Source organism: Streptomyces sp. NPDC002520 (assembly GCF_053595235.1).
The window spans coordinates 56,973-277,067 of sequence record NZ_JBSFXG010000007.1 but is presented as its reverse complement, the minus strand read 5'-3'; the positions used below and the strand labels follow the sequence as shown (position 1 = coordinate 277,067).

The window sequence follows — 220,095 nt, the reverse complement described above, 5'->3', positions numbered from 1 at the left end:
TCAAAACCCGCACCCACTACAACGAAGCGACCGCCTGGTCGCACCACGCCCAGCCACATGCCGCTTGACACCAAACGACATGGGGTGTCTGACCACCCAGTCCGTGACCGGGAGGGGCGGGCGCACGGTGCAGCACCGCGCGTACTCCTACCGCGCCGACGGCAACCTGATAGGAATCGACGACAGCCGCAACGGCTCCCGCACCTTCGACCTGGACGCGGCGGGCCGAGTAACGGCGGTACACGCAGCGAACTGGACGGAGCGGTACGCCTACGACGAGGCGGGCAACCAGACCCAGGCGCAGTGGCCGGCGGACCACCCCGGCCAAGAAGCCGTCGGCCCCCGCACCTACACGGGCACACGCATCAATCGCGCCGGAAACGTCCGCTACGAACACGACGCCCTCGGCCGCATCACACTCCGCCAGAAAACCCGCCTGTCCCGCAAGCCGGACACATGGCGCTACACATGGGACACCGAGGACCGCCTGACGTCAGTGGTGACTCCTGACGGAACCCGCTGGCGTTACACCTACGACCCCCTCGGCCGCCGCACTGCGAAACTCCGCCTGGCATTCGACGGCGAAACGGTCGTCGAACGCGTCGACTTCACCTGGGACGGCACCACCCTCTGCGAACAGACGACGACGTCACCTGACCTGCCCAACCCCATCACCCTTACCTGGGACCACCAGGGCCTGCGCCCCCTCGCCCAAACAGAGCGCATCACCGCCCCCGACGCTCCCCAGGACGAGATCGACTCCCGCTTCTTCGCCATCGTCACCGACCTGGTCGGCACCCCCAGTGAACTCATAGACGAACAGGGCGAGATCGCGTGGCACACCCGCAGCACCCTGTGGGGAACGACGGCATGGGCCGCCGACAGCACCGCCTACACACCTCTACGCTTCCCGGGCCAGTACTTCGACCCCGAAACCGGCCTCCACTACAACTACTTCCGCCATTACGACCCCGAAACCGCGCGGTACCTCACCTCAGACCCCCTCGGGCTCACACCAACACCCAACCCCAGCACATATATCCATAATCCGCACACATGGAGCGATCCGCTTGGCCTCTCACCGAATTGCACAGTCGGCCAGACCCTAGGAGACACATCAAAACTCAAGGGCTGGATACCTACTCAAGTTCCGCCGGAATCTCAGGCCGTCCTCCAGGACATCAGAGAATTCGGCGTCGAAGCGCAGGGCGCCGGCCCCCAGCACATGGGACCTTCCACCCCTCGACCGTTCGAGAACAGCGGAAAGGGTGGGGGATACAAGCTCCCTGAGTTCGACAGTCAAGGAAACCCCATCAGTTATACTGAATGGGGAACCGTTCAATCTCCGCTGAATCCAACTCCGGGTGGAGAGCGTATCGTGACAGGATCCGACGGATCCGCGTACTACTCCCCCACCCATTATCAGACCTATATCGTCATGGAGAAGGGGCGATGAAGGATTTCACTTTGTGGAGCACGTCGGGTCCGTGGCTTGACGTGATTCCCGATACGACGGAGACGCTCGTGACCCGAGCCCTACCGCCCAGCGGACTCATCTACTCCGCCAGGATGGCAGGACGGGAAATGACCCACTCCGATGGGGCCTTTGCTCAATTTTACGAACACTTCCGCCTACCCGACTACTTCGGCTGGAACTGGGACGCCCTGCGTGATTGCCTGCAGGATCTTAACTGGATTTCGGCCACCCATTTTCTACTGACCGTCGACGACGCTGAATTCGCACTCTCGAGCAGTCCCGAAGAACGTGCTATTTTCCATCGAGCATTGACAGATACAGTAAAATATTGGGCCGCAAAGCCGGATCTTCCCGGTCAAGAAAAGCCCACATTCCGAGTATATCTACTGTCCTCTCAGCAGGCCTCACAAGCACTCACTGCGGAATTCGGCGAGTAAAGAACAATCTCGCATCAGCCGCGTATTGCGCATCACAGTGCGAGCGACTCGGCATGAGGGCGCCCACGCCGGATCAGGCCCAAACACGCTAAGCAGTTCGGGCCGTGCGCGCTCCACGCATTTTGTGCCCCGATGTCACGGCCCGACACAGTCCCAGCACCCCGCCCTTATCGATCATTCACCCCTCTTCGATCAGCTCCGCCGCATCCGTGGTGTGCACCGCCCGCTGGGCCCAGACCTCCAACTGGCCGAGGTCAGTGCAGCCCTCAACGCGCTCGCGGACAGCGTCTGTCATCAGGAGGCCGCGCGACTCCAGAATGCGAAAGATCAGGTTGCGGAGCTTCTGGCGTCCTTGCTCAAGCCCTTCTTCACGCCCCTCCCCGCGCACCTGCTCGGCCAGCTGGTGTCGCCAGAAGTACTGGATCGCCGTCATCAGGTCCCTCCAGATCTGCTTCGCCTGAGGACCGGTCAGGTACGAGTCGACGAACTGCACGATTGAACCCGGGGCAGCGGCACGCCATGCCGGCAACAAGTGGAAGACCCAGACCGCCCAAAGACGCGCAGTCAGCCATCTGACCCGTGACTTTGCCTGGGACTTCTGGCCCTGACCTTCCACTCACCACCGGCGCGCCCTCAGCCCGTCCGGTCACGCTTCGATGAACAGCTCCGCCGCATCGGCCACGTGCAACGCCCGCTCGGCCCAGAAATCGAGCTGGCCCAGGTCTGTGCCGGCGCTCACTCGCTCGCGGACCGCGTCCGCCACTGGGATGCCGCGCGACTCCAGAATGCGGAGGATCATCTCGCGGAGCCGTTGACGTCCTTCCTCAAGACCTCGCTCAAGACCTTGCTCAAGACCTTCCTCGCGCCCTCGTTCAAGACCTTCCTCACGCCCTCGCTCAAGACCTTCCTCACGCCCCTCCTCACGCACCTGCTCTGCCAGCTGGTGTCGCCAGAAGTACTGGGTCGCCGTCATCAGGTCCCTCCAGATCTGCTTCGCCTGAGGATCGGTCAGGCACGAGTCGACGAACTGCACGAAGGCCGCGGCACTGTCGGAGTCGATGGTCCGCAGAGCAGCCACCAGGGATTCCAGTATGGCTGCCGCCTGTGGCCCCCGCCCATGTGTCATGGCCGAGAGCACAGCGAGGGACGGGTCCTGCATCGCCTGGCGTTCGTCGGTGATCACCGGCACGTTGTCCGGGCCCAGCACGAGCGGACGCACGGTGAGCGAGTACCAGCCGGGAAAGCCCAGCTGGATCGGACGCGACGCCCACCGCGCCGTAGCGCTGCTCTGCGTGATGACGATGAGCACCGGTTCGCAGCGGTACTTCTCGTACAGGAATGAGAGGTAGTAGGGCCAGCTGCCCCGCTTCCGCTCGTCCACCTTGCTCTGGGACTCGACCACGAGGAGATACGTCCCCTCGTCCGTCTCCGCCCGCAGCAGCGTGTCCACGCGCCGCTCGACCGGTTCGACCTCCGTGAGATCCACGTTCAGCGCGGCGATCTCCCGAGGCTTGGGAAACGGCACGTCCAGCACCCGCTGTAACGCCTTGGTCAGCAGCTCGGGATCCTTCTGGAAGATGCGGTGCAGCGCCTCATGCGACGAGCCGACCATCAGCTCTCCTTTCCGTACGACGTGATCAACGAGCTATGCCGCCACAAGTTCGCACCACACGAACTTCCCCTTGTTTCCGAACCGGGCCGACGGCTGCCAGCCCCACACCTCCGCGCAGGCCCGTACCAGCGCGAGGCCTCGCCCTTCCTCCTCCAGTTCGGCGAGGTGGTCGAGTGGCCGCGGGGGATCGGGGGGCGCGGGGTCCGTGTCCCAGGCTCCGATCCAGATCACCCCCTCGCCCGTCCTGCGGACGCGGAGGGCGGCCGGCCCCTTGGTGTGGCGTACGGCGTTGGCCACCAGCTCCGTCGCCAGGAGTTCCGCCGTGTCCACCACTCCGATCAACCCGTGCATCGTCAGGATCAGGCGCAGGGTGCGGCGACAGACCGTGACGGCTCTGAGGTCGTTCGGGATGTAGAGGGTGTAGTCCCAGGTTTCGGGCATGCGTCCTCAGCTCCGTTCAGATTGCGGGGATTTCACGCACGGTGGCATTGCCGCAGCCGTCATGGCAGGACGAAGCGGTGCACTTCCGCAACGTGCGCGTCTCGTCACCGACGGTAGACCTTAGAATTAAGAGTCGGCAAGGTGATCCCGTAATCTGACCCCCGAACGAGGTGCATGGACAGGCGCGTTGAACCGAGGAGCGGCCGATGGGGACCAAGCGCGAGCCCACAGCGCGGCAGATGCGGCTGGCCGTGGAGCTGCGCAGGCTCCGCGAGGCGGCGGGCCTCAGCTCTCGTGAGGCAGCGGCGTTGCTCGGCGTGAACTCCGTTCAGATCAGCCAGATCGAGGCCGGCACCTCAGGAGTGAGTGAGCAGCGCCTGCGTCGCATGGCTGCCAACTACGCCTGTGTCGACGGAGAGTTCATCGACGGCCTGGCAGCGATCGCCATCGACCGGACACAGGGCTGGTGGGAGGAGTACCGGGGCCAGCTGCCTACGCCGTTCATGGATCTGCCCGAGCTGGAGCATCACGCCCGATTCCGGTGGGACGTGGAGTTCCTGCACGTCCCAGGGCTTCTCCAGAGCGCGGATTACGCTCGCTCCCTCTTCTCGTACGTGAACCCGGAGTTCCCGAAGAGCGAAGTCGAGCGGTGGGTCGATCACCGGATGAAACGCAGGGTCGTCATCGAGCGCCCGGACCCGGTCCCGTACATGGCGGTAGTTCACGAGGGGGCGCTGCGGATCCGGGTCGGGGACCGATCCACCGCACGGACTCAGCTCACCCGCGTCCTGGAACTCTCCGAGGCCGACCACGTCACCGTACGGGTAGTCCCCTTCGATCTGGACCACTTCGGCGGAGCCGGAAGCGCGATGGTGTACGCAGGTGGCCCCGTGCCCAAACTGGACACGGTCGTCCGTGACGGTCCCAGTGGCCCGGTCTTCATCGATGCCGAAGCCCAGCTCAACCGATACCGAGCGCTCTTCCATAGGGTAGAAGCCGTGTCACTCGACCCCGGTCGGTCGCGTGACTTCATCCACCGTCTGTCGAAGGAGCTGTAAGCATGCCGACCCCCGACACCTGGCAGAAGTCCTCCTTCTCCGGCGGCGGCCAGGGCGACGCCTGCGTCGAAATCGCACGCATGAGAACCCACATAGCCATCCGCGACTCCAAGGCCCCCGCCCGAGCCACCCTCACCGTCCCCACCACCGCCTTCACGCCCTTCATCGAAGCCCTGAAGGAAACCCACTTCGAAGCACACTTCGGGGATTGACCGGCTGGCCGTCCGGCGAGGCCGGGTTGGGGTGGCGAGGTGGGCGATGCCGGGCACGGCGGTTGGAAGTAGGCTGCCCGCGCTCGGCCTGGTCACAAGGCAGGCCCGTCTGGGGGTGGTCGACCTGATAGTTCGTCATCGTCCGGTTGCGCGCTGGGTCAGCAAGGCTCTGGGCCTGGTGGCGGCCTCGGCGATCGCGCTGACAGTGGTCTTGTTGTCGCCTTTCGCGCTGGAGGAGATCTCCGGCTCCAGGGGCGTGGACTGGAACCGGCTGAGCCAGATCGGCGCTGCGTACGGCTTCACTTCGGCGATCGTCTCGGCGCTGGCGTTGGCCGGTGTCGCCGCGTCACTGATCGTTCAGAACCGGCAGGCCAGGGCGGAACAGATCCAGGGGATCCGCGGCTATTACCTTGAGCTGGTCCGCCTGGAGCTTGACGACATGGCGCTCTACCAGCCTGTCTGGGGCTACACGGACATCGTCGATCCCGACGAGCGGAAGCGGCACGTGTATGCCGATCTCATGCTGAACTACGCGTGGATGGGCTTCGAAATAGGGACCATCGGCGAGGGCCTGCTGAGGGACATGCTTGCCGGGATGTTCACCGGAGAGGCGGGGCGCGACTACTGGAGCAGGGCTCGTACCTCGTGGGTCGCCCGCTCGTCCGGGAGCCGTGTCGGTCGTCGCTTCGTGGCCGTCGTGGGCGAGGAGCACGCTCGCGCGGTCGCTGCCGGACCGCCGACTCGCTCGCCCCTTGCCCCCGACCCGCCTGCCGCGTCCGTTGCGGGGACATCGCGTGGATGGCGGACATCGGTGGGTGCCCTTGTCGGACTGGGCACGGGTCTGGCGCTCGGATCGCTGCTGCGCAGCCGACGCTAGGGGCTGCCGCCCGGGCACGGGGTGATCACATGGCGGCCGGTGTGATCACTCGGAGCCTCCACCTCCTTCATCAGAACGGCGGACTGCGTGTGCCGGGCCGTCGGGTGACGGCCCGGCACACGCGGTCCGGGGGCGCCGCTTCGGTCAGTCCGTCTCGAAGTAGGCGTCCAGCACCGCGTCCAGCTGTGACTCCCACTCCTTGAAGCTCGCCCTGGCCGTCGCCTCGATCTCTATCGGGAACCAGCGGCGGTCAGGGGTGTGCACCGTGACGGTGAACCGCTTGCCGAAGCGGGGGGACTCCGTCTCGACCGCGGCGATCTCGTCCCAGCGGAACTCGCAGGACTCCTCGTCCAGGCTGAGACGGACACCGCCACGGTCCGCGACGATCTTCGCGCGACGGTCGGAGGCCTCGAACACCGGGCCTTGGCCCTGGTCTTCGGAGCCTTCGGAGCCCTCGGTGGCTTCGGTGGCCTCGGTGACTTCGGAAGCTTCGGCTTCGTCCTTGGACGCGTCCGTCGCCTCCTCCGCCTCGGCCGTCGACTCTTCCGACGCGGCCTTCGACTCCGGCGCGTCCTCCGCCTCCGGTGCCGCTGCCCGCGACTCCGTCGGCTTCGCGTCCTGCGGCTCGGATGCCGCCGCGGACGTCGGTGCGGTGATTCCCGGGATGAAGGCCGGGTCGAATCCGGCGCCCTTGACGGGCTCACCCTTCAGGGGCTGGCTGCTCGATCCTATGCGCTGCTCCACGGCGGCAGTATGGACGACTTTGCTGTGCCGGAACCAGTCAGCCCGGCCGTCCCGCGCGTCACTCGCGTCACGTTCACACGAACACGCCGACCACACCGGCCACCGCGAAGCCCGCCACCGACAGCACCGACTCCAGCACCGTCCAGGTCTTGAGGGTGTCGCGCTCGGTGATGCCGAAGTACTTGGCCACCATCCAGAAGCCGCCGTCGTTGACGTGGGAGGCGAAGATCGAGCCGGCGGAGATGGCCATGATGACCAGGGCGATGAAGGCCTGCGAGTAGTGGCCCTCCGTCAGCAGCGGGGCCACGATGCCCGCCGTCGTCACGATCGCGACCGTGGCCGAGCCCTGGGCGACCCGGAGCACCAGCGAGATCAGGTACGACAGGACGATCACGGGCAGGCCCACGCCGTGGAACGTGTCGGACAGGGCCTGGGCGACGCCGCTGGCCTTGAGGACGGCACCGAAGACACCGCCCGCGCCGACCACCAGCAGGATGTTGCCGACCGGCTTGAGGGACGACGTCGACACCGTCTCCAGAGACTTGCGGGACCAGCCGCGCCGGATGCCGAGCAGGTAGTAGGCGAGCAGCAGGGCGATGGTGAGGGCGACGAAGGGGCTGCCGAAGAACTCCAGCACCGAGCGGCCCGGGGACGGGTCCAGCGCGATCGAGGAGAAGGTGGCGGCCAGGATGAGGACCAGCGGCGTACCGATGATGGCGAGGACGGTGCCGAGCGGGACCGGGCTCTCCTGCGGCCGGACCCCGGCCTTGCGCTGCTCCTCGGCCACGGCCTGCTTGGCCTCCTCGGCCGCCTCGACCATGTCCTGCGGTACGGCGACGAAGATCCGCTTGCCGACCCAGGCGGCGTACGCCCAGGCGGCGAGGACGGCGGGGATGCCGCAGACGATGCCCATGAAGATGACCCAGCCGAGCTGGACGTGCAGGAGGCCGGCGGCGGCCACCGGACCGGGGTGCGGGGGCAGGAAGGCGTGGGTCATGGACAGGCCGGCCAGGAGGGGCAGGCAGTACAGCAGGATCGACTTGCCGCCGCGCTTCGCGGCCGCGTAGACGATCGGCGCGAGGACGAAGATGCCGACGTCGAAGAAGACCGGGATGCCGAAGATCAGGCCGGTCAGGCCCATGGCGAGAGGGGCGCGCCGCTCGCCGAACAGGTTCAGCAGGCGGGAGGCCAGCACCTCGGCGCCGCCGCTGACCTCGAGGATCGCGCCGAGCATGGTGCCGAGGCCGATGATGATCGCGACGTGTCCGAGGATGCCGCCCATGCCGGACTCGATGGTGGAGACGGCGTCGGAGCGCTGCACCGTGCCGAAGAGTTCGGTGACCGAGAGGCCGGAGAGCAGGCCGACGGATATGGAGACGGCGAGCAGGGCGACGAAGGGCTGCAACCGGACCTTGATGATCAGGAACAGCAGCAGCGCGATGCCGATCGCGGCGACCGTGAGGAGTCCTGCGGTGCCGTCGAGGAGGACGAGCAGGCCTCCGGTGTGGGGTGGTGCGGCGGGTGCGGGTGCGGGAGCGGCGAGCGGGAGGGTCACGAGGGGGTCCTCTGGGTAAGGGCATGGTGCTTTCGGGCAGGGAGGATCGCGGCACGGCACCCCTGGGGGCGCCGTGCCGTGCGTGTGCGTGCGGTACGAGAGTCGGGGGATCGTCAGCCGAGGACGGCGAGCGCGTCGATCTCGATGAGGAGGCCGGCCGGCAGGCCGACGTAGACCGTCGTGCGGGCGGCGGGCGGGGCGGTGAGGCCCTGCTCCTCGAAGTAGGCGTTGTAGATCTCGTTCATCTCGGCGAAGTGGTCCACGTCGGTGAGGTAGACGCGGATCATCATCACGTCGTCCCAGCTCGCGCCGCCCTCCTCGAGGATCGCCTTGACGTTGGCGAAGGTCTGGAGGGTCTGCTCGCGCAGGGCCGGGCCGACGGGCGTGGGGGGCTTGCCCTCCTCGGCGGGCAGGAAGCCGACCTGGCCGGCGACCTGGAGGATGTTGCCCTTCCTCACGCCGTGGGAGAACTTCGCGGGCGGAGTGGTGTGGGTCTTCGGGGTGAGCGCGGTCTTGTCGGTCATGCGGGGTCCTTCGTGGGGGCCATCACTGGGGTTCTTCCGGAGTACTCGCCGCTGATCGCGTCCGCGGTACGACGGACCTGCGGGAGCAGGGTGAGGAGTTCGTCGGCGGTGACGACGACGTTCGGCGCGGAGACCGACATCGCGGCGACCACGCGGCCGTCGGCGCCGCGGATGGGGGCCGCGACGCAGTTGATGGACTCCTCGTGGCCGCCAAGGTCGGTGGCCCAGCCCTGTTCGCGCACCTTCTCCAACTCCCGCGCGAACGCGGCGGCGTTGGGTGTGGAACGGGCCGTGTAGAGGGGGTAGTCGAGCTTGTCCGCGATGGCGCGGCGCTCGTGTTCGGGCAGGTCGGCGAGGAGGAGCTTGGCGACGGCGGCGACCGTGATGGCGACCGGTTTGCCGATCCGCGAGTACATCCGCACCGGGTAGCGGCTCTCCACCTTGTCGATGTAGAGGACCTCGCCCTCCTCGTACACGGCGAGGTGGACGGTGTGTCCGCAGCTCTCGTTCAGCCGGGCCAGGTGGGGGTGGGCGATCTCGCGGATGTCGAGGTTCTCCATCGCCTCCTGCGCGAGGGCGAAGAGGCGGGCCCCGAGGCGGTAGCGCTGGTCGGACTGGCGGTAGACCAGGCCGTGTTCGTGCAGCGTGCGCAGCAGGCGCAGCGCCGTGGACTTGTGGACGCCGAGACGGTCGGCGACCTGCCCGAGGTCGGCGGGGCCCTCGGCGAGCAACGGCAGGATGCTCAGGGCGCGGTCGACGGTCTGACTCATGGGGTGATCGCCTCCTCGGTGGCCTGCTCGGCCGTGGCCCGCTCGGCCTGCGTCCAGCCGGGGCCGAGTCGAAGTCTCCCCCATGCGTCGTCGTCCAGGGAGGTCAGGCGGTCGGCGTGGCTTCGGGACGGAGGGAGGCCGAGGTCGCCGGGGGTGGTGAGGGTGGCCGCGGCCATGAGGTGGCCGTGCCGGAGACGGTCCCGGACGGACAGGCCGCGCAGGGTGGCGGAGAGGAACCCGGCGGCGAAGGCGTCGCCGGCACCGACGTGGGCGACGACGTCCACCTTCGGGGCGCGGACGGAGGTCGCGGTGCCGTCGGCGTCCTCCAGGCCGTCGGTGTTCTTGTCGAAGACGGTCGCTCCGCCCTTGCCCTGCTTGACGACGACGATCTCCGGCTCGGGCAGCGCGCCCCTGACGGATCCCGCGCCGTGCAGCCCCCAGGCGTCGCGTGCCTCGTCGTCTCCGACGAACACGATGTCCGCGCGCCGCGCCAGTTCCAGCAGCACCCGCGGCCCGTCGGCGTCACGCCAAAGACCCGGGCGGTAGTTGACGTCGAAGGAGATCAGCGGGCGGTCGGGGCCGGGTGCCGTCAGCTCGCGCAGCAGCTCCAGGCAGGCCGGTGACAGCGCCGCCGTGATCCCCGACAGGTGCAGGACCCGGCAGGACCGTGCCGCCGCCAGGTCCACCGTGTCCACGGCCATGGCGGAAGCGGCCGAGCCGGCGCGGTAGTACGCCACCTCGTGGGCGTCGGTCGCCCGGTCGGCCGCGGTGCGGAAGTAGATGCCGGTGGGGCGGGTCGTGTCGCGGCGGACGTGGGCGACGTCGACGCCGTACGCGCCGATCGCCTCGACGAGGTGGTCCCCGAAGCCGTCGGCGCCGACCCGGCTCACCCAGCGCGTCGCGTGCCCGGCGGCCGCCAGGGCGCAGGCCACGTTGGACTCGGCTCCGCCGATGGCCCGGTCGAAGGAGGGAACGTCGGCGAGGCGGCCGGGGCGGGTGGGAAGGAAGGTGACCATGGACTCGCCGAGCGCGACCACATCCACGACATCCACGGCGTCCATGACATCCACGACATCCGCGGTGTTCACGGTGTCGGGGTCGGCGCTGAGATGTCCGTCGGCGGTCACGATGGTGGTGGCTCCTCGTCCTGTGCCGGGGCGGCGGCTCCGTTGACCCCGTGTTGGCCGAGATGTTAGACAGCAGTAAGCGATATGCGCAACGAACGTTGCATACAGCGCAACGACCCAGATCAGGAGGCCTGCATGCCCAGCGACACCGGCACCGAAGCGCTCGCCCGTCTCGCCGAGGAACGGGTGGACCACCGCTTCAAGGGCCTCCCGCCGGACGCCGCGGGCCTGACCGTCGCCGCGCTGACCGCCCAGGGGCGCAACCTCTTCACCGACGGCTTCACCACCCCCGTCCTCGCGCTGTCCGCCGAGCGCCTGGAGCACAACCTGCGGGTCATGGAGCTGTACACGGCCCGGCACGGCCTCGCCTTCGCCCCGCACGGCAAGACCTCGATGGCCCCGCAGCTCTTCCACCGCCAGATCGAGCACGGCGCCTGGGGCATCACGCTCGCGGTGCCGCACCAGGTGTGGGTGGCCCGCGCCTTCGGCATCCGGCGGATCTTCCTGGCGAACGAACTGGTGGACCCGGCCGCCCTGCGCCGCGTCGCCGCCGACCTGGCCGCCGACCCCGGCTTCCGTTTCGTCTGCTACGTCGATTCCGTGCGCGGGGTCGAGCTGATGGACGCGGCGCTCCAAGGCGCCTCCCGCCCCGTGGACGTCGTGGTGGAGCTGGCCGGCGGCGAGGGTGCCCGTACCGGTGTCCGTACGGAGGCGGAGTGCGCGGCCGTCGCCGACGCCGTGGCCGCCGCGGAGCACCTGCGGCTGGTCGGCGTCGCGGGCTACGAGGGCGAGGTGCCGCAGGCCGACACCGAGCGGGTGACGGCGTACCTGCGCCGGCTCGTCGCGCTCGCCGCCGCCTTCGACAAGGACGGCCGGTTCGCCGGGACGGACGAGATCGTGGTGAGCGCGGGCGGCAGCGGCTGGTTCGACGCGGTCGCCGACGTCTTCGCGGAGATCCCCGAGCTCTCCCGGCCGGTGCTGAAGCTGCTCCGCTCGGGCGCGTACGTCTCGCACGACGACGTGCACTACAGCAGGATCACCCCGTTCAACCGGGTGCCCGAGGAGGGCGCGCTGGAGCCGGCGTTCCGGCTGTGGGCCCAGGTGGTCTCCCGGCCCTCCCCCGAGCAGGCCTTCGCCAACGCGGGCAAGCGGGACGCCGCCTACGACCTCGACCGTCCGGTGGCCCAGGTGGTGCGCCGGGACGGCATCGAGCGCCCGGCGACCGGCGTCGAGGTGACCGCCCTGTCCGACCAGCACCTGTGGCTGGGCACCGCCCCGGAGGCGGACGTCGAGGTCGGCGACTGGGTCGGCCTCGGCCTGTCCCACCCGTGCACGTCCTTCGACAAGTGGCAGCTGATCCCGGTGGCCGAGGCCGACGGGACGGTCGTCGAGTACATCCGCACGTTCTTCTAGGCAGCACGTTCTTCCAGGCAGCACGCTCTTGCGGGCAGGCACGTTCTTCTAGGCAGTTGGGAGCCTTTCGTGGAGGACCTGGTCATCCGTGACGCGGAGGTGGTCGACGGCAGCGGGCAGCCGTCGTACCGCGCCGACGTGGTGGTCGACGGCGGCCGTGTCGTCTCGATCGTCAAGGAAGCCGCGGCCGCCGGCTGCCAGCGGCCGCGTGCCGTGCGCGAGCTGGACGCGGAAGGCCTGGTCCTCTCCCCCGGCTTCATCGACATGCACGCCCACTCCGACCTCGCGCTGCTGCGCGACCCGGACCACAGCGCGAAGCTGGCGCAGGGGGTCACGCTCGAAGTCATCGGGCAGGACGGGCTGTCGTACGCGCCCGTGGACGACCGCACGCTGGAGGAGGTGCGGCGGGCGATCACCGGCTGGAACGGGTACGGCGACGACATCGACTTCGACTGGCGGACGGTCGGCGAGTACCTGGACCGGCTGGACCACGGGTTCGACGGTCACGGGATCGCGGTGAACGCCGCGTACCTCATCCCGCAGGGCACGCTCCGCGCGCTCGCCGTCGGCTGGGAGGACCGCGCGGCCACGCCCGGGGAACTGGAGCGGATGCGGCGGCTGGTCGCGGAAGGTCTGGAGCAGGGCGCGGTCGGTCTGTCCTCCGGGCTCACCTACACGCCCGGCATGTACGCCGGGGACGCCGAACTGACCGAGCTGTGCCGGGTGGTGGCGTCGTACGGCGGCTACTACTGCCCGCACCACCGCTCCTACGGCGCCGGCGCCCTGGAGGCCTACGCCGAGATGGTGACGCTGACGCGGGAGGCGGGCTGCCCGCTGCACCTGGCGCACGCCACCATGAACTTCGGTGTGAACGAGGGCCGCGCGCCCGAACTGCTGGCGCTGCTGGACCGGGCGCTGGACGCGGGCGCGGACATCACGCTGGACACCTACCCCTACACCCCCGGCTCCACCACCCTGGCCGCGCTGCTGCCGAGCTGGGCGAGCGAGGGCGGCCCGGAGGAGGTCCTGGCCAGGCTCGCCGACCCGGCGACGGTCGAGCGGATCCGGCACGATCTGGAGGTCACCGGCTCGGACGGCTGCCACGGCGTGCCCATGGAGTGGGAGACGATCGAGATCTCGGGCGTGACCGACCCGGCGCTGAACGATCTCGTGGGCCGTACGGTCCGGGAGTCGGCCGCTCTGCGCGGCGAGACCCCCTGGACGACCGCCCGGCGCCTGCTGGTCGAGGACCGCCTCGGCACGACGATCCTCCAGCACGTGGGCCACGAGGAGAACGTCCGCACGATCATGCGGCACCGCGCGCACACCGGCGGCTCCGACGGCATCCTCCAGGGCACCAAGCCGCACCCGCGGGCGTACGGCACCTTCCCGCGCTATCTCGGCCACTACGTACGGGAGTTGGGCGTGCTGACGCTGGAGGAGTGCGTCGCGCATCTCACCGCGCGCCCCGCGGCCCGGCTGCGTCTGCCGGACCGCGGGCTGGTACGCGAGGGATACCGGGCCGACCTGGTCCTGTTCGACCCGGCCACGGTCGCCCCCGGCGCCACGTTCGCCGAGCCCCGCACGCCCCCGACGGGGATCCCGTACGTCCTGATCGACGGCCGTTTCGCCGTCGAGGACGGCCGGCGCACGGATGTCCTGGCGGGCCGGACGGTCCGCCGCACGCCCGTCTAGACCACCGTCACGGCTACGGCTACCGCGACGGCCAGGGCTATCGCGACGGCCAGGGCTACGGCGACGGCTACGGCTACGGCTACGGCTACGGCTACGGCTTGGGGAGTACGCAGCCGGCCGCGGCCAGGTCCAGCTTGTTGCCGGTCGTGAAGCAGGCCGGGATCTGGTACGTCTCCTCGGCGTAGTTGATGCCCTTGCGGACGGTGATGTTGCCGCTCGCGTCGACCTCGCACGGGTTGTTCTCGGTGCAGCTCTGGCCGTCCTCGTTGCCGGTGTTGTTGACCGCGACGACGTTGCCGGTGGCGGTGTCGATCACCGGGGAGCCGGAGGTTCCGCCGATGGTGTTGCAGGCGGGGGTGTAGCGGACCGAGTCCTTCCAGGTCCAGCCGCCCTCCTTCAGCCGGTACACGAACCCGTCGACGTCGCAGCTGTAGATCCGCTTCCAGTACCCGGAGACGACCTTGATGCCGGTGCCCGCGGCCGGGTGCGTGTTCTGCACGGTGAGCGCGCTGATGCCGTACGAGCTCTTGATCGCCGCGTAGGTGGTGGTCAGCCGGTAGATCGTGACGTCCGTGTCGGTCATCGTGGAGTACACGACCTGGTTGGCGCGCAGGGTCGCGATCCTGGAGCCGGAGGAGTTCAGCAGGCCGAAGCTGCGGCTGGACGACTGGCCGGTGATCACCTGACCCGGGCTCGGGAAGCCCGTCTCCAGGCAGTGGCCGTTGGTCATCACGAGCGCGGGGTCGCTGTCCGCCGAGCCCGGGAAGCGGACGACGGAACCGGAGCAGTTGCTGAGCGACACCGTCCCGGCGAAGTTGACGGTCACCGCCTTGGCGGCCTCGACCGCGTGGCCCTGCGGTGCGGCGACCGCGGGTGCCGCGCCGACCCCGGCCATCACGAGGGCGGACAGGGCGGCCAGGAGAGGCTTGTTCATGTGGGGGTCCCCTCTTACGACGTGGGCGACCGGAGATCTTCCGGTCGCCTGTCATTGTCATGAGCATTCTCACGACAGGGGCGCGTGTGGGCAAGGATCTGGCGCCGAGTCGGCGAAGAGTCGGCCGTGAAGGCTGCGCACAGCCTTCACGACGCACCGTCAGTTCCGCTCGTCCTAGCTGGGCTTGCGGCCGTGGCCGCGCCCCTTGTTCCAGGGGCCGCCGGGGGTGGCGGGAGTCGCGGAGGGGTTCGCCGTCGCGGATGTGGGAGCGGTCGATCCCGGGGCGGACGAAGAGGGTGCGGCCGTCGTCGGGCTGCCGGCCTTCGCGGCTCCCGCGCCCGGCCCGGGCGCGGTGCCGGTCGGGGTGGGGGTGGCGGACGGCGAGGCGCCGCGACCGGTGCCGGCCGGGGCGTCCGGGGAACCGGTGGCCGACGGCTCGGTCGCGGTACGGGACGCGCCGGGGGCGCCCTCCCCCTTCGCGGGATTCCGCCCTCCGCCCGGGGAGTCCGAGCCACCCAGGCCGGCGAGCACAGCGACGGTACCGGCCACGCCGACCACACCGGCGACGATCGCCAGCCGCCGACGGCCGAGGCGCTGCCGCTGCCGCCGACGACCGGCCCGGCCGTGCGGCTCGGAGGGGGCGGAGGGCATGGCGGGAGCCCCGGGCGCGGCGAGGGCGCCGGGCGCGGCGAGGGCTTCGAGTGCGGCGAGGGCTTCGAGTGCGACGGTGTCGCCGAGGACGTCCGGATCGTCCGAGCCATGGGAGGCGTGTGGCGCGTGGGATGCCTGCGGTGCTTGGGGCGCGTGCGGCTCGTGCGCATCTTGCGGCCCGGCCACCCCGTGCGGCCCGGCCACCCCGTGCGGCCCGGCCACCCCGTGCGGCTCCGCCACCCCGTGCGGCCCGGCCACCCCGTGCGGCCCGGCCACCCCGTGCGGCCCGGCCACCCCGTGCGGCCCGGCCACCTCGTACGGCCCAGCCGCTTCGGATATCGCGGGCAGCTCGCGCGTCTCGTCATACGCGTTCTGCCAGCCGTGGGCGGAGGCAGGGTCGGCGTATCCCTCGTACGAGGGGGCCGGGGCCTCCTGCGGGAGGTACACCTTGGGCAGGGCCTGCGGCTCGTCACCCGCACCGTGCGCGCCGTACGCCCCCGCCCCCTGCGGGCGTTCGGTCGTCATGTGGGGGGATTGTAGAGACGCGTGTGACACGTGTGACAGTTACCGGCGATAACAGCCCAAACCCTTCCTTGTCTCGCGTGGCGGAAAACACGGGGCACCGGGCAGTGCCTGGCCGTAAGCTCACGGACATGCAGGTGATCCAGTCGACCAAGCTCTCCAACGTCTGTTACGAGATCCGGGGTCCGGTGCTTGAGGAGGCGATGCGGCTGGAGGCGGCCGGTCACCGCATCCTGAAGCTCAACACCGGCAACCCCGCCGCGTTCGGCTTCGAGTGCCCGCCGGAGATCCTGGAGGACATCCTCCGCAACGTCTCCTCGGCGCACGGCTACGGCGATGCCAAGGGCCTGCTGGCCGCCCGCCGCGCGGTCGTGATGCACAACCAGACCCTCGGCATCGAGACCGACGTCGAGCACGTCTTCATCGGCAACGGCGTCTCCGAGCTGATCGTGATGGCGATGCAGGGGCTGCTGGACGACGGCGACGAGGTGCTCGTACCGGCGCCGGACTACCCGCTGTGGACGGCCGCGGTCTCCCTGTCCGGCGGCACGGCGGTGCACTACCGCTGCGACGAGCAGTCCGACTGGATGCCCGACCTGGCCGACGTCGAGCGCAAGGTCACCGACCGCACCAAGGCCATCGTCATCATCAACCCGAACAACCCGACGGGTGCGGTGTACGACGAGGCGATGCTGAAGGGCCTGACCGACATCGCCCGCCGGCACAACCTGCTGGTCTGCTCCGACGAGATCTACGACAAGATCCTCTACGACGGCGCGACGCACACCCCGACCGCCAAGGTCGCCCCCGACCTGCTGACGCTGACCTTCAACGGCATGTCGAAGGCGTACCGGGTGGCCGGCTACCGCGTCGGCTGGATGTCCGTCTCCGGGCCGCGCGCGCACGCCGACTCCTACATCGAGGGCCTGACGATCCTGGCGAACATGCGCCTGTGCGCGAACATGCCGGGCCAGCACGGGGTCGTCGCCGCGCTCAGCGGGCGCCAGTCGATCAACGACCTGGTGCTGCCGGGCGGGCGCCTGAAGGAGCAGATGGACACGGCGTACGAGCTGCTGACGCAGATCCCGGGGGTGACCTGCGTACGGCCCAAGGGTGCGCTGTATCTCTTCCCGCGGCTCGATCCGAAGGTCTTCAAGATCAAGGACGACCGGCGGATGGTCCTGGACCTGCTGCGCCGGGAGAAGATCATGGTGGTCCACGGCACCGGCTTCAACTGGCCCGAACCCGATCACTTCCGGGTCGTGACGCTGCCGACGGTGGGCGACCTGAGGGACGCGGTGACGCGGATCGGGTCCTTCCTGGACGGATACGGCCAACCGTAGCCGCGGAACCTCACACCGCGACCCGACTCAACTTTAGACGAAATCTAAGCTAGGATGGTTTCCTGTCAGAGCGCAGGAGGCCATCCCATGTACGAACCGATCCGCACCAAGTCGGTCCACAGCACGATGGCCGACACCCCCGCGGACTTCCCCCACCGGTCGCGCGAGGAGGAGCTGGACATCCAGCTGGCCGGTCACCTATCCGCGCTGCTCGCCGTCACCGACGACCTGCGCGCCCTGACACCGTGCCCCGGCCTGGACGCGGCCGCGGATCGCCTCGCCGGCGAGGTCGGCCGTCTGCGGGGCGGACGCGATCCGTTGCGCGCGACGCCGGCCGCGACCGGCGATCCCGCCGCCCTGCACCGACGTGCGCACGCCCTTGCGGGGCGCGCCTTGGTCGTCGCCGCGTCCCGCGCCGACACGGCGGCGGCGATCCTGTCCGCCGAACGCATGGACGCGCACGCCGCCGCCCTCGCCGGCCCGAAGGAACTGAGCGCGGCCCTCTGACCCCTCCGGGTCCCCCTGACGGCCCCGGGCCGCGCGCACCCGCAGCGACGCGCGGCCCGGGCGCCATTCACTGCGTGGGCCTGATCCCGGGTGCGTTCCGCCGTGGGAGTTCGTGTCGTCCTGCGGCTGCCGGTTGTTCGTGCTTGCTCGCGCCCACGCGGCGGAGCCGCATATCGACACAGCCCCGCGCCCCTCGGGGCGTTGCAGTGCCGGTGCCGTTATGTCACCCCCCGTTCACCGACCGCCTCGGGGAATGTTGGGTTCCGCGAGCACGATCCCCGGCGTGAGACGTATCGCGGGAATCGTCCTCGCGGTCCTGCTGATCGGCGGCGTGGTGGCTGCTGTCGTCGCGGGGCGGCATGGTGAGGACAAGGGCACGGCAACGAAGACCGTGCGAGGAGTGATCGGGTCGGAGAAGGCAGACTTCTTCGCCGATCCCGACGTGGTGAAGGCCCTCGCCGCCAAGGGCTACACCGTGAAGACGGAGGCGTCGGGGTCCTGGGCCATGGAGGGCCTGGACCTCAAGGGGTACGACTTCGCCTTCCCGTCCAGTCAGGCGCCCGCCGACCAGCTGGCCGCCAAGTACCACGTGCAGGAGCCGCTGCCCCGGCCGTTCTACTCGCCCCTCGTGGTCGTGGCCCACCGCAGCGCCGCCGAGGTGCTCGCAGGCAACGGGCTGGCCACGCTCGACGGCAAGAGCCGCGGCACGCTGAAGATGGCCGCCTACCTGGACGCCGCCCGGCACGACCGCACCTGGCAGCAGCTCAAGGGCGCCTCCCGGCACGGGGAGTTGACCGGCACCCTCTATGTCGCGAGCACCGACCCGGAGTCCTCCAACTCGGGCGCCCTCTACCTCGCCGCCGCCTCGTACGTCGCCAACGGCGGCAAGGTGGTCGCGAGCGACGCCGACATCGACCGCACCGCACCCCTGCTGCACACGCTCGTCAGCGTGCAGGGCGCCCAGCAGTCCAGCTCGGACGCGGTCTTCAGGGACTTCATCAGCGGCGCCGGGAACCCCCTGGTGCTGGTGTACGAGTCCCAGGTCGCCTCGATGCTCGCCGAGCAGCACGGCACCGGCGCGGACGACCTCGTGGTCCTGTACCCGGACACCACGGTCAACAGCGACCACACGGTCGTGGCGCTCGACGCGAACGGCCGCGCGCTCGGGGAACTGCTCAGCACCGACCCCACCCTGCGCAGGCTCGCGGCCCGGCACGGGTTCCGGCCGCAGGGCGACGCCACCGAGTTCGTCTCGGCCACCGCGGCCCACGCCGCCTACCTCAACCAGCAGCTGACCGGCGTCCGGCAGGCGCCCGTGCCCACCTCCGCGGTGCTGCACGAGATGGCCCGCCGGGCGCGCGGATGACGGGGGGATCCTGTGAGCAACTTCGACAAGATGGTGCCGAGCGGCGGTGAGCCCGCGCCCACGCTCAGCGGCGACGACGTCTTCACGCTGACCCCGCCCGAGGCCGTCAGGCCCGTGCCCCGGGACAAGGCCGGCGGGCTGGTGCCCGTCGAGGACGGCGTACGGTCCGACATGGCGCGCAAGGCCGCCGCCTACGTCGACGGGCTGGCCTCGCTCGACGCCCGCTCGCCCGAGTTCGCGGGCAAGGTCGGGGAGATCACCTCCCTGGGCGCCGGCGACATGCGCACCGCGGCCGCCCAGTCCAACCGGATGCTGGAGCGGGCCGTACGCAGCCTGCCCGACAAGGGCGGCGACGCCCAGGGCAAGGTCGCCGGCTCGCTCGTCGAACTCCGGCGCGTGGTCGAGGACCTGGACCCGCGGGACCTGCCGGCGAGCAAGGGGCGCAAGTTCCTGTCCAAGCTGCCCGGTGGGAACAAGCTGCGCGACCATGTCGCCAAGTACGCCTCTTCCCAGGGCACGTTGAACCGGATCGTCGGCTCGCTGCGCGGCGGGCAGGACGAACTGCGCCGGGACAACGCCGCGTTGCAGACCGAGCGGGTGCGGCTGTGGGAGACCATGGGCAAGCTCCAGGAGTACGTCGTCCTCACCGAGGCCCTGGACACCGCCGTCGAGGAGCACATCGCCGGGGTCCCGGACCCCGGGCAGGCCGACCACCTGCGCGCCGACGTCCTCTTCCCGGTGCGGCAGAAGCACCAGGACCTGCTCACCCAGCTCGCGGTGTGCGCGCAGGGCTACCTCGCCATGGACGTCGTACGCCGTAACAACGACGAGCTGATCAAGGGCGTCGACCGGGCGGCCACGACCACCGTCTCGGCCCTGCGCATCTCGGTGATGCTGGCCTCGGCGCTCGACAACCAGAAGAAGGTGGTCGAGCAGGTCAACGCCCTGCGCGGCACGACCGAGGACCTCATCAGGGCCAACTCGGAGATGCTCGCCACGCAGAGCGGGGAGATCCAGCGCATCGCCGCCGACCCGGCCGTCGGCGCGGAGACGCTGCGCTCGGCGTTCCAGCAGATCTACCGCACCCTGGACGCCATCGACACCTACAAGGTGCAGGCGACCGAGGTGATGGCCTCCACGGTCCAGTCGCTGACGGACGAGCTCCAGCACGCGAGCGCGTACCTGGAGCGCAGCCGGTCGCAGGGCGCGCTGGAGGGGGGACTCGGATGAGACGGCGCGCACTGGCCCTCCTGACCGTCACGGCCGCGCTGCTGACCGGCTGCACGACCGGCCAGGAGCACAAGGACGACCCCGCGGCCCCGAAGCCCGGCACTCTCCGGGTCCTCGCCTCCAGCGAACTCAGCGACATGAGGGCCGTCTTCGACCGCGTCCGCGAGGACACCGGCATCACCGTCCGGCCCACCTACATGGGCACCCTGGACGCCGTCGACCTGGTCGCCAGGGGCAAGGCCGACGGGGCGTACGACGCGCTGTGGCTGTCCTCGGACGACTATCTGCGGCTGCGCCCCGAGGCGGCGAAGAAGGTGGTCTCGGAGACACCGGTCATGTCCAGCCCGGTCGCCATCGGGGTGAAACCGGCCACCGTACAGGCGCTCGGCTGGAAGCCCGAGCAGGTCACCTGGTCGCGGATCGAGCAGGCCGTGCAGGACGGGAAACTGACGTACGGCATGACCGACCCCGCCCGCTCCAACTCCGGGTTCTCCACCCTCGTGTCGGTCGCCTCGGCCCTGTCCGGCGCGCAGTCCGCGCTGACGGACGCGGACGTGGCGAAGGCGACGCCCCGGCTGAAGGAGTTCTTCAAGGGGCAGAAGCTGACGTCGGGTTCGTCGGGCTGGCTGGCGACGGCGTACAAGCGGCGCGGCACGGTCGACGCCCTGCTGAACTACGAGTCCGTTCTCAAGGGCATCCCGGGCCTGACCGTGATCCGCCCCCGTGACGGCGTCGTCACCGCCGACTACCCGCTCTCCTCGCTGGCCGCCACCGGTGTCCGCACCCGTGAGGACGTCCGCAAGGTGGTGGAGGACCTGCGCACCCCCGCGGTGCAGAAGCTCATCACCGGCACCACCCACCGCCGGCCGGTGGTCGCCTCGGTGCCGCCCGCGTCCGGTCTGGACACGGAGCGGCGGCGCGAACTGCCCTTCCCGGGCAGCCGTTCCGTCGCGGACGGCCTTCTCGACTCGTACGAGAACGAGCTGCGCCGGCCCTCGCGGACGGTGTACGTCCTCGACACCTCCGGCTCGATGGACGGCGAGCGGCTGTCGTCGCTGAAGAAGGCGCTGACCGGTCTCACCGCCGACTTCCGCGACCGCGAGGAGGTCACGCTGATGCCGTTCGGCTCGGACGTGAAGAGCGTGCGCACGCACGTCGTGGAGCCGGCGGACCCGAAGGCCGGTCTCGACGCCATCCGGCGGGACACGGCGGCCCTGGACGCGGACGGCGACACCGCGATCTACACCTCGCTGGAGAAGGCCTACGACCATCTGGGCACCGACCGCGACACGTTCACCTCGATCGTGCTGATGACCGACGGCGAGAACACCACCGGTGCGAAGGCCGGGGACTTCGACGGCTTCTACCGCCGGCTCACCGGCACCCGGCGGGACATCCCCGTCTTCCCGATCCTCTTCGGCGACTCCGACCGCGCGGAGCTGTCGCACATCGCCGACCTGACCGGCGGCCGTCTCTTCGACGCCCGGCACGGCTCGCTGGACGGCGCCTTCAAGGAGATCCGTGGCTACCAGTAAGGTCCTCGGCTATCTCGAGTCCCGCAAGAACCTCACCGGCGCCGCCTGCGGCCTGGCCGGTCTGGTGCTGACCTTCACCGGGGTCGCGGGCGCGTACTGGCCGGTCGTGGTCGCCGGGCTGTACGGCGCTGGTGCGCTGATCGCCCCGCCGGAGCGGCCCGCGCTGCCCGACTTCCCCGATCCGTCCGCCCAACTGGACGCGGTGCGCGGCGACTTCGAGAGGCTCGGCGGCTACCTCGCCGACGTCGAGCTGCCGCCGGCCGCCGAGGGCCTGCTCACCGAGCTGACCGGACTGCTGGCCGCGCTGCTCGACCGCGACTGGGGCACCGAGCTGCTCGCCCATGACCCGGAGGGCGTGCACACGCTCTCCCGGGTGGTGCGGCAGGACCTTCCGGAGGCGGTCGACACGTTCGTGCGGACCCGGTGGTGGACCCGGCTGGCCCCGGGACAGGAGGCCCCGGAGCGCCATCTGGAACGCCAGTTGGGGCTGCTGCGGGACGAGGCCGGACGGCTGGCGGCGGACCTGCGGGAGACCGAGGCCCGCCGCCAGGAGACCCACACCCGCTATCTGGAGGAGCGGGGCGGGGGCGGCGGGATCAGCGCGTGACCTCGACCGTCACCGAGGCCTCGGACCCCACGTGCAGGTCGTCGCCCGGCCAGCTCACCGTGTAGGTCACCGCGCGCCGGGCGCGCGGGATGTCGTCGACGGTGAACGTGCCGTCGGCCGCGACGGTCACCGACGACAGCGTGCCGGTGCCGAGCTTGTCGGTGCGTACGACCTTCAGCACCGCCCGGTCCGGCAGCGCCTTGCCCTGCGCGGTGAAGGTGCCGGTGAGGTGGACGCCGTCGAGCGTCGCCTGCGCCGGGGCGGTCAGCGCGATCGAGGTCGGCGCCTTGGCGACGGTCACGGTGTGCGTGACGTCCGCGGCGGGCCGGTGGGTCAGGTCGCCGAGGAAGGACACCGTGTACGTGGCGTCGCCGACGAGGTCGGGCTCGTCGAGGACCGTGAAGGTGCCGTCCGCCTTGACGGGGAAGGTGCCCAGGTCGTGGCTGCCGTTCGCGTCCGTGCGGGTCGCCGTGACCTTCGCCGGGGTGCCGGGCGCGGGTCCGTCGAGCTCCAGCCTGCCGCGCACCGACAGCGGCTCGCCCGCGACCGCCTGGGCGGGGCTGTGGGTGAGGCCTGCGGTGAGGCGGGTGTCGTACTGGACGGCCGGCGGCTGGACGATGTGCAGCCAGAACTGGGTCCCGGCGGCGTTGGTGGTGACCGCGAACAGCCGGGAGCCGTCGGCCGCCCACTCCATGCCGCGCGGGGCGACCCGGTCGCCGTCCAGGGAGCCCTCGAAGACGAACTCCAGCGGGGCGGTCGCGTCGGTGGGGTCGGCGGGCTGGATCAGCAGGTCGGGTGTGGCGCCGGTGGCCGCGGCGCCGCGCGCGACGTATTTTCCGTCGCCACTGAAGGCGACCGAGCTGGCGGTGGCACCGGCCGGGAGCGGCTGGTAGCCGTTCGCCGCGTCCGACAGGTCGCCGGTGTCGAGCAGCCGGGTGCCGTAGGCGGCGTCGGCCACGGCGACCTTGCTGCCGTCGGCGGAGAACGCCATGTCCTTCAGGTCGAGCGCGCCGTTGCCCGTGCTGTCGGCGAAGCGGCGGGCGGCGCCTCGCACGAGGGAGCCGCCCGCGGTGTCGTACACCGCGACGAAGGGGTTGGCCGCGTTGTCGTTGCGCGGCTGGCCCATCAGCATCCGGTCGCCGGGGCCGGCCTCGATCTTGAGCTTGCCGTAGTCGTTCCAGCCGGTGCGCGTGTACACGCCGTTCACGATGCCGTCGAGGTTGGTCTGCGCCGCGTAGCCGCACGCGCCCACGTACTGCGAGTACGGCGTGGTGACGTACAACTGCCCGCCGGAGAAGGCGAGTTCCCGGCCGCAGGTGTCGGTGTAGGTGCCGGCGACGGTGGCCGCCTCGAAGGTGGTGGTGTCGTACGTCTGGATCTGCTCGCGCAGCCCCGCGTAGAGCTTGGTGCTGTCGGCGTTGAGAGCCAGACCCGAGACGTGGTACGGGGTCTGGATGGTGGTGAGGCGCTCGCCGTCGAAGCTGTAGACGGCGATGGTGCCCTTGTTGAGGTAGTAGTCGGTGTTGCTGTCCGAGACGAAGACGCGCTGATGCACGTTGTCGACGGCGATCGCCCCGTACGACGACATCGGCAGCTTGACCACCGCGTCGGAGGCGGCCGCGTGGGCCGCGGGCGCCACGGCGACGGTCAGACCGGCTCCGGCGAGCGTCGCGGCGAGCGCGGTGGCAGCGAGGCGTCCCGAACGATGAACTTTATTCAACTGTGCCCCCCACAGGCTGAGTCGAGTACCGGCAAAGCACTCGTCAAGGAATATGAAACAGCCGTGAAGATTTGTGATCAAGGGGAAATGGGCGAAGGCCTGTCGCCGTCCGTTCCCGTCGGGGCGGACGGGACGGACGGCGACAGGCCCAGGGCCCCGCACTCCGTTGTGCGCGGCCTCGCCGCTGTCCACCACGGCCGGCCGTGACGATCACTGGTCAGGGCATCCCAACCGGCCGTGGAGTCTTCAGGGGTGCGGGGCTCAGCCCAGACGCTGCACCAGCGAGCGGTACTGGTCCCACAGCTCCTTCGGGGTGTGGTCGCCGAAGGTGTTGAGGTGCTCGGGGACGAGCGCCGCCTCCTCGCGCCAGACCTCCGTGTCGACCTTGAGCAGGAAGTCCAGGTCGGAGTCGGACAGTTCGAGGCCGTCGGTGTCCAGGGCGTCCTTGGTCGGCAGGATGCCGATGGGGGTCTCGACTCCCTCGGCCGCGCCGTCCAGGCGCTGCACGATCCACTTCAGGACGCGGCTGTTCTCGCCGAAGCCCGGCCAGACGAACTTGCCCTCGTCGTTCTTGCGGAACCAGTTGACGTAGTAGATCTTCGGCAGCTTGGACTGGTCCTTGTCCTTCGCCACGTTGACCCAGTGGGCCATGTAGTCGCCCATGTTGTAGCCGCAGAAGGGCAGCATCGCGAAGGGGTCGCGGCGCAGCTCGCCGACCTTGCCCTCGGCGGCCGCGGTCTTCTCGGAGGCCACGTTGGCGCCGAGGAACACGCCGTGGTTCCAGTCGAAGGACTCGGTGACCAGGGGGACGGCGCTGGCGCGGCGGCCGCCGAAGAGGATCGCCGAGATCGGCACGCCCTTCGGGTCCTCCCACTCGGGCGCGATGATCGGGCACTGCGAGGCGGGGACGGTGAAGCGGGCGTTGGGGTGGGCGGCCGGGGTCCCGGACGCCGGCGTCCAGTCGTTGCCCTTCCAGTCGGTGAGGTGCGCGGGCGACTCCTCGGTCATGCCCTCCCACCACACGTCGCCGTCGTCGGTGAGCGCGACGTTCGTGAAGACGGCGTTGCCCCACAGGGTCTTCATCGCGTTGGCGTTGGTGTGCTCACCGGTGCCGGGCGCGACGCCGAAGAAACCGGCCTCGGGGTTGATCGCGTAGAGGCGGCCGTCCTCGCCGAAGCGCATCCAGGCGATGTCGTCGCCTATGGTCTCGACCGTCCAGCCGGAGATCGTCGGCTCCAGCATGGCGAGGTTCGTCTTGCCGCAGGCGCTCGGGAAGGCCGCGGCGACGTACTTGGACTCGCCCTGCGGCGGGGTGAGCTTGAGGATCAGCATGTGCTCGGCCAGCCAGCCCTCGTCACGGGCCATGACGGAGGCGATACGCAGCGCGTAGCACTTCTTGCCGAGCAGCGCGTTGCCGCCGTAGCCGGAGCCGTAGGACCAGATCTCGCGGCTCTCGGGGAAGTGCGAGATGTACTTGGTCTGGTTGCAGGGCCACGGCACGTCCTGCTGGCCCTCCTCCAGCGGGGCGCCCAGCGTGTGCACGGCCTTGACGAAGAAGCCGTCGGTGCCCAGCTCGTCCAGGACGGCCTGGCCCATGCGGGTCATGGTGCGCATGGAGACGGCGACGTAGGCGGAGTCGGTGATCTCCACGCCTATCGCGGACAGCGGCGAGCCGAGCGGGCCCATGCAGAACGGGACGACGTACATGGTGCGGCCCCGCATGGAGCCGCGGAACAGGCCCTTCTCACCCGAGAAGATCTCCCGCATCTCGGCGGGGGCCTTCCAGTGGTTGGTGGGGCCGGCGTCCTCCTCCTTCTCGGAGCAGATGAAGGTCCGGTCCTCGACGCGCGCGACGTCGGTCGGGTCGGAGGCCGCGTAGTAGGAGTGGGGGCGCTTGATCGGGTCGAGCTTCTTGAAGGTGCCCTTCTCGACAAGCTCCTCGCTCAGTCGCTCGTACTCGGCCTCGGATCCGTCACACCAGACGACCTTGTCCGGCTGGGTCAGTTCGGCGATCTCGTTGACCCACGAGATCAGGTCCTTGTGCTGGGTGGGGATGCCGGTGGGAGCCGCGATGTCGCGCGCCACGATTGCTCCTAATTGAGGGATTTTTGTGTACAACGCCCCGTGGGGGCCGCGACCCGGACGCTTCGTAGCCGCTCATCCGGTGCCGACTGCTCTCATTTGATCATCCGATTCTAGTGCCCATCTGTCCAGAGGGCATCACAGGTGAGCGACGTGAGGAATCCCACGGTTTCCAGGATTCTTTGCGTGCACATGGAGTTCAACGGAAGGACTTTTTGCGTTGCGTCCGTTCACCGGGACGCGCTGACGCGTGACTTACGGTGGCGTAGGTACCATGCGGGCCATGACTGCGTCCGTCCCCGACGCGCCCACGGACACGCCGGCCGCCGGCCGCGGTCCCGCCGCGCCTTCCCTGCCGCTCGCGGCCAAGCCCCGGCTCCGTGGCTGGCTGCACCTCGGCATGTTCCCGGCCGCCCTCGTCGCGGGCCTGGTGCTCACCGCGCTCGCCGACTCCCCCAGAGGCCGCGTGGCCTGCGGGATCTACGCCCTCACGGCCTGCCTGCTGTTCGGTGTCAGCGCGCTGTACCACCGGGGAAACTGGAGCCCCCGGATGGACGGCGTCCTGCGCCGCCTCGACCACGCCAACATCTTCCTGATCATCGCGGGCACCTACACCCCGCTCACCCTGCTGCTCCTGCCCGGCGCGAAGGGGCAGTGGCTGCTGTGGGGCATCTGGGCCGCGGCCGCCGCGGGCATCGTCTTCCGGGTCTTCTGGGTCGGCGCCCCGCGCTGGCTCTACACCCCCTGCTACATAGCGATGGGCTGGGCCGCGGTCTTCTTCCTGCCCGACTTCATGCGCACCGGCGGCATCGCCGTCCTCGTCCTGGTGATCGTCGGCGGCCTGCTCTACAGCGCCGGCGGCGTGATCTACGGCATCAAGCGTCCGAACCCCTCACCGCGCTGGTTCGGCTTCCACGAGGTCTTCCACTCCTTCACCCTCGCCGCCTTCGTCGTCCACTACGTCGGCATCTCCCTGGTGGCGTACCAGCACGCGTGACCCCCGCACCCCATCCCACGGCCACGGCTCGCGAGCCGTGGCCGTTTTCGTGCGCCCGAAAGTCACCATTGTTTGACATTCACTCCATTTCGGCACCGACTTTCACTTCATGGGCGACGCGTGATCGCGGAGAATGACCCCATGACGGCCGCACGCTCCCCCCTCTCCCCCGCCGACCAACCCCGGCCGGGCCTGCGCGAACGCAAGAAGATCAGGACCCGCGAGGCGATCCGCACCGCGACCTACGCGCTGATCAAGGAACAGGGGTACGACGCCACGACGATCGAGCAGATCGCCGAGCGCGCCGAGGTGTCGCCGTCGACCGTCTTCCGCTACTTCCCGACCAAGGAGGACATCGTCCTCCGGTACGAGTACGACCCCCTGATGGCCGAGGAGTTGCGCGCCCGGCCCGCCGGCGAGTCATGGACGGACTCGCTGCGGCACGTGATCGGCAAGGCCGTCGAGGCGATGGCCGAGGACGACCCCGAGGTGCTCCGCGTCCGCGCGCGCCTCGGGGTGCAGGTCCCCGCGGTCCGCGCCCGGATGGTCGAGAGCATGTCGGGGACCGGCCGCCTGCTCCGCGCCGTCCTCGCCGAGCGCTCCGGCCTGGACCCGGACGGCCTCCAGGTCCGCGTCTGCGCGACGGCCGTGGCCGGCGGCCTGATGGAGGTCTACCTGTACTGGGCCGAGCGCGGCTTCGAGGACGACCTCCTCGATCTGGTGACGCAGGGCCTGGCCGTCCTGGAGCACGGCCTGCCCACCGAAAACGCCTGAGCCCGGCGCCCCCTGCCGTGACATCCTGACCGGGTGAACGGTCCCGAGATCCACGTCGAGTTCGCCTCCGGCCTGGCCGTGTTCGTCCCGAGCGCGCGACGCCGGGACGTCGTCCCGCTCGCCACCGACAGCGTCTCCACCCTGGGCCATGTCGTGGAGTCGGCCGGGGTCCCGCTGACCGAGGTCGGAGCCCTGTGGGTCAACGGCCGCGAGGTGCCGACCTCGTACGTCCCGGTCGCGGGCGACACGGTCGAGGTCCGCGGCGTCGAGCGCCCCCAGCGGATCACCGGCGCCCCGCTCCGCTTCCTCCTCGACGTCCACCTCGGCACCCTCGCCCGCCGGCTGCGCCTGCTCGGCGTGGACACCGCGTACGAGGCCACCGACATCGGCGACCCGGCCCTCGCCGCCCGCTCGGCCGCCGAGAAGCGGGTCATGCTCAGCCGTGACCGCGGCCTGCTGCGCCGCCGCGAACTGTTCGCCGGTGCCTACGTCTACAGCACCCGCCCCGATGACCAGCTCCACGACGTCCTGGACCGTTTCGCCCCGGGCCTGCGCCCCTGGACCCGCTGCACCGCGTGCAACGGCCTGCTGAAGGAGGCCACCAAGGACGAGGTCGCCGACCAGCTCAAGCACGGCACCCAGCGCACGTACGACGTGTTCGCGCAGTGCGCGGACTGCGGCCGCGCGTACTGGAAGGGCGCGCACCACGACCAGCTGGAGGCGATCGTGGAACGCGCCCTGGCGGAGCACGGTTAAACAGGTCCGGCGAAGTCCGCTGCGGTCCGGCAGCTCCCCGAAGGGGCGCGGGGAACCGCGCGACCGGCCACGACGGACCCGGGGATGACGCACCAGGTGTCCGGCGGAGCGCTCAGCGCCTGCTCGCGTCTCCCCGTTCACACGCGATTCCGTTCCGGCTCCGGTCGAGGCCGAGCGGATCGTCCCCGCCGTCGGCCTTCAGCCGTCCGTAGTGGTTCTGCCCCAGCCATGTGCAGCGTCGCTCAGCGGGCCTTCAGCGTCGCCCCCAGCCGCTCCGGATCCGTCGTCGGGACATCACAGGTGAAGTTGCGGCAGACGTACGCGGCCGGCCGGCCGTCCACGAGCGGGCGGTCGGCGAGCAGCGGGAACTCGTCACTGTCCGCGGTCCCGGCGGCGACGACCGCGCCCGGCGCGGTGCCGAGCAGAGCGGTCCGGTGCAGCGCGACCGTCGCCTCGTCGGCGAGGGACGGTCCGACGACCGCGACCTCCCGGGGCCCGTCGAGCAGCGCCTCGGCCACGGCCAGCCCCCAGCCGATGAACCGGGGCACGCGCGGCCCGAGCGCCCGTACGACACCCAACGCCCGTTCGGCGGCGGTCCGATGCTCCTCGGAGCCGGTGTGCGCGGCATAGCCCAGCAGCGCGCCGGCCGCGGCGGTCCAGCCCGAGGGGGTGGCGTTGTCGGTGGGGTCCTGCGGCCGCCGGATGAGCTGTTCGGCGTCGGACGCGGTGTCGAACAGGGCGCCGCTGTCCGGGTCGGCGAAGCGCGCGAGCACGTGGTCCAGGAGCAGCCCGGCGAAGTCCAGCCACACCCCCTCCCCAGTCACGGCCGCCAGCGCCAGGAAGCCCTCCGCGACATCGGCGTAGTCCTCCAGCACACCGGCGTTGGGGCCCACCCGGCCGTCCCTGCTGGTGCGCGCGAGGTGCGCGTGCTCGTCCAGGTGCACCCGTACGAGCAGGTCGGCGGCGCCGACGGCGGCCTCGACCAGGTCGGGCCTGCCGAAGTAGGCGCCGGTCTCGGCGAGTGCGGCGATCGCGAGCCCGTTCCAGGCGGCGACGACCTTGTCGTCCCGGCCCGGTGCCGGCCGCCGCGCCCGCTCCGCCAGCAGCCGCTCCTTGACGGACGCGATCTTGTCCGCGTCGAACAGGCCCTCTGTCTGCGGGAGTTGCAGCACCGACTGGCCGTGCTCGAAGGTGCCCTCGTCGGTCACGCCGAAGTACTGGACGGCGAGGTCACCGTCCGCCTCCCCGAGCGTGGCCCGCAGCCGCTCGGGCGTCCACACGTAGTACGCCCCCTCGACGTGCCGCCCGCCCTCGTCTTCACTGTCGGCGTCGAGCGCGGAGGCGAACCCGCCCTGATCCGTGCGCAGTTCACGCACCAGGAAGTCCGCGGTCTCCAGCGCGACCCGACGTGCCAGATCGGAACCGGTGGCCCGCCACAGATGCGCGTACACCCGGCACAGCAGCGCGTTGTCGTACAGCATCTTCTCGAAGTGCGGCACCACCCAGTCGCGGTCCACGGAATACCGCGCGAACCCACCGCCCAGCTGGTCGTAGATCCCGCCCCGCGCCATCCGCTCGCACGTGTCCCGCGCCATCTGCAACGCACCCTCGGCACCGGTCCGCGCGTGATGCCGCAGCAGGAACTCCAGCACCATGGACGGCGGGAACTTCGGCGCCCCACCGAATCCGCCGCGCTGCGGGTCGTACTCACGGGTGAGCCCCAGCAACGCCTGCGCGAGCTCCTGCTCCCCCGGCGCCTCGCCGCCCTGATGCCCGATCTCCCGCTGCGCGAGATCCCGCACGATCTTCCCGGCGACCTCACCGACCTCCTCCCGCCGCTCGTCCCAGGCCCGCCGGACCCCTTCCAGCACCTGCCGGAAGGACGGCATCCCGTGCCGGGGCGCGGGCGGGAAGTACGTCCCGAAGTAGAACGGCTCGGCCTCCGGCGTCAGGAACACCGTCATCGGCCAACCACCCTGCCCGGTGGCCGCCTGCACGGCCTCCATGTAGACGGCGTCGACGTCGGGGCGTTCCTCGCGGTCGACCTTGACGCTGACGAAGTGGTCGTTGAGGTAGTCGGCGGTGGCCTGGTCCTCGAAGGACTCATGAGCCATGACATGACACCAGTGGCAGCTGCTGTAACCGACGCTCAGCAGTACGGGTTTACCGGCCTTGCGGGCTTCGTCGAAGGCCGCGGCCGACCAGGGCCACCAGTCGACGGGGTTGTCGGCGTGCTGGAGCAGGTACGGGGACGTCTCATGGGCCAGTCGGTTCACCGTTCCACTCTCCCACGGGCTCCGCCACCGCGTAGAAGCGCATCGACACCGGGCGCGCCTCCTCCGGGGCGTCCTCGCGGGGGTGGCCGTGGCGGGCGAGGAGGGCTTGGTAGTCGCGCATGAAGGCGAGGAGTTCGTCCCTGGTCATCCAGGTGCCGTGGCGCTGGACCTGGGCCCAGCCCTCGGGGCCCCGGTACTCCTGGTGGGCGCGGCGGAAGAGGGCGGTGTCGACCTCGATCTTGAGGTGGGCGAGCTGGGCCGCGGCCGCGTACTCCTCGGGGGTCATGGCGGCGGGGTCGGGTGTGGTGTGGCTGAAGGGCAGTGCCCGCCACCAGCGCTCGCGGCCGCCGGACTTCTCGGGGATCTCCTCGATGAGTCGCTGCTCGGCGAGTTTGCGCAGGTGGTAGCTGGTGGTGCCGGAGCTCTCGCCGAGTTCGCGGGCGAGGACGGTGGAGTTCGCCTCGCCGTGCCGGCCGAGGTACTCGAGGATCCGGCGGCGCAGGGGGTTGCCGAGGGACTTGTAGAGGGCGGTGCGCTCCAGGCTGGTCATCTCGGACATGCCGTCGGTCATGCGGTCACCGTATCCCTGAGAACCCTGAGCCGACCCTGATGTATGCCGAATTTTCTTTGCAGAATTTCCTCTGCGGTCTACCGTGGGAGGCACGCCGCAGGACGTGGCGCGGCGCGCGGGACCGGCGGATCGGAAGGGGGCTGGTGATGAAGGCCATGCGGGCGAGCCGAGAAAGCGGGGTGGAACCGGGAAGGCAGGGGGCAAAGGCGGCGTTGGAAACGTCGGTGGTGACGGTGGCGCCGGGAAGGTCGGTGAGGACGGTGGCTCTGAAGAGGTGGATGCTGATCCTGCTCGGGGTGGGGTCCGTCCTGCTGGTGCCCTGGATGGTGGTGCTCGCCCTGACGCTCCCGGGCAGCACACAGGTGCAGCACTGGTCGGTGGCCTGGATCGGTATCGACGTCCTCATGGCGGCGGGCTGCGCCGCCACCGCCCTGCTCGGCCTGCGCGCCGACCCCCGCGCCCGCCTCACGGCCTCGGCGACCGCGGCCGTGGCGGTGCTGGACGCGTGGTTCGACATAACGACGTCCTCTTCGGGCGGCGATCTCGTCCAGGCCCTCGCCTGCGCGGTGGCGGAGGCGGGGCTGGCGTGGGCGTGCGTGGCGCTGGCACTGTCGGAGCCGCACAAGTCGGGCCCCCGCGAGCCAATGCCCACGAAACCCTCACTCTCCCGCTGATCGCCGCCCTCTCGCGCTCCCGCCTCCCCCCAAGGACACTCGTAGGTGACGGAGTTGGCGCCGGAGGGGGACGGGACATGCGCGACGGCCATCGTGCGGAGGCCGAGCGGCTGCTGGTTCGGGCCGTGGAGGAAGAGGTGCGCCGCTCGGGCGGCCGGACCGACGGGCAGTTGCTGCTGTCGCGGGCGCGCGATGCACTGGACGCGATGGCACGCACGGCGGCCGAGGAGTACGAGGCCTATACGCGCGCACTCGACGAGGCCGACGCCGGCCGGCTCACCTTCGGCCAGCGCTACGCACGCGAGGGGACCGGAACGGCCTTACTGGTGGCCGCCGTTGCCGCGGCCGCAGCCGCCGTCGCGGACCTGTCCCTGGGGACCGGCACCGGCACGGCGGTCGGTGCGGGTGCCGTCGTGGGCGTGGTGGGCGCGGCGGCCACCGTGGTGAAGGTGGCCGGTTCGCATCTGCCCGCCGCCCACCATCGTGCGGGCGCGGCCGGCCAGCCCGGAGGTCCGGAACAGTTGCGGCTGCAGTGGCTGACCGCGCTGGAGGTGCGCGGCATCCGTCCGTTCCTCGACCAGCAGCGGGTGCTCAGCGCCTCGGCGGCCCCGCCGAAGACGTCCGGCCCGTCGCTGCGCGGCACGGACAAGAGCGCGGCGGCCCGCAGGCGCTCGGTGCTGGAGCAGTCGTTCGGTCAACTTCCCGAGCCGGAAGGCCCGTTCGCCGGGCGCCGGCAGGAGATGACGCGGATCCGGCAATGGACGCAGTCCGCGCGGGCGGCCACGGAGACCCGGCCGACGGTGGTGGTGCTGTACGGCGAGCCCGGTTCGGGGCGTACGACGCTGGCGGTGCGCGCGGCGCACGAGCTGCGGGACCACTTCCGCGGTGCGGTCGTCGTGGATCTGCGCGGGGGCCGGGAGGAGCCGCCGCTGCCCACCCGGGACGCGCTGCTGCACCTGCTCAACCGGCTCGGGGCGCCCCGCGAGCAGCTGCTGTTCCGGGAGCGTTCCTCCCCCGACCAGCAGGTCAAGCGGCTCGGCGAGCTGTATCACCAGCATCTGACGGGCCTGCCGGTGACGATCGTGCTGGACGACGCCTCGGACCCGGAGCAGGTGCGCGCGCTGGTGCCCGAGCGGTCCGACAGCCTGGTGCTGGTGACGGCGCGCACCGCGCTGGAGCTGCCCGAGGATCTGCCGGCCTGGGTGCACCGGCTGCCGGTTCAGGCGTTGGACGCGGCGGGTGCGGAGGAGCTGCTGAGCGCGGCCGCACAGGACACGTCGGGGCCGTACGACGCCGAGTCCACCGACCGGATCCGGCAGTTGTGCGGAGGTCTGCCGCTGGCGCTGCGCGTCGCCGGTTCCTCGCTGGGCCCGCGTTCCGCTCGGCAGCTCGCGGTGGACCTGGGTGCGTACGGCCCGGTGGATCCGGTGGAGCGGGTGCTGTGGCTGCGCTACACCGACCAACCGGAGCCGACGCGCAGGCTGCTGCGGAGACTGGCGCTGGCGGGCCGGGCCTCGCTGGGTGCGGCGGCGGCCGCGGCGCTGCTCGCCACGGACGAGCAGGAGGCCACCCGGCATCTGGTCGCTCTGGCGGGGGCCGGGCTGCTGGACCATGTGCGCGGCAGCCGCTACCGGCTGCACGACCTGGTCCGTGGCTTCGCCCAGGCCCGGCTGGCGGACGAGGAGGAGCCGGCGGAGCGTACGGCGGCGCAGGAACGGCTGATCGTGAACTACGCGGAGCTGGCCGACTCGGTGCTGCGGCTGGTCGACGGCAACATGTCGACGCGTTCGGACCGGTTCGGCTCGCACGGCTTCACCTCGCTGGACGAGGCGCTGCGCTGGCTCGACGACGAGTCGAGCTTCATCACTTCGGCGCTGCGGCACGCGGAGGGCGTGGACCGGGCGGCGGTGCTGAACCTGCTCGGTGCCCTGTGCGACTACTGCCTGCTGCGCGGCGACCTGTACCGGCTCGGGGAGATCAGCGAGCTGGCGCAGGCGGTGGACGAGGGGCTGCTGCTGCAGTCGGTGCAGTGGCGTACCGGTATCGCGGCCCGGCAGCTGGGCGAGCTGGACAAGGCGCGCACCACGCTGGCCTCGGTCGTCGATCTGTACCGGGAGGCGCATCACGACGCGGGCGCCGCGCGGGCCCTGTGCTCGCTGGGGATCACCCTGCATCACCAGGGCAATCTCACCGAGGCCGCGGCCAAGCTCCAGGAGGCCCTGGATCTGCAGGCGGCGCCCGGACTGGCGACGGACCGGGCGTGGACGATGCACGCGCTGGCGGCGGTGCAGCGCGACCGGTCCCGGCTGTCGGAGGCGCTGGACCTGCTGACCCGCTCGCTGGTCCTGCATCGCGAGGGCGGCTCGGTGCACGGGGAGGCGTGGGCGCACTTCCAGCTCGGCCAGCTGGCGCTGCGTCTGGGGGACGTGCCGGGTGCGGAGACGGAGCTGCGAGCGGCCCAGGAGCGGTACGGCCGCACGCACGACGCCCGTGGGGAGGCCTGGGCGCTGACCCAGCTGGCGCGGGCGCGACTGGTGGACGGCGACGCCGCCCCAGCCGTCGAGGGGCTGCGCCGGGCGGCCGCCCGGCACCGGGAGAACGAGGACGTGCGCGGCGAGGCGTGGACGCTGTACTACCTCGGCCAGGCGCTGGAGGAGAGCGGCGAGCTGGACCGGGCGGTCCGTGAGCTGGAGCGGGCGCGCACGATGTTCTCGCGGATGCGTGACGTCTACGGCCTGGCCTGTGCCCGCCACCACTCGGCGCGGGTCACCCGGGACCAGCGGGCGGCGCAGACCGGTTCCCTGCGGAACTCGGGCTTCGCCCGTCAGCTGCTGGTGGACGCGCGCGCCGACTTCCAGCGCATCGGGGTCGGGCACGGCGAGGCCTGGACCTGTCTGGAGCTGGCCGTGGTGGACGCGGGCAACGCCCGTACACAGCAGGCGCTGGCCCTGTGCGACGAGGCGCTGACCCTGTTCACGGCGTACGGCGACCGACGTGGCGAGGACTGGGCGCGTTTCCTGCGCTGCACCCTGCTGCCGTACGCGGCTCCGGGCGGGGTGGAGGTGGGTACGGCCGTGGCCCAGGAGGAGCTGGCCCAGCTGGCCCGGGCCTCGCATCCGCTGCGGGACGAGAAGCTGGCCGAGTACGCCCCGGCGTACGCCCTCCTCCTGGAGCGCGGCATCACGCTGGAGACGGGCTGGGAGGCCTGGCGGCTGCGCATGACACCGGACCGCCACGCCCGTGAGGTGATGGGGGTGGCGGTGGCCGCGAGGAGCTGACCGGGGGGTCAGCCCTGCTGCGCCGTGGAGTCGGCCTTCGCGTCCGCCCCGGGGGACTTTTCCTGGAAGTCGACCTTCTGCATGTGCTTGTTCATGGACTTCATCAGGCCCCACACGGCCACGGCCATCACCGCGAAGACGATGAAGCCGAGGACACCGGGGGTGACCTTGTTCTCGTCGACCTCCTTGGCGGCGAGGGGGACGAGGTGCGTCACTGCGAGGCTCAGGCTTGCGCTCATGTCAGGCATTGTCGCGGATGCCCGCGAAGAGGTCGTCCTCGGGGAGGGAGGTGTCCACGAGCGACTTCGCCAGCTCGTACTCCTCCGTCGGCCAGACCGCCTTCTGCAGCTCCATCGGGACCTTGAACCAGCCGCCGTCGGGGTCGATCTGCGTGGCGTGGGCGATCAGTGCCTTGTCGCGGATCTCGAAGAAGTCCGCGCACGGGATGTGCGTGGTCAGCGTGCGCTCGGCGCGCTCGAACTCGCTCCAGCGCTTGAGCCACTCCCCGTAGGGCGACTCCAGGCCGCGGTCGAGCATCGCCTGGTGCAGGGCCTCGGTGCGCGGGCGGTTGAAACCCTGGTTGTAGTAGAGCTTCTCGGCCCGCCAGGCGGGCCCGAACTCGCTCTCGGGGTACTTCTCGGTGTCCACCGCCCCGTCGAACGCCACCATGGAGATCTTGTGGGTCATGATGTGGTCGGGGTGCGGGTAGCCGCCGTTCTCGTCGTAGGTGGTGATCACCTGCGGGCGGAAGGCGCGGATCTTGCGCACCAGCTGGCCGGCCGCCTTGTCGACGTCCTCCAGGGCGAAGCAGCCCTCGGGCAGCGGCGGCAGCGGGTCTCCCTCGGGCAGGCCGGAGTCGACGAACCCGAGCCACTCCTGCTTGACGCCGAGGATCTCGCGGGCCTCGTCCATCTCCTTCTTGCGTACTTCGTGGATGTGCTCCTCGATGTACGCATCGCCCTGAAGCTTGGGGTTGAGGATGGAGCCGCGCTCGCCGCCCGTGCAGGTCACCACCAGCACGTCCACTCCTTCGGACACGTACTTCGCCATCGTGGCCGCACCCTTGCTCGACTCGTCGTCGGGGTGCGCGTGAACGGCCATCAGTCGCAGCTGGTCAGTCAAGACTCAATCCTCGGTAGTCGGCGCCCCGCGTCCTGGGGTACGCGCGCGGGCTTCTATAGTGACCGAATCGGGGGGCTAATAATTCCGCGGAGAGGACGATCATGAGTACGGCGAGCACGCGGCTGCCCGAGGGCCGCTACGGCCGTTCCTCGGACGAGCGTGCCGACCGCAGACTCAAGGTCGCGGGGGCGGTGCTGGGCGCGGTCCTGCTCGCGCTGATCGGCTACTTCGCCTACCACTACGTCGCGGAGAACGAGATCAGTGGCCAGGTGATCACCTTCCAGGCGTCCGACGACGCGGTCAAGGTGCATCTGGAGGTCCACAAGGACGCCGGTGTGGACGGCTACTGCACCGTGCGTTCCCAGTCCGCGGAAGGCGCCGAGGTGGGCCGGGCGGACTTCCGTTTCACCGGTTCGGCCACGCGCGTCGACAAGGTCGTCACACTGCGTACGACGGCCAGGGGCACGACGGCCGAGCTGCTGGGCTGTCACACCGGCTGATCCGGGCGATCCTGGCGACAGGGCCGGTCGAATCACCCACAATGCGTACACCCTGACCTGCATTGATGCGATTCTTATGGCTTATGTCCTCCCCCTTTCGCCATTGAATTGTTAGGCTCGTGGTTTCGCCCATCCAAGAGGGAACATTCTTCTGGGTAGGGCGATGCTTTGTATTCCCAGTACCGACGAGGAGCACCCTGTGACCCAGACCAGCGAGAACGTCACCTGGCTGACCCAGGAGGCGTACAACAAGCTCAAGGACGAGCTTGAGTACCTTACTGGTCCTGCGCGCACGGAGATCGCCGCCAAAATCGCGGCCGCGCGCGAGGAGGGCGACCTGCGCGAGAACGGCGGGTACCACGCGGCCAAGGAGGAGCAGGGCAAGCAGGAGCTCCGTGTGCGCCAGCTGACCCAGTTGCTCGAGAACGCGAAGGTCGGCGAGGCTCCGGCCTCCACCGACGGTGCCGTCGCGCCCGGCATGGTCGTCACGATCGCCTTCGACGGTGACGAGGACGACACCATGACGTTCCTGCTCGCGTCCCGTGAGTACGCGAGCTCCGACGTCGAGACGTACTCGCCGCAGTCCCCGCTCGGCGCCGGCGTCACCGGCCACAAGGTCGGCGAGGACGCGGAGTACGAGCTGCCGAACGGCAAGAAGGCCTCGGTGCGGATCATGAAGGCCGAGCCGTACTCGGGCTGATCCCGCCCCCTTTCATGGAGCGAAGCCCCCGGCGTCCGCGGACGCCGGGGGCTTCGTCGTGCCGTCAGGGACTCACGCGGTGGCCGAGCGGTACTTGCGGACCGCAAGGGTGCGGAAGACCAGAATGATCAGCACGGAGTAGAGCAGCGAGGCCCACACCGGGTGCTCCATGGGCCAGGCGTGCGAGAGGGACTGGCCCGGGTTTCCGAAGAGCACACGGGCCGCCTGGACAGTGGCGCTGAACGGGTTCCATTCCGCGACGTGCCGCAGCCAGGGGGTCATGTTTCCGGTGTCCACGAACGCGTTCGAGATGAACGTGACCGGGAACAGCCAGATCAGACCGCCGGAGGTGGCCGCCTCGGGGGTGCGCACGGACAGGCCGATGAGGGCGCCGATCCAGGTGAACGCGTACCCGAGCAGGAGCAGCAGGGCGAAGGCGCCGACGACCTTGCCGACGTTGGTGTCCTGGAAGGTCCCGACCCGCCAGCCGACGATCAGCGCGACGATCGCGAGGACCAGCAGGGTCAGCGCGGTCTGCACCAGATCGGCGAGGGTGCGCCCGGTCAGGACCGCGCCGCGGGCCATGGGCAGGGAGCGGAAGCGGTCGATGAGGCCCTTGTGCATGTCGTCGGCGATGCCGGCGCCGGAGCTGGCGGTGGCGAACGTGACGGTCTGCGCGAAGATGCCGGCCATCAGGAAGTTCTTGTAGTCGACGGCGCTGGTACTGCCGCCGATCTTCATGGAGCCGCCGAACACGTAGGTGAACAGCACCACGAACATGATCGGCTGGATGAGCCCGAAGATGACCATCTCGGGGATGCGGGACATGCGGATCAGATTGCGCTTGGCGACGATCAGCGAGTCACGCACGGAGCGGCTCATGGCGTTGCCGGGCGCCTCGATGCGTACGGCGTCGGTGACGGCACTCACTTCACGGCCTCCTTGCCGTTCGCCTCGCCCTGTTCCTCGGCCTCGGCCACGTGTCCGGTCAGGGACAGGAAGACGTCGTCGAGGGTGGGGCGGCGCAGTCCGATGTCGTCTATCTCGATCCCGCGGGTGTCCAGCTCCCGGATGACCTCGGCGAGCAGCTTGGCTCCGCCGGTGACGGGGACGGTGAGCTTGCGGGTGTGGTCCTCGATCGTGGTCTCGCCCTTGCCGAAGCGGGCGAGCACCTCGGCGGCGCCCGGGATCTGCTCGGACTCGTGCACCACGACCTCGACGCGCTCGCCGCCGGTGCGGGCCTTGAGCTGGTCGGAGGTGCCCTTGGCGATGACGCGGCCGTGGTCGACGACAGCGATGTCGTGGGCCAGGTGGTCGGCCTCTTCGAGGTACTGGGTGGTGAGCAGCAGGGTGGTGCCGCCGGAGACGAGCTGCTTGATGACCTCCCACAGTTGCTGGCGGTTGCGCGGGTCGAGACCGGTCGTCGGCTCGTCCATGAACATCACGGGCGGCGAGACCACGAGGGCGGCCGCGAGGTCGAGCCGGCGGCGCATGCCTCCGGAGTAGGTCTTGGCGGGGCGGTCGGCGGCGTCCGCGAGGTTGAACTGCTCCAGCAGCTCGGCCGCGCGCGCCTTGGAGGCCTTGGCCTTCATCTGGTAGAGCTGGCCGACCATCTGGAGGTTCTCCCGGCCGGTCAGGTATTCGTCGACCGCCGCGAACTGGCCGGACAGTCCGATGGAGCGGCGAACGGCGTCGGGGTCCTTGAGCACGTCCACGCCGGCGACGACCGCCTTGCCGCTGTCGGGGCGCAGCAGGGTCGTCAGGCAGCGGACGGCCGTCGTCTTGCCGGCACCGTTCGGCCCGAGGAGGCCGAGGACGGTGCCCTCGGGGACATCGAGGTCGACGCCGTCCAGTGCCTTTACGTCACCGAAGGTCTTCACCAGGCCTTCGGCATAGATGGCGCCTGGCATATCTGTCTCCACGTCGTCGGGGATGCTTCGGAAAGGCTAGGTTTTGCACGCCGGTGCGCGCCTGTGGTTTTCCACGCGCCATGCCCCACCCCTGCGCGGACGACGTCCACGCGCGGACGGAACGGTCGAACCGCCGGCCACGCGACACACCATAACGCGATGTATCGCGTCTCTCAATGGGCTGATACGAGATTGCTCGAACGAATGAATGTCCGGCCCCGTCGGCCGCGCCCGGCCTCAGCCGATGACGGCGTATCCCGCCTCGCGCAGCGCCTGATTGATCTTGACGCAGTGCGCCGGACCCTTCGTCTCGAGGTGCAGCTCCACCTCCGCCTCCGTGAGCCCGAGCCGGGAATCGGTTCGAACGTGGCTCACGTCGAGGACATTAGCGTCCACCACTGACAACACCCCGAGGAGTGTGGCGAGGGCGCCCGGACGGTCCGTGAGCCGCAGCCGAACCGCCAGGTAGCGGCCCTGCGCGGCCATGCCGTGGCGCAGCACCCGCTGGAGCAGCACCGGGTCGACGTTGCCGCCGGACAGCACCGCGACCACCGGTCCGGGGAACGCGCCGGGCTCCGCGAGCAGCGCGGCCACCGGGCTCGCGCCCGCCGGTTCCACGACCAGCTTGGCCCGCTCCAGGCACAGCAGCAGCGCGGCCGACAGCTGGTCCTCGCTGACCGTGCGCACCTCGTCGACCAGCTCGCGGATGATCCCGAACGGCACCTCGCCGGGCCGCCCCACCTTGATGCCGTCGGCCATCGTCGCCGGGTTCTGCACCGACACCGGACGCCCCGCGGCGAGCGAGGGCGGGTAGGCCGCCGCGCCCTCCGCCTGCACCCCGACGATCCTGATGTCCGGCCGCAGCGTCTTCACGGCGACCGCGATACCGGCCGCGAGCCCGCCGCCCCCGATACCGACGACGATCGTGCCCGCCTCCGGGCACTGCTCCAGGATCTCCAGGCCGACCGTGCCCTGACCCGCGATGACGTCGGGGTGGTCGAAGGGGTGGATGAACACCGCGCCCGTCTCGGCCGCGTACTCCTGGGCGGCGGCCAGCGTCTCGTCCACGACCTGGCCGTGCAGCCGCACGTCGGCGCCGTAGTCCTGGGTCGCGCTGATCTTGGGCAGCGGGGCGCCCTTCGGCATGAACACGGTGGCGTGCACCCCGAGCAGCGCGGAGGCCAGTGCCACGCCCTGCGCGTGGTTGCCGGCGCTCGCCGCCACCACCCCGGCGGCACGTTCCTCCGGCAGCAGTCCGGCGATGCGGACGTAGGCGCCGCGCAGCTTGAAGGAACCGGTCCGCTGAAGGTTCTCGCACTTGAGGTGCACCGGCGCGCCCACCAGCTGGGAGAGGTGCCGGCTGCCTTCCATCGCGGTCACCCGCGCCACGCCCGAAAGCATCTTCTGGGCTCCGCGCACATCGTCGAGGGTGACGGAACGCAAGGAGTCAGCCGTGCCATAGCTCATGACTCAAGTCTCGCAGTTCACGGTCGCACACGGCTGGAGCGACCAACCTCCGAGACCGGTTTGCGCAGCGCCGGTACGACCCGCCGCCGGGCCGCGTACCCTGTCCCCCAGCCCAGCACCCTTCATGAAGCGAGCCTCCGGCCATGCCCACAACACCTGAAATGTCGATGGACATGACGACCGTCGGTGACACCGGTCTCCTCGACACCCTTCAGCACGAGGTGGCGGTGTTCGCCCGCCGTGCCGAACAGACCCGGCTCGGTGGCGTCGGGCAGGTGCGCAACTCCATGGACCGCGCCGCGTACCTGCTGCTCAACCGGCTCGACAAGGAAGGCCCCATGGGGGTCAAGGCGCTGGCCGCGAGCATGGGGATCGACTCCTCCACGGTGACCCGGCAGGTGGCTCCCCTGGTCGACACCGGGCTCGTCAAGCGCACCTCGCACCCGGAGGACGGCCGTGCGGTGGTGCTCCAGCTGTCCCCGCGCGGGGCGTCCCGGCTGGAGGAAGTTCGCTCCTCCCGGCGCCAGTTGATGGCCGAGCTGACCCAGGACTGGGCTCCGGAGGAGCGCGAGCAGTTCTGCACGCTGCTCACGCGCTTCAACACCGCCCTGTCCGCCCGTACGGTCCAGGCCGGCCCCTCGGCGGAGCCGCCGACCGCCTCCTGAGGCGCCCGTCGGCGACGCCGTACGGGTGCCGCCGACCGGACTCCGAACCGGTGCCGTCCGGACTCCGTTCCGGTGCCGTCGGGACTCTTGACCCCGGGCCGCGGCTGCCCTCATATGAGACCGGGCCCTGCGTCGGACACGGTTCGTCCGGTCCGTACCGGACAGGGTCTCCTCAGGGGGGAGGAGCGGTGCGTGAGCGGCAGGCACGACGTGCTGCCCGGCGGGCGCGGGAGTTCGAGGCGTTCGTCGCGGGCGCGGCGGGACGACTGCTGCACGCCGCAACCCTGCTCACCGCCGAGGCGCCGGAAGCCAACCCGCGCGCGCGGCGCCTGCTGACGCTGGCGCTCGCCCACACCTACGCCTGCTGGGACCGGCTGCACGGCGAGGACCCCTACGACCGCGCCCGCCAGTACCTCGCCACCCGCTTCGCGCGCGGGACATGGCACTACTACGGCGTCCTCGGCCGCACCCACCGGCCCGATCCGCGCAGCCCGCTCGCCGCCCTGAGACCGCAGGAGCGGCTGATCCTGGTGCTCCGGCTGTACGAGGGGGTCGCCGAGGAACAGACGGCGGCCCTGCTGGGCCTGCCCGCCGACCGGGTGCACACCCTGTGCGATCGCGCGACGGCCACCGTGCTGCATCCGGCGCGTACGGCCGCCCCGCGCGCGGTGGGCGCCACGGTGGCCCGGTCATGAGCCCCCGGCACAGCGGACGGCCCGAGGGGAGGCCCCGGTGAACCGGCCCGAACGGGAGGCCGCCGCACGACGGCTCATGGAACGGACCCCGGCGCCCGTGCCGCCAGACCTCTACGGCGAGGTCGTGCGCCGCGGCACCCGGATGCTGCGCCGCCGGCGGCTCGCCCGCGCCCTGCTGTGGCTGCTGCTGTGCGCGGCGGCCGTGGCGTTCACCGTGTGGGCGGTCCAGGCGCGCCCCTGGGCGGAGCCGCCGTCACAGACGACCCCGCCCGTCACCGGCTGGTAATCCGTCACCGGCCGGTGGCCACGGCTACTTGCCGAGGGCTTGCTCCAGGTCCTCCATCAGGTCCTCGACGTTCTCGATGCCGACCGACAGACGCACCAGGTCCGCCGGGACCTCCAGCGGGGAACCGGCCGCGGAGGCGTGCGTCATCCGGCCCGGGTGCTCGACCAGGGACTCGACGCCGCCCAGCGACTCGCCGAGCGTGAACACCTTGGCGCGGTTGCACACCTCGACGGCCGCCTCCTCGCCGCCCTCGACGCGGAAGGACACCATGCCGCCGAACGCCCGCATCTGCTTGGCGGCGACCTCGTGGCCGGGGTGCTCGGGCAGGCCCGGGTAGAGCACGCCGGTCACCTTCGGGTGCCTGGTCAGCATGTCGGCGATCTTCGTGGCGTTCTCGCTGTGCCGGTCCATGCGCACGGCGAGGGTCTTCGTGCCGCGCAGCACCAGCCAGGAGTCGAAGGGGCCGGCGACGGCGCCCATCGCGTTCTGGTGGTAGGCCAGCTCCTCGCCCAGCCCCTGGTCGGAGACGATCAGCGCGCCGCCGACCACGTCCGAGTGACCACCCATGTACTTGGTCAGGGAGTGCACCACGACGTCCGCACCGAGCGCCAGCGGCTGCTGGAGGTAGGGCGTGGCGAAGGTGTTGTCGACGACGAGCCGCGCGCCCGCGTCGTGCGCGACCTGGGCGACGGCGGCGATGTCCGTGATGCCGAGCAGCGGGTTGGAGGGGGTCTCCACCCAGACCGCCTTGGTCTTCGGGGTGATCGCGGCCCGCACCGCGGCCGGGTCGCTGGTGTCGGCGACGGACCACTCCACGCCCCACCGGGTGGCGACCTTGGCGAAGAGGCGGAAGGTGCCGCCGTAGGCGTCGTTCGGGATCACCACGTGGTCGCCGGGGGTGAGCAGCGTACGCAGCAGGGTGTCCTCGGCGGCCAGGCCGGACGCGAACGCCAGACCGCGGCGGCCGCCCTCCAGCGCCGCGAGGTTCTCCTCCAGGGCGGTCCTGGTCGGGTTGGCGCTACGGCTGTACTCGTAGCCCCCGCGCAGGCCGCCGACGCCGTCCTGCTTGTAGGTCGAGACCTGGTAGATCGGCGGGACGACCGCGCCGGTGAGGGGATCCGCGGTGTTGCCGGCATGGATCGCGAGGGTCTCGAAGTGCTGACTGATGTGCCTGTCGCTCATGTGCACCGAGCGTAGTGCTCCTGACCGGATGATGGCGTCCGCACCGGCTCACGGCATCGGCGGGGAATGCGGGAGTGCGCCGCCGGGCCGTCGGGCGCCGGAGTTTTCCACAGGCCAGGTGGAGGGGGGTTGGCCAATTGTCGGCGCCGTCTGGTTCGCTTGTGCCATGGCGATTCTCTGGCTGCTCATGGCCCTGCTGATGCTGAGCTTCGTGCTGCTGCCGCTGCTGCGGCGCAGGCGCGGGGCGATCGGGCAGGTCCCCCCGGGCCACCCCGACGCCGCCGACCCGGCGGCCTACGGCTTCCTGCGCCAGGAGGAGCTGGACGTGCGGATGCCCGGCCCCGACCAGGACCTGCTGGACGTCCTTGACGTGGTGCAGCGCACCCAGGACTACCGCGCGGCCGCCCAGCTGCTGGCCGGCACCGAGACCGAGGGCGAGCGGCGCTGGCAGCGTGTGCAGGCGTGCGCCGGTGCGGCGGCGCTGGAGCTGGGCGAGCGGCCGGGCGGGATACACGAGACGCCGGGCGGACAGTGGCTGCGGGTGTGGCGGGCCGAGCAGCCCGAGGACGCGGGCGGCGCGGCGGTGTACGCCGAGTTCCTGGTGCAGCAGGGGTGGCGGACCTCGCGGCCGGGCACGGAGGACTTCCGGATCATCATGGACGAGGCCAGGTCGGCCTGCGCGGAGGCGGCGCGGCTCGCGCCCGCCGACCCGGTGCCGTACATCGTGGAGCTGTCCGTCGCGCGCGGTCTCGCCTATCCGCAGCCCGAGTTCGAGAAGCTGTGGCTGAACATCCTGGACCGCGATCCCCACCACATGGGCGCGCACCTGGCCGCGCTGCACTACTGGTGCGAGAAGTGGCACGGCTCGCGCGAGCAGGCGTACGCCTTCGCCGAGGCGGCGGCGACCCGCGCCCCCGAGGGCTCGCTGCTGGCCGCGCTGCCCCTCTTCGCGGTCTTCGAGCACCTGCCCGAGGTGAATCTGGTCGCGAGCTTCTACCAGAGCGAGGTCGTCACCAAGGCGATCCACGGCGCGCTGCACGCCGTGCACACGGCCCTCCCCGCGGATCCGATGCTCGCGCACGTCCGCCACCTGCTGGTCTTCTTCCTGGTGCGGGCCGAGCGCTGGGCCGAGGCCATGGACCAGCTGATACACGTCGACGGTCATGTCGGCGCGCTGCCGTGGACGCTGTCCGGCGACCCGGCCGCCGAGTTCGCCCTCTACCGCGCGGTGGCGGTGGCGGGCTACGAGGCCAACGGCGGCAGCCCCGCGACCCTGCCCGGCTGAGCGGCCCGAGGAGGCGCCCGGGGCGGCGGACCCCGCCTTCCGTGAGTCTGTACGGCCTAGGCTCGACAACTCGCTGCGCACGATGGTGCTGTCCGAACACAGCAACCGTTCACTGCTGCGCCGGGTGTTCTCCTGGTCTCAGCCGGCCACCGTCCGCGTGCCCGACCGGACCGCCACGAACACCACCGAGGACAGCCCCCGAGCCGCGCTCGACGCGGCCATCGACGCCGCAGTCGCCGACCATCCCGACAGCGCCCCACTGCGCGCGATGTGCCCCCGGCGGCGACGGCGCAGCCCGCGTAACAGGTGGACGGCGACGGCTGCGGCTACGGCTACGGCCCGCCGGAATTCGGAGGATGTCGACCTTCGCCACGCCGACCGGGCAGGACACGCCGGTCCACTTTCCCGACGGCACACCTCTCTCAGGTGTGCCGTCGGGCACTTCTGTCCGCTGGACTTCGGCGCGACCTGGGCCTGCCTCATCGCGACGGCAGGCCCGTCCTCCCGCCGGAGGGGGTGAAGGTAACGCCACTTGCACGGCCGTGCGTCAGCGGGTCTGGTCGACCACCATCGCTGAGCCTCCTCCGCGCCGCTTGGGCTCGGCCACCGCCGTGACCTTCCCGTCGGGGCCGAACTCCAGGGCGGCGGCCGCACCGATCTCGGGTGCCGGCGTGAACGCGGGCGGGGCCAGGACGAAGCGCTCGCCGAGAGCCTCGAGTGCAGGGCGCTCGGGCGAGTCGAGGAAGGCCGGTTCGGCATCGGTCGTCGTGCGGTTGCGCTGCGAGATACGCGGCTCGGCGACGGCCTCCGGCAGCGACATCCCCAGGTCCAGGCGGTTGACGAGGGTCTGCAGCACGGTGGTGATGATGGTGGCGCCGCCCGGGGAGCCCACCGCGATCATCGGGCGGCCTTCGCTCGTGACGATCGTCGGCGACATGCTGCTGCGGGGGCGCTTGCCCGGGCCCGGCAGGTTCGGGTCGGGCACGCCGGCCTGCAGCGGGGTGAAGTCGTAGTCCGTGAGCTCGTTGTTGAGCAGGAAGCCACGGCCGGGGACGGTGATGGCCGAGCCGCCGGTCTGCTCGATGGTGAGTGTGTAGGAGACGACGTTGCCCCAGCGGTCGGAGGCCACCAGGTGGGTGGTCGACGGCCCCTCGTGCGGTTCCTGGGCGCCCGTGCCCCGAGTGCAGCCCTGGCCGGGGTTGCGCGGGTCGCCCGGGGCGAGCGGACTGGTCAGAGACGAGTCGGGCTGGATCAGGCAGGCCCGGCCCTTGGCGTACTCCTTGGACAGCAGTTCCTCGGTCGGTACGTCCGAGAACGCCGGGTCGCCCACCCAGCGGTTGCGGTCCGCGAAGGCGATCCGGCTGGCCTCCAGGTAGTCGTGCAGGGCCTGCACCTTGTCGGAGGGCGACAGGTGGAAGTTCTCCAGGATGTTCAGCGCCTCGCCGACCGTGGTGCCGCCGGAGGACGACGGCGCCATGGAGTACACGTCCAGACCGTGATACGTCGTGTGCGTCGGGGCCCGCAGGATCGCCTTGTAGTCCGCGAGGTCCGAGCGTTCCATCAGCCCGGGGCGCACCGTGCGCGCGGAGCCGGCGGCCACCGGCGGGTTCTGGACCGTGCGCACGATGTCGCGTCCGATGCCGCCGCGATACAGGGCGCCCACGCCGTCACGGGCGAGTTCCCGGTAAGTGCGGGCCAGGTCAGGGTTGCGGAAGAGGGTGCCGACGACGGGCAGTCGGCCGTCGGGCAGGAACAGCTGTGCGGTCGGGGTGAAGTCGCGGAACCGTGCCTCGTTCATCTGGGTCTGGGCGCGGAACTCGTTGTTGACCACGAACCCGTCGTCCGCGATGCGGGTCGCCGGACGCAGGGCCTGCGCCAGCTTGATGGTGCCCCATTCGTCCAGCGCCTTCTGCCAGGTCGCCGGAGTGCCGGGAACGCCCACGGACAGGCCGGAGTTGACGGCCTCGTCGAACGGGATCGCCTTGCCCGTGGACGGGTCGACGAACGAGTCGGACCGCATACGGCCCGGTCCCGTCTCACGACCGTCGATGGTGCGGACCGTCTTCGTGCGGGCGTCGTAGTAGACGAAGTAGCCGCCGCCCCCGATGCCCGCCGAGTACGGCTCGACGACACCGAGCGCTGCAGCCGTGGCGACGGCCGCGTCCACGGCGTTGCCGCCGCGCCGCAGCACATCGATGCCCACCTGCGAGGCGTACGGGTTCACGCTGGAGACAGCGCCGCCGTCGCCGGTGGCTACAGCCTGTTTCGCGGGCGGCCGAAGCCCGGACGGCGTCTCACGGCTCGCCCCCGCGGGTGAGGCGGAAGCGGTATGGGAGAGGATCAGGGGAAGGGTGAGCATCACCGCGGACGCGGCAGCCACCAGGGCACGGCGGGTGGTCATCAAACCTCCGATTCGCCCCTCCTCGGAGGGGGATCGCCGACGAGGATCGGGGGGGTGCCCGTCACCCTGGCAAACGGCAGTGACCACAGCAACAAAGTCGATCAAGGTTTGCGGAAGATCTGAGGTTTCCCGGGGTCGGCCCCGGGAGGCAACCGATCGGCGTGGCGAAGGCCGAGGACTGGGCACGGGCGGTACGCCCGCGCTGCTCGCACCACTCGGGCGGGAACGACGATGGTCGTTCCCGCCCGGGTTCGCTCAGGAGTGTCAGATCGTCGCGATGTCGATCACGAAGCGGTAGCGGACGTCGCTCGCGGCGACGCGGTCGTAGGCCTCGTTGATCTCGGAGGCGCTGATCAGCTCGATCTCGGCGCCCAGGTTGTGCTCGGCGCAGAAGTCGAGCATCTCCTGGGTCTCGGCGATGCCGCCGATGCTGGAGCTGCTGATGCTGCGGCGGTGGCCGAACAGGGACTGGAGGACGATCTGCACCGGCTCCTCGGGGAGGCCGACGTTGACCATCGCGCCGTCCGTGCGCAGCAGGGACAGGTAGGCGGCGAAGTCGAGCGGGGCCGAGACGGTGTTCAGGATGATGTCGAAGGTGCCGGCCAGCTCCTCGAAGGTGTTCGGGTCGCCGGTGGCGTGGTAGTGGTCGGCGCCGAGCCGCAGGCCGTCGTCCTTCTTGCGCAGGGACTGCGACAGGACGGTCACCTCGGCGCCCATCGCGTGGGCGATCTTGACGCCCATGTGGCCGAGGCCGCCGAGACCGACGACGGCGACCTTCTTGCCGGGGCCGGCGTTCCAGTGGTTCAGCGGCGAGTACGTGGTGACACCGGCGCAGAGCAGCGGCGCGGCCACGTCCAGGGAGAGGGCGTCGGGGATGCGGACGACATAGTTCTCGTCGACGACGACCTTCTGGGAGTAGCCGCCGTAGGTGGGCTCGCCGTCCTTGCCGGTGTCGTTGTACGTCCAGGTGGGGCCGCCCTTGGTGCAGTACTGCTCCAGGCCGGCCTTGCAGTTGTCGCACACGCGGCAGGAGTCCACCATGCAGCCGACGCCCACGCGGTCACCGACGGCGAACCTGGTCACGCCGGTGCCGACCTCGGCGACGATGCCCGCGATCTCGTGGCCGGGAACCATCGGAAAGATGCCGGGGCGCCAGCCGTCCCGGGCCTGATGGATGTCGGAGTGGCAGATTCCGGTGAACTTGATGTCGATCAGGACGTCGAACTCACCGACCGCGCGCCGCTCGATCGTGGTCCGCTCCAGCGGGGCCTTGGGTGCGGGCGCGGCGTAAGCAGCAACAGTGGTCATGCCGGGTTCTCCTAGCAGCGGGTTCCGTTCCCGGTTCCCTTTGGCACCGGGTACCACCCCAGCGTGCCGCAGGTCGGTGGCCGCCGCCCAGGTCACGGCTCTTCGTACGACTGCCGTGCCTACCACTGGCGGGGTCAGGCTTCCTGTGCGTACGAACAGGCCGACGACCGATACTTGCGGTATGGACGAACAGCAGGCCGCGGCGGGCGCCGGCGCGGCCCTGGACCGGCGGGCCGAGCTGAGCGAGTTCCTGCGCAGCCGGCGGGCCCGGCTGAAGCCGGAGGACGTGGGGCTGCCCGACTTCGGCCGGCACCGCCGGGTGCCGGGGCTGCGCCGCGAGGAGCTGGCCCAGCTGGCCGGGGTGTCGGTGGCGTACTACACCCGCCTGGAGCAGGGCAACGGGCGGAACGTCTCGGCGGAGGTGCTGGGCTCGATCGCCCGTGCCCTGCGACTGTCGGACGCCGAGCACGCGCACCTCACCCACCTGGCCAAGCCGAAGACGCACAAGAAGAAGCCCGCGGCCCGGCAGCTCCAGGTGCGGGCGGCGCTGTGGCAGCTGCTGGACGCGATGGACGGGGTGCCGGCATACGTTGTCGGCCGGCGCTCGGAGATCCTCGCCTGGAACCGGATGGCGGCGGCCCTCTTCGGTGACTGGGGCGAGCTGCCGGCCGCCGAGCGCAACTGGGCGCGGATGGTGTTCCTGCACCCCGAGTACCGGGACCTGTTCGTCGACTGGGAGCAGAAGGCGATCGACATCGTCTGCGCGCTCCGCATGGACGCGGGCTGCTATCCGGACGATCCCCGGCTGTCCGCGCTGGTGGGTGAACTGTCGGTCAAGAGCGGGGAGTTCCGCCGGCTGTGGGCCACGCACGACGTCAAGGAGCGGAGCCACGGCGTCAAGCGGCTGCACCACCCGCTGGTCGGCGAACTCTCCCTCGACTACGAGGGTTTCCGCGTCTCCGACGACGCCGACCTCGCCCTGGTCACCTACCACGCCGAACCGGGCTCCCCGTCCGCCGAGGGCCTGCGGCTGCTGGCCAGCTGGGGCACGGACGCGGCGCGGGCGACGCGGAAGGCGCCGTCGGCCTGATGCGTGGCGGACCGGCCGGTCAGTCCTCGACGCCCAGGTCGGCGCGCATCAGCCGGCGCATCGTGGTCAGCAGCGGCTCGGCCTCCTTCAGGTCCAGCAGGGACCGGTCGGGGCTCTCCCCGTCCTGGGCACGGCCCCGGTCGAGCCGCTTGACGGCGGCGTCGACATCGGCGAGCACACGGTTGACGTCGCGGGAGGCCTCCAGGATCCGCTCGGGTACGACCATCTGCGCCTCCGCGTACCGGTCGCGGTAGTCGAGCCGCGCCTCCTCCAACTGCTCGCGGTCGTGGTCGGTGTACACGCCGTCGCGCATGCGGTGCAGGGCGTCCTTCAGCAGTGTGTGGAACTGCCGTGAGGCTCGGTTCATGGCGGTGTAGGCGGTCCTGCGTTCCTCGAACAGCCGCCGGTGTTCGGCCTGTTCGGCCTCCTCGGCCCGGCGCCGGTCGGCCTGCCGCTGCCTGAGCACCGGGGCGAACAGGGTGCCGAGCACGCCGACGACGGCGGTGATCATCGCGGTGATGGCAGCAGTCACGCGCCCGACCCTATGTCGCCCCCGGGTGTCCCCGGTAGGGCGTCGTGCGCTCGTACACGCACGAACGGCCCGCCGGAAGGTGTTCTTCCGGCGGGCCGTTCATCACCCGCTGTTCAGGCCCTCACTTGCCGAGGTACGCGTTGTAGATGGTGATCAGCGACGTGTTGCCCTTCTTGTCGGTGATCTTGGCGCGGAACGAGATGCCCTTGTTCTTCGCCGGGTTCTTCACGGTGATCTTGCCGCTGTGGACGGTGACCTTCTTGAAGGTCTTGCCGTCGTAGGAGACGTACACCGACAGGGACTTCAGGTTGCTGCCCGCGGCGGCACCCTCGACGGTGACCGGGAAGGTGACCGTACGGCCGGCCGTGACGCGGCTGTCGAGGCCGGTGGTGGCACGGAAGTGCAGGGCGGAGACAGGCAGCTTGGCGATGCCGGCGCCGGACGGCTTCTTGGAGCGGAACGTCCAGGTGGCGTCGATCCGCGAGGAGGCCGCCGCGACCTTCGCCGAGCGCTTGACCGAGGTGGTCAGCTTGTAGGCGGCGTCGCCGGACGGCACCTTGAACGGCTTCTCGCCGAACAGCGGGTCGTCGTTGGAGGCGACCTTGGTGCCGTTGCGGTACAGGGTCGTGGTCACCGAGGAGAACGTCGACGAACCGGCGTGCAGGGCGCCGTCGGCGAACAGCGGCAGCATGCCGTAGATCTCGTTGCCCTCGCGGAAGACACCGAAGTCGCGGTTGACGAGCGGTGCGAAGACCGCGGCGTTGACCGTCTTCGTGTACGTCTTGCCGGCGGTGAAGCTCTGCGCGCCGAGCGTGTAGTACGCGTCGGAGACCGGGAAGCCGTCCTGGTCACGGCCGCCGTCCTGCTCGAAGTCCAGCTCCCAGACCACGCCGCCCTTGGCGGACAGGTGCAGGGTGCGGGTGCCGGGCAGCTTCTGCGGGATGCCGACGGAGGAGGCGCCGGAGCTGCCGGGCAGCCAGCCGACCGCGTTGACCGTGCCGGTCTTGCCGCTCGCGGACGCGCCGAGCCGGGTCTTCACCGTGGCCAGGTCGCTCGCCTTGTAGTGCCTGGTGTAGCCGGTGGCGAGCTTCGTGACCGGGCCGCCGGCCGTGGTGTCGTACTCCTCGGTCGCGCCCTTGGTCCAGTGGCCGTCCCACTGCTGGGTCAGCGTGCCCGCGGGGAGCTCCGGGCCCAGGTGGGCGGTGCGGAAGTTGCGGTACGAGTCCAGGAACCAGCCGTAGCCGTACTCGCCGCCCGGGACCATGACGTCGTAACCGGGCGAGGCGAACACGGACTTGGCGCTCGTGGCCGGGACGGTGATGTCCACCGGCTTGGCCTTGCGCGCGTCGATCGTGATCGTCTGCTTGCCGGAGACGGTCAGCTTCGGCTGGGCGATCCAGTCGATGCCCTTGGTGGCGTCCTGCGGGTCACCGAAGACCGAGGTGTTGAGGATGTACGTGCCCTTGGGCGCGCGCACCTTCACCGTGCCCGACTTGTCGTACGGGGTCAGCCACTGGCCGTTGGCGAGGCCCGCCACGCCGGTCAGGTCGGCGTTGTAGTACGGAGCCGGCTTGCCGTCGCGGCCGATGAACTTCAGCGTGACGTCGTACGACTCCACCTCGCGCTGCACCGCGGCGGCCGTGCGGACGGTCTGGCCGTCGCCCGTCGCCGTCACGTAGGAGGAGTAGGCGCCGTCGAGGGTGCCTCCCAGCCTGGTGTCCACCGTGTAGTCGACGGAGGCGGTGCCGTGTGCCGGGACCGTCACCTCGTTCGCGCCCAGCGTGAAGAAGCCCGCCGGAGCCGGCTGGCCCTTGGGGTCGGTGGCCGTGCTGGTCAGCTGGAGCGTGACGTCCTTGTCGCCGAGGTTGCGGTACGTCAGCTTCTTGGCGGCCGGGGTGTCGTCGGTGTGCGGCCACTGCTGGGTTCCGAAGCTCACCGAGACCGGGTCGGCGATCACGGACTGGCCGATGGCCTTGTCGACCTGGATACGGCCCGAACCCTGCTGGAACGGCGTGTAGTTGCCGCCCTTGGTGGAGCCGGTCAGGGCGCCCTTCAGCTCGGCGTAGCCCCAGTCGGGGTGCTCCTGCTTGAGGATCGCGGCGGCGCCCGCGACGTGCGGGGTGGCCATCGAGGTGCCGGAGATGGTCAGGTAGCCCGGGGGCTTCTCGCCGACCTCCTGGTCGATGACGCTGCCCTTGGCCGCGGCGGCCGTGATGTCCACGCCGGGCGCGGTGACGTCCGGCTTGATGGCGCCGTCGCCGGTGCGCGGGCCGGTCGAGGAGAAGTCGGCCAGCTTGTCCTTGCCGTCGACGGCGCCGACGGTCAGCGCGGCGTCCGCGCTGCCCGGCGAACCGATCGACTGGGGGCCCTCGTTGCCCGCGGCGATCGCGAACAGCACGCCCTTCTCGGCGGAGAGCTTGTTGACCTCGGCCTCGAGCGGGTCGATCTCGGGGGTGTCGTAGCCGCCGAGGCTCAGGTTGATGACGGAGGCGCCCTGCTGGACCGCCCACTCCATGCCGGCGAGGATGCCGGAGTCGTCACCGAAGCCGGAGTCGTCCAGCACCTTGCCGTTGAGGATCTTGGCGTCGGGGGCGACGCCCTTGTACACGCCGCCCGACTTGGCGCCGGTGCCCGCCACGATGGAGGCGACGTGCGTGCCGTGTCCGAAGTGGTCCTTGGCGTCGGCCGCCGGGGTGAAGTTCTTGGACTCGGCCACCTGGTCCTTGAGGTCCGGGTGGCTGGTGTCGACGCCCGTGTCCAGGACGGCGACCTTCACGCCCTTGCCGGTGTAGCCGGCGGCCCACGCGGTCGGGGCGCCGATCTGCGGCACGGACTTGTCGAGCGAGGCCTTGCGGACGCCGTCGAGCCAGACGTGCGCGATGCCGGACGCGGTCCGGTCGCCGTTGGTGACCGCGTTCCACAGCTCGGCGGTGTCCTCGACCGGGGTCTGCACGGCGTCCGCGTTGAGCGCGTGGAGGCTGCGGCGCAGGGTGCCCGCGTCGCGGACGTCGGCCTTGGCGGTCGTCGCGGTGCCGCGGTAGCCGACGATGACCTTCAGGCCGTTCTTCTGGGCCTTGCGGGTGGCGGCCTTGTTCAGCTCGGTGACGTCGAACAGTCGCTGGTCCAGCGTGCCGGAGGCGACCAGGTGGGCCGCGTCGGCGGGGACGACCAGGGTGTGGCCGGCGACCTTGCGGACCTGGAAGGCTATGTTCTCCCGCCCCTTGGCCCGCTCGAGGCCGACGACCCGGCCCTTGGCGTCGAGCGCGACGCGGTCACCGGTGATCAGGGTGACGTGGGTCTTCGCGGTGAACGAGGAGGCAGCGGCGGTGGCGCGCTGCTCGGGCTTCGCCGACGCGGGGCTGGTCATACCCGCTGCGAGGGCGACGGCCGCTGCGGTGGCTATACCGGCCGCAGCCGCACTTTTCACTTGTCTGCGCAAGTTCTCCCCCTGGAGACGGTGTGCCGGGCGAAATCCCCATTCACCCGGCCGGGGGGAGTCTCATACATCTGTACGCCATCCCCCCGGATCACGAAGTATGCCGGGGGGTGATCACGCGGCTCAAGAGATGAGAGGAAGGTGAGAAGACGGTGGGGAAACTGTTACGCCACGGAGGGATCACCGTTACAGGATCGCGAAGTGCCGTGCGCGCGAGGGGGATTGTACGGCGTCACGCGCCCGCGTTCTCCCTTACCGTGATCTTGCCCTTGCGAATGGTCGCCAGCCGCGGGGCCTTCTTCGCGATCGCGGAGTCGTGGGTGACCATGACGAAGGTCAACCCGTGTTCCTTCCACAGGCGTTCGAGTACGTCCATGATCTCGTCGCGCATGCTCTCGTCGAGGTTGCCGGTCGGCTCGTCGGCGAGGAGGACCTTCGGTCGTTTGACGAGGGCTCGGGCGATGGCGACGCGCTGCTGCTGACCGCCCGACATCTCGCCGGGCAGGTGGGCCAGGCGTTCGCCGAGGCCCACGGACTTCAGTGCGTCCGCGGCGAGTTCGCGGCGTTCCTTCGCCTTGATGCCGAGGGGGACGAGGGCGGTCTCCACGTTCTCCTGGGCGGTGAGGGTGGGGATGAGGTTGAAGGACTGGAAGACGAAGCCGATGTTCTCGCTGCGGACCTTGGTCAGGCGGGCCTCGGAGAGCCCCGCCAGGTCCGTGCCGTCGAGGACCACTTCGCCGGAGCTGGGACGGTCCAGGCCGCCCAGCATCTGCAGGAGGGTCGACTTGCCGCCGCCGGTGGGGCCCTGGATGACGAGGCGGTCGCCGTCGCCGATCGTCAGGTCGACGCCGTCCAGGGCGTGGACCCTCTCCTTGCCCTTCGCGTAGCGCTTGGTGACGTTTCTGAGTTCGTACATGGTCGCTCCGGGGAGAGGTTCGGGGTGTTGCCGCAAGGTAAGGACGGCCCGTGATGACTCGATAAGGCGGCGATGAGGAACGGATGAGAACCCCGGAGAACGGCGATGCCGCCCACTGGGGGCGGCATCGGTCGTACGAGAAGACGGGGCAAGGGGGCGACGGGGCGGGTCGGTCAGACCGCCGAACCGGCCTTCCACTGCGCCCAGCTCATGTTCCAGCCGTTGAGGCCGTTGTCCGGGGCGACGGTCTTGTCACCGGTGTTCTGGACGACCACGACGTCACCGATGAGGGAGTTGTTGTACACCCACGCGGCCGGCGTGCTCGGGTCCTTGGCGCCCTTGGTGTCGGACAGGCCCACACAGCCGTGGCTGGTGTTGACGCTGCCGAAGATGGACTTGGCGCCCCAGTAGTTGCCGTGCAGGAACGTGCCGGAGTTGGTCAGGCGGATGGCGTGCGGCACGTCCTTGATGTCGTACTCGCCCTTGCCGTCGTCGTCGGTGAAGCCCACGGTCGCGCCGTTCATGCGCGTCTGCGTGAACTTCTGGGACATCACCATGATGCCCTGGTACGTCTTGTTCTCCGGCGAACCGGCGGAGATCGGGATGGTCTTGAGGACCTTGCCGTCCTGCGTGACCTTCATCTGCTTGGTCTTCGCGTCGACGTAGGAGACCTGGTTGCGGCCGATGTGGAAGGTGACCGTCTTCTGCTGGACGCCGTAGACGCCGCTCGCGCCCTCGACGCCGTCGAGCGCCAGCTTCAGGGTGACGGTGGAGTTCTCGGTCCAGTACGACTCCGGGCGGAAGTCGATGCGGTTGGCGTTGAACCAGTGACCGACGACCGTCTGGCCGCTGCTGGAGCTGACCGTGATGCCCCGCTGGACGGCGGCCTTGTCGGTGATGGCCTTGTCGAAGTTGATCGAGACGGGCATGCCCACGCCGACGGTGGAACCGTCCTCCGGCGTGAAGTTGCCTATGAAGCTGTTGGCCGGGGAGACGGTGGTGAAGGAGGCGTTCTCGTTGGCTATGCGGCCCTGGGAGTCCTTGGCCTCGGCGGCGACCTTGTAGGTGGTGGAGCGCTCCAGCTGGCCGGTGGGCTTCCAGGTGGTCTTGTCGGCGGACAGCGCACCCGCGACGGCCTGGCCGTCGGCCGTCATCATGCTCACGTCAGTGAGAGTGCCCTTGGCGACCTTGACGGCGGCCGAGTTGTTGATGGAGGCGTTGTCCGTGCCGTCCTTGGGCGTGATCGTGATCTGGGCCTCGGACGACTTCTTGGCCGCGGCCTCGTCGGCCTTGGCCTGCGTGGTGTCGCCGTTGTCGGCGCCCTTGGCGTCACCGCCGCTGGAGCAGCCGGTCAGCACCAGCACACCGCCGAGCAGTACGGACGCGACCGTGAGGCCCTTGCGCCGCTTACTGTCCGTCATCACACCTTCTCCATCGTTGCCGAAATGATGAAAACCCCGATAGTCCCCGTCGAGAACCTTCAACGCTACGGGTGCTCCTTCCCGTTCCACAGACCGTGAACATGTGGGCAACACCACGTCCGCGCGCGGCGGGTGGTGCGGAAGCAGTCCGAGCGTTCCCTGAGACGACGAAACCCCGGACGGCGGTTGCCGTCCGGGGTCATGGATTCCCCGCGACGTTCAGCCGATGCCGTGCTCTTCGTCTTCTTCGTCCTCGTCGACGCCCCCATCATCCTCGTCGAGGTCCCAGTCGGGAGAGTCCGGGTCGTAGTCGATGTGCTCGCTCGACCAGGAGGCCTGCTGGAGCTCCACTCCGGGCACTTCACTCACCAGGTCGAACGGGTCCACGAGATAGGCCAGCGCCTCGGCGGTGTCTTCCGTCACAGCCGCTTCGGCATGGGCGTGCTCGGCCTCCGGCAGCTCCGGGTCGGAGGCGATCCGGAGCAGCGCGGCCTTGGTCAGCCGGTCCGCGTCCTCCACCTCGACGACGAGTTCCACGCGAAGCCGCACAAACCGTGATGTCTCTTCTGCGTTCATGCCAGGAGCGTAGAGCCGAAACCGCCCGTGACTTTCCCGTGACCCGCCACTTTCACTAACATCGCTCCACACGGCCAATTCGCCAGCGCCACAAGGGGGATCGATATTCCGTGTCAGCCGCTCGCCGCCCGCTTCTGACCGCCACCGCCGCCGGCACCCTGCTGTGCGCCCTGTGGTTCGTCCCGTCCGCCAACGCGTCCCAGGACGGCTCGTCGAGAGCGGCGGAGCAGGAGGTCACGACGACCTCGACGACACAGGTCACCCAGCAGGCCAGAGCGGTGTCCGCGTCGACCGCCCGCACCGTGGGCGACACCGCGGAGGCCGCCGGCCTCGCGGACGCCGAACTCGCCGACACCGGCAGCTTCGACACCACCCCGTACGTGATCGGCGGCAGCCTGTTCCTCGCGGTGGGTGCCGGATTCGTGGTGTATTCGGTACGCCGGGAACGCCTCGGCTTTTAATATCACTTGACTGTTCTTTGGCGAAGATCGCATAGTCCGCCCATGAAGAGATCATCGGGCGTGCGGCTGTGCGCAACTGCCGCAGTGAGCGCGTTGTCGCTCGCCCTCATCACGGGCTGTTCCGACAACGGGTCCGAGGACTCCGGGAACGGCAAGGGCGGCAAGGGCGGCAAGGAGACCCAGCAGGCCGCCAGGACGCTGAGCACCGCCGAGCTGACGAAGCTGATCATCGCCAAGGGCGAGGTGCCCGGCTTCGAGGTCGGCCCGGTCGAGGGCGGCATACCCGCCGACGACGCGGTCACCGCGGACGACGACGCGTGCGACCCGCTGCTGGACGTCCTGACCGGGATCTCGCCCGGCACCCCGGCGGCCCACACCAGCAGTGAGGCCACGGAGGACAAGAAGGACCCCACGGACGACGCGACGTCCATGGAGGACATGGCTGACGGCAAGTTCGAGGACGCCCTCAAGAAGTCCATGGACCTGGACGTCACCGTGGTCACCCTGGCCTCGTACGACGGCGACGGCGCCGAGAAGGCCGTGCGGGAGGTCTCCGCCGCGGTGAAGGCCTGCGCGGACGGCTTCACCGGCGTGCAGGACGGCGAGAAGGGCAAGTTCACCAAGGTCGCCGAGGAGAAGTCCTCGGGCCTGGGCGACGAGTCGTTCGCCTTCACGGCGACCAACGACGCGGGCAAGGACGGCACCCTGCCGCTGCACGCCGAGGTCGTGCGGCACGGGAACACCCTCGCCTTGTACACCACCGTGAACATCGGCGCGATGATGAACAAGATGACCTACACGGTGTCCGCGCCGGTCATCAAGGCCCAGGACGCCAAGCTGAAGTGACGCGCGAGAAGTGACGCGAGGGGGCCCTGTCCGGCGACAGGGCCCCCTTTCCGCGTTCTACGGGCCGCTTCCCGCGGCCCTCGGGTCACCGCAGCGGTCCGGTGACCTTCTCCGCGGCGGCGACGAGGTGGCCCCCGCGCACGAAGGCGTCGGCGGCGGCCAGGTCGGGCGCCAGGAACCGGTCCGGACCCGCGCCCTGTACGCCGGCGGCGCGCAGGGCCTCGATCACGGCCTGCGAGGCGGGCGCCGGGGCCAGGCCCTCGCGCAGCTCGATGCCGCGGGTGGCCGCGTACAGCTCGACCGCGACGATCCGGGTCAGGTTGTCGACGGCGGTGCGCAGCTTGCGCGCGGCCGACCAGCCCATGGACACGTGGTCCTCCTGCATCGCGGAGGACGGGATGGAGTCGGCGGAGGCCGGCACGGCGAGCCGCTTCATCTCGCTGACCAGGGCGGCCTGCGTGTACTGGGCGATCATCAGGCCGGAGTCGACACCGGCGTCGTCCGCGAGGAACGGCGGCAGGCCGTGGCTGCGGTTCTTGTCCAGCAGCCGGTCGGTGCGGCGCTCGGCGATGGAGCCGAGGTCGGCGGCGGCGATGGCGAGGAAGTCCAGCACGTAGGCGACCGGGGCGCCGTGGAAGTTGCCGTTGGACTCCACCCTGCCGTCGGGCAGCACCACGGGGTTGTCGACGGCGGAGGCGAGCTCGCGCTCGGCGACGGTGCGGGCGTGCGCGAGGGTGTCGCGGCCCGCGCCGGCGACCTGCGGGGCGCAGCGCACCGAGTAGGCGTCCTGGACGCGGGGCGCGTCGTCCTGGTGGTGCCCGGTGAGCTGGGAACCCTCCAGCACGGCGAGCATGTTGGCGGCGGAGGCGCCCTGGCCCGGGTGCGGGCGGATGGCGTGCAGCTCGGGGGCGAGGACCTTGTCCGTGCCGAGCAGCGCCTCCAGGCTGAGGGCGGCGGTGACGTCGGCGGACTTGTAGAGGGTCTCGAGGTCGGCCAGCGCCATGACCAGCATGCCGAGCATGCCGTCGGTGCCGTTGAGGAGGGCGAGGCCCTCCTTCTCGCGCAGCTCGACCGGCTGGATGCCGTGCTCGGCGAGCAGCTCGCCGGAGGGCCGTACCACGCCGTCGGGGCCCTCCGCGTCGCCCTCGCCCATGAGGGTCAGGGCGCAGTGCGAGAGCGGGGCGAGGTCGCCGGAGCAGCCGAGGGAGCCGTACTCGTGCACGACCGGGGTGATCCCGGCGTTCAGCACGTCCGCCATGGTCTGCGCGACCTCGGGCCGGACACCGGTGTGCCCGGAGCAGACGGTCTTCAGCCGGAGGAACATCAGGGCGCGGACGACTTCCCGCTCCACCCGCGGGCCCATGCCGGCGGCGTGCGAGCGGACGATGTTGCGCTGCAGCTGGGCGCGCAGTTCATGGCTGATGTGCCGGGTCGCCAGGGCTCCGAAACCGGTGGAGACGCCGTAGACCGGTTCCGGCTTCGCCGCCAGCGCGTCCACGATCCCGCGGGCCGCCGTGAGGGCCGCGACCGCCTCCGCCGACAGCTCGACCCGGGCGCCGCCGCGCGCAACGGCGAGAACGTCGGACGCCGTGACACCGGTCGTCCCCACCACCACAGTGTGCATATCCATATTCAGGAGCGTACGTACTGAATGCACAGATGTCACTAGTGCGGAGCGGTAGTGGCCCTTACCCGATCCGTGCTTCGGGCCACGGCCCGTTCCGCGTCTCGCGGCACGGCTGTTGGGCGTCAGGACAGGCTTCCGGTCACGTCCGCGCTCACGGGCGGCGACCGCGGAAGGTGCGGCGCTCGGGGCGTGCGGGCGTGGGCTCGTCGGCCAGTCGTACGACCGGATCGTCCGGGCCCTCCCGGCCGGCCACCACGGGGCGCTCGCCGCGCAGCGCCTTGGCCCGGTACTGCGCGGCGTCGGCCAGCCGGAACAGCCGCCGGGCGTCGTGCACAGGCCCGATCGGCTCCTCGGTCGACGCGACCCCGCACGCCACCCCCTCCCCCAGCTCCAACTCCCCTGCCCTGCGGCACAGTTCATCCGCCGCCTTGATCACCTCGCCGGCCGGCGACCCCACCGCGAGCAGGCAGAACTCGTCCCCGCCGAGCCGCGCGACGAGCGCGCCCGGCACCATCGCCCCGCACAGCGACAGCACGGACCCGAACCGCTCCAGCAGTCGGTCGCCGACGGCGTGCCCGTGCGTGTCGTTGACCCGCTTGAGCCCGTTCAGATCGCAGACCACGAGGCTGACGACCACACCCTCCGCGCGATGCCGCTCCACTGCCTCCTCCAGGCGTACGTCCACGGCACGGCGGTTGGCGAGGCCGGTGAGGGAGTCGGTGAAGGCGAGCCGGCGGACCTCCTCCAGCCGCTCGGTCTGCGCGAGGCCCGCCGCGACGACGGCGGCCAGGACGGTGGCGAAGTCGGCGTCGGCCCCGTCGAACGCGGACGCTCCGGTCGCGCGGGCCACGTACAACTCGCCCCAGGCACGGCCGTGCAGCACGACAGGGGCGACGACGCAGCAGCCCCGGCCCCTGCGGCGCAGGGCGGCGACGCGCTGATGGAAGTACCCGGGGGTACCGGCCGCCGTGCCCTCGGCGGTCTCCACCCACGCGTTCGCTCCGCGTCCGCCGACCCAGCGTTCGTGCAGGAACTCGGTGATCTCCGGAAACTGGTGCACCGGATAAGCCTCGACCTCGGGAAACTCCTCCTCGTCCAGGCGTCGCTGCCCCACGTTCACGAGGACCCGCAGCCGGCCCAGCTCCCGCTCCCACACCGACAGCGCGGCGAAGCTCCCGTCCAGCGCGCGGCACGCGCCGAGTGCGGCGGCGCGCCACGACTCCCGCGGAGTGTGTGCCGCAGCCATCCCCTGAGCCAGCGCCACCACGGCGGCGAGCCGGTTGTCGTCACCCATCACCCCAGGTTAGGGAGAAAAGGGGGGATTCGGGACATTGGCGAGGCGATCAGACACAGGCCGAGGGAGCCGAGGGGCCGCTCGTCGGGGCGGTCCGGGTCACTCGCCCGGCCACTGGGGCTTGCGCTTTTCGTTGAAGGCGGCGACGCCTTCCGCGCGGTCGCCGGAGAAGGCCGTGGCCCGCCAGGCCGCGTCCTCGACGTCCAGCCCGGCACGGAGGTCCAGGCCCTGCCCCAGGCGCAGGGCCCGCTTGGCCGAGCGCAGGCCGACCGGCGAGTTGGCGGCGATGCGTGCCGCCAGCGCCAGCGCCTCCTCGCGGTCGCGGCCCTCCTCGACCAACTGGTCCACCAGACCCAGCCCGGCGGCCTCGGCGGCCTCCACCCGCCGCGCCGAGAAGATCAGCTCGGCCGCCCGTGCCGCGCCGACCCGCCGCGGCAGCAACTGCGTACCGCCCCCGCCCGGAATCACGCCCACGGACACCTCGGGCAGCCCCACCACGGCCGTACGGTCGGCGACGATCAGGTCGCAGGACAGCGCCAGCTCGAACCCGCCGCCCAGCGCGAATCCGTGTACCGCCGCGATCGCCGGCATCGGCAGCTCCAGCACCCCGGTGTACGCCCCACGTGTCACCGGCCGCTGCCGCACCAGGTCCGCGTCGCTGAACGAGTTCCGCTCCTTCAGGTCCGCCCCGACACAGAACGCCCGCTCGTGCGACGACGTCAGGACGACCACCCGCGCGTCCCGGTCGGCCGCGAGCGCCGCGCACGCCCCCGCGATGGAGCGGGCCATGTCCGTCGAGACGGCGTTCATGGCCTTGGGCCGGTCCAGCACCAGCTCCGCCACATGCCCGTGCCGTCGCACCAGCACGAACTCCCCGAACCGCTCCTCGCCCATGACATCCTCCGGTTAACGCGGGTTAACTCAACTCCGTCCGATCATCGCAGCCGCACCCCACCCCGGGAAAGAGCCACCCCGCCCGCCGTCCTACGCCCGTTCGAGTGACAACCCGGCCGACTCCCCCCACACCGCCCACAGGAGCGCATAGCGTGCGCACCGCCACGACGCGCCCCCGGCGTACGGCGGGCGCCCGGCGGGGAGGGGACCCATGACACCGCAGACGACGAAGACGACGGGGAGCTCGAAGACGCCGATACGTGCGCCGCTCCCGGACCCGGCCCCCTCCTCGGGCCAGTCGCCGAAACGCGCCGACACGGACCGGACAGCCGCACCGGCCGAAACGGACAAGACTCCGGGCCCTGCCGAACCGGAGCCGGCGCGGGGCTCCCGCCCCGGCCCCGCCAAGCCCCTCAGCCTCACCAAGCTCCTCGAGGTCGCCGAGCCCGTCGGGCTTCCCAAGCCTCCCGCATCCATACCGTCCGCTCGGCCCGCCCGGCCCGTAGGGGCGCCGGTGCCGGCGGACCCCGGCGGGTTCTTCGCCCGGCGAGGGCGGCATCGCAAGCCGCGCCCCCGCAAGGTACTCCTCGCCGCCGGCGGGCTGGCGCTGGCCGCCGGGGTGCTGAGCCTCGTACGGGTGGCGCCGGAATCGGGCCTCGGGAGGCCCGGGGCGGCGGAGGCCGAGCCCGGGCACGAGCCCCGCGCCGGCGGCGGCGCCGATCACTCGGAGCGCACGTCCGCCACGACCACCGCCACCACTACGGCCCTGCCCTCGGCCGGCTCCGTCATGGGCGGCGTGAGCGCCGCGCCGACGGGTTCAGCGCCTGCCGGACGGAGGCCGTCCGCCACTCCCACGGCGCTCCCCTCGGGAACGGCCGTACCGACCACCGTCCCGGCAGGTGACCCGCAGCCGTCGGACGTCCCGCCGAGCACCGCGCCCACGCCCCCTCCGGCGACGACACCCGCACCCACCACACCCGCCCCGTCACCGAGCCACGGCACGAGCACGCCGACGCCGGGCGATCTGTGCGTACCGGTGATCGGCCTGTGCGTGGGCCTCGCGGACGGGCCGGAGAAGCCGGAGAGGTAGGAGAAGAGCCGTAGGAGAGCGGAAGCGGCGTCAGGGCCGGCCGTCGCGGCGGACGAGTTGCCACGGTTCGACCACGCCGAGTCCGCGGACCGGGCGCTGCCACATCGGCTGGAGGCCGTAGCGGTACTTCGGCGGCTCCTCGCCCTCCTTCTCGGCTGCGGCCGCCGCCTCGGCCGCCTCCGCCTCCGAGGCGGGAGCCTCACCGGTGCGGATCAGCTCCTCCGCGAACGCGCTGTCCACCAGCACGCCGTCGCGCGGGGCTATCGAGGTCAGCCGGGAGGCGAGGTTCACCGTCGTACCGAAGACATCGCCCATGCGGGTCGTCACCGTGCCGAACGCCATGCCGACGCGCAGCTCGGGCATCGTCTCGTCGTTGCTCATCGTCTCGACGAGGCGCAGGGCGATGTCCGCGGCCGTGCCGGCGTCGTCGGCGGCGTACAGGACCTCGTCGCCGAGGGTCTTGATGAGCCGGCCGCCGCGGGCTGCGACCAGGTCGGCGGCGGTCGTCTCGAACGCCTCGACCAGCTCGCCCAGCTCCTCCTCCTCCATCCGGCGGGTCAGCCGGGTGAAGCCGACGAGGTCGGCGAAGCCGACGGCCAGGCGCCGGTCGACCATCTCCTCGTCGTCGCCGGTCTGCACGACGCGGCCGGCCGAGGCGGCGAGCTGGCGCCGCCAGACGTAGACGAGGAACTCCTCCAGCTCGGGCAGGAGCAGCTCGACGATCGGGTACGTCACCTCGGTCCGGGTCATGCCCGGCTCGGGCGGCTCGGTCAGGCCCTCCAGGAAGGAGTCGAACTGCCACTCCGCCAGACGGGCCGTGGTCTGGCCGGTGGACCGGGCCACCTGCACCGCCATGGCCTCGCTGAGCAGCCCCGCCTCGACGAGACCGGCGAGGCGGCGCAGGGCCAGGACGTCGGCCTCGGTGAGGGCCTTGGCCTGGCCGATGTCGGCGAAGCCCATGGCCCGCCAGAAGCGTGACGCCAGTTCCATGGAGACGCCGGCGCTGCGGGCCGCCTGGAACGGGGTGTAGCGGCGCTCGGCGCCCAGGATGAGCTGTTCCAGGCGCAGGGCGAGCGGGTCCTCGCCGGGAACCGCGGCGTCGGGTTCCACCCGGTCGTCCGCGCCCGCGCCGGAGCCCGTGTCGTCGACGGTCACGCCTGCTGCCCTTCCGATCTGCCGCGGTCACGTATCGACCGGCCTCAACTCTACGGCAGGTGTGCGCCAGCTCACTCCGTTGGGTTGGGCCGACGGTGCGGTGACTCTCCGCTGGTAAGGCACCCTGTGCCGGTGCCGCCGACTCCCCGCGGGCTGCCGCCATGGCTCCGCACCTGACCCAACTACGGGCGAGCGAACCCCGCCCCTGGCCCCCACCCAGGACGTCCGTCGTACACCGCTGCGGCCTGATCGCGCAGTTCCCCGCGCCCCTACGGAGCTGCACCGCCCCACGCCGCCACGGCTCCACACCTGACAGCGCCGCACGAAGTCACGCGGGCTGCCGCGTCCTTCTCTCCCCCACGGCGCCGCAGCCGCCCACGGCGGGGAGGGGACGGGTCGGGGGGTGTCCGCCCGCAGCGGTTGGCGCGTCAACACCCGAGCTCATGCGACTGACCGATTTCGCGCCGTTCCGAGGACGGACACCCCCCGGCGCGGCCCCGCCCCCACCCGCCCACTGGGCGCTACCCGCACCCCCACCCGACCGCAGAGGCGCCGCAGGCACCCGCACAGCCACCGCAGAGGCGCCACAGGCATCCCCACAGGCGCCACAGCACCCGCACAGGCCCGCAGGCATCCCCACGGGCGCCGCAGCCGTCCCCACGGGCGCCGCAGGCATCCCCACGGGCGCCGCAGCCGTCCCCACGGGCGCCGCAGGCATCCCCACGGGCGCCGCAGGCATCCCCACAGGCGCCACAGGCACCCGCACAGGCCCGCAGGCATCCCCACGGGCGCCGCAGCCGTCCCCACGGGCGCCGCAGGCATCCCCACAGGCGCCGCAGGCATCCCCACAGACGCCACAGGCACCCGCAAAGGCGCCGCAGGCCCTCTCACGCAGGCCGCAGATGCACGATGTCGCCCGCCCCCACCGGCTCCTGCACACCCTCCTTCGTCGCGATGATCAAGCGTCCGTCCCCGTCCACGGCGACCGCCTCGCCCACCACGGCACGCTCGCCGGGAAGCTCCGCCCGGACCGTGCGGCCCAGGGTCGCGCAGCCCGCCGCGTAGGTCTCCTGGAGGCCGGCGGCGGAGGGGTCGCCGCCCGCGGCGCGCCAGCGGTCGTACCAGTCCTCGAGGGAGCGCAGCATCGCGCGCAGCAGCGGGTCACGGTCCGTGGACACCGCTCCGGCGAGGGCGAGGGACCCGGCCTGGGGAACGGGGAGTTCGTCGGCGCGCAGGGTGACGTTGATGCCGACGCCGATGACGACGGCGTCCTCTCCGGCGCGTTCGGCGAGGATGCCGCCGGCCTTGCGCTCCTCGCCGCCGACGGTGACCAGGACGTCGTTCGGCCACTTCAGCGCCGTGTCGACGCCCGCCGCGCGGGACAGGCCGGTGGCCACCGCGACGCCCGTGAGCAGCGGGAGCCAGCCCCAGCGGGCCACGGGGACCTCGGTGGGGCGCAGGAGGACCGAGAAGAAGAGGCCGGAGCGCGGCGGGGCGGTCCACCGGCGGTCCAGGCGGCCCCGCCCGGCCGTCTGCTGCTCGGCGACGAGCACCGCGCCCTCCTCCGCCGTGCCGGCGGCGGCGCGGGCGACCAGGTCGGAGTTGGTGGAGCCGGTGCTCTGCACCACCTCGATCGCGGACCACAGACCGCCGTCCCGGATCAGCCCGCGGCGCAGCGCCGTGACGTTCAGGGGCGGGCGCTCCAGGTCGGACCAGCGGCTGTCGTCTGATGCATTGTGCGGCGTCATGCAAGTCACCCTAGGTGTGGGAAACGCCGCACTGCTGATCCGTAGGCACGCCACTACGCTACGGATGAGTAATCGTCCCCCCTTTTGAGCAGGCAGGGAGCCGCATCCCGATGTCCGAGCCGGAAGAGATCGACATTCACACGACCGCGGGCAAGCTCGCGGATCTGCAGCGCCGTATCCACGAGGCGACGCACGCCGGTTCGGAACGCGCCGTCGAAAAGCAGCACGCCAAGGGCAAGTTGACGGCGCGTGAGCGGATCGACCTGTTGTTGGACGAGGGGTCCTTCGTCGAACTCGACGAGTTCGCACGGCACCGCTCGACCAACTTCGGGCTGGAGAAGAACCGTCCGTACGGCGACGGCGTGGTCACCGGGTACGGAACCGTGGACGGCCGGCCCGTCGCCGTGTTCTCGCAGGACTTCACCGTCTTCGGCGGCGCCCTCGGCGAGGTCTACGGCCAGAAGATCGTCAAGGTCATGGACTTCGCGCTGAAGACCGGCTGCCCGGTGATCGGCATCAACGACTCCGGTGGCGCGCGCATCCAGGAGGGCGTCGCGTCCCTGGGCGCGTACGGCGAGATCTTCCGCCGCAACACGCACGCCTCCGGTGTCATCCCGCAGATCAGTCTCGTCGTCGGGCCGTGTGCCGGTGGCGCGGTGTACTCCCCCGCCATCACCGACTTCACGATCATGGTCGATCAGACCTCGCACATGTTCATCACCGGCCCGGACGTGATCAAGACGGTCACCGGTGAGGACGTCGGCTTCGAGGAGCTGGGCGGCGCCCGGACGCACAACGCCGTCTCCGGTGTGGCCCACCACATGGCGGGCGACGAGAAGGACGCCATCGAGTACGTCAAGCAGTTGCTGTCGTACCTGCCGTCCAACAACCTCTCCGAGCCCCCGGTCTTCCCGGAGGAGGCGGACCTCGCCGTCAACGACGAGGACCGGGAGCTGGACACGCTGGTCCCGGACAGCGCGAACCAGCCGTACGACATCCGCACGGTGGTCGAACACGTCCTGGACGACGCGGAGTTCTTCGAGACGCAGGCCCTGTTCGCACCGAACATGGTCACCGGCTACGGCCGGGTCGAGGGCTTCCCGGTCGGCATCGTCGCCAACCAGCCGATGCAGTTCGCGGGCTGCCTGGACATCGGCGCCAGCGAGAAGGCCGCCCGGTTCGTGCGCACCTGCGACGCGTTCAACATCCCGGTGCTGACCTTCGTCGACGTGCCGGGCTTCCTGCCGGGCGTCCACCAGGAGCACGACGGCATCATCCGGCGCGGCGCCAAGCTGATCTTCGCCTACGCCGAGGCGACGGTCCCGCTGATCACCGTGATCACGCGGAAGGCCTTCGGCGGCGCGTACGACGTCATGGGCTCCAAGCACCTGGGCGCGGACATCAACCTGGCCTGGCCGACCGCCCAGATCGCCGTCATGGGCGCCCAGGGCGCCGTGAACATCCTGCACCGGCGCACCATCGCGGAGGCGGAGGCGAGCGGCGAGAACGCCGAGGCGGTGCGCGCCCGGCTGATCCAGGAGTACGAGGACACCCTGCTCAACCCGTACGTCGCCGCGGAGCGCGGCTACATCGACGCGGTGATCATGCCGTCCGAGACCCGCTCCCACATCGTCCGGGGTCTGCGTCAGCTGCGCACCAAGCGGGAATCCCTGCCTCCGAAGAAGCACGGCAACATCCCCCTCTAGGCCCCTGGGCCCGGACCCTTGGAGCGGTCATGAACATCAAGGTCGTACGGGGCAACCCGACCCCGGAGGAGCTGGCCGCCGCACTGGCGGTGGTCCGGGTCCGCGCCGCGGCGGCGGCAGCCCAGCCGTCCGGCGCGCAGGGCCCGAAGGACGCGTGGTCCGACCCGTCCCGCATCGCGGCACAGCGTGTCCCGAGGCCGGGCCGGGCGTCCTGGACGCGCACCTACTGGCCGAGCTGAGCGCGAATCTGAGTACGCCTACTCAGGCACCCGGCGGCCAAGAACCACACGCTTGAAGAATGCTGTGGTCCGACCCCGAGAACGAGCCGCCGAAGGAACTCCGCGACATGGAGGAGACCCTTCGGCGGCTCGGCTTCTTCCTGGCTGTGGCCATGGTCCTGGCGATGATCGTGATCGGGCTCAGGTGAACGCCCCGGCGATACCCTGATCGCATGACAGACCATCCGCGCCGTCGCCTCGTCCTGGCCTCCCAGTCCCCCGCCCGTCTCGGCCTGCTGCGGCAGGCGGGCCTCACGCCCGAGGTGATCGTGAGCGGGGTCGACGAGGACGCCGTCACCGCGCCGAACCCGGCCGAGCTGGCGCTCGCCCTCGCCGAGGCCAAGGCCTCCGTGGTGGCGGCGCGGCCGGAGGTGCAGGGTGCCCTGGTGATCGGCTGCGACTCGGTGCTGGAGCTGGACGGGCAGGCGCTCGGCAAGCCCGCCGACGCCGAGGAGGCCACCGCCCGCTGGAAGTCCATGCGCGGGCGGGCCGGGACCCTCCAGACGGGCCACTGCATCTGGGACACGACGGCCAAGCGGTACGTCGCGGGGCTCGCCTCCACCGTCGTCCGCTTCGGCGAGCCCACGGACGAGGAGATCGCCGCGTACGTCGCCTCGGGCGAGCCCCTCTACGTCGCCGGGGCCTTCACCCTGGACGGCCTTTCGGCGCCGTTCATCGAGGGCATCGACGGCGACCACGGCAACGTGATCGGCATCAGCATGCCCCTCGTGCGGCGGCTGCTGGCCGAACTGGGTGTCGGCATCACGGAGTTGTGGGCACCGCCCCAGTGAGCTGGGTGGGGACCGTGTCCTGCGGCTCCCCGTCCCCGTCGGCCCCGTCCCGCGGTTCACCCGTGCGGCTGTGCGGCAGCACCGCCCCGGCCGGGGCCGGCCCGGTCGCCGCCCTCGGGTCGCCGCCCTCGCCGGGAGCACCGCCGGCCGCCCGCTGCCCGGCGCTGTCCTGACGGTCGTACGACATCAGGATCAGCAGGATCAGCGTGAACACGACGACCATGAACAGGAACGCCGTCCAGCCCACCAGGCCCCACGTGAGGGCGCCCAGCAGGGCGTGCACCACGGCGGCGCTGATCAGCACGACACGCCCGAAGCCGGCCGGGGCGCGGTCGCGTATCGCGACCAGCAGGGCCACCAGAGCGCACAGCGCGAAGTAGAGGCCGAAGATCACGCCGCCGATCTTCGAGGACGTCGACATGACGTCCGGGTCGAGACCGGCCAGCGACATCCGCTGGCGGTCGGCGACCACTCCGAGGAACCAGTTGAACGCCGCGATTCCGACTGCCTCGGCCAACAGGACGATCGCCACGACCCATGCCACCGGTCTGCGCACCACCGGCCCCCACCCACTTTCGACCTCAGCCCGACCAGAGCTGCTGTTACCTGAAGTACGTTCGAGTCATCGCGAACGCTACTAACGGGTAAACCGAGGGACAAGGGTTTGGTCGACGGCAAAGAACCATTGGGCCATTCGTAGGGACTCGACAAAGAAACCGAGTGGCCCGCAGCACGGTCTCACAGAGACCTTGGCCACATGGCAGGGCTAGGGTTTTCCGGTGGAGTCCTGCGTACCTCGGTGCGACAAGGGCTTTCGCGGGTCGAGCGGGCCTCGCATCACGCTCCGTGTGGGCAAGCTCACCAGTGGGGACGGCTCGAAGTGCCGTGTCGGCAGTCCCTAAACTCGGCTTGTTTCAAGGAGGGAGCCTCAATCGTGCGCAAGGTGCTCATCGCCAACCGTGGCGAAATCGCTGTCCGCGTTGCCCGGGCCTGCCGGGATGCCGGGATCGCGAGCGTGGCCGTATACGCCGACCCGGACCGGGACGCTCTGCACGTCCGGGCCGCGGACGAGGCGTTCGCCCTGGGCGGTGACACACCGGCCACCAGTTATCTGGACATCGAGAAGGTCCTGAACGCGGCGCGCGAATCGGGCGCGGACGCCATCCATCCCGGATACGGCTTCCTCTCCGAGAACGCCGAGTTCGCGCAGGCGGTGCTGGACGCCGGTCTGAACTGGATCGGACCGCCGCCGCAGGCCATTCGCGACCTGGGTGACAAGGTGGCCGCCCGGCACATCGCCCAGCGCGCGGGTGCCCCGCTCGTCGCCGGTACCCCGGACCCGGTCTCCGGCGCCGACGAGGTCGTCGCGTTCGCCGAGCAGCACGGGCTGCCGATCGCCATCAAGGCCGCCTTCGGTGGTGGCGGGCGTGGCCTGAAGGTCGCCCGGACTCTCGAAGAGGTCCCGGAGCTGTACGACTCGGCCGTCCGCGAGGCGGTCGCCGCCTTCGGTCGTGGCGAGTGCTTCGTCGAGCGGTACCTGGACCGTCCGCGTCACGTGGAGACCCAGTGCCTGGCCGACAAGCACGGCAACGTGGTCGTCGTGTCCACCCGTGACTGCTCGCTGCAGCGCCGCCATCAGAAGCTGGTCGAGGAGGCCCCCGCGCCGTTCCTGTCGGACGAGCAGATCGCGGAGCTGTACCGCGCCTCCAAGGCCATCCTGAAGGAGGCCCGCTACGAGGGCGCCGGTACCTGCGAGTTCCTGGTCGGCCAGGACGGCACGATCTCCTTCCTGGAAGTCAACACCCGCCTCCAGGTCGAGCACCCGGTGACCGAGGAGGTCACCGGCATCGACCTGGTCCGCGAGATGTTCCGCATCGCCGACGGCGAGGAGCTGGGGTACGACGACCCCGAGCTGCGCGGTCACTCGTTCGAGTTCCGCATCAACGGCGAGGACCCGGGCCGCAACTTCCTGCCGGCCCCCGGTACGGTCACCCGCTTCGACCCGCCGGCCGGTCCCGGTGTCCGCCTGGACGCGGGCGTGGAGGCCGGCTCGGTCATCGGCCCCGCCTGGGACTCGCTGCTGGCCAAGCTGATCGTCACCGGCCGCACCCGCAAGGAGGCCCTGGAGCGGGCCGCTCGCGCGCTGGACGAGTTCCAGGTCGAGGGCATGGCCACGGCCATCCCGTTCCACCGCGTGGTCGTCAAGGACCCGGCGTTCGCCCCCGAGCTGACCGGCTCCACCGACCCGTTCACGGTCCACACCCGCTGGATCGAGACCGGGTTCGTCAACGACATCAAGCCCTTCACGGCCCCCGCCGACGCCGAGGCGGAGGAGGAGACGGGCCGTGAGACGGTCGTCGTCGAGGTCGGCGGCAAGCGCCTCGAGGTCTCTCTCCCGTCCTCCCTGGGCATGTCCCTGGCCCGTACCGGCCTCGCCGCCGGCGCCAAGCCCAAGCGCCGCGCCGCCAAGAAGTCCGGCCCCGTCGCCTCCGGCGACACCCTCGCCTCCCCGATGCAGGGCACGATCGTCAAGATCGCGGTCGAGGAGGGCCAGGAGGTCAAGGAAGGCGACCTGGTCGTCGTCCTGGAGGCCATGAAGATGGAGCAGCCCCTGAACGCGCACAAGGCGGGCACCATCAAGGGCCTCACCGCCGAGGTCGGCGCCTCCATCACCTCGGGCGCCCCGATCTGCGAGATCAAGGACTGAGGCAAAAAGCTACACACCGACGCCCGGCCGACCGTCCACACCGGTCAGCCGGGCGTCCGGCGTTCCGGGGCACGATCGGCCTACGGCAGAGCAGCGAACCTGAGGGGCGCGGGCCTGTGTCGATGTGCGGCTCCGCCGCGATGGGGGTCCCCCCGCGCTGGGGGTCCCTCCCGCTCGAGCGAAGCCGAGAGTGGGGGAGAAGCCGAGAGTGGGGGAGAAGCCGAGAGTGGGGGAGAAGTCGGGAGTGGGGGAGCGACAAGCCACAACGCACCCGCACCCGCACCCGCCGACCCCACCACCCCCCTACGGCGATCCGGCGACCGATCTGCCCCCCCGGCCGAAGAAGCTAACGGCGCCGCATATCAGCGACCCGCCCCCGCTCGGCGCCGGCCGACTGCTCCCCCAGCACCGCCGCCGACCGGAGCCCACCCCCACCGCCCGGCATCTGGCCCCGCCGCGGCCCTGGCAGAGAAGACGACCGCTGACGCGCCGCGGGGCCGTGCTCACCCCCCGGAGGGCCACTCGCCCCCGCCACCGCGATCTGCACCCCCTGGTCGGCGAGCGCCTGCAACTCGGTCGCGGCCCGGTCGTCGTGCGTGGGCGGCTCGTCGGTGACCAGGCGCGTGATGACATCCGTCGGCACCGTCTGGAACATCGTGTCCGTACCCAGCTTGGTGTGGTCCGCGAGGACCACCACCTCCGCCGCGGCCTGCACCAGCGCCCGGTCCACGGACGCCGACAGCATGTTGGACGTGGACAGCCCGCGCTCCGCGGTCAGACCGCTCCCGGACAGGAAGGCCTTGGAGACCCGCAGCCCCTGCAGGGACTGCTCGGCCCCCGACCCGACGAGCGCGTAGTTGGAGCCGCGCAGGGTGCCACCGGTCATCACGACCTCCACCCGGTTGGCATGGGCCAACGCCTGTGCCACCAGGAGGGAGTTGGTCACGACCGTCAGCCCGGGTACCCGCGCGAGCCGGCGAGCCAGCTCCTGCGTGGTCGTACCCGCCCCGACCACGATGGCCTCGCCCTCTTCGACGAGACTCGCGGCGAGGTCGGCGATGGCCGTCTTCTCGGCGGTCGCGAGATGGGACTTCTGTGGAAAGCCCGACTCCCGCGTGAATCCGCCCGGCAGTACCGCACCGCCGTGCCGGCGGTCGAGGAGTCCTTCTGCCTCCAGCGCCCGCACGTCCCGCCGTACGGTCACTTCGGAGGTCTGGACGACGCGGGCGAGTTCACGGAGCGATACGGCCCCGTTCGCTCGCACCATTTCGAGGATCAATTGGCGACGTTCTGCAGCGAACACGAAACTGACAGTAACCCCAACGACCGTCTGCTTTCAGCACTTTGCGCCGAATAGCAGAAGTTGTTCGCATGGTAGGGCGGGAAGTGGTATAGGGCCTACCCCGCCCGACTATGCCACGCGCAAGTCCCGCAACTCCCCGTGACCAGCGGGGAGTTCGCGCCCGCCGTCAGGCCTCCGCGCTGGCCTTTCGCGTGTGGAGCTGTCGCGCGACCTCGGCGATCGACCCCGAAAGGGAGGGGTACACCGTGAACGCGTTCGCGATCTGTTCGACCGTCAGATTGTTGTCGACGGCGATCGAGATGGGGTGGATGAGTTCCGAGGCGCGCGGCGCGACGACCACACCGCCGACGACGATCCCGGTGCCGGGTCGGCAGAAGATCTTCACGAAGCCGTCCCGGATGCCCTGCATCTTGGCGCGCGGGTTGCGCAGCAGGGGCAGCTTCACGACCCGGGCGTCGATCTTGCCCGCGTCGACGTCCGCCTGGGAGTAGCCGACGGTGGCGATCTCGGGGTCGGTGAAGACGTTCGAGGAGACCGTCTTGAGGTTCAGCGGGCTCACCGTGTCGCCGAGGAAGTGGTACATGGCGATACGGCCCTGCATCGCGGCGACGGACGCGAGGGCGAAGACACCGGTGACGTCGCCGGCCGCGTAGACGCCCGGGGCGGAGGTGCGCGAGACCCGGTCGGTCCAGATGTGCCCGGACTCCTTCAGCCTGACGCCGGCCTCCTCCAGGCCGAGCCCGGCGCTGTTCGGGATGGCGCCGACCGCCATGAGGCAGTGGGTGCCGGTGATCACGCGGCCGTCGGCGAGGGTGACCTCGACGCGGTCGCCGACGCGCTTGGCGGACTGCGCGCGGGAGCGGGCCATGACGTTCATGCCGCGGCGGCGGAAGACGTCCTCGAGGACGGCGGCGGCGTCGGGGTCCTCGCCCGGCAGCACGCGGTCGCGGGAGGAGACCAGGGTGACCTTGGAGCCGAGCGCCTGGTACGCGCCGGCGAACTCGGCGCCGGTGACACCGGAACCGACCACGATCAGCTCTTCCGGCAGTTCGGTGAGGTCGTAGACCTGGGTCCAGTTCAGGATGCGCTCGCCGTCGGGCTGGGCGTCGGGCAGCTCGCGCGGGTGACCGCCGGTGGAGATGAGCACGGCGTCGGCGATGAGGGTCTCCTCGCTGCCGTCGGCGGCGCTGACGACGACCTTGCGAGAGCCGTCGAGGGCCTGCATGCCCTCCAGCCGGCCGCGCCCGCGCATGACCCGGGCGCCGGCCCGCGTGACGGAGGCGGTGATGTCGTGGGACTGGGCGAGCGCGAGGCGCTTCACACGCCGGTTGACCTTGCCGAGGTCCACACCGACGACGCGGGCCGGCTGCTCGATGTGCGGGGTGTCGTCGGCCACGATGATGCCCAGCTCCTCGTAGGAGGAGTCGAAGGTGGTCATCACCTCGGCCGTAGCGATAAGGGTCTTCGACGGTACGCAGTCGGTCAGCACCGACGCCCCGCCCAGACCGTCGCAGTCCACGACGGTCACCTCCGCGCCGAGCTGCGCCGCCGTCAGCGCCGCTTCGTATCCGCCGGGTCCGCCACCGATGATCACGATCCGAGTCACGTACCCCATTGTCCCGCACGCCTCAAGGTGCCACTGCCCGGGGGCGCCGCCGACGGGGCGAGCGGGACCCCGGGGACGTGTGACGCGCGAGTTTTCCGCTGCCGTACGCTCTCCCCCATGTCGCTCTATGCCGCGTACGCCGGCAACCTCGAAACGCGGCTGATGTCCCGCCGCGCCCCGCACTCCCCGCTGCGCGCCACCGGCTGGCTCAACGGCTGGCGGCTGACCTTCGGCGGCGAACAGCTGGGCTGGGAGGGCGCGCTGGCGACGATCGTCGAGGAGCCCGGTGCGCAGGTCTTCGTCGGCCTGTACGACATCGCGTCGATGGACGAGGAGTCGCTGGACCGCTGGGAGGGCGTCGACCTCGGCATCTACCGGCGCGTGCGGCTGCGCGCGCACACGCTGGACGGCGAGGAGCAGGCCTGGGCGTACGTCCTCAACGGCTACGAGGGCGGCCTGCCCTCGGCCCGGTACCTGGGCGAGATCGCCGATGCGGCGGAATCGGCCGGGGCGCCACACGATTACGTGATGGAGCTGCGCAAGAGGCCGTGCTGACGGAAGTCGGCTCCTTAGACTTGGGTAGCCGACGCACCATCGGGAGTACGCATGACCCCCACCACGTATGACGTCTATTACACGGTGCAGGCCGCCGAGGCCCGCGACCGCCTGGACGACCGGCAGCGCACCTCGTTCGACAAGGGCATCGCCCTTCTGGCCCGCGACCCCTTCCTCTCCGTGTCGCGGCCCATAGGCTCCACCGGCGACGACCGTACGATCCGCCTCACGCAGAACATCCTCGTGGAGTACACGGTCAGCCGAGGCCGTCTGCTGATCTTCATCGTCGAGGTCTTCAATGACAAGGACGTCCTCATCACCGACGAGTGACCGTCCTGCCCACGGAACGGTTTCGTCGGAAACGACAAGACAACGATCGCGATCCCGTGACCTCTGGCATCTACGCGCGTAGGCGTAAACCGGCTACCCTCGACGCGTGAACGCATCTCTTCTTCCGGACGACATCCAGGGCGACCCCCACGCCGCCGCCGACGCCGCCGCCGCGCGCCTGCGCGAGCTGACGGGCGCCGAGACCCACGACGTCGCCCTCGTGATGGGCTCCGGCTGGGCTCCCGCCGTCGACGCCCTGGGCGCACCCGACGCCGAGTTCCAGGTCACAGAGCTGCCCGGCTTCCCGCCGCCGGCCGTCGAGGGACACGGCGGCAAGATCCGCTCGTACTCCTTCGGTGACAAGCGCGCGCTGGTCTTCCTCGGCCGCACGCACTACTACGAGGGCCGTGGCGTCGCCGCCGTCGCGCACGGCGTCCGTACGGCCGTGGCCGCCGGCTGCAAGACCGTGGTCCTCACCAACGGCTGCGGCGGTCTGCGCGAGGGCATGCGCCCCGGCCAGCCGGTCCTGATCAGCGATCACCTGAACCTGACGGCGACCTCCCCGATCGTCGGCGCCAACTTCGTCGACCTGACCGACCTGTACTCCCCGCGTCTGCGCGCCCTGTGCAAGGAGATCGACCCCTCCCTGGAGGAGGGTGTCTACGCGCAGTTCCCCGGCCCGCACTACGAGACCCCGGCGGAGATCCGCATGGCCCGGGTCATCGGTGCGGACCTCGTCGGCATGTCCACGGTCCTCGAGGCCATCGCCGCGCGTGAGGCGGGCGCCGAGGTGCTGGGCATCTCCCTGGTCACCAACCTCGCGGCGGGCATGACGGGCGAGCCCCTGAACCACGAAGAGGTGCTCCAGGCCGGCCGCGACTCGGCCGCCCGTATGGGCCAGCTGCTGGCGCAGGTGCTGGGCCGGCTGTAAGCAGGTCCGCGGCGCCGCGACGGCGCCGGGCGCGACCCCGCCCGTCCGCCTCCCGGCCGAACGAGCCGGCAGGCGGCGGGCGGGACTGGTGGGCAAACACACACAGGAGAGGTTGATCCCCAGGTGCACGACGATCTGATCGCCAAGGCCAAGGCATGGCTCGCCGAGGACCCCGACGCGGAGACCCGCGAGGAACTCGCCGGGCTGATCGACGCCGGTGACGTCACGGAGCTGGCGGCCCGGTTCGGCGGAACCCTCCAGTTCGGCACCGCGGGCCTGCGCGGTGAACTCGGCGCCGGCCCGATGCGCATGAACCGCAGCGTCGTGATCCGCGCCGCCGCGGGCCTCGCCGCCTACCTGAGGAGCAAGGGGCAGGGCGACGGACTCGTCGTCGTGGGCTACGACGCCCGCCACAAGTCCGCCGACTTCGCCCGGGACACCGCCGCCGTCATGACCGGCGCCGGCCTGCGCGCGGCGGTCCTCCCCCGCCCCCTGCCCACCCCCGTCCTGGCGTTCGCCATACGGCATCTGGGCGCGGTCGCCGGCGTGGAGGTCACCGCCAGCCACAACCCGCCGCGGGACAACGGCTACAAGGTGTACCTCGGCGACGGCTCCCAGATCGTCCCGCCCGCCGACGCCGAGATCGCCGCCGAGATCGACGCGATCGTCTCCCTGCACGACGTCCCCCGCCCGGACGCGGGCTGGGAGACCCTGGACGACTCCGTCCTGAACGCCTACCTGGCCCGTACGGACGCCGTCCTGGCCGCGGACTCCCCGCGCACCGCCCGTACCGTGTACACGGCCATGCACGGCGTCGGCCGGGACGTCCTGGTGGCCGCCTTCGCCCGCGCCGGCTTCCCCGCGCCGGTGCTCGTCGCCGAGCAGGCCGAGCCGGACCCGGACTTCCCGACGGTCGCCTTCCCGAACCCGGAGGAGCCGGGCGCGATGGACCTGTCGTTCGCGCAGGCCCGCGTGAGCGACCCGGACCTGATCATCGCCAACGACCCCGACGCCGACCGCTGCGCGGTGGCCGTCAAGGACGGCGGCGACTGGCGGATGCTGCGCGGCGACGAGGTCGGCGCCCTGCTCGCCGCCCACCTGGTCCGGCGCGGCGTGAGCGGCGTGTTCGCCGAGTCGATCGTCTCCTCCTCCCTCCTCGGCCGGATCGCCGGGAAGGCGGGGCTGCCGTACCGAGAGACCCTGACGGGCTTCAAGTGGATCGCCCGCGTGGACGGCCTGCGCTACGGCTACGAGGAGGCCCTCGGCTACTGCGTCGACCCCGAGGGCGTGCGCGACAAGGACGGCATCACCGCCGCCCTGCTCATCACCGAGCTGGCCTCCGTGCTCAAGGAGGAGGGCCGCACCCTCGTCGACCTCCTCGACGACCTCGCCGTGGAGCACGGCCTGCACGCCACCGACCAGCTGTCGGTCCGTGTCGAGGACCTCTCGGTCATCTCCGACGCGATGCGCCGCCTGCGCGAGCAGCCGCCCACGGAGCTGGCGGGCCTGCCGGTCGTCCACGCCGAGGACCTCAACCAGGGCACGGCCACGCTGCCGCCCACCGACGGTCTGCGCTACACCCTCGACGGCGCCCGCGTCATCGTCCGCCCGAGCGGCACCGAGCCCAAGCTCAAGTGCTACCTGGAGGTCGTCGTCCCGGTCGCGGACCACACCGCCCTCCCGGCCGCGCACGCCCGGGCGAGCGAGCTGCTCGCCGCGATCAAGCGGGATCTGTCGGCGGCGGCCGGTATCTGAGGCGCAGCCGTACGACATCGATGGGGTGCCCTGGTCCCGGGGCACCCCATTTCCGCATTTCCGCATTTCTGCATTTCCGCATGTCCGGGACCAGTGACTCTGCGGATCCACCGCCTGGGCCGACTTCCTCCCGTACGCCAGAGCGTAACGGCGTCAGCCGGACCTCAGCCGATCGCCAACAGGATCGCCAGCAGCACCGCGCCCGCGACCGCCGGGGCGATCACCTCGTACGCCCAGCGCACCGTGACCTCGCCCTGAGCCGACTCCTCCGTACGACGCCGCTCCAGGTCCCCGCGCAGGTCGTCCATGATCTTGTCGGTCTCCGCGCGGACGGGCCCGGCAGGGGTGTCCGTACCGGCACCGCCACCGAATCCACCGGCACCTCCGAACCCGCCGGCACCCCCGAACATCCCACCGCGGGGCCGCTCGCCGCGGGCGGCGCGGGCCGCGTCGGCCGCCGCCTGGGCCTGGCGGCGCGTCGCCTTCTTGCGGGCGCGGAGCGAGACGGGGACGGCCCACAGCTGGTACTTGGTGCCGGACTTGACGACGGCCTCGTTGGAGTAGCCGGAGCGCAGGGTCTCGATCTCGCCCCAGGGCAGGACGATCACCCGGAACGGGTTGCGCACCCGCAGCCGGTCCTCGTTCGCGAACACGGCCGGACGCAGCGTGAAGGCGGTCACCAGCGGGAAGATCAGGATCATCCCGGCGAGCGCCAGCCACGGTGTGCGCCCGTGGCCGCGGACCAACCCGTCGACGCCGAGCCAGGCGACGAGCGCGAGCAGCAGCACGCCGCCCACGAGCGCCAGGGGCGAGCGATAGATCCGGTCCTTGGCGGTGGGTGCCGGCGGCTGTGACGCGGGTGACTGGTGGTCCGGGGTCGTCATGGCCCCGATTGTGCATCATGCCCGCGGGGCTCAGCCGGGGGCCCAGGCGTCGTGGGGGACCTGTCCGTGCGCGGGTGCGGGTTGCCGGTGGCTGCTCGCGCGGTTCCCCGCGCCCCTGAGGTCCGCGCACCGCACGGCGCTCCATCGGAACCGCTCCCCGGGGTGTACAGCCGCTACGCGCGTAGATATGCTCGTCTGGTGACCATGCCCACCACTGCATCCCCAGCACTCGCTCTCGCCGACGTCACCGCGTCCGACAGCACGCTGCGCCGCTTCCTCCACGGGCTGCCCGGCGTCGACACGGTCGGCCTGGAGGCGCGCGCCGCGTCTCTCGGCACCCGTTCCATCAAGACCACCGCGAAGGCGTACGCCATCGACCTCGCCATCTCGATGGTCGACCTGACGACGCTGGAAGGCGCGGACACCCCGGGCAAGGTCCGGGCGCTCGGCGCCAAGGCGGTCCACCCGGACCCGACGGACCGGACGGCCCCCATGACCGCGGCCGTCTGCGTCTACCCCGACATGGTGGCCGTCGCCAAGGAGGCGATCCTTGCCGCCGGCGGAGTTCCGGACGTCAAGGTCGCCTCGGTCGCCACCGCCTTCCCGGCCGGCCGTGCCGCGCTCGACGTCAAGCTGGCCGACGTGCGTGAGGCCGTCGCCGCGGGCGCCGACGAGATCGACATGGTCATCGACCGGGGCGCGTTCCTCGCCGGCAAGTACCTGAAGGTGTACGACGAGATCGTCGCCGTGAAGGAGGCCTGCGGGACCAGCGCCCGGCTGAAGGTCATCTTCGAGACCGGCGAGCTGTCGACGTACGACAACATCCGCCGGGCGAGCTGGCTGGGCATGCTGGCGGGGGCCGACTTCATCAAGACGTCCACCGGCAAGGTCGCCGTCAACGCGACCCCCGCCAACACCCTGCTGATGCTGGAGGCGGTGCGCGACTTCCGCGCCCAGACCGGCGTGCAGGTCGGCGTGAAGCCCGCGGGCGGCATCCGGACCACCAAGGACGCGATCAAGTTCCTGGTCCTGGTCAACGAGACCGCGGGCGAGGACTGGCTGGACAACCGCTGGTTCCGCTTCGGCGCCTCCTCGCTCCTCAACGACCTGCTGATGCAGCGCCAGAAGCTGGCCACCGGCCGCTACTCCGGCCCCGACTACGTGACGGTGGACTGATCATCATGGCATCTCTCTTCGAGTACGCGCCGGCGCCCGAGTCCCGCTCCGTCGTCGACATCGCCCCCTCCTACGGCCTCTTCATCGACGGCGAGTTCACCGAGGCCACCGACGGCAAGGTCTTCAAGACGGTCTCCCCGTCCACCGAGGAGGTCCTCTCCGAGGTCGCCCAGGCCGGCGAGGCCGACGTCGACCGCGCGGTGAAGGCCGCCCGCAAGGCGTTCGAGAAGTGGTCGGCGCTGCCCGGCTCCGAGCGCGCCAAGTACCTGTTCCGCATCGCCCGCATCGTCCAGGAGCGCAGCCGTGAGCTGGCCGTCCTGGAGACGCTGGACAACGGCAAGCCGATCAAGGAGACCCGCGACGCGGACCTCCCGCTGGTCGCCGCGCACTTCTTCTACTACGCGGGCTGGGCCGACAAGCTCGACCACGCCGGGTTCGGTGCCGACCCGCGTCCGCTGGGCGTCGCCGGCCAGGTCATCCCCTGGAACTTCCCCCTCCTCATGCTGGCGTGGAAGATCGCCCCGGCGCTGGCGACCGGCAACACGGTCGTCCTCAAGCCCGCTGAGACGACCCCGCTGTCCGCCCTGTTCTTCGCCGACATCTGCCGCCAGGCGGGCCTGCCGAAGGGTGTCGTCAACATCCTTCCCGGGTACGGTGACGCGGGCGCCGCGCTGGTCGCGCACCCGGACGTGAACAAGGTCGCCTTCACCGGCTCCACCGCCGTGGGCAAGGAGATCGCCCGCACGGTGGCCGGCACGAAGAAGAAGCTGACCCTCGAACTGGGTGGCAAGGGCGCCAACATCGTCTTCGACGACGCCCCCATCGACCAGGCCGTCGAGGGCATCGTCACCGGCATCTTCTTCAACCAGGGCCAGGTCTGCTGCGCCGGCTCCCGCCTCCTCGTCCAGGAGTCGATCCAGGACGAGCTGCTGGACTCCCTCAAGCGCCGCCTGTCCACGCTGCGCCTCGGCGACCCGCTGGACAAGAACACCGACATCGGCGCGATCAACTCCGCCGAGCAGCTGGCCCGGATCAGCACGCTGGCCGACCAGGGCGAGGCGGAGGGCGCCGAGCGGTGGTCGCCGGCCTGCGAACTCCCGTCGTCCGGCTACTGGTTCGCCCCGACGCTCTTCACGAACGTCACCCAGGCGCACACCATCGCCCGCGACGAGATCTTCGGCCCGGTGCTGTCGGTCCTCACCTTCCGCACGCCCGAAGAGGCGGTCGCCAAGGCGAACAACACGCAGTACGGCCTCTCGGCGGGCATCTGGACCGAGAAGGGCTCCCGGATCCTGGCCGTCGCGAACAAGCTGCGCGCCGGTGTCGTCTGGTCCAACACGTTCAACAAGTTCGACCCGACCTCGCCGTTCGGCGGCTACAAGGAGTCGGGCTTCGGCCGCGAGGGCGGCCGCCACGGCCTGGAGGCGTACCTCGATGTCTGAGAAGACCGAAAAGACCGAGCCCCGACTGTCGGTCTTCAAGACCTACAAGCTGTACGTCGGCGGGAAGTTCCCGCGTTCCGAGAGCGGCCGGGTGTACGAGGTGACCGACTCCAAGGGCAAGTGGCTGGCGAACGCCCCCCAGTCCTCCCGCAAGGACGCCCGTGACGCGGTCGTCGCCGCGCGCAAGGCGTTCGGCGGCTGGTCGGGCGCGACGGCGTACAACCGCGGCCAGGTCCTCTACCGTGTCGCGGAGATGCTGGAGGGCCGCAAGGAGCAGTTCGTCCGGGAGGTCGCGGACGCGGAGGGCCTGTCGAAGTCGAAGGCCGCCGCGGTCGTGGACGCCGCGATCGACCGCTGGGTCTGGTACGCGGGCTGGACCGACAAGATCGCCCAGGTGGTCGGCGGCGGCAACCCGGTCGCGGGCCCGTTCTTCAACCTCTCCTCCCCGGAGCCGACCGGCGTGGTCGCCGTCCTGGCCCCGCAGGAGTCGTCCTTCCTCGGCCTGGTCTCCGTACTCGCCCCGGTGATCGCCACCGGCAACACGGCGGTCGTGATCGCCTCCGAGAAGGCCCCGCTCCCCGCCCTCTCCCTGGGCGAGGTGCTGGCGACCTCCGACGTCCCCGGCGGTGTCGTCAACGTCCTGTCCGGCCGTACGGCGGAGATCGCCGCGCCACTGGCCGCGCACCAGGACGTCAACGCGATCGACCTCGCGGGCGCGGACGAGGTGCTGGCGAAGGAGCTGGAGATCGCGGCGGCCGACAATCTGAAGCGGGTGCTGCGTCCACAGGCTGTGGATTATTTCGAGACGCCCGGAACCGAGCGGATGACGGCGTTCCTGGAGACGAAGACGGTGTGGCACCCGACGGGGTCGCTGGGAGCGTCGGGGTCTTCTTACTGACGGGGTAGCGGCGGGGAGCTGCCGTGATCTGCCGACTGCGGGTCGCGGATGGTTGATCGCGCGGTTCCCCGCGCCCCTTCAGGGCGCTTCAGTGCCCCAGGGCTCCGAGGACCTGCCCTACCACCGGGACGCTGCCCACGGATGGCGCCTGGGCGATCGGCGCCGTCAGCGTCCGTGAGCCGACCGACTTGAAGTCGGCCACCTGCGTCCCCACCCCGTTGTCCAGGGGGTCGACGCCCGTACCCGCGAGCGGGTTGGGCTTGAGGGCGGCGACCGTGCCGGTGACGTGGCCGACGGTGCCGGTGAGGGCGTGGAGACCGGCCTGCGGGTCGATCGCGCCGAGCGAGGTGGGCCGCAGCGGGACGTCCACGGCCGGGGCGCCCGCCTCCGCGTGTGCCGTTGCCGCGCCCGCCGCCAGTGCCGCCCCCGTGGTCGCGAGGGCGATCAGGGCGCGCTGCGCGGTGGGGTGCTGGGGGAAAGTGTGTCGGGCCATCGCTGGTGCCACCTTCGGGTGCGCAGGGTAATGCGGTCGACACGTAGGGTAGTTGAGGTGTGACTCACGCTCAAAAGCCGACCCGCGGGCTCGGCAGGAGGCCCCCCATGCGTCAAACTGGTGTTCCGTGAGCATTCATCCCCCGTCCCCCGCCCGTGTCGTGCTGCTGTGCGGCCCCTCGGGTTCGGGCAAGTCCCTGGTCGCCGCCCGCTCCGGGCTTCCCGTGCTGCGCCTCGACGACTTCTACAAGGAAGCCGACGACCCCACCCTGCCGCTGGTGGAGGGGAGTTCGGACATCGACTGGGACCACCCGCTGTCGTGGGACGCGGACGCCGCCGTCGAGGCGATCAAGCGGCTGTGTGCCACCGGGTCGACGTCCGTGCCGGTGTACGACATCTCGCTGAGCGCCCGCACCGGCGAGGAGACGCTGCACATCGGCCGTACCTCGCTGTTCATCGCGGAGGGCATCTTCGCCGCCGAGATCATCGCGCGCTGCCGTGAGCTGGGCATGCTGGCGGACGCGCTGTGTCTGTCCCGCGGCCCGTTCACCACCTTCCGACGGCGCTTCGTCCGCGATCTGAAGGAGGGCCGCAAGTCGGTGCCGTTCCTGCTGCGGCGGGGCTGGCGGCTGATGCGCGCCGAGCGTTCGATCGTGGCCCGTCAGGTCGCCCTGGGCGCTCACCCCTGCGACCGGGACGAGGCGCTGAGCCGGCTGGCGGCGGCCGCGGCGGGCCGGACGACGCGACAGCAGACGGCGGCGTAGGGCTCGTACGCGCGGGTTCCCCGTACACACAGAAGCGGGACCGGGCGGACCCTGCGGCCCTCCGGTCCCGTTCCTGCGTTCCCCCGTGTTTCCCCCGTGGGCCCACCCCCCAGTGGTCCCCCGTTTCCCCCGTTTCCCCCGGACCTTCAGGCGACCAGCTCGCCGAAGGCGTCCTCCTCGTCACGGCCGAAGCTGAGGACCTCGTCCTCGCGCAGCCGGCGCAGCGAGCGCCAGATGCTGGACTTGACCGTGCCGACGCTGATGTTGAGGATCTCCGCGATCTCCGGGTCCGTGCGGCCCTCGTAGTAGCGCAGCACCAGCATGGTGCGCTGGAGTTCGGGCAGCCGGGCCAGCGCCTGCCACAGGACCGCGCGCAGCTCCGTGCCGCGCATCGCGTCCGTGTCGGAGGGCGTCTCCGGCAGTTCCTCGGTCGGGTACTCGTTGAGCTTGCGGCGCCGCCAGGCGCTGATGTGCAGGTTGGTCATGGTGCGGCGGAGGTATCCGCCGACGGCCGCCTTGTCGCTGATCCGCTCCCACGCCCGGTACGTCGAGAACAGCGCGCTCTGCAGCAGGTCCTCGGCCTCGAAGCGGTCACCGGTCAGGTGGTAGGCGGTGGCGTACAGGGAGGCGCGGCGCTCCTGGACGTAGGCGGTGAACTCCTCCTCCGTCAGCGAGCGGCGCTCCCCCGGGTCCTCCCTGTACGCGCTTCCCCCGTGTGTTTCCCCCGTGTACGCGTCAACCACCGTCATGTAACCGGTGTGCTGACGCCCGGCGCCGCGAGCGCACCCCCGCGGGCTCACGGCGCCGGACTTCTCCGAACTCCGGTGCACGTCGTGCAGACGCGTGACCACGGCGCTGGTGCTCATGCTGTGCAGCGTGTTCATCTCGCGCTCCCCGTCGTGGACTTCCGGTGCCGGCCTGATCGGCGGTGCTTGCTCTCCTGCCGGTGTCGAAAAGCTTGCCGATCGACCTTCATGGCCATGTCCGCCGACTGTCACAGACCTGTCACAGGGCCCGGTCCCGGAGGTGTCACAGGAGGCGCACAGGTGACGGCGGTCGAGAGGGCGCGATGCGGGTGGGTCGTACGAGAGCCCCTCCATGGGCCAGAATGAGCCCGTGCCTTCCCTGTTGCTGATCGAGGACGACGACGCCATCCGCACGGCCCTGGAGCTCTCCCTGACGCGTCAGGGACACCGAGTGGCCACCGCTGCCAGCGGTGAGGACGGTCTGAAGCTGCTGCGCGAGCAGCGGCCGGACCTGATCGTGCTGGACGTGATGCTGCCCGGCATCGACGGGTTCGAGGTGTGCCGGCGCATCCGGCGCACCGACCAGCTGCCGATCATCCTGCTCACCGCGCGGAGCGACGACATCGACGTGGTGGTCGGGCTGGAGTCCGGCGCCGACGACTACGTCGTCAAGCCCGTGCAGGGCCGGGTGCTGGACGCCCGGATCCGCGCCGTGCTGCGGCGCGGGGAGCGCGAGTCCAGCGATTCGGCGTCCTTCGGCAGCCTTGTCATCGACCGGTCGGCGATGACCGTGACCAAGAACGGCGAGGACCTCCAGCTGACGCCGACCGAGCTGCGGCTGCTGCTGGAGCTGAGCCGGCGGCCCGGTCAGGCGCTGTCGCGGCAGCAGCTGCTGCGGCTCGTGTGGGAGCACGACTACCTGGGCGACTCACGCCTGGTGGACGCCTGTGTGCAGCGGCTGCGCGCCAAGGTGGAGGACGTGCCCTCGTCCCCGACCCTGATCCGTACCGTCCGTGGTGTCGGCTACCGCCTGGACGCTCCTCAGTGACCGATACGCGAGGGGGGCTGCGCGGCTGGGCCGCGGGGCGCAAAGGAAGGCTGTCACGGCTGCGGTTCACCAGCCTCAGGCTCCGGCTGGTCCTCGTCTTCGGGCTGGTCGCGCTGACCGCCGCGGTGTCCGCGTCGGGCATCGCCTACTGGCTGAACCGGGAGGCGGTGCTCACCCGCGCCCAGGACGCGGTGCTGCGCGACTTCCAGCAGGAGATGCAGAACCGGGCCGGCGCCCTGCCCGTGCACCCCTCCCAGGACGAACTGCAGCGCGCGGCGGGCCAGATGGCGGGCAGCAGTCAGCGTTTCAGCGTGCTGCTGGTCGGCCAGGACCCGAACGGCAAGACGGTGTACGGCAGTTCGGGCGGGATCAACGGCTTCTCGCTGGAGGACGTGCCCGGGTCGCTGCGGGCCGCGGTGGACAAGCGGCAGAAGGTGACCGGCGGCAACACGGCGTCGTACCACCTGTACTGGCAGCGGATCGTCAGCCACGGCACGCCCTATCTGGTGGCCGGTACGAAGGTGATAGGCGGCGGCCCGACCGGATACATGGCCAAGTCGCTGGAGCCGGAGGCGAAGGACCTCAACTCGCTCGCCTGGTCGCTGGGGATCGCGACCGGTCTCGCGCTGATCGGCTCGGCGCTGCTCGCCCAGGCCGCCGCCACGACCGTGCTGAAGCCGGTGCACCGGCTCGGGGTGGCCGCGCGACGGCTCGGCGAGGGCAGGCTGGACACCCGGCTGCGGGTGTCCGGGACCGATGAACTCGCCGATCTGTCACGGACGTTCAACAACGCGGCCGAGGCGCTGGAGAAGCGGGTCGCCGACATGGCCGCCCGGGACGAGGCCTCCCGCCGCTTCGTGGCCGACATGAGCCATGAACTGCGCACGCCCCTGACGGCGATCACCGCCGTCACGGAGGTGCTGGAGGAGGAGCTGGACTCCGAGGCCGGCGGCATCGACCCGATGATCGAGCCCGCGGTCCGGCTGGTGGTCAGCGAGACGCGGCGGCTGAACGACCTGGTCGAGAACCTGATGGAGGTCACCCGCTTCGACGCGGGCACCGCGCGGCTGGTCCTGGACGACGTCGACATCGCCGACCAGATCACCGCGTGCATCGACGCCCGCGCCTGGCTGGACGCCGTCGAACTCGACGCCGAGCGCGGCATCCACGCCCAGCTCGACCCGCGCCGCCTCGACGTCATCCTCGCCAACCTGATCGGCAACGCGCTCAAGCACGGCGGATCGCCGGTGCGGGTGTCGGTGCGCATGGACGACAAGGAGGACGCCGACCTGGTCATCGCCGTGCGGGACCACGGGCCCGGCATCCCCGAGGAGGTCCTGCCGCACGTCTTCGACCGGTTCTACAAGGCCAGCGCCTCCCGGCCGCGCTCCGAGGGCAGCGGCCTGGGTCTGTCCATCGCGTTGGAGAACGCGCACATCCACGGCGGCGAGATCACCGCGGCCAACTCCCCCGAGGGCGGCGCGGTGTTCACCCTGCGGCTGCCCCAGCACGCCTCGCGGCTGACCGAGCAGGACACCGAGTGCGACAAGGACGACGAGGCCGAGGGCCGCGGGAAGGAGGGGTCGTGAACGCGACGACGGTACGACGGCTGCTGGCGCTGCCCCTCCTCGGCGCGCTTCTCACCGGGTGCGGGATCCGGCCCACCGAGGTGCCGACGGACTTCGGCGCGGCGCCCTCGCGGGTCCCGTGCTCGCTGACCGGCCCCGACCTGTCGACGCAGTCCTCGCACGGGGTGCCCGTCCAGGTCTTCCTGCTGTGCGGGTCGTCCCTGGTGACCGTCGACCGGACGGTCCGCGTCCCGGAGGGCACCCCGGACGCCAAACGCCGGGTCATGATCGCGCAGGGGCTGCTGGACCAGCTGGCCGCGTCCCCGTCGGCCCCGGAACGGGCGGCCGGCTACCTGACGTACGTGCCGGGCGGCCTGAGCGTGTCCGGACCGGGCCACGGGGACCCTGAGGAGGCACTGCGCCTGAGCACGGCCCCGGGCCGGCTCTCCGCGTACTCCCTCGCCCAGGTCGTGTGCACGCTCTCCGACTCGGCCGCGGCGGAGGGCGACGGCTCGGTCGTCCTCGGCGGCCCCGGCACCGAACCCCCGCGCCGCTACGAGTGCACCGACGACGTCCGCAACCGTCCGGGCACCGTGGAGCCCCCGTCCAGCGAGGTCACCGCGGGCGGCTGACGGCACCGCGACGCCCTGGGACGTGGCCGCTGGGCACGGCCCGCCCGGCCTGTTCCCGGGCCGGTCCGGGTCTCACTTCGCGGCGTGCCCGCGGACCCTGCTGCGGAAGGCGATCGGGGTCTGTCCGGTGCGCTGGTGGAAGTACTTGCTGAAGTGGGTCGCGCTGGAGAAGCCGAGGTGGTCGGCGATGCGGGCGGAGGTCCGGTCGCTGTGGGCCAGGAGGCGCTTGGCCTCGAGGACGACGCGACGGTCGATGAACTCCTTGGCGCCGAGGCCGGCGACGGCGAGGGTGGCGCGGGAGAGGGTGCGGGCCGAGTAGCCGAGCGCCTCGGCGTAGTCCTCGACCCGGCGGGTGCGGGTGAAGTCCCGCTCCAGGGCGTCACGGAACCGTAGATAGGTGGCGTCGGGTTCGGGTGCGGGACTTCCGGCGGGCGCGGTGAGGTGGGCCAGGCGCAGGACGAGGACGGCCAGCAGGTGGCGCATGGCCGCGGTGTGGATCTCCAGGGGCAGGCGTCCGAGTGCGTGGAACTCGGCGGTGAGGTGGTCGGCGGCCAGCCGCAGGGCCGCGACGTCGTCGGGAAGGGGACGGCGCAGGATCGGGGCGTGGGGGTCCTCCAGGCGGGCGCCGTCGGTGGTGGCCGGGTCGAGGAAGTCCTGGCGGAACAGGATCAGGGTGCCTTCGGCGTGGGTGAGGTCGCCCCACTGCTGGACCTGGCCGGGGCGTACCCAGAGCCAGGAGCCGGGGTCGAGGGCGTAGGCGGTGAAGTCGACCGTGTGCCACAGGGTTCCGCCGGTGAGGGTGATCAGGTGGTGGAAGTCCGGGCGCTGGGGAGCGGTGAGCCGTTCGGCGGGCACGCGCCGGCTCAGGTCCGCGAGGGGCAGCACTTCGACGCCCGCGGGGGTTCCGGCGGGCGCGGCGAAGGAGATCTCCGGGATGCCGCGATCGGCATCATGTCGTTTTTTGACCATCGTGAGTCGTCAGCGTATCTGAGTCACCCTGTTCACCGCCCCTAATTTAGAGGTGTCAGCTCATCCGGCATCAAGACGATGTCGGAAAGCAGCAAGAGACACGAGAGGGGGAGTGTGATGCCTTCGGCGGAGCGAGCCTCGCTGACGTACGCCTTCGACGCGTACTGCCCCTGGTGCTACGGCTTCGGCCCGGCCCTGCGGGAGTTCGCCGAGGACAACGCACACCGCGTCCGGCTCGGTGTCCTGTCGGCGGGCCTCTTCACCGGTGCCCGGGTACGGCCGGTGGCGGCCTACCCGAACCTGCCGGCGGAGCGGGACCGCATCGCGCGGTTGACCGGTGTCGTCTTCGGCGCGGGCTATGAGCGCGCGCTGTCGCAGGGGACGACCGTGCTGGACTCGGCCGCCGCGGCGGCGGGACTGTCCGCGCTGCGCGACCAGCCCGGCATCGGCGAACTCGACGCGGCCGAGGCCGTGCAACGAGCGTGGTTCGTCGACGGCCGCAGCCTGTCCGACGCCGCGGTCTACCGGGACATAGCCGACGAGTTCGGCGCGGACGCGGACGCCGTGGCCGCGGCATTCGCTTCCCCGGCCGGCCGGGAGAAGGCCCGCGCCGACTTCCGCGCACTGCGCCGCCTGCGCGTCACCTCCTACCCGACGCTCCTGCTGCACACCGCTGACGGCGCGGACCAGATGGGCGGCGCGGCCTCCACGGCCGCTTCCCTGACCGCCGCACTCGACCAGCGTCTGACGACACCCGTCACCAAGCCCTCCACCCATGACCTGACCTCGCAAGGAGACGACCCGTCATGAGCAACGCCAAGAACACCGTCCTGTCCGCCGCCGGAGAGCTGTTCGGCCAGAAGGACCCGAGTGCGGTGGACCGCTGGGTCGCCGCCGACTACCGCCAGCACAGCGCCCTGGCCGCCGACGGCCCCGAGGCCCTGCGCCAGTTGGTCGCCGGGCTGCCGGAGGGCTTCCGTTACGAGGGAGCCCGGGTGATAGCCGACGGTGACCTGGTGGCCCTGCACGGCACGTACCACGGCTTCGGCCCCGAACCGCTGGTCGCCTTCGACATCTTCCGCGTCGACGCCGACGGCAAGCTCGCCGAGCACTGGGACGCCCTGACCCCGGTGGTCGAGAACACCGCCTCGGGCCGCTCGCAGACCGACGGTCCCGCCGAGGTCACCGCGCCGGAGACGACCGAGGCCAACCGCGCCCTGGTCGCCGAGTTCGCACAGAAGATCCTGGTCGAGGCCGACTACTCGGTGCTCACCGACTACATCTCGACCGAGACCTACCACCAGCACAACCCGGAGGCCGCCGACGGCCTGGACGGTTTCGGTGCCGCCGCCGCGAAGTGGGCCGAGCAGGGCAAGAACCTCGTCTACAAGACCGTCCACAAGGTCATCGCCGAGGGCGAGTTCGTCCTGCTCCAGTCCGAGGGCGAGTTCGGTGTCCCCGTCGCGTACTACGACCTCTTCCGCGTGGCCGACGGCAAGATCGTCGAGCACTGGGACGTCATCGCCCCGATCGCGGCCGAACTCCCCCACGACAACGGCCTGTTCTGACACCCACGACCGGGCGGGCGGCGACCGCGCCGCCGTACTCCACACCGGAACCCTCGAATCCGCACGGACGCGCCGCCCGCGCAGGCCCGGCAACGCCGGGTGGCCGCGGCGGCGCGTCCCGCACCGCCCGGAGACTCTCGTGCACACCATCGAACTGCCGCTCGACGCCTACGGCACCGCCGTCACCCTGGACGAACCCTTCCGGCCCCTCGCCCGGCAGGCCCCGGCCACCCGGCCCGCCGACCAGGTCCGCGAGGCACTCGACCTGCTGGCCGACGACCCGGTGGCGGCGCGGGCCGGGTTGCGGCCCGGCGCGGCGGACCGGCTCGACGACGCCGCCGCCCGGCGGCTGCTGCGCGCCGTGCTGACCGTCCGGGAACCGGACCCGCTGCCCGCCCGGACCGCCCAGGTGCTGGACGCGCTCCTGGCCGGTGAACGCCTGGCGCGCGACACCACCGACGCGGCCTCGCTCCCCACCATCCGCGACGCGTTTCCCGGCACCACGTACCGGGCCGCCGACCGTACGTCGCTGTGGCAGGGCGACATCACCACCCTCGACGCGGACGCCGTCGTCAATGCCGCCAACAGCGCCCTGCTCGGCTGCTTCGCCCCGATGCACGCGTGCATCGACAACGCCATCCACGCCGCGGCCGGCCCCCGCCTGCGCGCCGACTGCCACACGATCATGACCCTGCAGGGTCACCCGGAGCCGACCGGCACCGCGAAGATCACTAGGGGCTACCACCTGCCCGCCCGCTACGTCCTGCACACCGTCGGCCCGATCGTCGACGGCCCCGTGCTCCCGCGGCACCAGCAGGCTCTGGCGGCCTCGTACCGCGCCTGTCTCGATCTCGCCGCCGAGGTGGACGGCCTGCGCACCGTCGCGTTCTGCGGAATCAGCACCGGCGTCTACGGCTACCCCAGGACGCCCGCGGCCCGCATCGCCCTGAACACCGTGGCCGACTGGCTCGACCGCCACCCCGCACGCCTCGACCGCGTGATCTTCAACGTGTACGCGAACGACGACCGCGCCGCCTACGTCCGTGCACTGACCGGAGGGATCCAGCGCCGATGAACCACCCCACCTTCGACCTGGAAGGCGCCGCCGGCACGGTGCGCGACTGGCTCGCCGAGGCCGACCGCGTCCTGATCACGGCCGGAGCCGGACTCAGCGCCGCCGCCGGGTACGACTACGGCGACGAAGACCGCTTCCAGGAGCTCTTCCCCGCCCTGCACCGCCTCGGCCTGCGCTCCCGCTACCTCGTCGGCGTGCCCCTGCCGCCCGAGCTGCTGTGGGGCTACTGGGCCGTCCACATCGACGACATCCGCTTCTCACCCGCCCCCAACCCCCTCTACCAGCGGCTGCGCGCACTGGTCGGCGACAAGGACCACTGGGTGATGACGTCCAACGTGGACGGCCTCTTCGCCCGTAACGGCTTCGCCCCCGACCGGATATTCACCCCGCAGGGCGACTACGGCCGCTACCAGTGCACCACCCCCTGCACCCCCGCCGCCGTCTGGGACAGCCGGCCCCTCGTCGCACGGCTCCTCGCCGCGTACGACCCGGCCACCGGCGCCGTCACCGACCCCGACGCCCTGCCCTGCTGCCCGAACTGCGGCGGCGAGGTCGAGATCAACGTCCGCATCGGCCCCGAGTTCATCGACGCCCCCTACCTGGCCGCGGGCCGCCGCCTCCAGGACTGGCTGGGCGCGGCCCCCTCCGGCACCCGTCTGCTCATCCTGGAGTTCGGCGCCGGATTCAACACCCCCGGCGTGATCCGATGGCCCGGCGAACACCTCACCCGCCACCTCCCCCGGGCACGCCTCGTGCGGATCAACCCCACCCACCCCGAAACCCCCGCCGACCTCGTCGGCCGGGCCCTGCCCGTCCCTGTCGACGCCCAGCACCTGCTCGACGCACTCACCGTGCCGCACCCGGGGCCCGAACTCACGGTGGCACCCTGAGCGAGCCGGAGAAGCGCGGGGCCGCGGCTGGAGCGCCTTGTCGTCAGGGGTTCCAAGGGGCGCGGGGTCGTGCGGAACCGTTCGTACTCGGCGCCGCGTCTACGTCGGCGTGCAGCGTCAAGGCTCCGTCGGCGGCAGCGCCGCGATCCGTATCCGGGTGACAGGAGGCGTCCTCCTCGTCGCGCATCTCGCGCTCGTCGCCTGGTTGATGCTGCGGCCCCTGAACGTTCCCTGGGTGATGCCCGCCAATCTGCACCCGCTGGCGGGCATACGTGCCGACCTGGCGCTGGGCTGGCCGAAGGCGGCCAGACCCATCGGTGAGGGGCTGGCGCTGCTCGCACCGCTGGGCGTGCTGCTGCCACTGGTGCACGGCAGGCTCACCGTCTCCCCGCTCGCCTCCCTGGCCCGTACGGCGGCCGCGGGCGCCCTGATCTCGCTGGGCATAGCCCTGCTGCAGACCGGCGTGCCCGGCCGGGTGGTGGATGTGGACTCGCTGCTGCTGAACACGGTGGGCGTGGCGCTGGCCCACCTGGCCGTCGTTCCGGCGGGACGTGCCTGGCTGCGGCGCCGGGAGGCGCACGTCGACCGCGAGGACGAGCAGGTCACCGCGCGGGAGGAGCCGTCTCAGGGGCGGACCCCGACGATTCCCAGGGTCGGGATAGCCCCGTAGAGCGACGCTTCGTCCCCTTCGTCTCCCTACTCTGGACAACAGACGGGGCCGGCCGACCGGGCCGCCCCGGCCACCGGCTCGGGAGCGAGCCGACGACGACGGAGGAGCCGACATGACCGCCCTTGCCCGCCCCACCCACGGCCGCATGATCGGCGGCGTGTGCGCCGCGCTGGCACGGCGCTTCGGCACGTCCGCGACGACGATGCGAGTGATCTTCCTGCTGTCCTGCCTGCTGCCGGGCCCGCAGTTCCTGGTCTACATAGCCCTGTGGTTCCTGCTGCCGTCCGAGGACAAGGCCCGCTCCACCGCCTGGTGAAGCACGGCGTGCGAACGCCGCTGGGGCGCCCCGGACTGCTCCGGGGCGCCCCAGCGGCGTCGTACCACCGACGCGGCGTCAGCCGAGCGGGATCCCGTTCACCGGCACGCCGTGGGTGGGCAGGCCCTGCAGCGGCAGCCCGCCGAGCAGTCCGGCGACCGGCGCGGTCGGCCCCTGGGCGAGGACCTTCTGCACGACCGGCCGCGCGGCGGCCACCCCGGTGACGGCGGCACCCTGCCCCTGGGCGAGGGCCTCACCGGCGCCCGGCAGCGCCTGGGTCACATTGCCGGCCGGCAGCGCCTGGGTGACGGTGTCCAGGGCCTGCGTGGCGCCCGGCGCGGCGGGGGCCGCGTCGGCCGCACCCGCGCCGACGGCGGCGAAGGCGGCACCGAGGGCGGCGACACCGAGGGTCTTGGCAGCAGACTGCTTCATCGTGAACGCGTCCTTGAATGCGGAGACGGATGATCAAAAACGATCCGAGCGGTCCTCGACCGTAAACATGCCGGACCGCGCCCCGCAAACACCGAAATGCGGACGGCCCGTGAAAGAGCGTCCGCATTTCGTGGTCTCGAACGAGCCTTCGCTACCCTTCCGAATCGGAGGAACCGCTGGTGGAGGCGGTCTACTGGAAGAGCCACTCGGACTTCAGTTCGGCATATCCGGGTTTGATGACGTCATTGATCATCGCGAGTCGTTCATCGAAAGGAATGAACGCTGATTTCATCGCATTGACGGAGAACCACTGCAGATCGTCGAGCGTATAACCGAATGCATCGATGAGATGCTCGAATTCCCGGCTCATGGTGGTGTGCGACATCAGCCGGTTGTCCGTGTTGACCGTCGCCCGGAAGTGCAGCCGGCGCAGCAGCCCGATCGGATGCTCGGCGTACGAGGCCGCGGCCCCGGTCTGCAGATTGGAACTGGGGCACATCTCCAGCGGGATGCGCTTGTCCCGGACGTACGACGCCAGCCGCCCGAGCCGCACCGAGCCGTCCTCGGCGACCTCGATGTCGTCGATGATCCGCACCCCGTGCCCGAGTCGGTCGGCGCCGCACCACTGGAGCGCCTGCCAGATGGACGGCAGCCCGAAGGCCTCGCCGGCATGGATGGTGAAGTGGTTGTTCTCGCGCTTGAGGTACTCGAAGGCGTCCAGGTGGCGGGTGGGCGGATAGCCGGCCTCGGCGCCCGCGATGTCGAAGCCGGCCACGCCCGAGTCCCGGTAGCGGTTGGCGAGTTCGGCGATCTCCAGGGAGCGGGCCGCGTGCCGCATCGCGGTCAGCAGGGCGCCGACCCGGATGCGGCGGCCGTTCTCCCGGGCGAGCCGCTCCCCCTGCCGGAAGCCCTCGTTGACCGCCTCGACGACCTCCTCGAGGCTCAGCCCGCCCTCCAGGTGCTGCTCGGGCGCGTACCGCACCTCGGCGTAGACGACCCCGTCCTCGGCGAGGTCCTCGGCACACTCGCGGGCGACGCGGACGAGTGCCTCGCGGGTCTGCATCACGGCGACGGTGTGGCGGAAGGTCTCCAGATACCGCTCCAGCGAACCGGAGTCGGCGGCCTCCTGGAACCAGATGGCCAGTTTGTCGGGGTCGGTCTCGGGAAGTTCGGAATAGCCGTTCTCCCGGGCGAGTTCGACGACGGTCCCGGGGCGCAGCCCGCCGTCGAGATGATCGTGCAGCAGAACCTTGGGCGCCCGGCGGATCTGGTCCGGCGTCGGAACGGTCACCGTGGCATTCGCCGGGACGGTCCCGGTCGGTGCAGTCTGGCTCGTCATTTCCGCACTGTAGCGCCTACGCGCGTAGAGGACCTGGTGTACGCGAGGGACACTTTTCCGTCGATACCCAACGGTGACCGCCGGGACGGGTTTTGTACACCACGCCTTCTGACACTGTTCTGCTATGGGACAGCAAGCGACGCCGGTCCGATCGGCCAGGCTGGGTAAGGCAGTCGGCCCCGAGCCGACTGCGGTGAGCGGAGCGGTGCTGCTGCTCCCCGGCGGGGAGGAGGTCTCGGCCCGCCGGCCGTCCCCCGTCCGGGCGATGTCCGTCCTGCGCTCCCTGGGCCGCAGGTTCGCCCGCGCGGGACGGGCGGAGGGGCTGGCCGTCCACTCCGTCCACTACCGCTACCGCGGCTGGAACGGCAGCGAGGCCCATCTGGCCGGGGACGCGACCTGGGCCGCGGAGGAGGTCGTACGACGCTACGGCGACGTCCCCGTGTGCCTGGTGGGCCTGGACATGGGCGGCCGGGCGGCACTGCGGGCGGGCGGGCACGAGGCGGTCAACTCCGTTGTCGCGCTGGCTCCCTGGCTGCCGGAGGACGATGTGGCCGCGCCCTCCGAGCCGGTGAAGCAGCTGGTGGGGCGGCGGGTGCTGATCGTGCACGGCACGAACGACGAACGCACCGACCCGGAGCTCTCGTTCCGGCTGGCGGCCCGCGCGAAGAAGGTGAACCGGCAGGTGTGCCGGTTCGAAGTGCACTCCGACGGGCACGGGTTGCATCAGCACCGGGATGAAGTCCTGTCTCTTGCGGTGGACTTCGTGATGGGCGCGTTGTTCGGGTGCGCGGTGTCGAGGCCGGTGGAGGATGCGTTGGCGGCTCCGCCGCCGATCGGTCTGAGGATGCCGTTGGCCGCGGGGTTCGGGCGGTCGCTGAGGCGGTAGAGCGCGGCAGATCCCGGGGGGCTTGGGTGGTGTTCGGGGTGCGGGTGATGTGTGGCTTGTCGCGCGGTTCCCCGCGCCCCAGGTACATAACTCCTACGTGGGCAGCAAGTTCCCCCTCCTCGAGAGGAGGAACTTCTTGAAGGCCGCCACCGGTGGGGTGTCCGGGCGGTCGGCCAGCCAGGCGACGCCGATCTCGCGGGCCGCCTTCGGGGCCGTCACCGTCAGTTCGACGACTCCCGGCCGGGGGACGGTGGGCGGGGGCAGGAGGGCCACGCCCAGGCCGGCGGCGACCAGGCCGCGCAGGGTTTCCGTCTCCTCGCCCTCGAAGGCGACCCGCGGGCGGAAGCCCGCCTCACGGCAGAGGTCGTCGGTGATGCGGCGCAGGCCGTAGCCGGGTTCGAGGGTCACGAAGGTTTCGTCGGCGGTCTCGGCCAGGCGGATGCGGCGGCGGGAGGCCAGGCGGTGGTCGGCGGGCACGACCAGGCGGAGCTTCTGCTCGTCGAGGCGGCGGGCGACCAGGTCGGGGGCGTCGGGGACCGGCGAGGTCAGGCAGAGGTCGAGCTCGCCCGCCCGCAGGCGCTCCAGCATCGCCTCGCCGTAGTTCTGGACGAGGCTGAAGCGGATGCGCGGGTGGTCGGCCCGGAAGGCGTGCAGGAGGCCGGGGACGGTCTCGGCGCCCATGGTGTGCAGGAAGCCGAAGGCGACCTTGCCGGTGGCCGGGTCGGCGTCGGCGCGGACCTCCTCGGCGGCGCGCTCCACCTCGGCGAGGGCACGCTCGACGGAGGCGAGGAAGGTGCGGCCGGCGGTGGTGAGGGAGACCGTGCGGCCGTGCCGGGCGAACAGGTCGACGCCCAGGTCCTGCTCCAGGCGGACCATCGCGCGGGAGAGCGTGGACTGGGGGACGTTCATCTCGTGCGCGGCCCTGGTGACGTGCTCGGTACGGGCCACCCCGGCGAAGTACGCGAGGCGAGGCGCGAGCAACAACGCCATGTCTTCTGCGTCACTGGACGGTGACAGACGCGCCTGTGACCTCTGCTGATGCATCATGGGAACGATTATGGCGAATCCATGCATTGGACGGATGAGCCGGCGCGTACGTAGTTTCGAGGCATGTCTCCCGCCAGTACCGGGGCGTCCACCCGCGTGGGCGCCGTCAGGCCCGTTCCCTCCTTCGACTCCGTCTCCGTCGCCGCCTCGGACGACCGGATGACCCCGGGCGGCCCCGGCTACCGCCGGATGAGCCTCGCCCTCTTCCTCGCCGGAGTCGCGACCTTCGCCCTCCTCTACTCCACCCAGGCCCTGCTGCCCCTGATCTCCGATGAGTTCGGGGTCGCGGCCGGGGAGGCGAGCTGGACCGTGGCGGCCGCGACCGGCGGTCTGGCGCTGTTCGTGCTGCCGATGAGCGCCCTGTCGGAGCGCTTCGGCCGCCGTACGGTGATGACGGCCTCGCTGGCGGTCGCGGTGGGCGTCGGTCTGCTGGTGCCCTTCGCGCCGTCGATCGGAGCGCTGGTGGTGCTGCGCGCGGTGCAGGGCGCGGCGCTGGCCGGTCTCCCGGCCTCGGCGACGGCGTACCTGGCCGAGGAGGTCCGGCCGCGGGCGCTGGTCACGGCGATCGGCCTGTTCGTGGCGGGCAACAGCGTCGGCGGGATGAGCGGCCGGGTGATCACCGGCTGGGTCGCGCAGGAGTGGGGCTGGCGGATCTCCGTCGGTGTCATCGGCGTGATCTCGGTGGCCTGCGCGGTGGCGTTCCGGCTGCTGCTGCCGGCGCCGCGGCACTTCAAGGCGGGCTCCCTGCGCCCCCGCGTTCTGCTCGGCACGTGCCGAGACCACCTCTCCGACCCGCTGCTGCGCCGCCTGTACGCGATCGGCGCGCTGTACATGACGGTGTTCGGCGGCGTGTACACGGTGATCGGCTACCGCCTGACCGAGGCGCCCTTCTCGCTCCCGCAGGGCATCATCGGCTCGATCTTCCTGGTGTACCTGGTGGGTACGGTCTCCGCGTCGACGGCGGGCCGGCTGGTGGGCCGCCTCGGCCGCCGGGGCGCGCTGTACCTGGCGGGCGGTACGACCGCCGCGGGCCTGCTGCTCTCCCTGGCCGACTCGCTCCCCCTGGTGCTGCTGGGTCTGGTGCTGATCACGGCCGGGTTCTTCGCGGGCCACGCGGTCGCCTCCTCCGCGGTCAGCAAGACCGCCACCCGCGGCCGCGCCCAGGCCTCGGCCCTCTACCAGTCCGCCTACTACATCGGCTCGAGCGCCGGCAGCACGGTGGGCGCGATGGCCTTCCACACGGGCGGCTGGGCCGGCACGGTCGGCGTCGGCATCCTCGCGATCCTCGGCGTCGTCACGATCACGGTCGCCGGCTCCCGGGCCGCCCGCGTCGCCGCCCGCCGGGAGCCGATCCCCGCCTGAGCGCTCCGCTGGAAATCCGGTGCGTCATCCGCGGGTCCGTCGTGGCCGGTCGCGCGGTTCCCCGCGCCCCTGCGGGGCGCTGCCGAACCGCACCGGACTTCGCCGGACCCGCCCGGTGACCGGGCCCCTCGGCCCCACCCCTCGCCACTCGGGGGCGAGGGCGCGGGGACCCGGCACCGGCATCTGCTCATGTCCGTGCAGCAACTGGTCCGAGCTGGGCTCTTTCGTTCTCCAGGGGTCATTGTCAGTGGGCCGCTGTACCTTCCCACTTACTGGGGCGCGACGGCGCGCGTACGGAACGGCCACAGGGGTGGGTGGACGATGGGCAACGGCACGGCGACGGCAGACCTCGACGTCGCACTGGAGAAGCACCGGACCGAGCTGACCGGGTACTGCTACCGCTTGCTCGGTTCCTCCTTCGAGGCCGAGGACGCGGTGCAGGACACCCTGGTACGGGCGTGGCGGAGCTACGAGAAGTTCGAGGGCCGCTCCAGCCTCCGCTCGTGGCTGTACCGGATCGCGACGAACGTGTGCCTGGACATGCTGTCGGCGGGCAACAAGCGGGCCCGGCCGGTGGACCTCTCGGAGGCCACGCCGCTGACCCAGTACGCCCTCTCCCCGCGCCCGGACCACACCTGGCTGGAGCCGATGCCCGACGCCCGCGCGCTGCCCACGGTGGACGACCCGGCGGAGGCCGCGGTCGCCAAGGAGTCGGTGCGGCTGGCCTTCATGGCCGCCCTGCAGCAACTCCCGCCCAAGCAGCGGGCGGTGCTGATCCTGCGGGAGGTGCTGGCCTGGAAGGCGAGCGAGGTCGCCGAACTGCTGGACACCTCGGTCGCCTCGGTCAACAGCGCGCTCCAGCGGGCGCGCGCGACCCTCGCCGAGCAGAAGGAGGACAAGGGCGCGCGAGCGTCGGTCTCCGACCCTCTGGACGACGAGCAGCAGAAGCTGCTGGAGCGCTATGTGGCGGCGTTCGAGGGGTACGACATGACGGCGCTGACGGCGTTGCTGCACGAGGACGCCGTCATGACGATGCCGCCGTTCGAGCTGTGGCTGACCGGCCAGGCCGACATCACGGGCTTCATGACGTCGATCGGCCACGAGTGCGAGGGCTCACGCCTGCTGCCGGTCGAGGTGAACGGCCTGCCGGGCTTCGCCCACTACAAGCCGGACCCGGAGAAGGGCGGCCTGTCGCCCTGGTCGATCCAGGTCCTGGAGATCTCAGACGGCCGCCTGACCGGGTTCCACTTCTTCCTCGACGCCAAGCGCCTGTTCCCGCTGTTCGGCCTGCCCCTCCACCTCGAAGCGAAGACCGACGAGATCAAGGAGAGCGACTAGAGCGGGGTCCGGCCCCCGAAGCCGTATCCGCCCGCCGGCCCGGCGGGCGGTCAGCTCCAGCCGGGCCAGCAGGTCCACGGTCCCGAGCCCCGGCGGCCTCAGTCCGCCGACGTCACACACGACGACCGCACCCCCACTGGCATCGAGCAGTGCCCGCACGTCGTCACACAGCCCCGTCACCTCGTCCCGGGTGACGGGGCCGCGCAGCACGAGCACGGCGGTTCTCCTGGCGTCCACGTGCGATAGACCGGCGTCGCGCGCGGAACTCATCGCGGCGCCGGCCGCTTCCGGCGGGGGTCATACGGACAAGGGCCGTCCGGAGGGAGATCACATTGACCGTCTCCCCCTCTCCCCCTGAGGGTTGGACCCTGTGCAGGGGGTACTGAGCGGGTTCGCGGTGATCGCCGTCGTCATCGGTGTGGGCTATGTGCTCGGGCGGCGCGGGTCGCTCGGTGAGCAGGGCGCCGAGGTGCTGACGCGGCTGGCCTTCTCGGTGGCGGGCCCGGCGCTCCTGTTCACGACCCTGGCGAGAGCGAACCTCTCCGTGCTGTTCTCGGCCCGCCTGCTGGTGACCGCCCTGAGCACGGCCGCGGTCGCGGGCGTCTTCGTCCTGGTGGGCGTCGTACGCCGCTGGGGCGTGGGCCGTACCACCATCGGCGCCCTGGCCTCCGGTTACGTCAACTCGGGCAACCTCGGCATCCCGATCGCCGCGTACGTCCTGGGCGACGCCTCGCTGGTGGCCCCGGTGCTGCTCTTCCAGGTCGTCCTCCTCGCCCCGATCGCCCTGACGGTCCTCGACCTGTCCGGGACGGGCGCCAAGGGCACGGTGTGGCGACGCCTGCTGACCCCGCTGCGCAACCCGATAGCGGTCGGTTCCCTGTCCGGGGTCGTGGTGTCGGCGGCGGGCTGGCACCTCCCCGGCCCCTTCATGAACCCGCTCACCCTGATCGGCAACATGTCCGTTCCGGCGGCCCTGCTGGTCTTCGGCATGTCCCTGCACGGCAGCGCACCCCCTGGCCGGGGGCGGGACCGTCGACTGGTCCTGCTGGCGGTGGCGTTGAAGTCCCTGGGCCAGCCGGCGGCGGCCTGGGCCCTCGCGACGACCGTGTTCGGCCTGCACGGCGCCCCCTTGCTGGACGTGGTGGTGACGTCGGCCCTCCCGGCCGCCCAGAACCTGTTCACCTACGCCAGCCGCTACCGGGTCGCCGAGTCTTTGGCCCGCGAGTCCATCCTGCTGTCGACGGTCGTGTCCGTGCCGGTGCTGGTGGGGGTGGCGGCGGTGTTGGGGTGAGGGTTCGTCAGCCGACGGTGAGCGTGAGGCGGAAGGGCGCGGGCAATGCGACCGGTGTGCCCGGCCTCACCGACTCCAGGACGCGATATGTCCCGCCCGCGGGATCGCCGTACAGCGTGACCTTCGGTCCGCCGGGCGCCAGACGGTCGATGAGGAAGTAGAGCGGGACTCCTGCTGCCGCATAGCCGGCCGCCTTGGTGATCCGGTCGTTGACGGCTGTGGCGGCCGAGGTGATCTCCACGACGAGTTCGGCCGCATCGGCCGGAGCGAAGTACTTGTCCCCGCCCCGCAGCGCCTCCTTCGGCACCACACAGAGATCGGGCACATACATCTCCATCAGCGAGGGGACCGCCAGGGCCAGTCGTGAATAGACCCCCCAGGACTCATGGATCACCTCGCAGAGTCGCCGGTGCAAAGGCTCGGAGTCCCGGTGGTGGGCAACGGCGGAGAGGGGAGCCACGGTGACGAGACCCTTGATGATCTCCACCTTGCAGCCCTTGGGGACATCGGTCTGTTTCCAGACCCAGACGAGTTCCTCCCACTCGCTGTCGCTCAGGAGATAGTCACCGTCAAACGTGTCCATGGGCTCATCCAACATGCCGAACGGGACCGGCGGCGGTCCACCGATCCCGTTCACCCGAACGATAAGTTCCCTGGTCAGGCGATACGTTCCAGTACCACCGGCGACGCCGTGAAGTCCGTACCCACCGCCGCGATGTCGTACGAGCCCTCCACCGACTGAAGCGCGTACTCGAAGCGCTCCGGGGTGTCCGTGTGCAGGGTCAGCAGGGGCTGGCCCGCCGTCACCGTGTCGCCGGGCTTGGCGTGCATCTCCACGCCCGCCGCGGCCTGCACCGGGTCCTCCTTGCGGGCGCGGCCGGCGCCGAGGCGCCAGGCGGCGACGCCGATGTCGTAGGCATCGAGGCGGGTCAGGACACCGGAGGTCGGGGCCTTGATCACGTGCTGCTCGCGGGACGTGGGCAGCACGGCGTCCGGGTCGCCGCCCTGGGCCGCGATCATGCGGCGCCAGACGTCCATCGCCGAGCCGTCGGCCAGTGCCTTCGCCGGGTCGGCGTCCTTGATGCCGGCCGCGTCGAGCATCTCCTGGGCGAGGGCGAGGGTCAGTTCCACGACGTCCGCCGGGCCGCCGCCCGCCAGGACCTCGACGGACTCGCGGACCTCGAGGGCGTTGCCCGCGGTGAGGCCGAGCGGGGTGGACATGTCGGTGAGGAGCGCGACCGTCTTCACGCCGTGGTCGGTGCCGAGGCCGACCATCGTGGAGGCCAGTTCCCGGGCGTCCTCCAGGGTCTTCATGAAGGCGCCGCTGCCGACCTTCACGTCCAGGACCAGGGAGCCGGTGCCCTCGGCGATCTTCTTCGACATGATCGAGGACGCGATCAGCGGGATCGCCTCGACGGTGCCGGTGACGTCCCGCAGGGCGTAGAGCTTCTTGTCGGCGGGCGCCAGACCGTCGCCGGCCGCGCAGATCACCGCGCCGACACCGTCCAGCACGGACAGCATCTCCTCGTTGGAGAGCAGGGCGCGCCAGCCGGGGATGGACTCCAGCTTGTCCAGGGTGCCGCCGGTGTGGCCGAGGCCGCGGCCGGAGAGCTGGGGGACGGCCGCGCCGCAGGCCGCGACCAGGGGGGCGAGCGGGAGCGTGATCTTGTCGCCGACGCCGCCCGTGGAGTGCTTGTCGGCGGTCGGGCGGGACAGCGACGAGAAGTCCATGCGCTCGCCGGAGGCGATCATGGCCGCCGTCCAGCGGGCGATCTCGCGCCGGTTCATGCCGTTGAGCAGGATCGCCATGGCGAGCGCGGACATCTGCTCGTCGGCGACCTCGCCGCGGGTGTACGCGTCGATGACCCAGTCGATCTGCGCGTCGGTCAGCTCGCCGCGGTCCCGCTTCGTGCGGATGACGGAGATGGCGTCCATGGCCATGGCTGATGGCTTCCTTCCGGGAGGTGCGAAGGTGTACGGCCCCCCTGAGCGGGTCAGGGGGGCCGTACGGGAGTTACCTGGTGAGATGGTCCGGGCCGAAGGCCTGGGGCAGCATCTCGGAGAGCGGGAGAACGCCCTCGGGGGTGTCCAGCAGCAGGTCGGGGCCGCCGAACTCGTACAGCAGCTGGCGGCAGCGGCCGCACGGCACGAGCAGGTGGCCCTTGCCGTTCACGCAGGTGAAGTGGGTCAGCCGGCCACCGCCCGTGCGCTGCAGCTGTGAGACGAGTCCGCACTCGGCGCACAGGCTGAGCCCGTAGGACGCGTTCTCGACGTTGCAGCCGGTGACCGTGCGGCCGTCCTCGACCAGCGCGGCCGCGCCGACCGGGAACCCCGAATAGGGGGCGTAGGCGTGGGACATGGCCTCCCGCGCCTCGCCGCGCAGCGCCTCCCAGTCGAAGCCGGCGGCCGGGGCGGTCACTTGCCCTGTCCCTTCCGGTACCGCATGCCGTCCGCCCTGGGCATCCGCAGACGCTGCGCGGACAGCGAGAGCACCAGCAGCGTGACGACGTACGGCGTCGCGCCCACGAAGTCGCCCGGGACCTGGTCGGTGAGCAGGTACCAGACCAGGACCAGCGCGGCCATGGCGGCGCTGATCACGCCCTGCCACATGGCCTTCTTGTACAGCTTCCAGCCGGCCAGCAGCGCGAGCAGGACGACCAGCAGCAGGAGCAGGGCGTGGACCGTGACGCCGCCGTTGCGCAGCTGGAGCGCGTCGGAGTAGCCGAACAGGCCCGCGCCCATGGCCAGTCCGCCCGGCCGCCAGTTGCCGAAGATCATCGCGGCGAGACCGATGTAGCCGCGTCCGCCGGTCTGGCCCTCGAGGTAGGTGTGCGAGGTGACCAGCGAGAGGAACGCGCCGCCGAGTCCGGCGAGGCCGCCGGAGATGGCGACGGCCGCGTACTTGTACCGGTAGACGTTGACGCCGAGGGACTCCGCGGCGACCGGGTTCTCACCGCAGGAGCGCAGCCGCAGACCGAACGGGGTGCGCCACAGCAGCCACCAGCTGCCGACGAACAGCACCGCGGCCAGGATCGTGACGACGGACAGCTTGGTGACGATGCCGCCGACGATGCCGGCGAGGTCGGAGACCAGGAACCAGTGGTGCTTCTCGATCGACGCGAGGCCGTCCGAGAGGCCGGGGACGGTGACCTGGGGCAGCGAGTCCACGGGCGGGGACTGCTTGGGGTTGCCGCCCGCGTTCGCGGCCTTGCCGTCGGCGAAGAACAGCTTGGCGAGGTACTGGGTGGCGCCGAGCGCGAGCAGGTTGACGGCGACACCGGAGACGATGTGGTCGACGCCGAAGGTGATGGTGGCGACGGCGTGGACCAGGCCGCCGAGGACACCGAAGCCTATGCCGCACAGCAGGCCGAGCCAGGGGCTGGACTGCCAGCCGACCCAGCCGGCGCCGAAGGTGCCGAGGATCATCATGCCTTCGAGGCCGATGTTGACCACGCCGCCCCGCTCGGACCACAGACCGGCGAGACCGGCGAGGCCGATCGGCACGGCGAGTCCGAGGGCGGCGCTGACCTGTCCGGCGGAGTCGAGCTGGTTGGAACCGGTGATCATGCGGACCGCGGCGACGAGCAGCAGCGCACCGGCGACGATCATGAGGATCTGGCCGAGGGAGCGGCCGGAGCGCCGGGACGCTCCCGGCGCCTTGGGCGCCGCCGGCGACGGCGTGTCGGTCATCGTGGCAGTCATCACGCCACCTCCTGCATCTTCGTCGGAGCGGCGGCCTGGGCCGCGAGTTCGGCGCCGACCTTCTGCTGCTGGCGCTTGAGACCGTAGCGGCGGACGACCTCGTAGGCGATCACGACGCACAGGACGATGACGCCCTGGATGACGCCGAGGATCTCCTTGTCGTAGCCCTGGAACTCCAGGTGGTTGGTGGTGCGCTCCAGGAAGCCCCAGAGCAGGGCGCCGAGCGCGATGCCGACCGGGTGGTTGCGGCCGAGCAGCGCGATGGCGATGCCGGTGAAGCCGATGCCCGCCGGGAAGTCGTTGCTGAACTGGTGGCTGTCGTTGAGCAGGGTCGGCATGCCGATGAGACCGGCCACCGCACCCGAGATGATCATGCTGGTGGCGACCATCTTCTTCACCGAGACACCGCTCGCGGCGGCCGCGCTCTCGGACTGGCCGACGGTGCGCAGGTCGAAGCCGAACCGGGTGCGGCCGAGGACGAACCAGTAGGCGATGCCCACGAGCACGGCGATGACGATGAAGCCCCACAGCTCACCGGCGGGGCCGGTGTCGAAGCTGAAGAAGTACGAGGACTTGGGCAGCGGCTTGGTGGAGACGAGGGTGCCGCCCTGCAGGAGCTCGCCGAGCCGTCCGGGCTGGAGCAGGTAGGCGATGATCGCGGTGGCGATCGAGTTCAGCATGATCGTCGAGATGACCTCGCTGACGCCGCGGGTCACCTTGAGGACGCCCGCGATGGCCGCCCACAGGGCACCGGTCGCCATGGCGCAGATCATGATCAGCGGGATGGCGATCCAGCCGGGCACGGTCAGCGCGCCGCCGAGCACGGCGGCGATGAACGCGGCGATCCGGTACTGGCCGTCGACGCCGATGTTGAACAGGTTCATGCGGAAGCCGATGGCCACCGCGACACCCGCCAGGTAGTACGTCGTCGCCTTGTTCAGGATGTAGACCTGGCTGTCGCTGGCGAAGCCGTAGGTCGTCATGTCGCTGAACGCGGCGCCGGGGTTCTTGCCGGTGGCGGCGATCACCAGGGCGGTGACGACGAGCGCGGCGACGATCGCCAGCAGGGGGGCCGCGATCCCGAGGAGCAGCCGCTCCTTGTCGATCCGTGAGGTCAGCTTCTTCATCGCGCGTCGTCCTCTGCGTGCTCCAGGCGGCCGCTGGCGGCACCCGTCATGGCGGAGCCCAGCTCCTCGGGGGTGATGGTGGCGGGGTCGGCGTCGGCGACCAGGCGGCCGCGGTACATCACCCGCAGGGTGTCGGAGAGGCCGATCAGCTCGTCCAGGTCGGCGGATATCAGCAGGACCGCGAGGCCCTCGCGGCGGGCCTGGCGGATGTGGTCCCAGATGGCCGCCTGCGCGCCTACGTCCACACCGCGGGTGGGGTGGGCGGCGATGAGCAGCTTGGGGCCGTGGCTCATCTCGCGGCCGACGATCAGCTTCTGCTGGTTGCCGCCGGACAGGGAGGCCGCGGTCACGTCGATGCCGGGCGTGCGGACGTCGTATTCCTGAACGATCCGCTCGGTGTCGGTGCGGGCCGCCTTGAGGTCGAGCAGCGGGCCGCGCGAGTTGGGCTTCTCGGTGACGTGGCCGAGGATGCGGTTCTCCCACAGCGGGGCCTCGAGGAGGAGGCCGTGGCGGTGGCGGTCCTCGGGGATGTAGCCGATGCCGGACGCGCGGCGGCGGCGGGTGGGGGCCCCGGACATGTCGACGTCGTCCAGGGTGACGACGCCGGCTTCCGGGTGGCGCATGCCCATGATCGCCTCGACCAGCTCGGACTGGCCGTTGCCCTCCACACCGGCGATGCCGAGGACCTCGCCCTTGTGGATGGTGAAGGAGACGTGGTCGAGGATGATCCGCTCGACGCCGTCGAGGTCGGTCTGCGTGAGGTGCAGCCCGTCCAGCTTCAGCATCGGGACGTCCGTGACCGTGGACTCCTCGGTCTCCGGGGTGGGCAGTTCGCTGCCGACCATCATCTCGGCGAGCTGCTTGGCGGTCGTCGTGCGCGGCTCGACCGTGCCGACCGTCGTACCGCGCCGGATGACGGTGATCTCGTCGGCGACCGACAGCACCTCGCCCAGCTTGTGGGAGATGAAGATGACGGTGAGGCCTTCGGCCTTCAGCTCACGGAGGTTGTGGAAGAGGGCGTCGACCTCCTGGGGCACGAGCACGGCGGTCGGCTCGTCCAGGATGAGGGTCTTGGCGCCCCGGTAGAGGACCTTGAGGATCTCCACGCGCTGGCGGTCGGCGACACCGAGTTCCTCGACGAGGACGTCGGGGCGCACGTTCAGGCCGTACGCGTCGGAGATCTCCTTGATCCTGGCGCGGGCCTTGGCACCGATGCCGTACAGCTTCTCCGCGCCGAGGACGACGTTCTCGAGGACGCTGAGGTTGTCGGCGAGCATGAAGTGCTGGTGCACCATGCCGATGCCGCGGGCGATGGCGTCGGCGGGGTTGTTGAAGGTGACCGTCTCGCCGTTCACGGTGATGGTGCCCTCGTCCGGCTGCTGCATGCCGTAGAGGATCTTCATCAGAGTGGACTTGCCGGCGCCGTTCTCACCGCACAAGGCGTGGACGGTGCCCGTGCGGACCGTGATGTCGATGTCGCGGTTGGCGACGACGCCGGGGAAACGCTTGGTGATGCCGCGCAGTTCGACGGCAGCGGGAGGGCTGGACGCGTTGATGGCGCACTCTCCTCGGGGAAAGGGGCTGCGTAAGGGGAGGGCAGGCGTCGGCGACGCTAGCGCGACAACTCTGTGCTACACGCGTAGAGTTGAGACATTGTTATGGCTCGGCGGGGAGCACCCGGAGGGCGCCCCCGCGCCGAGCCGAGGTCCGACGGGACCTGTCAGATCACGGGGTGGTCTTGACCTTGATCGAGCCGTCGACGATCTTCTTCTTCGCGTCGTCCAGCTTGGCCTGGATGTCGCCGATGAAGTTGCCGCTGGTGGCCAGCGAAACACCGTTCTTCTCGAGCGAGTAGGTGTTGACGCCGGTCAGCGGCTTGCCGTCGTGCACGGACTTGATGAAGTCGTAGACACCGACGTCGACGTTCTTGACCATCGAGGTCAGGATCGAGTTCTTGTACTTGGCCAGACCCGGGATGTTGTACTGGTCCGAGTCGACGCCGATGGCCCAGGCGCCCTTCTTGCCGCTGACGGCCTCGATGGCACCGTTGCCCGAGGAGCCGGCCGCCGAGTAGACGACGTCGGCGCCGTTGTCGAGCATGCCCTGCGCGGCTTCCTTGCCCTTGTCGGGGCTGGCGAAGCCGGAGGTGTCCGAGCCGTGGCTCAGGTACTGGGTGTCGACCTTGATCTTCGGGTCGGTGGCCTTGGCGCCCTGGACGTAACCCGCCTCGAACTTCTTGATCAGCGGGACGTCGACGCCGCCTATGAAGCCGACGTGGTGCGTCTTGGACTTCAGCGCGGCCGCGACACCGGCCAGGTAGGAGCCCTGCTCCTCGGTGAAGGTGATGCTGTCGACGTTCATGGTGTCCACGACCGAGTCGACGATGCCGAAGCTCGTCTTCGGGTACTTCGCGGCGACCTTGGCCATCGAGGTGGCGTACGCGTAGCCGACACCGATGATCGGGTTGTAGCCGGCGTCCGCCAGGTCCGACAGGCGCTGCTCGCGGTCGGCCTCGGTGTCCGAGGTCTTCGCGGTCAGCTCCTTGATGTCACCGCCGAACTCCGTCTTGGCCTTGTCGGCACCGCGCGCGGCGGAGTCGTTGAAGGAGCGGTCACCACGGCCGCCGACGTCGAAGGCGAGGCCGATCTTGACACCCTTGCCGCCACCGGAGGAGGAGGGCGAGGCGTTGTCGTCGGAGGAGGTGCTGCCACAGGCAGTGGCAGTGAGGGCGAGAGCCGCGGTCGCGGCACACGCGGCGGAAAGCTTGGCTACCCGGCGCACGGGAGGCTCCTTCACCTGACCTGAGCGCCACCATTGGCGCTTGATGTGAGCACCATGTCAGTGCTCGAGCCGAGACGCCCCGGCGGCGACGGCTTCGCGGCATCGTAACGCGCGTAGATGTCGCAAAAAACCCTGTCGCGAAGCTGTTATCGATTCGAGGCAAACACCGCCTGAACTCGGTCTGGCTGGGCTTTCTCCGCCCTGTTGCGCTCAGTGCACGATTGGCTCACAAGTGTGTTGCGCCGGGGGAGGAACGGTCTCTCACGCCCGTCGCCTCCCCCTCCATCGCGCCTTGTGCCCGCCGGGCTCAGAGCTCCCCGGCGTCCAGCAGCGCGGCCGCCGTGAACAGCTCCACACCGACCGTGATCGCGTGCTCGTCGGCGTCGAAGTCGCCCTGGTGCAGATCGCGCACCGTGCGGTCGCCGGGGCTGCGGACGCCGAGGCGGGCCATGGCGCCGGAGACCCGCTCCAGGTACCAGGAGAAGTCCTCGCCGCCCAGGCTCTGCTCGGTGCTCTCGACGGAGTCGAGCCCGCGGCGGGCGACCATGGCACGGCGCAGCAGGTCGGTGGACTCCCGGTCGTTGACGACGGGCGGCACGCCCCGCACGTAGGTGATCTCCGACTTGGCCCGGTGCAGCGTGGCCACCTCGTCGATGGCCGCGTGCACGATGTCGGGCGCGTCCCGCCAGGCGTCCAGGTCGAGGCAGCGGACGGTGCCGGACAGCTCGGCGTGCTGCGGGATGACGTTCGGGGCGTGGCCCGACTCGATCCGGCCCCAGGTCACGGCGAGGCCGCTGCGGGTGTCCACGCGCCGGGCGATCACCGCGGGCACGTCGGTGGCGACGCGGGCGGCGGCGGTGACCAGGTCGGTGGTCAGATGAGGGCGGGCGGTGTGACCGCCGGGGCCGTTCAGCGCGATCTCGAGCCGATCGCAGGCGCTGGTGATGGCGCCGTGCCGCAGTCCGATCCGGCCCGCGTCGACCTTGGGGTCGCAGTGCAGGGCGAGGATCCGCCCGACCCCGTCCAGCACACCGTCCTCGATGGCGCCGAGGGCACCGCCGGGCATCACCTCCTCGGCGGGCTGGAACAGCAGCCGCACCGGCCGGTCGAGCAGGCCCTTCTCGTGCAGGTCGGCGAGGACGAGGCCGGCGCCGAGCACCACGCTGGTGTGCACGTCGTGGCCGCAGGCGTGGCAGCGGTCGGGCACGGTGGACCGGTACGGGCAGTCGGTCTTGGTGTCCGGGATGGGCAGGCCGTCGATGTCGGCACGCAGGGCGAGCAGCGGAATCCGGGGCCGCTCCCCCTCCGCGAGCCCGATGTCACAGACGAGTCCGGTTCCGGTGGCGAGGACACGGGGGCGCAGCCCGGCCCGCTCAAGCCGCTCCTTGATCGCGGCGGTCGTACGGAACTCCTGGTTTCCCAGCTCGGGGTGCATGTGCAAGTCGCGGCGGAAGGCTACGAGTTCGGCGTGCAGCGTCGCACTGAGCACGCCGGGGAGCACATCCCCGGGGAGATCGGCCTCTGACTCTCGGGACATCAATCGGTTCACCCTCTGAAGGGTAGGACGCCCACCCGGTCAACTGACCCTCGATCAACAAAAGTTCAGCCCGTTAGGGGAAGAAAATCTGACCGTCGGACGCATGGCGGCTGGCTCTGGTGGGTAGAACCCACTTTTCCTTTACCAACGGATACCACGCCTCCACACTTCCCGCTCGGCCTGTCCACTGACCGGACCACACGGTCCGCCCCCTCGAACGGGGCTCGGACCGGGCTCGGACCGGGCCTCGCGGACCCCACTCCACGGCCGGATCCGCCCCGGTAGGGTGCGGCGGCGTGAGCGACACGAACGCGGAGTTCCTGCAGACCACCCGCTCCTCCTACGACGCCATCGCCAAGGACTACACGGCCGCCCATCCGAGCGGCCTGGCCCATCCCCTGGACCACTCGCTGGTCAGGGCCTTCGCCGAACTGGTGACGGCGAACGGTACGGCTCCCGTGGCCGACCTGGGCAGCGGCCCCGGCTATGTCACCGCCCGCCTGCACGAGCTGGGCGTACCGGCCTTCGGGGTGGACGTCTCCCCGGCCATGGTGGGCCTCGCCCGCGAGGCCCACCCCCAACTGCGGTTCCACGTCGGCTCGATGACGAGCCTGGACCTCCCGGACGCCACCCTCGGCGGCATCCTGGCCCTCTACTCGACCATCCACGTCCCCGACGAGCACCTGCCGACGGCCTTCGCCGAGTTCCGCCGCACCCTGGTCCCCGGCGCGCCGGTCCTGCTCGCCTTCCAGACGGCCACCGAACCCGGCCACCTCCATCTGGCCGAACGCTTCGGCCACGAGATCGACCTCCACTACTACTGGCGCACCCCGGACCGGATCACCACACTGCTCACACGGGCGGGCCTGGAGCCGACGGCCACGGTCGTCCGCGAACCGGAGGGCGAGGCCACCCGCCCACGCGCGTTCGTACTGGCCCGCAGGCCCGGCCCGGCCGACGGGAGCCCGGTGGACTAGTACTCCTTCGTCGCCGGTACGGCGTGGTGCGGGCCTGACGCGCCGGGACCCACGGTCGGCTGGTGCACGGCGGGAACGCCGGAGACGGTGACCGGCGGGTGCGGGGCGGGAACGCCGGAGACGGTGGCCGGCGCGTGCGGGGCGGGAACGCCGGAGACGGTGGCCGGCGCGTGCGGGGCGGGAACGCCGGAGACGGTGACCGGCGGGTGCGGGGCGGGAACGCCGGAGACGGTGGCCGGCGGGTGCGGGGCGGGAACGCCGGACAGGGCCGCCGGCTCAAACTGGGCCGGCTGCCCAGGTAGGGCCGTCTGGGGGTGCCGCGGTGTCGTGGGAGCGGCTCCCCCGCCGGTCGCGGGCCCGGCAGGTGCCGCCCGGGGCGCCGACGTCGGCTGGGGTGCGCGGTATCGGTCCGCGATGGCCGTGGTGCCGGTGGCCGGCAGCCGGTCCTCGGTGCGGCGCAGCTGGGTGGCGCCGGAGGCGGTGTGGCACAGGGGCGAGGACCGGGATCCCCCGTGTCCGTGACGCGACCGCGGCGCAGGGATCCTGGCGTGACCCCCGTTACGCAAGCCCGACTGTCGCCAGCCTGTGTACGTCCCGTGCCGTGCCCGTGACTCCGGACAGGAAGCCCTGGGCGCGGGGCGAGGCGTTCTCGGTGAGCCAGGTGGGGTCGATGTCGCAGACGGCGACCCGGACGCCTGTGCCGGCGAGGGCCAGCGGGAGCGTGTGGACGACCGTGGAGGGGAAGCTGAGAATCGTGCGGCCGATGGGTCCCCGGCGGGCGATCAGCTCCAGGGGGAGGTCCGGGCGGACGATCTCCAGGCCCGTCTCGGTGGCCAGGCGGTGGAGCTTGTCGGTGTGCTCGCGGCGGTGCGCGAAGTAGCGGGTGGCGCCGTGGGCCCTGGCCAGGTTGCCGACGGCTTCCAGGTAGCGGTCGCCGTCCACCACGCCGGTCTCGACCAGGGAGGTGCCGACCATGTCGGCGCCCTTGGTGATGCGCGGCGGCCCGAAGCGGGCGCGGGTCCAGGCGAAGTCGTTGGCGGTGACCGTGACGCCCTCGGGAGTCTCGGTGACCGGCATGGAGGAGAAGACCTCCACCCGGCGGCGGTCGCTCGGGGTGAGGCGGCGGCGGGCCGAGGAGGAGACGGGCGCGAAGAGCAGGTCGCGGGCACCGGGGCGACCGCCCTTGCGGTGCCAGCGGACCAGGCGCTCGCCGCGGGCCAGTTGGGCGACGAACTCCAGCGTCGCGGTGCCGTCGTCCACGACGACCAGGTCGCGGGCGCGGGTGATGGTCAGCAGCAGTTGGACGTACCGGGAGAACGGGTCGCCCATGACGATCCGGTCAGCCCGCCGGAGCGGGCCGGCGAGGCCGCCGATGGTGTGGAAGGGCGCGGTCGTACCGCCCCGCGCCTCCTCCCAGCGCACCCGGTGCCCCTCGTCCCGGGCCAGGTCGGCCATGCGGCGCAGCTGGCCCCGGGTCATGGGGTCGGTCGGGGACAGGACGACGACGGTGAGCTCCGCGCCGGTCGGCACCGCCGCGGCCGGTGTCCGCCGTACCTGGCCGGGCACGGTGGGCCGGGCCGGCTCGGCGGCGCCGCGCAGGCCGTGCAGGTGCGCCCACTCCAGTACGTTCAGCAGCTGTACCGGGCTCTCCACGAAGGCGAGCGTGTGAGCAGGGTGGCCGGCCTGGCCGGCGCGGGGGCTCATCGTCGTACGACCGTCCCGTCGTAGGGCAGTTGAGGCGATCGGGTCGGTCAGACCGAGACCGGCTCGCCCGCCGCCGCGGCGATCTCCGCCTCGGCGACGGCGCCGGCGACGCGGCGCAGCTTCTTCATCGGGCCGAGCTCGGAGTCGTAGACCTTCTTGACGCCGTCACCGAGGGAGGCCTCGATGGTGCGGATGTCGCGGACGAGGCGCACGAGGCCCTGCGGCTCGACGGAGGCGGCCTGGTCGGAGCCCCACATCGCGCGGTCGAGGGTGATGTGACGCTCGACGAAGGTGGCGCCGAGGGCGACGGCGGCCAGCGTGGTCTGCAGGCCGGTCTCGTGGCCGGAGTAGCCGATCGGGACGTTCGGGAACTCCTTCTCCAGCGTGTTGATCACGCGGAGGTTCAGCTCCTCGGCCTTCGCCGGGTAGGTCGACGTGGCGTGGCACATCAGGATGTTGTCCGAGCCGAGGACCTCGACCGCGTGGCGGATCTGCTTCGGGGTCGACATGCCGGTGGAGAGGATGATCGCGCGGCCGGTGGCGCGCAGGGCCTTCAGCAGCTCGTCGTCCGTGAGGGAGGCGGAGGCCACCTTGTGGGCGGGGACGTCGAACTTCTCCAGGAAGGCGACGGCCTCGGTGTCCCACGGGGAGGCGAACCAGTCGATCCCCTTCTCCTTGCAGTACTCGTCGATCTGGCGGTACTCGTCCTCACCGAACTCCACGCGGTGGCGGTAGTCGATGTAGGTCATCCGGCCCCAGGGGGTGTCGCGCTCGATGTCCCACTGGTCGCGCGGGGTGCAGATCTCCGGGGTGCGCTTCTGGAACTTGACGGCGTCGCAGCCGGCCTCGGCGGCCACGTCGATCAGCTTGAACGCGTTCTCCAGCTCACCGTTGTGGTTGATGCCGATCTCGCCGCAGATGTAGACGGGCTTGCCGGGGCCGACCTCGCGCGAACCGAAGGAGCGCAGACGGGAGTTGGTGCTCATCAGGGGGTGTCCTTACTTGGGGAGGGAATCGAGAGAGGGGCCGAGGATCCAGCTGGCGATCTCTCGGATCGCGCCGTCGCCGCCGGATACGGTGGTGACCGCGCGTGCGGCGCCGCGAACGACGTCGTGAGCGCTCGCGACCGCCACGGGCCAGCCCACGAGGGCGAAGCACGGGAGGTCGTTGACGTCGTTGCCGACGTAGAGCACGCGCTCGGGCGCGATGCCCTGCTCCTCGCACCACTGCTTGAGGGCGAGGTCCTTGCGGTCGATGCCGTGCAGCACCGGGAGCTTGAGCTTCCGGGCGCGGGCGGCGACCACAGGGTTCTGTTCCGTGGACAGGATCAGCATCTTCAGGCCGCTCTTGCGCAGCGCGGCGATGCCGAGCCCGTCTCCGCGGTGTACGGAGACGAACTCCCGTCCGTCGGAGTCGATCAGCACCCGGTCGTCGGTCTGGGTGCCGTCGAAGTCGAGGACGACGGCGTCGATGTCGTCGTGGGTGGGGAGGGCTCCGGGCCGGTCCGCGTCGAACAGCGGGGCCAGGGCGCGGGCGCGGGCCAGGTCGTGCGGGTCGTCGATCTCCAGCACGCGGGCCGGGTCGGTGCGCACCAGCTCGGTGTGGCCGAAGAAGCGGTGGTTGTGCTTGCGGAAGCCCGCCGCGTCCATGGCGTAGGCGGCGCCGGTCTCCAGGAAGTCCTGGGGGCGGTCCTGCCGGCGCGGGCGGTAGGACTTGTCGTGGTTGACGCCCACCCCGCCCTCGGACTCCTCCTCGGACTCGCGCCAGACGAAGCCGTGGAAGGGGGCCACCGTCACCGCGGTGTCCGCGCCGTTCTCCGCGACCGCGCCCGCCACTCCGTCGACGTCCTCACGGATGATGAAGGGGCTGGTGCACTGGACGAGGAGAACCACGTCGACCCTCGCGCCGTGCAGCGCCTCGTGGGCGTCCATGGCGTGCAGGACCGCGGCCTCGGAGGTCGCCGTGTCCCCGGCGATGGCGGCGGGGCGCAGCACGACCTCGGCGCCGGCCTGCCGCGCGGCGGCCGCGATGGCCTGGTCGTCGGTGGAGACGACGACGTCGGTCACCAGCCGGCTCGCCCGGCACTCGCGGACCGCGCGGGCCACCAGCGGGATGCCGCCGACGGGCATGAGGTTCTTCGCGGGTACGCCCTTGGAGCCGCCGCGCGCGGGGATCACCGCGAGCACCCGGCGAGCCGAAGCGCCTGGGCCTGCTTCCGAGTGGGACATGGGCTGTTCTCCTTGAGGTGGTATCCGGTCGCTCACAGCTCCCCCATCCGGCGGATCACGGGGGCGACGCGCTGCACGCCGTGGCGGTAGGCGCCGCGTGCGGCCCGGCGCACGATCTGGCGGACCGGTCCCGGCTCCTTGTCGGCGGCGGGCGCGCCGGGCAGCGGGGCGCCGTCGGGGCCGAGGTGGTGGCGGGCGAGGATGCCGGGCAGGTAGCCGGGCGCGGTCTCGGGTGTGTAGTACGGGTTCAGGGGCGGCAGGCCGCCGGGCCGGTCCAGCAGCCCGGCGATGCGCTCGCGGGCCGTGTCGAAGGCCGTCGCGTAGGACCCGTCGGCTGCCACCCCCTGCCGGGCCACCCACTCCTCGTCCGGCGCCGGGCGGTGTCCGGCGTCGAGCTGGTCCCAGGAGGCGAGGCACCCGGAGCCGGTGAAGTGGTGGTTGCCGAGCACCTCGCGCACGCCCAGGTCGGTCAGGACGACCGTGGGGATGCGCCGGTGCAGGGCCTCCAGGGCGGCGGTGGAGCTGACCGTGACCAGCAGGTCGGTGCGGTCGAGCACCTCGCCCATGTGGCCGTAGACCAACTGGAAGTTGGCCGGCACGTCCTTGCCCTGGACCAGCTTCTGGTAGGGCAGCTCCTCGATGTGCGTGGTGTGTTCACCGGGCTTGGAGCGCAGCTTCAGCAGCACCTCGCGCTCGGGGTGCCTGCGGGCGTGCTCGATCAGCCGGTTCAGCAGGTACGCACGGTACCTGCGGCTGTCCGGGACGGACGGCTGGGCCGCGAACACCACGGTGTACGGATCGTGTTCACCGGTGTACGGCTCGCCGCCGAGGAAGGGCAGCGCGACCTCGGTCACCGCGGACGCGTCGGCGCCCACCCCCTCGTACACGGCGCGGAACCGGTCCGCGTCGTGGGCCGAGTTGGCGAGGACGAGGTCCGCGCCGTGCCGCAGCAGCAGGCCGTCGGCGAGCTTCTCGTAGACGACACCGACGTAGCCGGTGACGACGACGGGGCGCGGCCTAGAGCCCCAGGCGTGCCGCAGTCCGTGCAGCATCGCCTGCACACCGCCGCCGACCAGCGCGACGACGAGGATGTCGTAGGACTCCTCGCTCATGGCGCGCAGGAACTCGACGCCGCTCACCTCGCGCAGGGAGTCGGCCTGGACGCCGACTTCCTGGAGCTGGCGGGCGGTGGGGGTGGCTCGTCCGCGCAGGAGGTAGCCGTCGAGCTTCATCTCGGCACCCGAGGGGGCGACGCGCTGCGCGGTGAGCGCGCCCCACTTCCATCGGGTGTCGGAGTCGGCGAGGACGGCGACCCGCAGGGACTTCGTAGCACTTGCTGGCACGTCGAAGACGCTAGGAAGGCATTCCGAGGTTCGGCCCAACCCGAACACAACAAACGGTTAACAGCACATCGCCGAATGGCGAATCGACCCAGAAACGCGTGCGGAAAAGTCCTGGTTCACAGGCTCGCCACACGGCATTCATCTGCCATCAAGTTGCTGTCCAAGACTCATGACGGGCGCCGCCCTAACGTCCAGTACGTGGTCAAGCTCTCCGTCATCGTGCCCTTCTACAACGTGCAGCAATACGCGCCCGACACTCTGAGGAGCCTCAGACGGAACGCGCGTGCAGACTTCGAATTCATTCTCGTCGACGACTGCTCGAACGACGGGACACCCGGGATTCTGGCGCGCGCCGAGCGCGAACTGCCAGGCGCGGTGTACGTCAGACACGAGAAGAACGGGGGACTCGCCACCGCACGCAACACCGGCATCGACCGGGCGCGTGGCGAGTACATCACCTTCCTGGACGGCGACGACTGGCTCGCCCCCGGTTACTATCCGCAGCTGGTCGCCGCCATGGAGTCGCTGGGCTGTGACTTCCTGCGCACCGATCATGTGCAGACCATGGCGCGTGCGCGCACCGTGCACCGGGTGCCGGTCGGCCGCCGGAACACGGTGCTCGAACCGCGGGCGGCGATCCTGCCCGCCGACCGCTCCACCTCGGTCGACTACGCGTACGCCTGGGCGGGGATCTACCACCGCCGGCTGGTCGACAAGGGACTGCTGCACTTCACCGACGGGCTGCGCACGGCCGAGGACCGGCCGTGGATCTGGAAGCTGCACCGGGAGGCGGAGTCCTTCGCCGCGGTGAGCCTGCTCGGCGTGTTCTACCGGCGGGGCGTCGCCTCGTCGCTCACCCAGATCGGCGATGTGCGCCAGCTCGACTTCATCCGGGCGTTCGACCAGGTCATCGACGAGACCGCCCAGGACCCGGAGTCGGGCACCCTCCTGCCGAAGGCGGTCCGCACGTACTGCGCCATCATTTCCCATCATCTGGGATCCATCGAAAGGTTCGAGCCCGCGGTGGCGAAGAAGCTGAAGTCCATGAGTGCGGCCGCGCTGCGGCGCATGCCGCAGGACGTGCTGGAGGAGGCACTGGACTCCATGGACCTCCAGCGCGCCACGAGGCTGCGCCGGCTGCGCCGCCGGCCGGCCTCTTCGGGGGTCGCCGCGTGACCACCCAGATCTTCCAGGCGTCCACGCTCTACGGCATCGCCACGCTCGCCGCCGCGCTGGACTCCGGCTGCTTCCGTCCCGCCGACCGCCGCATCCTGCTGGTCTGCAACAACGCCGCGACGCCCGAGACGACGCCGGGCCCGGACGGGATGCCGGGCTTCGAGCGGTTGCGCGACCGGTTCGACGACGTGCTGTCGTACAACGAGACGATCTTCCCCTTCCACCCCGGCGGCTGGGACCCGCGGGCGGAGGACATGCCGCTCTGGGAACGGTACCTGCGCCTCGCGTGGGAGATCGGCGACGACGACGTCGAGTTCGCGGTCGAGTCGATCCAGGTCAACCCGTCTCTCGCGCTCACGCAGATCTTCACCGGCGCGCCGGTGACGGTGTACGCGGACGGCCTGATGAGCTATGGCCCGACGCGCAACAAGATCGACCCGCTGGTCGGCACCCGGGTGGACCGGGTGCTCCACCTCGACCTGGTGCCGGGCCTGAAGCCGTTGCTGCTCACCGAGTTCGGCGTGGCGGGCGAGATCGTGCCGACGCCGGCCTTCACCAAGGTGCTCGCCGAACTCGCCGGCGGCGGTGACGGGCTGCCGGAGATCGAGGAGCCGGCGCTGCTGCTCGGCCAGTACCTCTCCGCGCTCGGCATCCTCAGTGCCGACGACGAGGAGAACCTGCACGTCCGCATGCTGAAGGGCGCGTTCGAACTCGGCCACACCAAGATCGTGTTCAAGCCGCACCCGACGGCGCCGGCCCGCTTCGCGCGCACGCTGGAGCAGGAGGCGGAGATGCTCGGCGCCGAGCTGACCGTCCTGGACACGCCTGTGCTGGCCGAGGTGCTGTACCAGCGGATGCGTCCCGCGCTGGTCGTCGGCTGCTTCTCCACGGCGCTGCTCACCGCGTCCGCGCTGTACGGCCTGCCGGTCGCCCGCGTGGGCACGGAGCCGCTGCTGGACCGGCTCTCACCGTTCGAGAACAGCAACCGCGTCCCGGTCACCGTCGTCGACGCGCTGCTGCCCGAGCTGTCGGACCGTGCCGCGGTCACCGAGCAGCGCCGGGGGACGGACGTCGACGCGCTCGGCCGGCTGGTGCGCGCGGTGGGCTTCGCGATGCAGCCGAAGATCCTGCCGCGGCTGCGCCAGGAGACCGAGGCATTCCTCGCCGAGAACCTCGACGCCAAGACCCTGCGCTACTTCAAGCGCAGGCGCCTGACGTCACTGGGGCTGCCGGGCGGAGTGCCCGCCCAATTGGGGTTCATCCCGCGCAACGCCACCGTGCGCCGCGTGGCGCGGCGGGCGTTGGCGTTGAGGAGAGCCATGAAGGGGTGATCGCGGAGCGGAACCCCCGAAGCTTCTTGTGGTCGCACGGTGCAGGCGACCGTGCGACCACAAGAAGCTTCCTTGTTTTCCCCTCCCGCACAACGACGCATGACCCAGAGTTCACCGAGGGTTCCCCCCTGCTTCAATCACAGGCACAACAAGGTCGGGTTTCATTCACTCACAAGAAGGCTCGGGCCGGACCGTGGTGAATATACGACTGGCCCCATTGAAGATGGATCAGGTCCATGCGCATCGCTGTGTTTGTCGAGAACCGTAATGGCGTCGGTCTCGCTTCGGAGATCATGAAGACGCCGGGGGCCGGGGCTCACTCCTTTCACCTGGTCACCGCCGACCGGGACGGCGATGTCGCCGGATGGATCGAGCAGGAGGCGGCGGCGCGCTTCGACGACCTCAAGGTGCACAACCTCTTCCAGGTCGATGAGGCGCTGAGTGGCGCGGAGTTCCTCGAGGAGGTGGGACACCGCGTGCGCACGTTCACCGAGCAGGAACGCATCGACCGGCTGGTGTTCTTCAACGACCAGTCGCAGCGCGGGCGTCGGGTGGCCGGGGAACTGAACCGCACGCTACCGCTGGTCCTCGTCCAGGACGGGCATCTGGACTTCCACTTCAAGAAGACCGACGCGGGCCTGCGCGACCAGAACTGGTACTACGGGTCCTCCTCGCCGGCCTCCGTCTGCGTGTGGGGACCGGCGACAGCGCATCATCTGCTGTTCCGCTCCGCGGATGCCGACGCGCCCGTCCACATCACCGGGGCGCTCGGACACAGCGACGACCCTCTGCTGCTGAGAGCGTCCCGCTCGACCACTCACCGGCACGCCAAGCGCCCTGGTGAACCGCTGCGCATCGTCGTCCTCGATCAGCCGCTCAGCGACCAGCGCAAACTCTCCCGGGCCGACCATCGCCAGCAGCTCACCGAACTGTGCAAGGCACTCACCGCCTTCGGACAGGTGGAGATCAAGCCGCACCCCTCCACGCTCCAGGGGCATCTCAAGTGGCTGCAGACCGTTCCCGACGTCTCCGTGCTCGACGAGAGCGCGCTGCTGGAGGCCGAGGCGCTCGACGGCTATGACCTCGCGATCACCTTCTTCTCCACCACCTATCTGCAGACGCTGCGGGCAGGCACGCCACTGATCCTCTTCAGCCCGCCTCCGCTCAACATCGTCTTCCCGACGATCAATCATCCGCTGCTGCGCAACGTCGGCACGGTCGGTGAACTCGTCGACGTCGCCGCCGAACTGCAGCGCTCGGGCAAGTTCAGCGCCAACGTGCACGGAGAGCCCGTCGAACACTTCATCTCCTTCCACGACGACGTCCCGGCCCGCGTCCTGCGCCGCATCGAGGAGGCCGAGATCCCCGTCGAGCGTCCCGCGCCGCGCTGGTCGGCGCCGGCCGACGGCGCTCAAGCCCCCGCGTCGCGCGCCGAACGCGCCCTGAGTGCTGTCGAGGGGCGGCTGAACAGGCCGCGCTCGCTGGCCATCCTCGGACTGGGATTCTCCTACGTCACCGGCGTGGCGATCCCTGTCCTCACCTACACCCAGGCGCTGCTCGCGCAGAGCCCCGTCGACATCCGCTACTTCGACCTCGGGGTCTACTCGCGTACCGAGGACGTCCTGGCCGACCTGGGGGGCGCCGAGGTCGTCCTGATCAACAGCCTCGCCCCGTTCTGGCGTTCGCCGCTGGCCAACGAACTGACGGAGGCACTCCAGGCCTCGGGCCGCTCTGTGGTGCTGTACGCCCATGAGACCGAGTACGTCATGAACTTCGAGGGCGAGCAGCACGCACTGCGGCACGCCGAGATGCTCAAGGTGCTGCCCAAGATCAAGGTGCTGTGCGTCTCGACCGCGCAGGCCGACATGTTCCGCCAGCTCGGTGTGAGCGACCCGGTCGTCGTGTACAACACGGTGCCGCTCGACACCCACCGTGCCCGGGCCCGGCAGACGCCCGGTGAACGGCCACGGATCGTGATGGTCGGTTCGATGCAGGACCGCAAGGGTCTCGACCTGTTCTCGCGGGTCGCGGAACTCGCCTACGCGCAGGGCCTGCCGTGGCGGTTCGCGTGGATCGGCCACAAGACGTGGCGAATCGGTCCCTCGACGCTGCTTTCGGACCGTGTCGAATGGATGGGAGCGCTCTCCCGGGACCGGGTGCGCGAGGAACTGGCTGCTTCGGACGTCTTCTTCCTGTCCAGCGTGGACGATCCGATGCCGCTGTCCGTGGTCGAGGCGGTGCAGCAGCGTCTCCGCACGGTCACCTACCATCGGGTGGGCTCCCGAGAGGTACTCGAGGGCGTGCCCGGCTACCGCTCCTTCGCCGAGTACACACCGGAGGCGGCGCTGGACGCGCTGCGTCATGTGCTCGACGAAGCGGTCTCGGAGGCCGAGTACCGGGACGTGGAGGAGTTGTTCGACATCTCCGCTTTCACGGCCCGGATGACGGCCGCGCTCAACCTGGCAGGACCTGAGGACACGGTTCGCGCCCTGCCGGAGGGCGATGACCGACAGCCTGACGGCGATACGTCGTACGGCGAGGGGCCGTTCTCGGCGGTGCTCTCCCGAAACGGCAAGTATCTCGCCGAGGACTTCAACCGGCACTTCACCGCGGGCAAGTACGACGACGCCCTGCGCGTGGGCACGGAGATCCTGCGGCGCAGACAGCCGGTGGACGTGCTCATCGGTATGGCGGAGATACGGGCTGGACGAGGCGACGTCGACGAGGCATGCCAATTGCTGTCCGCAGCCGCGATCGCGGGAGGGGACCGCGCCCGTGTGTGGTCCGAGGTGGCACGAGTCGCCGAGAAGCTCGGTGCCCGCGGCCGGTCCATCCGGCAGCTCGCGCGCAAGGAGTCGATGCGCATCCAGTTCGGCAACCGTTCGGGTCGGCTGCTGAAGCTGGACTGAGGCGACAGGGGCCGCACGGACGTCCGGGAAAGGTATCGGGAACCGTACGTGACCTGGAGATGACCCCTTGGGAACAACTGGCCGCAGGCGGTTTCCATCGAACACAAGCCCCCAAGGGGAGTCCTAGAATTCCCGTTGACGATCCTCCTTCGGCCTGGGCCTCCTCCGGTCAGGAGTGTGTGCGCATCCAGTGGGGAGTGCGTACGACGACAACCCGCGGTGTACTGCGAGGGGTGCCAGCGTGACCGAGACGGTCGTGACCACACAGAATGCGCGATCCGCCGAAGCGGCGCCCGTTTCTGCGGCGAGCACGCCGACCGTGCCCGCGCCGCCGGCGAAACGTACCGGCGGACGGCTCCGCGCCCTCGACGGGCTGCGGCTCATCGCCGCTCTCATGGTGGCGCTGTACCACTACGGCGGCCGCGGCGGCTTCGTCACCCAGGCCTGGGGTACCTCGCCCAAACAGCAGTTCCCCACACTGCACACGCCGTTCGCCTACGGCTGCCTCGGTGTCGAGATCTTCTTCGTCATCAGCGGGTTCGTCATCTGCATGAGCGGCTGGGGCAGGCCGCTGCGCTCCTTCTTCGCCTCCCGCGTGTCCCGGCTGATGCCTGCGTACTGGGTGGCGGTCGTGCTGGTCACGGCGGTGTTCGCACTGCCGGCGGTGGTGTACGAGACGGTGTCGCCGAGCGATGCCCTGGTGAACCTGACCCTGCTTCAGGAGCCGCTGGGTGTCGACCGGGTGCTGGGCGTCGACTGGACGCTGTGGGCGGAGATCCGCTTCTACGCCCTGTTCGCCCTGCTCGTGGTCCTGCCGGGCGCCAGCAGGCGCCGGGTGGTCCTGTTCTGCGCCTGCTGGACGATGGGCGCCGCCGTCGCGCAGGGGGCCGGGCAGCCTCTGCTCGACATCGTGCTGATGCCGCAGTACGCGCCGTTCTTCATCGGCGGGATCGGGCTGTATCTGGTCCACCGCGACCGCAGGGACGCGCTCGCGTGGGGGATCGTCGGGGTGAACTTCCTGATCGCCCAGCACTACGCGGTACGTGAGCTGTGGAACGCCGCGGATCCGAACGCCTTCGCCCATCGCACCTCGTACGGCATCATCGCGGTCGTGGCCTTCGGCTTCCTCGCCGTCGCCGCGATCGCGCTGGGCTGGCTGGACTGGGCGAACTGGCGCTGGCTGACCGTGGCCGGGGCGCTGACGTACCCCTTCTACCTGGTGCACGAGCACCTGGGCTGGGTGGTCATCCGCACTCTGCACCACGGTCTGCACCTGCCCTCGTCGGTGACCTTCGCCGGAACGATCACCGCGATGCTGCTGCTGGCCTGGCTGTTGCACCGGTTCGTCGAGGACCCGCTGACACCGCGGCTGCGCAAGGCCCTGAACCAGATCCGCTGAGGCCGATCCCCCGTCGATCGTCGGCGGCCGGCGTCGGACCGGACCGGCTCTTGCGGCCGGCCTGCCGCGGACTGCCGGGGCGGGCGGGCGGACGCGGCGACTGTGGGCGACGTCGGCCGGCGGGCGTTGAGGTCGTCACCTAGCGGGCCGGGTAGGCGTACGTCGCTGTGCCGGGACTGCCCGGTGCCGGACAGGGGCAGGCGGGAGAGCATGCCTGCCGATCCGGACGACCGGGAAAGGAACATCGGGGGGCGGCGAGGACATCGACGTCGGCCACTGTGGCCCGCCCCACGGAGGCTGGTGGGGGGCGGGCCACAGTGGCCGATGCCTGGGCCGAGTGGGCGGAGGGGAGGACGCTGACGCGGTTGTCCGCTGCGGCGGCCTCGGGCAGACCTGGCTGATCCACCGGTTCGCCGGAAAACCGCTCGGGCCGCGCCTCACGAAGGGCTTGCCCCGGGCGAGGTCGGGATTCCGTTCACCAGGTCTCCCATGGTGAACGTCACGCTCCGACCTCCGCGGATCTCATCCCCCCGCGTTCCGCAGCCGCGCGAAGGACGTGTCCAGCCCCCGCTTCAGCATCCGTGCCACCGGAGCCTCCACGAACCGGTGCACGAGCCAGCTCAGCACCAGGAACCCGGCGATCACCGAGGCGACCAGCAGCCGCGCGTCCATCGCGTCACTCATCCGGTTGATGAACGCCGTACCGGCCGCGTAGTGCATCAGATACAGCGGAAACGTCAGGCTCCCGGCCGTCACCAGCCACTTCCACCGGATGCCGTCCGTCGCACCGAGCGCGATCGCGACCATGACGAGCAGAAAGACCGTGAAGATCAGCACGCTCCCCCGCCATCCCGACACGTGCTCGACGTTCTCGATCCTGAGCCCCAGCTCCCGCTGCCCCATCAGCCACGCCATCGCGAGGATGCCCCACAGCAGCAGGTCCTGACCGAAGCGGTGCATGAGATAGAGGGCGAGGCCGGCGATGAAGTACCAGGCGCCGCCCGGGTCGGCGGCCAGTGAGAGGAGATCGAACTTCGCCACCGGGGCAGCCATCGCCGCCGCGCCCCAGACACAGCAGAAGATCACGACCTTGCGGTACGTCAGCCCGGTGGCGACCACCACCATGAACAACAGGTAGAAGCGCAGCTCCGACCAGAGCGTCCAGTACACACCGTCCACGTTCGGCACACCGGAACCGGACTGCAGCATCGTGAAGTTGAGCAGAATGTCGCGGGGCCGAAGACGGTCCCAGACGCCGGGCAGCGCCACCAGGACGACCGTCGTGAAGACGATGGCGAACCAGTACGCCGGATAGAGGCGGATCACCCGGGAGACGAAGAACTGCCGGGGCGTACGGCCCCAGCACGACATGCAGATCACGAAACCACTGATCACGAAGAATATCTCGACACCGATCCAGCCGTACGTCGCGAAGTGGAACACCGTCGGCATGATGTCGGACACCGGCCGGTCCCAGACCGCGTTGTGCGGCTGGTCGACCCGGTTGGTGCCGGCGTAGTGATGCAGGGCGACCATCAACGCGGCGACGAGCCGGAGACCGTCGAGGGCGTAGAGGCGACCACGCTCGCGTTCCGGCCGGGGCGACGTGACGAGCGCGTCGGGCGACACCCTTCGCAATGGCTGAGTCGGCCGGTCGTCGGCAAGCGGCGGGAGCGACTGCCGCATCCCGCCCGCGTCCCTCGTGGCTGTCGACGCCCCTTCGTTCGCACCACGCATTCAGACCCCAGCCATCCCTCGGCCCCGCTCATCTGCTCTACCGAACAGCCACACTAAGGTGCCACATTTGCCCTACAGGGACTCAGTAGGGATATTCGGAACATTGACGACATGGAGTTACCTCAACTCTCAATGTGAATCCCCGCGCTGTTCGCCAAGAGTTCACGCGAAGCCCATCGCGGAGGCATCCGCAAGGTCGCCGCCGCACGCTCGCACCTCGCGCCTGGGGACATCACGCAGGTGCGCCGGGCCTCGGACTTCCGCCCGCGCGCCGCCCTCGCCGACCGCTTCCGCTCGGGGCGGGTCTTCCTCGCCGGAGACGCGGCGCACGTCCACTCCCCGGCCGGCGGCCAGGGCCTCGACACCAGCGTCCAGGACGCCTACAACCTCGGCTGGAAGCTGGGTGCGGTCCTGCGCGACGGCGCTCCGGAGACGCTCCTCGGCACCTACGAGGAGGAACGGAGCCGGGCCGCCGCGGACGTGCTGGGCCTGTCGACGCGCGTGCACCGCGGCGAGGCGCGGCGCGGCGAGGCAGACACGCCAACTCGGCCTCGGCTACCGGGAGTCGTCACTGACCTCGGAGACCCGGTCGGCCGCGGCGGGCGTGCGCGCGGGTGACCGGGCGCCGGACGGTGTACGCCTCTTCGACGCGTTCCGCGGCCCGCACTGGACCCTGCCGGGTCCGGAGGCCCCCGAACCGGGCCCGTGGGTGCGGACGGTACGGGACGCGGCCCCGGGGCCGTACGGCCCCGGTCCGTTCCCGGTCCGCCCGGACGGCTGCATCGGCTGGGCCGGAGACACGGCGGCCGGACTCTCCTCCTGCCTCACCCGCGTCGGCCGCACCGCCTGACGGCTGGGCACCGACCCGCTAGGAACTGGCCAGCGACAGCTTCACCGCGAACCCGAGGAACAGCGCGCCCGCCGCCGACGTGGCCGTCGCGGACAGCCGCTTGCGGCGGCGGAAGGCGGCGGCCAGGCGGGTGCCGCCGAATATCAGCGCGCTGAGGTACAGGAAGCTGGCCACCTGGGCGAACGCGCCGAGAACGACGAAGGAGAGGGCGGGGTAGGCGTAGCCCGGGTCGACGAACTGCACGAAGAAGGCGACGAAGAACAGGATCGCCTTGGGGTTGAAGAGGCTGACGACCAGGGCCCGGCGGTAGGGCCGCTCCTCGTTCGCCGCGACGGGCGCGTCCTCCGGGGCGGCCTGCTCCCGCCGGGTCCGCCACATCGCCCACGCGGACCGCATCATCCCGATCGCCAGCCAGGTCAGATACCCGGCACCGGCGTACTTCACGATCCCGAACAGCACGGCGTTCGCCTGCAGCAGGGAGGCGACCCCGGCCGCCGACAACGTCATCAGGACGGCGTCGCCGCAGAACACCCCGGCGGCGGCGGTGTAACCGGCCCGCACACCGCGCCGGGCGGCCACGGAGAGGACGTAGAGGGAGTTGGGGCCGGGCAGCAGGACGATCAGAACGAGGCCGGCCAGGTAGGTGGGGAGATCGATGACGCCGAACATGGTAAGGAGTGTCGCACGGAAGCGCGCCTGTCAGCAGTGCTCGTCCGGAGGATGAACACGCACAGTCCGAGGCGCACTTGAGTCAGCCCTCAGAAAGCGACATTCGGAACATAAGTCCCCCACACCTCCCGCAGCGCGTTGCACACCTCCCCCACCGTCGCGCACGCCCGCAGCGCCTCCTTCATCGGGTACAGCACGTTCTCCTCCTCCCCCTCCGCCGCCTTCTTCAGCGCGGCCAGCGCCGCGTCCACCGCCCCCTGGTCCCGCTCGGCCCGCAGGCCCGCCAGGCGTGCGGCCTGGCGGGCCTCGATGGCCGGGTCGACGCGCAGGGGCTCGTACGGCTCCTCCTCGTCCAGCTGGAAGCGGTTGACGCCCACCACCACCCGCTCCCCGGAGTCCGTCTCCTGGGCGATGCGGTACGCGTTCCGCTCGATCTCGGCCTTCTGGAAGCCCCGCTCGACCGCCGCCTCCGCGCCGCCGAGGTCCTCGACCTTGCGCATGAGGTCCAGCGCGGCCGCCTCGACCTCGTCGGTCAGCTTCTCGACCGCGTAGGAGCCCGCGAACGGGTCCACCGTCGCCGGCACGTCCGTCTCGTACGCCAGCACCTGCTGGGTGCGCAGCGCCAGCCGTGCGCTCTTGTCCGTGGGCAGCGCGATCGCCTCGTCGAAGGAGTTGGTGTGCAGGGACTGGGTGCCGCCCAGCACGGCCCCGAGGGCCTGCACCGCGACCCGGACGAGGTTCACCTCCGGCTGCTGGGCCGTCAGCTGGACCCCGGCGGTCTGGGTGTGGAAGCGCAGCATCCAGGACTTCGGGTCGCGGGCGCCGAAGTCCTCCCGCATCACCCGGGCCCAGATCCGCCGCGCCGCGCGGAACTTGGCGACCTCCTCCAACAGGGTCGTACGGGCCACGAAGAAGAAGGACAGGCGGGGGGCGAAGTCGTCGACGTCCATGCCGGCCGCGACCGCCGTACGGACGTACTCGATGCCGTCGGCGAGCGTGAAGGCGATCTCCTGCGCGGGTGACGCGCCCGCCTCGGCCATGTGGTAGCCGGAGATCGAGATGGTGTTCCACCTCGGGATCTCGGCGGTGCAGTACTTGAAGATGTCGGCGGTCAGGCGCAGGGAGGGCTTCGGCGGGAAGATGTACGTCCCGCGCGCGATGTACTCCTTGAGGACGTCGTTCTGGACGGTGCCGGTCAACTGGTCCGCGCCGATCCCCTGTTCCTCCGCGACGAGCTGGTAGAGGAGCAGCAGCAGAGCGGCCGGCGCGTTGATCGTCATCGACGTCGACACCTGGTCCAGCGGGATGCCGTCGAACAGCACCCGCATGTCCTCGATCGAGTCGATCGCCACGCCCACCTTGCCGACCTCGCCGTGCGCGAGGGGCGCGTCGGAGTCGTGGCCCATCTGGGTGGGCAGGTCGAAGGCGACCGACAGGCCGGTGGTGCCGTGGGCGATCAGCTGCCGGTAGCGGGCGTTGGACTCGGCGGCCGTACCGAAACCGGCGTACTGGCGCATGGTCCAGGGGCGGCCGGTGTACATGGTCGGGTACACCCCGCGGGTGTACGGGTACGCCCCCGGTTCGCCCAGCTTCTCGGCCGGGTCCCAGCCGCTCAGGGCCGCCGGCCCGTACACCGGCTCGATCGGCAGCCCCGACTCCGACTCGTGCGCCATGGATGCCTCCGCAGGTCCGTTTCGTCCCTCTTCACCATGCCCCGTAGTTCGTCCGCCCTCACGCGGGGAAACATCCCCGGCATGAGGATCCCGGGGAGACCCGCCGCCGTACTCGTCTCGTGTGCCGCCCTCGCCGCGCTCTGCGGCTGCACCCTGCAGCCCCAGGCCGCCGACGGCAAGAACCGCTCGCCGGTCCACGTCGAGCTGCCCTCCAGCCGCGCTCCCGACCCCACCCGGACGGCCGAGGACGACCCCACCGGGAGGGCCCCGGGCACCCCCGCCGCCAAGCCCGCGCGGCCGGCGCCCGCCGTCCTGTGGTCGCGCGGGGACAGCGGCCCGGCCGTGCGCGAGCTCCAGGCCCGGCTGCGCCAGGTCGCCTGGCTGTTCGACGGGCCGACGGGGAGCTACGACGATCTGACCGAGCAGGCCGTCAAGGGCTTCCAGGGCAAGCGCGGGCTGCCCCGGACCGGCGAGACGGACACCACCACCTGGCAGCGGCTGCGGGCGATGACGCACCGGCCGGGGACGTGGGAGCTGTATCTGATGGGCGGCCAGCCGGCCGCCGCGCCCGACCCGCGCTGCCTGACGGGCCGGGTGCTGTGCGTCAGCAAGACCAGCCGGACGCTGCGCTGGATGGTCGACGGGCGGACCGTGTCGACGATGTCCGTCCGCTTCGGCAGCCAGTTCACCCCGACCCGCGAGGGTGACTTCCACGTCTACTGGAAGTCACGGCACCACGTGTCGACGCTCTACCACTCGCCGATGCCGTACGCCATGTTCTTCAGCGGAGGCCAGGCGGTGCACTACTCCTACGACTTCGCGGCGCGCGGGTACGCGGGCGGTTCGCACGGCTGTGTCAACGTGCGGGACGAGGCGGCGATCGCGGAGTTGTTCGCGCAGGTGCGCGACGGCGACAAGGTCGTCGTGTACTGGTGAGGCGCGCAGGACGGACACGGTAGGAAAGATGCGGGGCGCGGGCGGGACCGGGGGAACGTGTCCCGCCCGCGCCGAGGTGCACGAGCCGCAGGTACGGGGGGAACCCCGGCTCAGTGCGACGGCCGATGACCAGTCGGCTCACTCATTACTGCGTGACGCGGGCCGGAAACGTCACACCCTGCGCGAAAAAAAATTCACGGGCGACAAAATCGCAGGTCAGCGAGGCATCCGGCGGTTCGGGGCAGCGGGCGAACAGGAAGTGTCACGACGGGCTCGGCGCGGGTGCCGGGGAGCCGGCCGCGCGCTCGGGGTGCGCCGGCGCGACGGCCTTGGCGACGGGAGAGGGCGCGCCTGGGCCCACGCGACGGTGCTTGCCGTCGTGGCCGCGGTACCGGCCTTCGTGGACGTCGTCGTCACCGCCCCGGCCGCCTGCGTCCCCCTTGTCGTCGCCGCTGCCGCCCTTGTCCCCGCCGCCGTTCGCACCGCCCGAGGAGGCGTTCTCGGCGGCGGCCAGCACGGCCTCGCAGTACGTCTGCACGTGCGCCGAACCGCCCGCCCTGTCCTCCAGGACCCGCTTGCGGCCGACCCCCGGCTCCTTGCCTTCGCGCAGGGCACGGCAGGCCGTGGCGGACTTCTTCCACCAAGTGCGGGGATTCCCGGAGGCCACGCCGGAGCCCGGCTGGGCACCCTTGCCCTTGCCCTTGTGCCCGCCCGGGGACTCGTCGGAGGACGCGCCGCGGGAGGATCCGTCCGGGCCTCCGCCGGGCGTGGCCGTGGCGGAGCCGAGGTCCGGCGAGGGCGGCGGGACGGACGGCTGCCCCGAGGTCTCGTCGGCGGAGACGGAGGCGCCGGGCGCGGGCCGCGCGTGGTGGAACGGAGTGGGCAGCACACCGCTGCCCGCGGCCACCGCGACCCCGCCGAGCGTGCCGGCGGCCAGCGCCGCGGCGAGCGTCAGCCGGACCGGGCGGGCCCAGCGGGGGCGGCGGGAACGGATTCCGGTACGGGGCGGGGCGCCGATGCGGACCAGGCCCGCGTCGTCCTCGGGTGCGGGCAGGCCGGGGCGCCGGCTCGCGGTTGCGGCGCCGAGGTCGGCGCCGACGTGCTCGGCGCCGACCGCCTCGCGGTCCTTGCGGGCCTCGCGGAACGCGGCCAACGCGGCCTGTTCACCGGGGAGTTCGCCCGTCGCCGCAGCCGTCCCGGCGGAGAGTGAGCCGAGCGCCTCGGCGAGCCGTTCCGCCTGGTCACGGGCGAAGGCGTCGACGGCTTCCAGCGACTCACCGCGCAGCAGGCGTTCGGCCGTCTCACGGTTCAGCCACTTGTTGTGCTCGTCGGCCATCACATGTCCTTCTGCGTCCGCGCACACGTATGCGTCACACTCGCGGACGTCACCGCACCTCCGCGTGGTTCTCGCTGGGCCGGAAGCGCCTCGAGCACGCCCGCCGATTCCGGATCCTCGCCCAGCAGTTCCGCGAGCCGCTTGAGGCCGCGGTGCGCCGCGGTGCGCACGGCGCCCGCGCGTTTGCCGAGCGTCTCCGCCGCGGACTTGGCGTCGAGGCCGACCACGACGCGCAGCACGACCGCCTCGGCCTGGTCCTGCGGGAGACGCGCGATGAGCGAGAGGGTGCTGTCGGTGGTGAGGGCCTCGATGGCCTCGCCGGCCGTGTCGGACTCGGCGGCCCGCCCGGCCAGCTCGGTCTCGTCGCCGCCTATCGCGGGACGGCGGCCGCGCATGCGTATGTGGTCAAGGGCGCGGTTGCGGGCGATCCGGGCGGCCCAGCCGCGGAACCGGTCGGCGTCACCGCTGAACCGGTCGAGGTCCCGGGCGATCTGCAGCCAGGTCTCCGACGCGACGTCCTCCGCGTCCGGATCGCCGACCAGTGTGCGCACGTAACCGAGCAGCCGGGGTTGCACCGCGCGGTACACCGTACGGAAAGCCGTCTCGTCGCCGTCCTGTGCCGCACGCACCGCGGCGGTCAGCTCCGCGTCGTCCCCCAGCACCGCACTCCCTTTTACGCCTGTCCTTCGGTCGGCGCGAAAGGCACGTTACGGCGTTAACTGCTGCTCGTCCATGTCCATAGAAGATGCAACTAACTCGTGACCCGTCAGAAAGTACGCCAGGTTCCGCGTCAGGGTGTGACAGAAAGAGCACGCTCGGCGCTGAGTTAAGTACGGGCCGCCGCGCGGCCCGTACCGCGCGACGGCCGGGGCCTCTCCTGTGGGGGGTGGCGGCCCCGGCCGTCTCCGCGTCGTCTCCTTCTTCGACCAGGGTCAGGCGTGTCCTGAGTTCCGCCGCCCTGAGTTCCGCCGCCTTGAGGCCGCACCCTCGGCGCCGGAATCAGCGGCTTCGGCCGGGGCTGCGCAGCAGACGCACCAGAAGCCGGACGAGCAGGCCGGCACCGGTGAGAGCGGCGACGGGGGTCACTGTCCCGTCACTTGTTCCCGTTGTTCGTCTCGGCGCTGTTGTTCGCCTTGCCGCTGTTGCCCGACGTGGCGTCGGTGCCCTTGCCGGCGTTCTGCCCGTCGTTCTGGCCGTTGCTCTGCCCGGCGCTCTGTCCGCTGCCGCCGCCGGTGTTCCCGCCGCCGGTGTTACCGCTGCCGCCGTGGCCGTTGTCCTGGCCGCCGCCCCGGCCGTTGCTCCCGCTCTGCGCGGCCCGCGCCAACTGGGCGGCGCAGTAGGCGGTGACCTGGTCCTTGCCGCCCGCGGCCGTCAGCAGCCGCTGCCAGGCCGTGGAGTCGAGCGCCTTGCCCCGGCCCTTCACCTGCTCGTACGCGCGGCAGTGCGCCAGCGTGTCCTTGGCGGTGTCCGGGTGATCCGGGTGCGCCGAGGACGCGGCGGACGACCCGGCCGAGGCACCGGCACCGGCCCGCTCCGGGGCGCTCGTACCCGGGTTGGCGTGCCCCTTGCCGCTGTCGGCACCGTGCGAGGAGGAGCCGGCCGCGCCGATCGCCGCCACGGCGACACCGCCCAGCGTGAGGCTCGCGACGAACACCGAGAGCGTGGCCTTCACCGACAGCCGCACGCGGCGCGACTCCCGGGGCCGCCAGTCGTCCCGGCGCCGGGTCCGCGCCCGGTGCGGGCCGTACAGACCCTCGTCCCGGGCGGTGCGGAACGCGGCCAGGGCACGCTGTTCGGCGGCGGGGTCGACGGGTTCGGCGGTGCGGAGGGCGGCGACGAGGCTCGCCTCCAGCCGGGCGTCCGCGGTGTCGTCGCCGGGGTGTACGTGCCGACGGCCGGACAGTCCGCCGCCGCTGTGCCGCTCACCCATGTCAGTTTCCGTCCCTGTCCGATCTGTGTGTCACGCGCCGTCTGTCACGTGCTCTCTGTCCCGCGGGATGCACCCGGCATCCCGGATTCATACGGCCCGCAGCCGCCGGCGTTCATCCGGCCGGCCGTGGGGGCCGTTCCACCACGTAACGCGACACGCTTCTCCGCACGCTTCATTTCGACTCCCCCAGCGTGCCGGGGCCCTCATCCGTCACACCTTCCGCCGTGACGTCGTGGACGCCCAGCTGACGGGCGAGCCGCTTCAGCCCTCGGTAGGCGGCCGTACGCACGGCGCCGGGCCGCTTGCCGAGGACACGTGCGGCGGCCGGTCCGTCAAGGCCGACCACGACCCGCAGCAGCACGGCCTCGGCCTGGTCGCGCGGCAGCCCGTGCACCAGCTCGAGGGCACGCGCGGTGGACAGGGACTCCAGCGCCTGGTCGTGGGTGCTCTGCGGTCCGGGCAGGTCCAGTACGTCCTGTTCGAGCGTGGTCGCCCGGGGCCGTACCCGCTGTCTGCGCAGATGGTCCAGGGCCCGGTGCCGTGCGATGGTCGCGGTCCAGCCGCGGAACCCGGTGCCGTCGCCCTTGAAGCGCCCCAGATCCCTGGCGATCTCCAGCCAGGCGTCGGAGGCCACGTCCTCGGCGTCGTCGCCGACCAGGCCGCGCAGATAGCCGAGCAGCCCCGGCTGGATGATGCGGTACGCGACTGCGAAGGCGGCCTCGTCCCCGTCCTGGGCCCGCGCGACGGCCGTCCCCAGTTCTCCGTCGTACGCCTGCACGCGCCGACGTTCCCCTCCGTGGCCCAAGAACCGTCCTCGTCCGTACCGAACACGCGCCCTTGTGCGGACCTGTGCTCGAGCTCATAGCGAATCAGCTCGGCGCGACACGAGTGTCCCGTGTCCCGCGTCCCCCAGGGACATCAGCGTCGCGGCTCACAGAAGTGTCACAGCTCGCGGGTCGGCCCCTGGTCCCGCCCGGGTCCTCCCCCAGTCCCCGCGGGGCTCTCCTCCGGTCCCCGCGGGGTTCTCCTCCCGCCTCGCCCGGCCTCAGCCGATGGCGATACGGGGGTGGGCGCCGGGCCTGATCCAGCCCATGATCTGATCCATCGTCGCGCGCGGCACGGACACACAACCGGCCGTCGCGCCATTCCCGTTGACGTGCAGGAAGATGCCTGCGCCGCGACCGGGCGTCGCGGGCCACCGGTTGAAGTTGATGACGAGCGCCTTGGCGTACTGCGTCGGGTAGTTGACCAGATGCTCGCTGCCCCGGTCACCCGACTCGGTGAGCGGGAAGTCGGCGCCCGACGCGCTGTGCATCGAGTTGTAGTACTTCGACTGGGGGTCCTCCACCCACCAGTCGGAGCTGTTGACGACGTGGTACGGCATGCTCGTACCGCTCGACTCGACCCCGAAGCCCTCGGTGATGCCGTACGTCCCGGTAGGCGTGGTGTACGTCCCCTGCTGCCGCGTCGCCCCGTTCGTGACGCCGTTGGAGCCGACCCGGCCGGCGCTCGTGCTGAACTGCGCCTTCCAGCCCGAGGCGCCCTTGGCCCAGGCGGTGACGGTGGCGTAGGAGCCGCTCGCCTTCACGGTGATGAGCTGGGTGGCGTCGCCCGGGGAGGCGGCGACGGGGAAGTTCGGGGCGGCTTGGACGGCGGGCGGCGCGGTGGTGGGCCGGCGGGTGGCGGCGGCACCGGGGGCCGCGCCCGTGCCGGGCGTCGCGGAGGCGCCGCCCTCGGCGCCCTCCTCGCCCTTCGCCGAAGCCGAGGCGGACGCGGACGCGGACTTCGACGGTGAGGTCGACGCCGACGCCGACGGGGAGCCGCTCGGCGATCCCGTCCCGCTCGACGCGTCGACCTCGACGGCGTCGGCCGCGGCCCCGGCCTTCGCCTCTCCCCCCTCCCCGTCCGATCCTCCACAGGCCGACGCCATCAGCAGGACACCGGCGACGGCCGGCGCGACGACGAAGCACGTACGGGCACGGGAACGCGAAGAGGGCAGCACGAAAAGACCCTTCGATGGGGGCAGCGGTGAGCAACAGGCACGCCCGAGAAACGGCGGCCGACCGGAACGAGGGCCGGTTATACAACAACGGCGGCCCGGGAGGCGACCGCGCGGACGAACCGGACTCTCGACGCGAACCGCCCGCTCCAGGGCGGTGTCGACATCCCCTCCCGCGCGGGCAACGACCGACACCGAGGCACCGACCAGCACTGACCTGCACTGACCTGCGCCGACGTGCACCGACCTGAGCGGGTCAGCCGACGTCGCGGCGCGCCCGCCCGTGCAGGGTCAGCCAGAAGGTCTGCAACGAATCCTCCGTGCCGCCCGCCTCAAACCGGTTGACCACCTTGCCCAGCGGGTTCCACACCCGCCCGTCCGGCATCCGCACCCCCACCGGCTGGCCGAAGTACATGCGCTGCTCGGCGTCGAAGTCCAGCCACGCCGCGCCCGCGCGGCGCACCAGCACCTCACCGACGTACGCCCCGAGCCCGAACAGCGGGTTCCGCGCCCGCTCCCGGTCGGCGCCGCCCTTGCGCAGCCCGTCGACCAGGAAGTCAACGACCCGCAGGCTGCGCTCGGAGTAGTCCAGCGGCAGCCGGCTTCGGGCGGTGGCACGAGCGACGAAGACGGCCGCGCACCCACGCATCTCGCTCGCACGCGGTCGCGTGTCCACTTCACCCATGACAACGTTCCCCCTTCGCTCAGGCCAGGGGGAGCAGTCGGCAGTTCCCCCGTGATCACTAAGCGGAATCCGCCTCTCCAACATCACGGGTCATGGACGTGTCAATCGCCACACGGAATCTCATACCGAATGCACAACCTTCTTACCTTGTCATGCGTCGCACAAGTCACTTCACACCGGGAGGCAGGGTGATGCTCCCCCTGAACACCCCACGGTTGTCGGCCCGTACCTCCTGACTCACCGTGATGTTCCCGCCCTGGAACGGCACGAGGAACGTGAACGCGTACCGGTGCGACACGGGCCGGTACCCGTGCGCCCTGTCCAACTCCCATGTCTCGCCGAAACTCTTGAGCGTGATCTGACCGTCTGTCGCCGTCACCCCCGCCTTGCGCAACTGACCGAGCGTGGGCTCCACCTCCCGCACCGCCCGCTTCAGCGCGGGACGGCTCCGCGCGGCCGTCAACTGCCACCCGGACGCACTGACTTGCAGCCGCACTCCGCCCCCCGTACGACTCACCGTCGCGCTCTTCGCGTACGCGGCGAACGCGTCCAGCTCACCCACGGGATCCTCGACGTCGTTCGCGATGTCCGGATCGGACAAGGGGCCCCTCTTCCACCCCTCGGCACCGTCCTTGACGTAGCCGGTCCCACCGACGACGTACACCACCTCGGGCTTCTTCTCGCCCTTGCCGGTGGTGACCGTGCCGTTCTGCTGAACCGCTCGGGGGTTGCCGGTGCGGTGCACGGTCGCGGCATACGTGGCACCGGACGGCGCCTGCCCCTGCATGACGGCTGACTCGCTGCCACGCAGGGCGAACGTCCACCCCTTCTCCGCCCCCAGGGCCTGCCGGGCCCGGGCGACGAACTGCGAGGCCGTCCGCGGCTCCGGAGCGGCGGACGGCTTGCCATGACGCTCGTTGCCCTTCGCCCCCGGTCCGTCCTGCGCGACCTTCCCCGAAGAGTGCCGCCCGGCCGGCTTCCGCTTGCCGTCGTGCCCCGAGCACCCCGACGACACAGCCATCGCGACCGCGACGACCACAACCCCGACGGCACGGCGCCGCCCACTCGGACGGACACGTATTCCGGTTCCGGACAGCACGTCACAACCCTTCGTCAGAGGCGGGAAGTTCGTTGGCGGCGTGGTTATACAGCAGAGGGCGGTACGGCAGCGAGCTCCCGGACAAAGGGGGCGTACGGAGCGTGGCAGCACAAAAGATGGCGGCTCACGCCATGGCCATCAGTCACCGGACCTTCCCCGCACCTCTGGCTTTCGGCACGAACCCTAGGCTGTCCCGGTGATGTCCTATACGCAGCGTTACATCAGTGGTGACCATGAAGGGGTCTGGTCGGACCTTCGGCTCCTCGGACCGGTCCCGGACTCTCTTCTCGAAGACTGCGCCGATGTGGCTGCGCGAACCATGCGACGGGTGGCAGCGCACGTAGGCCGGCTCGCTGAACAACTGGCGGCTCCGAACTGCGTGTACGCCCTGACTTCTGACCGGGTGCACACACACCGTCCGCCGCCCTGCCTCACCTCGCGCGCTCCCCCGAGCCTGGGCGAACAGCGGTCCACTTCCGGCCGAACACCCGGGGACGGTCTCTTCGTGCAACCGCCGGCCCGCGGTGGGGTTCAGCCCGCCGATCAGTCGACCCTGTCGCTCAGGCCCAGCACCTCCGGGTGGTCGCTGGGGAAGTTCCCGGGCATGCCCGGCACGTCGATGGTGCGCCCGTACACGCCGGCCAGGAACTCGACGGCACCGACCGGGAACTCGAACCACTCGGCGTTGTCCGTGCGGACGACCACCGGCCATGCGTCCGGGTCCGTGGGGCTCGTCCTCCAGTAGAAGCTGTCTCCCGAATTGGACGACGCCCAGCCGATCAGACCTCCCGGCCGCGGGTAGGGAACGTAGTCCTCCATGTCGCCCATCTCGTACCAGTCCTGAAGGATCTCGTCCTCCCGGCTCGCGGACGCCCACCCCGCCTCGGCGCCGGGCAGCGGAACGGACACCATCAGGAAGTCGTCGACGACCAGCACCGGGTACGCCTCCGCCAGAGCACGGAAGTCCGAGGGCAGCGCCGTCCCGAGGACCGCCTCAAGGGCGGCCCAGTCCACGCTCCGCCCCGCCGTCACACGCCACGGCGTCATCGCCGGAAGCGCGACCTCCAGTTCCTCTACTCTCAGCATGTCGTCAGCCGATCGTCAGTGCGTGACATCCATGTCTCCTTACGCGGGCAGGCCTGCGCCCCAAGGGGGCGAGCAATCAATTCCAGCACCCCGATGGAGAACCTTAGGGTGACGCGCGGCGTCCACCGCTCCCAGGCGCCACAGCGTGTCCATTCGCCAAGCGCGTTCGTTCTTAGCGGTGTACTTCTAATAACCGCACTCCTAAAAGTCCGGGGAGCCCCGCATGGCCCTACCGAAGGGACGCCACCTGCCCAAGCCCGCGGACATGTTCGCCCGCGAGTGGGAGTGGAGCGAGCTGACGGCCTTCGCGACCAGCAGCGGCGAGGGACCGCGCCTCGGGGTGGTCTCCGGGCGCAGACGGCAGGGCAAGAGTTTCCTGTTGCAGGCCCTCACGGAGGCCACCGGGGGCTTCTACTTCGCGGCCGTGGAGGCGTCGGCCGCCGAATCGCTCCAGCTTTTTGGCGAGGAGGTCGCCCGCTATACGGATGTGCTTGTACCCCCTCGGCCCGCACACTGGGGCGAGGCGCTCGATCTCCTCTTCGACCTGGCAGCCGACCGGCCGCTTCCGGTGGTGATCGACGAGTTCCCGTATCTCGTACGGAACGCCCCGGCCCTGCCCTCGCAGCTCCAGGCCGCCATCGGGGTACGGGGCGGCCGCCATCTCCGGCGGCACCCCCGCATCCTGCTGTGCGGAAGCGCCGTGTCCTTCATGGGCGGCCTGCTGTCCGGGACTTCCCCGCTCTACGGCCGAGCCGGACTCGACCTCGTCGTCCACTCGCTCGGCTACCGCGAGGCGGCCAGGTTCTGGGGCATCGACGACCCTCGGCTCGCCGTCCTGACGCACGCCATCGTCGGCGGAACTCCCGCGTACCGGCGTGAGTTCGTCGACGACGACGTGCCGGCGGGCCTGGACGACTTCGACGACTGGGTCAGCCGGACCGTACTCAACCCGGCCCGTCCGGTCTTCGGTGAGGCCACCTTTCTCCTGGCGGCAGAGCCGGACCTGCGCGACCGCTCGCTCTACCACTCGGTCCTCGCCGCCGTCGCCACCGGCAACAACAGCAACGGGGGAATCGCGAGCGCCGTCGGCCGCAAGGCCACCGACATCTCGACGCCACTCGCCGTACTGAAGCGCTGCGGACTGCTCACCGCCGAACCCGACGCCTTCCGCAAGAACCGCACCCTGTACCGGATTGCCGAGCCTCTCATCTCCTTCCACCACGCGGTCGTACGCCCCGAGGCGGCACTCCTCTCCCACCGACGCGGGGCCGCCCAGGTCTGGGAGCGCAGCCAGGACACCTTCCTCAGCAAGGTCGTGGGCCCGCACTTCGAGCGGCTCTGCCGCGAGTGGGTCGAGTGGCACGCCGAGCCGGAGACCTTCGGCGGCATGCCGATCGACGTCGCCGCGGGAACCGTGGCCGATCCCGCCGCACGTACGACGCACGAGGTCGACGTCGTCGTCCACGGTGCGGTCGGACAGGACCACGGAATCCTGCTGTCGGTCGGCGAAGCGAAGTGGAGCAAGGTCATGGGAGTACCGCACCTCGAACGGCTCCAGCACATCCTGCGGCTGCTGTCCGCCCGCGGAGTCGACACCAGCCACGCCGTCCCGGCCTGTTACAGCGGCGCCGGCTTCACCCCGGAGCTGCACGCCGCGGCGGAACGGGGTGAAGTCGTACTGGTGGATCTGGAGCGGCTGTACAGCGGCGCGTAGCGCGTCGAGGGCAATAGCCCCCGGGAATCCTGGGGCCGATCGCTCTTCACATGCGGCTGGGACTCAGCGGCCGATCCGGCCCGGGCACTGTCGTCTCTGTCGTACGACCTCCTACGACCTCCTACGACCTCCTACGACCTGCAGGCCGCGTCCCGCACCAGCGAGTGGGGCCCGGCCCCGGTTCATCCGGCGGCGGTGGCGTCCCGGCACAGCAGGCGCAGCGAGCCGTTGCCGCCGTACGCGCGCCGGGCCTCGTCGAAGGGGTCCCACAGCCGGCCGTCGGGCGTGCGGACCCAGTAGTCGCCGCCGGTCGACCACCACTGGGCTCCGGTCTGCCGGACGATGACCTCGCCGGCGTAGGCGCCGAATCCGCGCAGCACGTTCTCGACCGCCGCGTACGGCGGCCCCTCGCGCCGGATCTCCTCGATCATGCGGTCCAACCGCCACAGGCTCTGTGCCGAGTAGTCGAGCCGCACCCGCGCACCCTCACGCATGGCGGCCACCGCGTCCGCGGCCCATCGCGCGGGCTTCGCCGCGGCGGGTGGCCTGGTCTCCGTCTGTGCTGTCACGTGCTGCGCTGTCACATAGGGAAGAGCGGTCCTGACCTGGTATCCGTCACCCCGATCCGGGCCGGGTCGGCAACCGGTGCAGGACCGCCCCACCTCAGGTGCAGGACGCGCACAGGACTCCCGCAGGAAAGCGGGTTTGGGGCGGCGCCGGTCGGAAATCGGGCGGTACGGGCGGCCGGGGAGCGCCGACCCCGCGGGCGACGTCGGCTACGCCAGCCGTTTTTTGCGGGACACCACCGCGCGCAGCACCCTGCGCCCCTCGACCGAGACGTCCAGGGCGCGGCGCAGGCCCTGCACGCCGTGTCCGGCGAGGAGTTCCAGCACGAGGACCTGGCGGCGCAGCTCGGCGGCGACCAGTGGGGACGCGCTCTCCGGTCCGCCGGCCCGCTCGGCGTCCACGTCGTCGGCCGGGGTGTCCTCGTCGACGGCGGGGTCGAGGAGCCGGTGGATGATCAGGGAGGCGACGGAGCAGGCGTCGGCCCAGGCCCGTACGGCGTCGCCGGTGCGCTCGGCCGGGGCGGCTTCCACCATGCGGCGGGCGAGCCGTGCCGCCTCGTTCTCGTCAGGGCCGGCCGAGGCGAGCGCGCCGCGTGCCTTGTCCAGGCTGACGGACCAGTCGGAGCCGTCGGCGAGGTGCGTCCACAGCGGGCGCAGCAGCTCGTCGTCACAGCCCAGCAGGGGGACGCACCGATCGGAACAGGCCAGCCCGCTGGCGGCCAGTCCGCGGTCGTCGGCCTGTGCGATCAGTTCCACCAGGCTCATGGAAGCCTCCCAAACCGGGGCACCGCCTGTGTCCGGAGCCCGCACCTCCCCTTACTGCGTGCTTCGGCCCGGGAGTGTCACAGCAGAGGGTCAGCGGGGGTCAGCAGGGGGTTTTCAGCCAAGTACGGGGCCCGCGAGCGCCCGCTGGTGCTGCATGCGGGTGACCTTGAGCACGCACGTCCACTCGGATCCGGGGCGCCCTCAGCCCAGCCGGTCCGCCAGCTTCGTGAACTCGGCCCAGCTCAGGCTCGGCTTGCCCGGGTCCCACAGCTTCTGCACGGTGGCCCGCAGCGGCATACGGATGCCGTCGGCGACCTGGGCCTCGGTCTGCGCATGGGGGAAGTCGCACCACACCGCGAACGTCCCGCCGAGGATCTGCCCGTCGTACTCGGCCGGCACGGCGGTCGTGCCGCGCACCACCCGCGGGGTCCACTGCTCGTAGATGCGCTGCCCGGTCGGGTACACGAAGGTCTGCGGCTGCCCGAGGACGTAGTAGAGGAACTCGTCGTTGTAGTTGATGAGCTCGCGTCCCGCGCTCAGGTACTTCACCGGCTCCGTGGCGCCGATCTCCTTGCCGGTCCAGTAGGCGACCTGGAGGTCCTTGTCCACCTGTACGGACGTGCCGCGGAAGAAGCCGTCGTTCCACGCCCTGATGGTGCGGCCGTGGGCCCGTACGGTGGCGGCGCGGTCGTTCATCCAACTGGTGGCGAGGTCGCCGACGGTCGCGCCGGAGCCGTACTTCTGCCGGGCGGCGGCCGCGAGCTGCGGGAAGGAGGCCCCTGGGTCGGAGACGGTCAGGGCCTGGTACTCGTCGCCGCCCAGGTGCCACTGGGTGCCGGTGAAGAGCCCGGCGTACTCGTTCAGCAGATCGTCGACGATCTTCGCGGAGGCGGGCTTGGATATGTCGATCGCGCCTCGCGTGGGGACCCCGCTCACGTTGCGCAGCTGGAGGTCGGGATGGGCGGCGAGGACCGCGCCCAGGTGTCCGGGCGAGTCGATCTCGGGCACGACGGTGATGTGCCGGGAGGCCGCCAGGTCGACGATCTTCTTGACCTGCGCCTTGGTCAGGTGGTTCTGGGAGACGATCTCGGGGTGGGTGCTGGACTCGATCCGGAACGCCTGGTCGTCGGAGAAGTGCAGCCCCAGCTCGTTGAACTTCAGATCGCCCAGCTCGCGTATCCGGTCCTCGATCCAGGTCTCGGAGAACGGCTTGCGCGCGATGTCGAGCATGAAGCCGCGCACCGGCTTGGCGGGCTCGTCGCGTACGACGCCCTCCGGGGCCGTGCCGCCGCCGTGGACCTCCTGCTTCAGGGTGCGGGTGCCGTAGAAGACGCCCGCCTCGCCCGGCCCGCCGATGTCGACCCGCCCGTCGTGCACGTTCATGGTGTACGACTCCGGGTTGCCGCTCCCGCCGAGCGTGAGCCGTATGTCCCCGGCCCCCGCGTCGTTCTTCCGGCCCGCGTAGGCGAGGCCGAGCTCGCCGGCTATCAGGCGCCCCTCGTCGGCCAGTCTCGGGTCGCTCACCACCACCCGTGCCCCCTTCCGGGGCTGCCAGCCGGGGCCGTGCGCGGGGGTGTGGGAACGCACCGCGGGGATCGTGCGCGGCGCCTGGGACAGCGGGTAGGACCGGCTGGGTGACGGGCTCGGCGGAGGCGTGCCCGCGGCCCCGGCGTCCACGCCGGCGCGGGGGCTGCCGTCCGCCGAGGCCCACACGCCGACGCCCACGCCGACCGCGACGGTCCCGACGACCGCGGCGGCGACCACCGTCCGCTTCCGTTTGCCCTGCCGTGCCGACGTGCGGCGTCTGTGCTGGCTCACCTGATCAACGTACGACCGATCGACCACATATACGTCATCGGGGCGTTCCGAAACTCTGCCGTTCGAGTGAAATTCGGGCATCCGGCGGACACACTGTGATCACTCTCGATAACGTGATGACACACCTTTCACAGCATCCCCTGCCACACCACATGTGACGCGAGGACCCACGCTGCCTGCGTATCGCCTGCCCTGTCTCCCCAGGCCGCTCGACGCCTTCAACGCGGCCCCGGCCGCCGAGGCCCGCGCCCTGCTCCTGAACTGCCTGCGCAGCCCGCGCTGGTCCCGCCGGATCGCCGACCACCGCCCGTATCCCGACCTGGACTCCCTCCTGGCGGCGGCGGACGAGGCAGCGTACGACCTCTCCCCCCGCGACCTCTCCGAAGCGCTCGCCGGCGAGTCGTTCCCCGAGCTTCCCGCGGACACCTATTCGGCGGCCCACATGGCCCTGGACGCGGCCCACGCGGCCTACGAGACCAGATTCGGACACGCGTTCGTCATCTACCTGGGCGACGCCCACCCGGACGAGGCCATCGACCGCATCCTCGAACGCATCCGATCACGATTGACAAACGATCCGGAGGAGGAACGGGTCATAGCGTCGGAAGAACTCCGGCGCGTCGCAAAGGAGCGCCTGGGGCAGCTCCTCAGGGGCGCGGGGAACCGCGCGATCAGCCCAAACGTGCCCACACCCGGCAAATGACGGCGGCCCCCACCCCATCAGCCGCCCCGGCTAGCCCGTCCGGTGCCACTTTGATCACACAAGGTAGGCCCCCTGTAAAGCACGGCGCAGCGCATCGCTACGATGCTGGGGGCCGGTGGACCGTACCCGGCCGGGCCCGACCGACAGTGAAGCCGGCGCGGCCCTAGTCCCCGCTCCCGGAGGGTTCTTCCGTGCCGGCTGGAACGCTGTACCGCGGCCGGGAAGGAATGTGGTCCTGGGTGGCTCATCGAGTCACCGGCGTCCTCATCTTCTTCTTCCTGTTCGTCCATGTGCTGGACACCGCTCTCGTCCGTGTCAGCCCCGAGGACTACGACAAGGTCGTAGCCACTTACAAGACGCCGATCGTCGCGTTGCTGGAGTACGGCCTCGTCGCCGCCATCCTCTTCCACGCGCTCAACGGCCTGCGCGTCATCGCCGTCGATTTCTGGTCGAAGGGCCCGCGCTACCAGAAGCAGATGCTCTGGACCGTCGTCGGCGTCTGGGTCGTCCTGATGGCCGGGTCGATCTACCCCGTCCTCGGCCACGCCGCTCGTGTTCTGTTCGGGAGCTGACGCCCATGTCCACGACTGATACCACCGTGTCCGGAGTCGGCCCCGTCGAGGGCACCCCCGTGTACAACGTCGACAACCCGGCCCCGCTGATCGAGGCGCCGCGCCGGCGCACGAAGAAGACCCCGAGGACCACCCGGGGCAACTTCGAGATGGCCGCCTGGCTGTTCATGCGCCTGTCCGGCATCGTGCTGGTCGTTCTGGTCCTCGGCCACCTGCTGATCCAGCTCTTCCTGGACGGCGGCGTCTCCAAGATCGGCTTCGCCTTCGTGGCCGGCCGCTGGGCGTCCCCGTTCTGGCAGGTGTGGGATCTGGCGATGCTGTGGCTGGCGATGCTGCACGGTGCCAACGGCCTGCGCACGGTCATCAACGACTACGCGGAGCGCGCGAACACCCGGCTGTGGCTGAAGGGCCTGCTCTACACCGCCACGGTGTTCACCATCCTGCTGGGCACGCTGGTGATCTTCACCTTCGACCCGAACATCCGCTAGGCACGGGGCTGCGAGAATCATGAAGATCCACAAGTACGACACCGTCATCGTCGGCGCCGGTGGCGCCGGCATGCGCGCGGCCATCGAGTCGACGAAGCGCAGCCGCACCGCGGTCCTGACGAAGCTGTACCCGACCCGCTCCCACACGGGCGCCGCGCAGGGCGGCATGGCCGCCGCGCTCGCCAACGTGGAGGAGGACAACTGGGAGTGGCACACCTTCGACACGGTCAAGGGCGGTGACTACCTGGTCGACCAGGACGCCGCCGAGATCCTGGCGAAGGAGGCCATCGACGCCGTCCTCGACCTGGAGAAGATGGGCCTGCCGTTCAACCGCACCCCGAACGGCACCATCGACCAGCGCCGCTTCGGCGGTCACTCCCGCAACCACGGCGAGGCCCCGGTCCGCCGGTCCTGCTACGCCGCGGACCGCACCGGCCACATGATCCTCCAGACGCTGTACCAGAACTGCGTCAAGGAGGGCGTGGAGTTCTTCAACGAGTTCTACGTCCTGGACCAGCTGATCACCGAGGTCGACGGCGTCAAGCACTCCGCCGGTGTCGTGGCCTACGAGCTGGCCACCGGTGAGATCCACATCTTCCAGGCGAAGTCGGTCATCTACGCCTCCGGCGGCACCGGCAAGTTCTTCAAGGTGACCTCCAACGCGCACACCCTGACCGGTGACGGCCAGGCCGCGTGCTACCGCCGGGGTCTGCCGCTGGAGGACATGGAGTTCTTCCAGTTCCACCCGACCGGCATCTGGCGCATGGGCATCCTGCTGACGGAGGGCGCCCGTGGTGAGGGCGGCATCCTGCGCAACAAGGACGGCGAGCGCTTCATGGAGAAGTACGCGCCGGTCATGAAGGACCTCGCGTCCCGTGACGTCGTCTCCCGCTCCATCTACACGGAGATCCGTGAGGGCCGCGGCTGCGGTCCCGAGGGCGACCACGTCTACCTGGACCTCACGCACCTCCCGCCGGAGCAGCTGGACGCCAAGCTCCCGGACATCACCGAGTTCGCGCGCACGTACCTCGGCATCGAGCCCTACACGGACCCGATCCCGATCCAGCCGACCGCGCACTACGCGATGGGCGGCATCCCGACCAACGTCGAGGGTGAGGTCCTGTCGGACAACTCCACCGTCGTGCCGGGTCTGTACGCGGCCGGCGAGGTCGCCTGTGTCTCCGTGCACGGCGCCAACCGTCTGGGCACCAACTCGCTGCTGGACATCAACGTGTTCGGCCGCCGCGCGGGCATCGCCGCCGCCGAGTACTCCGACAAGGCCGACTTCGTCGAGCTGCCGGAGAACCCGGAGGCCTTCGTCGTCGAGCAGATCGAGCGGCTGCGCACCTCCACCGGCAACGAGCGGGTCGCCCAGATCCGCCGTGAGCTGCAGGAGACCATGGACGCCAACGTCATGGTGTTCCGCACCGAGCAGACGATCAAGACGGCGGTCGAGAAGATCGCCGAGCTGCGCGAGCGCTACAAGAACGTGTCGATCCAGGACAAGGGCAAGCGGTTCAACACGGACCTGCTGGAGGCCGTCGAGCTGGGCAACCTGCTCGAGCTGGCCGAGGTCATGGCCGTGTCCGCCCTCGCCCGCAAGGAGTCCCGCGGCGGTCACTACCGCGAGGACTACCCGAACCGCGACGACGTCAACTTCATGCGCCACACCATGGCGTACCGCGAGGTCGGCGACGACGGCTCGGAAACCGTCCGTCTCGACTACAAGCCGGTCGTCCAGACCCGCTACCAGCCGATGGAGCGTAAGTACTGATGGCTACCCCTGTTCTGGACAAGGTGGAGGCGGAGGCCGCGGCGTCCCCCTACATCACGGTCACCCTGCGGATCCGCCGGTTCAACCCGGAGGTCTCGGCGGAGGTCCACTGGGAGGACTTCCAGCTCGAGATGGACCCGAAGGAGCGCGTCCTCGACGGTCTCAACAAGATCAAGTGGGACCTGGACGGCACGCTGACCTACCGCCGCTCCTGCGCCCACGGCATCTGCGGCTCGGACGCCATGCGGATCAACGGCAAGAACCGTCTGGCCTGCAAGACGCTCATCAAGGACGTCAACCCCGAGAAGCCGATCACGGTCGAGCCCATCAAGGGTCTGACGGCCCTGAAGGACCTCGTGGTCGACATGGAGCCGTTCTTCCAGGCGTACCGGGACGTCATGCCGTTCCTGGTCACCAAGGAGACGAACGAGCCGACCCGCGAGCGTCTGCAGTCGGCCGAGGACCGCGAGCGGTTCGACGACACCACCAAGTGCATCCTGTGCGCCGCGTGCACGTCGTCCTGCCCGGTGTTCTGGAACGACGGCCAGTACTTCGGTCCGGCCGCGATCGTGAACGCCCACCGCTTCATCTTCGACAGCCGTGACGAGGCGGGCGAGCAGCGCCTGGAGATCCTCAACGACCGTGACGGCGTGTGGCGTTGCCGTACGACCTTCAACTGCACGGACGCCTGCCCGCGTGGCATCGAGGTCACCAAGGCGATCCAGGAAGTCAAGCGCGCCCTGATCACGCGCCGCTACTGATCTCCCGCCGGTCGTACCGGCGTTGGGCCCCGTCCCCGGTTTTCGTACCGGGGACGGGGCTCTGTGCGTCTGTGGAGCGGGTACTGGCAGGATGACCCTTCGATTCCGACACAGCCGCCATCAGGGGGACGACAGCATGAGCGAGCCGAATCCGCAGTACGGAGCGAACCAGTGGGGCCCCGAGCAGCCTCCGGTGGCGCCCGCACAGCCCCCGGTGATCCCTCCGCAGCCGCAGGGAACGCCGGCCTACGGCTATCCGGCCGCGCCCAAGGACGCTCCCGGTTACGGCTATCCGGCCGCGCCCCAGGAAGCTCCCGGTTACGGCTACCCCGCGCCCGTGGAACAGGGATACGGATTCCCGCACCAGCAGGGCGCCCCGGCCCTGCCGGGCGGTCCCGCACCGATGAGCGGGACTCCGCTGCTGACCATCGGGGACATCACGGTGATGGGCGATCAGATCATCACCCCGGCCGGGCAGATGCCGCTGCGCGGCGCGGTGTGGAACGCCGCCGACATGTCCCGCACCGAGGAGAAGATCCCGGCGCACGCCATCGTGCTCGCCATCATCTTCTTCCTGTTCTGCCTGCTCGGCCTGTTCTTCCTCCTGATGAAGGAGAAGAAGACCACGGGCTACATCCAGGTCACCGTGACCAGCGCCGGCCGGCACCACTCCACGATGATCCCGGCACACGGCCTGGGCACCTTCCCGGCGGTCATGGGCCAGATCAACTACGCCCGACAGCTGAGCAGCATGTAGAGCCAAGCCCTCCCGGGGAGCCCCACCGCATCCGCGCCGGTGGGGCTCCTCGCATCTGGTCGAGTTCCGCTTAATCTGACGACATGTCAGACGAAGAGTCGTACGAGCTTCTCGGATTCGACAACGTGCTGCTGCCCGTCGGGGATCTCGGCGAGGCCGTGCACTTCTACGAGCGGGCCGGTTTCACCGTGGGATTCCGGTTCGACGAGGTCGGGCTCGCCTCACTGAAGGTCGGCGGGGAGACACCGGGGATCCTGCTGCGCGCCGAGGACGGAGTGGGACACCGGCCGCCGCCCTGGCCCTCGCCCCGGATCTGGCTCGAGGTGCCCGACGCCCGGGTGGCCGCGCGGAGGCTGGCCGAAGCCGGGATCACACCGCTGGACGGGGCGTTCTCGGAGGCCACGGGCTGGACCGTGGAGATCGCCGACCCCTGGGGCAACGTCCTGGGCTTCACGGACTACACGAAGCGGCCGGAGCTGGGGCGCAGGGGCTGAGATCCCACGCCGGTGGCACCCCGCCCCAGTCGTTAGGCTCTTCTGGTGCCCGCGAAGAACGACGGCCCCGAGGCGGCCGGACCCCAGTCCAAGTCCGAGCAGACCCGTGCGCTGATCCTGGAGACCGCGATGCGGCTGTTCCAGGAGCGGGGCTACGACAAGACGACGATGCGGGCCATCGCCACGGAGGCCGGTGTCTCCGTCGGCAACGCCTACTACTACTTCGCGGGCAAGGAGCACCTGATCCAGGGCTTCTACGACCGGATCGCCGCCGAGCACCAGGTGGCGGTCCGGGAGATCCTGGACCGGGAGACCGACCTGGAGGCACGGCTCGCCGGTGTGCTGACGGCATGGCTGGACATCGCCCGGCCGTACCACGAGTTCGCGGTCCAGTTCTTCAAGAACGCCGCCGACCCCGACAGTCCGCTCAGCCCCTTCTCCCCGGAGAGCGAGCACGCCCGCGAGCAGGCCATCAGCGTGCACCGCGAGGTGCTGGCCGGGTCCAAGTCCAAGGTGGCGCCCGAACTGCGGGACGTCCTGCCGGAGTTGATGTGGCTCTCGCAGATGGGGCTCGTCCTGTACTGGGTCTTCGACCGCACCGAGGGGTACGAGCGCAGCTACCGGCTGGCCAGGCGCGGGGCGCGGCTGACCGCGCGCGGGGTCGCCCTGGCCCGGTTCCGGGTGCTGCGCCCGCTGGTCCTGGAAGTCCACGAGCTGTTCACGGACTTCCTGCCGGGCATGACGAAGGTGCTGCCGGATCCGGAGGCCAGGGCGCGGCGCGAGAACTGACCGCGCCCCGGCCGGGGACCTGTCTCCCCGGCCGGGGACCTGTCGCGGGCGGTGGATCCGATCCACTCGTCCGGAGTGGATCAGATCCACTCCAGACGCCACAGGCGGAACACGCCCGTGCCGTCCGAGAGGTTCTGGCCGCCGCCGACGTCCTCGGTGCTGACCACGTACTCCTTGCGCTGCCACAGCGGGATCAGCGGCACGTCGGTGGCCACTTCGGCCTGGATGGTGCGGAAGTCCGTCGCCGCGCGGCTGCGGTCGCCGTACTGCTGGCTGTCCAGGATGAGGGTGTCGACCGCCTTGTTGCTGTAGCCCGTGCTCATCGTGGAGCCGGTGCCGACGAGCGAGGCGCCGAAGGTGTCCGGGTCCGGGTAGTCGGCCACCCAGCCGACGGCCCAGGCGTCCATCTTCCCGGCGGCCCAGCGCTTTTGGAAGTCGGTCCACTCATAGCCCTGGACGTCGACCTTGAACAGGCCGTCGGCCTCCAGCTGCTTCTTCAGCGCGGCGGCCTCCTCGGCGCCCGCGCCCCGGCCCTTGCCGTAGCCGAAGGTGAAGCGCACCGGCAGGCTCACCCCGGCCTGGGTGAGCAACTCCCGCGCCTTCTTGGCGTTCTGCGTCGGGTAGGTGTCGAAGAAGGACGTGGTGTGGCCGGTGATGCCGGTCGGGATCAGCGAGTAGAGCGGGTCGACCGTGCCCTTGTAGACGGTCGCGGCCAGCTTCTCGCGGTTGACCAGCCAGGCCATCGCGCGCCGCACCCGCGCGTCGTGCAGCGGTGAACCCGACCGGGTGTTGAGGTACAGGTTGCGGGTCTCGGAGCTGTCGGACTCGGTGACGCGGTGGTCCGGGTCGCTCGGGTTGAGCCCGGACAGCACGTCCGGGGGCAGCGTCCGGCTGGCGACGTCGATCTGCTTGCCCTTCCAGGCGCGGTCGAGCGCCTGGGAGTCGAGGTAGTAGCGCAGCTCGACCGGGCGGCCGGTGCCGTCGACGAAGCCCCGGTAGTTCTCGTACGGGGCGAGGTCGGCCTTCTTGTCCTTGGTGTACGAGGTCAGCGTGTACGGACCGCTGCCGTCCACGCCGAAGTCCGAGCGCAGCCGGTCGGCCGGGTACATGTCCTTGTCGACGATGGCGCCCGCGCCCGTGGCCACCTTCTGCGGGAAGGTGGCGTCCGGGGACGACAGGTGGAAGGTGACCGTCGTGGCGTCGTCCGCGGTCACCGAGCCGAGCGTGGAGAACAAGGACGCGGGACCGACAGAAGAGTCGATCTTCTTGACCCGGTCGAAGGAGTACTTCACGTCCTCGGCGGTCATCTTGCGTCCACTCCGGAACGTGATGTCGTCACGCAGCCGGCACTGGTAGACGCGCAGCCCGCCGCCCTCGAAGCCGCAGCTCTTCGCCGCGTCCGGGACCGGTGCCACGCCGCCCGGCTCGAAGGTCAGCAGGGACTGGAAGACGTTGCTGAACAACGCCCAGGAACCGGCGTCGTACGCACCGGCCGGATCCAGCGACGTGACGGCGTCCGTCGTCCCGACCGTGATCGTCTTGTCCTTGTTCTGCTGCGACGGAAGCAACTGCCAGGCACCGACGCCCACTACGGCGAGTACAAGCAGTGTCAACAGAATGCGCATGCGAACAGATCGCATGGTGGTGCCCTCCCCAGGCCTCCAAGGCCCTACCCCTGGACCAGCACAAATTCGCCACTCCCCTAAGTGGCGCCGCTCACCTAATCACACGTCTCTCACCTGGGGGAAGAGGAATCTGACCAGATGAACAAGAACTTACCGAGGTGTTGTTTCCGTCGGGGTTTCACAGCGCCTTCACAGCAACGGGAAGCGGTTGCTGCCGGGCACCCGGCCTGCGGCTACGCGCGCGTGGAGGCCAGTTCGATCACCGTCACGTCCGAGGGCGCCCCCACGCGCGTGGGCGGCCCCCAGGCGCCCGCGCCGCGGCTGACGTACAGCTGGGTGTCGCCGTAACGCTCCAGACCGGCGACGGTCGGGTTGGCGGCGGCCGCGATCAGGTTGCCTGGCCACAGCTGGCCGCCATGGGTGTGGCCGGAGAGCTGGAGGTCGACGCCGTGCCGGACGGCCTCGTGGATCTGCACCGGCTGGTGGGCGAGGAGCACGCACGCGCGTGCCGGATCCCGGTCGCCGAGCGCCTTGCCGAAGTCCGGGCCCTCTCCCTCGCTCTCGCCCTGGAGGTCGTTGACGCCGGCCAGGTCGAAGTACGGCAGTTGGGTGCGGGCGTTCTCCAGCGGGTGCAGGCCGAGCGTGCGGACCTCGGCGACCCACTGGTCGGCGCCGGAGAAGTACTCGTGGTTGCCGGTGACGAAGTAGGCACCGTGCCGGGCGGTGAGCCCGGCGAGGGGAGCGGCGGCCGGGCCGAGGTCCTTGACGCTGCCGTCCACCAGGTCGCCGACGACCGCGATCAGGTCGGGCTGGGTCGCGTTGACCGTGTCGACGACCTTCTGCGCGAAGCCCCGGCCCAGGACCGGGCCCAGGTGGATGTCGCTGACGACCGCGATCCGGAACCCGTGCGCGGCGCGCGGCAGTCTGGCCAGCGGCACGGTGACCCGCCTCACGCGCGGCCCGCGCAGCACGCCGTAGGTGCCGTAGCCGACGGTCCCGACGGCGGCGGCGGCCGCCGCGCCGCCGACGACACGGGAGACGAAGAGGCGGCGGGTGGGGTCGGGCGCGGGAGAGGGCGAGGGAGAGGGCGAGGTCTCCGGCACGGGAGACGTGGTCCCTGACGCGAGTGGCGTGGTCTCCGGCTCCGGCTGCGTGGAGACGGCGGGCGCGGCCGGTACCGGCGCCGGCACGGGAGCCGGCTCTCGCAGCGGCTCGCGCGTCCTGCGCGCCGGCACGCGCCGCAGCAGGGGCCGTACGACCTCCCCCGCCACCACCGCGAGCAGCAGGTACAGCGTCAGGGCCATCCACAGGAAGCCGGGCCAGGCAAGCGTGCGCTGGAGCCAGAAGGGCGCGCCGGAGCGCTCGGCGACCAGGGCCGCGACCATCAGCAGCGGGCCCGCCGTGAACACCACCGTGCCGGCCCTGCGGGCGAGTCCGGGCCCGCGCGTCGTGTCACGCACCAGCCGGCGCCACACGTACCAGTGCCCCAGGGCCAGGACGGCCAGGACGATCAGTGCGATGAGTGCGAAGACGATGACCACGCCGGCGTATCCCCCGCTACGACGTCCGACGCAGCGCGCGCAGTCCGCGCAACCCGATGACCCCGACGACCGTCCCCAATACGAAGGAAACGATCGCCAGCAGCAGATGCACCCAGAAGTACGCGGTCGGGTGACCGTCGTCGAAGGCCAGCCCGCTGCTGTCCTTGACCAGGTTCTTGACGAAAGTGATCCAGATGACCCAGCTCCACACCCCGAAGGCGAGCAGGAACCAGGAGACCGGACGGCTTAGCTTCATGGAGTCAGTATCGCCGTCGCCTGGCCGGATCCGAGTCCGGGGTGGGGCGGAGCGCAGGACATCGCGGCGCGTGACAGGTACGTTCTCGATCGTGCCCCCACCGAAGAAGACCGTCAGGCGATCCATATTGATCACCTCGGCCACACTGTTGTCCCTTTCTGTCACTGCCGCTGTCGCCGCGCCGGCCGCCCTCGCGGCCCCGAGCACCCCCTCGGCGAGCCCGACGGCCACTCCCCCCGCGCTCATGTCGCAGGTGGGCGGCGCCCGGCTCGGGCAGCCCGGCACACAGGTGAACCTGGCCCCTGACGTCCCCGTCCTGCCCAAGGACCTCACCGCCCGCTCCTGGATCGTCTCCGACGCGGAGTCCGGCGAGGTGCTCGCAAGCCACAACGCGCACTGGCAACTGCCCCCCGCGAGCACGCTGAAGATGCTGTTCGCGGACACCCTGCTGCCCAGGTTCCCGAAGACGACGCAGCACCGGGTCGCACCGGGCGACCTCGCCGGCATCGGAGCCGGTTCCAGCCTGGTCGGGATCAAGGAGAACCAGACCTACACGGTCCACGACCTGTGGCTCGGCGTCTTCCTGCGCTCCGGCAACGACGCCGTCCACGTGCTGTCCGCGATGAACGACGGCGTCAAGAAGACCGTCAGCGACATGCAGGCGCACGCCACCGAACTCCAGGCCCTCGACACGCACGTGGTCAGCCCCGACGGCTACGACGCCAAGGGCCAGCTGTCCTCCGCCTACGACCTGACCCTCTTCGCCCGCTCCGGCCTGCAGAAGAAGGACTTCCGGGAGTACTGCTCCACCGTGCGGGCCAAGTTCCCCGGCGGCACGGCGAAGAAGGGCAAGGGAAAGCCGGTCCGGGAGACCTTCGAGATCCAGAACACCAACCGGATGCTGAGCGGCGACTCCGACGTGCCCGTCTACCAGGGCATAGCCGGGGTGAAGAACGGCAACACCACCAACGCGGGCGCCACCTTCACCGGCGTCGCCGAGCGGAACGGCAAGGTGCTGCTGGTCACGGTGATGAACCCGGAGAAGCACGACCACAACGAGGTCTACAAGGAGACCGCGAAGCTCTTCGACTGGGGCTTCACGGCGGCCGGGAAGGTCACACCGGTGGGCGAACTGGTCCCGCCGAAGAGCGCACAGCCCTCCGGCGGGCCCGATGCCTCCCCGTCCGCCTCCGCCGGGGCGGCGCACAGCAACGGCGGCGGCTCGAAGCCGGTGGCGTCCTCCACGGCGGCGAGCGGCTCCAGCGGCGTCGGGATCGCCCTGAGCGTCGCCGGCGGCCTGCTGGTGCTGCTCGGCGGCGTGGCCTACCTGGTCAACCGCCGTTGGCCGCTGCCGGACCTGATACGCCGTCGGACCCGTCCCTGACCTCGGCCGCAGCGGCCTCCTGGTCCGCCGCGGCCTCCTCGGCCACTGCGTCGTCCTCGGCCACTTCGTCGTCCTCGGCCTCTTCTTCGTCCTCACTCTGCGTCGCCGTCCAGGCGGCGCAGTACAGGACCAGTTTCGAGGTGAAGTTGATCCACAGCAGCAGTGCCACGGGCACGCCGAACGCGCCGTACATGCTCTTCGTGGCGACGCCCTGGATGTAGCCGCTGAGCAGCAGCTTGAGCAGTTCGAAGCCGACCGCGCCGATGAGTGCCGCCACCACCAGGCGGCGGCGCGGCGGCTCGACCCCGGGCAGCAGGGTCAGCACGTAGAGCAGCACCAGGAAGTCGGCGAACACGGCGACGGCGAACGCGGCGAGCCGCAGCAGCAGGGTGCCCCAGCCGTGCTCGGCCAGGCCGAGCTGCCGCGACAGCCAGCCGACGGCGCCCGAGGCGAGCGTGGAGGCGGCCAGAGTCACCAGCAGGGCGCCGCCGAGACCGACCAGCACCACGGCGTCCTTGACCTTGGCGAGGATCGGGTTCTGGTCGCGGTCCGGCAGCTCCCACACCACCCGCAGACAGTCGCGCATCTGACCGACCCAGCCGATGCCGGTGAAGAGCAGTACGGCACCCGCGATGGCACCGACCGTGCCGGCGTTGTGCACGAGGGAGCTGACGTTCAGCTGGTCGGCGAGGCCCGGGAACTGGTCGGCGATCCCGCTCTCGACGGACTTCTGCCGGGACGGGCTGAGCGTGGCCGCGGTGATCGCGGCGGCCAGGGTGAGCAGCGGGAACAGTGCGATGAAGCTGACGAACGTCATGGCGGCGGCCAGCCGCGTCCACTTCACCTGGTCCAGCCGCTCGTACGCCTGCCACGCGTGCGTGCCCGTCAGCCAGGTGACGATCGGCCCGATCCCGGGCAGCTTCTTGAGCCAGTCCATGCCTCCTAATTAATCACCCATTGCGGGGAGCGTGGCGCCGCCTTATGCCGTATCGCCCATACACGGGCTATACGGTCACGGGCATGTCTGGTGCCTTCGGTCCTCCCCAGTCCCTGCTCGTCCTCGGCGGCACGTCCGAGATCGCGCTGGCCACCGCCCGCCGGCTGATCGCCCGCCGCACCCGCACCGTCTGGCTCGCGGGCCGCCCCTGCGCCGCGCTGGAACAGGCCGCCGAGAGCCTGCGCACCCTCGGCGCGAACGTCCGGACCGTCGCCTTCGACGCCCTCGACCCCGCGTCCCACGAGACGGTCCTAGGGAAGATCTTCGCCGAGGGCGACATCGACATGGTGCTGCTGGCCTTCGGCATCCTCGGCGACCAGGCCCACGACGAACGCGAGCCGCTGCGCGCGGTCCAGGTCGCGCAGACGAACTACACCGGAGCGGTCTCGGCCGGCCTGTTCAGCGCCCGCGCCCTGCAGAACCAGGGCCACGGCTCCTTTGTGGTGCTCTCCTCCGCCACCGGCGAGCGGGTGCGCCGCGCCGACTTCATCTACGGCTCCAGCAAGGCCGGCCTGGACGCCTTCGCCCAGGGCCTCGGGGACGCCTTGTACGGCACGGGCGTGCACGTGATGGTCGTACGCCCCGGATTCGTGCGTACGAGGATGACGGCCGGACTGCCCCCGGCCCCGCTCGCCACCACCCCGGAGGCCGTCGCCGCCGCCATCGAACTGGGCCTGCGCCGCCGATCGGAGACGGTGTGGGTGCCGGGAGCGCTGCGCGTGGTGATGTCCGCACTGCGGCACACGCCGCGCGCGCTGTTCCGGAGACTGCCGGTCTGAGAGGGCCGGTCCGAGGCCACCGGTCCGAAGCCGCCGGCCCGAACCCACCGGCCCGAAGCCGCCGGCCCGAAGCCGCCGGTCCGGCCGTACCGGCTAGAGGCTGGCGATGGTGCCCTGCTCGACGGGGCCCGCCTGCGGGGGCACCACGGACCCGCCGAAGGTGTACTCCCGCAGCTTGCGCCACACCCCGTCCGGGCCCTGCTCGTACAGCGCGAACCCGGTGCACGGCCACGCGGCCTCGAACCCGGCCAGCTCCTCGAAGGCGCGGTCCATCGCCGCCTCCTCGATGCCGTGCGCGACGGTGACGTGCGGGTGGTACGGGAACTGCAGCTCGCGCGCCACCGGGCCCGAGGCGTCGCGCACCCGCTGCTGGAGCAGGGAGCAGTCCTCGCCGCCCTGCACGACCCGCACATAGACGACCGGCGACAGCGGACGGAAGGTGCCGGTCCCGGACAGCCGCATCGGGAACGGCCGGCCGGTCGCCGCGACCTCGGTGAGGTACGCCTCGACGGCCGGCAGCGCCGTCTCCTCGACCTCGGTCGGCGGGAGCAGGGTGACGTGCGTGGGGATGCCGTGAGCCGCGGCGTCGCCGAAGCCCGCGCGCAGCTCCTGGAGCTTGCTGCCGTGAGGCTCCGGGACCGCGATCGACACGCCGATCGTTACGGTCCCCACGTCGTCTCCTGTCGTCGTGCGATGTCTGCTCGGCCGGCGTTCGTCGCGGCCATCGGCTACCGACTGTACGGCCACGGGGGGCCTGTGGGCAGGCACAACGGAAGTGATGTGCAGCGCTCTGCCCGCCCGGAAAGATGCCCGGCCGTACGCCCATGCGCCCCGGCGTGCTCCGGGGCGCCGGTCAGTGCTTCGCCGGCAGGAAGCCCACCCGGTCGTACGCCTGGGCGAGGGTCTCCGCGGCGACGGCACGCGCCTTCTCGGCGCCCTTGGCCAGGACCGAGTCCAGCGTCTCGGGGTCGTCCAGGTACTGCTGGGTGCGCTCCCGGAACGGCGTCACGAACTCGACCATGACGTCGGCGAGATCGGTCTTGAGCGCGCCGTACATCTTGCCCTCGTAGTCCTGCTCCAGCTCGGCGATCGACTTGCCGGTCAGCGTGGAGTAGATGGTGAGGAGGTTCGACACGCCCGGCTTGTTCTCCGCGTCGTAGCGGATCACGGTGTCGGTGTCGGTGACGGCGCTCTTGACCTTCTTGGCCGTCGCCTTCGGCTCGTCGAGCAGGTTGATCAGGCCCTTCGGCGTGGACGCCGACTTGCTCATCTTGATCGACGGGTCCTGGAGGTCGTAGATCTTCGCCGTCTCCTTGAGGATGTACGGCGACGGGATCACGAAGGTCTCCCCGAACCGGCCGTTGAAGCGCTCGGCCAGGTCACGGGTCAGCTCGATGTGCTGGCGCTGGTCCTCGCCGACCGGCACCTCGTTGGCCTGGTACAGCAGGATGTCCGCGACCTGGAGGATCGGGTACGTGAACAGGCCGACGCTCGCCCGGTCGGCGCCCTGCTTGGCGGACTTGTCCTTGAACTGGGTCATGCGGCTGGCCTCGCCGAAGCCGGTGAGGCAGTTCATGATCCAGGCGAGCTGGGCGTGCTCGGGGACATGGCTCTGCACGAAGAGGGTGCAGCGGTCCGGGTCCAGGCCGGCGGCGAGCAGCTGCGCCGCGGCGAGCCGGGTGTTGGCGCGCAGGTCCGCGGGGTTCTGCGGCACCGTGATCGCGTGCAGGTCGACAACCATGTAGAAGGCGTCGTGGGACTCCTGGAGGGCCACCCACTGGCGGACGGCGCCGAGGTAGTTGCCCAGATGGAACGAGCCGGCGGTGGGCTGGATGCCGGAGAGCACGCGGGGTCGGTCAGAGGCCATGTTCACCATTCTCTCAGGTGCCGGGGGCCGATCCGGAACTGGCCGGGAAATGGTGGGAACCGATTGGCCCCGGGCGGTGTACCAAGAGTGTGAAGACGCGGGAGGGGGGCCGCATCGTCGACGAGGCCGCGGTGATCACTCGCGTGCGTGCCGGAGAGCCGGAGGCGTACGCGGAGCTGGTGCGGGCCCACACGGCCATCGCCCTGCGGGCTGCCTCGGCGCTCGGGGCGGGCGCGGATGCGGAGGACGTGGTGCAGCAGGCCTTCGTGAAGGCGTACTGCGCGCTGGGCCGGTTCAGGGACGGGGCGGCGTTCCGGCCCTGGCTGCTGTCGATCGTCGCCAACGAGACGAGGAACACCGTGCGGACGGCGGCCCGGCAGCGCACGCTCGCGGGCCGGGAGGCAGCCTTCGTGGAGGCGGAGCCGCTGATACCGGAATCGGCGGACCCCGCGGTCGCCGCGCTCGAGTCGGAGCGCCGCGCGGCCCTTCAGTCCGCTCTCGGCAGACTGAGCGAGGAGCACCGCCTGGTCGTCACGTACCGCTACCTCCTGGAGATGGACGAACCCGAGACCGCCCAGGCCCTGGGCTGGCCCCGGGGGACGGTGAAGTCCCGGCTCAACCGTGCCCTGCGGAAGCTGGGCCGCCTGCTGCCGGATGTGCAGCCCCGGGAAGGGGGTGAAGGGGGTGAGTGAGTCGCACGAGGGCGAGGGTGCCCGTGCGGGCGGTGGCGTCGGGAGTCGGGGGTCGCGTGGTCGGGGAGCTGGACGCGGTCCGGGCAGGGTCGGTCGCGAGCTGAGGCGCGACAGTGCGCTCTCGCGGCTGCCGGAGGAGCTGAGGGCGCTCGGCCGGTCGCTGGACTCGCCGGGAGCTGACGGGACCGGTGGGACAGGCGGGAGCGGCGGGGCCGACGGGGCCTTCGACTCCGAGACGATGGTCGAGCGGGTGCTGGGACAGATACTGGCCGAGCAGCTGCCCGTGCCGGTGGCCGAGCCCCCGGGCGCGCGTCTTCGGCTGCGGGCCGGCCGGCACTGGGCGCGGCTGCGGTGGCGCTCGCTGACGGCGGCGCTGTGCGGCCTGCTCACCGTGCTCGCGCTGACGCCCCCGGTGCGTGCGGCGGTCCACGACTGGTTCGACTTCGGCGGGGTCGAGGTGCGGTACGACCCGTCGGCCGTCCCCTCTCCCGGCGCCGAGGTGCCGGGCTGCGGGCGCTCGGTGTCGCTGGCGCAGGCGAGGCAGCGCGCCGGATTCGAGCCGCTGGTGCCGGACGCGCTGGGCGTGCCGGACGCGGTGACGGTGACCGGTGAGCCGCACGGGCGCCTTCTGATGAGCCTGTGCTGGCGTGAGGGCGGTCGCACGGTGCGACTCGACGAGTTCCGGGCGCGTCTGGACGTCGGCTTCGTCAAGACGGTGCGCGAGTCGCCGGAGTGGACAGTGCTGGGCAAGGCCCCGTCCGCCGATGCCGTGCCGGACTACGCCCTGTGGTTCCCGCGCCCGCATCTGCTGGGCTTCTGGCTCGTCGACGCGGACGGGCACCGTTACACACGCAAGGTGCGGACCGCGGGGCCGACGCTGCTGTGGGCCCACGGGACGTCCGACGACGTGACGCTGCGGTTGGAGGGGGTGGCGTCCAGAGCGCGGGCCGTGAAGATCGCGAAGTCGCTCGAGTCGGCACCGGGAGAGCCGTCGAAGTAGTGCCGGTGAGGTGGGAACCCCGACGGGCCGGGCGGTGTACCAGAAGTGACGGGCGGCTCGGCGGAGAGCCGCAGGGGGGCGCGGCGGCCGGAGCGGGGCTGGCACTGGCGCTGCGGCCCGTCGCGGCACTGGTGATACGGGCGTGGCGACGGCGGGAGCGGGAGTCGGGGCCTCGGCAGGAACTGCGGGACCTGTGAGACGGAGGCTGCGAGTGGGAGGGGGATATGGAGGGGGATATGGAGGGGGATGCATGGGGTCGCACGATGGGCTGAGCGTGTGGGTCGGCAGACGCACAGTGTCGTGGCTCGCCCGGCTTGTGCCGTGGTCGGCACTGGTGGCACTGGTGGCGCTGGTCGCCGGCCCGCCGGCCTATGCCGCACCCGGGCCGGCCGGCGATGGGCCCGACCTGGCGCTGATCGTCTCGGGCGACACCGGGCGGACACGGACGCTGCGCTCCGGCGAGCCGGAGTTCGCTCGCCTCCGGGAGCTGCTGCAGCCGACCTACGTGGGCACGGAGCGGGTGCCGCAGTCCTGGGCCGACGGGCGGTATCCGGCGGTGCGCGTCACGGTGCTCTGGGGCCTGACGGGCGTCGGGGGCTGGCCGCAGACACGGCGAGCGCCGGGCGGAGACGTCGCCATGGAGCGGCAGGACCAGCTGTTCGTCGCGGCCGACGGCACAGCCTGGGTGCGTTCGGACCTCTCGCCGGACGTGATGGACGACGACATCCGCTGGCATCGGGCGCCGGAGACGGTGTTCCGGCAACTGGACCGTGCGGGCCTGCTGGGCTCCGGCGCCCAGTCGGCGGACGACCGCGGGCAAGTGCCGGACGGTGTCTGGTGGGCAGTGTCCGGCCTGGTGGTCGGTGTCACCGGAGGGCTCCTGATACGCCGCGCGGCGGGCCGGCTCGGTGCCGGTCCGCCGCGGAAGGAACCGCGTCAGCAGCTGATCGACCTCTAGAGTCGCGGATCCTTGACAGCTCAAAAGGGTGTGGGCGTCAGCCCAGGTCGACCTCCGGGTAGAGCGGGAAGCCCGCCACGAGGTCGGTCGCGCGCTGGGCGATCTCCTCGGCGACCTTCTCGTCCAGGACGTGCGACGCCTTGGACGGGGCGCCCGACTTGGTCGTGCCCGGCTCGGTGGTGGTGAGGACGCGGTCGATGAGGCCGGCGACCTCGTCCATCTCCGCGGTGCCCAGGCCGCGCGTGGTCAGCGCCGGGGTGCCGATGCGGATGCCGGAGGTGTACCAGGCGCCGTTCGGGTCGGCCGGGATGGCGTTGCGGTTGGTGACGATGCCGGAGTCGAGGAGCGCGGCCTCGGCCTGGCGGCCGGTGAGGCCGTAGGAGCCGGCCACGTCGATCAGGTTGAGGTGGTTGTCCGTGCCGCCGGTGACCAGCGTGGCGCCGCGCCGCATGAGGCCTTCGGCGAGGGCGCGGGAGTTGTCGACGATGCGCTGGGCGTAGTCCTGGAAGGAAGGCTGCCGGGCCTCGGCGAAGGCGACGGCCTTCGCGGCCATGACGTGCGGGAGCGGGCCGCCGAGGACCATCGGGCAGCCGCGGTCGACCTGGTCCTTGAGGGAGTCGTCGCACAGGACCATGCCGCCGCGCGGACCGCGCAGCGACTTGTGGGTCGTCGTGGTGACGATCTGGGCGTGCGGGACCGGGTCGAAGTCGCCGGTCAGGACCTTGCCGGCGACCAGGCCCGCGAAGTGGGCCATGTCGACCATGAGGGTCGCGCCGACCTCGTCGGCGATCTCGCGCATGATCCGGAAGTTCACCAGACGGGGGTACGCCGAGTAGCCCGCGACGATGATCAGCGGCTTGAACTCGCGAGCCTGGGCGCGCAGTGCCTCGTAGTCGATCAGGCCGGTGACCGGGTCGGTGCCGTAGGAGCGCTGGTCGAACATCTTGCCGGAGATGTTCGGGCGGAAGCCGTGGGTGAGGTGGCCGCCGGCGTCCAGGGACATGCCGAGCATGCGCTGGTTGCCGAAGGCCTGGCGCAGGTCGGCCCAGTCGGCCTCGGAGAGCTCGTTGACCTGGCGGACGCCGGCCTTCTCCAGGGCGGGCGCCTCGACGCGGTCGGCGAGGACGGCCCAGAAGGCGACGAGGTTGGCGTCGATGCCGGAGTGCGGCTGGACGTAGGCGTGCCGGGCACCGAAGAGCGCCTTGGCGTGCTCGGCGGCGAGGGACTCGACGGTGTCGACGTTGCGGCAGCCGGCGTAGAAGCGGCGGCCGATCGTGCCCTCGGCGTACTTGTCGCTGAACCAGTTGCCCATCGCCAGCAGCGTGGCCGGGGAGGCGTAGTTCTCGGAGGCGATCAGCTTGAGCATCTCGCGCTGGTCGTGCACCTCCTGGCCGATCGCGTCGGCGACGCGCGGTTCGACGGCGCGGATGACGTCGAGGGCGGCGCGGAAGGCGGTGGATTCGCTGGAGAGAGGCTGCTGCTCTGGCATGGGGACCTCCGGACGGTGTGCGTACAGCGTTCACGTTCGGCCCAGGCGCACGGCACTGATTTCCACGGGCCGCTCCCCGATGGTCCGTCCCATCCCAGCGCGCCAGTCACGACCCGCAGCCAGCCTACCGGCCACGCCGGGCGGACTCGGCCGGACGTCCACCATGCGGGCGACGGCCCGCCGACCGTCGCGGTCGGCCATCGCGGTCGGCCGTCGGGGCGACCATCGCGGTCGGCCATCGGGTCGGCCGTCGCGGTCGCCTCTGACAGTCGCCTCTCACGGAAGAGGACTCGAACCGGTGTCCCGGTCGTCCCCATCCGTTCCCGGGGGCGGCCTGCGCCCGGCGTCGTCATCCGTCGCGGCCGAGAGCCCGGGTTTCGGCGGATCAGTCAGGCCAGCCCACCCATCCGGCGGTCAGAGGATCACGTGCGGCAAGAAGCGGGCGTACTCGTCGGTGATCAGGCCCGAGGACTCGCGGATGCCGAGGCCCGCCGCCTCGTCCTGGACGACCCAGGCGCCGAGGACCACGTGGTTGCCTTCGAAGGCGGGCAGCGGGGCGAGCTGCTGGTAGCAGCAGGACTCGTCCCGTACGACGGCGGGGGCGCCCGGCTCGTGCACGGTCACACCCGCGCCCTCGCGGCCGAGCAGGGGCTTGGCGACGTAGCCGGCCGTCCCGGTCAGCTCGCGCGGGCCGTCCAGGTAGGCGGGCAGCAGGTTGGGGTGGCCGGGGTACAGCTCCCAGAGGATCGCCAGCAGGGCCTTGTTGCTCAGCAGCATCTTCCAGGCGGGCTCGATCCACATCGTGGAGCCGGTGCCGCCGCCGTTGTCGAGCGTGTCCAGGACGTGCCCGGCGAAGGCGTCGGTGGTGAGCCACTCCCAGGGGTACAGCTTGAAGATGCCGCGGATGAAGCGGAGGCGGTTGTCGACGAAGCGGCCGGAGAGGGGGTCCCAGCCGATCTCCTCCATGGAGATCCAGTCGGTCTCCAGACCTGCCTGTTCGGCGGTCTCCTTCAGATAGGCGACCGTCATCAGGTCCTCGCCGAGTTCGTCGGCGGCGGAGTGCGCGAAGTGCAGGGGGCTGCCGGGCGGGAGCAGGGCGGCCTGCCCCCGCCAGGCGTCGACCAGCCGTTCGTGCAGGGAGTTCCACTGGTCGGCGCCGGGGAAGCGCTCCTCCATCCAGAACCACTGCGGGGAGGCGGCCTCCACCAGCGAGGTGGGGGTGTCGGCGTTGTACTCCAGCATCTTCGCCGGGCCGGCGCCGTCGTAGCGGAGGTCGAAACGGCCGTAGACGGAAGGGAGTTCGGCGCGCCGGTGCCAGGCCTCGGTGACGGCCTCGGCGACGCGCGGGTCGGTGATGCCGAGGTCGGCGAGGCGGCCGGTGACGACGATGCGCCCGGCGGCGGCCAGGCACATGCGGTGCAGTTCCTCGACGGTCTCCTCCAGCGCCTCGATCTCCTCCAGGGAGAAGACGTAGTAGGCGCTCTCGTCCCAGTAGGGGCGCAGGGAGCCGTCGGGGTGGCGGGTCAGGGGGTATACGAGCCCCTGTTCCTCGACGGTCTGCTGCCAGCCGGGGCGGGGGGTGATGGTACGGCGTTCCATGCGACGGTTTCCGGTCCGGTTCCCGGTCAGCCGCCGGAGCTGCCGTGGCCGCCGCCGAAGCCGCCGCGGTGGACACCGCTGTGGCCGGAACCGGAGGAACTGCCCGAGCCCGAGCGCGGCTTGACGAAGGAGCCGCCGTCGACCCAGGAGCCCTTCTTCTTGCCGCCGTAGTACCAGCCGCCGTTCAGCGACGCCTTGGTCGACTTGCAGTTCTTGTCGGAGACGACCTTGTAGCCCTTGGCGAGGTTGTAGCTGCCCCGGTCGACACAGCGCTTGTCCGGGTCGGACGAGCAGGCGGTCAGGGCGGCGGCGAGCAGGCCCATGCCGCCGAGGACGACCGTGGTGGAGCGCAGTTGCCTGCGGATCTGTGGGCGTGCGTGCGCCATCGGTGTCTCCCCCGTCGGATGTGGTGCGGTGTGCGTCGGCCAGCCTAGAGATCGGTGTGAGTGTCCGTGCAGGGGACCCCGTGTTCTCCTGCTCCCCTAAAGTCGCTTCGTGCTGTTTGGAATGGTGTGCGCGCTTGGCGCGGCGGTCTGCTTCGGTACGGCGACCGTGTTGCAGGCGATGGCCGCGCGGGCGGCGGGTGCGCAGGGGGGCGAGGGCGGTGAGGCCGCGCTGCTGCTGCGGGCGCTCAGGCAGTGGCGCTACCTCGCCGGTCTCGCGCTGGACGGGCTCGGGTTCCTGCTGCAGATCGCCGCGCTGCGCTCGGTGCCGATCTACGCGGTGGGCGCGGCGCTGGCCGCGAGCCTCGCGGTGACGGCGGTGGTGGCGGCCCGGCTGCTGCGGGTGCGGCTGAGCGGGGTGGAGTGGGCCGCGGTCGGGGTGGTGTGCGCGGGTCTCGCCATGCTCGGGCTGGCCTCGGGGACGGAGGGCGACCGGAGCGCGCCCGGCTGGCTGAAGTACGCGATGGTGGTGGCGGCCGTCGGGGTTCTGCTGCTCGGTGCGGTCGGGGGGCGGCTGTCCGGGCGGACACGGGCGCTGCTGCTCGGTCTCGGCGCGGGGTTCGGCTTCGGGGTGGTCGAGGTGGCGGTACGCCTCATCGACTCCCTCCGCCCCGCCGACCTGTTCACCAACCCCGCGACCTACGCCCTCCTCCTCGGCGGCGGCTCCGCGTTCGTCCTCCTCACCTCGGCCCTCCAGCGCGGCTCCGTCACGACGGCGACGGCCGGCATGGTCATCGGCGAGACGGTCGCTCCCGCGGCGGTCGGTGTGATCTGGCTCGGCGACAGGACGAGGGAGGGGCTGACGTGGCTGGCCGCGCTCGGCTTCGCCGTCGCGGTGGTGGGGGCGCTGGCCCTGGCACGGTTCGGGGAGGCGCCGGTGGTGGAGGAGACGGTGCCGGAGGAGGCGGTGCGCTGAGGTCCGGGGCGGCGTTCGCCTATGGGGCTGCGGGGCGGCGTTCGCCTATGGGGCTGCGGGGCGGCGTTCGCCCACGGGGCTGCCGGGCGGCGTTCGCCCACGGGCGGGCGCGGGGTCGTGTGCGGTCGGCGGTGTTTTCACCCGCGGGTCAGGGCAGCACCCTGCACAGCGCCTCCAGGGTTCCCGCCCAGGCACTCTCCGGTGGGGTTCCGTAGCCGACCACCAGGGCGTCCATCGGCTCGGCGACAGCCAGCTCGTGGCGATGGGTGGAGAGGCCCTGGAGGGCGAGGCCCTGCCAGGCGGCGGCCTGGACCACGGAGGCTTCCGTGCCGGGCGGCAGGCTCAGGACGGCATGCAGGCCGGCGGCGATGCCGCTGACACGGATCTCGGGGGCGCGGTCGGCGACGGCCGCGGTGAGGGCGTCGCGGCGGCGGCGGTAGCGCAGGCGGGCGGAGCGGATGTGGCGGTCGTACGCGCCGGAGGTGATGAACTCGGCCAGGGTCAGCTGGTCCAGCACACCGCAGGAGTCGATGCGGCCCTTGGCCGCGGTCGCTTCCTCTCGCAGGGACGGCGGCAGCACCATCCAGCCCAGCCGCAGCCCGGGGGCGAGGGACTTGCTGGCGGTGCCGAGGTGGACGACCCGGTCGGGGGCGAGGCCCTGGAGGGCGCCGACGGGCTGGCGGTCGTAGCGGAACTCGCCGTCGTAGTCGTCCTCCAGGACCAGCCCACCGGTCCGCCGCGCCCAGTCCACGACGGCGGTCCGCCGGTCGGGGTGCAGCGGCACACCCATCGGGAACTGGTGGGCGGGGGTCAGGAGAACCGCTCCCTCGTCGGCCAACGCGCCGGTGTCCGTGCCGAGTCGGTCGTACGGCAGCGGGGGCGTCTGCAGCCCCGCGTCGCGCAGCAGCGCCCGGTGTTCGTCGAGCCCGTACGACTCCACGGCCACCGCCCGCACCCCGCGCGCCCGCAGCACCCTGCCGAGGATCTGCAGCGCGTGGGAGAAGCCCGCGGTGATCACGATCGACTCGGGGTCGGCGCGCACGCCCCGGGCGCGGGCGAGGTAGCCGGCGAGGGCGGTGCGCAGTTCGCGGGTGCCGCGCGGGTCGCCGTAGCCGAGGGCCTGGAAGGGCGCCGTGGCCAGGGCGCGGCGGGCGGCCTTGAGCCATTCGGTGCGCGGGAACGCGGCGAGGTCGGGGGTGCCGGGGAGGAGGCTGTGGGCGGGGGTGCCCGGTTCCCGGCGCGGCGGTGCCGTCTCGGGGGCCTTCGGCGCGGGCACGGCTTGCTCGGCGACCCGGGTGCCGGAGCCCTGGCGGGCGGTGAGCCAGCCCTCGGCGACCAGGTCGGCGTAGGCCTCGGCGACGGTGTTGCGGGCGATGCCGAGGTCGGCGGCGAGGGAGCGGGAGGAGGGGAGCCGGGTGCCGGGGGCGAGCCGGCCGGTGCGGGCCGCGTCGCGCAGCGCGTCGGTCAGGCCGCGCCGCAGCCCGTTGGTACCGGCGGGTTCCAGGTGGAGGTCGACACCGAAAGCGGCCCATGGTTTCGCCATGGAAATGGACCATACTCCTGGGCTTTCCCGCTCCTAGAGTCGAAGCATGACCACAGCACAGGATTCCGTCGAGTACGCACCCGAACACACCCCCCGGCTGGCCTGGACCGAGCACGCGCCCGAGGTCTACAAGGCGATGGTCCGCCTGGACAGCGCCGCCCGGCAGGGTCTTGACCCCAAGCTGTACGAGCTGGTGAAGATCCGCGCCTCGCAGATCAACCACTGCGCGTTCTGCCTCGACATGCACACCAAGGACGCCCTCGCGGCCGGCGAGAGCGTGGAGCGCGTCGTGCAGCTCAGCGCGTGGGAGGAGTCGCGGCACTTCTACACGGAGAAGGAGCTGGCGGCGATCGAGCTGACCGAGGCGATCACCGTCCTGACCGACGGTTTCGTACCCGACGAGGTGTACGAGAAGGCGGCCAAGCAGTTCGAGGAGGCCGAGCTGTCCCGGCTGATCGCCGCGATCACGGTGATCAACGCCTGGAACCGCTTCGGTGTGAGCACCCGGATGGTCCCCGGCCACTACCAGCCGGGCCGGCATCGGTGACCGGAGCGGACCTGTTCCGCGCGCCGCACCGCGGGCGCGCCAAGGGGGACCCTCCCCCACTGCCCCGAGGGCGTGGGGGGACCCCCAGCCCTGCCGGGTCCCCGGGACTCGGCGCACTCGGGGCCACCCGCGTCACGTTCGGGTCGGGACTCCGGCGAGCGGCCGCGGCCGCGCTGCGGGAGACCGCGGCCGGGCCGCGGAGCTGAACTCGCTCAGGACAACCACTGCTTCCACGTGGACCGGTGGCTGTCCACCCACTTCTTCGCGGCCTCCTGGGGGCTGAGCTTCTGATCGGCGATCATCAGGGAGACCTCGTTCTGGTCGTCCGTCGTCCACCGGAACTTCTTCAGGAAGGCCGCAGCCTTGCCGCCGGACTTCGCGAAGTCGGCGTTGAGGTACTTCTGCAGTGGGGTGTGCGGGTAGGCGCAGGCGACCTTGGCCGCGTCCGCGTCGCACCCCTCCTTGTACGGCGGCAGCTTCACCTCCGTCATCGGGACCTTCTTGAACAGCCACTGGGGCGAGTACCAGTACGTGAGGAAGGGCTTCTTGTCCTTGGCGAACTGCTTCATCTGGGTGATCTGCGCCGCCTCGGAACCGGCGAAGACGACCTGGTAGTCCAGCTTCAGGTTGTCCACCAGCGCCTTGTCGTTGGTGACGTAGGACGGGGAGCCGTCCATCAGCTGGCCCTTGCCGCCGCTCTCCGGGGTGCGGAAGAGCGAGGCGTACTTGTTCAGGTTCCGCCAGTCGGTGATGTCCGGGTGCTGCTTGGCCAGGTACGTCGGCACGAACCAGCCGATGTGCCCGGTCACCCCGAGGTCGCCGCCGCGGGCGATCGTCTTCTTGTCGGTGACGTACCGCTTCTCCTGGTCCGGGTGTCCCCAGTCCTCCAGGATCGCGTCGACCCGGCCCTGGCTGAGCGCGTCCCACGCGGGCACCTCGTCCACCTGGACGGTGTCGACGCGGTAGCCCAGCTCGTGCTCCAGCAGGTACTGAGCGACGGCCACGTTGGACTGGGCGCCCACCCAGGACTGCACGGACAGGGTCACGGTGTTGGCGCCCTGGGCACCCGCGAACGGGGAAGCCTGCTTGGTCATGTCGGCGGCTCCGCAGCCGGTGAGCAGCGCGAGCGAGCCCACCACGGCGGTCGCGGTCAGTACGGTCGTACGACGTCGCATGTCAGGCTCCCTTCTTCGTACGGCGTTCGGTCGGCTGGGTCACCCGGTCGAGCATCAGGCCCAGGCAGACGATGGCCGCGCCGGCGACCAGGCCGGTCGCCAGGTCGCCCTGGGCGAGACCGAAGGCGACGTCGTAGCCGAGGGCGCCGCCGCCGACCAGACCGCCGATGATGACGACGGCCAGGACCAGGACCACGCCCTGGTTGAGGGCGAGCAGCAGCGAGCGCTTGGCGAGCGGGAGCTGGACCTGCCACAGCTGCTGGCGGCCGGTCGCGCCGAGCGAGCGCGCGGACTCCAGCGCGGCCGGGTCGACCTGGCGCAGGCCCTGCGCGGTGATCCGGACGACGGCCGGCAGGGCGTAGACGACGGCCGCGGCGACGGCGGGGGCGCGGCCGACGCCGAACAGGGCGACGACCGGGATCAGGTACACGAACTGCGGCATGGTCTGGAAGACGTCCAGGACCGGACGCAGGGCGCGTTCGACGCGGTCGCTGCGGGCGGCGGCGATGCCGGTCGCGAAGCCGAGGACGAGGGTGACGGCCACGGCGGCCAGCACCTGGGAGAGCGTGTCGAGCGACGGCTCCCACACCCCGAGCACGCCGATCGCGGCCATCGCGAGGACGGCGGTCAGGGCGGTGCGCCAGGTGCCGATCAGCCAGGCCAGCGCGGCGACGATCAGCAGCACCGACCACCAGGGCAGCCACTGCAGCCCACTGCGGACGGGGTCCAGGATCCAGGTGGTGAAGTGACCGGCCCAGTCGGCGGTGCCGCCGACGACCGGGACGCCGGAGTAGAGGTGGGCGGTCATCCAGTCGACGGCGCGGTTGACCGGGTCGGCGATGTGCAGGGTCCAGGACGCGGGCCAGTCGAGGGCGCCGAGGAGGCGGGTGGCCAGGGCGGCGGCCACGGTGACGGCGAGGGCGTAGGGCCGGCCGATGGTCCGGGGCCGGTCGGTGCCCTGGGTGGCCCGGGTGCCCTCTCCGGCCGCTGCGGTGACGCGGTCGAGGACGATCGCGAGCAGCACGATCGGGATGCCGGCCGCGAGGGCCGCGCCGACGTCGACCGAGGCGAGGGCCTGGTAGACGCGGTCGCCGAGGCCGCCGGCGCCGATGACCGACGCGATGACCGCCATGGACAGCGCCATCATGATCGTCTGGTTGAGGCCGAGCAGGAGTTCCTTGCGGGCCAGCGGGATGCGGGCGGTCAGCAGCCGCTGGCGGGCGGTCGCGCCCAGCGACTCCACGGCCTCCAGGACTTCGGGGTCGGCGCCGCGCAGGCCGAGCGCGGTGAGGCGGGCCATCGGCGGGGCGGCGTAGACGACGGTGGCGAGGACGGCCGCGGGCACGCCGATGCCGAAGACCAGGACGACGGGGAGGAGGTACGCGAACGCCGGCAGCACCTGCATGGTGTCCAGGACCGGGCGCAGGGCGCGGTCCAGGCGGTCGGAGAGGCCGGCGGCGAGCCCGAGGAGCGCGCCCACGGCCACGGAGGCGAGGACGGCGACCACCATCAGGGCGAGGGTCTGCATGGTCGGGACCCACATGCCGAGGGCGCCGCAGACCAGGAACGCGAGGGCCGTGCCCGCGGCCAGGCGGACACCGGCGACCCGCCAGGCGACGAGGGCGCCGAAGGCGGTGACGCCGGCCCAGCCCGCGGCGAGCAGGGTGAGGTAGACGGCGTGTACGGCGATGACGACGGCGTTGCTGATGTAGCCGAAGCCGTAGAGGAACAGGGGGTGGCTGTCGCGGTTGTCGATCACCCAGTCGCTGGCGGAGGCCAGGGGCTTGGAGAAGTCGACGGTCAGCGCGTGCGGCCACGCGGCGCTGCCCCAGCGGGCGGTCGCGAGGGGGACGAGGATCGCGGCTACGGCGGCCAGGGTGAGGAGCTTGGCCGCCGCGCGGTTCTTGAGGAAGCCGGGGATCGCCGTGCGGGGGGCTGCTGCGGTGATCGTCGCCATCAGACGCCCTCCGGACTGGTGCGGGGGCCGGGCGGGGTCGCCCGCCCGCGCTTGCGGGGTGCCGTCTCCTCGGGCGCGGTCGCCGCCCCGGCGGCACGACTGCCGGCCGCCCCGGCGCCACGACTGCCCGCGGCAGCGTCGGTACGGCTGCCCCCGGCCGCGTCGGGAAGCGCGTCCGCGGCCCCGGCCGTTGCGGGGGCACCCGCGTCCGCGACTTCCGCGGCTTCCGTGGACGTTCCCGCGACCACGCCCAGGAGGGCGGCCGAGTCCACGACGCCGAGGCACCTGCCCTCGTCCATGACGCGGGCCGCGGCGCCGGCGCGGGCCACTGCCTCGATGGCCTCGGCGACCGGGGCCTCCGGGCGGACCGCCGGTCCTGAACCCGCTTCCGACCGGGAGGCGGGGCGCATGGCGGTGCGGCAGGTGACGACCTGCTCGCGGGGGACGTCACGCACGAACTCGCGGACGTAGTCGTCGGCCGGGGAGGAGACGATCTCCTCCGGCGTGCCCAGCTGCACCACTCGGCCGTCGCGCATCAGGGCGATGCGGTCACCGAGCTTGAGGGCCTCGCTGAGGTCGTGGGTGATGAAGACCATCGTGCGGCCCTCGTCGCGGTGCAGGCGGACCACCTCGTCCTGCATATCGCGGCGGATGAGCGGGTCGAGGGCGCTGAAGGGCTCGTCGAAGAGCAGGACCTCGGGGTCCACGGCCAGGGCGCGGGCGAGACCGACTCGCTGGCGCTGGCCGCCGGAGAGCTGGCCGGGGCGGCGTTTCTCCATGCCCTCCAGACCGACCTTGGCGACGACCTCTGCGGCCCGCTCGCGCCGCTCGGAGCGGCCGATGCCCTGGATCTCCAGGCCGTAGGCGACGTTGTCGAGGACCGTGCGGTGCGGGAGGAGGCCGAAGTGCTGGAAGACCATCGCGGCCCGGTGGCGGCGCAGCTGGCGCAGGCGGGCCTTGTCCATCGCGCGTACGTCCTCGCCGTCGATGGCGATGGTGCCCGCGGTGGGTTCGATGAGGCGGGTCAGGCAGCGCACGAGGGTGGACTTGCCGGAGCCGGACAGGCCCATGACGACGAAGACCTCGCCCTTGCGCACGTCGAAGGAGACGTCCTGGACGGCGGCCGTGCAGCCGGTGCGGGAGCGCAGCTCGGCGGGGGTGAGAGCGGTCAGTCCAGGGTCGGCCGGGACGCGCTCGGGCCTGGGGCCGAACACCTTCCAGAGGCCGGACACCGAGAAGACCGGCGCGTCGGTGGTGGGGGGCTTGCGTGTGGGGACGGCGATACTCATCGCGCATCACCTCCGATCAGGTCGACGGCCTTCTCCCCGACCATGAGCACCCCGATCATCGGGTTGACGGCGGTCATGGTCGGGAAGACGGAGGCGTCGGCGATGCGAATGCCGTCGAGTCCCCGGATCTTCAACTCCGGGTCGACCACGGCGAGCCGGTCGTCGGCGGCGCCCATCTTGCAGGTGCCGGCGGGGTGGTAGACGGTGTGCGCCACCTTGCGGGCGTACTCGCTCAGCTCCTCGTCGCCCGTGACGTGCGGGCCGGGGGCCACTTCGCGCCCCAGCCAGCCGGCGAGCGGCTCGGCCTTGGCGATCTCGCGGGCGATGCGGATGCCGTCGACGAGGGTCCGCGCGTCGTAGTCGTCCTCGTCGGTGAAGTAGCGGAAGTCCAGGGCGGGCTTCACGGACGGGTCGGCGCTGGTCAGGTAGAGGCGGCCGCGGCTCTTCGGCTTGGGGATGTTGGGCGTCATCGAGACACCGAACTCCGGCCGCCGGTAGCCGAGGCGCTCCGGGTTGTCCGTGAACGGGATCTGGTAGAAGTGGAACATCAGGTCCGGGCCCGCGTGTTCGGGGTCGCGGCGCACGAACAGGCCCGCGTCGGAGTCCATCGCGGAGTTCTCCGGGATCGGGCCGTTCGTCTCCCAGACGATGACCGACTCGGGGTGGTCGAGCAGGTTCTCGCCGACACCCGGCAGGTCGTGCGCGACGGGGATGCCGAGCGCCTCCAGGTCCTCGCGGGGTCCGATGCCCGAGTGCATGAGCAGGCGCGGGGAGTCGACGGCGCCCGCGCACAGGACGACCTCGCTCCGGGCGCGGATCAGCAGTTCCTCGCCGTCCTTGGTGCGCACGTGGACGCCCTCGGCGCGGGTGCCGTCCAGCTCCAGCTTGTACGCCCACGTCTCCAGGAGGATGCGGAGGCCCGGACGCTCGTCCATCACCGGATGCAGGTAGGCGACGGAGGCGGAGGAGCGCTTGTTGTTCTCGGGGTGGTAGGCGAGGTCGAAGAAGCCGACGCCCTCGGTGAACGGCTTCTTGTTGAAGCCCTCGACGCGGGGCACCCCGAGCGCGGACTGCGCGGCGTCCACGAAGTCCCGGGCGATGGCGTTCCGGTCCTTCTCGTCCACGGAGACGATGTTGTTGAGGAGGCGGGCGAAGTACGCCTCCATGGGGACGGCACCCCAGCCCTTGGCACCGGCCTCTTCCCACTCGTCCCAGTCGGACGGCAGCGGCTTGAACGAGATCAGGGTGTTGTGCGAGGAGCAGCCGCCGAGCACACGGGCGCGGCTGTGCCGGATGTGGGAGTTGCCGCGGGGCTGCTCGGTGGTCGGGTAGTCGTAGTCCAGCTCGCCGCCGAGCAGGCCCATCCAGCGGCGCAGGGTCAGCACGTCGTCGCGGTCGACGTCGCTGGGGCCGCCCTCGATGACGGCGACGGTGACGTCGGGGTTCTCGGTGAGGCGGGAGGCGATGACGGAGCCCGCCGTGCCGCCGCCGATGACGACGTAGTCGTAGGTGAGGGTGTTCTCGGGCGTGGGGGCCATGGGGTGGTGCTCCAGGGGGGTGGGAGGTCGTACGGGAGTCGAGGGGCTCAGCCCGCGAACCAGCGCACCGGCTTCGGCGCCAGGTTCTGGTAGACGTGCTTGGTCTCGCGGTACTCGGCGAGCCCGGTCGGCCCCAGCTCGCGGCCCACGCCGCTCTTGCCGAAGCCGCCCCACTCCGCCTGCGGCAGGTAGGGGTGGAAGTCGTTGATCCAGACGGTGCCGTGGCGCAGGCGTCCGGCGACGCGGCGGGCCCGGCCGGCGTCGGCGGTCCAGACGGCGCCGGCGAGGCCGTACTCGGTGTCGTTGGCGAGGAGCACCGCCTCGTCCTCGGTGCGGAAGGTCTCGACGGTGAGGACCGGGCCGAAGACCTCCTCCCGTACGACCTTCATCTCGCGGTGGCACCCGTCGAGGACGGTCGGCTCGTAGAAGTAGCCGGCTTCCGGGCGGTCCTCGCTCGGCTCGGGCCGCTTGCCGCCGCTGCGCAGCAGGGCGCCCTCGGCGAGCGCGGAGGCGACGTACGCCTCGACCTTGGCGCGCTGCTGCTCGGAGACGAGAGGTCCGCACTCGACGCCGTCGGCGGTGCCACGCCCGAGCCTGATCTTCCGGGCCCGGCGGGCGAGTTCGGTGACGAAGCGGTCCCGCACCGACTCCTCGACGATCAGGCGGCCGCCGGCCGAGCAGACCTGGCCGCTGTGGATGAACGCGGCGTTGAGGGCCTGATCGACGGCGGTGTCGAAGCCCTCCTCGGTGGCGCAGGCGTCGGCGAAGACCACGTTGGGGTTCTTGCCGCCGAGTTCGAGGGCGACCTTCTTGACGCTCGGGGCGGCGGCCTGGGCGACCTTGACACCGCTGGCAAGGCCGCCGGTGAAGGAGACCAGGTCGACGTCGGGGTGGTCGGCGAGCCGGGCGCCGACGGTGTGGCCGGGGCCGGTGACGAGGTTGGCGACGCCCGCGGGCAGACCGGCCTCGGCAAGCAGGTCGATCAGCGCGATCGTCGTCATCGGGGTGATCTCGCTGGGCTTGATCACGAAGGTGTTGCCGGCGGCGAGCGCCGGGGCGATCTTCCAGCTGGCCTGGAGGAGGGGGTAGTTCCAGGGCGTGATCAGCGCACAGACGCCGACCGGCTCGTGCACGACGACGCTGTGGATGTCGGGGGAGCCCGCGTCGACGACCCGGCCGGGGGCCTCGGCGGCGACCAGGTCGGCGAAGTAGCGGAAGGCGTCGGCGACACAGTCGATGTCGACGCGGCCCTCCTCGGCGGTCTTGCCCGCGTCCCGGCTCTCCAGCAGGCCGAGCTCCTCACGGTCGCGCACGAGGAGGCCGGCGACGCGGCGCAGCAGGGCGGCGCGCTCGGCGACGGGGGTGCCGGGCCAGGGGCCGTGGTCGAAGGCCTGCCGGGCCGCGGCCACCGCACGCTCGGCATCCTTCTCGTCACCCTCTGCCACCACGGCGAACGGCCGGGCGTCCGCGGGGTCCAGGATCTCGCGCGTCGCGCCCGAGATCGCTCCCAGCCACTCGCCTCCCGCGTGGATGGTCGCCTGGGCCGGTCGTTCCGTTCTGTCCGCCATGATCGGTATTGCCTTCCGTTCCTGTTTCGCGCCCCTGCGTCACTTTCGGGCCACACTCGGGGACCGTGGCCGTCTGCCCTGCCCTCACGAAGGGCATGCGCATTCGATTCGCGAAAGTGTGACGGGTCACTGAAATAACGCAGGAAAAGCTACTGAAACGGACGTATATCTCAGGGCGTACATGTCAGGACTGTCCTGCGGCGAGGCACCGGGTATCCATCACACCCCCGAAACGCGCGTGGGCCCCGCTCCGGGAGAAACCGGAGCGGGGCCCACGCGGTGTTCTACGGCGCTACCGCCGCACGCGTTCTCAGATCAGGCCGAGCGCGCGCACCGCCTCGCGCTCCTCGGCGAGCTCCTTGACGGAGGCGTCGATGCGGGTGCGGGAGAACTCGTTGACGTCCAGGCCCTGGACGATCTCGTACTTGCCGTCCTTGGTGGTGACCGGGAAGGAGGAGATGAGGCCCTCCGGGACGCCGTAGGAGCCGTCCGACGGGATGCCCATGGAGGTCCAGTCGCCCTCGGCGGTGCCGTTGACCCAGGTGTGGACGTGGTCGATCGCGGCGTTGGCGGCGGACGCGGCGGAGGACGCGCCACGGGCCTCGATGATCGCGGCACCGCGCTTGGCGACGGTCGGGATGAAGTCCTCGGCCAGCCACTTCTCGTCGTTCACGACCTCCGCGGCGTTCTTGCCGGCGACCGTGGCGTGGAAGATGTCCGGGTACTGGGTGGCGGAGTGGTTGCCCCAGATGGTCAGGCGCTTGATGTCGGCGACCGTGGAGCCCGTCTTCTTCGCGAGCTGGGTCAGCGCGCGGTTGTGGTCCAGGCGGGTCATCGCGGTGAAGCGCTCGGCCGGGACGTCCGGGGCGGCGGCCTGCGCGATGAGCGCGTTGGTGTTGGCCGGGTTGCCGACGACGAGGATCTTGATGTCGTCCGCGGCGTGGTCGTTGATGGCCTTGCCCTGCGGCTTGAAGATGCCGCCGTTGGCCTCGAGGAGGTCACCGCGCTCCATGCCCTTGGTGCGCGGGCGGGCGCCGACCAGGAGGGCTACGTTGGCGCCGTCGAAGGCGACGTTCGGGTCGTCCGAGATCTCGATGCCCTGAAGCAGCGGGAACGCGCAGTCGTCCAGCTCCATGGCGGTGCCCTCGGCGGCCTTCAGGGCCGGGGTGATCTCCAGAAGGCGCAGCTTGACCGGCACGTCCGCGCCGAGCAGCTGGCCGGAGGCGATGCGGAAGAGCAGGGCGTAACCGATCTGGCCGGCCGCGCCGGTGACGGTGACGTTCACGGGAGTGCGGGTCATGGCGTTCTCCGTATGACAGCTGGCGGTGGGGCGTCACTGCCCCGGCGGATGATCGATCTCTTGGCGTCAAGAGAATCCAGCGGTCAGGCTATCGCGCATCCAGCATCCGAGACGTCCGGGGGGTCCTGTGGCTCACCCCACAAGCCGGACCTCTGGCGGATCTCCGGCGGACTTCTCGCGGACTTCCGAGGGGCACCTGACGGGCTCCCGTCAGATGAAGGGCGGCGGCCGTCCGTCCGGGAGAGGAGAGACAAGGACGGCCGCCGTCGGGGGGTACCGGTTGACCGGACTCCCGTGGGGGTACCGTTCGCGTGCCCAGGATCCGGCGGCCCATGCCTGTGTCCCCGGAATTCCACCCGAATTGATTCGCCCGGCCCCGCCCGTCGACACCGCGGGCGCGCCTGTGGCAGGGCACGGACACCGTGCCGGAACGGTCACTTCCGTGCCACAGCGCGCGGACAGACATTGAACAGGCAGTTCACAGCAGGGAAGGGTGAACACCGGCGGCCCGCCCCGGCTCGGGGGAGGGGGCGGGCCGCCGCCCACCTGAGGCGTACGGGAGTTCGCGCCGCTACTTGGTGGTGAGGGTGACGTGCAGGGTGTCCTTGAGGAACGGGATCACCAGCCACGGCCTGGGCTGGGCCATCAGCGCGAGCAGGACGATCACCAGGCCCAATATGCCGTAGGTGACGATGTCCGTGAACCGCGAGCGGACAGCGAGCATGCCGACGCTGGGCAGTATCCAGCGCATGACCGCCGCGGCCAGCAGGGCGACGCCGACCAGGATGGTGCCGATACGGAACAGGTCGAGCGCGGTCAGTAGCAGACCGAGACCGGCCGTGGCCAGCACGACCAGCATGGGCCACTGCCGGGCGGGCGCCGGAGCGTCGCCGCGGGCGGCCCGGCCGCCGCCCTCGGGGCGCGCGGTGTCCTTGGTGAGCAGCGGGAAGCGGCGGGTGACCCGCCGCACGCCCCCGGTAGTCCCGGGAGCGGCCGGCCCCGCGCTGTGGTGGGTGTCCTCAGCCGGCACTGCGCTCGGCCGCCTCGACCACGTTGACCAGGAGCTCGGCACGCGTCATCGGGCCGACACCGCCGGGGTTCGGGGAGATCCAGCCGGCCACCTCGGCCACGCCCGGGTGGACGTCACCGACGATCTTGCCCTCGGCGTTACGGGAGACACCGACGTCCAGGACGGCCGCGCCCGGCTTGACGTCCTCCGCACGGATCAGGTGGGCGGAGCCGGCGGCCGCGATGATGATGTCGGCCTTCTTCAGGTGGTAGGCCAGGTCACGGGTGCCGGTGTGGCACTGGGTCACGGTGGCGTTCTCGCTGCGCCGGGTGAGCAGCAGCGGCATCGAGCGCCCGATGGTGACGCCCCGGCCGACCACCACGACCTCGGCGCCCTTGGTCTCCACGCCGTGGCGGCGCAGCAGGGTGAGGATGCCGTTGGGGGTGCAGGGCAGCGGGCCCGGCTCGTTGAGCACGAGCCGGCCGAGGTTCATCGGGTGCAGGCCGTCCGCGTCCTTCTCCGGGTCCATCAGCTCCAGGATGCGGTTCTCGTCGATGCCCTTGGGCAGCGGGAGCTGGACGATGTAGCCGGTGCAGGCGGGGTCCTCGTTCAGCTCGCGGACGACGGCCTCGATCTCCTCCTGGGTCGCGGTGGCGGGCAGTTCGCGCTGGATGGAGGCGATGCCGACCTGCGCGCAGTCGCGGTGCTTGCCGGCGACGTACTTGCGGCTGCCGGGGTCGTCCCCGACCAGGATCGTGCCGAGGCCGGGCGTGATGCCCTTCTCCTTCAGCGCCGCCACGCGGGCGGTCAGATCGGACTTGATCGCGGCTGCGGTGGCCTTGCCATCGAGAATCTGGGCGGTCATGGACACCATCCTCGCGGATGACGGGCTCCCGGTTCCAATCCGGGGCCCCGGCGGGCGGCCACCGTCATGTCACCGCCGCGTCCCGGATGTCCGCCGGTGATCAGTGATGTTGCACTTGCACAACACCTCGCGAATCCGGCTGGACAACGCCTTGAGTCTCCACAACGATGAGCGGCGCAGTATCGCGGTCCGGTGGGGGGCAAACCGCTCGATTTGTGACGTACCTCCGTGCCTTCCGCGTCGTCCCCACAGGCAAACGGAGGAAATCCGCCATGAGTTTCGGCTCGCCCAACTCTCCCTACGGTCAGCCGCAGGACCCGCAGCAGGGCTACGGCTACCCGCAGCAGCCCGGCTACCAGCAGGCCCCTCAGGGCGTGCCGCCGCAGCAGGGTTACGGCTACCCGCAGCAGCCCGGCTACCCGGGCCCGCAGGGCGGATTCGGCGGCCAGCCGCCGTACGCGAACTGGGGTCAGCGGTTCCTCGGCACCCTCGTCGACGGCCTGGTCTTCGCGGTGCCGTACATCCTGGTCATCGTGGGCAAGGACAACGCCGCGCTGACGGCGATCGGCGGCATCGCCCTCCTCGCCCTCGCGATCTGGCAGCTGATCCAGGAGGGCCGCACCGGCCAGACGGTCGGCAAGAAGGCCCTGGGCATCCGCCTGGTGAAGGAGGACACCGGCCAGCCGATCGGCGTCGGCATGGCGTTCGTGCGCCGTATCGCGCACTTCCTGGACAGCCTCGCCTGCTACCTGGGCTGGCTGTGGCCGGCGTGGGACGCCAAGCGTCAGACGTTCGCCGACAAGGTGTGCAGCACGATCGTGATCCGCACCCAGGGCTGATCCGACGCACTCACGGAAAGCGGCCTCCGGCCCCCGCGAGGGGAACCGGAGGCCGCTTTCCGTGTGTCAGGCACTCAGGCGCCCGACGGATGCTCGACCACTCAGTGGAAGAAGTGGCGCGTGCCCGTGAAGTACATGGTCACACCGGCCTTCTTCGCGGCCTCGACCACCTGCTCGTCGCGGATCGAGCCGCCCGGCTGGACGATCGCGCGCACGCCGGCCGCGATGAGGATCTCGGGGCCGTCGGGGAAGGGGAAGAAGGCGTCGGAGGCCGCGTAGGAGCCACGCGCCCGCTCCTCGCCGGCCCGCTCGACGGCCAGCCGGCAGGAGTCGACGCGGTTGACCTGGCCCATGCCGACGCCGACGGAGGCGCCGTCCTTGGCGAGCAGGATCGCGTTGGACTTGACGGCACGGCAGGCCTTCCAGGCGAAGGCCAGCTCCTTCAGCTCCTCGGCGGTGAGGGCCTCACCGCTGGCGAGCGTCCAGTTGGCCGGGTCGTCGCCGTCGGCCTGGAGGCGGTCGGTCTCCTGGAGCAGCAGGCCGCCGTCGATCTGCTTGGCCTCCACCCGGTTGCACGGGCCGTTCGGGGCCTTCAGCACGCGGATGTTCTTCTTCGTGGTGAGGGCCTCCAGGGCCCCCTCCTCGTAGTCCGGCGCCACGATGACCTCGGTGAAGATCTCCGCGACCTGCTCGGCCATCTCCTTGCTGACCGGCCGGTTGACGGCGATGACGCCGCCGAACGCGGACAGCGGGTCGCTGGCGTGCGCCTTGCGGTGCGCCTCGGCGACGTCCGCGCCGGTCGCGATGCCGCACGGGTTGGCGTGCTTGATGATCGCGACGCAGGGCTCGTCGTGGTCGTACGCGGCACGGCGGGCGGCGTCCGTGTCCGTGTAGTTGTTGTACGACATCTCCTTGCCGTGCAGCTGCTCGGCCTGCGCGAGACCGGTCTCGCCGGGGGTGACGTACAGCGCGGCCGGCTGGTGCGGGTTCTCGCCGTAGCGCAGGGTGTGGGCGCGCTCGAACGTGGCGCCCAGGAAGTCCGGGAAGGACCCCGCGTCGGAGCCGCTGTCGGACTCGGCGTCGACGGGCGCGTAGGACGAGGCGAACCAGGAGGCGACGGCCACGTCGTAGGCGGCGGTGTGCTGGAAGGCCTCGGCGGCCAGCCGCTTACGGGTGGCGAGGTCGAAGCCGCCGGCCTGGACGGCCGCGAGCACGTCGGCGTAGCGCTCGGGGCTGGTGACCACGGCCACGGACGGGTGGTTCTTGGCGGCGGCGCGGACCATCGAGGGACCGCCGATGTCGATCTGCTCCACGCACTCGTCGTCCGAGGCGCCGGAGGCGACGGTCTCGCGGAACGGGTAGAGGTTGACGACGACGAGGTCGAACGGCTCCACGCCCAGCTCGACGAGCTGCTCGCGGTGGCTGTCCAGGCGCAGGTCGGCCAGAATGCCCGCGTGCACCCTCGGGTGCAGGGTCTTGACCCGGCCGTCCAGGCACTCGGGGAAGCCGGTCAGCTCCTCGACCTTGGTGACGGGGACACCGGCGGCGGCGATCCGGCCGGCCGTGGACCCGGTGGAGACCAGCTCCACACCGGCCTCGTGCAGCCCGCGCGCGAGGTCTTCCAGCCCGGTCTTGTCGTAGACGCTGACGAGCGCGCGTCGGATGGGCCGCTTGGTGCTCTCGGCGGTGGCGGTCACTGGATAACTACCTTTCGTCCCTCAATGCGATAGCCGTTGCGGGCGATCCGCCCCACGACCTCGACGAGCAGCCTTCGCTCGACTTCCTTGATGCGCTCGTGCAGCGCGCTCTCGTCGTCCTCGTCCCGGACCTCGACCACGCCCTGCGCGATGATCGGCCCGGTGTCGACGCCGTCGTCGACGAAGTGGACGGTGCAGCCGGTGACCTTGACTCCGTACGCGAGCGCGTCCCGCGCGCCGTGGGCCCCCGGGAAACTGGGCAGCAGCGCCGGGTGCGTGTTGACGAACCGGCCGCCGAACCGCGCGAGGAATTCCTTCCCGACGATCTTCATGAACCCGGCGGAGACCACGAGGTCGGGCTCGTACGACGCCACCGCCTCGGCGAGGGCCGCGTCCCACTCCTCCCGGCTGCCGTGGTCCTTCACCTTCCGCACGAAGGTCGGCAGCCCGGCCCGCTCGGCACGGGCGAGGCCCTCGATACCGTCGCGGTCGGCCCCCACGGCGACGATCCGCGCGCCGTACGACTCGGCTCCGGTGCGCTCGATCTCGTCCAGGAGCGCCTGCAGATTGGTGCCGGATCCGGAGACCAGCACGACGAGGCGCTTGACCGCGGGGCCAGGGGTGGTGGCGGCCACGATGGGGCCCTTTCTCGGGAAGCGATGGTGCCGGCCGTCTGTCCGACCGGCGGTTTGTACAGTCGTACGAATGCTTCGCGCCCCGGTATACGGGGAAGTCTACGAAGCGGCCGACCGCCAGCAACGATACCGGCACTCCGGGAGGCCCCCACGGGACGGGGGCGTGGCCGGAAGGTAGCGTTCGCAGGGAATCGAGAAGAGACAGCCCCGGGAACGCGGTCGTCGCGCGGTGCGTTCACGGGGTGGAAGCTCATGTGCGACAGCCGTATTCACCTAGGGGAAGACGCTCTTTTGATGCCCGATCGCAGCTTGCGACTCCTCACGTTCCCGTCGCTCCCGGCCGAGGGAGTCGAGCGTGGTGCCGTGCTGCTCAGGGAGCGGCCGGCCTCGCCGCCCGAGGCGCCGCCCGGCGGGCGGGACGGCGACGGGCGCGGCGGTCAGCAGCCGGCCGACAACCCGTTCGCGCCTCCGCCGGAGGGCAGCCCCGACCAGCCGTGGCAGCCGCGGCACCCCGAGGGCTCCGCCGGCTCCGGCCCGGCGGACGGCCCGCGCGGCGGTGCCCCGTGGGGCAGCCGGTGGAGCGACCAGCAGCCCGGCCGCTCCCCCGGCGGCTTCGGCGAGCGGCCCGGCGGCGGCCCCGAGGGGCAGGGACCGGGCGGGCCCGGCATGCGCTGGGACCCGACCGACCCGGCCCAGCGGCGCGCCCGGTACGCGCTGCTGTCCGGCATGTGGGGCGTCTTCTTCGTGCTGTTCGGCTGGACATACGTGGCCCTGCTGCTCGGCGCGCTCGCCCTGTACTGGGGCATCAGCGCCCTGCGCGCCAAGCCCCGCCCCGCCGACCCGGACGCCCCCGCCGCGCCCCAGGGCCCCCGCCCGCAGACGACGGCAGCCGTCGGCGGCCTGCTCGCGGCCTGCCTGACCCTGACCCTGGTGGGCTCGGTCTTCACCGTCCAGATGGTCTACCGCGACTACTACACCTGCGTCGGCGACGCCCTCACCCACGAGGCCAAGCAGTCCTGCGACCAGCTTCTGCCGAAGGGGCTGCGAGGGATGCTGGGCGTCGGCAACAGCTGACAGGAACCGCGCCCGGACCTGTGGGGCGCGGTGTCTCGGCCTCCGGAGAGCGCCCGGGTGACGGCTCACTTCGGCGGCTCCGGCGGTGTGGCCGGGTCGTGGACGTCATGGTGGGCGTCATGGTGGGCGTCTCCGGGTGGTGAGGGTTCCGGGAGCGGGGGCCGGTCGGGCGGGAGGTCCGGCTCATGGGTCTCCGGGGCCGTCGCGGTCTCGCGCAGGGCCGCCCAGCGGGAGGCGCGGGAGAGGTCGTCGTGCTCCCAGGCGGGCGGGAACGGGTCGTCGGCCGGGAGGAAGTCGTACAGGTCCTCCTCGGCGGACTCGGGGGCGAGGGGCGCGAGCACCTGGTGCGACGGGGCGTCGGCCGACGCCCCTGAGGCCTGTTTCGACGGGTAGCCGTTCGCCGTCGTCGTGGCCATGCCCTGCGCCCCGTACTCTCCGGTGGCCGTAGTCGCGGCCGTCGAGGAGGCCTTCGCGGCCGCCCTGACCGCCTTGGCCGTCTGCTTCGCCGCCTTCTTCGCCGCCCTGTTCGCCGCCCTGCGGGCCTTTCGCCCGGCCCTGCCCTCGGGCTCCGTCCCCTGCGCCGGGACCGCGTTCCGGGGCCGCAGGCGCCGCAGCCGCCACGCCCGTACCGTCAGCGTGACGGGCAGGCCGATCACCGCGGTCCAGAGTCCCGCCGCTCCACCGGTCCGCCACGCGGGCGGTCCGAAACGGGACAGTGCGGCCACGCCCAACGGGCCGCCCGCCAGCATGGCGAGCAGAGTGAGGAGCGCCGCGCACAGCAGTGCGGCCAGGGCCAGCACGCCGGCGGTCCGGCCGGCCGACCAGTGGGCCGGGGCGTCCGCCGAATGCGCCGAGTCGGTGAAGGTGGCTGCCGAGCGCGGTGGGGCGGCTGCCGAGTGGGCCGAGGCGGGTGCCGAGCGGGCCGGTCCGGTCTGGTTCCCCGGTGTCCCCGGCTCCCCTTGCTTCGCCCGCCGCCATCGTCCTCCCGGCGCCTTTCGTCCCACGGCTCCCCGTGCCACGAACCACGCCACCGTCACCCCGGCCGCCACCGGCACCAGGGCCGCCGCCCAGTTGAGCGGGGTTCCGGCGCCCGCGTCCGGTACCGCCGCGAGCAGCGGGAACGGGGGCAGGAGCGGGGCGGGGTGGGAGGCGAGCGGGTCGACCGTGTGCCCGGTGCCGAGGGCGAATCCGGGGCCGAGGGCGTAGGAGGCCGACCACACCGCCGCGTTGGGGATCAGTACGACGCCGAGGAGCAGGACCGCGAACCGCCCGGTCCAGCCCTCCGTCAGCTGCAGGAAGGCGGCCCGTACGGCGTCACCGTGCCACACGAGCGACACCGCGAGCAGCAGCGCACCGCCCCCGGCCAGCACCGACGCGCCGGCCCCGGCGGCCCGGACGGCCGTACCCAGCCACGCCCGCGCGTCGCCCTCGGAAACCAGCCGCCGCACCGGCCCCGGCAGCATCGGCGGCAGACCCGGCAACGGCTCGCGCGGGCGGCCGTGCGCCGACCATACGCCGGCCCCCGCCGCGCCCGCGGCCACGATCGGCAGACATGTCGTCACCCATCCCCACTCCGGCCGGAGTTCGCCGCCGGAGCAGTACAGCGCGACCGTGGTGCCGACGCCGAGGTAGCCGAGGACGACGCCCGTCCACGCCGTGCGCGCCGGGACCGGTGGGGGGCCGTCGGGTCCGTCGAGTGCGTAGGGTCCGCCGTGCGCGTCCGTCGCGTCCCGCCCCGCCCGGTACAGCAGCCACACCGGCAGCGCGAGCAGCAGCAGCGGGGTCACGCCGACGGGCATCGGCGTGCCGGAGAGCGTGTCGGTGCGCACGAGTTCCACGCCGTGCGCCAGCAGCCACAGCGCGGTGGCCATGTGCAGCGCGCTGCCCGGACCGCTGTCGGGGTACGGCGAACTGACCCACAGCACCGTCACGAGCGCCGCGAAAGAACCGAGCCCGAGCCCGGCCGCGAGCACTCCGTCCATCAGGCTCGCGGCGAACCCGGGCGAACGGTCGCGCATCCGGGTCAGCAGGGGCGACGACGACGGTGAGCGGCGAGCGGTCAGCTGGATCACGCCCGCCATGCTCCCAACGACACGCGCTTTCCCGGCGTAACACGCGAACCACCGATGTGTCGCTGAATATATGCTTATGTACTTTTTCTCTCGGAGGGGTGAATCGTGACGCAGAGCACCTCCAGTCCGCTGCCACCGCCGAAGGAACGCCGACGCCTGCGAGAGTCCGGGTCGCTGACGCAGGCTCAGGTCGCTGCGCGGCTCGGCGTCCGCCGCGCGACGGTCCGCGCGTGGGAGCGAGGGAAGAGCGTCCCGGGCGGCCCCCTGGCCGACGCGTACGCCCGCCTGCTCGCCACGCTCGCGCGGCCGCCGGAGGGTCAGGGAGCGGCGAGCCGGGGGGCGGTGATCGCGGAAGGTCCAAAGAAACGTTCTCCCCGGCCCGAGGCGCCGCCCGAGCTGCCCACGCTGACCCCCGATCAGGCATTCGACGCGCTGTACGCGTTCTGCGCACCCGCGCTCGTACGCCAGAGCTACCTCCTCACCGGGCGGCGCGAGCTGGCCCGGGAAGCCGTGGAGCGGGCCTTCCAACTGGCCTGGCAGCGCTGGCCGGAGGTGGCCCGGGACCGGGACCCGGCCGGATGGGTGCGGGCGACGGCGTACGAGTACGCGCTCTCGCCGTGGCACCGCTTCCGTCCCCGTTACCGCTCCCCCGAGCCGCCTCCCGCCGATCCCGCCGACCACGCCCTGCTGAACGCGCTGCTCACGCTGCCGCCGTCGTACCGGCGCACGCTCGTGCTGTACGACGGTGTCGGGCTCGACCTGCCCGAGACGGCGGCGGAGACGGAGGCGAGCACGCCGGCCGCCGCCGGACGGCTGACCCGGGCGCGGGAGGTCGTGGCCGCGCATGTCCCGGAGCTGGCCGACCCCGCCGCGCTGCACCGGAGGCTGGCCGAACTGGCCTCCACGGAGCGGCCGCGCGCGGCCAGGCCGAAAGCGGTGCGGACCGTGGGTGAACGCCGGAACGTGTTCTGGACGCGGGCGGCCATCGCGTTCACCGTCACGATCATCGGGGCGACGACGCTGACGCTGCGGACGGCGCCGACGCACTACGAACCGCCGATCGCTCCGGCCCAGGCCGTCCGCGGGGTGCCGGTACCTCCGGCCATGGGGCCGCTGTCCCCGGGCGAGGTGGCCCTGCGGACCAAGCTGCGAGGGGAGGCGGGGAGCGGTCCGGAACGGGTTGCTCCAACGGCGCGCTGAGGTTTCCGGGGGCCGCCGTGAGGGTGCGGCCGGTCCTCGGGTGCGGGTCCCATGTGGCCGGTCGCGCGGTTCCCCGCGCACCCGCGGGGTCGCGGTACTGCCTGCCGTAGGGCTGCCGCAGCCTCACGCGGCCTCGGACGGAACGGAAACGTCGGCAGGCCCGCCCCAGGGAACGGGGCGGGCCTACCGGCGTTCAGCCAGGGCGCTCAGGCGCTCAGGCGCTGAGGATCTCGCGGGCGAGCTTGGCCGTCTCGGTCGGCGTCTTGCCGACCTTGACGCCCGCGGCCTCGAGGGCCTCCTTCTTGGCCTGGGCGGTGCCGGAGGAGCCGGAGACGATGGCGCCGGCGTGGCCCATGGTCTTGCCCTCGGGGGCGGTGAAGCCCGCGACGTAACCGACGACCGGCTTGGTCACGTTCTCCTTGATGAACGCGGCCGCACGCTCCTCGGCGTCGCCACCGATCTCACCGATCATGACGATCAGGTCGGTGTCGGGGTCGTCCTGGAACGCGGCCAGTGCGTCGATGTGCGTGGTGCCGATGATCGGGTCGCCACCGATGCCGACGGCGGTCGAGAAGCCGATGTCACGCAGCTCGTACATCATCTGGTAGGTCAGCGTGCCGGACTTCGAGACCAGGCCGATGCGGCCCGGCTTCGTGATGTCGCCCGGGATGATGCCGACGTTCGACTGGCCCGGGGTGATGATGCCGGGGCAGTTCGGGCCGATGATGCGGGTCTTGTTGCCCTTCTTGCCGGCGTACGCCCAGAAGGCGGCCGTGTCGTGCACGGCGATGCCCTCGGTGATGACGACGGCAAGCGGGATCTCGGCGTCGATGGCCTCGACGACCGCGTCCTTGGTGAACTTCTCCGGCACGAAGATGACGGAGACGTTGGCGCCGGTGGCCTCGATGGCCTCCTTGACGGTGCCGAAGACCGGTACCTCGGTGCCGTCGAAGTCGACCTTCTGACCCGCCTTGCGCGGGTTCACGCCGCCCACGACGTTGGTGCCGTCACCGAGCATGAGCTTGGTGTGCTTCATGCCCGTGGCGCCGGTCATGCCCTGGACGATGACCTTGCTGTCCTTGTTGAGCCAGATAGCCATGGTGTGTTGTGTCCTCGTCCTGAGTGCTTACTTGGCGGCGTGGGCCAGCTCGGCGGCCTTGTCGGCCGCGCCGTCCATGGTGTCGACGCGCTGCACCAGCGGGTGGTTCGCGTCCGTGAGGATCTGCCGGCCGAGCTCGGCGTTGTTGCCGTCGAGACGGACGACCAGCGGCTTGGTGACGTTCTCGCCCCGGTCCTCGAGGAGCTTCAGGGCCTGCACGATGCCGTTGGCGACCTCGTCGCAGGCGGTGATGCCGCCGAAGACGTTCACGAACACCGACTTGACGTCGGGGTCGCCGAGGATGATCTCCAGGCCGTTCGCCATGACCTGGGCGGAGGCGCCACCGCCGATGTCCAGGAAGTTGGCGGGCTTGACGTTGCCGTGGTTCTCACCGGCGTACGCGACGACGTCCAGGGTGCTCATGACGAGACCCGCGCCGTTGCCGATGATGCCGACCTCACCGTCGAGCTTGACGTAGTTGAGGTTCTTCTCCTTGGCGGCGGCCTCGAGCGGGTTGGCCGCGGCCTTGTCGTGCAGCTCGTCCCAGTCGTGGCGGAACTCGGCGTTGTCGTCGAGCGACACCTTGCCGTCGAGGGCGATGACCTCGCCCGAGGCGACCTTCGCGAGCGGGTTGACCTCGACGAGGAGGGCGTCCGACTTGATGAAGGTGTCCCACAGCTTGACGAGGACGTTCGCGATCTGGTCGGCGACCTCGGCCGGGAACTTGGCGGCGGCGACGATCTCGCGGGCCTTCGCCTCGTCGACCCCGTCGATGGGGTTGATCGGCGTCTGGGCGACGGCCTCCGGGCGGGTGGCCGCCACCTCCTCGATCTCCATGCCGCCCTCGACGGAGGCGATGGAGAGGAAGGTGCGGTTGGCACGGTCGAGGAGGAAGGAGACGTAGTACTCCTCGAGGATCTCCGGGGCGGTCTCGGCGATCATGACCTTGTGGACCGTGTGGCCCTTGATGTCCATGCCGAGGATGTCCGTCGCACGGGCGACGGCCTCGTCCGCGGACGCGGCCAGCTTGACGCCACCGGCCTTGCCACGACCACCGACCTTCACCTGCGCCTTGACGACGGACTTGCCGCCCAGCCGCTCGGTGATCTCGCGCGCCGCCTCAGGCGTGTCGATGACTTCACCGGCCAGCACCGGTACATCGTGCTTGGCGAAGAGGTCCCTCGCCTGGTACTCGAACAGGTCCACGCGCTTCCGTCCCTATCAGTGATCTCGCGGTTCGTTGGATGCGTGGGCGTGCCGCGAAGGGCAACGTGACGTCCGCTGTCACTAGGGAGGCGCACACGGTGACCGAGCGCGCGGCATGTCCGTCTCGCAGGTTATCGCCGCTTGAGGGGCGCCCCTAAATCGAGGGTCACACACGAGCGGTGATACCTGTCACATGATGCCGGAATCCATGGCACAGCGTGCCGCGATCTGGGTGGGTGGCCCGGGGACGATGGTCCGGTGACGACCGGGCGGGCGACCGCTGGGTGACCGGGGAGGGTGACCGGGAGGGTGACCGGGGACGGGCGAGGCCTCACCGGGCTGGGGTTGACCCGGTGAGGCCTCTGGTCGGGCCCTTGGGGACCCGGGGCGGTTGATCCCCACCCCAATGGGGACCACCCGCCCCTCCGCGGGGAGCCGGCCGGACGGTCCGACGGCATTCGGCCGTCCGGGCCCGGCGGCCCCGCGGATGCGTCAGGGGCGCTCAGCCCCGATAGGACGCTCAGACCTGGTGATCGGTGCCCAGGTGGTCGCCCAGGTGGTCGATGTCCTGGTGGCTGATGCCCTGGTGGCTGATGCCCAGGTGGTCGATGCTCTGGTGGCTGACGCCCAGGTGGTCGATGCCCAGGTGGCTGATGCCTTGGTGCGCGTCCTGCGCGCCGTACCGGTACGCGAGATCGTGGGCCGTGCCGGTCACGCCGTACGCCAGTCCGCTCGCGCTGCCGGTCACGCCGTAGGCCAGTCCGCTCGCGCTGCCGGCGAGACCGTCCACGACCGGCCGCACGGTCCCGACGGCCGTGTCCACGACCGGCCGTACGACACCGGTCACCTGATCCACGACGGGCCGCACCGCACCGGTCACACCCTCGGCGAACGGCGACACCTGCCCGGCCGCCCCGTGCGCGAAGGCACCGGTCTGCCCGGTCACCCCGTGCGCCAGCGGCGGAACCGCGCCCGCGACACCGCCCGCGAACGGCGTCACATCACCGGCCACGCCGTACGCGAGCGTCCCCGCGTCCGCGACCGCCTGCCCGGCGACCGGCGCGACCCCGTGCACAGCCGTGCCGGCGACCGGCGGCAGCACGGCGTCCGTGGCGTCGTACGCGACCTGCCCGACCAGACCGGTGGCGTACGGCGGCACGGACGCGAACACCCCGCCGGCGAGCCCGTGCACGTCACCGAGGGCACCGGCGACCGTGCCGTGCACATCGCCGAGAGCGCCGGCGGCGACTGCGTGCGCCTCGCCGCCGGTGCCCGTGGCGACGCCCTGGAGGCCCGCCGCGGCGCCCGTGGCGGTGCCGTGGACATCGGTCACAGCGCCGCCCGCGAGACCCCTCACGCCGCCACCGACGCCCGTGGTGACCCCGTGCAGGTCGGCCGCGGCGTCCGCCGCGAGGGCGCGGACATGGGCCACGGCGTCCCCGGCGGTCCGGTCCACGCCCGCGAACGCACCCGTGACGGTGCCCTGCGCGCTGGTCACCGCGCCCGTGGCGGTGGCGTGGACGCCGGCGACCGCGTACCCGGCGGTGGGCAGGACGCCCGTCACCGTCTCCGTGACGGCCCCCTCGAGGCCCGTCACGGCGGCAGAGGCAGTGCCGTGCACACCCGCGACCGCGTGGCCCGCGGTGGGGGCGACACCCCCGACCGTGTGGCCGGCGACCGGCAGGACGCCGGAGACGGCGGCGGAGGCCAGCGGCGGGACCGCGGCAGCCGTCGTCTCCTGGACGACCGGCGTGACCGTGCCCGGCACGGACTGCACCGTGCCGACGACGCGCTGCGCGGCGCCGCCCGCCGTGCCGGTGAGGTGCGCGGGCACGCCTGCGACGGAGGCCTCGGCCGCGCCGGCCACCCGCGCCGCCGTGCCCTGCGCCACGGCCGCCCCGCCCTGCGCCGCGCTCACCGCGCCGACGGTCCGGCTCTTGGCCCCGGCGACGGTCTGCTGGGCCGTCGTCCGAACGGCGCCCTGGACGCCCTCGGCCCGCATCCGGGCCGCCGCCTGGGTGGCCTGGAGCTTGGTCTGAGCGGCGGCCAGCGCCTGCTCGACCTCCGGGGCGAAGGTGGAGAGGGGCCCGAAGAGGTAGTCGATCTCGCTCTGCGCGTCCCGCGGGGACGGCGTGGAGACGTGGGCGGAGACGTGGACGGAGAGGTGGTCTTCGGCCGTCCGGGTGACCTGGTCGGCCGTGTGGGCGGTGTGGGCCGTGTGGGCCGTGTGGGCCGCCTGGGCGGTGATGTGGGTGGCCCGGTCCTGCGCCTGGGCGGCGCGTGCGGCACGGGCGCCGGTGATCGCCTCGCCGCCCCTGACCTTCGCGCCGGCCATGGTGTTCCCCTCGACGTAACGACGGTGCTGGTCGGAGACGGCGCCCTCGGCGCTCCGCGCCTTCTGCCCCACCGCGGTGACCGGGTCCGAGACGGTCGAGGTGGCCGTGCCCGTCACGCCGGACACGGTGTCGTGGACGTCGGTGAGGACGCCGTCGACCGTGTCGGTGAGGGTGCCCGTGAGGGAGGTGCCGGCGGGGGTGGCGTCCGGTGCGGTGACGGCCGGCGTGGCCAGTTCGTCGGCGCTGGCCACGGCCGAGCCGAGCGCCCAGGCACCGGTGACACCGGCGGCTATCACGATCGAACGACGAATGTTCTTGTTCATGTGTGTCAAGTCCTTCGGAAACGGCTTCGGAAACGGCTTGGGGTTTCCGTCCGGGGAACGCCGGGGGGCCAAGGGCCGGAGAGCCAGGGCCTGGGAGCCACAGGGCCTGAGGGCCGGAGGGCCAAAGGGCCTGAGGGCCAAAGGGCGCCCGGGGGCACGGGGGCACGGAAGTGGCGGGCCGGAACGACGACGAGCCACAGGGGTGGCGGGGCGTCCGGACGGAGGGGGCGGAGGCGGGCAGACCTGTTACGCCCCCGCGCGACAGGCCCGCGGCGGGCCCGCACGACAGATCCGTCGCGGGGGAGGTCGGCCCGGCTGCCTAGCCGGGGAAGACCGGGATGTCCCGGTGCCGTTCCCGGGTGTGCGGCGCGTCGACGAGCGCGGCGGCACCGGGCACGAGCCGCAGCGGCGCCCGGTCGGCGAGGGTGACAGCGTGCGCGTCACCGTGACGGAACGACGTCCCGTCGGCGGCCTGCTTGCCGAGTGCGCCCTCCGGGTCTCCGGTGGGCGCCGGCACGGGGCTGCCGGAAGCGTCGACGGGGGCGCCCACGCGGTGGGCTGCCGGGAGCGCGAGGAGGCTCGACATCAGGGGCGCGAACGGTCCCGGCGCGGCGGACGGCGGTGCGGCCGCAACGCCGGTACGGGATTTCGCGTGGCCGCCCGGGTGGCTGTCGCCCACCGAGGCGGGCGGGTACGGCGTGCCGCCGCCGTGCTCCCGAGGGAGGGGCTCGGGGCCGACCGGCACCGGCACCGGCAGTTCCAGCACCGGCGGCTCGGACACCTCGGGAAGCCCCGGCGCATCCAGCTCGGGCCGGCCGGACGGGTCCGGAACCTCCGCCTGGATCCCGTCGAGGGAACGGGTCGTCGTGTCGGCCACCGTCCGCACGGGCGTGACCGCCCGCTCGGTGACGGCAAGGACGGGGGTGACGACGTGTTCGGTCGCCGCCCGTACGGAGTTGCCGGTGTCCCGCGCGGAATCGGCCACAGCCTGCCCGGCGCCGGCGCCCGAACCGCGTGTGGCGTCGCCGACCGATCCCTGAGCGGTGTTGCGCGAGCCCGGTACGGCCTCGGTGCCGCCCGAGGTGCTCGAGTGCCCGGTCTCCAACAGCAGCCCGCTCACGGGCGCCACGGACGCCACCGGTGCCGTGGGTGTCCCCTCGGCCGCGTGCGCCTGCTCCCCGCAGAGAAAGCCGAGCAGGAACAAACCGCCCACCAGCAGGACCAGTTGCAGGGCACGCCGTCCAGCCGCCGTACGCAACACGCGCACGGTGGTGCCGAAAAGGGTGGCCGGCAAGGTCAACAGGGGGTGATTCCTCCCGTGCGGCGGAACTGCGACGGAGCACGACGCGGGGCGGCGTCGATCCTCGCACGGGACGCCCGAGGTTGCGCAAGCCCGCTGTTACCGATGAGTACTCATGTCCCCTTTTCCGTGTGCTGTCATGCTGTGTCCGGTATCGGCAACGGCCGCTTCTCGATCGCCGCCGCCATCACCTCGGGAAACAGATCCGGGGTGCAGGCGAAGGCCGGTGCCCCGAGCGCGGCGAGCGCGGCCGCGTGGTCCCTGTCGTACGCGGGCGCCCCCTCGTCGGACAGCGCGAGCAGCGCCACGAACTGCACGCCGGACGCCTTCATCGCCGCGACCCGCTTGAGCATCTCGTCGCGTATGCCGCCCTCGTACAGGTCGCTGATCAGGACGACCACCGTCTCGGCGGGGCGGGTGATCTGCGACTGGCAGTACGCCAGCGCCCTGTTGATGTCCGTGCCGCCGCCGAGCTGGGTGCCGAAGAGGACGTCGACCGGGTCGTCCAGCTGGTCGGTGAGGTCGACGACCGCCGTGTCGAACACGACCAGCCGCGTGTCGATCGACCGCATGGAGGCGAGCACCGCCCCGAAGACGGACGCGTAGACCACGGAGGCCGCCATCGACCCTGACTGGTCGATGCAGAGAACGACCTCCTTCTTCACGGACTGCGCGGCCCGCCCGTACCCGATGAGCCGTTCCGGCACGATCGTGCGGTACTCGGGCAGGTAGTGCTTGAGGTTCGCCGCGATGGTGCGGTTCCAGTCGATGTCGTGGTGACGCGGCCGGCTGACCCGGGCGCTGCGGTCCAGGGCGCCGGTGAGCGTGGCCCGGGTGCGGGTCGCGAGCCGCTTCTCCAGGTCCTCGACCACCTTGCGCACGACCGCCCGTGCCGTCTCCTTCGTCGTCTCCGGCATCGCCTTGTTGAGCGAGAGCAGCGTGCCGACCAGGTGCACGTCCGCCTCGACCGCCTCCAGCATCTCCGGCTCCAGCAGCAGCGAGGCCAGTCCGAGCCGGTCGATGGCGTCGCGCTGCATGACCTGGACGACGGACGAGGGGAAGTAGGTGCGGATGTCTCCGAGCCAGCGCGCCACGGACGGCGCCGACGCGCCGAGCCCCGCCGAACGGTCCCGGCCCGTCTGCGCCTTGTCCGCCTTGCCGTACAGCGCGGCCAGCGTCCCGTCCATCGCCGCGTCCCGGCCCGACAGCGCGCATCCGGTGCCGTCGGCCTGGTCCCCGCCGAGCACGAGCCGCCAGCGTCGCAGCCGCTCCTGCGCGGGGTCGCCGCCGGTCTCCGCCCGACCCGTTCGAGCCGGCCCCGACAGGGTCGGACTCGGCACGGCCGGACTTGGTTCGGCCGGAATCGGTTCGGTTGTCATGTGCCCACCCCCGCATAGCTGTTGTCGTCAGTCGCCACCGGCGTCGGCTTCCGGTCCGCCGCCTCTCGGACCGCCGCCCCTCGGACCGCCGCCCCTCGGACCGCCGCCCCTCGGACCGCCGCCCCTCGGACCGCCGCCTCTCGGACCGCGCACGCGTCCGGCCCGAGCAGCAGGCGCAGCACCGGCATGACGGCGTCGGCGCGTCCGGTGTCCGGTTCCGCCGCGAAGCCGGGCAGGCCGCTCGCCCGGCCCGCCGGGCCGGTACCGCTTCCCGGGCCGCGCCGCACCAGTTCGCCGAGGGTTCTGCGCACCCCGGGCTCGTACGCCGAGAAGGTGCGCCGCAGCAGCGGCAGTACGTCCGTGAACGCCTCCGCGGGCACGCCGGTCAGCCACGCGTCGACCAGACCGAGCAGCCGTCCGTCGTGCACCAGCAGCATCCCGCCCCCGCCGCCGACGAACCCCTCGATCCACGCGGCCGCGTCGGCGGGCGGCGTCCCCGGCGACAGCACCAGGCCCATCAGCCGTGCCGCCTCGTGGGACCCCAACTCGCCGTCGTCCAGCAGGAGCCGTACCGCGCGCCCTCGTACGACGCCCGGCACGGAGTCCCGCAGGGCCAGGGTCCGCAGCACGGAGCGCCAGCGGGCGCGCAGGTCGCCGTGTGCGGCGGCCGAGGCGCCGGTCAGGGTCTCGGCCAGAAGGCCCACCGCGCCGTGCACGGCGTCCACGTGGCCGCGCATCTCCTGCGCCGCTTCGGTGTCGAGCGCGGCGCAGGCCGGGGGCAGTCCGACGAAGACCCGCTCGGCGAGGCCCGCGGCGACGCCGGCCAGCGCGCCGGTGTCGGTGCCGCGTACATCGCCGTAGCGCAGGGAGCGGACCAGGGCGGGCAGGGCCTGGGCCAGGTGACCGACGTCGGTGTCGAGGGCCGCCCGGTCGGCGAGCGCCCGCATCACCAGGGGCAGCGCGTCCGGCAGCCCGGCCAGCAGGCACAGTTCGGCGAGCGCGGTGACGTCGGCGAGGGCGCGTGCCCCGGTGGCGTCCGCCTCGGCCTTGGCCGTCGCCGCGGCGAGCACGGTGGTCCCCCACACCCCGGCCTCGGCGACCCGCACGGACAACTCCGGCTCCCAGCGCAGGCGCCAGGTCTCCCGGAACGTGCCCGTGCTCTCCCGCGACCGCGCGGGCTCGCCCCAGCCGACGCCGAGCAGCCGCAGCCGGTGCAGCAGCCTGCTGCGGCCGGTGTCGGTGTCCTTGCGCAGGTCCAGCTCCAGCTCCCGCTCGAGCGCCTCGGGCTTGAGCCGCAGCCGGCGCTGCTCCCGGGCCAGGTCGCGCTGCAACGGCACCGCCGGCGCCGCCTCCGGCACCTCCCCCAGCACGTCCCCGACCACCAGTCGGTCGTAGACCAGGGACAGCGGGACGTCCGAGCCCTCGCACATCACCGCGCGCACGGCGTCGGTGGTCTCGCCCAGGCCGGGCAGCGGGCGGCCGCGCATCACCGCGAGGGTCTCGGCCAGCCGCACAGCCTCGATGACGTGCGCGGAGGACACGATCCGATCCTCCTCGCGCAGCAGTCCCGCCACCTTGGTCAGCCACCGCTCGACCGGCCGGTCCGGTGCCCGGAACAGATGCGCGTACCAACCGGGCGCGTCGATCCCCGCGCCGTAGCCGCTGGAGCGGGCCAGCCTGCGGTGCGTCCAGGGCACCCAGGTCAGGTCGGTCCTGGCCTTGGGCAGCCCCTTGAGAAGGGCCCGGTCCGCCGTGACGGTCGTCCTCTCGCGCAGCGCGGGAACGTGCCACGCCCCGCACACCACCGCCACCTCGTCCCCGAACTCCTTGCGTGCCGCGCGCACTTGAAGCCGCATATGGGCCTCGCGCACCAGGTCGCGCCGCCGCCCGCCGACGCCGTACCGCTCCCGCAGCGCCCCCATGGCCTCCTCCAGCGCGGCGAACGGCGCGAACGGGTCCCGCAGCCCCGGCCCCCGGTGCTCGACGACGTCCTCCCACCAGCGCTCGGGATCGTCGTACCCGGCGGCCTCGGCGAGCACGGCGAGCGGATCGACACGCGGGTCGTGGTCGTGCTCGGGTCCACCCGCAGCGTCCGTGTCCGGGTCCCGCCCAGGGCCGGACCCGCCCCGAGCGCCCTCACCGTCGGGCCGGCCCTCGGCACCCGCGTCCGGCGACTCCCCTGCCTCGCCGTCCGTCCCGGGCGGCGTCTGCGTCTCGGTCTCCCACGCGAGCGTGTGCGTGGCGGGCAGGTCGATGAAGCGGGCCGGGACGTGGTGCTCCAGGGCCCATTGGACGGCGACCCATTCGGGGCTGAACTCGGCCAGCGGCCAGAAGGCCGAGCGGCCGGGCTCGTCCACGGCGTGGGCGAGCAGGGCAACCGGGGGCCTCAGGCCGGGGTCGGCGGCGAGCGGGATCAGCGGATCGGCCTCGGGCGGTCCCTCGATGAGGACGACGGCGGGCCGCGCGGCGTCCAGGGCCGCTCGCACCGCGCGCGCGGAGCCGGGACCGTGGTGCCGGACGCCGAGCAACAGCGGTCCGGAGGCGTACGCCTCGCCCCTGAGAGGCTGCTCCCCGCTTCCCCGCGGGGACTCGTCGACGCTCACACGCTCACCTCCCGGCAGGCCCGGTAGAAGTCCGTCCAGCCGTCGCGCTCGCGGACGACGGTCTCCAGGTACTCCTGCCAGATGACGCGGTCGGCGGCCGGGTCGCGGACGACGGCGCCGAGGATGCCGGCGGCGACGTCCGCGGCGCGCAGCACTCCGTCGCCGAAGTGGGCGGCCAGGGCGAGGCCGTTGGTGACGACGGAGATCGCCTCGGCGGTGGACAGGGTGCCGCTCGGCGACTTCAGCTTGGTCCGGCCGTCCGCGGTGATGCCGTCGCGGAGCTCGCGGAAGACGGTGACGACGCGGCGGATCTCGTCCATGCCGTCGGGCGCGGCCGGCAGGTCCAGAGAGCGGCCGATCTGGTCGACGCGGCGTGTGACGATGTCGACCTCGGCTTCGGGGCTCTCCGGCAGCGGGAGCACCACGGTGTTGAAGCGGCGGCGCAGCGCGCTGGAGAGGTCGTTGACGCCGCGGTCGCGGTCGTTGGCGGTGGCGATGAGGTTGAAGCCGCGCACCGCCTGCACCTCCTGGCCCAGCTCGGGGATGGGCAGGGTCTTCTCGGACAGGATCGTGATCAGGGTGTCCTGGACGTCGGCCGGGATTCTGGTCAGTTCCTCCACACGGGCGGTCATGCCCTCGGACATGGCGCGCATGACGGGGCTGGGTACGAGGGCGTCGCGGCTGGGTCCGTGCGCGAGCAGCTGTGCGTAGTTCCAGCCGTAGCGGATGGCCTCCTCCGGGGTGCCCGCGGTGCCCTGCACCAGCAGGGTCGAGTCGCCGCTGACGGCGGCCGCGAGGTGCTCGGACACCCAGGTCTTGGCCGTGCCGGGCACGCCGAGCAGGAGCAGGGCGCGGTCGGTGGCGAGGGTGGTGACGGCGACCTCGACGATGCGGCGCGGGCCCACGTACTTGGGTGTGATCACCGTGCCGTCCGGCAGGGTGCCGCCGAGCAGGTACGTCGCCACCGCCCACGGCGACAGCTTCCAGCGGGCCGGGCGAGGGCGGTCGTCCTGGGCGGCGAGCGCGGCGAGTTCGGCCGCGAAGGCGTGCTCGGCGTGCGGTCGCAACGCTTGCGGTGCCTGGTTCGGGTTCGGTTCGGCGGTCGTCGGTTCCACGGCAACAGTCATGGCTGAGGCCCCCTCCAGCTCGGCCGGTTCGAGATCTGGCATCCACCGTGCACCACGCCACTGACAATCACTCTGACCTGCACGAACGCGCTCGTAAGGCCGATTGTCAGTGGGGGGATCTACCGTCGTTGGCATGACTCAGCAGGGGGTGCGCTGGAGTGCGGACCAGGTGCTGGCACTGGCACCTGACGCCGCGTCGCGCAAAGCGGGAAGCAAACTGGGCACGGCCGGGCCGTGGTCCGGGGCGGGCAGTCGCGCGGAGGGGACGGTGTGGGGACTGTGCAAGGGCAGTGGCAGCAAGCCGTACCAGACGGTGGTGGACCTCGCGGACGCGGCGGGGCCCGCGTACAAGTGCAGTTGTCCGAGCCGGAAGTTCCCGTGCAAGCACGCGCTCGGGCTGCTGCTGCTCTGGGCGGGCGGGGACGACGCGGTGCCCGAGGTGGCGGAGCCACCGGACTGGGCCGAGCAGTGGCTCGCCGGCAGACGCGAGCGGACGGAGAGCAAACGGTCGGAGGGCGGCGGGAGTTCACCGTCCGCCGCCGCAGACCCCGAGGCGGCGCGGCGCCGGGCGGAGCGGCGGGCCGAGCGGGTCACGGCGGGCGCGACGGAGCTGGAGCAGCGCCTGGCCGACCTGTTGCGTGGCGGCCTGGCCTCCGCCGAGCAGGCGGGATACGGCCTGTGGGAGGAGACGGCGGCCCGCATGGTCGACGCACAGGCCCCCGGTTTGGCCACGCGGGTGCGGGAGTTGGGGGCGATCCCGGCGTCCGGTCCGGGCTGGCCGGCCCGGCTCCTGGAGGAGTGCGCGCTGCTGCACCTGCTCGACCAGGGCTGGCTGCGGCGTGACGGGCTGCCTGACGCCCTCGCGGCGACGGTCCGCTCCCGGCTCGGCCTGCCCTCCTCGGCGGACGGCCCGCCGGTCCGCGACCGCTGGCTGGTGCTCGCCCAGTACGACACGGTGGACCCGAAACTGACGACCCGCCGCATCTGGCTGCACGGCACCGAGTCGGGCGAGACGCGGCTGCTCCTTTCCTACGGCGCGGCCGGGCGGGCGCCCGAGCTGTCCCTGCCGGCCGGTCTGGCCCTGGACGCGGACCTGTCCGTCTTCCCGGGCGCCGGTCAGCTACGGGCCGCGCTCGGCGAGCAGCACGCACCGCCCACGCCCACCGCGACGCGTCCGCCCGGCCTGACCACGGCCCAGGCGGCGGCCCGCTACGGCGAGGCTCTGCGCGAGGACCCGTGGCTGGACTCGGTCCCGGTCACCCTGGAAGCGGTCGTACCGCAGCCGGACGAGGAGCCCGACTCCTGGCAACTGGCCGACGGCACGGCGGATTCGGCGCTGCCTCTCACCCCGTCCGCCCGCTCGCGGCCGGGCCTGTGGCGCCTGGTCGCGCTCTCCGGCGGCGCCCCCGTCAGGGTCTTCGGCGAGTGCGGGCATCGCGGCTTCACCCCGCTCACCGCCTGGCCCCGGACCACGGGCGCCCCGATATCGCTGACCTGACCCACCAGCCCGCCCCGGCAACTCCGACGGAAGGGAACCTCGTGCACGGGACCCCGACAGCTCCGCCCCCCTCGACGGCCACGAACGAGCCCCGCCTGCCCGCCTCCTCGCTCTGGGAAGACCTGGTCACCACCGCCCTCCTCGGCACCGACAGGCGCCCCCCGGCCAGTGCCGCGACCGGGCGGGAAGCCCCGGTCGCCCTGCTGGACGCCGCCGCTGTCGCGGTCGTACGACGGCGGGCCGGGCTCCGTGCCGGGCGGGCGGCGCGGCGGCCGGAGCCGGCTCCGGAGGATCCGCGGCCGGCGCTGCCCGACGCGGCGGCACGCAGGCTGGCGTTGCTGCTGGCGGACCGGTCCGGTGGCGGCGGCAGGCGGGGCAGCTCGCCGGACCTCATGGAGCTGCTGCCGCAGTGGCTCGCGGCAGCCAACGCGCACGGCTACGCGGCTCCCCCTCAGGCCTTGCCGGCGCTGCTGGACGCCGCCCGGGGCCGCACGGACCTGCGGCCGGCGGCGCTGACGTTCGCAGGACCGCGTGCGCTGTGGCTGGCGAGGCTGAACACGGACTGGCGGTTCGCCCAGCGCTCGGCACCCGGCGGTGGCACGGCACTGCCGGACCCCGAGGACGCCCAGGCGGTCCAACGGTTGTGGCAGGAAGGGCTGTTCGCCGAGCGGGTCGCTCTGCTGGCCGCGCTGCGGGCCCGTACGCCTCCGCTCGCGCGCGAGCTGCTGGCCGCGACCTGGGCCACGGAGCGGGCGGAGGACCGGCTGATGTTCCTGGACTCGCTGCGCACGGGCCTGTCCGCCGAGGACGAGCCCTTCCTGGAGCAGGCGTTGGCCGACCGCAGCCGTAACGTCCGGGCCACGGCGGCCGAGTTGCTGTCCGCGCTGCCCAAGTCCGCGCTGGCCGGGCGGATGGCGGTGCGGGCCGGGGCGTGCGTCGCCGTCGACCGTACAGGGGACTTCCCCGCGATCGTCGTCGAAGCACCGCACGAATGCGACCCGGGCATGGAGCGGGACGGCGTCACGGCCAATCCGCCGGCGGGCCGCGGCGAACGGTCCTGGTGGCTGGGCCAGCTGGTGGAGGCGGCGCCGCTGACCACCTGGCCGGACCGGCTCGGCGGGCGCACGCCCGAGCAGATCGTGGATCTGCCGGTGGCGGACGGCTGGCAGAACGAGCTGCACGCGGCCTGGTGCCGGGCTGCGGTGCGGCAACGGGACACCGCGTGGTCGAGGGCGCTGCTCGGTTCACCGTCGGCGCCGGAGGCGGGCGGTCCCGGCGCGGTGTCCCTCGCCGAGCGGGCCAAGCTGCTGGCCACACTGGAGCCGGGCGAACGGGCGGCGTGGGTGGCCGGGTTCATCGCCACCCACGGCCTGTCGGAGGCCTTCCAGTTGCTCGGGGTGTGCGCGGTGCCCTGGACGGCCCCGCTGGGCCGAGCGGTCGTGGACGCCCTGAACATCGCGCGGGACGCGGGCAGTTATCCCTGGAGTTTCAGCGGCGTGCTGGGCCTGGCCGAGCGGTGCCTGGACCCGTCGGAGGCCGCCCGCCTCGACGGCCTGCTGGCGATACCCGACGAACGGGAGGACGCGTCACCCGGCGCGGGCGGCTACTGGGCGGAGGCCTTCCAGCGCCTCGTCACCACGCTGCGCCTGCGCGCGACGATGGCCGAGGAGCTGACCCCGCCCGACACCGGCGGCCCACGCCCGACCGACGCTCAGCCCCCGGACGCCGCCGGCTGACGCACGTTCTCGCGGACCCACTCCACGATCGACGCGGTCGTCGCCCCGGGCGTGAAGATCGCCGCGACGCCCTTCTCCTTCAGCGGCGGGATGTCCTCCTCCGGGATGATGCCGCCGCCGAAGACGAGGATGTCCGCCGCGTCGCGCTCCTTGAGGAGGTCGATGACGGCGGCGAAGAGGGTGTTGTGCGCGCCGGACAGGATGGACAGCCCGATCGCGTCGGCGTCCTCCTGGATGGCCGTGCCGACGATCTGTTCCGGGGTCTGGTGAAGCCCGGTGTAGATGACCTCCATGCCACCGTCGCGCAGGGCCCGCGCGATGACCTTGGCCCCGCGATCGTGGCCGTCGAGCCCCGGCTTGGCCACCACCACGCGGATCGGACCGGCTGCCACACCCATCACTGCCTCCATCAAGCGACCGCGGAAGCGAGTGCTCCCGCCGTACCGACAAGTACCGCACATATGGCACGTTCCGCCACCCGTCGGCAAGTGAACGAACGTTATCTCCAGCATCCATCAACCGGCGGTTTTACGGTGTGCGGCGAGGGGGAAATCACACGGTGGGACATGAGGGCACACAGGGGACGGAGCCGCCTCTCCGTGTGCCGACAGGAGGTCGGCCAATGAAGGTCACCGGGGTACTGCCACTCTTCCTCCCGATCTGCCGGCGCCTGTGGCCCGGCAGACTGGCCTCTCTGTACGTGACGCTCCTCAAGGCCACCGCGCTCGAGGCCGCGATCCTCGCCGGGCACCTGCTGCTCTATCCGACCGGTTTCACCCAGGAACGCCGTCCGGCCGCGCTCCCGGGCCGTGACGGCACCACACCGCTGCCCGTGGCGCCCGGCCCCCCGGTCGTTCTGCTGCACGGCTTCATCGACAACCGCTCGGTCTTCGTACTGCTGCGCCGCAGCCTCGTGCAGCACGGCCGCCAGCGGGTCGAGTCGCTCAACTACTCTCCGCTGACCTGCGACATACGCACCGCAGCCGAACTGCTGGGCCGGCACGTGGAGGAGATCTGCGAGCGCACCGGCAGCGACAGGATCGACATCGTGGGACACAGCCTCGGCGGCCTGATCGCGCGCTATTACGCACAGTGCCTCGGCGGCGACCTGCGGATACGCACCCTGGTCACGCTGGGCACCCCGCACTCCGGGACCCGGGCGGTACCGCTGGCCAGCGCCCACCCGATCGTGCGGCAGATGCGCCCCGGTTCGGAGGTCCTGGAGGAACTGGCCCTGCCCGCTCCCGGCTGCCGTACGCGGTTCGTCAGCTTCTGGAGCGACCTGGACTCCGTGATGGACCCGCTGGAGGCGGCCTGCATCGACCATCCCGACCTGGACGCCCAGAACGTCCGGGTGTCCGGCATCGGACACCTCGCGCTGCCCGTGCACCCCGCCGTCGCGGCCGGGATACGCGAGGCCCTCGACGCCCCGCACCCCGACGATCTGCTCACCGGTGGTCTGACGGTGGCGTGAGGGGCGACGGGCGCCGGACCCACGGGCACCGGATGCCGACTTGAGAGTCACCCGGTGCCTGCGTGACAGTCGCGGATACCCGCCGAGGACCGGTCAATCGATGCCGCCCGACAGCCCGCCGACGGCTCACCGACCCCCCGCAGGCACCCGTCCGGCACTCGCCCGACGTCGAACATTCATCGAACACAAGGGCAAACTCGCGTCCACCACCCCCCGAAACACGGTCGAATGCCCGTTTCCGGTCCACGCGAAACCGGCCGAAGATTGTCGCGCCCGCGTACCGCCGGGTACAGTCACCGCACTGCTCTGGCAGCCCCTGTTGTCGAGGCGAAAGAGAAGTTGGTGAACGACCGTCACCCGTCGGGGACCATGACCACCCCGGGTCCGGCTTCCGACGCCTCCTCCGCGCACTACGCGTCGTACGGAGCGCAGGAAGCCCACTACGACGACCTCACCACGTACGGCGGTTACGACGCCGGCGGTCCCGCGGCGGGCACGAACGGCACCGGATCCTTCGACACCGACCCGCTCTTCGGCGGCTTCCCGGGCGAAGCGCAGACCACCGGCTCCTACGACACCACGCAGTGGCAGACCGGCACCGCCCAGCACCACGCCGCCTACGACCCGTACGCGGCCCAGCACCATGCCGCCTACGACTCGGGCGTGTACGACGCCACCGCCTGGACGGTGCCCGCGCAGCCCACGGGGAACGACATCAGCGGCCAGTGGGACGCGAGCGCCTGGCTCCAGCCCGAGCAGGCCCCCGCCGTGGACCCGGCCCAGCAGTGGTACTGGGACGCCCAGTCCGTCGACACGGGCGCGTACGACGCCACGCAGTGGAACTCCGACAGCACGGCCGTCGAGCACGAGCAACTTGCCGAACCGTTCGACCAGTCGGCCACGGCCACGTTCGAGCAGGTCGGCGACCCGCACGCGACCGGCGCCTTCGAGCACACCCCCTACGAGGACGCTTCTTACGAGAACGCTTCCTACGAGGACTTCGCCGAGCCGGCCCTGGAAGAGGACGAGTTGGGCGCCACGGGCGAGACGCTCGCCGTTCCCGACCTGCTCGACGACCAGGAAGAGGCCGCTCCGGAGCGGTCCGCGGGCTCGCGCAGCGCCTCGCGCTCCCGGCGCCGTACGCCTGCCAAGCGCTCCGCGCTGCTGACCATCGCGGTGCCCTCGGCCTGCGTGATGGGGGTCGCCGGGATCGCCGCCGCCTCCGTCGGCCACCTGACCGACGACGGCAAGGACACCAACGCCACCGCCTCGGACGCACAGCCGGTCAAGCCGTCCGTCGCCAACAGCAAGCTGGACACCCAGCTCGAGAAGGTCTCCGCGGGCGCCGACGACTTCGCCGACCGGGCCAGCCGGACGCAGGAGCGCATCGACCTCAGGACGCAGCAGGCGCTGGAGAAGAAGAAGGCCGCCGCGGAGGCCGCGCTCAAGGAGCGGCTGCGCCCCAAGTTCGCGCTTCCGGTCCTGCAGCGCGGGCTCAGCGCCTACTTCGGGCAGGCGGGTGTGAACTGGATGTCCGTGCACACGGGCATCGACTTCCCCGTCTCGTACGGCACCACCGTGTTGTCCGCGACCGACGGCGTCGTCTCCACGAAGTGGAACAGCGCCTACGGCAACATGATGATCGTGACGGCCAAGGACGGCACGGAGACCTGGTACTGCCACCTCTCCAGCTACCGCGTCGCCGCCGGTACGGTCGTCAAGGCCGGCGAGCCGGTCGCCTACTCCGGCAACTCGGGCAACTCCACCGGTCCGCACCTGCACTTCGAGGTACGACCGGCGGGCGGAGCAGCCGTGGACCCGCTGCCGTGGCTGCGCAGCCACGGTCTGGACCCGACCTGAGCAACTGACGACGCGAGCCCCCGCCTCACCCGGCGGGGGCTCACGTCGTTCGGCTGTCCCTACAGCTTTTCCACCGGCGCGTACCGCAGCAGCAGCCGCTTCGGCTTGCCGTCCCCGAAGTCGATCGTGGCCTGGGCCTTGTCGTCCGTGCCGGCCACCGCGACGACCGTGCCGAGCCCGAACTGGTCGTGGGTGACCCGGTCGCCGACGGCCAGGGAGGCCACCGGCTTCTCGGAGGCGCGCCGGGTGGCGAACCCGGACGCGCCCGCCGCCGACGAGCGCGAGCGGGACGAGGAGAGCGACGCGGCGATCCCGGAGGTCGGACCGGAGGACTTGGTCGCGGGCGCCCCGGTCCGCTTCCACGCGACGTGGGCCGGCGGGATCTCCTCCAGGAAGCGGGAGGGCGGGTTGTACGACGGCTGGCCCCAGGCGCTGCGCATCGTCGACCGCGTGAGGTAGAGCCGCTCCCGCGCGCGCGTGATGCCGACGTACGCCAGGCGCCGCTCCTCCTCCAGCTCCTTGGTCTGGCCGAGGGCGCGCATGTGCGGGAAGACGCCGTCCTCCATGCCGGTCAGGAAGACGACCGGGAACTCCAGGCCCTTGGCGGTGTGCAGGGTCATCAGCGTGATGACACCGGAGCCGTCCTCGTCCTCGTCGGGGATCTGGTCGGAGTCGGCGACCAGGGCGACCTTCTCCAGGAAGTCGGCCAGCGTGCCCTGCTCCCCCTCCTCGCGCTCCTGCTCGAACTCCAGGGCCACGGCGGCGAGTTCCTGGAGGTTCTCGATGCGGGTCTCGTCCTGCGGGTCGGTGGAGGCCTGAAGTTCGGCGAGATAGCCGGTGCGTTCGAGGACGGCCTCCAGGACGGTCGCCGGTCCGGCGCCGGACTCCACGATCGTCCGCAGGTCCTCCATCAGCGTGTTGAACCGCTTGACCGCGTTGGTGGAGCGCGCGGCCATGCCGTATGCCTCGTCCACTCGCTTCAGCGCCTGCGGGAAGCTGATCTTCTCGCGCTGGGAGAGGGCGTCGATCATCGCCTCCGCGCGCTCGCCGATGCCCCGCTTGGGGACGTTGAGGATGCGGCGCAGCGGCACCGAGTCCTCGGGGTTGGCGAGGACGCGCAGGTAGGCCAGGACGTCCCGGACCTCCTTGCGCTCGTAGAAGCGGACGCCGCCGACGACCTTGTAGGGCAGGCCGACGCGGATGAAGACCTCTTCGAAGACACGGGACTGGGCGTTGGTGCGGTAGAAGACGGCGACGTCGCCGGACTTGGCCTCGCCCGCGTCCGTGAGGCGGTCTATCTCGTCGGCGACGAACTGGGCCTCGTCGTGCTCGGTGTCGGCGACGTAGCCGACGATCCCCGCGCCCTGGCCGGCGTTGGTCCACAGGTTCTTCGGGCGGCGGGACTCGTTGCGCTCGATGACCGCGTTGGCGGCGGACAGGATGGTCTGCGTGGAGCGGTAGTTCTGCTCCAGCAGGATCGTCGTCGCGTTCGGGTAGTCCTCCTCGAACTGGAGGATGTTGCGGATGGTCGCGCCCCGGAAGGCGTAGATCGACTGGTCCGCGTCACCCACGACGCACAGTTCGGCGGGCGGGAGGTCGTACTCGTTCGGAGGGGCTTCGGAGGCGCGGTCGCCCGTGCCGACCAGCTCGCGCACCAGGGCGTACTGGGCGTGGTTGGTGTCCTGGTACTCGTCGACCAGGACGTGCCGGAAGCGGCGGCGGTAGTGCTCGGCGACGTCCGGGAAGGCGCGCAGCAGGTTGACCGTCGTCATGATCAGGTCGTCGAAGTCGAGCGCGTTGGCCTCGCGCAGCCGCGACTGGTAGAGCGCGTAGGCCTGGGCGAGGGTCTTCTCGAAGCCGTCGGTCGCCTGGGCGCCGAAGTCCTCCTCGTCGATCAGCTCGTTCTTGAGGTTGCTGATCTTGGCGCTGAAGGACTTGGGCGGGAAGCGCTTGGGGTCGAGGTCCAGGTCGCGGCAGACCAGGGCCATCAGACGCTTGCTGTCGGCGGCGTCGTAGATCGAGAAGGACGAGGTGAAGCCGAGCTTCTTCGACTCACGGCGCAGGATGCGGACGCACGCGCTGTGGAAGGTCATGACCCACATCGCGTTCGCGCGCGGGCCGACGAGCTGCTCGACGCGCTCCTTCATCTCGCCCGCGGCCTTGTTGGTGAAGGTGATCGCGAGGATCTGGCCCGGGTGCACGTTCCGTTCGGCGAGCAGGTGGGCGATGCGGTGGGTCAGCACACGGGTCTTGCCGGAGCCGGCGCCGGCGACGATGAGCAGCGGGGAGCCGGCGTGGACGACCGCGGCGCGCTGGTTCTCGTTGAGCCCCTCCAGAAGTGCCGCCGCGTCGAGGGCGGGCCGGGGGGCGCCGTCGCGGTAGTACCCTCCCCCACTCTCGGCTCCGCTCGAGCGGGGGGACCCCCACCGGTCCGGCGGCACGTCGAACTTCCCGCCGAACAGATCGTCCGGAAGCGGCTCCGGAGCATGATCGTCCTCGGGCGGCGGCGGGGGTTCCCCCTCATGCCCGCGAGGGGTCTGGAGGTCCGCCAGGAAGCTGTCGTCAAAGAGGCTGCTCATCGCTCTCCGAGTCTAGGGCGCCGCACCGACAACAAGTCGCCGCATCGGGAACATGGCCGCTTCGGCAGACAGTTGATCTTCCCGGTCCCGGTGCGGTCCTCCGGGGCTCGGGCGGCCGCCAAGTCCTCACCCAGCGGAATCACCTCGTGACTCGGGAGCGTTCCCACGACAAGGTCACGAAAATGTATCGGACATATGGTGCACCAACCTTCACACGAGTCACACGAGTTGGCTAGGTTGCCCGTCGGGCCGCACGCCCGTTTCCGGCGAACGTCGCCGGGTCGCGCGGCCTCCGCCGAGTCCATCGCGTCGCTGCACGGCGCACGGAGCCGGGGACCCACCGTTCCCTGGGGTGAATCGGCCCACGTTCCACCCGGGACGAGAGCCGTAGGGCAAGCCTTCCGAACCACCCGCCCGAACCCGACAGCTAACCCGGTAGGCGGCACACGGAAGGAGTCGCCTCCCTTGGCGTCGCACCGCAAGCCGCGTCCCGCGGGCACACTCGGAGCGGGTCTCCGCACCCCCATGCTCGCCACCGCCGCCCTCACCTCAGTGGCCGTGTTGTCCCAGCCGGCCGGCGCCGCCCCCTCTGCCGGCGGGAAGCCGAGCGTGGAGGAGGTCGAGAAGAAGGTCGACGACCTCTACCGCCAGGCGGAGTCCGCGACCGAGAAGTACAACGCCGCCAAGGAGCGGGCCGGTAACCAGCGCAAGCGCGTCGACACCCTGCGCGACGACGTCGCCCAGCGCACCGACCGGCTGAACCAGGCGCGCGAAAAGCTGGGCACGTTCGCCGCCGCCCAGTACCGGACCGGTGCCGCCGCGCCCGAGACCGCCACCTTCCTGCTCGCCAACGACCCGCAGGACTACTTCGACCAGAGCCAGCTGATGAACCGGCTGACGTCACGGCAGAAGATCGCGGTCGACGACTTCGTCACCGAGCAGTCCGCGACCATGAAGAAGCGCCGGGAGGCCGCCCAGAGCCTCCAGACCCTCTCCGAGTCGCAGCAGGAGCTGCAGACGGCCAAGGCCACCGTGCAGAAGAAGCTCGCCTCCGCGCGCGATCTGCTGTCCAAGCTGACGGCCGAGGAGAAGGCACGGCTCGCGGCGATCGAGCGGCAGAAGCAGGAGGAGGCCGCACACAAGGCGGCGGAGCTGGCGAAGAAGCAGGCGGCGCAGGAGGAGGCCGCGCGCAAGGCGGCGGCGCAGGAGAAGGCGCAGCAGGACAGCAGCTCGTCGACGTCGGGCGGTTCGTCGAGCTCCGGCGGCTCGTCCACGTCGGGCGGTTCGACGTCCGGTGGTTCGACGTCCACCGGGACGTCCACCTCCAAGGCCGACAAGGCGCTCGCCTTCGCCCGTGCCCAGATCGGGAAGCCCTACGTGTGGGGCGCGACCGGCCCCGGCTCGTACGACTGCTCCGGCCTGACCCAGGCCTCCTGGAAGGCCGCCGGCGTGAGCCTGCCGCGCACCACCTACGACCAGGTCAACGCGGGCACCACGGTCTCCCTCTCCAACGCGCAGCCCGGAGACCTGATCTTCTTCTACGACGACCTCAGCCACGTCGGCATCTACATAGGCAACGGCATGATGATCCACGCCCCCAAGCCCGGCGAGTACGTCCGCGAGGAGTCGATCTACTACGCCGGCGGATCGATCATCCACAGCGTGGTGCGTCCGGCCTGACCGCGCGCTACTTGGCTTCGCTCCAGGTCCTTCTCGGGCTCCACGCGCGCGTGGAGCCCGCACAGGGCACGCGCGCGTAGCCACGCTCTACCATCGGGCGCATGATCGGCGTCTCGGCTCTGCGCGCGTGGTGGACGGAGTGTCCGCCGGCGACGGGGGCCGCCGTGATGGCGACCGGAATCGTGTCGGTCGGCCTGCACCTGGCGGGCGCCGGGACGCCGTCCCTGATCGTCCTGGTGCCGGCCTGCGTCGCCTGGGTGGCGCCGGCCGCCGCCTTCGTCGTACGGCTGGTGCGGCATCGGCGGCGCTGGGCGGCCGAGGCACGGAGCCTGGGCGCGCTCACCGCCGTCGCGTTGCTCGCACTCGACCTGGCCTGGTGCGTCGTCCTGGTGGTGACCGAGGTGACGCACCCGCGGCTGCGCTACGACCTGCGGCGGTGGGCGACGGTCTTCCCGCTCGGAGTGACCGCGGCGGCCACCCTGTCGGTCGCGGACGCCCTGGGCATCGACTGGTTGAAGGGCCCGGGGCGGGTGCTGGTGTGAGTGTCGGTCGCCGCGTGGCTCGCGGCGGCGGCCGGCGCGGTGCTGTCGGCGCGCTCCGGGACCGGCGGAGAGGGGACGGGGGCGCCCGGCGTCACGTCCACAGCACGGCGATGAAGATGTTCGCCATGGTCAGCGCGCCGACCAGGCCGAACACGTTCTTGTCGACCTTCTCCTCGTCGCGCTTCACGTAGACCAGTCCGAGGATCACGATCAGCAGGGCCAGCTTCACGCCGATCTTGACGGTGTTGACGTGGTGGTGGTCGGCCTCGTTGAGCCCGACCAGGACCACGCCGGTGGCCAGCATGGTGAACGCGCCGTGCAGCATTCCCGGGACGAAGCGGGCCGTTCCCCGGCCCATCGCCTTCATCTGGGTGAGAAAACCGCCGAGCAGCGCGGCGATGCCGATGATGTGCAGGCCGACGAAGAGATGGATGAGTACGCCCATGACACCGGAGCCTAATCAGGGACCCGGGAGCCACTTGCCACCGGGCCCGGGTCACCGCAGGAGGCCCTTGCATATATGCGGCCCATAGCACCCCGCGCCTTCCCCATGTCCCGCATTTCCCGCATCGGTCATCACGCCGCGTGAAGACGACGCCTCCGCCCCTGCAATCCGTTCACATACGGTCATGCCGCGGCCCGTCGGAGCCAGTTCCGTACACCGCGTTACCAGCCCGTCACAGTCGGGCCTAGCGTCCTCCCTCAGGTGACCGGCTCTCCACCGCCGCCCGGGCCAGGGGCGGCCGTCGGCCACCACCGCCGAGGAAGGTCCGGCGGCGGCCCGCTCCCCCCTGTGCGGGCGGCCGCCGGACGTACCCACCGCTCGGTCGTACGCGTCCTCGGCCGTACGAGTCCCACGGAAGGACGTGACGGCCAGGTGGCAGCGCACCGAAAGTCCCGACAGCGCTCGCTCGGCGGCAACACGGCCCGCACGGCCGCCACCCTCGCTCTGGCGGGCGCGGCCACCGCGACGGCCTTCGACGGGACGGGACACGCCGCGCCGCAGCTGACGCCGGCGCAGGTGAAGGCCAAGGTGGACAAGTTGTACCAGGAGGCGGAGGGCGCCACGGAGAAGTACAACGGCGCCAGGGAGAAGGCGGAGGCGAGCCAACAGCGGCTCAACGCGCTGCGGGACGAGGCCGCCCGCAAGCAGGTCGGGCTCAACGCGGCCCGGGAGGCGCTGGGTTCGTTCGCGGCGGCGCAGTACCGGGACGGCGGGTTCGCCCCCGCCTGGCAGCTCGCGCTGTCCGACGACCCCGACAAGTACCTGGACGGCGCCGCGTTCGCGCAGCGGGCCGGCGAGCGGCAGGCCGGCACGGTGGCCCGGGTCCGCGAACAGCTGCGGGAGATCGAGCAGTTACGCGGCGCCGCCCGTGTCGAGCTCACATCGCTCACCTCGCGGCAGGCGGAGCTGAAGCGGCGGAAGAAGGACGTCACCGAGAAGCTGGCCCAGGCGCGCAGGCTGCTGGACCGGCTCACTCCGCGCGAGCGGACCGAGGTCACCGGCGACGGTACGGGCACCGTAGCGGGCCATGCGTCACGCGCGGCCTCGGACACCCGGGATCCGCTGGAGCAGGCCCAGGCCGTCACGGCACCCACTTCCCGGGCCGCGGCGGCCGTCGACTACGCCTACCAGAAGCTCGGCAGCCCCTATGTGTGGGGCGCGACCGGCCCGACCGCCTTCGACTGCTCCGGCCTGGTCCAGGCCGCGTACCGCTCCGCCGGCATCTCCCTGCCCCGCACCACCTACGCCCAGATCAACGCGGGCCGGCGCGTCTCCCGCTCCCAACTCCAACCCGGCGACCTGGTGTTCTTCTACTCCGGCGTCAGCCACGTCGGCATCTACATCGGCAACGGCCGGATGATCCACGCCCCGAACCCCTCGGCACCGGTCCGCGTGGCCCCGATCGACGAGATGCCGTTCGCCGGAGCGACGCGGGTGGCCTGAGTCCGGCCCCCGTAAGGGGCCGGACTCACGCCAGAGGTCAGACCAGCCGCCGCGCCGTCGCCCACCGGGTCAGCTCATGGCGGTTGGACAACTGGAGCTTGCGCAGGACCGCCGAGACATGGGACTCGACCGTCTTGACGGAGATGAACAGCTGCTTGGCGATCTCCTTGTAGGCGTAGCCCCGGGCGATCAGACGCAGCACCTCGCGCTCGCGCTGGGTGAGGCGGTCCAGGTCCTCGTCGACCGGCGGAGCGTCGGTGGAGGCGAAGGCGTCCAGGACGAACCCGGCCAGGCGCGGGGAGAAGACCGCGTCGCCCTCCTGGACACGGAAGATCGAGTCGACCAGGTCGGTGCCGGTGATGGTCTTGGTGACATAGCCGCGGGCGCCGCCCCGGATCACCCCGATCACGTCCTCCGCCGCGTCCGACACGGACAGCGCGAGGAAGCGCACGGGCTGCTCGGCATCCGCCATCAACGGCGCGCACCGCCGCAGGACTTCCACTCCGCCGCCGCCGGGCAGGTGGACGTCGAGGAGGACCACCTCGGGGCGGGTCGCGGTGATGACCGTGACCGCCTGGTCGACGTCGGCGGCCTCGCCGACCACCTCGACGCCGGTCTCGGCGGTCTGCCCGATCTCGGCCTGGACGCCGGTACGGAACATCCGGTGGTCGTCGACGAGCACCACTCGTACGTGCCGCCCGCCCGGACCGCCGTCGGCGCCGTTTCCGGGCCCGGCCGCCTCCGCCGCCCCCGCCGTGCCGTTCGCCTCGGTCGCGTCGCTCATGACGTCTTCTCCGCCCTCTCCATCTCCAGCTCGACCTCCGTGCCGCCGCCCGGCACCGACCGCAGCCGGGCCGTTCCGCCGTGGCGTTCCATGCGGCCGATGATCGATTCTCTGACGCCCATGCGGTCGGCGGGTATCGAGTCGAGGTCGAAGCCGGGGCCGCGGTCGCGGACGGACACGAAGACCGTCCCTCCCTCGACTTCGGCGTAGACCTGTACGGCACCGCCGTCGCCACCGTACTTGGCGGCGTTCACCATCGCCTCGCGCGCGGCCTGCATCTGCGCCCCGGTCCTCTCGTCCAGCCCGCAGTCGCCGACCACGACGACCTCGATGGGCACGCCGTGCTTGTCCTCGACCTCGGCGGCGTTGCGTCTGACCGCCTCCGCGACCGTGTCCGGCTCGTCGGCCTCGTCCTTGCCGGTGCCCTCGGGCTTGTACAGCCAGGTGCGCAGGTCGCGTTCCTGGGCGCGGGCCAGGCGGCGGACCTCGGCCGCGTTGTCGGCGTTGCGCTGGATCAGGGTGAGGGTGTGCAGCACGGAGTCGTGGACGTGGGCCGCGACCTCGGCGCGCTCCTGGGCGCGGATGCGCATCAGGCGTTCCTCGGACAGGTCCTGGGTCACGCGGACGAGGTAGGGACCGGCGAGCAGGGTGATGCCGACGAGGACGACGATCGCGGCCTGCAGGACCGCGCCGAGGTGGGCTGCCGAGCCCTGCATGACGAAGATGGCCGAGACACCGGCGGTGACCAGCAGGACGCCGACGCCCGCCCGCAGCAGGGTGAGGGTGCGCCGGCGGCTGCCGACCTCGACCCAGCGGGCCCGCCGGGCGTTGTCCGCCTGACGCCAGACCAGGGCGACACCGGCCGCGACCAGGACGGCGGGCAGGAGATAGGCCTTCGCCTGGCTGGTCACGTTGACGTTGCCCACGAAGACCAGGGACACGATGACCATGAGGAGCAGGGCGACGATCTGCCCCTTGTCCGGCTTGCGGGCCACCAGTCTGCGGCGGCCGTCCGGCGAGGTCTCGGTGCCGACGAGGGAGGGCGGCTTGTGGTCGCCGACGCCGCCGACGCCGAGCGGGACGAAGAACCAGAACGCGGCGTACAGCAGCGCGCCGAGGCCGTTGGCCATGGACAGGCCGACGAAGGCGAGCCGCACCCACACCACGGGCAGCCCGAGATGCCCGGCGAGGCCCCGCGCCACTCCGCCGAGCCAGCGGCCGTCACCGCTGCGGTAGAGCTTGCGCGGCGGCCGCGGGTCGTCGAGTGGCGGTGCTGCGGCTTCCGGCATGCCATCGATGGTCACATGCCCGCGGGGGCGGAGCATCAGGGTCCGGCCCCTAGACGCCCCTGATCTTCGAGCGGGTTCCCCGGATCCGTGCGCGGCCTGTCCGCAGCGGGGTCCCTTGCCGGGTTCGAACACCTCCCCCTCCCGTCTCGGGGCCGATATCAGGGTTCGCCCAGGGTCGTCCCGACTGCCGTCGCGGTCGGCGGCCCGTCACCATGGACGCATGACGGATCACGAGCACGCCGCGACGGGTCCGGGACCCGGCTCCGGCCCGCGCCCGGCCCCGGGCACCGGACCGACGGATGCCGCGCCCGCCGCGACAGCCGAGGCCCCGCCCCGCTTCCGGCGCGACCGCCGACACAAGATGATCGCGGGTGTGTGCGCCGGGCTGGGGCGGCACACCGACATGGACCCGGTGATCTACCGGATCACCCTGGCCGTGCTGGCCGCGACCGGCGGCATCGGCCTGATCTTCTACGGCTTCGCCTGGCTCCTCGTGCCGTACGAGGACGAGGAGGAGAACGAGGTCCGCAAGCTGCTGACGGGCCGGGTGGACGGACAGGCCCTGGCCGCCGTGCTGTTCGCGCTGGTCGGCTGCGGGGTCATCCTGACCACACTGCGCAACGGCGGGGTGCTGGCCTTCGCCGTCGTCCTCTCCCTGCTGCTGGCGGGCGCCGGGTACTGGTCCAGACGCCGGGGCGCTCCCGATCCCGATCCACTGTCCGCGCAGGCCGCCGCCGACGCCCCGCCGGAGGCCCAGGCACCGCCGATCACCATCACCTACCCCTCCTGGTGGCGGGACCCCATCGTCAAGGACGGCACTCACGTCGGCGGCACCGGATATCTCTGGGGGCCGGGCGACACCCGCGGCCAGGACCTCGCCCCGGACCTGGACATCAGGATCGACACCCCCTGGACCGCCCACGGGCCCATACGCACCCCGAGGACCGACACTCCAAGACCGCGCGGCCCGCACTGGATCGGCGGCTGGGTGTTCCTGTTCGCCCTGCTGGCGGGCGGTCTGGGCACGGGCCTGACCTGGGACACGCGTCCGCTCGGCACCAGCCTGCAGATCGGTCTGGCCTGCGCGCTCGCGGTGTTCGGGCTGGGGATCGCGCTCAGCGCGTTCCTCGGGCGCACAGGGACCGGCTCGGTGTTCCTCGCACTTGTCACGGCGGCGCTGCTCGTCGGCGCCGCGGTCCTGCCGAAGGACATCACGTCGCACTGGAAGGAGACGTCCTGGAAGCCCGTCGCCGCCTCGGACGTCCGCTCCGCCTACGACCTCGGCACCGGCGTCGGCACTCTGGACCTGACCGGGGTGCACCCCGCCAAGGGACAGACGGTGGCCACACGTGCCGACGTGGGCGCGGGCCGGCTGAGAGTGATCGTGCCGGCGGACGCGACCGTGCGGCTGAGCATCGACGTGGGCGTGGGTGACATCCGGTTGCCCGGCGACAATCTCAGGAAGGACGTGGACGTGCAGCCCGGCAGGCACAAGGACGTGACCCTGACACCGGCCAAGAGCAGCAAGGAGACCGGCACGGGCACGGGCACGCTGAAGATCGCGCTCGAGGTGGGCGTCGGACAGGTGGAGGTCAGCCGTGCTGCGTCATGAGTTCCAGCCCGGGAAGCTGGTCGCCGGACTCTCCCTGACCGCTGCGGCCACCCTGTACGCCGGGGACGCGCGGGGCCTGTGGGAGATCCCGTGGTTCGTGGCGATACCGGTGGTCATGGGCGGCCTGTGTCTGGCCGGCATCGCGGCGGGGGTGGCTCGGGGCGTACGGCGCAGACGACGCGGCGCCGCGGAAGGCTAGGCCCTGGCGCCGGCCGGCCGCCCGACCGGGGGCGGTCGGCCGGGGACGGTCGGCCGGGGACGGTCAGTAGCCGCCCGACCATCGCCGTCGCCGGGAGCGCAGCAACGCGTCGAGGGAGAGGTAGGAGGTGCCCGCGAGGACGAGGGGCAGCCAGGCCATCAGATAGGCGAGGTCATTGCCGAAGTAGTAGGGGGTGGAGGACCAGCTGACAGTGAGCCACAGGCTGAGGGAGATCAGCGCGCCGCCGAAGGCCGCCAGCCGGCCGAACAGTCCGACGAGGACGCCGATGCCGACGGCCAGCTCGCCGAAGGCCATGGCGTAGCCGAAGCCGACCGGGTTCCTCAGGGCCAGGTCGACCAGAGCGGGGATGGCGGACGAGCCACGGACCGAGTGCATCGTCTCCCCGATCGAGCCTGCGCCGCCGGACTTCATGAAGGCGCTGTCGGTGAGCTTGTCCAGGCCGGCGTAGATGAAGGTGACACCGAGGAAGACGCGCAGCGGAAGGAGGGCATAATGCGTGGCGGTCTCCCGCCAGTCGCGGTCACGGTTCAAATGGGTGGTGTGCGCGTCGGTTCGGATACTCTGAGTCATCATTGCTCGCCGCCTCTCGCCCGCCGTGCCGAGTCCCCTACTCGACGATACGTATGACGCGAGGGGACAGTTCAATCCTCTCTCGGATATTTTTCCGGATTCCGGCTCACTCACGTGGAGCAGCGGCTCGGTCGTCCGGGGTGTCAGTCCGCGACCTCTACCGGGTACCGGTTGGTGGCCGCCCCGGCTGCCGTCACCACCTGGACCTCCACCGGGCCCGGCTCCACCTCGGCCGGGACGGGGACGGTCAGGACGGTGTCGGTGGGGTTGCGGAAGCCGCCGGTGACGGGGACGAGCGGGACCTGGACGTCGACGGCGCCGATGCGGACGACCATGCGGGCGAGGCGGTCGGCGCTCTGCGCGCCGGGCGGGACGAAGCCGATGCCGCGGATCTCGATGTCGTCGCCGGTGCGGATCGGCCCGTCCAGGTCGCCGGGCTCGCGGGCGCGGACCACGGAGAGGATCACCGGGCGGCCGCCCTCGGCGTACTTGCCGGCCAGGTAGGTCGCGGCGGAGATCAGCACCACGACCGCGAGCCCCCAGGGCAGGTCGGGCAGCTGATCGGGTCGGCGGGCCAGCCGGACGGCGGCGAACAGCAGGGCGACGGCGCTGACGACGACGTACTGGACGTCGGCGAAGGCGCCCCGGCCGGAGTCGTCGGTCAGCAGGTCGGCGGCGCGCGGGCGGTGGGCCGGTACCTTCTGCAGCCGCTGCCCGGTGACGCGCAGCCCCACCACCCGGCGGACCAGGACGGCGATGCCGCACACCACGGCGAGGACGGTCACCATGCCCGCCCCGCGCGCGAGGTCGAGGCCGGCGAGCAGCGCGTCGCGGTCGGCGGGGTCGGAGGAGGCGGCCAGGCGGCCGGCCAGCAGAAGGATCGCGTAGACGACGAACAGCACCCAACAGGCGGCCACCGTGCGCGAGGTGGACATCCGGTTGTCCTCGCCGACCACCGGGGCGAGCGCCCCGCCGCGCGCCCGGTGGAACCAGGAAGCGGCGGTCAGCGTGCCCGCGACCACGACCGCGGCGGCCAGCCCGGCCGTGCGCGCGCTGCTCCAGCCCGCGCCGATCGCGGTGACCGCCTCGGCGAGCAGCAGCGCGGCGACCGCGCCCCACACCGCGTACGCCGTCCACCGCCACAGCCCCGACAGCCACGCCTCGCCCTCGGTGCGGCCGCGCTCGGCGACGGCCTGCGCACGCTGGGCCAGTTCGGCGGAGACCCACTGCCGGGACGCCGAGGGCGAGTGCGCCACGGCCGCGGGCAGCCCCTGTCCGGCCGCGAACTCGTCGCGCCGGCGCAGGAACGCGGCGACGGCCCGCCGGTGTCCCTCGCGGGCTCCGTGCGGGCAGTCCCCGCAGACGCAGCCGCCCCCGTGGGGCGGCTCGGCATCGCCTGCCGCGCCCTGCCTCGCCTCCTGCACCGCCACGCCCGACGCCTTCCTTCCCCATGCCCCAAGAAACGGCCGAAGTCACTCACCGTGCACACTCCGGCCCTACAACTCCCCAGTATTGACTGCGAATTGTGCCCTACACGGGCCCGTTGGATTCGGTCGGTCCGGGGCGTGGCGGATGAAGCGCGGTTCGCCGCGTTGACCCGGCTGCGCGAGATGGGCGAGCTGCACCGCGACGGGGTGCTCACGGACAAGGAGTTCGAGGTCAGCTGAGCAGATCCGGTTCGCTGCGGCTGATGTCCTGCCACAGCGGCTGGTGGTTGATCCAGGCCACCAGGTCGCCGCCGAGCTGTTCACGGGTGGCGACGGCCTGCTTGTGGTCGATGAGGATCGGGCGGCCCGCGGCCCTGGCCAGCAGCTGCACCTGGCAGCACCGGTCCAGGGACAGGAACCACCAGGCCGCCGCGTCCACCGAGTCCCCGACGGTGAGCAGTCCGTGGTTGCGCAGCACGAGCGCCTTGCGGGAGCCGAGGGCGCCGGCGATACGGCGGCCTTCCTCGGCGTCGACGGTGACGCCGGTGTAGGCGTCGTACAGGGCGAGGTCCTCGTAGAAGGCGCAGCTCTCCTGGGTGATGGGGTCGACCAGGTCACCGAGCGCGGCGAGGGCGCGGCCGTGCACCGAGTGGCAGTGGGCGACGGCGACGACGTCCGGGCGGGCCGCGTGCACCTGGGCGTGCACGGTGAAGGCGGCCTGGTTGACGTGGTAGCGGCCCTCGACGACCTGGCCGTCCTGATTGACGAGGACCAGGTCGCTGACGGTGACGTGCTTGAACGGCATCCCGAACGGGTTGACCCAGAAGCAGTCGCTGAACTCCGGATCGCGCGCGGTGATGTGCCCGGACACCCCGTCCTCGAGTCCGGCGCGCCCGAAGATCCGCAGCGCGCCCGCGAGCCGCTCCTTGCGGTGCCGGCGTTCGTCCTCGGCCGAGTCGTACATCGGCGGCATGGCGAACCGCAGCTGGTCGGTGGGCAGCGGCAGGGGCGGGGTGGGCCCGTGCATAGGTCCTCCAGCGTCGGGTGGTGCGTACGGCCGGAAGTTACCGCCGGTCAGCGCAAAAGGGCAGTGTCGTGCTGTGAAGAAGACGTACGGGGAGCAAACACGGCACAGGACGGCGGGGGCTGGGCCGGGCCAGGTACGGGAAAGAGGTGGAACCGCCGTAGCCGTTCCACCTCTTTCACACCGAGTCGACGGAGGTCGTCTCAGGCGCGCCTGAGCCCCGTGCGGGGGCTCACTCCCACTCGATGGTGCCCGGGGGCTTCGAGGTCACGTCGAGGACGACGCGGTTGACGTCCCGGACCTCGTTGGTGATCCGGGTCGAGATGCGGCCGAGGACGTCGTACGGCAGCCGCGACCAGTCGGCGGTCATGGCGTCCTCGGAGGAGACCGGGCGCAGGACGATCGGGTGGCCGTAGGTGCGGCCGTCGCCCTGGACGCCCACGCTGCGGACGTCGGCGAGCAGGACCACCGGGCACTGCCAGATCTCGCGGTCGAGGCCGGCCGCGGTCAGCTCCTCGCGGGCGATGGCATCGGCGTCGCGCAGCAGGTCCAGGCGGTCCTTGGTGACCTCGCCGACGATACGGATGCCGAGGCCGGGGCCGGGGAACGGCTGGCGCTGGACGATCTCCTCGGGCAGGCCGAGCTCCTGGCCGACCATGCGGACCTCGTCCTTGAACAGCTTGCGCAGCGGCTCGATGAGCTGGAACTCGAGGTCCTCGGGCAGGCCGCCGACGTTGTGGTGCGACTTGATGTTGGCGGTGCCGGTGCCGCCGCCGGACTCGACGACGTCCGGGTACAGGGTGCCCTGGACCAGGAACTCCACGGCCGGGCCCTCGTCGGCGATGATTTCGGCCTGGGCCTGCTCGAAGACGCGGATGAACTCGCGGCCGATGATCTTCCGCTTCTCCTCGGGCTCGCTGACGCCCTTGAGCGCGGTCAGGAAGCGCTCCTCGGCGTCCACGACGACCAGCTTGACGCCGGTCGCGGCCACGAAGTCCTTCTCGACCTGCTCGGTCTCGCCCTTGCGCATCAGGCCGTGGTCGACGTAGACGCAGGTCAGCTGGTCGCCGATGGCCTTCGCGACGAGGGCGGCGGCGACGGCGGAGTCCACGCCGCCGGACAGGCCGCAGATGGCGCGCTTGTCGCCGACCTGCTCGCGGATCGCGGTGACCTGCTCCTCGATCACGTTGCCGGTGGTCCAGTTCGGCTGGAGGCCGGCGCCGCGGTAGAGGAAGTGCTCCATGACCTGCTGGCCGTGCGTGGAGTGCATGACCTCGGGGTGGTACTGGACGCCGTAGAGCTTCTTCTCGTCGTTCTCGAAGGCGGCCACGGGCACGAGGTCCGTGGACGCGGTGACGGTGAAGCCCTCGGGGGCGGCGGAGCAGGCGTCGCCGTGCGACATCCACACGTGCTGCTCGGCGGGCGTGCCCTCGAAGAGGGTGGAGGAGCTCCGGGAGACGTGCAGGTCGGTACGGCCGTACTCGCGGGCGCCGTTGTTGTCGACGGTGCCGCCGAGGACCTGCGCCATCAGCTGGAAGCCGTAGCACATGCCGAAGACGGGGACGCCGGCCTCGAAGAGCGCGCGGTCGAGGCGGGGGGCGCCTTCCTCGTAGACCGAGGAGGGGCCTCCGGAGAGGATGATCGCCGCGGGGTTCTTGGCGAGCATCTCGGTGACCGGCATGGTGCTGGGCACGATCTCGCTGTAGACCCGCGCCTCGCGGACGCGACGGGCGATGAGCTGGGCGTACTGCGCGCCGAAGTCGACGACCAGGACGGTGTCGGGGGTGGCGGCAGCGGGAGTCGCTGATGACACGGGGTGCCTTCCGGCGGTTTGGGCGGGGGTCTGTGTTTCCGATTCTAACGGGGGTGCCGGGCCGGACGGCTCCCTCGGTCGCGACGGCGCCATGGCATACTGGCCTTGTGCTGAAGCAGACGACCTTCCTCTTTACCTATGGCATCCGGCCCGCCGGCTGCCATGGTCGTGCTGCTTGAGCAAACGCCAAGCGACTTCCCAGGCGCCCCGGGCCGACAAGGCCCGGGGCGCCTGTCGTTTTCCGGGGTCTGTCGGTCCGGGGCATCCGCCACCACCCTCACGAGGAGCCCCGACACCATGAGCACCGCGACCACCGCAGGGCCGGAGCAGATCACCACAGGGCCGGAACAGGCCGCCCCAGGGCCGGAACAGACCATCGCCGACGCCCGTGAGCGCATCGACACGCTCGACGACCGGATCATCGGCCTCATCCAGGAGCGGATGGCCGTGTCCGCCGTCGTCCAGCAGACCCGTATCGCCTCCGGCGGACGGCGGGTGAACCTCTCGCGCGAGATGGAGATCCTCGGCCGCTACCGGGACGCCCTGGGCAAGCCGGGCACCGCCCTCGCCATGACCCTGCTGGAGCTCTGCCGGGGTCGCATCTGAGTTCGAGCGCGCCCTCACCCGTACGGCGCGTGACCGGCCCACGCACCGCTTCGTTGAGTCGGTTGTCCGTGCCAGCCAGGGGCGGGCCCGACAGAACCACGCGTGGCTCGCTGGAGCGATGAGGCGTACGGGTCGTGCCGTACGCCGTGGGACCTCGCTCCAGCAAGTGACCGGACGGCAGGGGACAGCAGCCCGGTCACCCAAGAGAGGTCGGCTCCGGGGACGCCCGGGGCCGGCCGGCGGAAAACTGCACAACGCACAGCGCCGGGCCAGACGGTCGCGGATGCCCACAAGCGTCCCGCACGATGCGCAGAAGCCCCCAAGTCCCCGCGCAGACAACGGCATCGTCCCGTACCGCCCACCCGCCAGAGGCCGGGGCCGAAGAGCGGGCGGCGCACCCCCCGGCGCCGCTCCCGGGCACCGGCGCCGCCATGACGCCGGTGCTGACGAGAAGAAGGGCCCCACGGTCTCGAGTCCGCGGGGCCCTTCGTCACGCCCACCCCCACACACCCACCCCCGCACACCCGCCCCCCACAGCCATCATGCGTGACTCACATCACACGGGAATCGGAGTGCGGCGGCACAACCGTTCACAGGCCTCGCCGATCAAACCTGCTGCCGGATCAAGCAGACGGTAAGAGCGAGGGACCTGCGTTCGGAGGGGGATGCAGGTCCCTCGAGGCTTGTGCCCCGGCTACTTCTTCGACGGCACCGTCGGCATCCCCAGGAACGGCAGCTTCAGCGCTCCGAACGCGTCCGCCGGGACCGCCGGGGTGCGCGGCTCCACCGGCTTCAGCCGCTCGTACGCCGCGCCCGACGTCGGACGGGGGTCCTCCTCGCCCTTGTTCGGCCAGTACGATATCGCCCGCTCGGCCTGCGCGGTGATCGTCAGCGACGGGTTGACGCCCAGGTTCGCCGAGACCGCGGCTCCGTCGACGACCGAGATGCCGGGGTGGCCGTAGAGCCGGTGGTACGGGTCGATCACACCGGTCTCCGGGGAGTCGCCGATGGGGCAGCCGCCGAGGAAGTGCGCGGTCAGCGGGGTTCCCATCAGTTCTCCGACGTTGCTGCCCGCGAAGCCGTTGATCTCCTCGGCGAGCGCCGTGGCGGCCTCGGTGGCGGCCTTGATCTGCATGGGGTTCGGCGCGCCGTGGCCCTGCCGGGCGGTCAGCAGGCCCTTGCCGACGCCGTCGGGCTTCAGGTAGGTCGTCAGCGAGTTGTCCAGGGACTGCATGACCAGGCCGATGATGGTCCGCTCCGACCAGCGCCGGTTGGACAGGGAGCGCAGGACCAGCAGGGGGTGGCGGGCCGCGTTGGCCAGCCAGCCGAGGACGCGCGAGGAGCCCTCGGCGTACGGCACCTGGAGGACCGTGAGGCCGCCCATCGAGTTGGACTTCTTGCCGTAGCGGACAGGCTCGATGTGGGTGTTCTCGTCCGGGTGCACGGAGGAGGTGATGGCGACGCCCTGGGTGAAGTCGGCCTTCTCCACGCCGTGCGCCTTGCGGTAGCGGCGGTCGACGGTCTGCGCGCCGACCAGTGCCTCGGAGTTGGTCCGCGTCAGGTCGCCGAGCCGGGCGGAGAGGTAGGGCAGCTGGCCGCCGGCCTTCATGCGGTGCAGCAGGGT

General features: G+C 71.4%; 197 protein-coding genes, 1 pseudogene and 2 riboswitches (1 of these 200 cut by a window edge). Of the genes and pseudogenes, 90 read left to right on the top strand and 108 right to left on the bottom strand.

From position 1 onward, the window contains the following. Positions 1-1,456 (top strand): RHS repeat-associated core domain-containing protein (locus tag ACWD5D_RS13770; protein ID WP_451372864.1); only part of this gene is annotated, 1,456 nt, incomplete at its 5' end. Beyond that, positions 1,453-1,914: a barstar family protein gene (locus tag ACWD5D_RS13765; protein WP_451372863.1), complete on the top strand. Its 462-nt coding sequence runs from the start codon at positions 1,453-1,455 to the stop codon at positions 1,912-1,914. The genes ACWD5D_RS13770 and ACWD5D_RS13765, both read left to right, overlap by 4 nt. A gap of 178 nt (positions 1,915-2,092) precedes the next feature. On the opposite strand, the gene ACWD5D_RS13760 is transcribed toward ACWD5D_RS13765, so the two are convergent. From ACWD5D_RS13760 to ACWD5D_RS13750, 3 genes are all read right to left on the bottom strand, one after another. Next, positions 2,093-2,407: a hypothetical protein gene (locus ACWD5D_RS13760; protein WP_451372862.1), complete on the bottom strand. Its 315-nt coding sequence runs from the start codon at positions 2,405-2,407 to the stop codon at positions 2,093-2,095. A 153-nt stretch (positions 2,408-2,560) separates the two neighbouring features. Further along, positions 2,561-3,526, bottom strand: a complete 966-nt coding sequence (locus ACWD5D_RS13755; protein WP_451372861.1) for a hypothetical protein — start codon at positions 3,524-3,526, stop codon at positions 2,561-2,563. 33 nt (positions 3,527-3,559) lie between these two features. Next, complete coding sequence (locus tag ACWD5D_RS13750; RefSeq protein WP_451372860.1) at positions 3,560-3,967, bottom strand: ATP-binding protein; 408 nt, start codon at positions 3,965-3,967, stop codon at positions 3,560-3,562. A gap of 206 nt (positions 3,968-4,173) precedes the next feature. Between ACWD5D_RS13750 and ACWD5D_RS13745 the strand changes: the two genes are divergently transcribed. From ACWD5D_RS13745 to ACWD5D_RS13735, 3 genes are read left to right on the top strand one after another with little or no spacing between them, the layout of a single operon-like run. Beyond that, positions 4,174-5,025: a helix-turn-helix domain-containing protein gene (locus tag ACWD5D_RS13745; RefSeq protein WP_451372859.1), complete on the top strand. Its 852-nt coding sequence runs from the start codon at positions 4,174-4,176 to the stop codon at positions 5,023-5,025. Positions 5,026-5,027: 2 nt separating this feature from the next. Further along, positions 5,028-5,237, top strand: a complete 210-nt coding sequence (locus ACWD5D_RS13740) for a DUF397 domain-containing protein (protein WP_451372858.1) — start codon at positions 5,028-5,030, stop codon at positions 5,235-5,237. Between the two features lie 46 nt (positions 5,238-5,283). Continuing rightward, positions 5,284-6,114, top strand: coding sequence for a DUF6082 family protein (locus tag ACWD5D_RS13735; protein ID WP_451372857.1), 831 nt, complete (start codon positions 5,284-5,286; stop codon positions 6,112-6,114). 144 nt (positions 6,115-6,258) lie between these two features. On the opposite strand, the gene ACWD5D_RS13730 is transcribed toward ACWD5D_RS13735, so the two are convergent. The 5 genes from ACWD5D_RS13730 to ACWD5D_RS13710 all read right to left on the bottom strand — a co-directional run bounded on the left by ACWD5D_RS13730 (position 6,259) and on the right by ACWD5D_RS13710 (position 10,768). Continuing rightward, positions 6,259-6,858 (bottom strand): hypothetical protein, encoded by a 600-nt coding sequence (locus tag ACWD5D_RS13730; RefSeq protein ID WP_451372856.1) that lies wholly within the window; start codon positions 6,856-6,858, stop codon positions 6,259-6,261. 73 nt (positions 6,859-6,931) lie between these two features. Further along, complete coding sequence (locus ACWD5D_RS13725; RefSeq protein WP_451372855.1) at positions 6,932-8,413, bottom strand: GntP family permease; 1,482 nt, start codon at positions 8,411-8,413, stop codon at positions 6,932-6,934. A 113-nt stretch (positions 8,414-8,526) separates the two neighbouring features. Further along, on the bottom strand, positions 8,527-8,937 hold the full coding sequence (locus ACWD5D_RS13720; protein ID WP_451372854.1) for a RidA family protein: 411 nt from the start codon (positions 8,935-8,937) through the stop codon (positions 8,527-8,529). After that, complete coding sequence (locus ACWD5D_RS13715; protein ID WP_451372853.1) at positions 8,934-9,707, bottom strand: IclR family transcriptional regulator; 774 nt, start codon at positions 9,705-9,707, stop codon at positions 8,934-8,936. The genes ACWD5D_RS13720 and ACWD5D_RS13715 overlap by 4 nt, the downstream gene beginning before the upstream one ends. Next, positions 9,704-10,768 (bottom strand): sugar kinase, encoded by a 1,065-nt coding sequence (locus ACWD5D_RS13710; RefSeq protein ID WP_451372873.1) that lies wholly within the window; start codon positions 10,766-10,768, stop codon positions 9,704-9,706. Before ACWD5D_RS13710 ends, ACWD5D_RS13715 begins: the two co-directional genes overlap by 4 nt. A 201-nt stretch (positions 10,769-10,969) precedes the next feature. Here ACWD5D_RS13710 and ACWD5D_RS13705 point away from each other — a divergent pair, with 201 nt between their 5' ends. Both ACWD5D_RS13705 and ACWD5D_RS13700 read left to right on the top strand, forming a co-directional pair. Then, entirely contained in the window at positions 10,970-12,247 is a 1,278-nt protein-coding gene (locus ACWD5D_RS13705) for an alanine racemase (protein ID WP_451372852.1), read from the top strand. Positions 12,248-12,316: 69 nt separating this feature from the next. After that, the gene (locus tag ACWD5D_RS13700; protein WP_451372851.1) at positions 12,317-13,942 is read left to right on the top strand and encodes an N-acyl-D-amino-acid deacylase family protein; all 1,626 of its coding nucleotides are present in this window, start codon (positions 12,317-12,319) and stop codon (positions 13,940-13,942) included. Positions 13,943-14,033: 91 nt separating this feature from the next. On the opposite strand, the gene ACWD5D_RS13695 is transcribed toward ACWD5D_RS13700, so the two are convergent. Next, the gene (locus ACWD5D_RS13695) at positions 14,034-14,876 is read right to left on the bottom strand and encodes a trypsin-like serine peptidase (protein WP_451372850.1); all 843 of its coding nucleotides are present in this window, start codon (positions 14,874-14,876) and stop codon (positions 14,034-14,036) included. Positions 14,877-15,050: 174 nt separating this feature from the next. Then, a complete protein-coding gene (locus ACWD5D_RS13690; RefSeq protein ID WP_451372849.1) occupies positions 15,051-16,052 on the bottom strand; it encodes a hypothetical protein in 1,002 nt (333 codons plus the stop codon). A gap of 128 nt (positions 16,053-16,180) precedes the next feature. Here ACWD5D_RS13690 and ACWD5D_RS13685 point away from each other — a divergent pair, with 128 nt between their 5' ends. The 6 genes from ACWD5D_RS13685 (at position 16,181) to ACWD5D_RS13660 (ending at position 22,637) form a co-directional block, all read left to right on the top strand. Beyond that, positions 16,181-17,392: a pyridoxal phosphate-dependent aminotransferase gene (locus tag ACWD5D_RS13685; RefSeq protein WP_451372848.1), complete on the top strand. Its 1,212-nt coding sequence runs from the start codon at positions 16,181-16,183 to the stop codon at positions 17,390-17,392. An 87-nt stretch (positions 17,393-17,479) separates the two neighbouring features. Further along, positions 17,480-17,899, top strand: coding sequence for an SCO4983 family protein (locus tag ACWD5D_RS13680; RefSeq protein WP_451372847.1), 420 nt, complete (start codon positions 17,480-17,482; stop codon positions 17,897-17,899). A gap of 283 nt (positions 17,900-18,182) precedes the next feature. Next, positions 18,183-19,265: a hypothetical protein gene (locus ACWD5D_RS13675; protein ID WP_451372846.1), complete on the top strand. Its 1,083-nt coding sequence runs from the start codon at positions 18,183-18,185 to the stop codon at positions 19,263-19,265. Between the two features lie 30 nt (positions 19,266-19,295). Then, positions 19,296-20,495, top strand: a complete 1,200-nt coding sequence (locus ACWD5D_RS13670; RefSeq protein WP_451372872.1) for a toxic anion resistance protein — start codon at positions 19,296-19,298, stop codon at positions 20,493-20,495. Further along, the gene (locus tag ACWD5D_RS13665) at positions 20,492-22,030 is read left to right on the top strand and encodes a substrate-binding domain-containing protein (protein ID WP_451372845.1); all 1,539 of its coding nucleotides are present in this window, start codon (positions 20,492-20,494) and stop codon (positions 22,028-22,030) included. The genes ACWD5D_RS13670 and ACWD5D_RS13665 overlap by 4 nt, the downstream gene beginning before the upstream one ends. After that, complete coding sequence (locus ACWD5D_RS13660; RefSeq protein WP_451372844.1) at positions 22,017-22,637, top strand: hypothetical protein; 621 nt, start codon at positions 22,017-22,019, stop codon at positions 22,635-22,637. The genes ACWD5D_RS13665 and ACWD5D_RS13660 overlap by 14 nt, the downstream gene beginning before the upstream one ends. Here the strand turns inward: ACWD5D_RS13660 and ACWD5D_RS13655 are convergent. Further along, positions 22,627-24,357 (bottom strand): Ig-like domain repeat protein, encoded by a 1,731-nt coding sequence (locus ACWD5D_RS13655; protein WP_451372843.1) that lies wholly within the window; start codon positions 24,355-24,357, stop codon positions 22,627-22,629. The genes ACWD5D_RS13660 and ACWD5D_RS13655 overlap by 11 nt on opposite strands. Before the next feature lie 261 nt (positions 24,358-24,618). Then, positions 24,619-26,442 carry a phosphoenolpyruvate carboxykinase (GTP) gene (locus ACWD5D_RS13650; RefSeq protein WP_451372842.1) on the bottom strand — a complete coding sequence of 608 codons (1,824 nt, stop codon included), beginning with the start codon at positions 26,440-26,442 and terminating at the stop codon, positions 24,619-24,621. Positions 26,443-26,722: 280 nt separating this feature from the next. Between ACWD5D_RS13650 and trhA the strand changes: the two genes are divergently transcribed. From trhA to ACWD5D_RS13635, 3 genes are all read left to right on the top strand, one after another. Beyond that, complete coding sequence (gene trhA, locus ACWD5D_RS13645) at positions 26,723-27,436, top strand: PAQR family membrane homeostasis protein TrhA (RefSeq protein WP_451372841.1); 714 nt, start codon at positions 26,723-26,725, stop codon at positions 27,434-27,436. Between the two features lie 141 nt (positions 27,437-27,577). Continuing rightward, positions 27,578-28,210 carry a TetR/AcrR family transcriptional regulator gene (locus tag ACWD5D_RS13640; RefSeq protein WP_451372840.1) on the top strand — a complete coding sequence of 211 codons (633 nt, stop codon included), beginning with the start codon at positions 27,578-27,580 and terminating at the stop codon, positions 28,208-28,210. Between the two features lie 33 nt (positions 28,211-28,243). Further along, positions 28,244-28,966 (top strand): Mut7-C RNAse domain-containing protein, encoded by a 723-nt coding sequence (locus tag ACWD5D_RS13635; RefSeq protein WP_451372839.1) that lies wholly within the window; start codon positions 28,244-28,246, stop codon positions 28,964-28,966. A gap of 242 nt (positions 28,967-29,208) precedes the next feature. On the opposite strand, the gene ACWD5D_RS13630 is transcribed toward ACWD5D_RS13635, so the two are convergent. Next, positions 29,209-31,242, bottom strand: a complete 2,034-nt coding sequence (locus ACWD5D_RS13630; RefSeq protein WP_451372838.1) for a thioredoxin domain-containing protein — start codon at positions 31,240-31,242, stop codon at positions 29,209-29,211. Next, positions 31,223-31,813: an ArsR/SmtB family transcription factor gene (locus ACWD5D_RS13625; protein WP_451372837.1), complete on the bottom strand. Its 591-nt coding sequence runs from the start codon at positions 31,811-31,813 to the stop codon at positions 31,223-31,225. Before ACWD5D_RS13625 ends, ACWD5D_RS13630 begins: the two co-directional genes overlap by 20 nt. Before the next feature lie 260 nt (positions 31,814-32,073). Between ACWD5D_RS13625 and ACWD5D_RS13620 the strand changes: the two genes are divergently transcribed. Together ACWD5D_RS13620 and ACWD5D_RS13615 are read left to right on the top strand one after the other, a co-directional pair. After that, a complete protein-coding gene (locus tag ACWD5D_RS13620; RefSeq protein ID WP_451372836.1) occupies positions 32,074-32,487 on the top strand; it encodes a hypothetical protein in 414 nt (137 codons plus the stop codon). Positions 32,488-32,564: 77 nt separating this feature from the next. Next, complete coding sequence (locus ACWD5D_RS13615) at positions 32,565-35,765, top strand: tetratricopeptide repeat protein (protein WP_451372835.1); 3,201 nt, start codon at positions 32,565-32,567, stop codon at positions 35,763-35,765. A gap of 8 nt (positions 35,766-35,773) precedes the next feature. Here the strand turns inward: ACWD5D_RS13615 and ACWD5D_RS13610 are convergent, their stop codons facing one another. Together ACWD5D_RS13610 and mca are read right to left on the bottom strand one after the other, a co-directional pair. Beyond that, entirely contained in the window at positions 35,774-36,013 is a 240-nt protein-coding gene (locus tag ACWD5D_RS13610; protein ID WP_451372834.1) for a hypothetical protein, read from the bottom strand. After that, a complete protein-coding gene (mca, locus tag ACWD5D_RS13605) occupies positions 36,006-36,887 on the bottom strand; it encodes a mycothiol conjugate amidase Mca (protein WP_451372833.1) in 882 nt (293 codons plus the stop codon). The genes ACWD5D_RS13610 and mca overlap by 8 nt, the downstream gene beginning before the upstream one ends. A gap of 101 nt (positions 36,888-36,988) precedes the next feature. Here mca and ACWD5D_RS13600 point away from each other — a divergent pair, with 101 nt between their 5' ends. Further along, a complete protein-coding gene (locus ACWD5D_RS13600; RefSeq protein ID WP_451372832.1) occupies positions 36,989-37,387 on the top strand; it encodes a DUF4307 domain-containing protein in 399 nt (132 codons plus the stop codon). Between the two features lie 199 nt (positions 37,388-37,586). Further along, positions 37,587-38,087: a transcription elongation factor GreA gene (gene greA / locus ACWD5D_RS13595; protein WP_451372831.1), complete on the top strand. Its 501-nt coding sequence runs from the start codon at positions 37,587-37,589 to the stop codon at positions 38,085-38,087. 72 nt (positions 38,088-38,159) lie between these two features. On the opposite strand, the gene ACWD5D_RS13590 is transcribed toward greA, so the two are convergent. The 3 genes from ACWD5D_RS13590 to ilvA form a co-directional block, all read right to left on the bottom strand. Next, the gene (locus ACWD5D_RS13590) at positions 38,160-39,017 is read right to left on the bottom strand and encodes an ABC transporter permease (RefSeq protein WP_451372830.1); all 858 of its coding nucleotides are present in this window, start codon (positions 39,015-39,017) and stop codon (positions 38,160-38,162) included. After that, positions 39,014-39,997 carry an ATP-binding cassette domain-containing protein gene (locus tag ACWD5D_RS13585; protein ID WP_451372829.1) on the bottom strand — a complete coding sequence of 328 codons (984 nt, stop codon included), beginning with the start codon at positions 39,995-39,997 and terminating at the stop codon, positions 39,014-39,016. Before ACWD5D_RS13585 ends, ACWD5D_RS13590 begins: the two co-directional genes overlap by 4 nt. 237 nt (positions 39,998-40,234) lie before the next feature. After that, entirely contained in the window at positions 40,235-41,464 is a 1,230-nt protein-coding gene (gene ilvA / locus ACWD5D_RS13580; RefSeq protein WP_451372828.1) for a threonine ammonia-lyase, read from the bottom strand. A 161-nt stretch (positions 41,465-41,625) separates the two neighbouring features. Here ilvA and ACWD5D_RS13575 point away from each other — a divergent pair, with 161 nt between their 5' ends. The 3 genes from ACWD5D_RS13575 to ACWD5D_RS13565 all read left to right on the top strand — a co-directional run bounded on the left by ACWD5D_RS13575 (position 41,626) and on the right by ACWD5D_RS13565 (position 43,110). Next, positions 41,626-42,129, top strand: coding sequence for a MarR family winged helix-turn-helix transcriptional regulator (locus ACWD5D_RS13575; RefSeq protein ID WP_451372871.1), 504 nt, complete (start codon positions 41,626-41,628; stop codon positions 42,127-42,129). A gap of 188 nt (positions 42,130-42,317) precedes the next feature. Then, complete coding sequence (locus ACWD5D_RS13570) at positions 42,318-42,824, top strand: sigma factor-like helix-turn-helix DNA-binding protein (protein WP_451372827.1); 507 nt, start codon at positions 42,318-42,320, stop codon at positions 42,822-42,824. Positions 42,825-42,861: 37 nt separating this feature from the next. Then, entirely contained in the window at positions 42,862-43,110 is a 249-nt protein-coding gene (locus ACWD5D_RS13565) for a hypothetical protein (RefSeq protein ID WP_451372826.1), read from the top strand. Positions 43,111-43,134: 24 nt separating this feature from the next. Here the strand turns inward: ACWD5D_RS13565 and ACWD5D_RS13560 are convergent, their stop codons facing one another. After that, positions 43,135-44,292 carry a cystathionine gamma-synthase gene (locus ACWD5D_RS13560; RefSeq protein ID WP_451372825.1) on the bottom strand — a complete coding sequence of 386 codons (1,158 nt, stop codon included), beginning with the start codon at positions 44,290-44,292 and terminating at the stop codon, positions 43,135-43,137. 166 nt (positions 44,293-44,458) lie between these two features. Between ACWD5D_RS13560 and ACWD5D_RS13555 the strand changes: the two genes are divergently transcribed. Next, positions 44,459-45,577: a hypothetical protein gene (locus tag ACWD5D_RS13555; protein WP_451372824.1), complete on the top strand. Its 1,119-nt coding sequence runs from the start codon at positions 44,459-44,461 to the stop codon at positions 45,575-45,577. A 547-nt stretch (positions 45,578-46,124) separates the two neighbouring features. Here the strand turns inward: ACWD5D_RS13555 and ggt are convergent. Continuing rightward, on the bottom strand, positions 46,125-47,978 hold the full coding sequence (ggt, locus tag ACWD5D_RS13550) for a gamma-glutamyltransferase (protein WP_451372823.1): 1,854 nt from the start codon (positions 47,976-47,978) through the stop codon (positions 46,125-46,127). Between the two features lie 264 nt (positions 47,979-48,242). Further along, positions 48,243-49,286: an NAD(P)-dependent alcohol dehydrogenase gene (locus ACWD5D_RS13545; RefSeq protein WP_451372822.1), complete on the bottom strand. Its 1,044-nt coding sequence runs from the start codon at positions 49,284-49,286 to the stop codon at positions 48,243-48,245. Between the two features lie 181 nt (positions 49,287-49,467). Here ACWD5D_RS13545 and ACWD5D_RS13540 point away from each other — a divergent pair, with 181 nt between their 5' ends. Then, a complete protein-coding gene (locus ACWD5D_RS13540) occupies positions 49,468-50,376 on the top strand; it encodes a helix-turn-helix domain-containing protein (protein ID WP_451372821.1) in 909 nt (302 codons plus the stop codon). Positions 50,377-50,395: 19 nt separating this feature from the next. Here ACWD5D_RS13540 and ACWD5D_RS13535 read toward each other — a convergent pair whose 3' ends face one another. From ACWD5D_RS13535 to ACWD5D_RS13515, 5 genes are all read right to left on the bottom strand, one after another. Next, positions 50,396-50,908: a hypothetical protein gene (locus ACWD5D_RS13535; RefSeq protein WP_451372820.1), complete on the bottom strand. Its 513-nt coding sequence runs from the start codon at positions 50,906-50,908 to the stop codon at positions 50,396-50,398. 121 nt (positions 50,909-51,029) lie between these two features. Then, the gene (locus ACWD5D_RS13530) at positions 51,030-54,275 is read right to left on the bottom strand and encodes a S8 family peptidase (protein WP_451372819.1); all 3,246 of its coding nucleotides are present in this window, start codon (positions 54,273-54,275) and stop codon (positions 51,030-51,032) included. A 301-nt stretch (positions 54,276-54,576) separates the two neighbouring features. Then, positions 54,577-55,260 carry an ABC transporter ATP-binding protein gene (locus ACWD5D_RS13525; protein WP_451372818.1) on the bottom strand — a complete coding sequence of 228 codons (684 nt, stop codon included), beginning with the start codon at positions 55,258-55,260 and terminating at the stop codon, positions 54,577-54,579. Between the two features lie 173 nt (positions 55,261-55,433). Then, positions 55,434-56,681, bottom strand: coding sequence for a L,D-transpeptidase (locus ACWD5D_RS13520; protein WP_451372817.1), 1,248 nt, complete (start codon positions 56,679-56,681; stop codon positions 55,434-55,436). Between the two features lie 219 nt (positions 56,682-56,900). Continuing rightward, entirely contained in the window at positions 56,901-57,257 is a 357-nt protein-coding gene (locus ACWD5D_RS13515) for a hypothetical protein (protein ID WP_451372816.1), read from the bottom strand. Between the two features lie 110 nt (positions 57,258-57,367). On the opposite strand from ACWD5D_RS13515, the gene ACWD5D_RS13510 reads away from it, so the two are divergent. Together ACWD5D_RS13510 and ACWD5D_RS13505 are read left to right on the top strand one after the other, a co-directional pair. Next, on the top strand, positions 57,368-57,718 hold the full coding sequence (locus ACWD5D_RS13510) for a hypothetical protein (RefSeq protein WP_451372815.1): 351 nt from the start codon (positions 57,368-57,370) through the stop codon (positions 57,716-57,718). Between the two features lie 42 nt (positions 57,719-57,760). After that, on the top strand, positions 57,761-58,564 hold the full coding sequence (locus ACWD5D_RS13505; protein ID WP_451372814.1) for a hypothetical protein: 804 nt from the start codon (positions 57,761-57,763) through the stop codon (positions 58,562-58,564). Positions 58,565-58,649: 85 nt separating this feature from the next. On the opposite strand, the gene hutH is transcribed toward ACWD5D_RS13505, so the two are convergent. The 3 genes from hutH to ACWD5D_RS13490 all read right to left on the bottom strand — a co-directional run bounded on the left by hutH (position 58,650) and on the right by ACWD5D_RS13490 (position 62,379). After that, positions 58,650-60,188 (bottom strand): histidine ammonia-lyase, encoded by a 1,539-nt coding sequence (gene hutH, locus ACWD5D_RS13500; protein ID WP_451372870.1) that lies wholly within the window; start codon positions 60,186-60,188, stop codon positions 58,650-58,652. Between the two features lie 154 nt (positions 60,189-60,342). After that, complete coding sequence (locus tag ACWD5D_RS13495) at positions 60,343-61,485, bottom strand: diguanylate cyclase domain-containing protein (RefSeq protein WP_451372813.1); 1,143 nt, start codon at positions 61,483-61,485, stop codon at positions 60,343-60,345. Between the two features lie 99 nt (positions 61,486-61,584). Then, positions 61,585-62,379, bottom strand: coding sequence for an enoyl-CoA hydratase/isomerase family protein (locus ACWD5D_RS13490; RefSeq protein WP_451372812.1), 795 nt, complete (start codon positions 62,377-62,379; stop codon positions 61,585-61,587). A gap of 211 nt (positions 62,380-62,590) precedes the next feature. Between ACWD5D_RS13490 and ACWD5D_RS13485 the strand changes: the two genes are divergently transcribed. Next, positions 62,591-63,469: a hypothetical protein gene (locus tag ACWD5D_RS13485; protein ID WP_451372811.1), complete on the top strand. Its 879-nt coding sequence runs from the start codon at positions 62,591-62,593 to the stop codon at positions 63,467-63,469. A gap of 30 nt (positions 63,470-63,499) precedes the next feature. Here ACWD5D_RS13485 and ACWD5D_RS13480 read toward each other — a convergent pair whose 3' ends face one another. Next, complete coding sequence (locus ACWD5D_RS13480) at positions 63,500-64,624, bottom strand: adenylate/guanylate cyclase domain-containing protein (RefSeq protein WP_451372810.1); 1,125 nt, start codon at positions 64,622-64,624, stop codon at positions 63,500-63,502. 887 nt (positions 64,625-65,511) lie between these two features. Continuing rightward, positions 65,512-66,372: a biotin--[acetyl-CoA-carboxylase] ligase gene (locus ACWD5D_RS13475; protein ID WP_451372809.1), complete on the bottom strand. Its 861-nt coding sequence runs from the start codon at positions 66,370-66,372 to the stop codon at positions 65,512-65,514. Between the two features lie 110 nt (positions 66,373-66,482). On the opposite strand from ACWD5D_RS13475, the gene ACWD5D_RS13470 reads away from it, so the two are divergent. From ACWD5D_RS13470 to ACWD5D_RS13455, 4 genes are read left to right on the top strand one after another with little or no spacing between them, the layout of a single operon-like run. Continuing rightward, positions 66,483-68,078 (top strand): acyl-CoA carboxylase subunit beta, encoded by a 1,596-nt coding sequence (locus tag ACWD5D_RS13470; RefSeq protein ID WP_451372808.1) that lies wholly within the window; start codon positions 66,483-66,485, stop codon positions 68,076-68,078. A gap of 29 nt (positions 68,079-68,107) precedes the next feature. Beyond that, positions 68,108-68,317 (top strand): acyl-CoA carboxylase epsilon subunit, encoded by a 210-nt coding sequence (locus ACWD5D_RS13465; protein WP_451372807.1) that lies wholly within the window; start codon positions 68,108-68,110, stop codon positions 68,315-68,317. 59 nt (positions 68,318-68,376) lie between these two features. Beyond that, positions 68,377-68,505 carry a morphogenic membrane protein MmpB gene (mmpB, locus tag ACWD5D_RS13460; protein ID WP_451372806.1) on the top strand — a complete coding sequence of 43 codons (129 nt, stop codon included), beginning with the start codon at positions 68,377-68,379 and terminating at the stop codon, positions 68,503-68,505. A 24-nt stretch (positions 68,506-68,529) separates the two neighbouring features. Next, complete coding sequence (locus ACWD5D_RS13455; RefSeq protein ID WP_451372805.1) at positions 68,530-69,147, top strand: Maf family protein; 618 nt, start codon at positions 68,530-68,532, stop codon at positions 69,145-69,147. Here the strand turns inward: ACWD5D_RS13455 and ACWD5D_RS13450 are convergent. Next, positions 69,119-69,691 carry a hypothetical protein gene (locus ACWD5D_RS13450; protein WP_451372804.1) on the bottom strand — a complete coding sequence of 191 codons (573 nt, stop codon included), beginning with the start codon at positions 69,689-69,691 and terminating at the stop codon, positions 69,119-69,121. The genes ACWD5D_RS13455 and ACWD5D_RS13450 overlap by 29 nt on opposite strands. Before the next feature lie 390 nt (positions 69,692-70,081). Between ACWD5D_RS13450 and ACWD5D_RS13445 the strand changes: the two genes are divergently transcribed. Next, entirely contained in the window at positions 70,082-71,854 is a 1,773-nt protein-coding gene (locus tag ACWD5D_RS13445) for an acetyl/propionyl/methylcrotonyl-CoA carboxylase subunit alpha (protein ID WP_451372803.1), read from the top strand. A gap of 346 nt (positions 71,855-72,200) precedes the next feature. Here the strand turns inward: ACWD5D_RS13445 and ACWD5D_RS13440 are convergent, their stop codons facing one another. Both ACWD5D_RS13440 and ACWD5D_RS13435 read right to left on the bottom strand, forming a co-directional pair. Then, the gene (locus ACWD5D_RS13440; protein WP_451372802.1) at positions 72,201-73,157 is read right to left on the bottom strand and encodes a DeoR/GlpR family DNA-binding transcription regulator; all 957 of its coding nucleotides are present in this window, start codon (positions 73,155-73,157) and stop codon (positions 72,201-72,203) included. 166 nt (positions 73,158-73,323) lie between these two features. Beyond that, positions 73,324-74,772, bottom strand: coding sequence for an NAD(P)H-quinone dehydrogenase (locus ACWD5D_RS13435; protein ID WP_451372801.1), 1,449 nt, complete (start codon positions 74,770-74,772; stop codon positions 73,324-73,326). Between the two features lie 108 nt (positions 74,773-74,880). Between ACWD5D_RS13435 and ACWD5D_RS13430 the strand changes: the two genes are divergently transcribed. The 4 genes from ACWD5D_RS13430 (at position 74,881) to ACWD5D_RS13415 (ending at position 78,334) form a co-directional block, all read left to right on the top strand. Beyond that, positions 74,881-75,318: a gamma-glutamylcyclotransferase gene (locus ACWD5D_RS13430; RefSeq protein ID WP_451372800.1), complete on the top strand. Its 438-nt coding sequence runs from the start codon at positions 74,881-74,883 to the stop codon at positions 75,316-75,318. Between the two features lie 51 nt (positions 75,319-75,369). Further along, complete coding sequence (locus ACWD5D_RS13425) at positions 75,370-75,648, top strand: type II toxin-antitoxin system RelE family toxin (RefSeq protein WP_451372799.1); 279 nt, start codon at positions 75,370-75,372, stop codon at positions 75,646-75,648. Positions 75,649-75,754: 106 nt separating this feature from the next. Next, positions 75,755-76,579 (top strand): purine-nucleoside phosphorylase, encoded by an 825-nt coding sequence (locus tag ACWD5D_RS13420; protein ID WP_451372798.1) that lies wholly within the window; start codon positions 75,755-75,757, stop codon positions 76,577-76,579. A gap of 123 nt (positions 76,580-76,702) precedes the next feature. Continuing rightward, positions 76,703-78,334 (top strand): phospho-sugar mutase, encoded by a 1,632-nt coding sequence (locus ACWD5D_RS13415; protein ID WP_451372797.1) that lies wholly within the window; start codon positions 76,703-76,705, stop codon positions 78,332-78,334. A 164-nt stretch (positions 78,335-78,498) separates the two neighbouring features. Here the strand turns inward: ACWD5D_RS13415 and ACWD5D_RS13410 are convergent, their stop codons facing one another. Next, positions 78,499-79,218, bottom strand: coding sequence for a PH domain-containing protein (locus ACWD5D_RS13410; RefSeq protein ID WP_451372796.1), 720 nt, complete (start codon positions 79,216-79,218; stop codon positions 78,499-78,501). 198 nt (positions 79,219-79,416) lie between these two features. Here ACWD5D_RS13410 and deoC point away from each other — a divergent pair, with 198 nt between their 5' ends. The 3 genes from deoC to ACWD5D_RS13395 are packed head-to-tail and all read left to right on the top strand — an operon-like array spanning position 79,417 to position 82,734. Then, on the top strand, positions 79,417-80,394 hold the full coding sequence (deoC, locus tag ACWD5D_RS13405) for a deoxyribose-phosphate aldolase (RefSeq protein WP_451372795.1): 978 nt from the start codon (positions 79,417-79,419) through the stop codon (positions 80,392-80,394). Between the two features lie 5 nt (positions 80,395-80,399). Continuing rightward, a complete protein-coding gene (locus ACWD5D_RS13400; RefSeq protein ID WP_451372794.1) occupies positions 80,400-81,836 on the top strand; it encodes an aldehyde dehydrogenase family protein in 1,437 nt (478 codons plus the stop codon). Beyond that, on the top strand, positions 81,829-82,734 hold the full coding sequence (locus tag ACWD5D_RS13395; protein WP_451372793.1) for an aldehyde dehydrogenase family protein: 906 nt from the start codon (positions 81,829-81,831) through the stop codon (positions 82,732-82,734). The genes ACWD5D_RS13400 and ACWD5D_RS13395 overlap by 8 nt, the downstream gene beginning before the upstream one ends. 88 nt (positions 82,735-82,822) lie before the next feature. Here the strand turns inward: ACWD5D_RS13395 and ACWD5D_RS13390 are convergent, their stop codons facing one another. Next, a complete protein-coding gene (locus ACWD5D_RS13390) occupies positions 82,823-83,227 on the bottom strand; it encodes a hypothetical protein (RefSeq protein WP_451372792.1) in 405 nt (134 codons plus the stop codon). Positions 83,228-83,354: 127 nt separating this feature from the next. On the opposite strand from ACWD5D_RS13390, the gene ACWD5D_RS13385 reads away from it, so the two are divergent. Continuing rightward, positions 83,355-83,990 carry a uridine kinase family protein gene (locus ACWD5D_RS13385; RefSeq protein WP_451372791.1) on the top strand — a complete coding sequence of 212 codons (636 nt, stop codon included), beginning with the start codon at positions 83,355-83,357 and terminating at the stop codon, positions 83,988-83,990. A 146-nt stretch (positions 83,991-84,136) separates the two neighbouring features. Here the strand turns inward: ACWD5D_RS13385 and ACWD5D_RS13380 are convergent, their stop codons facing one another. Further along, positions 84,137-84,874, bottom strand: coding sequence for a SigE family RNA polymerase sigma factor (locus ACWD5D_RS13380; RefSeq protein ID WP_451372790.1), 738 nt, complete (start codon positions 84,872-84,874; stop codon positions 84,137-84,139). Between the two features lie 232 nt (positions 84,875-85,106). Between ACWD5D_RS13380 and afsQ1 the strand changes: the two genes are divergently transcribed. From afsQ1 to ACWD5D_RS13365, 3 genes are read left to right on the top strand one after another with little or no spacing between them, the layout of a single operon-like run. After that, entirely contained in the window at positions 85,107-85,784 is a 678-nt protein-coding gene (afsQ1, locus tag ACWD5D_RS13375) for a two-component system response regulator AfsQ1 (protein ID WP_365248795.1), read from the top strand. Beyond that, the gene (locus tag ACWD5D_RS13370) at positions 85,781-87,373 is read left to right on the top strand and encodes an ATP-binding protein (RefSeq protein WP_451372789.1); all 1,593 of its coding nucleotides are present in this window, start codon (positions 85,781-85,783) and stop codon (positions 87,371-87,373) included. The genes afsQ1 and ACWD5D_RS13370 overlap by 4 nt, the downstream gene beginning before the upstream one ends. Beyond that, entirely contained in the window at positions 87,370-87,984 is a 615-nt protein-coding gene (locus ACWD5D_RS13365; protein WP_451372788.1) for a hypothetical protein, read from the top strand. The genes ACWD5D_RS13370 and ACWD5D_RS13365 overlap by 4 nt, the downstream gene beginning before the upstream one ends. A 72-nt stretch (positions 87,985-88,056) precedes the next feature. Here the strand turns inward: ACWD5D_RS13365 and ACWD5D_RS13360 are convergent, their stop codons facing one another. Continuing rightward, on the bottom strand, positions 88,057-88,953 hold the full coding sequence (locus ACWD5D_RS13360) for a helix-turn-helix transcriptional regulator (RefSeq protein ID WP_451372787.1): 897 nt from the start codon (positions 88,951-88,953) through the stop codon (positions 88,057-88,059). 117 nt (positions 88,954-89,070) lie between these two features. Between ACWD5D_RS13360 and ACWD5D_RS13355 the strand changes: the two genes are divergently transcribed. The 6 genes from ACWD5D_RS13355 to ACWD5D_RS13330 all read left to right on the top strand — a co-directional run bounded on the left by ACWD5D_RS13355 (position 89,071) and on the right by ACWD5D_RS13330 (position 93,472). Continuing rightward, the gene (locus ACWD5D_RS13355) at positions 89,071-89,763 is read left to right on the top strand and encodes a DsbA family protein (RefSeq protein WP_451372786.1); all 693 of its coding nucleotides are present in this window, start codon (positions 89,071-89,073) and stop codon (positions 89,761-89,763) included. Then, the gene (locus ACWD5D_RS13350; protein WP_451372785.1) at positions 89,760-90,521 is read left to right on the top strand and encodes a nuclear transport factor 2 family protein; all 762 of its coding nucleotides are present in this window, start codon (positions 89,760-89,762) and stop codon (positions 90,519-90,521) included. Before ACWD5D_RS13355 ends, ACWD5D_RS13350 begins: the two co-directional genes overlap by 4 nt. A 139-nt stretch (positions 90,522-90,660) precedes the next feature. Then, positions 90,661-91,596, top strand: coding sequence for a protein-ADP-ribose hydrolase (locus tag ACWD5D_RS13345; protein ID WP_451372784.1), 936 nt, complete (start codon positions 90,661-90,663; stop codon positions 91,594-91,596). Further along, positions 91,593-92,486, top strand: coding sequence for an NAD-dependent protein deacetylase of SIR2 family (locus ACWD5D_RS13340; protein ID WP_451372783.1), 894 nt, complete (start codon positions 91,593-91,595; stop codon positions 92,484-92,486). The genes ACWD5D_RS13345 and ACWD5D_RS13340 overlap by 4 nt, the downstream gene beginning before the upstream one ends. A 109-nt stretch (positions 92,487-92,595) precedes the next feature. Further along, positions 92,596-93,156 carry a VanZ family protein gene (locus ACWD5D_RS13335; protein WP_451372782.1) on the top strand — a complete coding sequence of 187 codons (561 nt, stop codon included), beginning with the start codon at positions 92,596-92,598 and terminating at the stop codon, positions 93,154-93,156. Between the two features lie 112 nt (positions 93,157-93,268). After that, complete coding sequence (locus ACWD5D_RS13330) at positions 93,269-93,472, top strand: PspC domain-containing protein (RefSeq protein ID WP_451372781.1); 204 nt, start codon at positions 93,269-93,271, stop codon at positions 93,470-93,472. A 78-nt stretch (positions 93,473-93,550) separates the two neighbouring features. Here ACWD5D_RS13330 and ACWD5D_RS13325 read toward each other — a convergent pair whose 3' ends face one another. After that, positions 93,551-93,904 (bottom strand): ATP-binding protein, encoded by a 354-nt coding sequence (locus ACWD5D_RS13325; RefSeq protein WP_451372780.1) that lies wholly within the window; start codon positions 93,902-93,904, stop codon positions 93,551-93,553. Positions 93,905-94,094: 190 nt separating this feature from the next. After that, a complete protein-coding gene (locus ACWD5D_RS13320; RefSeq protein WP_451372779.1) occupies positions 94,095-95,243 on the bottom strand; it encodes an adenosine deaminase in 1,149 nt (382 codons plus the stop codon). Between the two features lie 124 nt (positions 95,244-95,367). On the opposite strand from ACWD5D_RS13320, the gene ACWD5D_RS13315 reads away from it, so the two are divergent. Continuing rightward, the gene (locus ACWD5D_RS13315) at positions 95,368-96,129 is read left to right on the top strand and encodes an alpha/beta hydrolase (protein ID WP_451372778.1); all 762 of its coding nucleotides are present in this window, start codon (positions 95,368-95,370) and stop codon (positions 96,127-96,129) included. 93 nt (positions 96,130-96,222) lie between these two features. On the opposite strand, the gene ACWD5D_RS13310 is transcribed toward ACWD5D_RS13315, so the two are convergent. After that, positions 96,223-97,176, bottom strand: a complete 954-nt coding sequence (locus tag ACWD5D_RS13310; RefSeq protein ID WP_451372777.1) for a LysR substrate-binding domain-containing protein — start codon at positions 97,174-97,176, stop codon at positions 96,223-96,225. A 63-nt stretch (positions 97,177-97,239) separates the two neighbouring features. On the opposite strand from ACWD5D_RS13310, the gene ACWD5D_RS13305 reads away from it, so the two are divergent. Both ACWD5D_RS13305 and ACWD5D_RS13300 read left to right on the top strand, forming a co-directional pair. Continuing rightward, positions 97,240-98,538: an MFS transporter gene (locus ACWD5D_RS13305; RefSeq protein WP_451372776.1), complete on the top strand. Its 1,299-nt coding sequence runs from the start codon at positions 97,240-97,242 to the stop codon at positions 98,536-98,538. 321 nt (positions 98,539-98,859) lie between these two features. After that, complete coding sequence (locus tag ACWD5D_RS13300) at positions 98,860-99,876, top strand: sigma-70 family RNA polymerase sigma factor (RefSeq protein ID WP_451372775.1); 1,017 nt, start codon at positions 98,860-98,862, stop codon at positions 99,874-99,876. Here the strand turns inward: ACWD5D_RS13300 and ACWD5D_RS13295 are convergent. After that, on the bottom strand, positions 99,760-100,146 hold the full coding sequence (locus ACWD5D_RS13295) for an STAS domain-containing protein (protein ID WP_451372774.1): 387 nt from the start codon (positions 100,144-100,146) through the stop codon (positions 99,760-99,762). The genes ACWD5D_RS13300 and ACWD5D_RS13295 overlap by 117 nt on opposite strands. A gap of 100 nt (positions 100,147-100,246) precedes the next feature. Between ACWD5D_RS13295 and ACWD5D_RS13290 the strand changes: the two genes are divergently transcribed. Further along, a complete protein-coding gene (locus ACWD5D_RS13290) occupies positions 100,247-101,167 on the top strand; it encodes an AEC family transporter (RefSeq protein ID WP_451372773.1) in 921 nt (306 codons plus the stop codon). 7 nt (positions 101,168-101,174) lie between these two features. On the opposite strand, the gene ACWD5D_RS13285 is transcribed toward ACWD5D_RS13290, so the two are convergent. From ACWD5D_RS13285 to ACWD5D_RS13250, 8 genes are all read right to left on the bottom strand, one after another. Next, positions 101,175-101,750, bottom strand: a complete 576-nt coding sequence (locus ACWD5D_RS13285) for a Uma2 family endonuclease (RefSeq protein ID WP_451372772.1) — start codon at positions 101,748-101,750, stop codon at positions 101,175-101,177. Positions 101,751-101,824: 74 nt separating this feature from the next. Beyond that, positions 101,825-103,108 (bottom strand): thymidine phosphorylase, encoded by a 1,284-nt coding sequence (locus ACWD5D_RS13280; protein ID WP_451372771.1) that lies wholly within the window; start codon positions 103,106-103,108, stop codon positions 101,825-101,827. 73 nt (positions 103,109-103,181) lie between these two features. Further along, the gene (locus ACWD5D_RS13275; RefSeq protein ID WP_451372770.1) at positions 103,182-103,586 is read right to left on the bottom strand and encodes a cytidine deaminase; all 405 of its coding nucleotides are present in this window, start codon (positions 103,584-103,586) and stop codon (positions 103,182-103,184) included. Then, positions 103,583-104,869 (bottom strand): ABC transporter permease, encoded by a 1,287-nt coding sequence (locus tag ACWD5D_RS13270; RefSeq protein ID WP_451372769.1) that lies wholly within the window; start codon positions 104,867-104,869, stop codon positions 103,583-103,585. The genes ACWD5D_RS13275 and ACWD5D_RS13270 overlap by 4 nt, the downstream gene beginning before the upstream one ends. Next, complete coding sequence (locus ACWD5D_RS13265) at positions 104,869-105,996, bottom strand: ABC transporter permease (RefSeq protein WP_451372768.1); 1,128 nt, start codon at positions 105,994-105,996, stop codon at positions 104,869-104,871. The genes ACWD5D_RS13270 and ACWD5D_RS13265 overlap by 1 nt, the downstream gene beginning before the upstream one ends. Beyond that, positions 105,993-107,552 (bottom strand): ABC transporter ATP-binding protein, encoded by a 1,560-nt coding sequence (locus tag ACWD5D_RS13260; RefSeq protein ID WP_451372869.1) that lies wholly within the window; start codon positions 107,550-107,552, stop codon positions 105,993-105,995. Before ACWD5D_RS13260 ends, ACWD5D_RS13265 begins: the two co-directional genes overlap by 4 nt. Before the next feature lie 169 nt (positions 107,553-107,721). Beyond that, positions 107,722-108,777, bottom strand: coding sequence for a BMP family lipoprotein (locus ACWD5D_RS13255; protein WP_451372767.1), 1,056 nt, complete (start codon positions 108,775-108,777; stop codon positions 107,722-107,724). A gap of 307 nt (positions 108,778-109,084) precedes the next feature. Continuing rightward, positions 109,085-110,314 carry an amidohydrolase gene (locus ACWD5D_RS13250; RefSeq protein WP_451372766.1) on the bottom strand — a complete coding sequence of 410 codons (1,230 nt, stop codon included), beginning with the start codon at positions 110,312-110,314 and terminating at the stop codon, positions 109,085-109,087. 296 nt (positions 110,315-110,610) lie between these two features. Here ACWD5D_RS13250 and ACWD5D_RS13245 point away from each other — a divergent pair, with 296 nt between their 5' ends. Then, the gene (locus ACWD5D_RS13245) at positions 110,611-111,291 is read left to right on the top strand and encodes a class I SAM-dependent DNA methyltransferase (protein ID WP_451372765.1); all 681 of its coding nucleotides are present in this window, start codon (positions 110,611-110,613) and stop codon (positions 111,289-111,291) included. Here ACWD5D_RS13245 and ACWD5D_RS13240 read toward each other — a convergent pair. Genes ACWD5D_RS13240 through ACWD5D_RS13220 form a run of 5 tightly spaced genes read right to left on the bottom strand, consistent with a single transcriptional unit; the run spans position 111,288 to position 116,566 of the window. Beyond that, positions 111,288-111,857 carry a hypothetical protein gene (locus tag ACWD5D_RS13240; RefSeq protein ID WP_451372764.1) on the bottom strand — a complete coding sequence of 190 codons (570 nt, stop codon included), beginning with the start codon at positions 111,855-111,857 and terminating at the stop codon, positions 111,288-111,290. The two genes, ACWD5D_RS13245 and ACWD5D_RS13240, sit on opposite strands and share 4 nt — an antisense overlap. Then, entirely contained in the window at positions 111,850-112,995 is a 1,146-nt protein-coding gene (locus ACWD5D_RS13235) for a hypothetical protein (protein ID WP_451372763.1), read from the bottom strand. The genes ACWD5D_RS13240 and ACWD5D_RS13235 overlap by 8 nt, the downstream gene beginning before the upstream one ends. Before the next feature lie 47 nt (positions 112,996-113,042). Next, positions 113,043-113,981 (bottom strand): N-acetylneuraminate synthase family protein, encoded by a 939-nt coding sequence (locus ACWD5D_RS13230; RefSeq protein WP_451372762.1) that lies wholly within the window; start codon positions 113,979-113,981, stop codon positions 113,043-113,045. Positions 113,982-113,993: 12 nt separating this feature from the next. Beyond that, complete coding sequence (locus tag ACWD5D_RS13225; RefSeq protein ID WP_451372761.1) at positions 113,994-115,223, bottom strand: cytidylyltransferase domain-containing protein; 1,230 nt, start codon at positions 115,221-115,223, stop codon at positions 113,994-113,996. Between the two features lie 32 nt (positions 115,224-115,255). Then, positions 115,256-116,566: a DUF6716 putative glycosyltransferase gene (locus ACWD5D_RS13220; protein ID WP_451372760.1), complete on the bottom strand. Its 1,311-nt coding sequence runs from the start codon at positions 116,564-116,566 to the stop codon at positions 115,256-115,258. Between the two features lie 198 nt (positions 116,567-116,764). Between ACWD5D_RS13220 and ACWD5D_RS13215 the strand changes: the two genes are divergently transcribed. From ACWD5D_RS13215 to ACWD5D_RS13200, 4 genes are all read left to right on the top strand, one after another. Next, the gene (locus tag ACWD5D_RS13215) at positions 116,765-117,742 is read left to right on the top strand and encodes a glycosyltransferase family 2 protein (RefSeq protein ID WP_451372759.1); all 978 of its coding nucleotides are present in this window, start codon (positions 116,765-116,767) and stop codon (positions 117,740-117,742) included. After that, a complete protein-coding gene (locus ACWD5D_RS13210; protein ID WP_451372758.1) occupies positions 117,739-119,073 on the top strand; it encodes a polysialyltransferase family glycosyltransferase in 1,335 nt (444 codons plus the stop codon). The genes ACWD5D_RS13215 and ACWD5D_RS13210 overlap by 4 nt, the downstream gene beginning before the upstream one ends. Before the next feature lie 236 nt (positions 119,074-119,309). Continuing rightward, on the top strand, positions 119,310-121,982 hold the full coding sequence (locus ACWD5D_RS13205; RefSeq protein WP_451372757.1) for a glycosyltransferase family 4 protein: 2,673 nt from the start codon (positions 119,310-119,312) through the stop codon (positions 121,980-121,982). 256 nt (positions 121,983-122,238) lie between these two features. Beyond that, positions 122,239-123,381, top strand: coding sequence for an acyltransferase family protein (locus ACWD5D_RS13200; protein WP_451372756.1), 1,143 nt, complete (start codon positions 122,239-122,241; stop codon positions 123,379-123,381). A 522-nt stretch (positions 123,382-123,903) separates the two neighbouring features. On the opposite strand, the gene ACWD5D_RS13195 is transcribed toward ACWD5D_RS13200, so the two are convergent. Continuing rightward, the gene (locus ACWD5D_RS13195) at positions 123,904-125,067 is read right to left on the bottom strand and encodes an acyltransferase family protein (RefSeq protein WP_451372755.1); all 1,164 of its coding nucleotides are present in this window, start codon (positions 125,065-125,067) and stop codon (positions 123,904-123,906) included. A gap of 234 nt (positions 125,068-125,301) precedes the next feature. Between ACWD5D_RS13195 and ACWD5D_RS13190 the strand changes: the two are divergent. After that, positions 125,302-125,968, top strand: a pseudogene (locus tag ACWD5D_RS13190) (FAD-dependent monooxygenase); the annotation flags it as partial. A gap of 18 nt (positions 125,969-125,986) precedes the next feature. On the opposite strand, the gene leuE reads toward ACWD5D_RS13190, so the two are convergent. Together leuE and ACWD5D_RS13180 are read right to left on the bottom strand one after the other, a co-directional pair. Beyond that, positions 125,987-126,637, bottom strand: coding sequence for a leucine efflux protein LeuE (leuE, locus tag ACWD5D_RS13185; protein WP_451372754.1), 651 nt, complete (start codon positions 126,635-126,637; stop codon positions 125,987-125,989). An 89-nt stretch (positions 126,638-126,726) separates the two neighbouring features. Further along, complete coding sequence (locus ACWD5D_RS13180; RefSeq protein WP_451372753.1) at positions 126,727-128,310, bottom strand: acyl-CoA mutase large subunit family protein; 1,584 nt, start codon at positions 128,308-128,310, stop codon at positions 126,727-126,729. Between the two features lie 81 nt (positions 128,311-128,391). Between ACWD5D_RS13180 and ACWD5D_RS13175 the strand changes: the two genes are divergently transcribed. Then, entirely contained in the window at positions 128,392-129,246 is an 855-nt protein-coding gene (locus tag ACWD5D_RS13175; protein ID WP_451372752.1) for a L,D-transpeptidase family protein, read from the top strand. Between the two features lie 262 nt (positions 129,247-129,508). Here the strand turns inward: ACWD5D_RS13175 and ACWD5D_RS13170 are convergent, their stop codons facing one another. From ACWD5D_RS13170 to ACWD5D_RS13135, 8 genes are all read right to left on the bottom strand, one after another. After that, positions 129,509-130,582: a hypothetical protein gene (locus tag ACWD5D_RS13170; protein WP_451372751.1), complete on the bottom strand. Its 1,074-nt coding sequence runs from the start codon at positions 130,580-130,582 to the stop codon at positions 129,509-129,511. Continuing rightward, positions 130,582-131,244 (bottom strand): RNA polymerase sigma factor, encoded by a 663-nt coding sequence (locus ACWD5D_RS13165; protein WP_451372750.1) that lies wholly within the window; start codon positions 131,242-131,244, stop codon positions 130,582-130,584. The genes ACWD5D_RS13170 and ACWD5D_RS13165 overlap by 1 nt, the downstream gene beginning before the upstream one ends. Positions 131,245-131,675: 431 nt before the next feature. After that, positions 131,676-132,512, bottom strand: coding sequence for a hypothetical protein (locus ACWD5D_RS13160; RefSeq protein ID WP_451372749.1), 837 nt, complete (start codon positions 132,510-132,512; stop codon positions 131,676-131,678). Between the two features lie 172 nt (positions 132,513-132,684). Next, positions 132,685-133,317, bottom strand: coding sequence for an RNA polymerase sigma factor (locus ACWD5D_RS13155; protein ID WP_451372748.1), 633 nt, complete (start codon positions 133,315-133,317; stop codon positions 132,685-132,687). A 240-nt stretch (positions 133,318-133,557) separates the two neighbouring features. Beyond that, entirely contained in the window at positions 133,558-134,514 is a 957-nt protein-coding gene (locus tag ACWD5D_RS13150; RefSeq protein ID WP_451372747.1) for a L,D-transpeptidase family protein, read from the bottom strand. Positions 134,515-134,767: 253 nt separating this feature from the next. Continuing rightward, on the bottom strand, positions 134,768-135,196 hold the full coding sequence (locus ACWD5D_RS13145; RefSeq protein ID WP_451372746.1) for a hypothetical protein: 429 nt from the start codon (positions 135,194-135,196) through the stop codon (positions 134,768-134,770). A 166-nt stretch (positions 135,197-135,362) separates the two neighbouring features. Next, positions 135,363-136,235, bottom strand: a complete 873-nt coding sequence (locus ACWD5D_RS13140) for a hypothetical protein (RefSeq protein WP_451372745.1) — start codon at positions 136,233-136,235, stop codon at positions 135,363-135,365. Between the two features lie 603 nt (positions 136,236-136,838). Continuing rightward, positions 136,839-137,381 carry an SMI1/KNR4 family protein gene (locus tag ACWD5D_RS13135; RefSeq protein ID WP_451372744.1) on the bottom strand — a complete coding sequence of 181 codons (543 nt, stop codon included), beginning with the start codon at positions 137,379-137,381 and terminating at the stop codon, positions 136,839-136,841. A 223-nt stretch (positions 137,382-137,604) separates the two neighbouring features. On the opposite strand from ACWD5D_RS13135, the gene ACWD5D_RS13130 reads away from it, so the two are divergent. Then, positions 137,605-139,095, top strand: coding sequence for an AAA family ATPase (locus ACWD5D_RS13130; protein WP_451372743.1), 1,491 nt, complete (start codon positions 137,605-137,607; stop codon positions 139,093-139,095). A gap of 182 nt (positions 139,096-139,277) precedes the next feature. Here the strand turns inward: ACWD5D_RS13130 and ACWD5D_RS13125 are convergent, their stop codons facing one another. The 3 genes from ACWD5D_RS13125 to ACWD5D_RS13115 form a co-directional block, all read right to left on the bottom strand. Beyond that, on the bottom strand, positions 139,278-139,664 hold the full coding sequence (locus ACWD5D_RS13125; protein ID WP_451372742.1) for a hypothetical protein: 387 nt from the start codon (positions 139,662-139,664) through the stop codon (positions 139,278-139,280). A gap of 207 nt (positions 139,665-139,871) precedes the next feature. Beyond that, a complete protein-coding gene (locus ACWD5D_RS13120; RefSeq protein ID WP_451372741.1) occupies positions 139,872-140,426 on the bottom strand; it encodes a hypothetical protein in 555 nt (184 codons plus the stop codon). A gap of 201 nt (positions 140,427-140,627) precedes the next feature. Further along, complete coding sequence (locus ACWD5D_RS13115; protein WP_451372740.1) at positions 140,628-142,244, bottom strand: beta-N-acetylhexosaminidase; 1,617 nt, start codon at positions 142,242-142,244, stop codon at positions 140,628-140,630. 154 nt (positions 142,245-142,398) lie between these two features. Here ACWD5D_RS13115 and ACWD5D_RS13110 point away from each other — a divergent pair, with 154 nt between their 5' ends. From ACWD5D_RS13110 to ACWD5D_RS13075, 8 genes are all read left to right on the top strand, one after another. Continuing rightward, positions 142,399-142,947 (top strand): 2-oxo-4-hydroxy-4-carboxy-5-ureidoimidazoline decarboxylase, encoded by a 549-nt coding sequence (locus ACWD5D_RS13110; RefSeq protein WP_451372739.1) that lies wholly within the window; start codon positions 142,399-142,401, stop codon positions 142,945-142,947. Between the two features lie 191 nt (positions 142,948-143,138). Further along, the gene (sdhC, locus tag ACWD5D_RS13105) at positions 143,139-143,519 is read left to right on the top strand and encodes a succinate dehydrogenase, cytochrome b556 subunit (RefSeq protein ID WP_351745517.1); all 381 of its coding nucleotides are present in this window, start codon (positions 143,139-143,141) and stop codon (positions 143,517-143,519) included. Positions 143,520-143,524: 5 nt separating this feature from the next. Then, positions 143,525-144,007, top strand: coding sequence for a succinate dehydrogenase hydrophobic membrane anchor subunit (locus ACWD5D_RS13100; protein WP_451372738.1), 483 nt, complete (start codon positions 143,525-143,527; stop codon positions 144,005-144,007). 19 nt (positions 144,008-144,026) lie between these two features. Then, positions 144,027-145,781, top strand: coding sequence for a succinate dehydrogenase flavoprotein subunit (gene sdhA / locus ACWD5D_RS13095; protein WP_451372737.1), 1,755 nt, complete (start codon positions 144,027-144,029; stop codon positions 145,779-145,781). Then, positions 145,781-146,542, top strand: coding sequence for a succinate dehydrogenase iron-sulfur subunit (locus ACWD5D_RS13090; RefSeq protein WP_451372736.1), 762 nt, complete (start codon positions 145,781-145,783; stop codon positions 146,540-146,542). Before sdhA ends, ACWD5D_RS13090 begins: the two co-directional genes overlap by 1 nt. Before the next feature lie 136 nt (positions 146,543-146,678). Further along, positions 146,679-147,299 (top strand): hypothetical protein, encoded by a 621-nt coding sequence (locus tag ACWD5D_RS13085; RefSeq protein ID WP_451372735.1) that lies wholly within the window; start codon positions 146,679-146,681, stop codon positions 147,297-147,299. 83 nt (positions 147,300-147,382) lie between these two features. After that, on the top strand, positions 147,383-147,793 hold the full coding sequence (locus ACWD5D_RS13080) for a VOC family protein (RefSeq protein WP_451372734.1): 411 nt from the start codon (positions 147,383-147,385) through the stop codon (positions 147,791-147,793). 45 nt (positions 147,794-147,838) lie between these two features. Then, positions 147,839-148,582: a TetR family transcriptional regulator gene (locus ACWD5D_RS13075; protein WP_451372733.1), complete on the top strand. Its 744-nt coding sequence runs from the start codon at positions 147,839-147,841 to the stop codon at positions 148,580-148,582. 80 nt (positions 148,583-148,662) lie between these two features. Here ACWD5D_RS13075 and ACWD5D_RS13070 read toward each other — a convergent pair whose 3' ends face one another. The 3 genes from ACWD5D_RS13070 to ACWD5D_RS13060 all read right to left on the bottom strand — a co-directional run bounded on the left by ACWD5D_RS13070 (position 148,663) and on the right by ACWD5D_RS13060 (position 152,004). Continuing rightward, positions 148,663-150,207: an ABC transporter substrate-binding protein gene (locus tag ACWD5D_RS13070; protein ID WP_451372732.1), complete on the bottom strand. Its 1,545-nt coding sequence runs from the start codon at positions 150,205-150,207 to the stop codon at positions 148,663-148,665. Positions 150,208-150,440: 233 nt separating this feature from the next. Continuing rightward, positions 150,441-151,748, bottom strand: coding sequence for a metallophosphoesterase (locus ACWD5D_RS13065; protein WP_451372731.1), 1,308 nt, complete (start codon positions 151,746-151,748; stop codon positions 150,441-150,443). A 16-nt stretch (positions 151,749-151,764) separates the two neighbouring features. Then, positions 151,765-152,004 carry an SCO4848 family membrane protein gene (locus ACWD5D_RS13060; protein WP_451372730.1) on the bottom strand — a complete coding sequence of 80 codons (240 nt, stop codon included), beginning with the start codon at positions 152,002-152,004 and terminating at the stop codon, positions 151,765-151,767. A 91-nt stretch (positions 152,005-152,095) separates the two neighbouring features. Here ACWD5D_RS13060 and ACWD5D_RS13055 point away from each other — a divergent pair, with 91 nt between their 5' ends. After that, positions 152,096-153,388, top strand: a complete 1,293-nt coding sequence (locus ACWD5D_RS13055; protein ID WP_451372729.1) for a D-alanyl-D-alanine carboxypeptidase family protein — start codon at positions 152,096-152,098, stop codon at positions 153,386-153,388. Here ACWD5D_RS13055 and ACWD5D_RS13050 read toward each other — a convergent pair. Continuing rightward, positions 153,336-154,325 (bottom strand): YihY/virulence factor BrkB family protein, encoded by a 990-nt coding sequence (locus ACWD5D_RS13050; RefSeq protein WP_451372728.1) that lies wholly within the window; start codon positions 154,323-154,325, stop codon positions 153,336-153,338. The genes ACWD5D_RS13055 and ACWD5D_RS13050 overlap by 53 nt on opposite strands. An 83-nt stretch (positions 154,326-154,408) precedes the next feature. On the opposite strand from ACWD5D_RS13050, the gene ACWD5D_RS13045 reads away from it, so the two are divergent. Then, entirely contained in the window at positions 154,409-155,164 is a 756-nt protein-coding gene (locus tag ACWD5D_RS13045; protein ID WP_451372727.1) for a decaprenylphospho-beta-D-erythro-pentofuranosid-2-ulose 2-reductase, read from the top strand. Positions 155,165-155,257: 93 nt separating this feature from the next. Here the strand turns inward: ACWD5D_RS13045 and ACWD5D_RS13040 are convergent, their stop codons facing one another. Beyond that, entirely contained in the window at positions 155,258-155,836 is a 579-nt protein-coding gene (locus ACWD5D_RS13040; RefSeq protein WP_451372726.1) for a 2'-5' RNA ligase family protein, read from the bottom strand. Positions 155,837-156,017: 181 nt separating this feature from the next. Then, the gene (gene trpS / locus ACWD5D_RS13035; protein ID WP_451372725.1) at positions 156,018-157,031 is read right to left on the bottom strand and encodes a tryptophan--tRNA ligase; all 1,014 of its coding nucleotides are present in this window, start codon (positions 157,029-157,031) and stop codon (positions 156,018-156,020) included. An 89-nt stretch (positions 157,032-157,120) separates the two neighbouring features. Between trpS and ACWD5D_RS13030 the strand changes: the two genes are divergently transcribed. From ACWD5D_RS13030 to ACWD5D_RS13020, 3 genes are all read left to right on the top strand, one after another. Beyond that, on the top strand, positions 157,121-157,723 hold the full coding sequence (locus tag ACWD5D_RS13030) for an RNA polymerase sigma factor (protein WP_451372724.1): 603 nt from the start codon (positions 157,121-157,123) through the stop codon (positions 157,721-157,723). Then, the gene (locus tag ACWD5D_RS13025; RefSeq protein WP_451372723.1) at positions 157,686-158,723 is read left to right on the top strand and encodes a hypothetical protein; all 1,038 of its coding nucleotides are present in this window, start codon (positions 157,686-157,688) and stop codon (positions 158,721-158,723) included. Before ACWD5D_RS13030 ends, ACWD5D_RS13025 begins: the two co-directional genes overlap by 38 nt. A gap of 250 nt (positions 158,724-158,973) precedes the next feature. Then, entirely contained in the window at positions 158,974-159,681 is a 708-nt protein-coding gene (locus ACWD5D_RS13020; protein ID WP_451372722.1) for a hypothetical protein, read from the top strand. A gap of 37 nt (positions 159,682-159,718) precedes the next feature. On the opposite strand, the gene ACWD5D_RS13015 is transcribed toward ACWD5D_RS13020, so the two are convergent. The 3 genes from ACWD5D_RS13015 to ACWD5D_RS13005 all read right to left on the bottom strand — a co-directional run bounded on the left by ACWD5D_RS13015 (position 159,719) and on the right by ACWD5D_RS13005 (position 163,155). Beyond that, positions 159,719-161,170 carry a glycine hydroxymethyltransferase gene (locus ACWD5D_RS13015; RefSeq protein WP_451372721.1) on the bottom strand — a complete coding sequence of 484 codons (1,452 nt, stop codon included), beginning with the start codon at positions 161,168-161,170 and terminating at the stop codon, positions 159,719-159,721. A gap of 32 nt (positions 161,171-161,202) precedes the next feature. After that, positions 161,203-161,290, bottom strand: a riboswitch (ZMP/ZTP riboswitch). A gap of 294 nt (positions 161,291-161,584) precedes the next feature. Next, a complete protein-coding gene (locus ACWD5D_RS13010) occupies positions 161,585-162,769 on the bottom strand; it encodes a glutathionylspermidine synthase family protein (protein ID WP_451372720.1) in 1,185 nt (394 codons plus the stop codon). 26 nt (positions 162,770-162,795) lie between these two features. Beyond that, complete coding sequence (locus ACWD5D_RS13005; protein ID WP_451372719.1) at positions 162,796-163,155, bottom strand: hypothetical protein; 360 nt, start codon at positions 163,153-163,155, stop codon at positions 162,796-162,798. Between the two features lie 121 nt (positions 163,156-163,276). Between ACWD5D_RS13005 and ACWD5D_RS13000 the strand changes: the two genes are divergently transcribed. Further along, a complete protein-coding gene (locus tag ACWD5D_RS13000) occupies positions 163,277-164,128 on the top strand; it encodes a DMT family transporter (protein ID WP_451372868.1) in 852 nt (283 codons plus the stop codon). A 148-nt stretch (positions 164,129-164,276) separates the two neighbouring features. Here ACWD5D_RS13000 and pdxR read toward each other — a convergent pair whose 3' ends face one another. Beyond that, entirely contained in the window at positions 164,277-165,671 is a 1,395-nt protein-coding gene (pdxR, locus tag ACWD5D_RS12995; protein ID WP_451372718.1) for a MocR-like pyridoxine biosynthesis transcription factor PdxR, read from the bottom strand. Between the two features lie 46 nt (positions 165,672-165,717). Between pdxR and ACWD5D_RS12990 the strand changes: the two genes are divergently transcribed. Next, positions 165,718-166,218 carry a carboxymuconolactone decarboxylase family protein gene (locus tag ACWD5D_RS12990; RefSeq protein ID WP_451372717.1) on the top strand — a complete coding sequence of 167 codons (501 nt, stop codon included), beginning with the start codon at positions 165,718-165,720 and terminating at the stop codon, positions 166,216-166,218. A 212-nt stretch (positions 166,219-166,430) separates the two neighbouring features. On the opposite strand, the gene ACWD5D_RS12985 is transcribed toward ACWD5D_RS12990, so the two are convergent. The 8 genes from ACWD5D_RS12985 to ACWD5D_RS12950 form a co-directional block, all read right to left on the bottom strand. Beyond that, positions 166,431-167,393, bottom strand: coding sequence for an ABC transporter substrate-binding protein (locus tag ACWD5D_RS12985; protein ID WP_451372716.1), 963 nt, complete (start codon positions 167,391-167,393; stop codon positions 166,431-166,433). Between the two features lies 1 nt (position 167,394). Then, positions 167,395-169,350, bottom strand: coding sequence for an ABC transporter permease (locus tag ACWD5D_RS12980; RefSeq protein ID WP_451372715.1), 1,956 nt, complete (start codon positions 169,348-169,350; stop codon positions 167,395-167,397). Continuing rightward, positions 169,350-170,639, bottom strand: coding sequence for a quaternary amine ABC transporter ATP-binding protein (locus ACWD5D_RS12975; RefSeq protein WP_451372714.1), 1,290 nt, complete (start codon positions 170,637-170,639; stop codon positions 169,350-169,352). Before ACWD5D_RS12975 ends, ACWD5D_RS12980 begins: the two co-directional genes overlap by 1 nt. Further along, the gene (locus ACWD5D_RS12970; RefSeq protein ID WP_451372713.1) at positions 170,636-172,177 is read right to left on the bottom strand and encodes a GMC family oxidoreductase; all 1,542 of its coding nucleotides are present in this window, start codon (positions 172,175-172,177) and stop codon (positions 170,636-170,638) included. Before ACWD5D_RS12970 ends, ACWD5D_RS12975 begins: the two co-directional genes overlap by 4 nt. A gap of 47 nt (positions 172,178-172,224) precedes the next feature. Beyond that, positions 172,225-173,745, bottom strand: coding sequence for an aldehyde dehydrogenase family protein (locus ACWD5D_RS12965; RefSeq protein WP_451372712.1), 1,521 nt, complete (start codon positions 173,743-173,745; stop codon positions 172,225-172,227). A gap of 310 nt (positions 173,746-174,055) precedes the next feature. Continuing rightward, positions 174,056-175,045, bottom strand: a complete 990-nt coding sequence (locus ACWD5D_RS12960; protein ID WP_451372711.1) for a malate dehydrogenase — start codon at positions 175,043-175,045, stop codon at positions 174,056-174,058. Between the two features lie 571 nt (positions 175,046-175,616). Then, positions 175,617-176,075, bottom strand: a complete 459-nt coding sequence (locus tag ACWD5D_RS12955) for a DUF3017 domain-containing protein (RefSeq protein WP_451372710.1) — start codon at positions 176,073-176,075, stop codon at positions 175,617-175,619. After that, positions 176,065-176,919: a bifunctional methylenetetrahydrofolate dehydrogenase/methenyltetrahydrofolate cyclohydrolase gene (locus ACWD5D_RS12950; protein WP_451372709.1), complete on the bottom strand. Its 855-nt coding sequence runs from the start codon at positions 176,917-176,919 to the stop codon at positions 176,065-176,067. The genes ACWD5D_RS12955 and ACWD5D_RS12950 overlap by 11 nt, the downstream gene beginning before the upstream one ends. Positions 176,920-177,191: 272 nt before the next feature. Here ACWD5D_RS12950 and ACWD5D_RS12945 point away from each other — a divergent pair, with 272 nt between their 5' ends. After that, positions 177,192-177,758, top strand: a complete 567-nt coding sequence (locus ACWD5D_RS12945) for an RDD family protein (RefSeq protein ID WP_451372708.1) — start codon at positions 177,192-177,194, stop codon at positions 177,756-177,758. 101 nt (positions 177,759-177,859) lie between these two features. Here ACWD5D_RS12945 and purH read toward each other — a convergent pair whose 3' ends face one another. Together purH and purN are read right to left on the bottom strand one after the other, a co-directional pair. After that, a complete protein-coding gene (gene purH / locus ACWD5D_RS12940) occupies positions 177,860-179,455 on the bottom strand; it encodes a bifunctional phosphoribosylaminoimidazolecarboxamide formyltransferase/IMP cyclohydrolase (RefSeq protein WP_451372707.1) in 1,596 nt (531 codons plus the stop codon). Then, positions 179,452-180,090: a phosphoribosylglycinamide formyltransferase gene (gene purN, locus ACWD5D_RS12935; protein ID WP_451372706.1), complete on the bottom strand. Its 639-nt coding sequence runs from the start codon at positions 180,088-180,090 to the stop codon at positions 179,452-179,454. Before purN ends, purH begins: the two co-directional genes overlap by 4 nt. 294 nt (positions 180,091-180,384) lie before the next feature. On the opposite strand from purN, the gene ACWD5D_RS12930 reads away from it, so the two are divergent. Beyond that, positions 180,385-181,164 carry a hypothetical protein gene (locus ACWD5D_RS12930; RefSeq protein ID WP_451372705.1) on the top strand — a complete coding sequence of 260 codons (780 nt, stop codon included), beginning with the start codon at positions 180,385-180,387 and terminating at the stop codon, positions 181,162-181,164. A gap of 65 nt (positions 181,165-181,229) precedes the next feature. Here the strand turns inward: ACWD5D_RS12930 and ACWD5D_RS12925 are convergent, their stop codons facing one another. After that, positions 181,230-183,245 (bottom strand): cell division protein PerM, encoded by a 2,016-nt coding sequence (locus ACWD5D_RS12925; protein ID WP_451372704.1) that lies wholly within the window; start codon positions 183,243-183,245, stop codon positions 181,230-181,232. Between the two features lie 96 nt (positions 183,246-183,341). Here ACWD5D_RS12925 and ACWD5D_RS12920 point away from each other — a divergent pair, with 96 nt between their 5' ends. Then, on the top strand, positions 183,342-184,436 hold the full coding sequence (locus ACWD5D_RS12920) for a helix-turn-helix domain-containing protein (RefSeq protein ID WP_451372703.1): 1,095 nt from the start codon (positions 183,342-183,344) through the stop codon (positions 184,434-184,436). A gap of 214 nt (positions 184,437-184,650) precedes the next feature. On the opposite strand, the gene sucD is transcribed toward ACWD5D_RS12920, so the two are convergent. From sucD to ACWD5D_RS12885, 7 genes are all read right to left on the bottom strand, one after another. Then, positions 184,651-185,535 carry a succinate--CoA ligase subunit alpha gene (sucD, locus tag ACWD5D_RS12915; protein ID WP_361227799.1) on the bottom strand — a complete coding sequence of 295 codons (885 nt, stop codon included), beginning with the start codon at positions 185,533-185,535 and terminating at the stop codon, positions 184,651-184,653. A 27-nt stretch (positions 185,536-185,562) separates the two neighbouring features. Beyond that, complete coding sequence (gene sucC / locus ACWD5D_RS12910; protein ID WP_451372702.1) at positions 185,563-186,741, bottom strand: ADP-forming succinate--CoA ligase subunit beta; 1,179 nt, start codon at positions 186,739-186,741, stop codon at positions 185,563-185,565. A 520-nt stretch (positions 186,742-187,261) separates the two neighbouring features. Then, complete coding sequence (locus tag ACWD5D_RS12905; RefSeq protein WP_451372701.1) at positions 187,262-189,400, bottom strand: hypothetical protein; 2,139 nt, start codon at positions 189,398-189,400, stop codon at positions 187,262-187,264. A 319-nt stretch (positions 189,401-189,719) separates the two neighbouring features. Next, positions 189,720-190,694 carry a hypothetical protein gene (locus ACWD5D_RS12900; RefSeq protein WP_451372700.1) on the bottom strand — a complete coding sequence of 325 codons (975 nt, stop codon included), beginning with the start codon at positions 190,692-190,694 and terminating at the stop codon, positions 189,720-189,722. Between the two features lie 143 nt (positions 190,695-190,837). Then, a complete protein-coding gene (locus ACWD5D_RS12895) occupies positions 190,838-192,079 on the bottom strand; it encodes a VWA domain-containing protein (protein ID WP_451372699.1) in 1,242 nt (413 codons plus the stop codon). Beyond that, positions 192,076-194,610: a DUF5682 family protein gene (locus ACWD5D_RS12890; RefSeq protein ID WP_451372867.1), complete on the bottom strand. Its 2,535-nt coding sequence runs from the start codon at positions 194,608-194,610 to the stop codon at positions 192,076-192,078. Before ACWD5D_RS12890 ends, ACWD5D_RS12895 begins: the two co-directional genes overlap by 4 nt. A gap of 68 nt (positions 194,611-194,678) precedes the next feature. Beyond that, positions 194,679-195,809, bottom strand: a complete 1,131-nt coding sequence (locus tag ACWD5D_RS12885) for an ATP-binding protein (RefSeq protein ID WP_451372698.1) — start codon at positions 195,807-195,809, stop codon at positions 194,679-194,681. A 133-nt stretch (positions 195,810-195,942) separates the two neighbouring features. Between ACWD5D_RS12885 and ACWD5D_RS12880 the strand changes: the two genes are divergently transcribed. Both ACWD5D_RS12880 and ACWD5D_RS12875 read left to right on the top strand, forming a co-directional pair. Then, on the top strand, positions 195,943-197,307 hold the full coding sequence (locus ACWD5D_RS12880) for an SWIM zinc finger family protein (protein WP_451372697.1): 1,365 nt from the start codon (positions 195,943-195,945) through the stop codon (positions 197,305-197,307). 95 nt (positions 197,308-197,402) lie between these two features. Continuing rightward, positions 197,403-199,043, top strand: coding sequence for a DUF5691 domain-containing protein (locus tag ACWD5D_RS12875; protein ID WP_451372866.1), 1,641 nt, complete (start codon positions 197,403-197,405; stop codon positions 199,041-199,043). Here ACWD5D_RS12875 and ACWD5D_RS12870 read toward each other — a convergent pair. After that, positions 199,019-199,441 carry a cobalamin B12-binding domain-containing protein gene (locus tag ACWD5D_RS12870; RefSeq protein ID WP_451372696.1) on the bottom strand — a complete coding sequence of 141 codons (423 nt, stop codon included), beginning with the start codon at positions 199,439-199,441 and terminating at the stop codon, positions 199,019-199,021. The genes ACWD5D_RS12875 and ACWD5D_RS12870 overlap by 25 nt on opposite strands. 224 nt (positions 199,442-199,665) lie before the next feature. On the opposite strand from ACWD5D_RS12870, the gene ACWD5D_RS12865 reads away from it, so the two are divergent. Next, complete coding sequence (locus tag ACWD5D_RS12865; RefSeq protein WP_451372695.1) at positions 199,666-200,517, top strand: esterase/lipase family protein; 852 nt, start codon at positions 199,666-199,668, stop codon at positions 200,515-200,517. Between the two features lie 342 nt (positions 200,518-200,859). Further along, positions 200,860-202,377 (top strand): M23 family metallopeptidase, encoded by a 1,518-nt coding sequence (locus ACWD5D_RS12860; RefSeq protein ID WP_451372694.1) that lies wholly within the window; start codon positions 200,860-200,862, stop codon positions 202,375-202,377. Positions 202,378-202,436: 59 nt separating this feature from the next. Here the strand turns inward: ACWD5D_RS12860 and pcrA are convergent, their stop codons facing one another. Beyond that, on the bottom strand, positions 202,437-204,956 hold the full coding sequence (gene pcrA, locus ACWD5D_RS12855; protein WP_451372693.1) for a DNA helicase PcrA: 2,520 nt from the start codon (positions 204,954-204,956) through the stop codon (positions 202,437-202,439). A gap of 300 nt (positions 204,957-205,256) precedes the next feature. Then, positions 205,257-205,413: riboswitch (cyclic di-AMP (ydaO/yuaA leader) on the top strand. A gap of 8 nt (positions 205,414-205,421) precedes the next feature. Here pcrA and ACWD5D_RS12850 point away from each other — a divergent pair. Both ACWD5D_RS12850 and ACWD5D_RS12845 read left to right on the top strand, forming a co-directional pair. Further along, on the top strand, positions 205,422-206,636 hold the full coding sequence (locus tag ACWD5D_RS12850; RefSeq protein ID WP_451372692.1) for an NlpC/P60 family protein: 1,215 nt from the start codon (positions 205,422-205,424) through the stop codon (positions 206,634-206,636). A gap of 101 nt (positions 206,637-206,737) precedes the next feature. Continuing rightward, entirely contained in the window at positions 206,738-207,178 is a 441-nt protein-coding gene (locus tag ACWD5D_RS12845; protein ID WP_451372691.1) for an SLAC1 family transporter, read from the top strand. Positions 207,179-207,269: 91 nt separating this feature from the next. Here the strand turns inward: ACWD5D_RS12845 and ACWD5D_RS12840 are convergent, their stop codons facing one another. Then, on the bottom strand, positions 207,270-207,623 hold the full coding sequence (locus ACWD5D_RS12840; protein ID WP_451372690.1) for a hypothetical protein: 354 nt from the start codon (positions 207,621-207,623) through the stop codon (positions 207,270-207,272). Between the two features lie 432 nt (positions 207,624-208,055). Between ACWD5D_RS12840 and ACWD5D_RS12835 the strand changes: the two genes are divergently transcribed. Continuing rightward, positions 208,056-209,126, top strand: coding sequence for an NlpC/P60 family protein (locus tag ACWD5D_RS12835; protein ID WP_451372689.1), 1,071 nt, complete (start codon positions 208,056-208,058; stop codon positions 209,124-209,126). 37 nt (positions 209,127-209,163) lie between these two features. On the opposite strand, the gene ACWD5D_RS12830 is transcribed toward ACWD5D_RS12835, so the two are convergent. Further along, positions 209,164-209,910 carry a LuxR C-terminal-related transcriptional regulator gene (locus ACWD5D_RS12830; RefSeq protein WP_451372688.1) on the bottom strand — a complete coding sequence of 249 codons (747 nt, stop codon included), beginning with the start codon at positions 209,908-209,910 and terminating at the stop codon, positions 209,164-209,166. Further along, positions 209,907-211,199, bottom strand: a complete 1,293-nt coding sequence (locus ACWD5D_RS12825; protein WP_451372687.1) for an ATP-binding protein — start codon at positions 211,197-211,199, stop codon at positions 209,907-209,909. The genes ACWD5D_RS12830 and ACWD5D_RS12825 overlap by 4 nt, the downstream gene beginning before the upstream one ends. A gap of 220 nt (positions 211,200-211,419) precedes the next feature. Between ACWD5D_RS12825 and ACWD5D_RS12820 the strand changes: the two genes are divergently transcribed. Both ACWD5D_RS12820 and ACWD5D_RS12815 read left to right on the top strand, forming a co-directional pair. After that, positions 211,420-212,811, top strand: a complete 1,392-nt coding sequence (locus tag ACWD5D_RS12820; RefSeq protein ID WP_451372686.1) for a PspC domain-containing protein — start codon at positions 211,420-211,422, stop codon at positions 212,809-212,811. Continuing rightward, complete coding sequence (locus ACWD5D_RS12815) at positions 212,798-213,010, top strand: hypothetical protein (protein WP_451372685.1); 213 nt, start codon at positions 212,798-212,800, stop codon at positions 213,008-213,010. The genes ACWD5D_RS12820 and ACWD5D_RS12815 overlap by 14 nt, the downstream gene beginning before the upstream one ends. A 63-nt stretch (positions 213,011-213,073) precedes the next feature. Here the strand turns inward: ACWD5D_RS12815 and ACWD5D_RS12810 are convergent, their stop codons facing one another. From ACWD5D_RS12810 to guaA, 4 genes are all read right to left on the bottom strand, one after another. Further along, on the bottom strand, positions 213,074-213,601 hold the full coding sequence (locus ACWD5D_RS12810) for a DoxX family protein (RefSeq protein WP_451372684.1): 528 nt from the start codon (positions 213,599-213,601) through the stop codon (positions 213,074-213,076). A 143-nt stretch (positions 213,602-213,744) separates the two neighbouring features. Further along, positions 213,745-215,031: a hypothetical protein gene (locus ACWD5D_RS12805; protein WP_451372683.1), complete on the bottom strand. Its 1,287-nt coding sequence runs from the start codon at positions 215,029-215,031 to the stop codon at positions 213,745-213,747. A 229-nt stretch (positions 215,032-215,260) separates the two neighbouring features. After that, positions 215,261-216,055 carry a class II aldolase/adducin family protein gene (locus tag ACWD5D_RS12800; RefSeq protein ID WP_451372682.1) on the bottom strand — a complete coding sequence of 265 codons (795 nt, stop codon included), beginning with the start codon at positions 216,053-216,055 and terminating at the stop codon, positions 215,261-215,263. 229 nt (positions 216,056-216,284) lie between these two features. After that, a complete protein-coding gene (gene guaA / locus ACWD5D_RS12795) occupies positions 216,285-217,865 on the bottom strand; it encodes a glutamine-hydrolyzing GMP synthase (protein ID WP_451372681.1) in 1,581 nt (526 codons plus the stop codon). 297 nt (positions 217,866-218,162) lie between these two features. Between guaA and ACWD5D_RS12790 the strand changes: the two genes are divergently transcribed. Beyond that, positions 218,163-218,471: a chorismate mutase gene (locus tag ACWD5D_RS12790; RefSeq protein ID WP_451372680.1), complete on the top strand. Its 309-nt coding sequence runs from the start codon at positions 218,163-218,165 to the stop codon at positions 218,469-218,471. Between the two features lie 694 nt (positions 218,472-219,165). Here the strand turns inward: ACWD5D_RS12790 and ACWD5D_RS12785 are convergent. Then, positions 219,166-220,095: the 3' portion of a GMC family oxidoreductase N-terminal domain-containing protein gene (locus tag ACWD5D_RS12785; RefSeq protein WP_451372679.1), read on the bottom strand. 846 nt of this gene lie beyond the right edge of the window; 930 of the gene's 1,776 nt are visible here — the last part of the coding sequence; its start codon lies off the right edge, out of view — the gene reads right to left on this strand; the stop codon is at positions 219,166-219,168.

Excerpts from the sequence above, each read along its gene's own strand:
- ACWD5D_RS13765 (WP_451372863.1), top strand. The coding sequence starts at position 1,453 with ATGAAGGATTTCACTTTGTGGAGCACGTCGGGTCCGTGGCTTGACGTG.
- ACWD5D_RS13755 (WP_451372861.1), bottom strand. The coding sequence starts at position 3,526 with ATGGTCGGCTCGTCGCATGAGGCGCTGCACCGCATCTTCCAGAAGGAT.
- ACWD5D_RS13750 (WP_451372860.1), bottom strand. The coding sequence starts at position 3,967 with ATGCCCGAAACCTGGGACTACACCCTCTACATCCCGAACGACCTCAGA.
- ACWD5D_RS13745 (WP_451372859.1), top strand. The coding sequence starts at position 4,174 with ATGGGGACCAAGCGCGAGCCCACAGCGCGGCAGATGCGGCTGGCCGTG.
- ACWD5D_RS13740 (WP_451372858.1), top strand. The coding sequence starts at position 5,028 with ATGCCGACCCCCGACACCTGGCAGAAGTCCTCCTTCTCCGGCGGCGGC.
- ACWD5D_RS13735 (WP_451372857.1), top strand. The coding sequence starts at position 5,284 with ATGCCGGGCACGGCGGTTGGAAGTAGGCTGCCCGCGCTCGGCCTGGTC.
- ACWD5D_RS13720 (WP_451372854.1), bottom strand. The coding sequence starts at position 8,937 with ATGACCGACAAGACCGCGCTCACCCCGAAGACCCACACCACTCCGCCC.
- ACWD5D_RS13715 (WP_451372853.1), bottom strand. The coding sequence starts at position 9,707 with ATGAGTCAGACCGTCGACCGCGCCCTGAGCATCCTGCCGTTGCTCGCC.
- ACWD5D_RS13710 (WP_451372873.1), bottom strand. The coding sequence starts at position 10,768 with ATGGACGCCGTGGATGTCGTGGATGTGGTCGCGCTCGGCGAGTCCATG.
- ACWD5D_RS13705 (WP_451372852.1), top strand. The coding sequence starts at position 10,970 with ATGCCCAGCGACACCGGCACCGAAGCGCTCGCCCGTCTCGCCGAGGAA.
- ACWD5D_RS13695 (WP_451372850.1), bottom strand. The coding sequence starts at position 14,876 with ATGAACAAGCCTCTCCTGGCCGCCCTGTCCGCCCTCGTGATGGCCGGG.
- ACWD5D_RS13690 (WP_451372849.1), bottom strand. The coding sequence starts at position 16,052 with ATGACGACCGAACGCCCGCAGGGGGCGGGGGCGTACGGCGCGCACGGT.
- ACWD5D_RS13685 (WP_451372848.1), top strand. The coding sequence starts at position 16,181 with ATGCAGGTGATCCAGTCGACCAAGCTCTCCAACGTCTGTTACGAGATC.
- ACWD5D_RS13680 (WP_451372847.1), top strand. The coding sequence starts at position 17,480 with ATGTACGAACCGATCCGCACCAAGTCGGTCCACAGCACGATGGCCGAC.
- ACWD5D_RS13670 (WP_451372872.1), top strand. The coding sequence starts at position 19,296 with ATGGTGCCGAGCGGCGGTGAGCCCGCGCCCACGCTCAGCGGCGACGAC.
- ACWD5D_RS13665 (WP_451372845.1), top strand. The coding sequence starts at position 20,492 with ATGAGACGGCGCGCACTGGCCCTCCTGACCGTCACGGCCGCGCTGCTG.
- trhA (WP_451372841.1), top strand. The coding sequence starts at position 26,723 with ATGACTGCGTCCGTCCCCGACGCGCCCACGGACACGCCGGCCGCCGGC.
- ACWD5D_RS13640 (WP_451372840.1), top strand. The coding sequence starts at position 27,578 with ATGACGGCCGCACGCTCCCCCCTCTCCCCCGCCGACCAACCCCGGCCG.
- ACWD5D_RS13625 (WP_451372837.1), bottom strand. The coding sequence starts at position 31,813 with ATGACCGACGGCATGTCCGAGATGACCAGCCTGGAGCGCACCGCCCTC.
- ACWD5D_RS13615 (WP_451372835.1), top strand. The coding sequence starts at position 32,565 with ATGCGCGACGGCCATCGTGCGGAGGCCGAGCGGCTGCTGGTTCGGGCC.
- ACWD5D_RS13610 (WP_451372834.1), bottom strand. The coding sequence starts at position 36,013 with ATGCCTGACATGAGCGCAAGCCTGAGCCTCGCAGTGACGCACCTCGTC.
- ACWD5D_RS13600 (WP_451372832.1), top strand. The coding sequence starts at position 36,989 with ATGAGTACGGCGAGCACGCGGCTGCCCGAGGGCCGCTACGGCCGTTCC.
- ACWD5D_RS13585 (WP_451372829.1), bottom strand. The coding sequence starts at position 39,997 with ATGCCAGGCGCCATCTATGCCGAAGGCCTGGTGAAGACCTTCGGTGAC.
- ilvA (WP_451372828.1), bottom strand. The coding sequence starts at position 41,464 with ATGAGCTATGGCACGGCTGACTCCTTGCGTTCCGTCACCCTCGACGAT.
- ACWD5D_RS13575 (WP_451372871.1), top strand. The coding sequence starts at position 41,626 with ATGTCGATGGACATGACGACCGTCGGTGACACCGGTCTCCTCGACACC.
- ACWD5D_RS13560 (WP_451372825.1), bottom strand. The coding sequence starts at position 44,292 with ATGAGCGACAGGCACATCAGTCAGCACTTCGAGACCCTCGCGATCCAT.
- ACWD5D_RS13555 (WP_451372824.1), top strand. The coding sequence starts at position 44,459 with ATGGCGATTCTCTGGCTGCTCATGGCCCTGCTGATGCTGAGCTTCGTG.
- ggt (WP_451372823.1), bottom strand. The coding sequence starts at position 47,978 with ATGACCACCCGCCGTGCCCTGGTGGCTGCCGCGTCCGCGGTGATGCTC.
- ACWD5D_RS13545 (WP_451372822.1), bottom strand. The coding sequence starts at position 49,286 with ATGACCACTGTTGCTGCTTACGCCGCGCCCGCACCCAAGGCCCCGCTG.
- ACWD5D_RS13540 (WP_451372821.1), top strand. The coding sequence starts at position 49,468 with ATGGACGAACAGCAGGCCGCGGCGGGCGCCGGCGCGGCCCTGGACCGG.
- ACWD5D_RS13530 (WP_451372819.1), bottom strand. The coding sequence starts at position 54,275 with ATGACCAGCCCCGCGTCGGCGAAGCCCGAGCAGCGCGCCACCGCCGCT.
- ACWD5D_RS13525 (WP_451372818.1), bottom strand. The coding sequence starts at position 55,260 with ATGTACGAACTCAGAAACGTCACCAAGCGCTACGCGAAGGGCAAGGAG.
- ACWD5D_RS13520 (WP_451372817.1), bottom strand. The coding sequence starts at position 56,681 with ATGACGGACAGTAAGCGGCGCAAGGGCCTCACGGTCGCGTCCGTACTG.
- ACWD5D_RS13515 (WP_451372816.1), bottom strand. The coding sequence starts at position 57,257 with ATGAACGCAGAAGAGACATCACGGTTTGTGCGGCTTCGCGTGGAACTC.
- ACWD5D_RS13505 (WP_451372814.1), top strand. The coding sequence starts at position 57,761 with ATGAAGAGATCATCGGGCGTGCGGCTGTGCGCAACTGCCGCAGTGAGC.
- hutH (WP_451372870.1), bottom strand. The coding sequence starts at position 60,188 with ATGCACACTGTGGTGGTGGGGACGACCGGTGTCACGGCGTCCGACGTT.
- ACWD5D_RS13495 (WP_451372813.1), bottom strand. The coding sequence starts at position 61,485 with ATGGGTGACGACAACCGGCTCGCCGCCGTGGTGGCGCTGGCTCAGGGG.
- ACWD5D_RS13490 (WP_451372812.1), bottom strand. The coding sequence starts at position 62,379 with ATGGGCGAGGAGCGGTTCGGGGAGTTCGTGCTGGTGCGACGGCACGGG.
- ACWD5D_RS13485 (WP_451372811.1), top strand. The coding sequence starts at position 62,591 with ATGACACCGCAGACGACGAAGACGACGGGGAGCTCGAAGACGCCGATA.
- ACWD5D_RS13475 (WP_451372809.1), bottom strand. The coding sequence starts at position 66,372 with ATGACGCCGCACAATGCATCAGACGACAGCCGCTGGTCCGACCTGGAG.
- ACWD5D_RS13470 (WP_451372808.1), top strand. The coding sequence starts at position 66,483 with ATGTCCGAGCCGGAAGAGATCGACATTCACACGACCGCGGGCAAGCTC.
- ACWD5D_RS13465 (WP_451372807.1), top strand. The coding sequence starts at position 68,108 with ATGAACATCAAGGTCGTACGGGGCAACCCGACCCCGGAGGAGCTGGCC.
- mmpB (WP_451372806.1), top strand. The coding sequence starts at position 68,377 with ATGCTGTGGTCCGACCCCGAGAACGAGCCGCCGAAGGAACTCCGCGAC.
- ACWD5D_RS13455 (WP_451372805.1), top strand. The coding sequence starts at position 68,530 with ATGACAGACCATCCGCGCCGTCGCCTCGTCCTGGCCTCCCAGTCCCCC.
- ACWD5D_RS13435 (WP_451372801.1), bottom strand. The coding sequence starts at position 74,772 with ATGGGGTACGTGACTCGGATCGTGATCATCGGTGGCGGACCCGGCGGA.
- ACWD5D_RS13430 (WP_451372800.1), top strand. The coding sequence starts at position 74,881 with ATGTCGCTCTATGCCGCGTACGCCGGCAACCTCGAAACGCGGCTGATG.
- ACWD5D_RS13425 (WP_451372799.1), top strand. The coding sequence starts at position 75,370 with ATGACCCCCACCACGTATGACGTCTATTACACGGTGCAGGCCGCCGAG.
- ACWD5D_RS13410 (WP_451372796.1), bottom strand. The coding sequence starts at position 79,218 with ATGACGACCCCGGACCACCAGTCACCCGCGTCACAGCCGCCGGCACCC.
- ACWD5D_RS13400 (WP_451372794.1), top strand. The coding sequence starts at position 80,400 with ATGGCATCTCTCTTCGAGTACGCGCCGGCGCCCGAGTCCCGCTCCGTC.
- ACWD5D_RS13395 (WP_451372793.1), top strand. The coding sequence starts at position 81,829 with ATGTCTGAGAAGACCGAAAAGACCGAGCCCCGACTGTCGGTCTTCAAG.
- ACWD5D_RS13390 (WP_451372792.1), bottom strand. The coding sequence starts at position 83,227 with ATGGCCCGACACACTTTCCCCCAGCACCCCACCGCGCAGCGCGCCCTG.
- ACWD5D_RS13380 (WP_451372790.1), bottom strand. The coding sequence starts at position 84,874 with ATGAACACGCTGCACAGCATGAGCACCAGCGCCGTGGTCACGCGTCTG.
- ACWD5D_RS13360 (WP_451372787.1), bottom strand. The coding sequence starts at position 88,953 with ATGGTCAAAAAACGACATGATGCCGATCGCGGCATCCCGGAGATCTCC.
- ACWD5D_RS13355 (WP_451372786.1), top strand. The coding sequence starts at position 89,071 with ATGCCTTCGGCGGAGCGAGCCTCGCTGACGTACGCCTTCGACGCGTAC.
- ACWD5D_RS13350 (WP_451372785.1), top strand. The coding sequence starts at position 89,760 with ATGAGCAACGCCAAGAACACCGTCCTGTCCGCCGCCGGAGAGCTGTTC.
- ACWD5D_RS13340 (WP_451372783.1), top strand. The coding sequence starts at position 91,593 with ATGAACCACCCCACCTTCGACCTGGAAGGCGCCGCCGGCACGGTGCGC.
- ACWD5D_RS13330 (WP_451372781.1), top strand. The coding sequence starts at position 93,269 with ATGACCGCCCTTGCCCGCCCCACCCACGGCCGCATGATCGGCGGCGTG.
- ACWD5D_RS13325 (WP_451372780.1), bottom strand. The coding sequence starts at position 93,904 with ATGAAGCAGTCTGCTGCCAAGACCCTCGGTGTCGCCGCCCTCGGTGCC.
- ACWD5D_RS13320 (WP_451372779.1), bottom strand. The coding sequence starts at position 95,243 with ATGACGAGCCAGACTGCACCGACCGGGACCGTCCCGGCGAATGCCACG.
- ACWD5D_RS13315 (WP_451372778.1), top strand. The coding sequence starts at position 95,368 with ATGGGACAGCAAGCGACGCCGGTCCGATCGGCCAGGCTGGGTAAGGCA.
- ACWD5D_RS13310 (WP_451372777.1), bottom strand. The coding sequence starts at position 97,176 with ATGATGCATCAGCAGAGGTCACAGGCGCGTCTGTCACCGTCCAGTGAC.
- ACWD5D_RS13305 (WP_451372776.1), top strand. The coding sequence starts at position 97,240 with ATGTCTCCCGCCAGTACCGGGGCGTCCACCCGCGTGGGCGCCGTCAGG.
- ACWD5D_RS13300 (WP_451372775.1), top strand. The coding sequence starts at position 98,860 with ATGGGCAACGGCACGGCGACGGCAGACCTCGACGTCGCACTGGAGAAG.
- ACWD5D_RS13295 (WP_451372774.1), bottom strand. The coding sequence starts at position 100,146 with ATGAGTTCCGCGCGCGACGCCGGTCTATCGCACGTGGACGCCAGGAGA.
- ACWD5D_RS13285 (WP_451372772.1), bottom strand. The coding sequence starts at position 101,750 with ATGGACACGTTTGACGGTGACTATCTCCTGAGCGACAGCGAGTGGGAG.
- ACWD5D_RS13280 (WP_451372771.1), bottom strand. The coding sequence starts at position 103,108 with ATGGCCATGGACGCCATCTCCGTCATCCGCACGAAGCGGGACCGCGGC.
- ACWD5D_RS13270 (WP_451372769.1), bottom strand. The coding sequence starts at position 104,869 with ATGACTGCCACGATGACCGACACGCCGTCGCCGGCGGCGCCCAAGGCG.
- ACWD5D_RS13265 (WP_451372768.1), bottom strand. The coding sequence starts at position 105,996 with ATGAAGAAGCTGACCTCACGGATCGACAAGGAGCGGCTGCTCCTCGGG.
- ACWD5D_RS13250 (WP_451372766.1), bottom strand. The coding sequence starts at position 110,314 with ATGTCCCGAGAGTCAGAGGCCGATCTCCCCGGGGATGTGCTCCCCGGC.
- ACWD5D_RS13235 (WP_451372763.1), bottom strand. The coding sequence starts at position 112,995 with ATGAGCCCCCGCGCCGGCCAGGCCGGCCACCCTGCTCACACGCTCGCC.
- ACWD5D_RS13230 (WP_451372762.1), bottom strand. The coding sequence starts at position 113,981 with ATGAGCACCAACTCCCGTCTGCGCTCCTTCGGTTCGCGCGAGGTCGGC.
- ACWD5D_RS13225 (WP_451372761.1), bottom strand. The coding sequence starts at position 115,223 with ATGTCCCACTCGGAAGCAGGCCCAGGCGCTTCGGCTCGCCGGGTGCTC.
- ACWD5D_RS13205 (WP_451372757.1), top strand. The coding sequence starts at position 119,310 with ATGCGCATCGCTGTGTTTGTCGAGAACCGTAATGGCGTCGGTCTCGCT.
- ACWD5D_RS13195 (WP_451372755.1), bottom strand. The coding sequence starts at position 125,067 with ATGCGGCAGTCGCTCCCGCCGCTTGCCGACGACCGGCCGACTCAGCCA.
- leuE (WP_451372754.1), bottom strand. The coding sequence starts at position 126,637 with ATGTTCGGCGTCATCGATCTCCCCACCTACCTGGCCGGCCTCGTTCTG.
- ACWD5D_RS13180 (WP_451372753.1), bottom strand. The coding sequence starts at position 128,310 with ATGGCGCACGAGTCGGAGTCGGGGCTGCCGATCGAGCCGGTGTACGGG.
- ACWD5D_RS13175 (WP_451372752.1), top strand. The coding sequence starts at position 128,392 with ATGAGGATCCCGGGGAGACCCGCCGCCGTACTCGTCTCGTGTGCCGCC.
- ACWD5D_RS13170 (WP_451372751.1), bottom strand. The coding sequence starts at position 130,582 with ATGGCCGACGAGCACAACAAGTGGCTGAACCGTGAGACGGCCGAACGC.
- ACWD5D_RS13160 (WP_451372749.1), bottom strand. The coding sequence starts at position 132,512 with ATGGGTGAGCGGCACAGCGGCGGCGGACTGTCCGGCCGTCGGCACGTA.
- ACWD5D_RS13145 (WP_451372746.1), bottom strand. The coding sequence starts at position 135,196 with ATGGGTGAAGTGGACACGCGACCGCGTGCGAGCGAGATGCGTGGGTGC.
- ACWD5D_RS13135 (WP_451372744.1), bottom strand. The coding sequence starts at position 137,381 with ATGCTGAGAGTAGAGGAACTGGAGGTCGCGCTTCCGGCGATGACGCCG.
- ACWD5D_RS13130 (WP_451372743.1), top strand. The coding sequence starts at position 137,605 with ATGGCCCTACCGAAGGGACGCCACCTGCCCAAGCCCGCGGACATGTTC.
- ACWD5D_RS13120 (WP_451372741.1), bottom strand. The coding sequence starts at position 140,426 with ATGAGCCTGGTGGAACTGATCGCACAGGCCGACGACCGCGGACTGGCC.
- ACWD5D_RS13100 (WP_451372738.1), top strand. The coding sequence starts at position 143,525 with ATGTCCACGACTGATACCACCGTGTCCGGAGTCGGCCCCGTCGAGGGC.
- sdhA (WP_451372737.1), top strand. The coding sequence starts at position 144,027 with ATGAAGATCCACAAGTACGACACCGTCATCGTCGGCGCCGGTGGCGCC.
- ACWD5D_RS13090 (WP_451372736.1), top strand. The coding sequence starts at position 145,781 with ATGGCTACCCCTGTTCTGGACAAGGTGGAGGCGGAGGCCGCGGCGTCC.
- ACWD5D_RS13085 (WP_451372735.1), top strand. The coding sequence starts at position 146,679 with ATGAGCGAGCCGAATCCGCAGTACGGAGCGAACCAGTGGGGCCCCGAG.
- ACWD5D_RS13080 (WP_451372734.1), top strand. The coding sequence starts at position 147,383 with ATGTCAGACGAAGAGTCGTACGAGCTTCTCGGATTCGACAACGTGCTG.
- ACWD5D_RS13070 (WP_451372732.1), bottom strand. The coding sequence starts at position 150,207 with ATGCGCATTCTGTTGACACTGCTTGTACTCGCCGTAGTGGGCGTCGGT.
- ACWD5D_RS13060 (WP_451372730.1), bottom strand. The coding sequence starts at position 152,004 with ATGAAGCTAAGCCGTCCGGTCTCCTGGTTCCTGCTCGCCTTCGGGGTG.
- ACWD5D_RS13050 (WP_451372728.1), bottom strand. The coding sequence starts at position 154,325 with ATGGACTGGCTCAAGAAGCTGCCCGGGATCGGGCCGATCGTCACCTGG.
- ACWD5D_RS13045 (WP_451372727.1), top strand. The coding sequence starts at position 154,409 with ATGTCTGGTGCCTTCGGTCCTCCCCAGTCCCTGCTCGTCCTCGGCGGC.
- trpS (WP_451372725.1), bottom strand. The coding sequence starts at position 157,031 with ATGGCCTCTGACCGACCCCGCGTGCTCTCCGGCATCCAGCCCACCGCC.
- ACWD5D_RS13025 (WP_451372723.1), top strand. The coding sequence starts at position 157,686 with ATGTGCAGCCCCGGGAAGGGGGTGAAGGGGGTGAGTGAGTCGCACGAG.
- ACWD5D_RS13020 (WP_451372722.1), top strand. The coding sequence starts at position 158,974 with ATGGGGTCGCACGATGGGCTGAGCGTGTGGGTCGGCAGACGCACAGTG.
- ACWD5D_RS13015 (WP_451372721.1), bottom strand. The coding sequence starts at position 161,170 with ATGCCAGAGCAGCAGCCTCTCTCCAGCGAATCCACCGCCTTCCGCGCC.
- ACWD5D_RS13010 (WP_451372720.1), bottom strand. The coding sequence starts at position 162,769 with ATGGAACGCCGTACCATCACCCCCCGCCCCGGCTGGCAGCAGACCGTC.
- ACWD5D_RS13005 (WP_451372719.1), bottom strand. The coding sequence starts at position 163,155 with ATGGCGCACGCACGCCCACAGATCCGCAGGCAACTGCGCTCCACCACG.
- ACWD5D_RS13000 (WP_451372868.1), top strand. The coding sequence starts at position 163,277 with ATGGTGTGCGCGCTTGGCGCGGCGGTCTGCTTCGGTACGGCGACCGTG.
- pdxR (WP_451372718.1), bottom strand. The coding sequence starts at position 165,671 with ATGGCGAAACCATGGGCCGCTTTCGGTGTCGACCTCCACCTGGAACCC.
- ACWD5D_RS12990 (WP_451372717.1), top strand. The coding sequence starts at position 165,718 with ATGACCACAGCACAGGATTCCGTCGAGTACGCACCCGAACACACCCCC.
- ACWD5D_RS12985 (WP_451372716.1), bottom strand. The coding sequence starts at position 167,393 with ATGCGACGTCGTACGACCGTACTGACCGCGACCGCCGTGGTGGGCTCG.
- ACWD5D_RS12980 (WP_451372715.1), bottom strand. The coding sequence starts at position 169,350 with ATGGCGACGATCACCGCAGCAGCCCCCCGCACGGCGATCCCCGGCTTC.
- ACWD5D_RS12975 (WP_451372714.1), bottom strand. The coding sequence starts at position 170,639 with ATGAGTATCGCCGTCCCCACACGCAAGCCCCCCACCACCGACGCGCCG.
- ACWD5D_RS12970 (WP_451372713.1), bottom strand. The coding sequence starts at position 172,177 with ATGGCCCCCACGCCCGAGAACACCCTCACCTACGACTACGTCGTCATC.
- ACWD5D_RS12965 (WP_451372712.1), bottom strand. The coding sequence starts at position 173,745 with ATGGCGGACAGAACGGAACGACCGGCCCAGGCGACCATCCACGCGGGA.
- ACWD5D_RS12960 (WP_451372711.1), bottom strand. The coding sequence starts at position 175,045 with ATGACCCGCACTCCCGTGAACGTCACCGTCACCGGCGCGGCCGGCCAG.
- ACWD5D_RS12950 (WP_451372709.1), bottom strand. The coding sequence starts at position 176,919 with ATGACCGCCCAGATTCTCGATGGCAAGGCCACCGCAGCCGCGATCAAG.
- ACWD5D_RS12945 (WP_451372708.1), top strand. The coding sequence starts at position 177,192 with ATGAGTTTCGGCTCGCCCAACTCTCCCTACGGTCAGCCGCAGGACCCG.
- ACWD5D_RS12930 (WP_451372705.1), top strand. The coding sequence starts at position 180,385 with ATGCCCGATCGCAGCTTGCGACTCCTCACGTTCCCGTCGCTCCCGGCC.
- ACWD5D_RS12925 (WP_451372704.1), bottom strand. The coding sequence starts at position 183,245 with ATGGCGGGCGTGATCCAGCTGACCGCTCGCCGCTCACCGTCGTCGTCG.
- sucD (WP_361227799.1), bottom strand. The coding sequence starts at position 185,535 with ATGGCTATCTGGCTCAACAAGGACAGCAAGGTCATCGTCCAGGGCATG.
- ACWD5D_RS12905 (WP_451372701.1), bottom strand. The coding sequence starts at position 189,400 with ATGAACAAGAACATTCGTCGTTCGATCGTGATAGCCGCCGGTGTCACC.
- ACWD5D_RS12895 (WP_451372699.1), bottom strand. The coding sequence starts at position 192,079 with ATGACAACCGAACCGATTCCGGCCGAACCAAGTCCGGCCGTGCCGAGT.
- ACWD5D_RS12885 (WP_451372698.1), bottom strand. The coding sequence starts at position 195,809 with ATGACTGTTGCCGTGGAACCGACGACCGCCGAACCGAACCCGAACCAG.
- ACWD5D_RS12880 (WP_451372697.1), top strand. The coding sequence starts at position 195,943 with ATGACTCAGCAGGGGGTGCGCTGGAGTGCGGACCAGGTGCTGGCACTG.
- ACWD5D_RS12870 (WP_451372696.1), bottom strand. The coding sequence starts at position 199,441 with ATGGGTGTGGCAGCCGGTCCGATCCGCGTGGTGGTGGCCAAGCCGGGG.
- ACWD5D_RS12865 (WP_451372695.1), top strand. The coding sequence starts at position 199,666 with ATGAAGGTCACCGGGGTACTGCCACTCTTCCTCCCGATCTGCCGGCGC.
- pcrA (WP_451372693.1), bottom strand. The coding sequence starts at position 204,956 with ATGAGCAGCCTCTTTGACGACAGCTTCCTGGCGGACCTCCAGACCCCT.
- ACWD5D_RS12845 (WP_451372691.1), top strand. The coding sequence starts at position 206,738 with ATGATCGGCGTCTCGGCTCTGCGCGCGTGGTGGACGGAGTGTCCGCCG.
- ACWD5D_RS12840 (WP_451372690.1), bottom strand. The coding sequence starts at position 207,623 with ATGGGCGTACTCATCCATCTCTTCGTCGGCCTGCACATCATCGGCATC.
- ACWD5D_RS12830 (WP_451372688.1), bottom strand. The coding sequence starts at position 209,910 with ATGAGCGACGCGACCGAGGCGAACGGCACGGCGGGGGCGGCGGAGGCG.
- ACWD5D_RS12825 (WP_451372687.1), bottom strand. The coding sequence starts at position 211,199 with ATGCCGGAAGCCGCAGCACCGCCACTCGACGACCCGCGGCCGCCGCGC.
- ACWD5D_RS12820 (WP_451372686.1), top strand. The coding sequence starts at position 211,420 with ATGACGGATCACGAGCACGCCGCGACGGGTCCGGGACCCGGCTCCGGC.
- ACWD5D_RS12810 (WP_451372684.1), bottom strand. The coding sequence starts at position 213,601 with ATGACTCAGAGTATCCGAACCGACGCGCACACCACCCATTTGAACCGT.
- ACWD5D_RS12800 (WP_451372682.1), bottom strand. The coding sequence starts at position 216,055 with ATGCACGGGCCCACCCCGCCCCTGCCGCTGCCCACCGACCAGCTGCGG.
- ACWD5D_RS12790 (WP_451372680.1), top strand. The coding sequence starts at position 218,163 with ATGAGCACCGCGACCACCGCAGGGCCGGAGCAGATCACCACAGGGCCG.